The sequence below is a fragment of the Paucibacter sp. TC2R-5 genome (assembly GCF_025717605.1).
Taxonomy (GTDB): domain Bacteria; phylum Pseudomonadota; class Gammaproteobacteria; order Burkholderiales; family Burkholderiaceae_C; genus Paucibacter_A; species Paucibacter_A albus.
In genome coordinates this window covers 109,998-331,139 of sequence record NZ_JAJIRQ010000007.1, presented here as the reverse complement: position 1 = coordinate 331,139, position 221,142 = coordinate 109,998, and the positions used below count along the sequence as shown (strand labels likewise).

The following is a 221,142-nucleotide window of genomic DNA, read 5'->3' as shown; positions in this document are numbered from 1 at the left end:
TCTTCAAGTTGCGCGCATTAGGGAAGTTATGCAGCGGTCTTATATTGTCAATATTAATTTTGTAACTTGTATCAACGGAGGTCATCATGTCAAATAAAAAATTAAGGTGAAAGAATATCATTCAGGGCGGGACCAAATTTTATGAAAATACATTTTATGGAAAATTGGCGCAAGAACAATATTAGGTCAGGCTCTTAATAAAAGCCTCTCTATGTTAAATGCCTAACATCAGGACTCCCTAATACCAGCAGGCCCAAGCAATGTTGAAAACTTTACTTTTTTTGATCCAGATTATATTTTTAATATCGGCCATTCCAATAATATACATGGAGTGGAGGCGTGAGAAGCAATGGCGAAAAAATAGATGCGCACCACCAAATGAGAAAGACGAGTTAAAGCACGCATACGGAAGCAGATACAAGATATTTCTTTGGTTCTTCTTTTTGGGTGGAATTTTCGCGAGATTTTTAAGTATGTACCTTTATGGAAATAAAAGCTGATTTAATCGATTCCGCGGTTGAGTAAGTTTTCTAAGAACCAAGGATTTTCAAAATTCCATCTACAACAAGGCTCGGGGTCAGGTCTCAAATATATAGTCAAGACCTGACCCTCAAGCCATCGCCTTGCGTAGTGCATGCGCGAAGCGCCGCACCCANTTCTAAGAACCAAGGATTTTCAAAATTCCATCTACAACAAGGCTCGGGGTCAGGTCTCAAATATATAGTCAAGACCTGACCCTCAAGCCATCGCCTTGCGTAGTGCATGCGCGAAGCGCCGCACCCATCGAGGCGACGCGCAGCGAGCCGTGTTCTTGGGTGTTCACCCCTTCTGCATGGGCGAGGAGCGCAGAATTTGCCGGGCGTCGCGAAGCGACTTCAAGATCTGGCTTCGCGCCCCTTGTTTGAACGCAGCGTAGCGCAGTGAGTTGGGCGCGGCCCGGAAAATTCGAGCACTGAGCGGACCCGCAGGGCCATGCGGCAGGGGCGCTTTCTTTGCCCTCTTTCTTGTGCGCCCAAGAAAGAGGGTCGGCCGCCGGGCCGAACTCCCGGCATCGTGGCAGTAGCGCAATGCAAGTGCGGCAGCAGGGTCAGTTCTCTAACTCGACTTGGCCTTGAAACCCCAAGTACGCGGTCCTGAGAAGTGCTTCCCGGCAGTAGACAATCGCTGCTTCTTCAGAGCCGCAACGGAGCCACCCGCACCATGACCGTCCAACTCAAGACATCCGCCTCATCGGGCGCCATCGCCATCACCCTGGTCGACCGCAGCAGTTTCAAGACGCTGGCTGCCACCTTGCCCGCACCGACCCGCCATTGGCTGGCTGCGCTCGGCTTTACCGGTGCGCCCGACAGCTTCGCGCTGGTGCCTGGCCCCGACGGCAAGCTCGGTCAAGTGTTCGCCGGCATCAACCATGTGGCCGATCCTTTCGCCTTGGCTGCGCTGCCCAATGCCCTGCCCGAAGGCCGCTACTTTTTGTCGGACCAAGGCCTGAACCTGCAACCCGAGCAGGCGGCCTTGTCTTGGGAGCTGGGCGGCTATCAGTTTGATCTCTACAAGCCGCGCCGCCGCGCCCCCGCCGAGTTGGTCTTGGCCCCCAGCGCCGATGCGCAGCGCGGCTTGGCTTTCGCGACCGCGATGGCGGCCACCCGCGATCTGGTCAACACCCCCGCCGAGCATATGGGCCCCGAGGAGCTGGCCAAAGCCGCGCTGATGATCGCCAAGCAACATGGCGCCAAGTTCAAGCAAATCGTCGGCGATGACTTGCTGAAGCAGAATTTCCCGGCCATCCATGCCGTCGGCCGGGCCTCGACCCGCGCGCCGCGCTTGATCGAGCTGAATTGGGGTGCCGCAGACGCGCCTTTGCTTTGCATCGTTGGCAAAGGTGTGTGCTTTGACACCGGCGGCCTCGACATCAAGGGCGCCGACGGCATGCGCCAGATGAAGAAGGACATGGGCGGCGCCGCCAATGCGCTGGGCCTGGCCGCGCTGGTGATGGCCTTCAAGCTGCCAGTTCGCCTGCAGGTGCTGATCCCGGCGGTGGAGAACTCGATCGCCGGCAACGCCTACCGCCCCGGCGACGTGATCAAGACCCGCAAGGGCCTGCACATCGAAATTGGCAATACAGATGCCGAGGGCCGCGTGGTGCTCAGCGACGCGCTGGCCTACGCCTCGGAAGGCAAGCCCGAGCTGATCATCGACTTGGCGACGCTGACCGGCGCAGCCCGTGTGGCCCTGGGCGCGCAGCTGCCGGCGCTGTTCAGCAAGCATTTCGACAGCGCGCGTGACCTGGTCGACCTGGGCCTGAAGCTGGAAGACCCGATGTGGCATATGCCGCTGTGGGCGCCTTACAAGGCTGGCATCGAGAGCAGCATCGGCGACATCGTCAACACCGGCCGCAACGCATTGGGTGGCGCCATCAATGCCGCGCTCTTCCTCGAGTACTTTGTGCCCGAGAACCAAGACTGGCTGCATATCGACCTGTTCGCCTGGAACGATGTGGCGCAGCCGGGCCGGCCGGTCGGCGGCGAGGCGCAGACGATTCGCACCTTGCTGGCCTATCTGGAGCAGCGTTTCGCCTGAGCTGTGTGGGCCGGGTGTGACAAATTCCTCAAGCTGGGCGGGCTTGAGCCGATAGGCATCAGGTGGAAGCCGAGCAAAGGGTTTCTACTGCCTTATCCATATAGCCGGCCCGGCTCACCCGAAGGAGTTTGAGATGCATCAGCCTGTCTCCCGTTTCTTTTCCATCGCCAGCTTGATCGCCGGTCTGGCTGCCAGCGCACCGCTGCTGTGCTTGGCCGCCGACGGCGGCGCCACCGAGGAGCAAGCGGTGGCCATGGTCAAAAAGGGCGTCGCCTTCATCAAGGCCAATGGCCATGAGAAGGGTTTTGCCGAGATTTCCACCAAGGGTGGGCAGTTCAGCTACCAAGATCTCTATCTGGTCGCCTATGGCCTCGACGGCACGGTGCGTGCTCACGGCGCCAATATCAAGATGGTCGGCAAGAACCTGATCGACTTGAAGGATGTAGACGGCAAGGCCTTCGTCAAGGAGCGGGTCGAGATGGCCGCCAGCAAAGGCACGTTCTGGCAAGACTACAAGTTCACCAATCCCGAGAACAAAAAGATCGAACCCAAGCGCATGTATTGCGAGAAGCTCGAAGACATGGCCATCTGCGGCGGCATCTACAAGTAATCAGTTCTTTCCATGGGCCGCAGAGCCCGCGTTACTCGTTAACAGGGAGTGGAAATGAAACTAGCTGGCAAATTGCTTGTCGCGCCGCTGTTGACGGCGCTGGTGGTCTTCGGTGCGGGACAAATCAATGTGCTGTTGTTGAGCCGGGTAGCGGACAACAATCTCACCACCATGAATGTCCAGCTGGAGGATTACCGCACCCTCAGCAACGCGCAGGAGCAACTGGCGCAGATCCACACCGGCGTCTATCGCACCGTGGCCTTGATTGGCTCGCTTGACGAGCCCAAGATCAAATCGGCCCGGGCCGATCTGGTGCGGCAGCTGGCGGGTGTACAGCGGGTGGCGGCCAGCATCGGCGACGCCCATGCGGATGATGCCCAGCTGCGCCAAAGCGCCGGCCAGTTGGCGCCGCTGATCGCCAAATACCAAAAGCAGGCCGACGAAGCGATTGATCTGTCTTCGGTCGACCCCAATACAGGCATAGCGGCGCTGCAAGGTGCCGACGAGAGCTTCAAGGGCTTGACGCAGACCATGCGGGCCATGATCACGCGCGTCGAGACTGCTTCTGCCGAGGCTGTAGCGGCGGCCAACCAGCAGGCCTCTCGCAGCAAATGGCTCTTGTCTGCCCTGGGCCTTTTGCTGGCTGCGGCGGCGGTCTATTTGTCCTGGCTGATGCAGCGCAAGTTGACGAATGAATTGCAACGCGCCACCGAGATTGCCGGTGAAGTCGCGGCCGGCAACTTGGCGGTGGACGCCAGCAGCGAGCGCGTCGATGAGGTCGGTGATCTGGTGCGAGCCTTGGGTCGCATGACAGCGCAACTCGGCGGCTCCATGCAGGCGGTGCTGAACGCCTCGGCCTCAATCCGCACCGCCAGCGCCGAAATCGCCAGTGGCAATATGGACTTGAGCGAGCGCACAGAGCAGACCGCCAGCAGCCTGCAACAGGCGGCTTCGTCGATGGATGAGTTGACCAGCACGGTCCGGCAGTCGGCCACCTCGGCCTTGGAAGCCAATCGCCTGGCAGGGACGGCGGCCGAAGTGGCCGCGCGCGGTGGCCGGGTGGTGGCCCAGGTGGTCAGCACCATGGAAGACATCAACAGCAGCTCACGCAAGATCGGCGACATCATCGGCGTCATCGACAGCATCGCCTTTCAAACCAATATCTTGGCGCTGAACGCTGCGGTTGAGGCTGCGCGCGCCGGCGAGCAGGGGCGCGGCTTCGCGGTGGTGGCCGGCGAGGTGCGCTCATTGGCGCAACGCAGCGCGCAAGCGGCGCGCGAGATCAAGGGTTTGATCGGGGCCTCGGTCGAGAAGGTCGAGGGCGGCAGCAAACTGGTGGCCGACGCCGGCCAGACCATGGGCGAAATCGTCGGCAGCGTGGAGCGCGTCTCGGCCATCATCGGCGAGATTTCAACCGCTGCGGCCGAGCAGTCCAGAGGGCTGGACCTGGTCAATGGCTCGGTCGTCAAGCTCGACCAGATGACTCAGCAAAACGCCGCCTTGGTGGAGCAGTCCGCTGCGGCCGCCGAAAGCATGAAGGATCAGGCCATCAAGCTGGCCGACATCGTCGACACCTTCAAGCTGCCTTGATCGCTTGAGCGGCATCGGCGTGTCTCCAAGCCGTGGCGTCCACCACGCGCAAGCCTCAGCGCAAGGCTTCGATCGGCTGCAAGCTCAGTGCCTGGCGCAGATGCCGCAGCGCGGCCAGCACGGTGACGATCAGCGTGATCGCACAGGCCAGCACAAGCGGCAAAACCAGCCCGGACGCGAGGTCCACCCTTGCCTCGAAGCCGCTCAGATAGCGCCAGCCGAGATAAGCAGCCAGCGGCAGGCCCAGCGCGACTGCGGCAAGCCAAGGGAGTGAGAACTCTCGCGCCAAGTGGCGGGCAATCTGCGCATCGCTGGCACCATGCAAGCGATGCAACACCAGCTCGGTGCGGCGCCGCCGCAAGGTGTCGGCGACCAGCGCATAGGCGCCCAGCATGGCTACGCCCACGGCCAGCAGGGCGATGCCGGCCACCAGCGCGCTGATTTGTTGCTCTTGTTGATAGACCTCGGCCAACTGCTCGTCTGCGGACTGAATCTCATGCCCGATCGCCGGGCCATGCGCGGACCAGATGTCATCCAATGCGCGGCGCAACGCCACCGGGTCGGGACCATAGACGCTGATGTCGTATTGCGCCGCCTCGCTGAGTAAAAAGGCCTGTGGCAGCGCGGGCTCACGGGCCGACTCTAGGCGCACATCCTTCACCACCGCCACAACCCGGCGTGCGTCCTTCCCTTCTTGCAGCCATTCGCCCCCGCCGTGCAACAAGGCGCCCACCGCTGCCTGAGGGCTGGCAAAGCCCAGCAGGCGAGCGGCTTTTGCGTCTAACACCAGGCGCTGCTCGCCATCGCCCCGGGCATCACTGGCGGGCGCGGCGCCGCCCTCCCTTGGGTCCCCCGCCAGCACGGTCATGCCATAGGTGTCGAAAAAGCTGGCCGAGACGCGACTGACCCGCAGCGTCTGCTTGTGGCGGCTGGCGCTGACATGCGGATCGCGCTCGCCCATGGTGTCACGCGCCGGCCGCATATTGCTGAAGGCCCAGTGCTTGATGGCCGGATGCTGAGTCAGCGCGTCAGTCAAAGGCTTCAGGTTAGGTACGGCCTCGGGGTTGACCAGCAGGCCCAGCCACAAGCGACCATGGGTCGCAAAGCCGCGATCCAACTGCAGCAGATGCTGTTGTTGCAAGGCCAATACGCCGGCCAGGCCCAACAGCAAGATGGAGCCACCCAACTGCAAGCTCAACAAGGTCTGGCGCAGGCGGCGGCCCCAGGGACCTTCGCTGGCATTGCGGCCCTGCAATGCCGGTGCCGGCGCGCGACGCAGCGCGGCCCAGGCAGGCAGGGCCAAGATCAGCGGCAGGAGCAGCAACACGCTCAGGCCTAGGCCGATCCAGGCGCGCAAGGGCAGAGGGTCAGCCACCGGATGGCGGGGATCCAGGCCAATCCAGGCGGCAAAAGCGGGGGCCAGCCACCAAGTCACCAGGGCAGCCCCGGCAGCAGCCAGTAGCAGAGGCAGCAACACCTCCAAACCCCACAGCTGGAGCAGGCGCGGGCCGTCTGCACCCAGGCTGCGGCGCAATGCGGTTTCGCGTTGGCGTTGCAGCAGGCTGGCGGTTTGCACATTCATGCTGTTGAAGGAGGCCAGCAGCAGCAGCAAGGCGCAGGCCGCGCCGACAGCGCCCAACAACTGCCAACGCAGCTCACCTACATCGCCTTCAAAGGGCAGTTGGGTCAGTGTGAGGCCACGGAAGTAGGCGGCTTGGCGGCCATTGGCTGTCCACTCGGCGGGTAGCTTGGCGTAGGCCGGATTGGCCTCGAAGGCGGCACGCATCCAGCCGCCAACCTGCTCGACGCTGGCGCCCGGCGCCAGCCGCGCATACACCCGCCCGTTGATGATGTAGATGGCCTCGCGCTGCGCCGGTGTGCGGGTATTGGCCTGCGAGTCATAGCCGGCTATGGCCATTGCCAGGCCGACCGAGGGCATAGTGCCGGGGTTGGCCAGCGGGTTGCGCGGATCCAGAGCGGGCAGCACGGCGGTGACGGTGTAGAGCTTACCCTCGCCCTCGATCTGCCGACCGATGGCCTGCGCCGCAGGCAGATCGCCCCAGAGCTTGCGCAGCAGGTCGGTATTGATGGCGATGCCGTCGCGCCGCTGCAGGCTGGCGTACAAATCGCCGTGCAAGCTCTTGAGGCCCAGCAGCGCCACAATGTCCGGGTCGGCCAGCACCAGATATGCGGCCTGCAGCCGCCCATCGATCTTGATGTCCAGGCCGCCTTGGCCGACCCGGCTGATTTGTTCCAGCGGCACTTGGCGGCGCTTGAGCATGTCGGCAAAAGACAGCGGTGCGGCGGTGAACCAAAAATTGCTCTCGCCCGGCAGATTGCCCTTGAAGTCCAGCAATACGACGCGCTGCGGATCGGGCACGCCGGGGTCGGGGTCGGACAAGGCGATCGCCAGCAGCCCCACCAGCAGGCATGCCGTCAGCGCCATCATCAAGCCGCCCAGCGCCACCCCTGTGGCCCAGCGGCGCGCGCGTAGCCCCCCAAGAACGTCTCTTAGCAAGGCCCTCATTGCAACTGCTCCGTCTGTGCGTCGACCAATACACGACCATCCAGCAAGCGCACAGTGCGCGAGGCCAGCGCGGCATGCTCGGCACTGTGGGTCACCATCACCAGCGTCGTGCCCTCTTCGTTCAATTCGCGCAGCAGGCGCATCACCTCCTGGCCATGGGCGCTGTCGAGGTTGCCGGTGGGTTCATCCGCCAGCAGCAGCGCCGGGCGGGCCGCGATGGCGCGGGCAATCGCGACCCGCTGCTGCTGGCCGCCGCTGAGCTGACTGGGGTGGTGGCCGGCGCGGTGGCTGAGGCCTAAACGCGCCAAGACTTCGGCCGTGCGGGCACGCTGCGCGTGGGCAGCGAGTGGCCCGTAGCGCAGGGCCAGCATCACGTTGTCCTGCACCGTCATCTCGTCGATCAGATTGAAGCTCTGGAACACAAAGCCGATGCGGCCGCGGCGGATGGCAGCCAACTCGCGCGCTGTCTTGCCTGTGACGTCCTCGCCTTGCAGGCGGTAGGTGCCGCTGCTGGCTTGGTCCAGCAGGCCCAGCAAGCCCAGCAGCGTGGATTTGCCGCAACCTGACGGGCCGGTGATCGCGACATATTCGCCGGCCTCGATGTGCAGATCGATCGCGTCCAGTGCGGTTGTTTCGAGATCGCCGCTGCGATGGAGCTTGCTGAGTTGTTTGAGTTCAATCATGGCATTTGATAGCTATTCGCTAAGTCAACAGGGGTTTGGGAAACAAGAACTTGCTCGCCGGCCTGCAGGCCGGCTAGCACTTCGACCTGGCCGGCAGCGCGTCGGCCTAACTGCACGCTGCGGCGGCGCAGCTCGCGTCCCTGCAGCACATAGAGCTGGGTCTGCACGCCGGGTCCGTCGGGCAGCAGCAAGGCGGGTCGAGCACGGTCCAACTGCAGGCGCAGGTCGACAGCCTGGCCAGGCGCCAAATTGGTGAGCCCATTCGCCCAGCGCAGCAAGACCCTCACCTTGCCGCCCTGTACTTGCGGCAGGATCTGGGCCAGGCGCAGCTCGCCCAGCGTGTCGACCACGCTGCTGAGCGCAAGCTGCCCGATCTGCAGTCGCGGCAGGTAGTACTCATCCACCTCGGCTAGCAGTTGCATGCCACCGCTGGGGTCGTCGATACGGCCCAGGCGGTCGCCAGGCCGCACGCTGGCACCCACCTGCAGTTGAAAACCGCTCAATCGACCCGCGATGGGCGCGCGCTGCAGCAGGCGTTCGCGTGATCGCTCCAGCAACTGCAGGCCGCGCCGCAAGCCCTGCACCGCGCGAGCCATCTCGTCGAGCGACTGCTGGCGGGTGTCGGCCTCTTGGCGCTGGTCCCGCTGAGCCTGCTGCAAAAGCTGGTCGGCGAGCCGAGCCTGGCGTTGCGCCTGCTCCAAGGCGGCCATCGACACAAAGCCTGCCGCCGCCAGCTGAGACTGGCGCTGAAGTTCGGCTTCGGCATGCTGTTGCGCCGCCTGCAACTGAGCCAGCTCGCGGCGGTTCTGCGCCAGGCTGGCTGCTTGCGCGCTGCGCTGGACGGAGACGTTAGCCATCTGCTGCGCCACCTCGGCGCTGCGCTGCATCAGCAGCTGTTCTTGCTCGGGGCTGAGCAGCCGATACAGCGGGGCACCGGCCGCGACCAGTTCGCCGTCCTGCGTCAGTACCGCTTCGACGCGGCCGGCCTCGGCTGCATCGAGCTGCACCGAGCGCAGCGGTTCGGCGCGGGCGCGCAGCAGCAGCTCGTCACGAAAATCCCCCTGACGCACGGTCGCGAGCTGAGGGGCGCTCACTGTTTTGCTGGCTGGCTCGCCGGCCCAGCGCAGCGCGGCTGCGCCCAGGGCCAGCAGCAACAGAATCAGGCTAAAGCGAGGCGCGAGACGGCGCCAGCGCGGCGGCCGATCAATGCGACGGTCCATGGCCGCGCCGCTGAGATGGAGGGTTTGATTTGTTATCACATTCGCAGCATCGCAGCGCCCGCAAGCCTTGCCTAGCCACCTGTCCGTTTCCGGACAGGTCTCTCGCGCACGCCCGTCACTTGCTGCGAAGATGCGGTCCGTGATTGACGATCAAGCATCCCCCACCCCCTCGATCTTGCTGCTGGACGACGACCCCGAAGTCGGCCTGGCCGCCCAGCTGCTGCTGCAGCGTCGGGTGGCGCCCTTGCATCAGCTGCGCCGCCCGGCCGAACTCAGCGCGGCGCTGGATAGATTGGCTCCGACCCTGCTCTTGCTGGACCTTAATTTCGGACCCGGCCGCAACGATGGCGCCCAAGGCATGCGTTTGTTGGCCGAGGTGCTGGCGCGGCCGCAGCCACCCTTGGTGCTGGTGATGACGGCCTATGCCGAGCTGGAGCTGGCGATCCAGGCGCTCAAAGCCGGCGCCTTCGATTTCATCACCAAGCCTTGGGACAATGTGCGCCTGATTGCCACCTGCCAGCAGGCCCTGCAAAAGGCGCGGGCCGGCTCGGTGCCCGGCTCGGCGGCGACGCCGTCCAGCCCCGCTGTCCTGACTGGCCCCGAGAGGGCGGGTTCTCTCGCCGCCCAGGAACGTGCCGCTTTGCTGAGCGCCATGGCTCAGGCCGAGGGCAATCTCAGCGCTGCAGCGCGTCTGCTGGGTCTGTCGCGCGCGGCGCTGTACCGGCGATTGGAAAAACATGGGCTATGAAGTATTGCGGCTGCTGGCGGCGGCCCTGCTGTTGCTGGCGGCCGGCGCGCTGGGTCATTTGGCCGCATCGCCTGCTTCGGTCAGCTTGGGCGGGATGGAACTCGACGCCGCCCGCATCGCGGCCGCGGCGACCCTGCTAGGCCTGGCCGGTTTGGCTCTGGCTTGGCCGCTGGCACGTGCGAGCGCCAGGCTCAAGGCTCAGCCGCCTCAAGCGCTTCAATCGCCGAGCGACCTTGCCCCGTCAGAGTCCCCGGCGGGGCTCGCCCTCGCTCAGCAAGTCCAAATGGAACATCTGCCGGTCGCCGCCTGGCTGCTCAGCGCGACTGGCCTGCAGGCGCTTTCCAATCGTGCCCGGCGCCTGGGCGCTCCGGGCGGTGTGCGAGACAAGGCCGCGCTGCATGCACTGCTGGCCTGCGCCAAAGCCAGCGGCCCGGTGCTGCTGGACACAGAGCGTGGCAGTGAACGCTGGCAGCTGCAGCGTCAGTCGCTGAGCTTGCATGGCCAGCCGCAGACGCTGCTGGTGCTGGTGCCCTTGGAGAACGAACTGGCAAGCGAATCGCTGCTGGCCTGGCAGCAACTGGTGCAGGTCTTGACGCACGAAATCATGAACTCGCTCACCCCCATCAAGAGCCTCAGCCAGACGGCGCTGATGCTGCTGGACGAGGGGTTAGACGATCCGACCAACGAGTCCGAGTTCCGCACCGCATTGGCCGGCATCGCGCATCGCAGCGAAGGCCTATCCAGCTTTGTACGCAACTACCGCCGCGTCAGCCAGTGGCCCGCACCCGAGATGGCGCCGGTCGCCTTGCAGGATTTGTTCCAACGCCTGCATCAAGCCACTGCACCCGCCTGGATCGCTCGCGGCGGCGAAGCCAATTTCGAGTTGGCCTCACCCAGCTTGCGTCTGCTGGCCGATGAGGGTCAACTGGAGCAAGCCTTGTTGGCTCTGTTGCAGAACTCCGCTCAGGCCACCGCCGAATTGAGCCAGCCGCGCCTGTGGGTACAAGCCCGTTTAGGTCGGGGTGGGCGCTTGCAAATCAGCGTGCGCGATAACGGACCGGGTGTCCCGGCGGGCTTGGAGCGGCAAATTTTCATGCCCTTCTTCAGCGCCCGCGAAGGCGGACAAGGCATAGGCCTTGCCGTCGTACGTCAATTGGTGCATGGGATGGGCGGTCGCGTGCGGCATGTGCGGCCGCTGGAGGGCGGGGCGACATTTGTACTGAGTTTTTGAGCTTGAAGAAGCTGACAACTCAATCGCCCGCCACCAACCACGCAGCCGCCTTTTCCGCCATCATCAAAACCGGCGAGTTGGTGTTGCCGCTGGTGATGGTGGGCATCACGCTGGCATCAACCACGCGCAAGCCGCGCACGCCAAACACGCGCAGATGACTGTCCACAACGGCCATGGCGTCATCTGAGCGACCCATCTTGCAAGTGCCGACCGGATGGAAGATGGTGGTGCCGATCTCGCCGGATTGGGCGATCAAATCTTCATCGCTTTGGTGCTGCAGGCCGGGCTTGTACTCGTCCGGCTTGAATGCTGAAAACGCCGGCTGAGCGATGATTTGGCGAGTTCGCCTCAAGCCGGCAGCGGCGACGCTGCGGTCTTCTTCGGTGCTCAGATAGTTGGGCGCGATGGCTGGCGCTTGGGCCGGGTCGGCCGATTTGATCTGCACCGTGCCGCGGCTGCTCGGGTTCAGGTTGCAGACACTGGCGGTGATGGCGTTGAAGCTATGCAGCGGCTCGCCGAAGGCTTCCAGCGACAGGGGCTGGACGTGGTACTGCAGGTCGGGCCAAGGCTTGTCGGGGCTGCTGCGGGTGAAGGCGCCGAGCTGCGAGGGCGCCATGCTCATGGGCCCTGTGCGTTTGAGTGCGTACTCCAGTGCGATCTTGGCCTTGCCGAAGAGGCTGGCTGCACGGGTATTGAGCGTGAGTGTGCCCGCCACCTTGAAGACGCTGCGCAGTTGCAGATGATCTTGCAGGTTGGCGCCAACGCCAGGCAGATCTTGTTCAACCGCGATGCCCAGGCGCGTCAACAAGTCGGCCGGGCCAATGCCGGACAGCTGCAGAATCTGCGGCGAACCGATGGCGCCTGCGGCCAGCAGCAATTCGCCGCCCGGATTGAGCTTGACGTGTTCCAGCCCGCCAGGGGTTCGCACCTCGGCGCCCTGGCATTGCAACTGCCCATCGACACGCGCCAGCTTGAGCCGCTGTACCAGGCTGCCGGTCCATAACTCGAAATTCGGGCGGGCGTAGCAGATCGGGCGTAAAAAGGCCTTGGCGGTGTTCCAGCGCAGGCCTTTGCGTTGATTGACCTCGAAATAGCCCACGCCTTCGTTGTTGCCGGCATTGAAATCTTCGGTCGCGGGGATGCCCGCCTGCACGGCCGCTTGGGCAAAGGCGTCCAGCACGTCCCAGCGCAAGCGTTGGCGCTCGATCCGCCATTCGCCACCGTGGCCGTGCGCAGCCTTGAAAGCCGCCGTGGCTTGGGTGGATGCGCCCGCTGCTTGGTCGAGCCGCCAATGGTTCTCATGTTGTTTGAAGAAGGGCAGGCAAGCTCCCCAGCGCCAAGCCGGGTCACCGGTGGCTGCGGCCCAGCCCTCATAGTCACGGCTTTGGCCGCGCATATAGATCATGCCGTTGATGCTGGAGCAGCCGCCCAGCACCTTGCCGCGCGGGTAGCGCAAGGCGCGCCCGTTGAGGCCCGGCTCGGGCTCGGTCTGGTAGAGCCAGTCGGTGCGCGGATTGCCGATGCAATGCAGATAACCGACCGGGATGTGGATCCAGTGGTAATCGTCCTTGCCGCCGGCCTCCAGCAGCAGTACGCGTTTTTCGGGGTCGGCCGACAAACGATTGGCCAAGAGGCAGCCGGCGGTGCCGGCACCGACGATGATGTAGTCAAACATCCCGGCTTAGCCAGAAATATGTGAGGCCAGGACCGGGAAGAGCTTGATCAGCCCATCGGCCAACAGCTCCACCGCCAGCGCCGCCAGAATCAGCCCCATCAAGCGGGTCATGATGTTGATGCCGGTTTGGCCCAAGGCGCGCGCAATGCGCCCCGAAGCCGAGAACACCAGATAAGTAAGCAGGCCCACCACCACGCCATAACCCACCAGCACCGCTAACTCCCACCAATGACGGGTTCGGTCGGCGTAAATGACCATGGTCGAGATCGTCGCCGGGCCGGTCAGCAGCGGGATGGCCAAGGGCACAACCGCAATGCTGGAGCCGCTGTCGGCCTTGTCCGCACCTTCGGTCAGGTCGTCCTTGCGGCTTTCGGCCGGCTGCGCGTTGAGCATCTGGATCGAGCTGATCAAGAGCAGGGTGCCGCCGCCGACCTGGAAGGACGCCAGCGAGATGCCGAAGAACTCGATCACTCTCAGCCCCACGAGGGCGCTGATCGAAATCACCAAAAAGGCGGTGAAGGAGCTGACCAGAATCGTCTTCTTGCGCTGTTCGCGCGTCAGATGGCTGGTGAAGTGAATGAAGAAGGGCACGACCCCGACCGGGTTGACGATGGCGAGCAGGGCGACCAGAGGTTTGTAGATGTCCATGGCTGGATTGTGTGGGCAGGACAGCAGCCCGGGGCAAGGGGTTGTTACTGAGTCGCCAAATCGCGCAAATAGTCCAGCCCCTGCGCGGCGCGCGGGCCATACCAGCTGAGCAACTCGCCATCAATCAGCTGCACCTTGGCTTGCGGGCACAAGGCCTGGGCGAAGGGCAGGTGGCTGGTGTCGAAGCGATAGGGCTCGGAGCTGAGCAGCACGCGGTCGATTTGCGCCAGCCAGGCCTCATCCCCCTGCAAGGCGGGGTAACGCGCCGCGCCGGACTCGCCGCCCTGCACCGCCGGCCAGCTTTGCCAGCCGACCTCGGCCAACATGCGCGCGATATAGGTGTCGCGTGCGACCGTCATCCAAGGCTCGCGCCAGATCAGGTAGAGCACGCGCTGCAGCGGCCAGCTTTGACGGCGGCACCGCTGCAAGGCGAGATTCAGCTCGGCAGCCAGCGTCGCGCAGCGCTCTTTGACGCCCTGCACGATGCCGAAGTGCTCTTGCATTTGCGTCAACAGGCTCAGGTTGTCCACCGGCGCTTGCGGATGCGTGACCACGATATGCGGCACAAACTCGCGCAAGGCTTCGACTAACTCCAGGCGGTTTTCGTCGACATTGACGATCACGTGGCTGGGCGCCAATTGGCGCAGCCTGGCCAGGTTGACATCCTTGGTGCCGCCGACCTTGGCTACATCGGCCAAGGCGGCCTGCGGGTGGATGCAAAAGCCGGTGCGCGCGACCAGGTAGGGGCGCAGACCCAGGTCCACCAGCAACTCGGTGATGCTGGGCACCAGGCTGGCGATGCGCAAGGCCCCCGTCATAGCGCCGCGTCGTCTGCCGGTGCGTCCTGCAAGGCCAAGAAGACCGCGCAGCAGCCGCGCAGATAGACCAAGGTGGGCAAGACCAGCGCGATGGCAAAGACAACACCGCCGCCGATCAAGGTCGCCATGCCCAGCGGCGTGGCAGCGACCGGCGCACCGGTGGCGCCCAGGCTGCGCAGGCCGTAGCCAAACAGGCCCGCCATCAATTGTTGGGCCGGCACATCAATGCCGATCAGCCAGACCATCAAAAACGCCAAGGCCCGGCCACCGCTGACGACGACAAAGCTGACTGCCGCGCTGACCAGGCCAGTGGTCAAGAGCACGGCCATCATCAAGGCGCCTGCCTCCAGCGCGCCGTGGCGCAACTGCTTCAGCAAAAGACGGGCGGTGCCGAGCGCGCTGCGGCCGCTCCACATCGACGGCCCCGTCAGCGGTCCGACAATGACCGCACCGCTGAAGGCCATCACGCCCAGCAAGGCCACACACAGCGGCACCATGAGCGCAAACAAGGGTGTGCCTATCCATGGCAGCTTGACGGCCCAGAGCAGCGCCACCAGGGCGCCCAGCGCCAGTGCCATCAAGGAAAGCATCATCAACAGGCTCAGCAGCACCTTGGGGGCGACGCGCAGCGCATCATGAAAAGCGTCCACAACATCGCGCACCGGCCGGCCGCGCGCCTGATCCATCAAGAGCAGGCCGGTGGTGTTGACGCCCAAAAATGCCGTCACCAAACCCAGGCCCGCCCAAATCACGCCCCAGGTGGTGTCGGTCTTGGCTAGCGCCGATTCGGCCGAGGCCAACATCAAACCGGCCAGACAAAACGCACTCAACAAGGCATAGAGCGCGCGGCCATTGCGCGGCGCGTCGATGCTGGCGAGCACCCGGTTCAAGGCATGGAGCGAGAGTTTTTGGGTCATGGCGGTCATCATAGCCAGCGAGTTATCGGCCTCTGTTGTCGCCTCGGCGCGCCCCTTAGTCCGCCATTCGCACGGCAAAGAGGCTAGGGTTTTTTCTATCAGCTAAAAAACAACAATTACCCTGCCGAGGGTGTGCGTAGCTAGACCCTTCGCCCATAATCATTTACCTGTGTATGGAAGCCGCACCTTCGCTTGAATGGTTCAGGATGGGTTGAAGCTCCGCATGGTTTTTTTGGTATTTGAAAGGGCTTCCCCATGGGAAACAAGCTTTACGTTGGCAATCTTGCCTACAGCGTGCGCGACGAGACACTGCAAGAGGCATTCTCGCAATTTGGTCAAGTCACATCTGCAAAAGTCATGATGGACCGTGACACTGGCCGTTCCAAGGGCTTCGGCTTTGTGGAAATGGGCTCTGATGCCGAGGCGCAAACCGCCATCAACGGCATGAACGGTCAAGACATCGACGGCCGTGCCATCGTTGTCAACGAGGCACGTCCTCGTGAAGAGCGTCCAGGCGGCTTCGGTGGCGGTGGCCGTTCCGGTGGCGGCGGCTTCGGCGGCGGCGGTGGCCGTTCCGGTGGCGGCGGCTACGGTGGCGGCGGCGGCGGTGGCGGCGGCTACGGTGGTGGCGGCGGCTACGGCGGCGGCGCTGGTGGCGGCGGTGGCCGTTCCGGTGGCGGCGGCTACGGCGGTGGCGGCGGTGGCCGTTCCGGCGGTGGCGGCGGCTACGGCGGCGGCGGTGGCCGTTCGGGTGGCGGCGGCTATTAATTAGCCCTGTAACTCGGCAATCGAAAAGGCGCCCTAGGGCGCCTTTTTCTATGGCGTTATGGCGTTATGGCAATTTGTTCCTGCGATCAGGGCTGGAAGCCGAAGGTCGCCTTCGCGAATAGCTCGGTATGACGCTCTTGCGCGGGTCTGTCGTGGGCCGAGACCAGACCCAGGCTCAGTATCCGGGACAAGCCCATGCGGTGCTGGTAGACCAGCGACACATGGCGCGAGCGCTCATCCGAGCCCAGCAAACCGGCCTCGGGCGCCCGTTGATAGCGGGTCTGCTGCGCAATCGCCCGAAAAGAATCAAAAGCACTAATATGCAACACCGCCAAGGTCTGTGCGTTGTTCTCCGTGAAGCTGCGCTGACCTAATGGGTTACGCACATGGCTTTGGCCGAGTTGTTGTTCGAGTTCCAGCCAAGCGCCCCAAGGCAGGGGGCTGCGCAACTTGGCCTGCAGCATCAGGCTGAGGCCGCGCCCCAGGCGATCGGCCTCGACGTCAAGTTGGCGGCCCCAGCTGAGGTCCGCGCCTAGCAAGGTCAGCCAGGAAGTCGGGTTCGACTCAAAGCCCAGATTCAATGTGCGCGGCGCATGCAAGGTGCCCCCGGCACGTGCGCGCTGCTGATCCAGCCCCAGGTGCCCCCATACCCCGGTATTGCGTGCTGCGGCCAACCAGAAGCCCGGCTGCACTTGGCGCTCAATCACTTCGCCGGCCTTGACGCTGCGTTGCGCGTCATCCAGCGTTTGCGACTGCATCAGCTTGAGTTGCAGCTCTAACTCATGCGCCTCAAATGCGGCCCAATCGCCCAGCGCCGGCAAGGCCAAGGTCTGCTCGGGCAGGCGGCGGTTCAGATGCGCGGTGACGCGACGAAAGCCGGTTTGGCTGACAAAGCCGTTGTCATTAGCAAAGCGTGGGCTGCTTTGCTCGTACTGCGCGCTGTTGTTCCAGTCCGAGTTACGCCGGCGCCATTCGGTCCATAGCTTGTGCCCGCTTTCCGACTTGATGCGCGTCAGTTGCCCGTTAGCATCAAAGCCTGCGCTGGTGCTGGAGGCCAAGAGATGGCCCCGCAGCAGGTCAGTGTCGCCGACCGGCGCGGAAAAGTCGCTGCCCAGCACCGCATTGCTGGCACCTTGGCCGTAGTCCCGCTGCGAAGCCAAGAGACCCAGGCCGACGGTTTGAGCGCCGGCCGCGAGTTGTAGCCTTGTGCGGGCAAAGCTGGCGCGCGAGGCGAGGCTTTGCGCGTAGCTCTGCGTGCCGTAGGCGTTGGCCCGGCGGATCTCCCCGCCGCCGGCATCTTGCAGGCTCAGCAGCGTTGCTTCGGCCATGGCGCCGCGCCAGGTGGCGCGCAAGCCCCAGTTCGGGTCGGTGATTGCGCGCGAGTAAAAGGCCGCCAAGCTTTGCTGCTCGTGATCACCTTCGGATTGGCTTTGGCCGACCACATCGGTGCTCTCCAGAAAAAAGCTGCGTTTTTCTTGCACGCTCAGCGCAAAGCGGGTGTTGCCGGCCAGCTGCGGGGTGTCCAGTTCGACCTGCGAGAAGTCGGGGTTCAGGGTCGCATCAATCACCCAGTCTGCCCTGGGGCGCCATTTCAGCTCGGCGCCCAGCGACAAGCTGCCATGATCGTGGCGGCCGCTGGGGTCGGACGCGCGTTCCCGGCGCGCCGTCAACTCGGGGCGAATGTTCAAAAAGCTGCGCTCCCGTACCTCTTCGACCAAATCACCCAGCCCGCCCAGCGGCTGCAGCTCTGCAATGAAGCTGAGGGAGTCTTTGCTCAAGGGCGCGCTCACGTCCAGGCGGCTGCTCTCGCGCGGCGTGCTGCGCGTCACCATCAGCAACCAGGGTGCGCCGTCGGCATAGGGGAAGCGCAAGGCGGCGAGTGGCCAGCGCAGCTCGACGCTATAGCCGTCGGGCAGCAGCTGGACGGCTGCCTGCAGATCGAAGTCGGGCGCGAAGTCTTCGGCGTCGTCGTCGGCGCTGAACAGCCCGTCGGCGATCACGCCCGCAGCGCTGACGCGGGCGAACTGGGCCGAGCGGCGTTGGCCCACCGGGTCCAGCACGACAGATACAAAGTCTTGATCGCGCTTGACCTTGTCGCGCCTTGAGAGGGGTGCGCGAATCAGTTCGGGTGCCGGGTCATAGGCTCTGATGCCAAAAACAAGCGCATCGTCGCTCAGCAATACCTGTACGGTGGTGCGCCAGCGGGCGGGTTGCTTGTCTTGCGGCAGGAACTGCACAAACTGGTCGAACAAGGGCGCGCGCTGCCAAGCGGCTTCGTCGAGACGGCCGTCGATCTGGGTGACGGGCTCAGCCGCGGTCAAACGCAGGGCCGCAATCCCGCTGGAGGCTTGCGCAGACAAGCCGAGGGCGGCCAGGGCCACGCCAAGGATGAAATTTTTCATGATGAGACAAGACGGGTTCAACACAGGTGCTGCGAATTGCGCGGCACCGTCGTCAGTTGCGGACGGACGGGATAGGCGTGCGTCAGCAGATGCACGCGCCGGGCCGGGTCACTAACAGGGGTGTAGAACTTTCAACATGATGCATCCTTGCTCGCACGCGGCTTGCAGCGTGCTTGTCGGGGCGCAGTGTAAGGGCTTTTGGCGCCGAGGCCTTAGAACTTTATTCGCCCTGCCTATGCTTGCGGGGCCGACCCGCCAGCAGCCGATCAAATAATGCATTAGGCAGCAGACGCAGAATCCGTGCCACCACGCCCATCTGCCAGGGAATGAAGCGCAGGCTAGCGCCTTCGCTGATGGCTTGAAATGCGCGCTCCGCGAAGTCTTGTGGTTGCATCAGGAAGGGCATGCTGTAGCGGTTCTCGCGGGTCAGCGGCGTGTCGATATAGCCCGGTGCAATCGTCACTACTTTGACGCCGTGAGGCCGGCATTCGCCGCGCAGGCTTTCGCAATAGCTGATCACCGCTGCCTTGCTGGAGCAATAGGCGGCATGGCCGGGCAGGCCGCGGATGCCGGCCACGCTGGCGATGCCGACCAGCGCACCGCTGCGGCGTTGCAGCATCGGCGCGATGAAGGGCTGAAAGGTCGCGGCCAGGCCGATATTGTTGGTCGCATAGACGCGCCGCATCACCTCGATATCGTCAAGGATGGCGCTGTCGATGCCGACGCTGATGCCGGCGTTGGCGATCACCACGTCCGGCAAACCCTGGGCCGTGATGCAGGCCTGGCCCGCTCCGGTGATGGCGGCGATATCGCAAACATCGGCGCCGTAGATCGCAAAACGGTCAGTGCTCAGTTCTTGCGCCTGCGCCCAAGTTTGCAACTCCGTCGTGCGCCGGGCCACCAGGGCCAAGCGCCAACCGGCACGGTAATACTGCAGCGCAAGCGCCTGCCCAATGCCGCTGGACGCACCGGTGATGTAGACCAAGCCCGTCATGGAGTTTTCGCCTTTTTGCCTGCCTTGCTGGAATCGGCCGCTTCGAAGCGGGCTTGCGTGCGGCCGCCAAAACTCAGGCGGCTGGTCAAATACTCGAACTCGAAACTCTGCGCTTTGATCTCCGCGCCGGCATAGTTCAGCTGCACGGGTAGATGGGAGCGCAGAATCTCGGTGTTAGCAAAAGCTTGCAAAAATTCGCCGCGTACCTCTAGTTTGGGGCCGCTGGCCGATTTGTCCGCCGACACCGGATCGAAGCGCTGCACATGCACGCCGCCGAGCAGCTGCACCTCGCTGCCATCGCTATTGCTGATGGCGCGATTGGCGGTTGCCAGCGTCAGACCGCCATCGCTGCCGAAGCTGCGCAGGCTGATGCCGTCAATCTCCAGCGTGTCGGTATCGGGGTAGTGACGCAGCTCTCGCCCCTCGATGCGCACGCGCATCAGTCCGTCGGGACCGACTCTTTGCAGATCGAAATTCATCATCTGGTAATCTGGCTCGTGGCGAGGCGGCGGCAGCGCATCCACGCCGCCCGGCGAGGGCGTGTTTTTGAGCAGCCACCAAGTGCCGCTGGCCAGCGCGGCCATCAGCAAGAGCGGCAAAAAATTGGCCAAAAAGGACTGCAAGCGCCACACCCAGGTCTTGGCCAAGCGCGGCCGGCTGGAAGCCAGCGGCGGTGCCAGGCGAGGCGCCGCAACAGGCGTCGATCCAGGCAAGAGGGGCGAGCCTCCCGGCATCAGCTCCGGCCCCCATCCAGCGTGTCCAACTGACTGTTCAGTAATAGCTGGTAGCGCCCACAGGCTTGCAACATCAAGTCACAGCACTCGCGCGCCGCGCCATGGCCGCCTGCGGCTTGAGTGACGTAATGCGCGACCGCCTTGACCTCGGCATGAGCTTGCGCCGGCGCGCAGGCAAAGCCGACCCGGGTCATGAGCGGCAGATCCGGCCAATCGTCGCCCATCGCCGCCACCTCGGCCCATTGCAAACCGAGTTGGTCGAGGATGGGCTGCGCCACCGCGTATTTGTCCTTGGCGCCATAAGCTGCATATTGCAAGCCCAGATCGGCGACGCGGCGACGCACGGCGGGGGAATCTCGCCCGGTGATGATGATGGGCGTGATGCCGGCCTGCGCCAGCAGCTTCAGGCCATGGCCGTCCAGCGTCGAGAAAGCCTTGAAGCTCTCCCCCTGCTCGCCGATATAGATGCGGCCATCGGTCAGCACGCCGTCCACATCGAAGATCGCAGCCTTCAGACCTAAGCCCGTGCCTTGGGCCAATAGCAAAAGCTCCGGGGCAAATTTCAAAGCCGCATTCAACATCATCAGATCACCTTTGCGCGCATCAAATCATTGATGGTGATGGCACCTTGCAAGCGCTGTTCGGCGTCGACCACCAAGACCACGGTGATGCGTGCGGCTTCCATCAGGTCGGCCGCATCGACCGCCAAGGCTTCCGCTGCGACCGTGCGTGGGTTCTTCGAGCAGACGTCGGCGGCGGTCAGGCCGCGCAAGTCCTGACCCTTCTCAACCAGGCGGCGCAGGTCCCCGTCGGTGAAGATGCCTTGTACCCGCGCGTCGGCGTCCACCATGATGGCCACACCCAAGGCCTTGGCCGACATCTCGCGCATCAGGTCGGTGAATTGCGTGTCGGCTGCTACGCGCGGCAAATCTGTGCCCACCCGCATCAGGTCGCGGACATGGGTCAGCAGCTTGCGGCCAAGCGCGCCGCCCGGGTGCGAGCGGGCGAAGTCCTCGGCCTTGAAGCCGCGCGCATCCAGCAAGGCCACGGCAAGCGCATCGCCCAAGGCCATTTGCGCGGTGGTGCTGGCGGTGGGGGCGAGGTTGAGTGGGCAGGCTTCCTCAGCGACGGCGCTGTCCAGCACGATATTGGCGTGGCGCGCCAAGCTGGACTCGGCCTTGCCCGTCATCGCCACAATCGTCACGCCGAGCCGCTTGAGCACCGGCAAGACGACGTTCAACTCATCGCTCTCGCCCGAGTTCGACAGCGCCAGCACGACATCATGGGGTGCCACCATGCCGAGATCGCCGTGGCTGGCTTCGGCCGGGTGAACGAATAGCGCGGGTGTGCCGGTTGACGCCAAGGTGGCGACGATCTTGCGCCCGACATGGCCGCTCTTGCCCATGCCCATCACGGCGACGCGGCCGCTGCAGCTCAGCATCGCTTGCACAGCCATTGCGAAGGCATCGCCCAAGCGCGGCGCCAAGTCTTGCAAGGCCCGAGATTCGATCAACAAGGCCTTGCGGGCGATGTCAACGGCGCGGGACGGGTCGAAAGGAGGGGCTTGCGTCATGGCTCGAAGTATATCGAGGGGGTGCCAGCAAGCAGGCGAAGCCCTGTGCCGCATCGGCATGCCGTCAATGCTTTACGCTAGCGCCATGCCAGATACGCCTGCCGATCATTGCCAACCCTTTGTGCTGGAGACGCCCGTGTCGACCAGCCTGCATTTTTCCTTCGCCTCGATCCAGAGTCGCATGGATGCGAGCCGGCCGGACGCGCTGGAGCTCGACTACACCGCCTTGATGATGGGTTTTCTGCTGTTTCTGCCGGCGCCTCAGCGCATAGGCATGGTGGGCCTGGGCGGTGGTTCCTTGGCGAAATTCTGCTTTCGCCATTTGCCGGCCAGCCGCATCGAGGTGGCCGAGATCAATCCGCATGTGATCGCGCTGCGTGAGCGCTTCCAGGTGCCGGCAGACGGCGAGCGCTTTCAGGTTCACTGCGCTGATGGCGCGCACTATGTGCAGCAAGTGCAGGGGCAGTTGGATGTCTTGATGGTGGACGGTTTCGATCTGGGCGGCACGCCACCGGCCTTGTGCTCACAGCGGTTTTATGAGGATTGCTTTGACGCCTTGCAAGAGCAGGGCGTGCTGGTCCTCAATCTGCACAGCGGCCACATCGATTACGCCTTGCATCTGGCGCGCCTGCGACAGTGCTTTGGGCCGCAGTTGCTGCGGGTCGGGCTGGAGGCCAGCGGCAACTGCATTGTCCTGGCCTGCCGGGGTGCCGCAATGTCGCTCCTGCGCGGCTCGCTGTTGCGCCGCCCTATGGGCTTCGACGAACAGGCTTGGGGCCAGCTACTGCCTGCGTTTGAGCAGGTGCGCGCGGCTTGGTTGAAATGGCAGGCCGATTCCGATCAGTGGAAATCGTAGGAGAACTGCAGCATCAGGCCGGAGTTGCCCAACAGATTGACCTGCGCTGCCGTTTCCTTATTGAAGGCCCAGCCGAGCGAGAACAGCGCGCCGGGCGAGAATCCACCATGGTTGAAGGGCACTTTATGTTGGAATTCGCCCTTGTAGCCGTAGAGCACGCCGGCCGACCATTGCGCAAACAGCTGCGGCTGGCTGGTGAACAGGTCGGTGTAGCGTTTGCCAATATAGACATAGCCACTGGGCTGGCCGAAGGAGTTGCTGAAATACGATCCGCCCCACAACCAGCCGTCGTCGGCCTGACGCTCCATGCCTATGGCCCACACATAACGATGTTTTTCGTTGTACGTGAAATGCAAGCTATAGGGCGACACCGCAAGACGCCAATGTCCTGGCCCGGCCAGGTCGAACATGCCCTCGGCGCGCGCCGACAAGGGCAGGGCCAGTGTCGAGGCGGCGATGATCAAGGGTGTTAAAAGCTTGAGGGCGGATATTTTGGGCAGACGAATCATGGCGCGCATTCTCGCTGAAACAAATTTCATATGGCGCAGGCTCGGCGCGTCGCTGTTGGGGCTGGCACTGATGAGCAGCCTGAGCGGATGTGCCTGGTGGAGTGTCAAGGAGCGCGAATTGGCGCTACGTCCCTCGCCGGGGCGGCCCGTGGCCTATGCCGAGGACGGCGTCGGCTTGCGCGCCGGTGACCAGCGCTTTTTGCAGCCGGTGCTGTCCGAGGACGGCAGATCGCAGCTGCTGGCACTTTGGTGGTTGCCGCACCCCGACCCAGCCGCGCCGACACTGCTTTATCTGCATGGCACGCTGCGCAGTCTTTACGGCAATTTGCCCAAGATCGAAGCATTGCGGGACGCGGGCTTTGCCATTGTTGCGGTCGATTACCGGGGCTGGGGCGACAGCACGCCGATCATTCCGTCGGAGGCCAGCATCAATGCCGATGTGCGCATGGCATGGGCGGAAATGCTCAAGCGGCAAGCGGATCCGAGCAAACGTGTGGTGTTTGGTCATTCGATGGGCGGGGCGGTGGCGGTGACGCTGGCCAGCTCCTTGCAGCAGGGCGCGGACTATGGTGCGCTGGTGCTGGAATCGACCTTCACCCGCTTGCCGGATGTGGCGGCCGAGGCCGGCACCCTGGGCAAGATCGGCGCGGCCATCACCCGCTTGGAGTTTGACTCCCTGGCCAAGATAGGGCGCGTCGACGCGCCGCTCCTGATGCTGCACGGCACGGCCGATACGACCGTGCCTGTCGTGCTGGGCAGGCGGCTGCGTGACGCGGCGCCCAAGGCCAGCAACTGCTGGATCGAATTCCCTGAGGGTTCGCACAGCCGGCTGCATAGCGAGTTCCCGCAGCAGTACCAGCAGGCGCTGCGGACCTTGATCCGCAGCATTCAGCTGGGCGCGCCTTGGCCCGACGAATGCCGTACAGTCTCTCCCCAGACCCTTGTCACGCCTCAACCTTAGAACCATCCCTATGCTGATCATCAATAAATTGCTTCCTCAAGGCGCCGGGCTGGCGCCGGTTTTGCTCAAGCGTGCCGGCGTGTTATCGCTGCCTTTTGCCGCTCGCCAACATCACGAAGCCAACTTGAGCGACGGCCAAGGCGCCGAGCTGGGCTTGCGCCTTCCCGTCGGCACGACCTTGCGCGATGGCGATGTGCTGGTGGCCGAAGATGGCTCGCTCCTGCGTGTCGAAGCGGCGCCAGAGGCCTTGCTGGAGGTGCGCGCGTCGGCCAAGCAAAGCCTGGCCGACTTGTTTCGGCTGACCCATCAACTGGGCGAAATGCACGTGCATATGGAGGCCGCCGACGACCATCTGCGCTTGCCGGGAGATCCCGAGTTAGCGCAGTGGCTGGAGCGCCAAGACTTTGCCTTGGCGCCGCTGGAGGCGCCGTTCGACCCGCTGCCCTTGCTCAGCCAGCTGCCCGAGGTGATCGCGCACCAGCATGGGCATTCACACGACCACGATCACGACCATGGCCATGCCGGGCATGTGCATGGCCCGGGCTGCAATCACGGGCATTGAAGCAGCTCAGAACTTGTAATCCAGCCCGACATTGGGCGTGATCCCGAGTTCGACATTGGCTCTGCGCTTTTTGTAGTCGGCCGTATAGGTGTAGCCCGAGATGTTCTTCTGCGCGTAGGCATTGAGCAGCTCGTAGTAGAAGCTCAGGGTCGGCGAGACGACCTGGTCGACGCGCAGGTCCAAGCGGTGATAGTTAGGCAGGCGCTCGGAGTTCAGCTCGCCATAAATGGGCTTGACGCGCCCATCCGGATGAGTCCCGGTGCCGACCACCGGGGTGAACAAGTTGCCGCTGTGATAGCTCCACTTGGCGCCAAACTGCCATTTGTCCGAGTACTTGTAATTGCCCACCAGATTGACTACGACCGGCTGGTCATATTCGAACTTGAACTCTTGGCCGGTCACGTCGTTTTGGCGGCGCGCCTTCGCCAGGCTGACCGAGAGCCAGCCCGACAGCTTGGAGTTGGCGAGGGCATCCTTCTTGATGAACAGCTCGACGCCGCTGGCGTCGCCGCTGCCGCCGTTGATGTAATTCAGCGTCGGGTCGGCGATCACGAAGTTGTCGAACTTCTTCTGGTAGACCTCGGTCTTGACCGACCAGCCATCGGCCAAAGCCTGGCTGACGCCCAGCACCGAATGGGTGGCCTGCATATGGCCGAGCTTGGGGTTGCCGAAGTTCTGCAAGACCTGCAGGCCATCGGGGAATTGGTTATGTTTTCCCCAGCCCATATTGAAGGTGGTGTTTTTGAAGGCCCGCCATTCCAGGCCCAGGCGCGGCTCGGTGTAGTTGCGGTTCAAATAGCCATCGCGCGTGAAATGCAGGCCGGCGGTGGCGGCCAGCTCCGGCGTGAGCTGCCAGCGGTCCTTGGCATAGAAGATCGCGTAATTGACCTTCAGCTCGTCTTTGAACTTTTTGCGCTCGGCACTGGTCAAGTCACAAGCCGGATCGAACTCGGTGCAGCGCGCGTCGAGCAGATCAAGGTCGAGCTTGTATTTCTGCGCGAACAAAATCGTGCCCAGGGCCACATCGTGGTCTTCGCCCAGGCGCAGGCGTAGCTGGTCGCGTACGAAGAAGTTATCGACCTTGACGTCGGCATCCGCTGCAGAGCCAAACTTGCCTTTGCTGTGCGAATCCATATGGCCGACAGCCAGCTTGTTGCTGACGCGCGCATTCAGTTTGTTGTCCCACACCACCGCCTGCGTGTTGCTGGACTCCTTGGACTTGGAGTCACCGGCCAGGGCCGGGTCCTGGATGGCCATATCGGTATCGGCCGGCACCGTGAATTTGATCTGGTCTTGCGCGCCGGTGGCGTGAAAGCTCAGCGTATTGCTCTCGTTGAGGCGCCAGCTGTACTTGCCCTGGTAGTCGTGAAACTTGGGCATGGTGTAGATCACACCGCTGTCTTTGTCGGTCTGCTTGCCGCGTATCAGTAGGTCGATATAGCTCTTTTTGGCGGCGAAGTAGAAGCTCTGGTTGTCGGTCACCGGGCCTTCGACCAAGACATCCGCCCCCAGCGCGCCGACGCGGATCTGCCCGCCCAGGCGGTCATTGCGCGGTTGGCGCAAGCTGATGTCGACGATGCCACCATGCACATCGTCGAACTCTGGCCCAAAGGCGCCGGTGTAGAGCTCAAATTGCTTGACCAGCTCCGGATGCACGGTACTCAAATAACCGCCTAAATGGTAGACATAGCCGACCGGCAGAAAGTCTATGTAGTAGGCGTTGTCGCCGGGGCGCGAGCCGCGAATGGCTGGCGCGGCATTGCTGTCGCTGGTGGCCACCACGCCGGGCAAGCTTTGCAGCGCGCGCATGGGGTCGCCGCTGGTGCCGGCCACCCGGCCCAGCTCTTCGCCGCTCATGACCGTCTTGCTGACCGGCACCCGGTTGGATTGAACGATCACCGGCGCCAACTGCTCGGGCTCATCCTTCTTGGCACCTTCTTCGCTTGCGTGGGCCGAGCCCAAGGGGGCGAGGCTGCTGCCCCAGATAGCCCAAATGGCCAGGGGCAGGTATTGGCGGCGCGGCGCGGCGCGAAGGCCGGCCCTGTGCTGGTGTTGCGAACTGCTGCGGCTGTACATAGATTCCCTCAAGAACTCAAAAGTTGCCGCAGTCTGCCTGGGTTAGGGGCACTTTGGGTGCCCGGCGAGGGAGTGCCGAAATACGCTACTTCGAGTAGCGTTTGATGGGCGCAAAAGTGGCCGATTGCCCAGCACAAGGCCTTATCATTTGCGCCATTCAATTCAATTGAGGGCAGATAAAAATGGCTGAGCGTGGTATCTCGTGGTTAGGAATTGGCATTCGGATTGCTTTGGGCATGGCTTTGGTCATGGTCAGCTACAACCCGTCGGGCCATTCCTTCTATCACTGGCTGACAGCGCCGCCACCCGAGTTCAATGCGCCCAAAGCCATTGCTGGTGTGCTCTTGCTGATCGGCTGGGTAGTCTGCTTGCGTACCGCTTATGTGTCGCTCGGTTTGCTTGGAGCGCTGCTCGGCGGCGCCTTGTTGGCGAGTCTGGTGTGGGAGTTGGTCGATCTGAAGTGGATAGACCCCGAGGGCAACGGCAATATGGCCTGGCTGAGCCTGGGGGCTCTGGGTATTCTTTTGGGCGTTGGCCTCAGCTGGTCCTTGATCGGGGCCCGCTTGACCGGGCAAATCGAGGTCAAGTGATTCGACACCAAAGCCCTGGCCGGGGCCGAGCTCAGTTTTAAGGCCTGCTGCCGCCTGGGCTCCTAGCGTGGATTCAGCTGGAACCAGGCGGCCACCCCAGCCCGCTCGGCCTCGCTGTAATGCAGGCCCAGCTTGGAGCGGCGCCACAGCACATCGTCCGCGCTCATCGCCCATTCTTCGCGCTGTAGATAGCGCAGCTCTATCGCGTACAGGCCCGGCGCCAGCTCTTGCCCCAAGTCACTGAGGCGGGCCGCCGTGCCCAGCACGCGGTCAAGCCTTGAGCCATAGGCCCGGGCCAGGCGCCGCGCCAGCTTGTGGCCGAGAAAGTCGTAACGTTGCTCGACGACGGCCACAAAACGCTCAAAGTCGCTGTCCGGGCGAATAGGCGCGCCTATCCATTCGCGCAGATCGCCGCCGGGCAAATAGCTCTTTTCGGTCCAGGCCGCGCGTTTGTCGCCCAACATCTCGCCGATCAAGTCGGCCGCATCCTCGGCCAGCTTGCGAAAGGTGGTGATCTTGCCGCCCCAGACACTCAGGAGTGGCGCGGCTTCGGTATTCGTCTCCAGCAGATAGTCGCGCGTGACCGCAGAGGGGTCGCCCGAGGCATCGTCCAGCAGCGGGCGCACACCCGCATAACTCCACACCACATCGGACGGCGTCACGGGCCGCGTGAAGTAGCGGCTTGCTTGTTCACACAGATAGGCCGTCTCGTTGGCATCAATGCTGGCCTTGGCGAAGCCGTCCAGCGCGGTGGGTGCCAGCTCTACATCGGTGGTACCGATCAGCGTGTAATCGCCTTCATAGGGGATGGCAAAGACGATGCGCTTGTCCGGGTTCTGAAAAATATAGGCATGGTCATGCTCGAAGCAGCGCTTGACGATGATGTGGCTGCCTTTGACCAGGCGGAGATGCTTGGTCGCCAAGGCCTCGCCCCGCGCCGGCTTGGCCACCTGGCGCAGAAAACTCTCGGCCCAGGGGCCGGCGGCATTGATCAAGGCGCGGGCGCACACCTGGCGCCCACCCTCAGGCGTGGCAATCTGGGCGGTCCAGCCTTGCGCGTCGCGCTGCACCGAGGTGACCGGGCTGCGTGTCAGCAACTTCGCGCCTTTGTCGCGCGCATCCAGCGCATTCAGCAGCACCAGCCGTGCGTCATCGACCCAGCCATCCGAGTAGATGAAGCCGCGCTGGTACTGCGCCTTCAAGGGCTCGCCCAGCTTGGAGCTGCGCAGATTGACACCACAGGAGCCGGGCAGCACCTCGCGGCGGGCCAGGTGGTCGTAGAGGAAGAGCCCGAGGCGCACCACCCAGGCCGGCCGCATGGCGGCGTCATGCGGCATCACAAAGCGCAGCGGCCAGATGATGTGCGGCGCACTCTTGAGCAAGACCTCTCGTTCTTGCAGCGCCTTGCGCACCAGCGAGAACTCGTAATACTCCAGGTAGCGCAGGCCACCGTGAATCAGCTTGGTGCTGCTCGACGAGGTATGGGCGGCGAAGTCCGAGGCTTCGGCCAGCATGACCTTCCAGCCACGCCCGGCCAAGTCGCGTGCAATGCCGGCGCCGTTGATGCCGCCGCCCACCACCAATACGTCAAAATGTTCTTCCATCGCCCTACTCTAAGGCAACATCGATGACTTATCTGCTCGCGCTCGACCAAGGTACCTCCAGTTCACGCGCCATCGTCTTTGACGACGAGGGCCAGATCGTCGCGATGGCGCAGCGCGAGTTGCGGCAGATATTCCCGCAGCCGGGTCAGGTCGAGCACGACGCGATGGAAATTTGGCAGGGTCAGCTCGCCACTGCCCGCGAGGCGCTCGCCAAGGCTGGCCTGCACGCCGCCGACATCAAGGCGCTGGGCATCACCAACCAACGTGAAACCACGGTGCTGTGGAACCGCAAAACCGGCCTGCCTATCCATCACGCCTTGGTCTGGCAAGACCGCCGCGCCGAGCCGACCTGCGCCGCGCTGCGCGAGCAAGGCCTGACCCCGCTGGTGCAGCGCAAGACCGGTTTGGTGATTGACGCCTATTTCTCAGCGAGCAAATTGAAATGGCTGCTCGATCATGTGCCGGGCGCGCGCGCCCAGGCCGAGCGCGGCGAACTGGCCTTTGGCACCATCGACTGTTGGTTGGTCTGGCAGCTGACGAATGGCGCGGTACACGCCACCGACGTCAGCAATGCCTCGCGCACCATGCTGTTCAATGTTCGCACAAGCCGGTGGGATGAGGAGTTACTGGCTGCGCTGGATATTCCGCCCTCGGTGCTGCCCGAGGTGCATCCGTCTTCGCATCAGTTTGGCGTCGTGGCCGCCGAACATCTGGGCGGCGAGATCCTCATCGGCGGCATTGCCGGCGATCAGCAGGCGGCGCTATTTGGCCAAGCCTGCTTCAAGGCCGGCATGGCCAAAAACACCTATGGCACGGGCTGCTTCATGCTGATGCACAGCGGAGGGCAGTTCCAAAACTCGGCCAATGGTTTGATCACGACCAGCGCGGCGCAGATCGGCACTACACCGGAGTTCGCGCTAGAGGGCAGCGTCTTCATCGGTGGTGCGGTGGTGCAATGGCTGCGCGACGGCTTGCAGGCGATTAAAGGCAGTGGCGAGGTGCAGAGCCTGGCCGAGAGCGTGCCCGATGCCGGCGGCGTGATGTTTGTGCCTGCCTTCACCGGCCTGGGCGCACCCTATTGGAGGGCTGAGGCACGCGGCGCCATTGTCGGCCTGACCAGGGGCTCGACGCTGGCTCATATTGCGCGCGCTGCGCTGGAGAGCATTGCCTTCCAGAGCGCGGCCCTGCTGCAGGCCATGAGCCTGGATGCGGTGGCGGGGGGCGGTGCCGCGGTGAGCGAGTTGCGCGTCGACGGCGGCGCCTGCGTCAACAACCTCTTGATGCAATTTCAAGCCGATCTGCTTGGTATTCCGGTCGTGCGCCCGCGTGTGATCGAGACCACCGCATTGGGCGCCGCCTATCTGGCCGGGCTGAGCTGCGGTGTCTACCGGGACTTGAAGGAACTCGAAGGCCATTGGCAGGCCGAGCGGGTGTTCCGTCCGACCCTGCCACGCGAACGCGCTCAAGAATTGATGGCGAACTGGGAGCGCGCGGTCAGGCAGGCTTGCGCGACTTGAAGCGCAAGCACAAAAAAAGCCCCGGCGGAGCAATCCGCCGGGGCTTGGGGGTCAAGCTAAATGCCGATTACTTGAACTGATAGGCCAGGCTGCCGTACCAGAAACGTCCACGTGGGTCGGTGAACGAAGCCGCGTAGCCCGCTGCGTGCGAACCATAGGACGAAGAGGCCGTGTAAGGCGGCTCGGAATCAAACACATTGCGAACGCCCAGACGAGCGGTCACGTTTTTGATGCCCTTGTAGGCCGCCGACATATTGAAGCGGTCGCTATTGCTGACACGGTGTGCTACTTCAACCCCCACATTGGCGCCCACCGAAGCAGCCGACTCGGTCCAGCCGCGGGTGTAGACGTTTTCGACCATGAAGCTGAAGGTGTTGTAGGCCCATTCGGCGCTCAGCGTGTGCTGCCAGCGCGGGACTGGAGCAATCGTGCTGTCGCCGCCGGTGCCGGCAAATTTGCCGGTTGCACCGCCCGTGTACTTTTGCGCGTCGTAGTTGGCGACATAGGAGCCGGCAAGACCCAGGTTGATGCGACCGCTGCCTTCGCTCAAAGCGATACGGCCACGCACATCAACGTCGAAGCCCGACATCTTCAAGTCACCCAGATTGTCCACCGGGGTCTCAACAAACAAGATGAAGCCGGCTGCATTGCGTTTGACGCGGCTGCCGAATTTCTTCAGCAAATCGGGTGTCGTCAGCAAGGTGTCGGCGGCGATCACGCCGATCGTGTCCTTCTTGTTGATGTTCCAGTAGTCCAGCGTCAAGGACACTTCCTTGGCCGGCTCGAACACCAGGCCGGCAGAGAATTGCTTGCTGGTTTCTGGCTTCAGGCTTGAGGAAGCGGAAGACTTGGTCGGCACCTGCGTATTGCAGCGTCCACCCAATTCGGCTGGATCCGGGCAGGCCGGATCGGTCACCGAGTCAGCGGTGTTCGAGAACGACGGTGGCGAGTTGACGTCCCACAGCGTCGGCGCACGGAAGCCGGTGCCGTAAGCGGTACGCAGCATCAAGGCCTTGGTCGGCTGGAAGCGCAAGGATGCGCGCGGGTTGAAGGTTGAGCCGAAGTCGCTGTAATGGTCATAACGGGCCGCCAGACCGGCTTCCCAACCCTTGGCAAACGGCATGTTCAACTCGGCAAACACAGCGGCCAGATCGCGCGATGCCGTGGTGTGGGGCACTGTGCCCTCGCCACCAATATGTTTGCCCGCTGCGTACTCGGCGTTCAGCGGCTTGTCGTCAGCCTCTTCGCGGCGCACGTCAAATCCGGTGGCCAGGCCCATATTGCCGCCTGCCATTGCCATCAATTCCTTGCTGACCTTGAAGTCAAAGGCGGTGACGGTGCTCTTGGACTCACGCATCTTGCCTTCCATCGCGGCCGACTTCCACAGCGCGTCGCTGGCAGCATCGCCCGGGCCGAAGGGGTTCAGGTTGCCGGTCGCCAGCGCCTTCAAGAAGCGGTCTTCGTTGATATAGCCCTTGTAGTCGAGCAGGCCCTTGGCTTGGGCATAGTTGAAGCCGGTGTCATAGTCCCAGCCGCCCAGCACGCCGCTGGAGCCAATCACAAAACGAGCTTGCGTGTTGGTGTTGTCGCTGATGCGGTTGCCGGCGGGGATGGCGCGCAGCGCGATGCCTTCCATGCCGGTGGCGGGCACGGTGTAGCCCAGCTTGGTCAAAATATCACGCGGGTAGTACTTGCTGGTGACCGGCATCAAGACCGGTTCAAACGCAAACTTCTCGGCGTTGAAGGGACCAAAGCCCTCGCGAATTGGCGTCGGGGCAACTCGGCCGATGCCGTGGTTGGAGGCGTAGGAGCCCTCAACAAAGAGTTGGTGATCCTTGCTCAGGTTGTAAGTCAGGCGACCGAAGGCGTCGTACTTGTCCTGATCGGGCATATTGTCCAGAGTGGCCGCGTAAATAAAGCGGCAGGTCCGGCGCTCTAGGCCGTTAGGCGATGGGCTGCGCACCACGACAAAGGAGGTTGGCTCTCCGCACTGGGTAAAGCGTGGATCGGGATACTCGGGGTAAGCGCCGGGCCCGATCAGGCCTTCGATATAGCCCGGGAAAGGTGCGCTCGACGATGGTGGGCTCGAGCCGGGTATCTGATCAACGCCGCGGTTGTAGAAAGCCTGATCAATCGACTTGACGCGGCTGTTTTTCTGCACATTGCCGGTCAGCAAAATGTTGAAACCGTCGCTGGCCATATCGCCAAAACCGACCGCCACGGTGGCGCCCTTCTCGGTGCCGCCGATGCCGGCTTCGGTATTGCCGTAGCGCACCGACACTTCGCCATTGCGATAGTCCTTGCGGGTGATGAAGTTGATCACGCCGGCGACCGCGTCGCTACCGTACACGGCCGAGGCGCCATCGCGCAGAACTTCAATCCGCTCGATCGCGGCGAAGGGGATGCTGTTCAGGTCGACCGACGCTGCGCCGCCGATATTGCCGAAGGGGTGGTTGGCCAGACGCCGGCCGTTCAGCAAAACCAATGTGGAATTAGGGCCCAGGCCGCGCAAATTGGCGTTCGAGGTGCCGTAGCCAGTACCTTGACCGGTGTCGGAGACCATTGCCGAATTGGCCGACACGCGGCGCAGCAGGTCTTCGGTATTGGTGGCGCCCGAGGCTTCGATTTGCGCGCGGGTGATCACGGTCACCGGCAGCGCGGTTTCGGCGTCCAGGCGCTTGATCGACGAGCCGGTCACCGAGACGCGTTCAAGGCTTTCCTGAGCCATCGCGGCTGAGCCGGTGATGGCCAATCCGCCTGCATATATCAATGCGAGGGCGGCGCTAAGTCGGGTTGTTTTTAACATCGAGCACTCCTGTTTATAGATGGTGTTAGTGCGTTGCCGATGGCCTCTGTGGGCCAAGCGGTGCTTGGGTCCGGACCGTAAAGTGCGGTGCGTGCATTCTTCAGCCGGCTCCAAGCACTGAGCACCGGTACAAACCCTTCGAGTTGCCTTTTCGCATCGAACTTGGATGAAGTCGGTGACTTTGGGCACTGCTCCCTAGGCCAGATTTCTGGCGGGCAGGCCGCCTCGAGCGCAGGCCGAGCTCTGGACGGAGTCAGTCTGACGCTTGGGTATAACGCCGATGCCAAGCGGCAATCACCACGACGATGGCCACGAGTTCGGCGTTCATGTCCCTCAGCGCGGCCGGTATTTGGTCGGTGTCGCCTTGAGCGCCGCTCGCGGTTTCGAGGGCAGTCGCCCGTTCGGCCAAGCTGATCAGGCCCAAATTGCCGGCCAGACCTTTGAGCCGGTGCGCCGCACTGCACAGCGCCGGCAGGCCGGTGGCCTGGGCTTCTTCGAACAGGGTTTGGTGCTGCGCGTATTGCTTGGCAAAGGTGCCCAGCAGTTTGGCCAAGAGCTCCTGTCGACCGGCACAACGGGTCAGCGCGGCGGCAAAGTCGGTGCCTGCCAGCTGGGGCCATGGGGTGGCACGACTGTTTGCCGGCGGGGGGGCAGCGATGGGTGCCGAAATTGGTGGCGTAATTGGTGCCGTAATTGGCGAGTGCACTTGCGCATCGTCAGCGGCGCGCCTGGGCAGGCCTTCTGATTGCGCCAACAGCACCCGCAGCAACTCGGCCTGGTCGATCGGTTTGGTCACATGGGCGACCATGCCGGCGGCCAGGCAGCGCCGCCGCTCCTCGGGCAGGGCGTGTGCCGTCAGCGCCAGCACCTTGAGTTTGGGTGCTAGCTGGTGAATCAGTCGGGTTGCTTCATAGCCGTCCATGTCTGGCATCTGCACGTCCATCAGCACCAGATCAAAGCCGCCGGGCCCAACTTCACGCAGATGCAGCAGCGCCTGCGCGCCACCGTCGGCGCTCACCACGTCGGCGCCCAAGGCGCTCAACATGTCTTGCAAAATCTCACGATTGATGTCCACATCATCGGTGATCAAGAGACGCAAGCCGCGCAGCGGCATTGCTTTGCCGGCGTCAATCTCGGCGCGTGAGTCGGCGCTGGCGCTGAAACTGATGCTGGCGCCAGGGTCCGCAGGCCCGGGCCCTGACTCTGGTGTCGTCGTGGGCTCGGGCGCGGCTGCGGCCGGCTCGGGCTTGGCATGTATGCAAGGCAGGTCCAGGGTGAAGCAAGATCCAACGCCTAACTCACTGCTCACCGTGATGCTGCCGCCCATGGCCGTTGCCAGCTGGCTGCTGATGCTCAGCCCCAGGCCGGTGCCGCCGAATTTGCGCGTGGTGGAGGAATCGGCTTGCTCGAACGCGGTGAAGACGCGGGATTGCTGCTCGGGCGAGAGCCCGACGCCGGTGTCTGTGACGGCAAACAGCAAGCGCCCCTCGCCTTGCTCGACGCTCAGCACCACGCGGCCTTTGTCGGTGAACTTGATCGCGTTAGACAGCAAGTTGACAAGAATCTGGGTCGCCCGCAAGGTGTCCAGCATCACCCAGTCCTGGGTCGCCTTGTACTCGACGCGCAGGCGCAGGTTCTTGGCGTCGGCGCGCTCGGACACCAACTCCAGCACTTCTTTGACCAAATGGCTGAGATTGCAGGGCAGGTTCTCGATATCGAGCTTGCCGCTTTCGACCTTGGAGTAGTCCAGGATGTCGTTGATGACGCCGAGCAAATGCCGGCCCGAACGCACGATGCGCTCAAAGCCGCTGCGCGCCGCCACCGGGTCGGCGCTGCGCCCGATGCCCAGCTGGGCCAGACCCAGGACCGCGTTCAAGGGGGTGCGGATTTCGTGGCTCATATTGGCCAAGAAGTCACTCTTGGCCAGCGCCAGGCGCTCCGCCTCGTCTTTGGCCAGACTGAGCTCGCGTTGCAGGCGTTTCAAGGAGCTGATCTCGGTGCCAAGATTGAGCACCGCGATCGGTCGCTCCTGCGCGTCCAGCAGCGGCACGGTGGTGATCAAGTAGTCATTGCCGCCGACCTTGGCCTCGCCCATCTGCCGCTCGACGGTCAAACTGCCTGCTCCGGCCATCAGGCGGGCGTCGGTGTCGGCGATCTCGGCGGCAATCGCGGCGGGGAAGATGTCGCGCGCTGTATTGCCCAAGACCGCTTGCCTTTGCATGCCAGTGGCGCGCTCGAAGCTGCGATTGACGAGCGTGTAGCGGCCCTGCAGGTCGCGAATGCTGAGCGTGATGGGCAGCGCTTCGAGAATGCTTTGGATCAACAGCTTCTCGGTCACCAGTTCGGTCGTGCGCTCGCGCACCTCGTCTTCCAAGCGGGTGCGGCTGATGCGCAGCTCAGCCTCGGCGCGCACCCGGGCGGTGATGTCATGGCCGAAGACCACCACACAGGACTCTTCGCCCAGCAGCAGGCGCTCCATCTTGATGTCCCACCAGACCGGCGCGCCATCGAGCCGCTTGGACTGCCATTCGAAGTATTGAGCCCCCTCATCCACCGCGCGGCGCACGCGCTGCATCAGCCGGTCTTTGGAATAGGGCTCGCCGGGGCAAATCAGACTGAAATCCAGTTCCAGCACTCTTGCGCAACCATAGGCCCGCAGCGTCTGCGCGTTAGCGAAGCGCAGCGCGCCGCTGTCGCCTTCGAGAATCTGTATGCAGGTGAGCGAGCTGTCGAGCAGGATGCGCAGGCGTTCCTCGCTGTCACGCAGGTCTTGCGCGGCCAGCTGTTGCGCACGCACGGTCTCGGCCAGCAAGCGGCGTGAGCCTTCCAGGGAAGAGGTGACGTCCCAAAACAGGGCGCTGTAACGCGCCACCAACCAGCCCAGAATGATGCTGGTGGCGATGTAGACCACCGCGTGGCTGGCGGAGGAGGGCATCATGCCGGAAGGCTCGGCCGCAGCGCCCGTGATCCAGCCTTGTGCCTCGAGTTGCCACAGGGCCAGGTAGCCGAGTACGGCCAAGGCCGTGGCCAATTTTGCGGAACCGGTGCCGACCAACAGGCCCATGACAACCAGCAAGGCCATCACGCCGACCAAGCCTGGCGCTTGTAGTCCCAAACCCGACAGCGTGGCCGATCCGAACAAGACCAGCATCGTTGACCAGCTGAAAAACGCTGCCGCCGTGCGGATGCCAAACAGGCGCGCCAGGCCGAAGGCAACAAGCGACAGCGCCCAAATACTGCCGGCGGTACGCATATTGACCCAGCGCTCCGACCAGCTTTGGTCCGTCTGCAGGGCGTTGGCCAGCAGATGCAGCGTGGCGGCCGCCATCATCATCCCCAAAAGCGCATAGGCGCTGCGCGAGATCTGCTCGACTAACTTGCTATTCAGATCACCCAGACTCCGAAAGCGTTGATCGACGGGCAGGCCGTCGGGCAATTCAACGGTTTCGTCAATTGGCCCGGCCATTGCCTGTGCCTCCTAGGCTTGCGGCCTCAACCGTGTTGATTCAGCTTGTGAATCACCCGGCCGAGAAACTGTTCGACTTCTTGGCTCTGGTCCAAGGAGCCCATCACCTTGGCGGCTTGCTTCTTGATGATGTTGCTCAGGAAGTTTTCTTGATCGTCGGTCAGGCCCAGCTTGACGAAGCTGAGCTCCACCTCTTCGGTCAGTTCCTCGAACGCGCGCTGAATCTCCATGCGCTGGGCTTGGCTGCGCGCGGAAATGTCGGTCAAGGCGCCGCGCGTCATGCTGACCAGATGGCGCACATCGGCCAAGTCACGGCTGGCTAATTCGGTGTCGAGTGCCGCCACGCGCACGATCGCGCCTTCGACCAGCATCGCCACATTGTCGATTGCGCGCCCCATGCGCTCCGACTCGCTGCGCTCCATCGTGCTGTCGCCACGGTCCATGCGCAGATTGCGCACAAACAGCACCACCGAGCCATAGGCGAAGCCGGTATGCGGGCCCAAGGGGCGAATCCGTTGGCCTTCCTTTTGACTGATCAAATGGTCGAGGATGGAGTTCTCCAAGGCGCTGCAGGGCCCGCGGCCGTTGCTGGCAAACAGCTCGGCCCGGCCTTGTATGCGCACGCAGCCTTCGAGGCCGTAGCGTTGCAGGGCCTCGAATATCGCCTGCGCCACGTCGGGATAAGAGGCGCAGGTGCCGAGCTGGCGCTGGAACTCCAGCACCACACCGGCCTCGCCCATCATGTCGGCGGTGGACAAGACCGCGTTCATGGTCTCCTCCAGTTGCCCGCTCAATTCACGCTGCTTGGCGCGGTTGCCCAGCACCAAGCCAATCTTGGCGATCAACTCACCCGCATCGAAGGGCTTGGGCAGATAGTCGGCGCCGCCAGCGGCATAACCCTGCAGGCGCTCATCAATGCTGGTGCGGGCCGAATGAAAAATCACCGGGATCTCGGCGCTGTCCGGATTGGCCTTGAGCTGGCGGCAGGTTTCGTAGCCATCCAGCCCCGGCATGTCGACGTCGAGCACGATCAAATCAAAGGTTTCGGCCGCACAACGGGCCAGCGCCTCGGCGCCACTGGTGACGCTGCTGATCTGGTAATCGTCCTCCAGCGTGGCTTCGAGCATTTGCAGGGTCAGTTCGTCATCGTCGACGAGCAGCACGCGTGAAGTCTCTGACATCTTTTAGTTCCCCTTGCCGACTGAACAATTCACTGAGCGAGTAGCCCGCGCTGGCGATGCAAGCTCTCAGGACATCGACCGCGGCGCGCAAAACTTGAGGGCTGCGCGCCGACGGGTTCAGAGTGATTGAAACAGCAAATGACGCTGCCGCATAGCGATGATTGACAACAAACTCAGAAGCCCAGCCCTTGGCCCAAGCCGGCCAAGGTGGCTACGCCGATGGCGGCAAAGATCAGCGCGGCGACGCCGTGCACCAAACGTACCGGGATGCGCCCGGCCATTTTGTCGCCCAGGAATACTGCCGGCACATTCGCGATCATCATGCCCAAGGTCGTGCCCGCGACCACGGCGATGAAGGCATTGAACTGAGCGGCCAAGGCCACAGTGGCGATCTGCGTTTTGTCGCCCATCTCGGCCATGAAAAAGGCCACCACGGTCGTGCCGAAGACACCCAGCTTGAGCTTGCCTCCGCCTTCGACCTCTTCGTCAATCTTGTCGGGAATCAGCGTCCAGACCGCCATCGCCAGAAAGCCCAGGCCCAAGACCCAGCGCATTGTCATGGGGCTGACCTGAGACGTGATCCAGGCGCCTAAAGCGCCGGCAAAGGCGTGGTTGGCAATGGTGGCGACCAAAATGCCCAGGCAGATCGGCAGCGGTTTGCGGAAGCGGGCGGCCAACAAAAAGGCCAGCAACTGGGTCTTGTCACCGATTTCGGCCAGGGCGACAACGCCGGTGGAGATGAGAAATGCTTCCAAAGTGTTTCCTTAGCGGCCGGCTTTGATGAACCATTGACCACCCAAACGCCGGCCGCAAAGCAGGTGCAGGTGGTCAAAGGTCTTGCCAGGTAAGGTTTTTACTGCCGGCGCCATGATCATAAGGATCAAGTATGTTGACGCGGGCCGGCACAAAGTGCTGCGGCTACTCCCCAATGACGACGTCATTTTAGCCGAGTCGGCGGGCGGCGCAGCTTCTGCGCGGCCAGATCCAGCTCGGCGGCCGGAATCAACCAGGCCTGCGGGTACTGCTGGCGCAGGCCGGCACCGGCCTGTTTGAGGTCCGCCACGATCACCAGGCGCAGGGCCGACGCGGGCCAATAGTGCTGCGCGAAGGCCTGCACCTGCGCTGCGCTGACGCGTTTGAGTTGGTCGGCGTAGTCGGCCAGCTCGGCCAGCGTCTCACCGCGCTCGAGCTGTTCGGCGGCCAAGCTGGCGAGCGACTGGGTGGTTTCCAGCTGGCGAGCAAAGTCGCCGAGCAGCCCGTTTTGGCGCGCCAGCAACTCTTCCGCGGGCACCGCCTCATGGGCCAGCCCCAACAACTCACTGTGCAGCAGTTGCGCGGCCTCGGCCGCGTTGATGTGCTTGGTCTGGGTGCTCAGCAGCAGCATGCCGCCGGCCGGCAGCGATTCGGCGCTGCTATAGGCCCCGTAGCTCAGACCACGTTTGATTCGCACCTGTTGATTGGCGCGTGAGGAATAGCCGCTGCCCAGCACCGCGCTGGCCAGCGCGGCGGTGCGCGCGCGGGCGGGCTCGCCGTCGCGGTTGCGCTGAGCCGGGAAGGGCGCAAACAGCAAGACCGCGCTCTGGCCGCTGCCCGGCAGGTCGACCAGCAAGATCGGCGGGCCGAGCGGAGCCGGAGCGCCATCGGGCGCGGGTCTGCTTGGGTGGCTGCCTTGCGGCGGCAGAGGGGCCGCCGCATGTGGATGTTGCAGGCCCCAACTGCCAAAGTAGCGCTCGGCCAGCGCCAAGCCTTGGGCCAGATCGACATCGCCCGCCAACACCAGCGTCGTGCGCTCCGGGCGCAACTTTTCACGGCAAAAAGTCAGCACATCCTCGCGCTTGATGCGCGCCAGCGACTGCATGCTGCTGAGGCGCCCGGGCGGGCTGTCGCCCCAGTAAAGGCGCCAAGCCAGCTGCGTCGCCAGGGCCATCGGGTCGGATGCCTCTTGCTTGATGGCCTGCTGCAACTGCAGGCGGCTGCTGTTGACTTCCTGCGCCGGCAGGGTCGGTGCACGCAGTACATCGGCCAGCAAGCTCAGGCTTTCGCTCAGGTGCATGCTCATCACCGTCATGCTCAGGCGGCTGGCCTGCGCGCCGGTGCTGATCTCCAGACCGCTGCCCAGGGCATCGGCCGCATTGGCCAGCGCCGTGGCGTCGGCCTTGACGCCGCCGCGCCGGGCGCCTTTGCCGAGCACGCCAAAGCTCAGCTCCGCCAGACCGCTTTTGCCCGGCGGGTCGGCCAGGCTGCCGGCCTGCACGCTCAACATCGCCGTCACCAAGGGCAGGCCGCGGCGCTCGATCACCACCAAGCGCATGCCGTTGGGCAGCGCGGCCTGTGCAAACACCGGCAGTTGCAGGGGCAGCGCTGGCGTCGGCTCGGGGGGGAGGTCGAACCCGGCCTCCTGTGCGAGCAGCGGCCGGCATAGCGCCAAAAACAGCAAGGGCCAAAACAACCGCATCAACAAGCGCATCAACAAGCGCATCGGTGGCCAAGCGCGCCGACTCATGCCCGCCCCCGCCTTGGCTTGAGCGCCGGTTTGCTGCTTGCTGGCGGCCCATACAGCAGTGTGACGCGTGCCGCTTGTTGCACGTCGCGCCGCACCACCCGCTGCACATCGGCGGCGCTGACGGCCTGCAAGGCGGCCAAGTCGCGTTCGGCAGCAGCAGCATCCGCGCGCAGCATCGCCGCCATGCCCGCCAGCTCGGCCAGCCCCTGCGCGGTCTGGCGCTTGATCAGGGCGGCGGTCATCAACTGCGTCTTGACCTTGTTCAACTCGCGCTCTGCAACCGGCTCCTCGGCCAGGCGCTGCACCTCACGCGCCAGCGGCGCCACCAGTGCGGCGGCGCTTGTGCCTCCTGCCGCCACCGCATGGGCGACCAACAAGCCGGCTTCGGCATTGAGCTGGGCCTCGAAGCCTGCGCTCTGCGCCACTTGCCTGTTGTAGACCAGCCCCTTGCTCAAACGCGCCGACTCTCCCTGCGACAGCAGCGCTTGAGCGACCTGCCAGACGATGGCGTCCGGGCTGTCGGCGCGCGGCCCTTGCCAAATCAATAGGGCGGCCGGCTGCGGTGCTTGGCTGGCCGGCAGCCGGTAGGTTTGATCAAGCACCCGGCGCGCTTCAACAACGTTGTTGCGCGGGATTGGCCGGCTGGGCCTGGGGATGCTGCCGAAGTAATGGTTTACAGCCTCGTCAAGCTGGCGCGCATCGAAGGCCCCGGCAACAAGCAAGACGGCATTGTCCGGGCGGTAGTAGTTGGCGTGGAATTCGCTCACATCGGCCAGAGTGGCGGCGTCCAACTCCTCGATATTGCCGCTGACAGGGCGCCGGTAGGGGTGTGTCTGGTAGCCAAAGCTGGGCACCGCATTGAAGAGTTGGCCGTAGGGCTCACTCAGCACGTTTTGCCGGTACTCCTCTTTGACGACGGCACGCTCGCTGTCAAAGTTGGCCTGATCCACGGTAAGGTTGGACATGCGCTCGGCCTCGGCCCACAAAACGGGTTCGAGGTGATTGGCCGGCACGACGCAGTGGTAGGCGGTCGAGTCCTCGGTGGTGAAGGCATTGTTGCTGCCGCCGACATCCTCCGTCATGCGGTCGAATTGCTCGTTAGCCATATGGCGGGTGCTTTTGAACATCATGTGCTCAAACAGATGCGCAAAGCCGCTGCGGCCGACCGGATCATCCTTGGAGCCGACCCGGTACCAGACCTGCACGCTGACCGTGGCGCCGGTACCGGTACCCGCATTCGGCAGGGCGATGAACTCCAGGCCATTGGCCAGTACGCGCCGCCGCAGGGTCAGTGGGGCAAGCTGCACCGGGCTCGCCGGGGCGCCCAGGCTATGGAACGCGGCCATGCCGGCCCCGGCCAGCAGCAGGCGCCGGCGTGGCCAAGAAATCGGGCCCTTCATTGCAAGACTACTTTCATGCTGGCAAGCATATCTGCGCTGCTGACATGCCGCTGTCAGCAGGCGGCTGGCAAACTCGTGGCCTTGCCGAACCGGAGTGCTTGATGAAATTCGCATACACGATTGTTTATGTCGCTGATGTAGCGGCGTCCTTGGCTTTTTTCGAGGCTGCGTTTGCTCTGCCTACGCGCTTCTTGCATGAGTCGGGCAGCTATGGCGAGCTTGAGACCGGCGCCACGGCCTTGGCCTTTGTGGACCACGCGACGGCGCGCGACAGCATGGGCGGCGACTACATCGCCGCTGGTGCGAGCAAGCTGCCCTTGGGGATGGAGATTGGCTTGGTCACCGACGACGTCGCGGCCGCTTTCGAGCGTGCCGTCAAGGCCGGCGCGCAAGCTTTGACGCCCCCGCTGACTAAACCCTGGGGGCAGACGGTCGCCTATGTGCGCTGCCCGGACGGCACGCTGGTGGAGCTTTGCACGGCGATGGCCTGAACCAGTGAAGCCTATGCCGTCGCCGATGCGCGGTCTTGGCCCCAAGAGCCGGGCGCAACTGGCTGCCCAGGGTGTGCACAGCCTGAGTGAGTTGCGCGCGCAGGATGCCGTCGAGCTCTACGCCCGGCTCAAGCGCCAATGGCCGGGCGCCAGCATGAATCTGCTCTACGCGCTGATCGGCGCGCAAGACGATCTTGATTGGCGTGAGGTGGCGCGTGAGCGCCGTACCGAGTTGTTGTTACGACTCGACGATCTGGGCTTGGCACCCAAGTAAACCTGCCCCGCCGCTTAACATCGGGGTCATGCTCACCTCGCTCGATCTTGCCCTGCTCTACCTCGTCGCCTCGGTGCTGGGCGTGGTGGTCTGTCGCCAGCTGAAATTGCCGCCGATGCTGGGCTATTTGGTCGTCGGCGTGCTGGTCGGGCCGAACGCGCTGGCGCTGGCCGGCGACACCGCCAGCATCCGCTATCTGGCCGAATTCGGCGTGGTGTTCTTGATGTTCGTGATCGGGCTGGAGTTCAATCTGCCCAAGCTCTACAGCATGAGGAGGCTGGTGTTCGGTCTGGGCCTGTGGCAAGTCGTCATCAGCATCGTGGGCACAGTCGGCCTGCAGGGTTTGTTGACCTGGGCCTTTAGCGCGCTGGGCGGCAGCTTGGGCCTGGACTGGAAGGGCGCGCTGGTGCTGGGCGCAGCGATGGCGATGAGCAGCACGGCCATCGTGGCTAGGCTGATGGCCGAGCGACTGGAACTGGAGAGCGAGCATGGCCGGCGCGTGATCGGGGTGCTGATCTTCCAGGATCTGGCCGTCGTGCCCTTGCTGGTGATGATCCCGGCGCTGAACAGCGGCGGCGCCGAAATGGCCGAATCTCTGATCTGGGCTACTTTCAAGGCGGTGCTGCTGCTGACGATTTTGTTGGTCGGCGGGCAAAAAGTGATGCGCTGGTGGCTGACCCGGGTCGCCAGTCACAAGAGTGATGAGCTGTTCATGCTCAATCTGCTGCTGGTCACGCTGGGCCTGGCCTGGTTGACCGAGCATATGGGCTTGTCGCTGGCGCTGGGTGCTTTTGTGGCCGGCATGCTGATCGCCGAGACCGAATACAAGCACCAGGTGGAAACCGATATCCGGCCCTTCCACGATGTCTTGCTGGGTCTGTTTTTCATCACCATCGGTATGAAGCTGGACTGGCACATCTTGGTCGATCAATGGTGGTTGGTGCTGCTGCTGAGTGTCTTGCCGGTGCTGGTCAAGTTCGGCCTGATCGCGGGCCTGGCCTGGCTTTTCAAGGCGCCCACCGGTGTGGCGCTGCGCACCGGTATTTATTTGGCGCAGGCGGGTGAGTTTGGCTTTGTGATCTTGACGCTGGGCGCCCAGCATCAGCTGGTGGCGCCGCAATACATCAGCCCGGTCTTGGCCGGCATGGTGCTGTCGATGTTGGCCTCGCCATTCCTGATCATGTACAGCAACCGCATCGTGATGAAGCTGTCCAGCAGCGACTGGATGATGCAGTCGCTGCAACTGACCACGATTGCCAAGAAGGCCTTCAAGGCCGAGAGCCATGTGATCATTTGCGGCTATGGGCGCAGCGGCCAGAATCTGGCGCGGCTGCTGGAGGGCGAGAACATCCCCTATATGGCGTTGGACCTCGACCCCGACCGAGTCCGCCAGGCGGCTGCGGCCGGCCAGAGCGTTGTATTCGGCGACGCGGCGCGCCTGCAAAGCCTGATGGCGGCGGGTCTGGCGCGTTCCAGTGCGGTGGTGATCAGCTACCCCGACACGCCCTCGGCGCTGAAGATCTTGCACCTGGTACAGCAACATGCGCCGCAGGTGCCGGTGATCGTGCGCACGATAGACGACCGTGACCTGGAGCGCCTGCGCGCGGCCGGTGCTACCGAGGTGGTGCCCGAGGCGATTGAAGGTTCGCTGATGCTGGCCAGCCACGCGCTGGCGCTGGTCGGCGTGCCGATGCGGCGGGTGATCCGCCTCACTCGTGACGCGCGGGATGCCCGTTACGGCTTGCTGCGCGGCTACTTTCACGGCGCCGATGACGACACCGCCGAGGAGCGCCATCACGCGCGTCTGCGCACCGTCACGCTGCCCGCCAGCAGCGCCTATGTGCATCAAGCGCTGGGCTTGCTGGCCCTGCATGCAGGCGATGTGTCGGTGGTGTCGGTGCGGCGCGCCAATGGCGCGGTGGTGGCTGCGGATGATCAGCTCTTGCTGAATGCCGGTGACACCCTGGTGTTGTCGGGTGTGCCCGAGGCTTTGGCTTTGGCCGAGGAAAAACTGCTCAGGGGCTGACCCAGTCCTCGCTACTCATCATGCCTTGATGATGACTCAGGAATAACTGCCCGTCGAACCAGCGCGTCCAGTCGCTGGCCTTGAGCAGGTCCAATACCGGGCCCTTGACCTCGGAGAGATCCAGCCGCAGCCCCTGGCGCTTGAGGCTGGCATGCAACTCGCGCAGAGCTTCCAGGCCGCTGAAGTCTATGCTGTTGACCGGCGACATCATGATCACCACCCGCCGCACATCGGGGAACTTGCTCAAATGCCCTTGCACCACATCGGCCAGGCTGCGTGCGTTGGTAAACAAAAGGCTCTCGTCGATGCGCAAGCCCATCACATCAGACTGGCATTCGACCGCATAGCGCTCGACATTGCGGTAATGCTCGGTGCCCGGTACGCGCCCGAGCAAGGCCACATGAGGCCGCGCGCTGCGCTTGAGCAAGAGGGCGATAGCGCCCAACACGCCCAGGCCTAAGCCGGCCGCCACGCTCCAGCACAGCACGATCAGCGTTACCGCGCACATCAGCACGGCCTCGCTGCGCGCATAGGCCCAAGCTTCTACATAGGGTTGCCACTTCAGCCCCGAGAGCACGGCCACCATGATGGTGGCGGCCAGCACCGATTTGGGCAACCAGGCCAGCGGCTCGGCCAGCAGCAGCAGCGCCAAGCCCATCAGCGCGGCGATGTAGACGCCGGTCATGCGGGTGCGCCCGCCCGCCTCATGCGTGAGCACGCTGCGCGAAAAGCTGCCGGCCACCGGCATGCCGCCGCTGAAGGCCGCCACCAGGTTGGCGCCGGCCAGGCCGCGCAACTCGGCCGCCGGGTTGACGCGAGCGTCGCCCAAGGTGACGCGCCGCCGCCCCAGCGACTCGGCCACCACCAAGCTTGAGACATAGGCCATCAAGGCCAAGAGCAGCGCATGGGGCAGCATCAAGGCCCACAGCTGTGCGTCCAGCGGCGGGGCGCCCAGCGGCAGCGCCAAGGGCGGCAGCTGGCCCAGCAAGGCCACGCCATGGGTCTGCGCCTGGCTCCAATAGGCCAAAGCCATCGCAGTCAGCAGCAGCAAAAGCGGGGCCAAACGGGCCAGCACCGGGCTCAAGATGCGCCGCCCGGTCAGCAGCAGGGCGACGCTCAGGCCGCCCAGCAAGGCGGTCGCGCCATGCCAGGGTCGCGCGCCTTGCAGGAGGCTGATGAGCACGGCCGGCAAGTCAAAGCCCTTGGCCGTGCTGCCCAGCAAGACCGGCAATTGGCTCAGCGCAATCGCCAAGGTTGCGCCGGTCTCGAAGCCATGCAACACCGGCACCGACAGCAGCGAGGCCAGTGCGTCCAGGCGCAAAAAAGCCGCCAGCGCCAAAATCAAGCCGACTTCGGCCGCCAAGACCAGTGCCCCATCGCTGGGGCTGACGCCGGCGGGCAAGCCGCCCAGCGCCTGCGCAATCATCAGCGCCAGCACCGCCACCGGGCCCACGCCCAGCACCGGGCTTGAGCCTAAGGCGGCATAAGCCAGCAGTGGCAACAAGCTGGCATAAAGGCCGATCTGTGGCGGCAGCCCAGCCAACATCGCATAGGCCAGGCATTGCGGGATCAGCAAGACCGCGACCACCAAAGCGGCCAAGATGTCGGCCTGCGCAAGTTCGCGACCGTAATGAAAAGAAAACTTCATCGCCTTGTGCGTCAGGCCGGTGGCCCCAAGACCTGCAGGAGGCTGACCCGCTCCGAGGAGCAGGCCGCGTCGAAATCGGCCTCGATCTGCATCAAGGCATCGCTGTCGCGCGCGTCCACGGTGGCGATGCCCATCGCGCGGTTGCGGCCGCGTGACTTGGCGGTGTAGAGCGCCATATCGGCCCAGTTGACGGCCTGCTCCCACTGCAGGGCAAGCTTGGACGGTGGCAAGGGGAAATGCGCAAAACCGATAGACACCGTCACCCGCAGCGGGCCGCTGTCGGTGTTGATGGGCTGGCCGCCGACGCCGCGCAGAATGCGTTCGGCCAGGTGAGAAAGATCGGCCAGGCTGACGCCGGGGGCAAAGACCAAAAACTCCTCGCCGCCCCAGCGCACCACCAGATCTTCGGCCCGCACCGCATGGCTGAGGCGACGCGCCACCTCGCAGATCACCACATCGCCGATGCCGTGGCCATGCTGGTCGTTGACATGCTTGAAGTGATCGATGTCTATCATCAAGAGCGCGCCATTGAACTCGGCCGGCGCTTGCTGGGCCATCACGGCGAGGAAATGGCGGCGGTTGGCCAGGTCGGTCAGCGGGTCACGCTCGCTTTGCGCGCGCAGCAAGGCCTCGTTGGCCTTCAGCAGCCGGTTGGCCTCGCGCACCCGCTTGACCATCACCGCCGCCAGGCCGATCGACAGCGCCAGCAAGGCCGCCACGGCCAGACCGACCTGCTGTGCAAGCTGGCGGTTAGCGAGCTGCTTGTCGACCAGGGTCTTGTCGCGGATCAGCAGATCCAGGTCGGCCTGCTTGCGTTCGCTGTCGTATTTGACTTTCAACTGTTTCAGCGACGCTTCGCGGTTCAGGGCGACCAGCTCCGCGCTCAGGCTGCGTTCGGCGTGGAAGTTGGCCAGGGCCTCTTTGGCCTGGCCGGCTGCGGCCCAGGCTTCGCCTTCTTCACGCAGCTCTTCGATCAAGACGGCGTGGTCGCTCCAGTCCTGGCGCATCTCGGCCAAGAGCGTCAGCTCGCGGCGGGCGCGCTCAAATTGACGCGCTTGGATCAGGGCCAGGGCGAGGTTGTGGCGGGCCGCCCGTTCCAGTCGCTGATCTCCCAGTGCATGCAGTTGCGGCAAGGCCAACTCGGCCGCCGTGGCGGCTTTTTGGGGCTGTTGCAACTGCACATAGACGTCGGACAAGCCAATCTGCATCTGGGCCATCAAGCGCGGTGCATCGGCTTGGGTGGCTAAGGCCAAGCCCTCCTCCAAGGCGCGCAATTGATCGGCCGGACGACCCGAGCGCGAGGCCAGCGCCGATTCAAAACTCTTCATATGCGCCATGGCCAGCACATCGCCCTCGGCCGCTTTCTGGCCCTGCGCCAGCCAGCGATTTGTTTCGTCTGCTTGGCCCAAATAGTGGCCGAGCATGGCCAAGTGACCCATGCTCAACGCGCGTAAATAGTTGTCCTTGCCCGCCTCTGCCAGAGCAAGGGCTTGCCGGGCGGAGGCCTCGGCCAGGGTCAAAACGCCTTCGTTTTGCTGCTTGCGTACCAACACACGCAAGGCCGCCCAAGCGCTGCGGAAGTCGCAGTCTTTGGGCATGCTCGGCATGCGATTGGCCCCCCCCTGGCCCAGCCGGCATGCCGGCTCCAGGCCGGCCAGCGCTTTTTCGGCATGCTCGGCGGCTTGCAGGCTGCGGCCACCCTGGTCGGCGTGCAGTGCGCGCAAGAGACTGACCTGGGCCTGGCTGTTTGGATACTGGCTCAAATTGATGGCGATGGCCTCGACGGCGGTGTCATTGCCGGCCGCAGCTTGCATGCGACCTTCGGCCAGCAGCAGTTGCTGGCTGTGGGCCGCGTGCGCCGGATCCAGCCGCAATTTCTGCAAGATTTGCAGGGCCAGGGCCGGCTTGTCGTAGGCGATGCGTTGCAGGCGGGCGAGTTGATTGTCCAAGGCGGGATTGAAGGCCGCTGTGCCTCCGGCATTGGTGCCGGCGTCGCCTTCAAGGGCATGGGCGCTGCCAGCGAGCGTGCAGATCAGCCACAAACCCGTGTAAATCCAGCGTTTGGCGCTGTAGAGACGCAGCGCTGTCATGTCGGCGGCGACACCGGTTCGGGGCCTTGCAAGGCGAGCAGTTGCACGCTGCCCTCATGCCAGGCCGCCTCCATGTGGGCCGCCAGCAGCAGCAGGTTGGCTTCGTCCTCGGCGGCGATGGATTGGATGCCATAGGCCTTGTTGCGGCCATGGGCCTTGGCCATATACATCACGGTGTCGACCAAATCGATGGCACGCTCCCAACTCAGCGCCAGGCCTTGCGGTGCGATGGGGAAGCTGGCGAAGCCGATCGAGGCGGTGATGGGAATGCTTTGTCCGCCGTGGCTGACGGGCTCGCTGCCGATATGGTCCAGCAGGCGCTGCGCCAAAGTGCCGGCATAGGCGGCGTCCCGGGTGTCGACCACGATCAAGAATTCCTCGCCGCCCCAACGTACGACCAAGTCCTCGTCCCTGAGTGTGCTGCGCAGGCGCTTGGCAATCTCGATCAAGACGCTGTCACCGGCGGCATGGCCGTAGCCGTCATTGATGCGCTTGAAGTGGTCGATATCGATCAGAAATACCGTGCCGCTGAGCCGGCCTTGGTCGGCCAGACGCTTGATGGCGGCCTGGAAATGACGCCGGTTCGACAGGCCGGTCAGCGGGTCGCGCTCCCCCTGCACGCGCAGCGCGGCATTGCTGCTGGCCAGCGCAAGATTGGTTTTGCGAATGCGCTGATAGGCCAGGCCCAGCAGCACGCCGGACAAGAGCACGCAGCCGCCCAGCGCCGCCCATAGCTTGAGGCGCAGATCGCGCTCGCGCAACTGCTCGGCCTTCAAGTTCATATCGCGGTTCAGGAGTTCCAGCTCTTGGGCGCGGCGTTCGTCGTCATAGCGGGCCTGCGCCTCAAGCACGGCCTTGCGGGTGTCGGCGCGCAGCGACTGATCGATCAGCTTGCGGTAGCGGTGATACGCATCGGCGGCCCCGGGCAGATCACCGGCTTTTTCCAGATAGGCACCCAGCTCTTGCCAACCAATCGAGGCGCCGCTGTTGGCGCCGCGCTTTGCGTCGATGGCGATGCCTGCCAAGGCGTCACGCTTGCCTTCTTCAACGCGCTTGAGCGCAATTTTGGCCAGGCCCATATTGGCCAGCGCCACGGCTTGAGAGGACAGGTCCTGGGTCTTCATTGCCAGCGGCAAGGCTTCCTCGGCCAAGCGCAAGGCCTCGGTGTAATTGCCCTGCTTGAGGTGGTAATCGGCGTAATTGGCCAGGGCCAGTGAGAGCAAGTCCTCGACGCCGGAGCGCCGCGCATGAGCCAGGGCTTCTTGCTTGGCGCGCTGGGCCAAAGCGTGCTTGCCCAGCTCGGCGTAGATGATGCCGCGCATGGTCTGCACATTGAGCAGCATGTAAGTGTCGGGGTCACGTTCGGCTTCCCGCAAGGCCTCGTTGATGGTTTGCTCGGCACGCTCCAGCTGTTGGGCCTCTACATAGGTGTTGGCCAGGCTGCCGAGCAGATCCACCCGGCGCCAGGCCTCGCCGGTTTTCTCGGCCAGCTTGAGTGCCTGGTGCAGGTTCAGCAAGGCCGCATCGGCGTTGCCGGTGTCCGATTGCAGGGCGCCCAGCAGGCTGTAGGCGCGCCGCAGCGCCGAGGTCGGGCCGGCCGTGTAGCTGTTCAGATCGGACAGCTCCTTTTTGGCCAACTCCAGCTGACCCGATTGCGCCAACAAGCGCGCACGCAGCACATGCTGCGCCAGCTTGGCTTCCGCCGCGAGGCGCGGATTCGGCCACTCGCGCATGAGCTTCATGTGGGATTCGGCGCTCGCCGTGTCGCGCCGATTGATGGCCAGGTTGCTGCGCAGTATCAGCAGCTCCAGCAGCTCCGCGCTGCCCGGCTTGACGCGGGCTTGCAAGGCGAGCAGATCTCGTTCGCTCTCGACCGGCTTGACCAGCCCGCCGCGTTCGATGCGTGCCAGCTCTTTCATCACGCTCGCGTCGCTTGCGCCGGTGGCGGGGGCTCTGTCTGTGTCGGCAGCTGGTGCGGCCGAGCTGGCAGGCGCCGGCTCGACCAAGGGCTCGGGTTTGCAAGCGCTCAAGCCCAGACCCAGCAGCGCCAAGCTCAGGCAGCAGATCAAAAGCCGGTGCGCGCAATATGCAGGGCCCAGCCGCCGGCCCACGGGTGACCGTGCCGCTTGTTTGCCTGCGGAGTTGACGCTGCTCATTGCCCTTGCTATCGACATCGTGGCGACCGACTTGATTCACTGTCCAGCGGCGCGGCGGCCGCATGTGGCGTATTCACGCCGGCTCGGCTGCAGTGTAGTGAAGGCCAAGCCGCTTCAAGCGCTTTTGAGCCCGCTTTTGCACCCCCATCATCATCAGCATTAACCCGCGGCCGTCTCGCCAGTGGCGGCGACGTGCGGGTGTCTTGTGGCCTTGCTTTGTTCTTTAAAAAGATATTGACTATTCAATAGATGTGAAAAATAATCTATTAAACGATAGTTGGTAAACATATGCGCATCACCAAGTCCCAAACCGAGAAGAACCGCCGGCAAGTCATTCAGACTGCGGTGGACCTGATGACGAGCCAGGGCTTCGAGGGCACGACGATGAAGCAGATCGCGCGTGCCGCCGAACTGGGCGATGCGACGATTTACAAATACTTCCCCAGCAAGGAGAAGCTGGTGCTGGCCTACTTTGAGCAGGCTGTCGCGGATGCCTTGGTGCAGATCGGCAAAACCAAGGGTTTGGCCGCCTTCAGCTTGCAAGAGCGCATGCAGTTGTTGATCGACGCCTTGCTGGAGCAGTTTTTGGCCGATCGCGAGTTCGTGGCCTTGGCCCACAAGTTGGTGGCGGGCGCGCCTTTGCTGCTGATGGGTGAAGACTTGCCCGGCAAAACGCTGCTCAAACAGGCCTTTGCGGACATGCTGGAACAGGCCGAGGAGAAGGGCGAAATCGCGGCTTGCGGCTTCAAGCCCAGCTTGGCGGCACTGCTGGCCGACAGCGTCTATGCCATCACCGCCTATTGGCTGCGCGACGACTCCGACGAGTTTGCCAACACCACACAGATGATCGATCTGAGTCTGGATCTGCTGGTGCTGGCCTTGCACAGCGGCATCGTCAACAAGGCTTTGGACCTGGGCGGCTTCTTGCTGCGCAGCCAGTTGACGCGCTTGCTGCGCGATGGCAATGGCCTGCTCGACTTGCTCAAGCTGGCGCGCAGCGGTTTGGCCCGAGGTGCGGCATGAGCAGCGTGGCCAGCTACAACCACTGGCTGCTGCTGGGTGCCGGCCTGAGCGCCATCGCGGCCTTGCTGCATGTGTGCATTATTTTTGGCGGCGGCGCCTGGTACCGCTTTTTCGGTGCCGGCGAAGCGATGGCACGGATGGCTGAAGCGGGTCGCAGCTATCCGGCCCTCATCACCGCCGGCATTGCCTTGCTGCTTTCGGTCTGGAGCGCCTACGCGCTGGCCGGCGCCGGTTGGGCTTTGGCGGCTGGGCTGCCGTGGATCAAGGCGGCGCTGATTGCCATCACCGGCGTCTACCTGCTGCGCGGCTTGGCGCCCTTGCCGCTGTGGCTGCTGGCGCCTGCGCAAGTGACGCCATTCTGGATTTGGAGCTCCTTGATCTGTGGCGCTTTCGGCCTCGTTCACCTGATTGGCCTGATCCAGGTCTGGAGCCGACTATGAGAAAAGTAGTCTTGTGCCCCTTGCCCGCCGGCAGCCGCATCTTGCGGGCCGAGCCGGGTGCGGATTTCTCGGACAGCTATCGCTTCGCCAGCATCGAACCCGAAGCCAGCGCCTTGGCGCAGTTTCTCGCGCTGAGCGCACGCACGCCGGCCTGGATGGACTTCTTGATGGCGCTGCGCAACCAGGCGGTGCGCTGGGTCGGGCTGAAGAACCTCGGCGCGATGGCCGTCGGTGATCCGCGCAAGCCGGCCTCCAGCTACCGGCCCGGTGACCGGGTCGGCATCTTCACGCTGCAATACGCGGACTTCAACGAAGTCATTCTGGAGGACCGCGACAAGCATCTGCATGTGCAGGTCTCGCTGTTCAGGCTGGGGCAGGATGAATTGCAGATCAGCACCGTGGTGCACATCCACAACCGGCTCGGCCGCGTTTACATGAGCGTCGTTGGCCCGGTGCATGGCTTGATCGTGCCGATGATGTTGAGGCGGCTCGGCCATGTCCACTAAAGCGCCACGCACCGGCCGCCTGGCCCGCGGCGCGATTGCCGGGCTGGCGGTGGCCCGCGCCGGTGCGGCTCAGCTGAGCCACCATGTGCAGGCGCTGACCCGCTCCGAAGCACAGGCCGAACAAGCTCGCACCGCCCATCAGGCCAAGCTGGGCCGCATCTTGTTTGCGGCCTTGAATCAGCTCAAGGGAACGGCCCTGAAGGCCTCGCAACTGCTCAGCCTGGAGTTGGGCTTCTTACCCGACGGCGTGCGTGAGGAATTGGCCAAAGCGCATTACCAGGTCACGCCGCTGAACCGGGCCTTGGTGATCAAGCTGCTGCGCCAGGAGTTTGGTCAGGGGCCGGATGAACTATTCGCGCATTTCGAGCCGGTCGCCTTTGCCGCCGCCAGCTTGGGGCAAGTGCACGGCGCGACCTTGGCGAGCGGCGAGGCAGTCGCCGTCAAGCTGCAATATCCCGGCATGGCCGCCTCCATCGGCAGCGATATGGCGATGTTGCGCACCTTGTTGCAGACCTTTGCGCGCGGCTCGGACAGCCTGCCCAAGGCCGACATCGTTGAGCGTGTGCTGGTCGACATCGAAGCCAAGCTGGCCGAAGAGCTGGACTATCACCGCGAAGCCGAGCAATTGCACTGGTTCGCGCAGGCCTTGGCCGGGCGGCCTGGGCTGGTGCTGCCGCAGACCTTCGCGCACCTGAGCAGCAAACGGGTGCTGACGATGCAGCGCCTGCCCGGCATGCATCTGAATGAATGGTTAGCGACCGGGCCCAGCCAAGCCGAGCGTGATCATTTTGGCCAACTACTGTTCGATACCTTTTTGTTCAGCCTGTTCGAGCTGCGTCGCTTGCAAGCGGACCCGCATCCGGGCAACTATCTCTTCATGGCCGAGGGGCGGCTTGGGCTGCTGGACTTTGGCTGTACCAAGCAGCTTGGCGAGAAATTCTGTGCCGGTATCAGCGGGGCCTGGTCGGCCATGCTGTGTCAGCCCTGCGACTTGGATCAGCTGCAGCAGATCTATTTGGAACTGGGCTTGATCGCAGCCAGTTTGAGCAAGGCCGATTTCCGCGAACAGCTGATGCCTGCGCTGGCAGAGACCCTGGCCTGGCAGACCGCGCCCTTTGCTGTGGCCGTCTATGACTTCGGCCAGCATCCGGTGATGCCGAGGCCCGACCCTGCGCAGCAACGGCTGGCGGTCCGCATGCTGCAGTCGGTGACACCCGAGTTGCCCTACTTTGACCGCGCCTACCTCGGTCTGGTGTTGATGCTCAAGTCACTCGGCGCGCGCGTGCGCACCAGCAACCAGTGGATAGGCCCAAGCACTAAAGCACCGACGCCATGAGTAAACGAAACCTGCAAATCGCCACCGCCCTGCTGGGGCTGGTTCCCTTGCTCACCGGCCTGGTCGGCATGGCCGGGCTTGCCGACCCGCTCTACGCCGCAGCGGGCCTGCCCGCCAACAGCCTGCTGGACAGCAATCTGCGCTTTCTCAGTGGGGTCTGGTGCGGGCTGGGCCTCGCGGTGCTTTGGATGGTGCCCCGCATCGACACCCAGACCGTCTTGTTCCGCGCCCTCTGGGGCATGATTTTTCTGGGTGGCGTCGGGCGGCTGCTGTCGCTGCTTTATGCCGGCTGGCCGCCGCTGCCCTTTGTCGCTTTCACCGCTCTTGAAATCATTGGCGCGCCGCTGTTTGTGCTCTGGCAAACGCGTGTGGCCGCCGCACATACCGAATAAACCATGAACAACACACGCCTCACGCCCCTGCCAACTCAGCGAATTTGGATCGGTCATTGGCTGATGGCCGTGGCCGCGCTGCATACCTTGTTCGCGCTCTTCGTTTTCCAGCGCCCGCTGGTGAACATCATGCAACGCGGTTTTTTCAACACCGTGGGGCAAGACCCGCTGACGGCGGCGACCGTCTGGTTTGTGCTGTTCGGCGCGCTGCTGGCCTTGCTGGCCTTGGCGATCACACCCTTGGAGCGCCGTGGCGACGCTCGCTCCTTGCGCCGCCTGGGCTGGGGCGTGTTGGTGCTCAGCTTGCTGGGCCTGGTGCTGATGCCGAGTTCGGGCTTCTGGCTGGCGTTGCCGGCCGGCTTCGCAATGCTGAGGCGCTCAAGCGTTCGCGCCATCGATTCCATCTAAGGACCAAGGCCTATGTCTTCTCGTTTCCTCCTGCTTTTGGTCAGCCTCACGCTGGCATTCGGCAACTGCTTTGCCGGAACTTTTGAGTACGAAGTTAAAACCGTCAACTACAAAAACCTGGCCGCCCGGCTGTATTTGCCGAAAACCACCGAGAAGGTGCCGGCCGTGATTGGCTTCGGTGGCTCGGACCCGAGCTGGGGTTTTGCCGAAGCCAATGGGCAGATGATGGCCTCCAACGGCATTGCGGTGATCGGCCTCGTTTACTTCAAGACCGAGCCTGGCTTGCCGGCGACGCTGGACCATATACCGATGGAGTATTTCATCAGCGCGATTGACTACGCCGAAACAGTCAAGGAAATCGACGCCACGCGCATCGGCGTCGTCAGTGGTTCACGCGGCTCGGAAGCCGGCTTCTTGTTGGCGATCTTGGACCCGCGTATCAAATCCGTCGTCATCACGACGCCGAGCAAAGTGGCCTGGTCCGGCATGACGACTTCTCAATCGGCCTGGACCTATCAAGGCAAGGACATCCCCGCAATGGATTTGCCGGACTTGGAAAACGCCACCCAAATCCAGCGCTTCGAGAAGGCGCTGCAAGACAGCGAGAAGGTCAGACAAGCCACTTTTTCGTTTGAAAAAATCGGCGGCCCCATGCTGCTGATCTCAGCCGAAAACGATCAAATCTGGCCCGGCACGCCGATGACGCGAGACATCATGTCCTACTTGAAAGCACATGATTTCAAGTACTCGGCGGTCCATAAATCCTATCCGACCGACCATGGCTTCAGCAAAGAAACCGCGCCCGAGATCAAGCAGATGATCATCGATCATTTTGTGCAGACGCTGAAAAGCGTCGGTCTATGAATTTGCGAGCAGCCGGCCGACTTTCATTGGCTGAGCAAACGAACTCACCGAGCGAAGCCATGAACAGCAGCAATGCCGATCTGCCCCCGGGCCAGCGCGAGCGCGACAGCTTTCCGCGCTTTGGCTTGACGCAATTCGCGACCCGCTTTCCGGCGCAGGTCGACACCATCAGGCTGCAGATCCTGGGCGAGGTCCGAGTGCCGATTGAGATCGGTTTGGCGGAGCTGCAAGGCTTACCGCGCCTTGAGCTGATCGCTGATTTTCATTGCGTCACGACCTGGACTCACAAAGGCCTGCGCTGGGGCGGCGTGCGCTTTCGCGACTTCTATCAGCAATTGGTTTTGCCCAAAGCCGGGCCCGTGAGCGGCGCAGACTTTGTGATCCTGCGCGGCCAGGATGGAGCGCGCAGCTGCATGGCGCTGGAAGATCTGTTGGCCGACGATGTGCTGCTTGCCGACTGCCTGAACGGCGAGGCCTTGAGGCTGGACCATGGCGCGCCGCTGCGTTTGCTGGCGCCGGCGCATTACGGCTACAAGAACATCAAGCATCTTGACCGCATTGAATTCCGCCGTAGCAGCGTCGGCTACCGACCCAGCGCCTACCGCTTCATGGAGCACCCACGCGCCAGGGCGGCAGCGGAGGAGCGCGGCCGCTGGCTGCCTAACTGGCTGCTTCGGCTGCTTTGCCGACCGCTGATAAGTCCCACGGTGGCACGCTTTGAGCAGGCCTTGCGGGCCCACCAAGAAAAGGCGAGCGGCTGAGTCAGCCCGCCCGACCTTCAAGCCGCAAGTACAAAGCTGCTGATCGAGCGCGCCTGCGCCAGTGCCTGGCATTGCCTGGCGTCCAATTTGAGCGTGTAGTGAATATCGGCCTCGCTGCGGTTAAGTGCGACCAGTACCTTGCTGCCGTCAGGGTTGATGAAGGCCGTGACCTCCAGGTCTTGCTTGCTGGCCGCGCACAGCAGCCGCTGCGCGCCCGGCTTGATGAAGCGGGCGAAATGGCCGAGATAGTCATAGGAGCTTTGCGGCATCAACTCGCCGGTCTGCCGATTGGCCATGATGGGCGCGCTGCACAAATTGCCGACATGGTTCGGGCCGCCGGTTTCATCCAGCAGCAGGTTCCAGTCGATCCAGCCGACCGTCCAGCGGTTCAGGTCCTTGATGATGTTGCGGGCATAACGTTCCCCCAGAGCGGCGGAGCCGAGGTGTGGCCCGCCTTCCTGGCAGCCTTCGGTGAAAAGCAGCGCCTTGTCAGGCCAGGCGTCGTGCAGCAGCTGAACATGCTCGAAATGGTCTTCGCCATACCAGTGGAAGCCGCAGCCCCACACATATTGGGCCGCCTCGGGGTCGCTGTAGACGGCTGCCGCGCGCTCCACCATCAGGTCGCGGTTATGGTCCCAGACGATGATCTTGATGTGGCCCAGGCCGGCCGCGGCCAAGGCGGGCCCGAGATGGTCGCGTACAAAATCGCGCTCTTGCTCGGCGCTGTAGATGCAGGAATCCCAGCGTTGCGTGGCGGCCGGTTCGTTCTGTACCGTCAGACCCCAGATCGGCACCCCCTCGGCCGCATAGGCCTGGATGAAGCGAACATAACATTGAGCCCAGACGGCGGCATATTCGGGCAGCAACTCGCCGCCCTGGTTCATCTGCCCGTTGCTCTTCATCCAGGGCGCTGGGCTCCAGGGCGAGGCCAGCAAACGGATAGATGCCGACCCCGCCTGCTGCGCAAGCGCCTGTGCCGCCTTGATCATGGGCAGCAGCGCCTTGCGATCGCGCTCGATATTGAAATGCTCCAGCAGCACATCACCGGCCACCGCCGCATGGGCGTAGTTGCCCAGCGCGAAGTCGCAGCTGTTCATATGCAGCCGGCACAGCGTGTAGCCGTGACCGCTGTCGGCATCAAAGTATTGGCGCAGTAGCGCGGCGCGCTCGGGTTCGGGCAGCGCGCTCCAGGTGACGGCCGCGGCTTCGGTGAAGGCGCCGCCAAAGCCCAGCAGGGTTTGAAAGCGCCGCCCGCTGTGGACCATCACGCTGGGCAAGTCGCTGTGCGCCGAATTGGCGCCGGCTGGGCCTTGCAGCAACAGCGGCGCTTGTTCGGCGAGCCGGCGTTGGCCGTCGGCCGTGCTCAGCACGCAGCGTAGCTGCAAGGGTTCTGGCAAGGAGTTTGAAAGGCCGGGTTTGAGTGCGGGCATGGCGCTGGATGTTCTGAGGTTAGGGGAAAGGTGAACAGGTGTCGGGACATGTGGGCGCTGTTTTTGCACACCAGGGAAAACCAGTGCTTGCTTCATGAAAGCGCTTTCATTACGATTGTGGCATTGCGGCGGCTGCCGTCAAGTGTTCCGAAATTTGCTTCGCAAAGGATCTCATGAGCCTGAATGCCTCCGCGTCTTTGTATCCGCGTCTGCTTGGCGATGTGGGCGGCACTCATGCCCGCTTCGCCTGGGGCGAGGATGCTGACGGCGCGGTCGCAGACATCGTCAGTTACAAGTGCGCGGAGCAGGCCTCGCTGCAAGAGGCGATCGCCAGATACCTGGCGGAGCAGGGCAAGCCGCGCCCGCGTGCCTGCGCGATCGGCATCGCCAACCCCATCGTCGGCGACACGGTGCGCATGACCAATCACCATTGGTCCTTCTCGATTGCCCAGCTCAAGCAGAGCTTGGGCGTGCAGCGCCTGGCGGTGCTGAACGACTTCACCGCGCTGGCGCTTTCCTTGCCGGCACTGCGGCCCGAGCAATTGCGCCAAATTGGCGGCGGTAGCGCGGTGGCGGGCGAGGCCTTGGCGGTCTTGGGCGCAGGCACCGGCCTCGGTGTGGCGGGGCTTTTGCCTGTTGGAGTTGCTGGCATTGCCAGCCAGGGCGGCAATGGAAGTTACGCGCCGATCAGCGGCGAGGGCGGTCACGCCAGCCTGGCGGCTATCGATGAGCAAGAGGCGGCCGTCGTCAACTGCTTGCGCCAGCGCTTCGGTCACGCTTCGGCGGAGCGGGCTTTGTCCGGGCCTGGCCTGCTCAATCTCTATCAGGCCGCGGCGCAATTGGCCGGCCGGCCGGCGCCCCTGACCAGCCCCCAAGCGCTGATTGCCGCCGCACGCGAGCAGCGCGATCCGGATTGCTTGGCTGCGCTGGATTTGTTTTTTCGTTTCCTGGGCAGCTTTGCCGGCAATCTGGCGCTGACCTACGGTGCCCGTGGCGGCGTCTATGTCGGCGGCGGCGTCGTGCCGCGCTTATTGCCGGAACTGGCGGCCTCACGCTTTCGAGAGCGCTTTGAGGCCAAAGGGCGCTTCGCCAACTACCTCGCGGCCGTGCCTACCTTTGTCATCGACGCGGCGGTGTCGCCTGCCTTGATCGGCGCCTCGCGCGCCTTGGATGCGGCAGCGCTCGGCTGAGCGCTGCAAGCCCAAAGCTCGGAAAAACAACAAAGCAAGGGAGTTCCCTAGATTCACCCAAAGGCAAAAATCAGTATGGTTGTGAAAGCGCTTTCAAAACGTCCTGAAAATGACGATTCAAAAAAGTGGGCGAGCCCAGCTTGCCGATAGGCCCATCGAATGAATGTGGCCTCTAGAAAACTACGAACGGAGACAAACATGATCAACACCCCAGTCCAGCGGGCCAGCCAAGCTGTCGGCCCTGTGTTTCAAATGAGCAAGCTGGCCCTGGCCTGCGGGCTTTGCGTGGCCGGCATGGGCGGCGCCCATGCACAACAAGCAACGCCGCCAGCGAGTGAACAGCCGGCAGCCGCGAATGTGCTGGAGGCGGTCGTCGTTACCGGCATTCGCGGCAGTCTGGGCTCCTCGATGAACCTCAAGCGCAATGCGCAAGGCGTGGTCGACGGCATCGTGGCCGAAGACATCGGCAAGTTCCCCGACACCAATCTGGCCGAGTCCTTGCAGCGCATCAGTGGCGTGTCGATCGACCGCTCGATCGGCGAAGGCTCCAAGGTCACCGTGCGCGGCGTCGGCCCCGACTTCAACTTGGTGCTCTTGAACGGCCGGCAAATGCCCGCCTCCAGCATCGCCGACACCTCGGCCTCGAACTCGCGGGCCTTTGACTTCGCCAACCTGGCCTCGGAGTCGATCGCCGGCATCGAGGTCTTCAAGACCAGCCGTGCCGCGTCGCCGGCCGGTGGCATCGGCGCCACCATCAATATCAAGACCGCCCGGCCGCTGGACAACCCCGGCCTGCGCGCCAGCCTCGGCGTCAAGGGCGTGCATGACACCTCCAACGGCCGCCTGCCCGACCCGCTGCAAGGCAGCGAAGTCACGCCTGAAGTCTCGGGCATCTACAGCAACACCTTCGCCGATGGCAAGTTCGGCATCGCCATCAGCGGCAGCTATCAGGAACGCAATCTGGGTTACAACCAGGCGGCGGTGGCCAATGGCTGGCGGCCCTTTGCCGGCGATGAGAACAACTGGGGCACCATCCCCCAGCCCGGCACGCCAGGCTCCGAGAACATCATCAATCGCCCTGGCCCCACCGATATCTATTCGGTGCCGCAGAACTTTGCCTATTCGGTCAACGGCATTCAGCGCCAACGCACGAACGGGCAGGTGACGCTGCAATACAAGCCCATCAATGACCTGACCGCCACGCTGGACTACACCTACTCCCAGAACAAGATCCAGACCAAGCGCAACGAGTTGTCGGTCTGGTTCAACTTCGGCCCCTCGTCCAGCAGCTGGAACAGCGGCCCGGTCAGCAGCCCCAAGATCTATTCGGAAACTATCGTTCCGGCCACCAGCGACTTGTCCATGGGCGGCGCGCAATACGCGACCAAGAACGAGAACAACTCCACCGGCTTCAACTTGGCCTGGAAGGCGAGCAACAAGCTCACCTTGGAATTTGATGCCCACCATTCGACGGCGACATCCGGTGCCGACAGCCCTTACGGCTCCAACTCCAGCCTGGGCACCGCCAGCTTCACGCGTGGCACCACGGCCGTGGACTTCACCCAGAAGTTCCCGGTCCTGAGCGTGGCCGGCGGCAATATCGACGCATCCAAGATGATGGTGACGGGCTCATCGTTCCGCAACAGCTATATGAAGTCGTCCATCGACCAAGGGCAGTTGACCGGCAATTACAAGCTCTCGGACGAATCTCGTCTGGACTTCGGCATGAGCCTGAACAAGGTCGACAACCGCTCGGCCTTCTCCAATGTGCAGCGCGACACCTGGGGTGGCGCCACCAATGCCGCCGACTATCCGGACAATGTCTGGCGCGCTGACACCATCAGCCCCTATTTCAAGCAAATGAGCGGCCATGACAGCCCGGCGCTGTTCAACCAGTTCTTCACCTTCGACTTCGAGACGGTGCGCGCCCTGGCCGCCAAGGCCGCCGGCGACGATTCGCTCTACCGTGCCTCTAACCAGTTCACGACCGACCGCAAGGTGCAAGAAAAGACCCAGAGCGGCTTTTTGCAGTACAGCACCAGCTGGGAGTTAGGCATGCCGGTCAATGCCGCTTTCGGTGTGCGTTACGAGAAAACCGATGTGACGGCCACCGCTCTGGTGCCCACCGCCACCGGCATCAATTGGGTGGCCAATAACGAGTTCTCGGTGCAGTTTGGTGCTCCTGGCTACACCACGCTGGAAGGCAGCTATAAATACTTCCTGCCCAGCGTGGACGTGGACGTGGACGTGACCCGCGACGTCAAGGCACGCGCCAGCTACAGCGAAACAATCGGCCGCCCCGGCTGGGGTGATATCCAGGGCGGGCAGACGCTGAACCAGCTGGCCCGTATCGACGGCGGCACCGGCGCGCAGGGCAACCCGGCGTTGAAGCCCTTGAAGTCCAAGAACTTCGATTTGTCCGGCGAGTGGTACTACGGCAAGGCCAGCTTCTTGTCGTTGGGCTATTTCAAGAAGAACATCGAGAACTTCATCGGCACGACGACGACCCAGGGCACGCCTTTCAATCTGCGCACGCCGGCCGGCGGCGCCTTCTTCAAGGAGGCGATCGCCAAGGGCTGCGTCACGTCCGACATCACCTGCATCCGCAACTACATCTTCCTGAACAAGAACGGCCAGGGCGGGGTGGTGCGAGGCAAGGATGATGCCAATGGCAATCAGACCGGCGTGATCCCCGGCCAGGCCAGCGACCCGATCGCCACCTTCGCCATCACCACGCCGGCCAATCAGCGCAAGGACAGCCTCAACGGCCTGGAGTTCAACGTCCAGCATATGTTCGGCAAGAGTGGCTTCGGCGTCTCGGCCAACTACACCTATGTCACCTCGGGGCTCAAGTACGACAACAAGAACCGCGGCGAGCAGTTTGCCTTGGAGGGCTTGAGCGACTCGGCCAACTTGGTCGGTTTCTACGAGAACGACAAATGGTCGGTGCGTGTGGCCTATAACTGGCGGGATGAATTCCTGACCTCGCGTTTCGACGGCACCGGCTTGCCCAACCCGGTCTATACCGATGCCTATGGTCAGGTCGACGTCAATATTGGCTACAAGCTGACCGAGAAACTGAGCCTGCAGGCCGAGGTGATCAACCTCAATGACGGCGTACAGCGTTTGCACGGCCGCAACAAGGATCAGCTGCTGTACGCCACACAGACAGGCCCACGATATATGTTCGGAGCGCGCTACACCTTTTGACAGGGCGAGATGACCGAGGTGATCAAACAGATCGTGATTTTGGGCGGGGGCTCGGCCGGTTGGCTGAGCGCCGCCTTGATCGCGGCCGAACATGGGGTGGGCCTGCAGGTAACGCTGCTGGAGTCGCCCGATGTGCCGGCCATCGGTGTCGGCGAGGGCACTTGGCCGACCATGCGCGACACGTTGCACAAAATCGGCATCAGCGAGACCGACTTGGTGCGCGAGTGCGAGGCTACGTTCAAGCAAGGCTCCAAATTCGTCGGCTGGGTTAATGGCCGTGCCGACGACCAGTACGCTCATCCCTTTGTACTGCCGCAAGGCTATACCGAAGCGAATCTGGTGGCGGCCTGGCTGCAGCAGCACGCGAATGTCCCGTTTGCGGAACTGATGAGCTTTCAGCCCCATCTTTGCGCGGCCGGTCTGGCGCCCAAGCAGGCGGCCACGCCGGAGTTCGCGGCAGTGGCCAATTACGGCTATCACTTCGACGCGGTCAAATTCGGTCACCTTCTGCGCCGACATTGCCTGGAAAAGCTTGGCGTCAAACATGTGCAAGACCACATGGTGGGCGTCAACTCACACGCCAATGGCGATATCGCCTCGCTGCAGACCCAGGTGCATGGAGCGCTGAGCGCTGATTTGTTCATTGACTGCAGCGGCATGGCTTCGCTGCTGCTCGGCCAGCACTTCGGTGTGCCCTTGCTGTCGCAGCAAGATGTCTTGTTCAATGACAGCGCGCTGGCCTTGCAAGTGCCCTACGCGCAGGTGGACAGCCCGATTGCCTCGCAGACCATTTCGACGGCGCAAAGCTGCGGCTGGATCTGGGACATCGGCCTGCAGACGCGGCGCGGCATTGGCTATGTCTATTCGAGCGCGCACTGCTCGGACGAGGCGGCTGAAATCGAGCTGCGCGCGTATGTGACCAAGACCGGCGGAGCTGCCGAGCACCTGGCCGCCCGCAAGCTGAGCTTCAAGCCCGGCTACCGGGCCAAGTTTTGGCACAAGAACTGTGTCGCCATTGGCCTCTCGGCCGGCTTTATCGAGCCGCTGGAGGCTTCTGCGCTGGCGCTGGTTGAGTTGTCGGCCACCTTGGTGAGTGAAGAAATGCCGGCCAACCGGGCGCTGATGGACATTGCCGCCCAGCGCTTCAACGATGCCTTTACTTACCGCTGGGAGCGGGTGATCGATTTTCTGAAACTGCATTACGTCTTGAGCCAGCGCCGCGACAGCGCTTATTGGCGCGAACAGGCCGCGAGCACGCCGCCGCGGCTGCAAGAGCTGCTGGCGCAATGGCAGCACCGCCCGCCCTCGCGGCACGACTTCCACCGCATCGAGGAAATGTTCCCCTCGGCCAGTTATCAATACGTGCTCTACGGCATGGGCTTTCGGCCCTTGCCAAGCGCTGGCGCGCGGCGCAGCGAAGATGCGGCCAATGCGCAAAAGGCCGCCGGCTTCTTTTCCGAAACCGCCCAATTGACGCGCCGGATGCTGGGGGCTCTACCCAGCAACCGGGCGCTGATAGCCCATATCCAGCAGCATGGCTTGCACAGCATCTGAACCCCTCTTCCCGAGTCAATCCTCATGGCCAATTCTGTTTTACTGAATAACGTCGACCACCAAGACCTTCGCGTCATCAACCGTCGTGCTGCCGAGTTAGGCGATGGGCAGATGTTCGCGCTGACCTTCCCGGATGAGTTTCGCAGCATCCAGGCGCATTACCCGATCGTGTTTCGCAAGACGGCCGAGGGCACAGGCTTCGAGCCGATTGCCTTGCTGGGGCTGCAAGCCGGCCAGAACTTGTTCTTGCGCGACGGACGCTGGGATGCGGCCTATTTGCCGCTCTCGCTAGAGCGCCAGCCCTTTTTGATTGGCCGCTCGGGCCAGGAATTGCTGGTGCATATCGATCTGGACAGCCCGCGCCTGAGCCGCAGCGAAGGCGAGGCGCTGTTCTTGCCGCATGGTGGCAGCAGTGACTACCTGCAGCGCATCAACTCGGTCTTGCTGGCCCTGCATCAAGGCTTGGACGCCACGCCCGCCTTCATCCAGGCGCTGCAGGCGCATGAGCTGCTGGAATCCTTTGTGCTGGATGTCGAGCTGAACGACGGCTCACAAAATCGTCTGGCCGGCTTTTACACAATCAACGAGGAGCGTCTGGCCGGTTTGCCCGGCAGCGCGCTGGAGGCTTTGGCGCGCGCCGGCCATCTGCAGGCGATCTATATGGCGGTGGCGTCGCTGTCGCAGCTGCGCACATTGATTGACCGGCAGAACCAAGTATGAGCAGCGAACGCAAACCGATCAAACGCATCGTCATCGCCGGCGGCGGCACGGCCGGCTGGATGGTGGCGGCCGCCTTGTCCAAGACCTTGGGGAAGTTGCTCGACATCAAGCTGATCGAGTCCGATGAGATCGGCACCGTCGGTGTCGGCGAGGCGACGATTCCGACCTTGCTGACCTTTCACAGCCTGCTGGAGATCAATGAGCAGGAATTCATGGCCGCCACCCAGGCGACCTTCAAGCTCGGCATCAGCTTTGAAAACTGGCGCGACCGGGGGCAGGACTACATCCACTCCTTTGGCTTGACCGGCAAAGACCATTGGACGGCTGGCTTTCAGCATTTCTGGCTCAAAGGCCGCGAGCGCGGATTGGCCGGCGAGTATGGCGACTATTGTCTGGAGCTGAAGGCGGCGCAGCAAAGCAAGTTCGCGCATTTGCCGCGCGCCGGCATGAACTACGCCTTCCATCTGGACGCGACGCTGTACGCCAAGTATCTGCGCAAGTTCAGCGAGGGTTTTGGCGTGCAGCGCATCGAGGGCAAGATCACCGAAGTGGCGCTGGCGGGCGAGAACATCGCCGGGCTGCGGCTGGATTCCGGCGCGCTGATCGAGGGCGATTTGTTCATCGACTGCACCGGCTTTCGCGGTCTCTTGATCGGCGAGGCGCTGAAGGTCGGCTATGAAGACTGGTCGCATTGGCTGGCCTGCGACAGCGCGGTGGCGCTGCAGACCGCGTCGACCGGCCCGGCTTTGCCCTACACACGCTCGATCGCACATGCCGCCGGTTGGCAGTGGCGCATTCCGCTGCAGCACCGAGTGGGCAACGGCATGGTCTATGCCAGCAAACACATTGACGATGAGCAGGCAAAGCAGGCGCTGCTGGCAAACGTGGAGGGCGAGGCTTTGACGCAGCCGCGCGTGCTGCGCTTTCAGCCCGGTCAGCGCCATCAAACCTGGCGCGCCAACTGCGTCGCCATCGGCTTGTCCAGTGGCTTTTTAGAGCCTCTGGAGTCCACCAGCATCCACCTGATTCAGCGCGGCATCACGCGCCTGTTGCAGATGTTTCCGGCTAAGGGCATCTGCCCTGCGGACATTGCTGAATACAACCAGCAAAGCCGCAACGAGATTGAGCATATTCGCGACTTCATCGTCTTGCACTATCACGTCACCCAGCGCCAGGACAGCGCCTTTTGGCGCCACTGCCGCGAGATGGACATCCCCGCCTCGCTGCGTCACCGGATTGATTTGTTCCGCGAGACCGCAAGAGTATTCCGTGTGCCTAACGAGCTATTCGCCGAGAACTCCTGGATACAGGTGATGTTGGGACAGGGTATCTTGCCGCAACAGCATCACCAAGTGGCTGATCTGATGGGCGACGCCGAGTTGGCGCGTTTCCTGAATAGCATTCGCCAGCAGGTCGATCAAACCGTCGTGCAGCTGCCGGCCCATCAGGCCTATGTCGAGTCCTATTGCAGGGTGGCCGGCTGACGGCACAATGCAGCTGCGCCGGGGTGGCGCCAATGGATGTTGCATGATCAAGAAGATCGAATCTAGGAGGGCTTGGTTCAAGCGGTCGGGGCCTTACGGCTGGCTGCTGGGCCTGAGTTTGCTGCTGGCATTGGGCGCCATCTCGCCCGGCTTTGCCCAGGCGCCGCCCGCCGGTACTGCGGCCGCCGCCGAGAGCCGCCACGAGGTGATTGCGCCGGCGGATATTCCGGCCCGCGCCGATGCCGATGAGCAGCTGATCGTCACCGTGGTGCGGCGCGCCAACAGCGCCGATGCGGGGCGCCGGCTGGAGCAGTCGCTGGCCGAGCGGGCCGAGTCCATCAAGCAGCTGACCGACAAATCCAGCAGCAGCGCGCTGGCCTTGCTGTCGGTGCGCCGGCTCGAGAGCTTGCACCGACATTGGCAGTTACATGAGCGGGAGATTGCCCGCAGCCGGGCCGAGCTCGCTCGCGTTCTGCAAAGCCGCTCCGAAGACGCAGCCGATCTGGCCGCGCGGCGCAATGTCTGGCAAGCCACCCGGGTCAGCGCGGCCGACTCGGCGCCTGCCTTGGTGCAGCGCGTGGACGAATTGATCGCGTTGGCACAGCAGGGCGAGGTCGATCTGGCCGGCCCCTTGGCCAAGCTCTTGGAGCGAGGCCGCACCGCCAGTGCCTTGGCGACCCATGTCCACAATATGGTCAATGCGGTGCAGACCCGTATCGAGGATCTCGACCGCCGCTTGCTGGTGATCGATGCGCCGCCTCTGTGGCAGGCGGCCGCCTCCGACGAGGTGGCCGAGCCGGTCAGTGTCGGCCTGCGCAGCAGCCTGGAGATCGAGCGCGGCTTCGCCCGCGATCACGATGCCAGCAGCGCCAAGCTGCTGCCGGTCCTGGTCTTGTCGGCGCTGGCGCTGCTGCCCATGATGTTTTGGCTCAAGCGCCGCGCCCGGCAGATGGTCAGGGACGGGCAGGCCTCGGAGCTGTCCATGCAGATCCTGTCTCGGCCTTTGGCGGCTTGGCTGGTCTTGGTGGCCTTGGGCGCGATGGTCTACGACCTGCATGGCCCCATCATGCGGCAGCAGATGGTGATGCTGCTGGCTTGGGTGCCGGTGCTGGTGTTGTTGCAGCGGCGCATCCCGCCGGCCGTAGGCCCCTGGGCTTATCTGAGCGCGGTGTTCTATTTCTTCAATGTCGTGGCCTCGCTGTTTGTCGGCAGCTTGCTGGTCTACCGCTTCGGTTTGCTGGCCCTGAATCTGTTGATGCTCTTGACGCTGGGGATCTTGGGTTGGCGGGCGCTGCGCGAGCCCGCCGTGGCGCAAGGCGAGCCGGCGGACGAAGGCCCGCTCAATTCCGGGGCGAGCGCCGTGCAGCCGGCCAATCAGGTCCCCAAATGGCTGCCGGCCGGGCTCTTGCTCTTGGCTTGTGCCGTGCTCTTGGCCTCCGCCCTGTCCAATGTGCTGGGCAATATCTCCTTGACCACCATGTTGACCGGCGCCGTGCTGGACAGCAGTTATGCGGCGCTGGCCTTGTACGCCGGTGCATCGGTGCTGGTGGCTTTGTTGCAAGTCTTGTTGGCTCGGCCCAAGCTGGCACAGCTGAGCAAGCGTCATGCGGGTACCTTGGTGCCTGTGGTCGTGCGCTTGGGGCGCATCCTCTTGCTGCTGGGCTGGGTGGTTTATGCCTTGCAGGACTTCCGCATCTACCGGCCTTTGTACGACATGCTGATGGCGGCGCTGACATTTCAGGTGGCACTGGGCGGATTGACGCTCAGCCTGGGCAGTGTGGTGGCCTTTGTGGTCGCCACCTGGGCCTCGTTCTGGGTGGCGCGTACGCTGCGCACGCTGCTGGCCGAGGATGTGCTGCCGGCGCTCAAACTGCCGCTTGGCGTGGGGCAGAGTGTCTCGACGATCAGCTACTACTGCGTGCTGATCTTTGGTTTGTTGACTGCGCTGGCGGCCGCCGGCTTCAAGGTTGGTGAGCTGGCGATTGTGTTCGGCGCGCTCGGCATCGGTATCGGCTTGGGCCTGCAAGATGTGGTGCGCAACTTTGTCGCCGGCTTGATTTTGATGTTCGAACGGCCGATCCGGCCCGGCGATGTGGTGGACGTGGCTGGCCTGACGGCCACGGTGCGCGATATCGGTTTGCGCGCCACCACCTTGACGACATTCGAAGGCGCCGATGTCGTTTTACCCAACGGCATGATTCTGGCGGACAAGCTGGTCAACTGGACGCTGACCGGCAACAGCCGGCGCATCAATATCGACGTCAGCACCGGCTATGAGGTCAGCCCGCAGCAGACGATTGCGATGCTGATCGGCATTGCGCAAGACCTGGACGGCGTCGCCTCCTTCCCGCCGCCTTCGGCCTTGCTGACCGGGCTGACGCCGGGCGCCCTGACCTTCAATGTGCGTGCCTGGACCACCCAACAGGCCGACTGGGTGGCGGTGCGCAGCGCCTTTGCCATGCGCATCCGCGACGCCTTTGCCGAGGCCAATATCGTCGTCCCGCTGCCGCAGCGCGAGTTGCATATACACAAGGCGGACAGCCTGAAAGGCGTGCTGCCCGATGCCGCCGCTTAGCCCTAAAGCCGAAGCCCCAGGCACTTGTGGTGCCTGGGGCTTTGCTGATTGCCGGGGCTGAAGGACAAGGCGGTGTGGCCTGCCTGTGTTGCATTGGTCTGTAGAACCAATGCATTCAGTGTAGGCAAGAGCTGCCGGCAGAAAATTGCGAAGATGGCCAGATTTTCTTACGAATTGGCAGAAAATTGCGCCATCGAAGCTATGCAAGGCGTGAGTCATGGAATTAGACCGTATTGATCGCCAGATTCTTGAGCTCTTGCAGCAAGACGGCCGCATCAATAACCAGGAGTTGGCCGAGCGTGTCGGCCTGTCGCCCTCGCCCTGCTTGCGCCGTGTGCGCGCCTTGGAAGACAGCGGCTTGATCACCGGCTACCGGGCGCAACTCGATGCTAAAAAATTGGGCCTGAGCCTGATGGCCCTGGTGCATATCTCAATGGACCTGCACACGCCGGAGCGCTTCGCCAACTTCGAAGCCGCGGTGCAGGTCTTGCCCGAGGTGTTGGAATGCTTGCTGATCACCGGTCAGGCGGCCGACTATCAGCTCAAGCTGGTGGTGCGCGATATGGATCATTTCCAGAGCCTGCTGCTCGGCAAGCTCACGCGCATTCAAGGCGTCACCGGCGTGCACTCGAGCTTTGTGCTGCAGCAGGTGGTCAGCCGCACGGCCTTGCCGGTAGGCGGCTAGACAAAAAGACCTAGAGCGGTAGTTTTTCACGCCAAGGCCTGGCCCGTGCTGGTGGCGGCCCTCCTGGCAACACGCACTTACATCTCTTGCGTTTCTCGCAGACCTGAGACGCCGTCCGCTCCCTACAGTTCGCTCCATCGCGCAGCCCTTCGGCCTGCGCTCGCAGTTTGGAGCTTGATGTATGCGCGATTTTCCTTTGTGTTTGGCAATGCCCGCGATGGCGGGCCGCAGTCTGGCTTGGCTGGCGGCGTTGGCCTTGGTGGCGGGTTTGAGCGCCTGCGGCGGCTCGGGCGGTGCGGCTGGTGACACCGCCGGCCCAAGTTCCAACCCTGCCAGCCCCTCAACCCCTGCGCCTACGGTCGTCAAACCAGGCAGCCGCGAGGAGGCGATGCGCTTTTTGATGCAGGCCAGCTTCGGTCCGACCGAGGCCAGCATCGCTGCCGTCATGGATAAAGGTTATGAGCCTTGGCTGGATGAGCAACTCGCCAAGCCTGCCAGCATGCACCGGCTGAATTGGGATGCGTCCGATGCAGCCGTGAAAGCGCTGAAAGCCACCGACTCGGCCGGCAGCCGCGAAGTGCTGGACTCCTTCTACAAGGTCGCCATCACCGGCGATGACCAATTGCGACAGCGCGTCGCTTACGCGCTGTCCCAAATCATGGTGGTGTCGATGGCGCAAGACAATGTGGGCAACCAGCCGCGCGCCGTGGCTTCGTATCTGGATACCTTGTCCGCCAATGCCTTCGGCAACTACCGCGTGCTGCTGGAGCAGGTGGCCACGCACCCGGCCATGGGCTTGTATCTATCGCATCTGAAGAACCAGAAAGAAGACGCCAAGACCGGCCGGGTACCGGATGAAAACTTCGCCCGTGAGGTGATGCAGTTGTTCTCGATCGGCCTGATCGAGCTGAACGCCGACGGCTCGCCCAAGCTCGAAGCCGGTGCGCCCAAGCCCAGCTACACGGCGGACGATATCGCCGGCATGGCCAAGGTTTTCACCGGTCTGAGTTGGGATGGCCCCGATACCGCCGACGGGCGCTTCTGGGGCTGGTGCCCCGACTATTGCGAGGCCGATCGCGCGTTCAAACCCATGCAGGGCTATAGCCAGTTCCATTCGCTCAGCGAGAAGAAATTTCTGGGCAAGGTCGTGGCCGCGCAGGTCAAGGCCGACCCGGCGGCCAGCCTGAAGGCCGGCCTTGATGCCTTGGCCTTGCACGCCAATGTCGGCCCCTTCATCGGCCGTCAGATGATTCAGCGCCTCGTCACCAGCAACCCCAGCCCCGACTATGTGGCGCGGGTGTCCAAGGCCTTCGGCGCCGGCGATATGAAGGCGATGGTCAAGGCGATCTTGCTGGACAGCGAAGCCCGTGACGCCGGCTTGGCCGCGCAGCCAAGCTACGGCAAGCTGCAAGAGCCGGTGTTACGACTAACGGCGGCACTGCGCGCACTCGGCGCCAGCAGTGACAGCGGTGCGTGGTTGATCGGCGCTACCGACGACCCAGCCACCCAGCTCGGTCAATCACCGTTGCGCTCGCCCTCGGTGTTCAATTTTTACCGTCCCGGTTTCATTGCGCCGGGCAGTGAAAGCGGCGCCGCCAAGCTGACCATGCCCGAGTTGCAATTGGTGCAGGAGACCTCGGTGGCGGGTTACGCCAACTTCATCAAAGGCGGCGTGGCCGGCGGCTTTGGGCAACGCGGCCTGGACTGGAAGGCCGCCCGCAATGACGTGCAATTCGATCTGACTGCCTTGATTGCCCTGGCGGCCAAGCCTAGCGAACTGGTTGAGCAAGTCAGCAAGCAACTGCTTGGGGGCCGCAGCAATGCAGCGCTCAAGGCCGAGATGGTGGCAGCGGTCGAATCGGTCAAGCTCGATGCGCTGAAGGCCGACGCCAGCAACAAAAAAACCGTCGATGACCAGTTGTTGAACCGCGCCAAATTGGGCGTCTATCTGGCGCTGGTGTCGCCTGAGTACCTGGTTCAAAAATAATGACTTGCGGGTAAGACCTTGGCGCGCAGCGCCATGCTCTGACCCCAACTGACTAAGGCACTTATGAAAACCAACTTCAATTCCCCCGCCTCCCGCCGCGCCTTCCTGGCCCAAGCGGCTCGTTTAGCCGGCCTGGGCGCCGCTGCGCCCATGGCGATGAATTTGGCTGCCTTTGGCAATGCCAGCGCGCAGACCGCCGGTGACTACAAGGCGCTGGTTTGCGTCTTTCTATTCGGCGGCAATGACGCCTTCAATATGGTCTTGCCGACCGATGCCGAATCCTGGGCCGCCTACAGCCAGGTGCGCAATCAAGCGCCCGAGTCGATCGCGCTGTTGGCGCCGGGCACCCCGGCGCAAATGGGTGCCGGCGCAGGTTCGCCCGAACGGCTCGGCGGCGTGCTGGCGATCAACCCCATCACATCGCAAGGCCGCACTTTTGCCCTGCATCCCAGCATGAGCGGTGTGCGTGATTTGTTTGCCGCAGGGCGGTTGGCGGTGCTGCCCAATATCGGCCCGCTGGTGCGCCCCACCAGCAAAGCAGATTTGAAGATCGTCACTTTCGCGCGGCCAGCCGGCTTGTATTCGCACAATGACCAGCAATCCACTTGGCAGTCACTGACGCCCGAAGGCGCGACGGTGGGTTGGGGCGGTCGCTTTGCCGACCTCTTGATGGCGGGCAATAGCCAGCCCCTCTTCAGTGCCGTCTCGGCCGGCGGCAATGCGGTGTTCTTGAGCGGCAAGCAAGCGCTGCAGTACCAGATCAGCACACGAGGTGCCATCCGCATTGGCGGCAGCGACACCAGTCTGTTTGGCTCCACCGCAGCGCTGGAGCGCATGCGCACCGTGATGCGCGGCGGCCGCAGCAACGACCTGATAGCACGTGATCATGCGACCGTGGTCAATCGCTCGCTGGTGGCCGAGGCCTTGATAGGCAGCGCCTTGCCGCCCGCCAATAGTGCCCCCTATGGCACGGCCGGTCTGGCCAATGGCGCTGCCGATCCGCTCTTGCAATATGACAATCCCCTGACCGGCACCAAGTCAACTAACTCATTAGCCCAGCAGCTGCAGGTGGTGGCGCGCACCATGGGCGCGCGCAGTGCCTTGGGTGCGGGCCGGCAAGTTTTCTTCGTCAGCCTGGGCGGCTTTGATACGCATGATGGACAGAATCGCGCCCAAGCCGACTTGATGGCCAAGCTCTCACACGCGCTCAGCTACTTTGACAACACGCTGGGCGCGATGGGCTTGCGCAACAACGTCACCACCTTCACCGCCAGCGACTTCGGCCGCACCTTCACCAGCAATGGCGACGGCACCGACCATGGCTGGGGCAGCCACCATTTCGTCATGGGCGGCGCGGTCAAGGGGCGCGAGTTCTACGGCAAGTTCCCAGTCGTCGGCGCTAAGAACGCCAAGAACAATGACTTCGAGAGCAGCCCGAATCAACTCGGCAATGGTGCGCTGCTGCCGGAGACTTCGGTCGAACAGCTCGGCGCGACGCTGGGTCGCTGGATGGGCGTCAGCGACGGCAATCTGGCCGACATCTTTCCGAACCTGAAGAACTTCGACGCAGGCAAGCGGGATCTCGGCTTTATGGCCTAGGCCTACTCCAGCACGCGCAGAATCTGCTCGCCATAGGCTTCCAGCTTCTTCGCGCCGACGCCGCTGATTTGTGCCAACTCATCCAGGGTTTGTGGATGCTGCTTGGCCATTTCGGCCAGCGTCACGTTCTGGAAGATCACATAGGCGGGCAAGCTGTGCTCCTTGGCGACTTCGGCACGCCAGGCCTTGAGTTGATCGAAGCGGAGTTGAGCGTCCTCATCCAACTCGATCGGCGCTGCGCTACGGTTTGACGTTGCTGGCTTGCCGCTGCCGCGAGCCAATCGGCCTTTTTTCGGCGCCACCGTCGGCACGCGCAGAAGCAGTTGCACCTCGCCCTTCAAGACCGCGCGGGCGCTGTCGGCCAGGGCCAGCGTCATGTATTCGCCCTCGGCCACCACATGGCCCAGCGAGATCAGCTGACGCAGCACGGCGCGCCATTGCTGCTCGGGCAGGTCGGCGCCGACCGCCCAGGTGCTGAGGGTCTGATGGCCGTATTGCGTGACCTTGTCCGTCACCTTGCCGCGCAACACGTCGATCAAATGGCCGGCCCCGAAACGCTGGCCGCCGTTCTGATGAAAACGGTAGATGCAGCTGAGTAGTTTGCGTGAAGCGTCGGTGCCGTCCCAGGTGGCGGGCGGATGCAAACAGTTATCGCAGTTTCCGCAAGGTTGACTGGCTTCGCCGAAGTAACTCAGCAGCCGCACGCGCCGGCAGTCGGTCGCCTCGGCCAGTGCCAGCAGCGCATCGAGCTTGCCGCGCTGGCCTTTTTTGAATTCTTCGCCGGCCGGGCTTTCGTCGATCATGCGGCGCTGATTCACCACATCGGCCAGGCCGTAGGCCATCCAGGCCTCGGCCGGCGCGCCGTCGCGGCCCGCGCGGCCGGTCTCCTGGTAATAGCTCTCGATGTTCTTGGGCAGATCCAGATGGGCAACAAAGCGCACATCGGGTTTGTCAATACCCATGCCGAAAGCGATCGTCGCCACCATCACGACGCTGTCTTCGCGCAAGAAGCGGTCCTGGTGGCGCTGGCGCACCGCCACGTCTAGGCCGGCGTGATAGGGCAGCGCCTTCAGGCCCTCGCTCTCCAGCCAGGCAGCGGTTTCTTCAACCTTTTTGCGGCTCTGGCAATAGACGATGCCCGCATCATCTTCATGCTCATCGCGGATGAAGCGCAGCAATTGTTCGCGTGGCTTGTCTTTTTCGACGATGGCGTAGCGGATGTTCGGGCGGTCAAACGAGGAGATGAAGATCTGCGCTTCTTCCAGGCGCAGTCGCTCGATGATGTCGGCGCGGGTCAGGTCATCGGCGGTCGCCGTCAAGGCAATGCGCGGAACCTCGGGGTAGCGTTCGTGCAGCAGGCTGAGTGCCAGGTATTCGCTGCGGAAGTCATGGCCCCATTGGCTGACGCAATGCGCTTCGTCGATGGCGAACAAGCTCAGCAATCCGCGCTCATAGAGCGAGTCCATTTGGGCCAAAAAACGCGGGTTGGTGATGCGTTCGGGCGCGGCGTACAGCATCACCAGGCGCCCACTCATCATCTCGCGTTCGACATGGGCCGCCTGCTCGCCCGACAAGCTCGAGTTCAGGAAGGCGGCGTGCACGCCGGCTTCTTCCAGCGCGCCGACCTGGTCATGCATCAAGGCGATCAAAGGGCTGACGACGATGCTGACGCCCCGGCCGGCGCGGTGGCGGGCGATGGCCGGGATCTGGTAGCACAGGCTTTTGCCGCCGCCGGTGGGCATCAGGACCAGCGCGTCACCGCTGGCGCAGACGTGATTGACGATCTGTTCTTGGGCCCCGCGGAAAACTGGGTAGCCAAACACCTCTTGCAAGATGTTCAGGGGAGGGGATTTTTGCGTAAGCTGGCTCATGAGTCGCCCCATTGTCGAGGAGAAACCGAATGAGCACGCCGATTGAAGAGTCACCCGCAAGCAGCGCGGGCAAATCCGCCGAGCTGCGCCAAAAACTGATTCGCAACTTCTTGGAGATCCCGCGCGAGCGCTTTTTACGCGAGCCGGTCTATGACAGCATGGTCGGCGGGGTGACCGAGGGCACCGTCGCGCGCAAGCTCGGCTGCGGCGTCGATACCGTGCCGCCCGGCAAGCAGAGCTGCCCCTATCACTTCCACCACAGCCAAGAAGAAATGTTCATCGTGCTGGAGGGCTCGGGCACCTTGCGGGTGGCCGGGGAAATGCTGCCCATCAAGGCCGGCGACGTGATCTGCATTCCTTGTGGGCCCGAGTTCCCGCATCACATCATCAATACCTCGGATGCCGAGCTGAAGTATTTGTCCATCAGCACCCAAGACCGCCCCGAGGTCTGCGAGTACCCTGACTCCGGCAAGATCGCGGTCTTCTCCAAAGGCCCCGCCTTCATACAGCGGCGCGACAACACGCTGGATTACTGGGACGGCGAGCGCTGAGGCAAGGCCGGCAGCGCGGGCACGGAAGGAGTCGCCGGCGCAGCAGGTGGAGCGGGCGGCACGGGTGGCGCACGCCGGTCTCCGCGCGACAACACCTTGGCAATGCCCGAGGTGGTGCGCGTGACATTGGGCTGGCCCCAGTAGGCAATTTGCCCGACGCCGGAAACATCCAGATTCAGCTTTTCGCTGACCCACAGGTCGGCGTTGCCGACACCGCTGATCTTGACGTTGGCGGCGTGCGCGCGCAGGTCTTCGGCGGCCAGCCTGCCTTTGCCCGAAATCTTCAAATCCAGCAGATTGACCTGGCCGCGCAAGAAACCTTCGCCGGCGCCGGAGATGCTGAAGTCCAGCCGCTCGGCGTGCAAATCATCAAAGCGGGCCGAGCCTGCACCGGAAAGCTTGATGTTCAAAGGGCCGGCCGAGAACCTGGCGGGCGCGTGCAGGTCGCTGGCCCCGGACAGCACCAACTCTTGCAATTGCCGCATCGTCACCTCGATCTGCAGGCGCTTGCCGGGCCACATCTTCCAGCCCGTGTTGCTGCGGAAATCCAGCTTCCCTTGGTTCAGTGTGACCGACACGCCTTCTTGCTCTTGAGCATCGCCGGCGATAAAGACCTCGTCTGTCTCGCCCTGCAGCAAGCGCACATTGGCCGAGCCGGCCAGCTCGATGCGCTCGAACGGCCCCGGCGCATAGACCCGGCCCTCTAGGCCTTGCCTGAGGGCAGGCTTGGAGCTCGTTTGCGCGCAAGCGCTGCCTGCCGTCATGGCTACAAGGGCCATACAGGCGATGGTCATTTGAAGTTTGCTCATATCGATTGCTCCCGAAGTTTTTTGGAGACATCCCGGTTGGCGGTGAAGCGGGAGCCGTCTTGCATCTGCACGATCAATTGCGAGTTCTCGTCTGGCGTCATTGAGACGACAAAATCGAGATTGACGATGCAGCTGCGCTGAAGTTTCAAGAAGCGCTGAGGGTCCAGGCGCTGCTCGAAAGAAGTGATGGGCAGGCGCACCAGATATTGCTTGCCGGCGCTGGCCACGGCCGTGTATTTGATGTCGGAGCGCAGGTACTCGATCGCGTCCACTTGCAGCGGAAAGATCTTGCCTTGGTCGCGCACCAGAATGCGAGTGAGGGGACTGTTATCTTCGGCGGCTGCGGCCGCTGCGGCCTCCACCGTGCTGCTGTTTGAATCGCTGCTAACGACGGAACGCAGCGCATGTTCAACCGCCTCATTGAAGCGCTCTTGCGTGAAGGGCTTGAGCAAATAGTCGGCCGCGTGCAGCTCGAAAGCGGCCAAGGCGTGTTCGTCATAGGCGGTGGTGAAGATCACGCGGGCCTGGTTGCCGTCCTGGTTCTCGGCCAGCGTGCGCAGGACCTGCAAACCCGTCATGCCGGGCATATTGATGTCCATGAAGATCAGTGCGGGCTGCAGGCGGCGGATCTCGGCCAAAGCGCTGAGGCCATCGGCACAGCTGCTGACCAGCTCCAAATGCGGCAGCTGCGCCACCCATTCGGCCAGCGCCTCGCTGGCGAGCGGCTCGTCTTCTGCAATCAAAGTGGTGATACGTGTACTCATATTGGGGGTATCCAGATATCGACGCGAAAGCCCGCGCCGGGAGCGGTGTGTGTTTGCAGCCGGGCGCGGCCCTCGTAATCTAGGGCGAAGCGGCGGCGCAGTGCGCCCAGGCCAATGCCCTGGCGCGGGTTTTCGGCGGGGCTCGGATGCAGCAAAGCGAGCTCGCAGCCGGCGCCGTCGTCTTGTACCGTGAGTGCCAGGCCATGGGTCAGCGCGTCGCGGCGCGCACTGATGCTGATGGTGCCGCCGCCGACCTTGGGCGCGATGCCATGCACGATGCAGTTCTCCACCAGGGGCTGCAGCGTCAGGGGCGGGATGTCGTCGTCCAGGGTGGCGGGGTCGATGTCCCAGGTTTGGCGCAGGCGGGCGCCCAAACGCAAGCTCTCCAGCGCCAGGTAGTCGCGCACAAAATCCAGCTCCTCGCGTAGGCTGACGCGATCTGCCGCGTCGCGCTTGCTGTCCAGCACATAACGCAACATGTCCGAGAAATGCATCAGCGCACTCTCTGCGGCCTTGGCGTCCTTGCGTGTCAGTGCGATCAGCGAGTTCAAGGTGTTGAACAAAAAATGTGGGTTGAGCTTGCCGCTGATGGCCGCCAACTCGGCTCGCGCCAAGGCGCTCTCGGCCTGCGCTGCCGCCAGCGCGCTGGCCCGCGCCTGGGCCGAGCTCAACACCGCCGTGAAGCCGGTGGCCAGCGGCACATAGACGAACACGCCGCTGATGCCGCGCCACAGCGCCGCTTGCATCAGCATGGCATGGGCATGCTCAGGGCCGAACAGCAGGCTGGCAAGAACAAAATCAGCTGCCAGCCAGAGCGCGCTGAAAAGCAGCGCGGCCAGCGCATGCAGGCCCAGCAAGGCCAGTAGACCGCGCTGCGCACGGTGCAGATGCCGCACCCAGGGGAGCACCGCCACGCCCAGCAGCATCGGCGCCCATAAAGTCAGGCTGGCCTCGTAAACGGCCGACCAAACCTCCCAGGCGCCTTTTTTGTAATCGGTGCCTGCCAAGACAAAGAGCAGCCAGCTCACCAGGCAGATGCCTGCATAGGCCAGCCAAAAGCGGCGCCGTTCGCTGCCGGCGCTGGCTTTTGGCTTGTTGATGAGTGTGTCCATGGCGCCATCTTAGGCAGGCGACCCGGCTTTGCGCCCGGGCCGGCGATCAGATGCAAGAACCGGGGTTTGGTTTGCGGCGCGCCGGTGTTGGCGGCTTATCCGCTGGCGTGGAGGCGCCTGGGGATAAGCCTTGGTCGAGACTTGGCGGCAGCGGCATAATCCTCGCTCTGGACATCCGCAAGTGCTAGCAAGAAAGAAAGCCCATCATGGCCTCGGTCAATAAAGTCATCATCATCGGCAACCTGGGCAAAGACCCCGAGTTGCGCTACAACCCCAGCGGCGTAGCCTTCTGCACGATCAGCCTGGCCACCACGCGCAGCTGGAAGAACCGCGAGTCGGGCGAGAAGCAGGAAGAGACCGAATGGCATCGGGTGGTCTTCAATGACAAGTTGGCCGAAATCGTTGGCCAGTACTGCAAGAAGGGCAAGCCGCTCTACGTAGAGGGGCGCCTGCGCACCCGCAAGTGGACCGACAAAGAAGGCAAGGACGTTTACACGACCGAGATCATTGCAAACGAAATGCAATTGCTCGGCGGCCGTGACAGTGGCGGCGACGAAGGCGGCGGCGGTGGCTACGGCGGCGGACAAGCCCGTGGTGGTGCTGGCGGCGGCGGTGGCTACGGCGGTGGCGATGAATATGGCGAGCCCGCTCGTGCCCCTGCGGCCCGCGCACCGGCTCCGCGTGCGCCAGCGCCTGCACCTCGCGCTGCGGCACCGGCACCACGATCGGCCACGGGCTTCGATGATATGGACGACGATATTCCCTTCTAAAACCTAGTTCGCTGGTTTTTGTTCATACAAAGCCCGTCTCCGAGAGGAGGTGGGCTTTGTTTTTTTCCTCGCCCAGCGTTTCGTTCGTGGCTGTACAGACGCGGGCTGAGCAAGCATTTGCAACGCGGGCTGACCGGCACTCGATAAGTGCCCGATCGCACAATGACGGCGACGCTTGCTAAGCGCCGGCGCATAGAAAGAAGTACCTGATGGCTTCGACACAAACAGCTGTGCTGCGCATCATCCGCTCGAAGGTGAGGTTGCTGATCGCCATCTGTGTAGCGCTGGCGGTGGGCCTGTTGGCGCCCGCCGTCGGCGCAAATCACGCGATCACCCGCTGGCTGCTGGCCTGGAACTGCGGCGCGCTCTTGTATGTATTTTTGGCGGCCGTGATGATGGCGCGCTCCACCCCGCACAGCATGCGCCGGCGTGCGCAGCAGCAGGACGAAGGCCAGGCGGTGATCCTCACTTTCGTGGTGGTGTCCACCGTGGCCAGCTTGGCGGCCATTGCCGGCGACCTGGCTTTGGTGAAGGAGTTGCATGGCTTTTTGAAAGCGGCGCACATCGCTTTGGCGGGGCTGACGGTGCTGTCGTCCTGGGCTTTCGTTCAAGTCATGTTCACGCTGCACTATGCGCATGGCTATTACGGCAATTTGGCGCGTGGCGAAGCAAGCGCCCAGCCGCCGGGCCTGCAGTTTCCGGGCGATGAGCCACCCGACTACTTCGATTTCTTCTACTTCGCCGCCGTTATCGGCACCTCAGGGCAAACCGCCGACGTCGCTTTTGTGTCCAAGTCCATGCGCCGACTCGGCACCTTGCACTGCATCCTGGCCTATTTGTTCAACACCCTGGTGTTGGCGCTGCTGATCAATATAGGCGCCAGCGTGATTTGATCGCGCTCGTCTTTGTGGCTTGGTTTGGGCATGTTGATGAAGGCGTCGCTGACAGAGCAGATCCTGCTGCGACCAATCCGACCGAGAATACGGCATGCATACACAAGACGACGCAAACCAAATCAGCTGGATAGGTAACGAGGGTCAGGCCCTCAGTGCTTGCTGGCGCTCCATGGCAGGACTGCCAGCTCCCAAGCGAGTCTATGTGGTGGACGACACCGTCGACGCTGACACCGCTTACAAATGGGCTTGCGAAGGCATAGGCCTGCTGTGGTGCGGTGACTTTCAGAACGCACGCTTGCTGATGCAAGCGATGGAGCGCCGGGTTGAGTCCAAGGCCGAACGCGCTGCAGCCAAGGCCGCCAAATTGGCCAAGCCCGGCCAGCCTGCCGCCTCGGCGCATGAGGTGTTCGTCGCCCAACGCAAAGCCCAGGCCTTGCGCTCGCGGGTGCTCAATATGCTTTTGCTGCCTTTTGATGCCGACCATGGCGTACCGCTGCGCCGCGCGCCCGATGTGCGTGAGGCCGGCGCGCAGGCGCGTGGCGAGGTGGCCGAGCATTACGTCGCTTCCTTGCGTGAGCTGCAAGGCCTGATCGGCGCGCATGAGTGGCGCAAGAAGGGCGTGCATGTGGGCGCGTTGAGGGCCGCCATCACGCCGCATTACGGCGTCTTCTCCCCACTGCGCGGCGAGTACCTGGACCTGGTCGCACACGCAGCGCTGCCGGCCAGCTTGAAGAGCAGCGGCAAGGCCGGCGTCGCCTTTGACATCGGCACCGGCACCGGCGTGCTGGCGGCGATCCTGGCCAAACGCGGCGTCAACCATGTCGTGGCGACCGACCAAGACCCGCGCGCCCTGGCTTGCGCGCGCGACAATCTCGAAGCGCTGGGCGTGGCCACACGTGTCGAGTTGCAGCAGGTCGATTTGTATCCGCAAGATCAGCGCCAAGCCCATTTGATCGTCTGCAACCCACCTTGGCTGCCTTGGCGGCCTAACTCGCCACTTGAGCATGCCGTGTACGACCCCGACAGCCGCATGTTGCGGGGCTTTCTGAATGGGCTGGCGAGCCGACTGCTGCCGGGAGGCGAGGGCTGGTTGATCATGTCCGACCTGGCCGAGCATTTGGGGCTGCGCACGCGCGAGGAGATGTTGGGCTGGGTAGCAGCAGCCGGCTTGCGCGTCGTCGACCGCAGCGACGTCAAGCCTCAACATGCACGCGCCAGCGACAAGCAGGACCCGCTCTTCAAAGCTCGCTCGGCCGAGCTGACCTCGCTGTGGCGCCTCGCCGCCGTTTGACCGAGTTTGACCGAGTTTGACCGACCAAGGCGGCGCACCGCGCGCAGCTTTCGAATTAAATGAACCTGACCCCAGTTTGAGTTTGTAGATGATGAAGCCTCAAGTCGCGCCCAGCAGCTCCGATCGTTGGCAGTTTTGGATCGACCGGGGCGGCACGTTTACCGACTTGGTGGGCCGCGCACCGGGTGGGGTGCTGCATACGCTGAAGCTGCTGTCCGAGAACCCAGAGCAGTACAAGGACGCGGCGGTCGAGGGCATTCGCCGTTTGCTGGGGCTCAAGCCGGGCGTGGCCATCACGCCGGACCTGGTGGACTGCGTCAAGATGGGCACGACGGTCGCCACCAACGCCTTGCTGGAGCGCAAGGGCGACCCAACGCTCTTGGTCACTACACGCGGTTTTCGTGATGCGCTGCGCATCGCCACGCAGGCGCGGCCGCAGCTGTTTGCGCGGCAAATCGTGCTGCCGGAGCTGCTCTACAGCCGTGTGATCGAGGCGCAGGAGCGCTACGGCGCCCAGGGCGACATCGTGCAGCCGCTGGACGAAGGCGCGCTGCGCCTGGAACTGCAGCGTGCGTTTGACGATGGCCTGCGCGCCTGTGCCATCGTCTTCATGCATGCCTATCGCTACCCCGCTCATGAATTGCGGGCCAAAGCCTTGGCGCAGCAGATCGGCTTCACTCAGATTTCGGTCTCGCACCGGGTCAGCCCTTTGATGAAGCTGGTGCCGCGCGGCGATACCACCGTTGTTGATGCGTATCTGTCACCTATTTTGAGGCGTTATGTCGAGCAGGTCGCCGCGCAGATGCCGGGCGTCAGCCTGCTCTTTATGCAAAGCTCGGGCGGCCTGACCGAGGCGCATCACTTTCAAGGCAAGGACGCCATTCTGTCGGGCCCGGCCGGCGGCATCGTGGGCATGGTGCGCACCGGCTTGGCCGCCGGCCACAGCAAGCTGATCGGCTTTGATATGGGCGGCACGTCAACCGACGTCAGCCATTTCAATGGCGAGTTCGAGCAGACCTTGGACACCGAAGTCGCCGGTGTGCGCATGCGTGCGCCGATGCTGAGCATTCACACGGTGGCAGCAGGCGGCGGCAGCGTGATCAGCTTTGACGGTGCGCGCTTGCGCGTTGGGCCTGAGTCGGCCGGCGCCAATCCTGGGCCGGCCAGTTATCGACGTGGCGGCCCCTTGGCGACGACCGATGCCAACGTCATGTTGGGTCGCATACAGCCGGACTTTTTTCCCAAGTTGTTCGGACCGCAGGCGGATCAGCCACTGGACCGTAGTGCCGCTGCGCAGCGCTTTGCAGCCATGGCGGCCGACATGTCGCGCGCCTTTGGCCGAGCTGTCGCGCCCGAAGAGGTCGCCAGCGGCGCCTTGCAGATCGCGGTGGGCAGCATGGCCAATGCGGTCAAGCGCATCTCGGTGGCGCGCGGGCTTGATGTTACGGAGTACACCTTGCAATGCTTTGGCGGCGCCGGCGGTCAGGCCGCTTGCCTGGTCGCCGATGCGCTGGGCATGAGCCGCGTACTCGTTCATCCCTTCGCCGGCGTCTTGAGCGCCTACGGTATGGGCCTGGCCGATCGCATGGCGATGCGCGAAGCCTCGGTCGAGCTGAGCCTTGATGCGGCCGGCCTCGCTGCAGCGAGGGCACAGGCAGGTGTATTGGCCGAGGCAGGCCGGGCCGAACTGCTGGCGCAGGGCGCGGCCCTGGCTTCGCTGCGCAGCGCCATGCGCTTGCATCTGCGCTATCAAGGCACCGACACCGCGCTGAGTTGCGACTTGCTTGAAGGCAGCAGCACGAGCGAGCTGCGCGCGGCATTTGAGGCCGCCTACCGCCAGCGTTTTGCTTATTTGATGCCGGGCCGCGAGCTTGTCATCGAAGCCGTCACCGTCGAGTGCATTGCGGCCGGTGAGGCGCTGGTGCAGGCCGAGAGCCCGGTCGAACCCGAGCCGCACCGGCCTCAGCCCGCTGCCGAGTTGAGCATGTATTGCCCCGCTGATGACAAGTCAGCCGGCTGGCGCGCCGCGCCGCTGTTTGTGCGCGAGCGTTTGCAAGCCGGCGCGCAGCTGGATGGCCCGGCCATTCTGGCCGAACGCAATGCCACCACCGTCATCGACCCCGGCTGGCAGGCGCGCCTGATGGCCGATGGCCGGCTTGAAATTTGCCGTGTGCTGCCGCGTGCGCAGGCCTTCGCCATCGGCACGCAGGCCGATCCGGTGATGTTGGAGATCTTCAACAATCTCTTTATGAACATCGCCGAGCAGATGGGCCTGCGCCTGCAGAACACGGCGCACTCGGTCAATATCAAGGAGCGGTTGGACTTCTCTTGCGCGCTGTTCAGCGCCGCCGGTGATTTGATCGCCAATGCGCCGCATATCCCCGTGCATCTGGGCTCGATGAGCGAGTCGATTCACACGGTGATCGCACGCAACCCACAGATGGCACCGGGCGATGTCTATGTGCTCAACGACCCCTATCACGGCGGGACTCACTTACCGGACATCACGGTCGTGACCCCCGTATTTTTGGATGATTTGATCGCCAGCAAGCCCAGCTTCTTTGTCGCGTCCCGCGGCCACCATGCCGATATCGGCGGCATCACGCCGGGCTCGATGCCGCCCTTCTCCAGTTCGATCGAGCAAGAGGGCGTGTTGATCGACAACTTTTTGCTGGTCCAGGGCGGCCAGCTGCGCGAAGCGGAAATGTTGGCACTGCTGAACAGCGGCCCTTACCCCTCGCGCAACCCGACCCAGAACCTGGCCGATCTGCGCGCCCAGATCGCGGCGAATGAAAAGGGCGCACAAGAGTTGCGGGCGATGGTGGCGCAGTATGGCGGCGCAACCGTCGCCGCCTATATGCAGCATGTGCAAGACAACGCCGAGGAGTCGGTGCGCCGCGTCATCACGCGCTTGAAAGACGGCGCCTTCACCTTGCCGCTGGACAACGGCGCACAGATCCAGGTGGCTGTGCGCGTCAACGCGGCCGAGCGCAGCGCCGTGATCGATTTCAGCGGCAGCAGCGCTCAGCTAAGCAATAACTTCAACGCACCGCGCTCCATCACGATGGCGGCTGTTCTGTATGTGTTTCGCACCCTGGTCGACGACGCGATCCCGCTCAATGCGGGTTGCCTGAAGCCGCTGCAGGTGATCGCGCCCGAGGGCTGCATGCTCAATCCGCGCTATCCCGCGGCCGTGGTGGCCGGCAATGTGGAGACGTCGAGCTGCGTCACCAATGCGCTCTACGGTGCTTTGGGCGTGATGGCCGCCAGTCAATGCACGATGAACAATTTCACTTTTGGCAATGCCAGCCATCAGTATTACGAAACCATCTCCGGCGGCTCCGGTGCCGGGCCTGGATTTGATGGCACCAGCGTCGTGCAAACCCATATGACCAACTCGCGCATGACCGACCCCGAGGTCTTGGAGTTCCGCTTCCCGGTGCGGCTTGAGTCCTACGAGATCGCTCCTGAAACCGGTGGTCAAGGGCAATGGCAGGGCGGCAATGGCGGCGAGCGGTGCCTGCGTTTTCTGGAGCCTATGACGGCATCAATTCTGAGCAACGGCCGCAACCAAGGGGCTTTCGGCATGGCCGGTGGCAGCGCCGGCAAGCCCGGCGGCAACTGGGTCGAGCGGGCGGATGGCCGCGTCGAGCCGCTGCCCCATATCGGCCAAGCCGAGATGCAGGCGGGCGATATGTTTGTGATCCGCACACCGGGCGGCGGTGGTTTTGGGCTCGCCGCGTCAAAGAACAAATGAACCTGACCCTATTCAAAGAGGCGCTTGATCATGTCAACAAGTTGGGCAAGACAGGCCACTCGGTTTTAGGGACATCCATGCGGGCGACGCCACCCGCTGACGCATTGGCGGCGATACTTGCGTCCAGAGACAAGCGCGTGTTCAAGTCTTGTCACAAGACAAGACAATGGGCGTCATTTTTTGGCACACTCGCACGCGGCAATTGATCTGGCGGCAGGGCTGCTAGCCTCGGCATTGGTGGCCGAGTCCAAACTTCGAAAGTAGATAGAAAAATGAAACGTCTGGATGATTTCCGACTGCGCCTAGGGCGGCATGAGTTGGTGCCTATCGTGATCGGCGGCATGGGAGTTGATATTTCCTCCTCCGATCTGGCGCTGGAAGCTGCGCGCTTAGGCGGCGTCGGCCATATCTCGGACGCGATGGTCAACACCCTGACCGATCGCCGCTACAAGACCAAATACACCAAGGCCAAGCAAGCGCAGTTCCAGTACAACGTGGCCTCCGAGGACAAGAGCGAGGTCAAGTTCAATCTTGAGCACCTGGCCGAGGCGACAAAACTGCACGTTGAAACGACCATGGCGCGCAAGCAGGGCAATGGCCTGATCTTCATCAACTGCATGGAAAAGTTGACGATGAACGGCCCCAAGGAAACGCTCAGCGTGCGCATGAATGCTGCGCTGGATGCCGGTATCGACGGCATCACGCTGGCAGCGGGTTTGCACCTCGGCTCCTTCGCATTGATCGCCGAGCACCCGCGTTTTCGCGAAGCCAAGCTGGGCATCATCGTGTCCTCGCTGCGTGCGCTGCAGTTGTTCCTGAAGAAGAACAGCCGCCTTAACCGCCTGCCCGACTACGTGGTGATCGAAGGCCCGCTGGCCGGCGGCCACCTGGGCTTCGGCATGGACTGGGCCGAGTACGACCTGGAAAAAATCGTCACCGAGATTCACCAATATCTGCTGACCGAAAAGCTGGACATCCCGCTGATCGCCGCCGGCGGCATTTTCACCGGCAGCGATGCGGTGCGCTTTCTGGAGCTGGGCGCCTCGGGCGTGCAGGTGGCGACGCGCTTCACCGTCACGCGCGAATGCGGCCTGCCGGACGACATCAAGCAGGAGTACTTCAAGGCCAGCGAGGCCGACATCGAGGTCAACGAGATCTCGCCGACCGGCTACCCCATGCGCATGATCAAGGCCAGCCCCGGCATTGGCGACGGCATTCGGCCTAACTGCGAGGCCTATGGTTATCTGCTCGACGCCAATGGCAAATGCGCCTACATCACGTCTTACAACCGCGAGGTGGCCGCGCATCCGGGCGAGCGCCGCGTCTCGGTCGCAGACAAGACCTGTTTGTGTACGCATATGCGCAACTTCGACATCTGGACCTGCGGCCAGCTGACCTGGCGCCTGAAAGACACCACCCACCGCAACCCCGACGGCAGCTACCAGTTGCTCAGCGCCGAACATGTCTTCAAGGACTATCAGTTCAGCACCGACAACCAGGTCAGCTTGCCCGAGCCGGAGCTGGCTGTCAGCGCCTGAGCTGGCTTGAGTTAGCCCTGATCGCCATGCCTGGTGAGGCGGCGCTGGTTTCGTGAATTAGTTGTGGCCGATGGTTGCTTTAGGGCCTAGGCCGACAAGGCTGACTGCGGGTTTGCCCTTGTAGCGGAGATACTCGTGCGGAGCGGGGTATTTTCCCTCTGGCTCTGCCCGCCTGGACGTTTCATGAAACTAGATCCCAAACCTCTGAGCGCTGGCTTGAAATTGTCTGAGCTGATGGGCGCACTCAGCCATGCGCTGGACATCACCGAAGGCCAGCCCGAAGGCCATTGCGTGCGCTGCTGCTGGATTGGCATGCACATCGGGCGCGAACTTGGCCTGCCGGACGCGCAGCTGTGGGAGCTCTATTACTGCTTGCTGCTGAAGGATCTGGGCTGCAGCAGCAATGCGGCGCGCATCTGCGAGCTCTACCTGACCGATGACCTGCAGTTCAAGCGCGACTTCAAGCGCGTAGGTGACAGCCTGCCCCAGGTGGTGCGCTTTGTCTTGCAGCACACCGGCTTGAAAGCCGGCTTGGCCGAGCGCTTTCGCAGCGTCTTGCATATCTTTCGCGACGGCAGCGAGATCGCCCAGGAGTTGATCCAGACGCGCTGCCAGCGCGGCGCCGAAATTGCCCGTCTTTTGCGTTTTTCAGAGACCGTGGCGGAAGGCATCTACAGCCTCGATGAGCATTGGAACGGGCAGGGCAAGCCGGCTGGCTTGAGCGGCGAGGCCATCCCGGTGTTTGCGCGCATTGCGCTGCTGGCTCAGGTGGTCGATGTGTTTCATACCGCTGAAGGCATGCAAGCTGCGCTGGCCGAGGTGCGTGGCCGTTCCGGGCAATGGTTTGATCCCACTCATGTGGCGGCGCTGGAGTCGCTGGCGCTGCGGCCGCAGTTTTGGGCGACGCTGAATTCGCCCAGCATCGAGCGAGATGTGATGGCGCTGGAGCCGGGCAGTTTTGAGGTCCCGCTGGATGAAGACTACCTCGACGCGATCGCCGCTGCTTTTGGCCAGGTGGTCGACTCCAAAAGCCCCTATACCAGCGGCCATAGCTCCCGCGTGGCGCTCTACACCGACCTGATTGCCGAGTCCATGGGGCTGGACGCGGCGCGGCGGCGTTGGCTCAAGCGCGGCGCCTTGCTGCACGATGTGGGCAAGCTTGGCGTGAGCAATGCGGTGCTCGACAAGGCGGGCAAGCTGGATGCCCTTGAGTGGCAGGCGGTGCAGCAGCATGCGCTGTTGACCGAGCAGATCCTGGGTCGCATCGGCGCCTTCACTGAGTTGGCCAAGGTCGCCGGCGCGCATCACGAGCGGCTGGACGGCGGCGGTTATCCGCGCGGCTTGAAGGCAGACGATATCGCGATGGAAACCCGCATCATCACGACCGCCGACATCTTCGATGCCATCACCGCCGAACGCCCTTATCGCGGCGCAGTACCCATCGACCAGACGCTGGCGATGATGGCCAAGACGGTCGGCAGTGCAATCGACCCGCGCTGCTTCGAAGCACTCAAGCTGGCGATGCAGAAACTGCCCAGCTGAAGCCCTTTTAAATGGGGGCAGCTTGATTTGATTTGCCGAGCTGCCCATGGGCGAGAATGCCGACTCTTCACGAGAGAGAGACATCCCATGCGCAAGCCCTCAGCGACCCTTTTGAATCTTGGCCAAGGCCTGGCCCTGGCCCCGGCTGTGATGCTGCTCAGCGCTGCCGCCGCGCTGGCACAAGTCGCCCCTGTTGATCAATTGGCTGGGCAGTCGACCGAGCAGCCCCTCAGCGCGCTGCCCTACACGCCGAGTCTGGACCGGCCGTCGATGGACACCTCCGTCGACCCTTGCGAGGACTTTTACCAATTCGCTTGCGGCGGCTGGATCAAGAACAACCCGATTCCCGCCGATCAGTCGCGCTGGTCGGTTTACGCCAAGATGGCGAACGAGAATCAGCGCTTTCTCTGGGGCATTCTGGACAAGCTGGCTACCGCGCCGGACCGCTCCGCTTTGAACGCCAAGCAGGCGCAGATGGGTGACTACTTCGCCGCCTGCATGAACGAAGACGCGGCCCGCAGCCAAGGCCTGGCAGCGCTGCAGCCGCTGTTGGCGCAAATCGATGCCTTGAGCGACAAGCGCCAGTTGCCCGCGCTGCTGGCCGCTTTGCATCTGGCCACCAATAACGAGCGCTTTTTGTTCCGTTTCGGCTCGGGCCAAGACTTCGGTGACGCGACCCAGGTGATCGCCTTCGCAATGGCTGCGGGCCTGAGCCTGCCGGACCGCGATTTCTACGTCAACAAGGACGCCAAATCGCGCGCCATGCTGAAGAAGTTCGAGGCCCATGTGGCGCGCATCTTCGAGCTGGCCGGCGACACGCCCCAAGCCGCAGCCAAGGCCGCTCGCAGCGTTGTGGCGACCGAGACCGCGCTGGCCCAAGCCACGCTGACGCAGGTGCAGCGCCGCGACCCCTACAAGACTTACAACAAGGTTGACGCCAAGGCGCTGCAAGCGCTAACGCCGCATTTCGACTGGTCGGCTTACCGTGCCGGCCTGGGTCTGCCGGAGTCGCTGGCCAGCTATAACGTCACCGAGCCGGGCTTCTTCAAGGCCATGGACAAACGCTTGCAAGCGCTCAGCCTGGCCGAGCTGAAGACCTATCTGCGCTGGGCCGCACTGAGCAGCCACGCCGCCTATCTGGCGCCCGAGATGGTGCAGGCCAATTTTGATTTCTTCGGCCAGACCTTGCAGGGCACGCCGCAGATCAAGCCGCGCTGGAAGCGCTGTGTCGAACTGGTCGACGCGCAACTCGGCGAGGCGCTCGGCGAGGAGTTTGTGCAGCGCAGCTTCAGCCCCGAGCTGAAGCAGCAAGCGCAACAGATGACGGCCGAGATCGAAGTCGCGATGGCCGATTCCATCAAGTCCCTGCCTTGGATGAGCGAGGCCACCAAGACGCAGGCGCTGGCCAAGCTTGGCAGCATCGTCAACAAGGTCGGCTACCCGGAACGCTGGCGCGATTACAGCGCCATGGCGCTTGAGCGGGGCAACTTTATTGCCAATGTGCAGCGGGGCCATAGCTTCGAATTCAAGCGGCAACTGGCCAAGATTGGCCAGCCTCTGGACCGGGGTGAATGGGGCATGACGCCGCAAACCGTCAACGCCTATTACGACGCGCAGATGAACGACATCAACTTCCCCGCCGCCGTGCTTCAGCCGCCGCTCTACGACCCCAAGATGGATGCCGCACCCAACTACGGCAACACCGGCGGCACCATTGGCCACGAGCTGGTGCATGGCTTTGATGACGAAGGCCGCAAGTTCGACGCCAAAGGCAATTTGAAAGACTGGTGGACGAAGAAAGACGGCAAAGCCTTTGAGCAGCGTGCCGCCTGTGTGTCGCAGCAATATGCCGGTTACACCATCGTCGACAACATCAAGATCAACAGCCAGCTGACCCTGGGTGAAGACCTGGCCGACCTTGGCGGCCTGGTGCTGGCGCTGACCGCGTGGAAGCAACATGTGGCCGGGCAGAACCTGCAGCCCATCGACGGCTTGACGCCGGAGCAGCGCTTCTTCGTCGGCTTTGCGCAATGGGACTGCAATAACGCTCGCCCCGAGGCGCTGCGCGTGCAGGCCTTGACCAACCCGCATTCACCGGGCCGCTACCGCATCAACGGTGTGGCCGTGAATATGCCGGAGTTCGAAAAGGCCTTTGCCTGTAAGCCCGGTCAGGCGATGGTCAAGCCGGATTCAAAGCGCTGCAAAATTTGGTAACTTAACTGCCGCTCGGATCGAGTCGGCGTGCCCTGGCCAAACGCCAGGCCTCGTCCGGCTCGCCGGCATAAACGTCTTCGGCCGTGGTGGGCGTCTCTTGCAGATGCGTGTCGATGGCGATGCGCTTGTCGAACACAAAGCACTCGCCCTTCCAGTCGGCCGCAGCATCGGGCAAGGCCTCGAAATAGCTGACGATGCCGCCGTCGAGTTGGTAGACATCCAGGCCCTGGTCCTGCATCCAGGCGCTGGTTTTCTCGCAGCGTATGCCGCCCGTGCAATACATCGCGATGCGTTGGCCCTTGGCCTTCCACTCATCGGCATGCTCGGCCACATAGGCGGGGAAGTCGCGGAAATGTGCCACCTTGGGGTCTACCGCGCCCTCGAAATGCCCGAGCTTGAACTCGAAGCTATTGCGGTTGTCCAGCACCAGCACGTCGGGCTGCTTGATCAACTCGCGCCATGCTTGCGGTGAGACATGGGTGTTGGGCTTGGCTGGGTCTGGCAGGCCCGAAACGCCGGGCACGCCAAAGGCAACGATCTCCGGCTTGGTGTGCACCTTGATCAGCGTGAAGGGCTTGGTCGTGCAAGCGCTGTGCTTGAACACCATGCCGACAAAGGCGCCGCCGAACAAGGGGTCGTCCTGCAAGGCTTGCTCGAAGGCGGCGAGTGCGCCGGCTGGGCCGGCGATCGCCGCGCTGATGCCTTCGGGCGCCACCAGGATATTTCCGCCGATGCCGGTCGTCGGTTGGCTCAGTTCGCGCAGCCGCGCGGCCACGCTTTCCGGTTCGGCCAAAGCGACAAAGCGGTAGAAAGACGAGTGAATATGAGCTTGGGTGGGGTCGAGGTCAGACATACAGAGCGGGGTCGGGTTGATGCATGGGGCGGGCCGCCGAAGGCAAGAGTGCCAAGCCACCGGCCAGCGTCCAGGCTTGGGCGTGGCCGAGGCGTGTCAATGCCAATGCGGCTTGGCGGCTGCGGTTACCGGTGCGGCAGAAGAATAGCAAAGGGCGCTGCGGCTGCTCGGACAACCAGGCTTGCATCGCGTTGAGCATCCGCGACAGGGGCAGCGCCTCCATCTGCGCAGTCGGCAGTTCGGGCGTGTGGCTGAGGAACTGCTCGTAGGGCTCGCGCACATCGATCAGCAGCGCGTCGGGGTGGTAGCTCATGAACGCCTTCAGCTGCGCGCCTTGCACCTGCTGGACCGCAGCTTCCTCTTCTTCTGCTTGCCGTTCATTTTTCAGGAAAAGAGCCAGTTGCTGCGCCTCGTCGCGGGCCGGCGCCAGCAAGGTCTCGGAGCCTACCCAAGCGCTCAGGCTTTCAGCGTCGTTCAGGCCGATGAACGCCAATACTGGCGTGGCGCAAGCCACCTTTCCGAGCAGCAAAACCTGACCCTGACCGTCTATTTTTCTTGTTAGCTCTTGCGCGCCGAGAGTAATCGCCGCCTGGCCTAAAGGCCATCCCAGGGCGTCAGCGGGCTTGTTGGGCATCAGCTCGGGAACAGTCTCGGCCAGCAACTCGCGAGCTTGGGCATGCTCGGCTTCGCCGGTCGTGCTCAAGACCGCCAGCAACGGGTAAGCTTGGCAAGTCAGCGCCTGTGCCAGCCGGCAGACTTGCTCAGGGCGGGCGTCGATCAAGACACAGGATTTGCTGACCGAGTCGGCCAGCAGATAGCAGCAAGCGCCGTCTTGCATGAAGCGGGTGATGCCGTCGCCGATGGTCGGGAAATTGTTGGCGGGACTCAAACAATGCCGGCGCAGCGACTCGCCGCAGGCGCGGATACGCGCGCAGGCTTCATCGATAAAGGCCTCGTCCACGGCCGGGCCTATCGACAGCCGCACCGCGCCGGCCGCCTGCCAGTCCGGCAAACCCATGGCCTGCAAGACAAAGCTCGGTGCTGCCTTGGCAGCGCTGCAGGCAGAGCCACCGCTGACGCGCACATCGGCGGCGTCGAACAGGTCTTGCAACAAGCGCGAGCTCAAACCCGGCACGGCAAAGTTCAAGGTCGTCGGCAAGCTCAGGTCCAGCGGTGCATTGAAGACCAGTCCGGGGAAGGCTTCGACCAGGGCTTCGCCCAAGCGCGCTCGAAAGCCCTGCATGGTGGCCGCGTCTCGCAGCGTCTGGCCATCGTCCAGCGCCGCCAACACGGCGCCCAAGGCAGCGATGCCTGACATATTCTCGGTGCCTGAACGCAGCGAGCCCTCTTGCCCGCCGCCCGCCATCAGCGGCGTGAACGGTGCACCTGCTCGCACATAAAGCAGGCCTATGCCTTTGGGCGCATAGAGCTTGTGACCAGAAAACGGGGCGTAGTCGATGCGGCGGGCCTGCAAGCGCAGCGGCAGCTTGCCCAGCGCCTGCACGCCGTCCACCAGCCACAGCGCCGGGCTGCCGGCCAGCGCCGCCTCGATGCCGTCCAGATCGCTGATGACGCCGGTCTCGTTATTGGCGGCCATGGTGCATACCAGGCCCGCGCGGGCGCTGTGTTGACGCAAAAAGGCGAGGTCATGCCGGCCTTGGGTGTCAACCGGGATCGCCAGGATCTGCAGCCTCAGCCCCAGCACCTCATTCCAATGCTTGAGCGCCTCAGGCACTGCCTTGTGCTCGGTCGCGCCATAGAGCAGCAAGTCAATCTTCAAATTGCCGCGCAAGGAGTTCAGCGCCGACAAGACGGCGGTTTGAATCCCCTCGGTGGCGCCGCTGGTGAAGAGCAGCGAAGCACCGTCGCCGGTGTCGAGCAGGCGCTGGGCGCGCGCCCTAACGCCGTCGATCAGCGCCTTGGCCTTCAGGCCGGTGCTGTGCACGCTGCTGGGGTTGCCGTAGTCCTCCACCATCGCCTGGATGGCCGCGGCCTTGGCCTGCGGCAGCACCGGCGTGGTGGCATTGGCGTCGAGATAGATTTCCATGGCGGTGGCCGCTCGTGGCTGGCTGAAATGTGTGAATGCGGGGGCGGGCTTGTTTGGCCGAAGTGTCGATCGTACCCGCTGCACCCATCATCTATACTGCTGCGAGGGTCGGCAGAACACCCAGGCCTTGCCGCATGGCAGACCGTTGAAGCGTTTGACCATGAGCTAAACCTGCCAGGCAAGAGAATTTCGTTTTCACCAGGCTGAGCCCCGTTTCGCGTGTGCCCAGCTGGAAGCCGGCAAGCACCAGCACCGCCTCCTGTGGCGGCTATGAGCAACACGCGTGATGTGGAGATCTCTCAATCATGCCTCGTGAATCTATTGCCCTGCACGCCGACGATATCTCGGCCTTCGCCAAGTCCTTGCGCCAGCAACTCGCCGAGCATCTCTCGCAAAGCGAGGATCCGCGTGAGCCACCCAGTCATTTGAGCTTGTTGAATATGCTGGCCCGCGCGGCCGGGCATCGCAATCTGCAGGCCTTGCGGGCCGGTGTTGTGTCAACAGCGGCAGCAAGCGCGCTGCCCAGCAAGCTCACGATGCATAACGCCCCGCCGGCGCGCGGGCCGCGTCATCCGGAATTGAGCGAATTGGCTGACCGAGCCCTGCGCCAATTCGACGCACAGGGCCGCTTGATGCGTTGGCCCAGCCGCCATCAGGTTCAGCGTTATGCCATCTGGGGCTTGTGGTTGCACTTTGACAGCCGGCGTGTTTACACCGAGGCGGAAGTCAATGAGGTGCTGAAAGCGCAGCATGGCTTTGGCGACCATTGCACCTTGCGGCGCGAGTTGGTCAATATGAAGTTGCTGGCGCGCAGCGACGGCGGGCGCGAGTACCGCAAGCTGGCGGCGCGCCCGGCGGATGACTTGCTGCCGCTGCTGCGGGAGTTGCGCTCGCGCAGCCTGCAGCCGGCCTAGCGGGCACGCTATTGCTTGAGCGTGAGCTCGTTGTGAATGGTGTGGGTACCTTCCGCTTCGCGCGCGAGCTTGAGTGCCGTGTCAATCTGGGCTTGGGTGTCGAGTATCCCGATCAGACGCACATCGCCTTTGAGGGTGACAACCTTGATGTCAAAAGTCTTGAGCGAGTCGCTCTGATTCAGCACTGTCGCGACATGCTCGCTCACATCGGCATCCGCCACATTGCCCGGCGCCGCTGAAGCTGCTTGTGCAACAGCAGCTGGCGTAGGCGGCGCTGTTGGCGCTACTTCGGCCGGCTTGCTGCAGCCGCCCACCAGCATCGTTGAGACGGTGAAGGCGGTGGTGAAGAGAAAAGGGATAAATCCATGGTGCTTGCTGTTCATAAATAGCCTTGGTCCAGTCTTGAGGTCAGCGGCGGATGAGCGTGGCGCAAGCATCTATTGACTTTGGTTCTCGGTCTGTGCGATGGCGAACATTGGCCAGCCAAGCTTGCTCGCTCGCTTAGGCGACTGCCGGACTGCGCGACAACAGCAGAATCAAGGCGGCGCTGCCCCCTCGTTACAATCCGCAGCCTTGGTTTCAAGGGGATAAATCCGTGTCCGATCGCTCCGCCGTGCTGCTGCAATACCTGATGCCCAAACAGGCGATGACTCGTTTTGCCGGCCTTGTCGCCTCGGCGCGCATGGGGGCGATCACGACCGGCATCATTCGCCGCTTTGTGGCGCGCTACCAAGTCAATATGGCCGAAGCGGCCGAGCCGGATATCGCCGCCTACCCCAGCTTCAACGAGTTCTTCACCCGCGCGCTCAAGCCGGGTGTTAGGCCGCTGGCCGATGCGACGCTGCTGTGCCCGGTGGACGGACGTATCAGCCAAGTCGGTGCCATCAAAGGCCAGCAGATTTTTCAGGCCAAGGGCCATGAATTCACGAGCACGGCCCTGGTCGGTGGTGATGCGGCCTTGGCCGCGCAGTTCGACGATGGCATCTTCGCCAACATCTATCTGAGCCCGCGCGACTATCACCGCATCCATATGCCGGCGGCCGGCCGGCTCTTGCGCATGATCTATGTGCCGGGTGATTTGTTCTCGGTCAACCCGGTGACGGCGCGCGGTGTGCCGGGGCTGTTCGCGCGCAACGAGCGTGTGGTCTGCGTGTTCGAGGGCATCCACGGGCCCTGGGTGCTGGTCTTGGTGGGGGCCACCATCGTTGGCAGCATGGCCACCAGTTGGCACGGCGTGGTCAACCCTTCGCGGCCGGGCAAGGTGGTCGAGTGGAATTACCAGGATCAGCAGATCCAGCTCAAGAAGGGCGAGGAGATGGGGCGCTTCTTGCTGGGCTCCACCGTTGTGATGCTGTTCCCCAAGGGGCCGTGGAGCTTTAACCCTGCATGGGTCGGCGAGGACCTGGGGCAGCCCGGTAGCGCGGTGCAACTGGGCGAGGCGATGGCGAATCGCTGAGAGTGCTGAAGGAGCGCTGAAAACTTGATGGTCGACGCGAGGGTAAAACCTTGTGTAAAGACCTCTCAGTGCCCGAAGCAGTCGCACGGAATTGGCACCACGAAGACGACATGCAAGAACCGCCAGCCACACTCTACAAGCGAAAAAACCGGCCACATCAGCCGGTTCTCTTGTGAAGGCCGAAGCCTTTTGCTTACTGCTGCTTGCTGCGGCGACGGGCCACAAAGCCAATCGCACCCAGACCGGCTAGCATCAGGGCATAGGTTTCTGGTTCCGGCACGGCGGCGGTGACTGACACCAGGTCGAGGGATGTGCCATAGCTGTCACTATTACCGATGGCCTTGAACGTCAGTGTGGTGGTGCCTGCGGTTGCGACGAAGCTGCCGGTGACCTTCTGCCATTCCTTGTTCTCGTCCTTGGCCACTTCAGTGAAGTTCAAGCCGTTGACGCTCCAGCTCAAACCATTGCTGGCCAGACCCTTTTGGCCATCACGCTGAGCGACCCAGAAACTCAGCTCATAGGTCTTGTTGGCCGTGGTGTCGAACGTCTGGGTCATCCAGCTGTTCTTATCGGTATCGAGTTCAACGTACTGTGAACCGAAGATTGTGTTTCCTGCCACTTGGTTACGCAGTTCAATTCCGCTTCGCGGCGAACCACTGTAGGGGGCACCGGTCCAGTTGTCCAGGTTCTGATAGATATTCCAGGAGCCCGTAGCCAGTACGTTGGCTTCGAAGCTGCCGTTTTTGATCAGGTTCGTATCCGCGAAGGCCAGTGCAGGTGCGGCGATCAGTGCGGCGATGAGAAGCTTTTTCATGGGTGGGTCCTGGAGTCTCTTGGTGAGTCGCTGGATTGCGATTCGATGGAATGAATTATTCCGACCCACTGGCTAGCCCACATCCCCGCGAATCGAGGGGGGTGGCCGGCGATCCGTGACGCCGGTCACGGCATTGCCGATTGATTGCATGACGCCATCATTCGTAGGCATCGCAAGTGGAGGTTGCGGACTTGGGCGCCGAGGGTTTGGGCATCGAATGTCGGTGATGGTCACACTGGAGCCCTTGAATGCCATTGGAATCAGACCGTCGCTTGCGCCTTTAGCATTGCAATAAAGGCCCGCAGCGCTGGGCCGGCTTGGCTGCGGCCGGGGTAGTAGAGCGAAAAGCCGGTACCCGCTGGGCACCAGTCGACCAAGACCTGAATCAAGCGGCCGGCCAGCAGATGCTCGCGTGCCGCGCACTCGTAGACATAGGCAAAACCTGCTCCCTCCAGCGCCGCCGCCAAGGCCACGCTTTGGTCGTCCACCAGCAAGGGGCCGCTGACATCTAAAGTTAGCTGTTCGGCCCCACATTCGAACTCCCAGCGAAACATCGCACCACTGGCGAAGCGTTGGCGCACGCAAGGCGCTTGCAGCAGGTCGCGGGGATGAGCCGGCACCAGCGTACGCGCCAGCAAGGCCGGCGCGCCGACGACGATGAAGCGCTGCGCACCACCCAGCGGAATCGCCACCATGTCCAGCGGCAGGCGCTCGGCAAAGCGCACACCAGCGTCGAAGCCCAGGGCGACGATGTCGACCATCACGTCCTGTGTGTGCAGTTCCACCTCCACCGCAGGATGCGCGGCTAAAAAGCGCGCCACGAGTGGCGCCAGCACCAGCCGCGCCGCGCTGCGCGGCACCGACAAGCGCAAGCAGCCCTTGATCTCGCCGCCCAGCTGGCTCAGATCTGCATAGGACTGCCTCAGGCTCCGCAGTGCTGGTTCGGCCTGCGTCAGCAATTGTTGGCCGGCCGCAGTCAGCGCCACACTGCGGGTGCTGCGTGCCAAAAGCGTGACGCCGATCTCTTGCTCCAGTCGCCGCATCGCTTGGCTGACAGCCGAGGGGCTAAGCCCCAGATTCAGCGCAGCGGCGCGAAAGCTGCGAGCCTCGGCAACGGCGAGGAAGATACGAAGATGCTGGAAGTCGGGCTCGGCCATGATGGCGATATTGTCGGGGGCATTGCATTGTTCAGTGCGGCTGCACGGGCCGTGCATGCCGGCGAGGCTGGCGGGCCCGCTCGCGAGCGCGCAAGATACGCAGCTATTCCATCCCAAGCGGCTCTTGATATGCACCCAAATGTTCTTCTAAAGATTTCTGCCTTCTCCGACGGTCAAGCCGGCGGCAACCCGGCTGGCGTTCTCATCGCGCCGCAGCTGCCTGCTGACGCCGAGATGCAGCGCATTGCTGCCGACCTGGGATTTTCTGAGACGGTGTTTGCTCAGCCTCAGGGCGAGGCCTGGCGTGTGCGCTACTTCTCGCCCGAAAACGAAGTGCCGTTTTGCGGCCATGCCACCATCGCTTTGGGTGCTGCGCTGGCGCAGCAGCAAGGTGAAGGCAAGTTCGAACTGATCCTGAACAATGCCAAGATCAGCGTGGAAGGGCGGCGCGCCGGCGCGCTGTTTGCTGCCGCGCTGCAGTCACCACCAACGCGCAGTGCGCCTGCCGAGCCGGCCTTGCTGACGGCGGCGCTGGCGCTCTTCGGCCTGCAGATGGACGATCTCGACCCCCGTTTGCCGCCGGGGCTGGCCCATGCGGGCGCCGACCACCTGGTCCTGGCCTTGAAGTCGCGCGCAACGCTGGCCGCCATGAACTATGACTTGGCCGAGGGCCGAAAGCTGATGCTTGCTGCCGGCTTGACCACTATCTTGCTGGCCTATATTGAAACGCCGCAGCTCTTTCACACCCGCAATGCCTTCGCCTGCGGCGGTGTGCTGGAGGACCCGGCCACCGGCGCGGCTACCGCTGCGCTGGCTGGCTATTTGCGCGACTTGGGCTGGCCGCATGGCGGCGTGATCGACCTCGTGCAAGGCGAAGACATGGGCTTGCGCTCCTTGTTGCGCGCCGAGATACCCGCGGCGGTTGGCAGTTCCATCCGGGTCTCCGGGACGGCGAGAGTGTTGCCATGACGCAGTCCATCCGCCGTCTTGCTGGCCAGGATGTTCCCGCCATAGGCCTGGGCCTGATGGGCATGAGCGAGTTTTACGGCGCGCATGATGACGGCGAGTCGCTGGCTACCTTGCATGCTGCCTTTGAGCTCGGGGTGCGCCATCTCGACACCGCTGACACCTATGGCGCTGGTCATAACGAGCAATTGCTGGGGCGTTTTGTGGCCGAGCTCAAGCCCGCGCAGCGTGCCGAGTTGCTGATTGCGACCAAGTTCGGCATTAACCGCCCGCCCGGCACTTACGAGCGCCATATCGATAACTCGCCCGCCTATATCCGCGCCGCCTGCGAGGACTCGCTCAAGCGGCTCGGGGTGGAACAGCTTGGCCTTTACTACGTCCACCGGCGCGACCCGGTCAGGCCTATCGAGGCGGTGATGGACAGCTTGGTGGCGTTGAAGGCCGAGGGCAAGATTGCGGCGATCGGCCTGTCCGAGGTCAGTGCCCAGACTTTGCGGCGTGCCCATGCGGTGCATCCGGTGGCGGCCTTGCAGAGCGAGTATTCGCTCTGGGAGCGAGCAGCCGAGCAAGAGATGCTGCCGACATGCGCCGCGCTGGGCGTGGCTTTTGTGGCCTACAGCCCGCTCGGTCGGGCGCTGCTGAGCGCGACGATGCCGGCTACGCAAGACCTGGCCCCGGATGATTTTCGCCGCATGCTGCCGCGCTTTAACGGCGCAGCCGGTGCGCACAACCGGGCTTTGGTGGCGCGTCTTGCTGAGCTGGCCGCTGCTTGGGGAATGCCGCCCTCGCAATTGGCCTTGGCCTGGATATTGAACAAGCATCCGCATGTGTTGGTGATTCCGGGTACGCGTCGGCAGACCCATCTGGGCAGCAACTGGTCGGCCGGACAAATCGACTTGAACGCCGTGCAAGTGGACGCCTTGGATGCCTTGTTCGCGGCCGGTGCGGTGGCCGGAGAGCGCTATACCGAGGGCGGCTGGGTGGGCATCGAGTCGGTGCGCAGCTGAACACCGAGGGCGGCGGCCAGCAAGACTCCTGCAGCTGCTGCAGACAAGGGTCGGCCGAGGTGATAACCCTGCAACTGCGTGCAACCCAGCGCCTCGGCGGCCTGCGCCTGCACCTCGGTCTCGACGCCCTCGGCGACGATCTCCAGCTGTAAGGAGTGGCCGAGCACGCAGGTCGCCCTGACCACGGCGCTGGCTTGGGCCTCGGGCAGCGGGTCAATCATGCTGCGGTCCAGCTTCATTGTGCTGATCGGCAAATTGCGCAGCATCGTCAGCGACGATTGACCGGTGCCGAAGTCGTCCAGCGAGCACAGCACGCCGGCCTCGCGCAGCCGGTGCAGCTGCGGCAGCACGCGGTCCACATGGCCGATTGCGGCGGTCTCGGTGATTTCCACCTCCAGCGCGTCATGCGGCAGGTGGCGCTCGTCGAGCAATGCGAGCAGCCGGCTGGCGAAGCCGGCGTCGCCGAACTGAAGCGGTGACACATTGACTGCCACCGGCAAGACCTGACCCTCGGCGTCCAGCCATGCGCGCAGCTGGGCGGTGGCGATGTCCAGGATCAGCTCGCCCAGCGCCTTGATCTGACCGGTGCGCTCGGCCGCCGGCACAAAATCGGCCGGGCTGACCCGGCCCTTGCCCGGCCGCTCCCAGCGCACCAGCGCTTCGAAGCCGCAGAGCTGGCGGCTGCCGGCGCGGAACTTGGGTTGGTACTCGAGCAAGAACTCGCGCTCGGTGATCGCTTTGCCCAAGGACTGCTCGGCATCAAGTCGGGCACGCGAGGCGCCGTTCATCGCGATGTCAAAGAACATAAAGGACGCGCCGGCACTGCCTTTGGCCCGGTGCATGGCCGAGTCGGCCGCGCGCAACAAGCTGGCACCATCGCCGCCGTCTTGCGGGAACAGCGCCGCGCCCAGCGACATATGCACAAACAGCTCGGCCCCTTCGACGGCAAAGGGTGTGTCCAGCAAGGCGAGCATTTGATCGGCCAGCACCTGCACGCTGGCGCTGTCGGCCTCGCCTTCAAGCAAGACCAGAAACTGATCCTCGCCGAGCCGGGTCAGCTGTGCCTGCGGCGGCAGACGGTTGCACAGGCGCCGCGCGACTGCTTTCAGCAAGGCATCGCCCACCGCGTGACCCAGGCTCTCATTGACCAGCTGAAAACGGTCCAGATCGGCCGAGATCAGCGCGAACGGCGGTGCGCCCAGATAGGTCATTTCGCGCAGGCGTTCGAGCGCGAAATTTCGATTCGGCAGATCGGTCAATTCATCGTGCAAGGCCTGGCGGCGCAAGGCATCCACAGCGCGTTGGCGTGAGCTGTCGTCCACCATGACCATCAATTCGGCGGGTGCACCGTCCCACTCCAAATGGCTTGAAAGCCCACGGATGAGCAAAGGGCGGCCTTGCATATCGAGGCGGGTCGCCTCCCACTCGATGCGCGCTTCGGGGTTGCTCAGGGCACGCTGATGCCGCTCCCGTGCGGCGTTACGCAGTTCCTGCGGCACCAAGGCGTTGACCAAGTCTTCGGGCTGCTCGCTGCTGCCGGGGGCAAAGCCAAAAATATCTCTCGCGGCCGGGTTGGCGTAGACCACCTGGTGGTTCTGCAGCACCACCAGGCCTTGCAGCGAATGCTCGGCGAGCTTGCTGAAGCGCTCGGTTTGGCGCCGGGTTTCGGCGTGCGCACGGGCGACGGAGAGCAAGATCAGGCCGAGGGAGAGCGTGGTTTGCACCAGCAGGCCGCTGACATAGGTGATCATGGACCTGGCTTGCGGCTCTAGCCAAGGCGCGCTGAAATGAACCAGCGCCAATGCCAAAAAGCCCAGGCTCACCCAGCGCTCGGAGCGTCGACCGCGCCGCCACAGCAAAAAAGCACTGGTCAGGCAACCCAAGGCCATCACGGTGGCGCCGAAGAGCAGTGCACTGCGAAAGTCACGCGAGCCCAGGACGGCCAAAACCAGCATGGTCGTTGCGAACACCGGCAGCGCCCGACCCCAGCGCAGCGTTCGGCCCCGGTAGTCGAAGGCGCCCGCGACCTGGAGCAGTTGCGAGGCCATCAAAGCCATCGAGGCGAGCAGGGACTGAATATCCTGGGCCGGGCCGGCTGCAATGACGCCATGCAAGACCGGGCCCAAGCTAAGGCCGCAGCCTAAAAGCATCCAGCTGAAGCCCCACCAGCGCACATAGGCGAAGCGCCGATCTTGCTGCCAAAGCAGCAGCAGGCCGATGCCGAACATCACGTTGAGGCCGGCGCTGATCAGGAGTAGCAAGGTCATGGCGGCTAGCGGTTTGTCCGGCCTTCGCTCAATTGCTGATGAGGCTTGATGCTAGCCGTTCATGGCAGGCTTGGCACGCCAATAATTGCGTGGGTGAGCGGCGCAACGTCATGCTGTGACAATGTCTGACCTGTTTCGCCCTCGCGCTGCGTCACCCGCAGGCCGGGCTGCTCATTGATTTGCCAGTTGATCCGACCATGACTCAAAGCACAAATTCTCCCGCCCTTCAACGCGTACTGACCGGCATCACCACCACCGGCACCCTGCATTTGGGCAACTATGTCGGCGCAGTGCGCCCCGCGATCGCCGCCAGCCAGGAGGCCGGTGTGGAGAGTTTTTTCTTCATGGCCGACTATCACGCGCTGATCAAATGCGATGACCCCGAGCGCATCAACCGCTCGCGCCTGGAAATTGCCGCCGTCTGGCTGGCCGCCGGACTGGACACTTCGCGCGTGACCTTCTATCGCCAGAGCGACATCCCCGAGATCCCCGAGTTGACCTGGCTGCTGACCTGCGTCACGTCCAAGGGTCAGATGAATCGCGCCCATGCTTACAAAGGCGCGGTGGACGCCAATGTGGCCGCCGGCGAGGACCCGGATGCCGGCATCACCATGGGCTTGTACAGCTATCCCATCCTGATGGCGGCCGATATTTTGATGTTCAACGCGCACCGCGTGCCGGTTGGCCGCGATCAGGTTCAGCACATCGAGATGGCGCGTGACGTGGCGCAGCGCTTCAATCATCTGTTTGGCCAAGGTAAGGAGTTCTTTGTCTTGCCCGAAGCCAATGTCGAAGAGGACGTGGCCCTGCTGCCGGGGCTGGACGGCCGCAAGATGAGCAAGAGCTATGACAACAGCATTCCGCTGTTCGAAGGCGGCGCCAAGGGCCTGAAAGATGCCATCGCCCACATCGTCACCGACTCCAAGCTGCCCGGCGAAGCCAAAGATCCGGAAGGTCAGACCCTGGTGACGATTTACGATGCCTTCGCGACGCCAGCGCAGCGCGAGCAGTTCCGCGCCGAGCTGCGCGCCGGCCTGGCCTGGGGCGAGGCCAAGCAGCAATTGTTCGAACTGATTGATGCCGAGATCGCACCGCTGCGCAGCCGCTATGAGGCCTTGATGGCGCAACCCGAGTTGATCGAGGCGACGCTGCAAGAGGGCGCGGCCAAAGCGCGCGCGATTGCAGCACCTCTGTTGGCCGAGCTGCGCCAAGCGGTTGGTTTGCGTAATTTCTCGGCGCCGGCCGTGGTGGCCGCGCCGGTCAAGAGCCTCAAAGTGGCATTGCCCGTGTTCAAGCAGTTCCGCGAAAGCGATGGGCAGTTCTATTTCAAGCTCAATGCGGCCGACGGCAGCCCCTTGCTGCAAAGCGCGGGCTTCGCCGGCGGGCGCGATGCCGGTCAATGGGTGGCGCGGCTGAAGCGCGAAGGCGCGGCCGCGCTGACGGGCGCGCCTGTGCATCTGGCCGCCGGCGTAGCCCATCAACAGGTGGCCGAAGCCCTGAAAGCGCTGCAAGCGGCCGAAGCCGAGTGAGTCTTGCGAGCCATGGAACTGGAACTAGAGCCGTGACTCTGAAGCGCCACATCCCCGCATAAACCCGCTAGGCTGCTTGCGTGACCTTGGCTAGTCTCAAACCCTGAATGTCATAAATTCAACGGAGACAGAAAATCATGCCGACCATTCCCGCCGACAGCCTGGCCCTGCAGCGTTTCTACCATTGGGAGCGCAGCCTGGGCCCCCGTGTTGCCTTGACTCAGCCTATGGGTGGTGGGGCGGTGCAGGAGCTGACCTGGAGCCAAGTTGGCGACCAAGTGCGGCGCATGGCCACGCACCTGAAGGCGCAGGGCGAGGCACAGGGTTGGGGGCCCGGCGCCAAGGTGGCGATCCTGTCCAAAAACTGCGCCTGGTGGTTGATGAGCGATCTGGCCATCTGGATGGCCGGTTATGTCTCGGTGCCGCTCTACCCTACCTTGGCGCCCGAGACCATTCGGCAGATCTTGACGCACAGCGAGGCCAAGGCCTGTTTTATCGGCAAACTCGATGGCTGGGCCGGCATGAAGCCCGGCGTCCCCGACGGGCTCCCTTGCATCAGCTATCCGCTCTCGCCCGACGATGCGAAGAAGTCTTACGAAAGCTGGGACGCGATCTGCGCGCGCAATGAGCCGCTGGCGGGCGAGCCCATGCGCCAGGCCGACGACTTGGCCACGCTGATCTACACCTCGGGCACCACCGGCGCGCCAAAGGGCGTGATGCATTCCTTTGGATCCTTCGCCTGGGCGCTCAGTGCCGCGCTCAAGCGCATTCCGATGAGCGCCGATGACCGCATGCTCTCTTACCTGCCGCTCGCCCATGTGGTGGAGCGCGTCTTGGTGGAGCATGGTTGGTTGCGCACCGGCTTTGCCGTCTACTTTGCCGACAGCCTGGACACCTTTGCCGCCGACCTGCAGCGCGCCCGCCCGACCATCTTCTTCTCGGTGCCGCGCCTGTGGGTGAAGTTCCAGCAGGGTGTGCAGGCCAAAATGCCGCAGAAGAAGCTCGATTTCCTGCTCTCCTTGCCCATCATCGGCGGCTTGGTGCGCCGCAAGATCATGAAGGCGCTGGGTCTGGACCAATGCCGGATCGCCGCCGGCGGCGCCGCGCCCATGCCGGTCGCCTTGCTGCAGTGGTACCGCAAGCTCGGCTTGAACATCTGCGAAGGCTACGGCATGACCGAGAACCTGGCCGTCTCGCACATCACCCTGCCGGGTGCCGATCAAATCGGCACCGTCGGCCCGGCTTATGAGGGCATAGAGACGCGCGTCGACCCGGCCAATGGCGAGCTGCTGATGCGCAGCCCCGCTTTGATGTTGGGTTATTACAAGCAGCCGGAGCTGACCGCCGAGGTGATCACTCCAGACGGCTGGCTGCGCACCGGCGACAAGGGGCAAATCGATGCCCAGGGCTTGTTGCGCATCACCGGCCGGGTCAAGGACTTGTTCAAAACCAGCAAGGGCAAATATGTGGCGCCGGCGCCGATTGAGGATCGCTTGGGTCAGCATCCTTCTGTCGAAGCCTGCGTGGTGACGGGTGCCAGCATGGGGCAACCGGTCGGTGTGGTGATGCTGTCGCCCGGTGCAGCCGGGCATAGCGGCACCGCAGCCGAGCGTGACGCACTCAGCACCCAGCTGAGCGCCCATCTGGACGAGATCAACGCCGGGCTCGACCCGCATGAGCAGCTCGACTGCCTGGTCGTCATTAAGACACCATGGACGGTCGACAACGGCTTCATCACCCCGACCTTCAAGATCAAGCGCAACCGGGTCGAAGAGGTGTACGGGCCGCAGCTCGAGGGCTGGGTCGGCGAGCGCAAGAAGATTGTGTTTGGTGACTGAGCGGCGAGCGCCGGGCGGCGTTTTATCATCGCGCCATGCCCATCCAACCCGCGCCGTCCGCTGAGCTCGTAACTGCAACGATTGACGGAGCTTTGCGCGGCGGCTTGGTGATTTGCTTGGGCTTGCTGGGCGCCAATCTGCTGCGTGAATCGGCCGCCCGCCGCAGCGCAGCGGCGGTTTTAGGCGCTTTGCTGGCCTTGGGTCTGATCGTGCAGGCCATCAGCTCTTCGCCGCTGTTTGAAGTCGGGGTGTCCGGCTTGGGGCAGGCGCCCTGGGTTGCGGTGTCGGTTGGCAATGCGCCGCTGTTCTGGATGTTTTGCCGCGCATTGTTTGATGACGAGTTTGTCTTGCGCCCCAGGCATGGCTTGCTTTGGTTGGCGGTGGCGGGCCTGAGCTTTCTAAACTGCGCCTGGTTGGCCGGCCAAACCCAGCATTGGCCGCTGGCCGCCGCTGCCGTGATGCTGCAGCGACTCCTGCCGCTCTTGTTCGGCGTTTTGATTGGGCTGACGGCGCTGCGCCATTGGCAGGGCGATTTGGTCGAGCGGCGGCGGCGCCTGCGGGCCTTCGTTGTGATCGCCGGTGGCCTGTATATGGCGGCGATGGTGGCGGTGCGTCTGCAGGCGCCGCAGGGCAGGCTTTCGGGTCTGTCGGCCAGCCTGGACATGGCCGGATTGCTGCTGATCGTGCTCGTGCTCGCATGGGGCTTGTTGCGCTTGCCGGTGACGGGCTTGCTGGCGGCGCAGGCGGTGCAGGCGAATTCGGGCGAAGCTTCGCTCGCGTCGCCCTTGGCCGATGTCAAAAAGGCGCCCGCCGTGAAGGAGGGTCCCGATCAGGCCGAGCAGGACTTGCTCGCGCGTTTGCAGCGGCTGATGCTGGAGGAGCGTTTCTATCGCAGTGAAGACCTGACCCTTGCCCGCTTGGCCGAGCGCATGCAATTGCCCGAGTACCGGCTGCGCCGTCTGATCAATCAAGGCTTGGGTCAGCGCAACTTCAGCAGTTTCGTCAACAGCTACCGCTTGGATGAGGCCCGTGCGGCTTTGGCGGCGCCGGCGCGGCGTTCGACCCCGGTGCTGACCATCGCTTTGGAGGCGGGCTTTCAATCCATCGGCCCCTTCAACCGCGCCTTCAAGGTCGCCACCGGCCTGACGCCCAGCGAGTACCGCCAACAAGCGCTGGCCGATTCCTGAAATCGGCCTGTGCGAAAGCTGCAATCGCGGCTTTCGGCCAGACGGGCGCGCCCACTCTGCGCATGCTGCGGGCCATAAGTCCGAAGGCGGGCGCCTTGGATATGGCAATGTGGGGAGTGGGGATGAAGCTGCTTGATGTGGTCAAACTGAAATGCTTGTGGGTGAGCTTGGGGCTGGGCTTGATCCAGCTTCCGGCCTTGGCCAATATGGGTATGACCGAGATCGCAGTCCCTGCCGGGCCTGTGGCTGCGGAGTTGGTCGGGCCGGTCACGCTCTTTTATCCGACGCTCGCGCTCGAGCAGACGCTGGCCTTTGGCCGAATGAGCATGCGCGTTGCGGCCGGTGCGGCGCCTCTGCAGGGCAATGGGCGGCTGGTGCTGCTCTCGCATGGTTCGGGTGGTTCGCCCATCGTGCATTCCGATCTGGCGCGGGCGCTGGTCGAGGCCGGCTTTGTCGTCGCCATGCCCGAGCACCGGGCCGACAACTACAAAGACCCGAGTCGGCCCGGCCCGGATTCCTGGAAGTTGAGGCCGGCCGAGATGTCGCGGGCGATTGATGCGGTGGCGGCTGATGCACGCTTTGCGCCCTGGCTGAAGCTGGACAAGGTCGGCGCTTACGGCATGTCGGCCGGAGGCCATACCGTGCTGAGTCTGGCCGGCGGGCGCTGGTCGCCGGCGGGCTTCAGAGCCCATTGCGAGGCTCATCTGGAAGCGGATTTTCAGGCCTGCGTTGGCTTGACGACCCAGCTGAATGGGGGTTGGCTGGATGGCCTCAAGCAGTGGCTGGCGCGCCAAGTGATTGCTGTCAAGTTTGCCGACGCCCAGCCGCAGGCCTATAGCGACCCGCGCATTGCGGCCGTGGTCGCGGCGGTGCCGGCGGCCGCTGACTTTGACATGAGCAGCTTTGCGCGGCCGCTCATTCCGTTGGCCTTGGTGACAGCGCGGCAAGACCGCTGGTTGCATCCGCAATGGCATAGCGACGCGGTGCTCGAGGCTTGCGGCAGTGAATTTGAGCGCCCCCAGGCCGACGACCTACGTCGTCCGTCCCCCGAGGGGATCAAGAAAGGTCGGGGCGGCCCATCCCTTTCTTGTGAATGGCTGGCCGATCTGCCCCAAGCCGGGCATGGCGCTTTGCTGTCGCCGCTGCCGCCTGACTTGAGCGGCTTGTTGGGTGAACTGCTGAATGATCCGCCTGGTTTCGAGCGGGCATCCTTGCCCGCGCTTGACCGCTTGATCGCCGATTTTTTCATTCGGCATTTGTTTTGAAATGGGCCAACTGGCCCCAGAATGCGGGCAACCCTTTGCTTCAATCCGCCTATGAACGCCGTTATTTTTGTCAGCCTGCTGGCTGTTGCGCAATACATGAGCCTCACGGCCCTGGTTGGCCGAGCCCGTTCGGCCTATGGCATCAAGGCGCCGGCCATCACCGGTCATGAACAGTTCGAGCGTTACTACCGGGTGCAGATGAACACGCTGGAACTGCTGGTGGCCTATCTGCCGGCCTTGTGGCTGGCTGCTCAGTTCTGGTCGCCCAATGGGATGGCCGCCATCGGGGCGGTCTATTTGTTGGGCCGCACCCTTTATGCGCGCAGCTATATCCGGGAACCGGACAGCCGAGGCCTGGGTTTTTTGCTCAGTCTGATTCCCATTGTGGTTTTGCTGGTGGCGGGTCTGATCGGGGTGATGCTGGCGATGCTGGAATCGGTCTAACCGATCCGCGGTCTTCCAAGTTCAAAAATTCCTGGAGCCCCGCAGGTCAGCAGAACAGACGGTGAAAGGGTCGGCGTCCTGATTTCTGGTTCTTCACGGAATGTCGGGGCGTAAACAGGTAGAGCGGTGAAGCTCGGAGAAGATGGTTGTGCGACCAATCATCAACCTTTCGAGAGCACCGCTCTATGCACAAGGATACAAGTTGGCTCAGTTTCCGGGAGGGCTTCTGTGTTGTTGCGCTGAAACTGCTAGGCCAGGAGGTTCGGATTCAGCTTGAAGCCTAGGAGACGCAGGTTCTGCGATGCGGGCATTGCCGCCAACCCCCAGACCTTCGTTCGGTGCACAGCCGCTCCGAGCAGCCCTTGCTGCGCCAAAATAGCAGCGAAGGCACGGCAATTGGTGTGGCCAAAGATTGGGTCTTTGCGGCGGAACGCCAGCAAAGCAGCACCCCAAGGATCCCGCGCCAGAGCAAGAGGCTCGTGTGCCCAGTCCGGCGTCTAACGCTGAACTGGGACTTTGAAACCCCCGATTTTTCTGTTTTACCGAGTCGCTCGGGTCGGGGCGGCTGCCCTCAAATCGCCGATTGACCGCCGTTCTGGCGATCGTGCAAGACGCACATCAGTCCTGGGCCTTTGGGTTTGGCGATGCAGTGAGCACCAGGGTCGGTGACGATGGCGCAGTTGGATGAAGTGCTGCTGTGCAGGTTCTCGGCCAGGCGCGTTGCGCGGTGTTGCTCAAGCAGTGACTGCAGCTTTGTGGCGTCGGTGCTTTTGCTCGACCAGGCTAGATAGCTGTCTGGCCCGCCGCAGGGTTTGGCACCCACGGCGCTGCTGTGGCATTGCTGTGGCCCGTCACAGCTGGCTTCGCCGATCTCGGTTTGAATTTGCCGCAGCAGCGTGACGCTGTTTGATCTTGAGGCAGCGGGTTCGGGAGGCAGGGCACATGCAGTGCCCATGATGGCAAGCGTCAACAGTAGGCCAGCGCGGCAGCGCCCGCCAAATTGGCTGTGCAGCGGCAGTGCGCAGCAGAGCTGGGTTGCAAGGTTGAGCGATGTGTGTGGCTTCATGTCCCCATACTCGCGCAGACTCGCCCGGGCTGCAAGCACCAACCTTGCGCTCAACCCAAAATGCGCGTGTGATACTGCTAGGGACACAGCGGGGCCTTCCAAGCGGGCCTCGGGCTTGGCCCCGACCGAGGGGTTCGATCAGTTTGGCAGGAGCTATGCAATGAAACTCGCTGTAACTTTGAGCGCCTTGCTTGCCTTTGCGTCATTGGCCGGGAGTGCTTGCAGCATGGACAAGTCGGCCCGCCCAGCGCAGATCGAACTGGGCCAGAGTTTCAGCCTCAGGCCTGGTGAAGTCGTCCAAGCTACCGACGCTTTGGAGGGCAGCGCTGGCACGGCCACGGAATGGGCTGGCCTGCGCATCGGCTTTGAGGGCGTCAGCGCTGACTCTCGCTGCCCAAAAGGCGAGCAGTGCATGTGGGCTGGTGATGCGACCGTGCGGGTCTGGCTGCAACAAGGGACTGGGCCAAAGGAGTTGCGCGAACTCAATGCCGCCGAAGGCCCGGCACAAACCGCCTATGCCTATGGTTATGCATTGCGCCTGTTGAGCTTGGCGCCCTACCCGGTGTCGGGCAAGCCCATCGCGGCCGGTGACTATGTGCTCACCTTGAAGCTGCGGCGAGGCGAGTCCACAAGCACAGAGCGCTAACGGACCATTGGCAGGGGCGTCATGCTGATGACTGCCAATTTACGCACCGAGACAACATCAACAAAGCCTTGAAAAAATAGCTAGCTTTGATTGCTGCTGCTTTGACTTTGGCCGTGGGATATGGCCGTTCTTGGGACCTACAGCGTTGCTTGTCCGTCCCGCTTTGGGTGGCGCTGGTTTGTCGCGTTATGAAACGAAAGCTCGCATCAGTTTCGACTTTCGTTTAATCCATTAAACCGCATTTTTCTTGTGCGGCACATAGAGAGTTTCCCCGCCGTATTTCCCCTCTCATGACATACCCTTCCCGCAGGCTCGGGGTGCTCAAGCGGCAGGAATAATGGAAACATCCGGTTACGAAGTCCGATCAGGATTCCGAACCGTGTTTCTCTATCAACCCCCACAAAGGTTTCTCTATGCAGCCCAAATTCCGTCTCTATGTGGCCGCCGCGCTGGCTTCCATGTCCGCGGCGTCGTTCGCGACGACCACGGTTCACACCTCCTCGGCATCGTTTCTCGGCCATGTCTCCGCGGGTGCCTATACCGAAAACTTCGACGCGGTCGATCAAGGCTCGCTGCCCTTGGGGCCGGTAAATTTCAGCGCTGGGGGTTTCTCTTACGACGTCTCGGCGTTTGGTGACCTGTTTGCTTCTGGTGGAGCCTTGGGCACCAGCAACTACAACAAGGCTTTGACGATCACGTTCGGCGGCGCCAATGTGACCGCTGTTGGTGGCAACTTCTTCGCCACTGACGATGCCGGACAAATCCAGAGCTTGTCGCTGACGCTAACTCTGAGCGACGGCACGGTGACAAGCTTCCAGCCTAGTTCAATGCTCGACAGCTATCGTGGTTTCACTTCGGACCTTGCCATTACATCGCTGGTCGTGAGTGGCCCCGGTGCGGCGAGCTACGGCAATATTGACAACCTGACCGTGGGTGTGAGCGCCGTTCCCGAGCCAAGCAGCCTGGCTTTGCTGGGACTCGGCCTGACTAGCTTTTTGCTGGTTCGCCGCCGCTCTATCTGATCGTTGACGGGCTTTAGCGGATAGAGGCGTACTCCTCGTCTGGGGCTAGGCCCGGTAGTTATTGGCGCTTGCGCCCTCAACCATTGAAGTGCAGCACAGATGCTGTACAAGGAAACATTATGTCCAGAACCAAATTCCGTGTTTCGCTGATGACGCTTGCCGTCGGCATGGCCATGTCCGCCCAGGCTCAAACCAGCTTGAAGGGGCAAAACGAAGCCATTGCTCGCCTTACCGCCAACACCGGCAACGGTACCGAAGTAGCGATTCACACAGCCACTGGGGCGGCCCGGTTTGTCCGCGTGGCGCCCGCATCCAAGCTCAGCGCCGCCTCCGGCCTGCGCGCGATCGCACCGGTCGCCAACGAGGCCAGTTCGATTCAGGTCTTGAGCGAATATGCCGGCCTGTTCGGCATCAGCAATGCTTCGAGTGAGTTGGGCGCCGCGCGCGTTCAATCCGATCGTCTGGGTGGCACCCACTTGACCCACAAGCAGTTCTACAAGGGCGTGCCAGTCTTTGGCGCCGAGTTGAAGACCCACTTTGACGCTGGGCACAATTTGACTGCCATCAATGGCACCTTCGTCCCAGGCATTGAACTCAATGTGACACCCACGAAAGCAGCCAAGCAGGCCAGCGCAACGGCCTTGGCTATTGCTTCCGCCGAGCGCGCAGGCAAGAAGTTGACCGCCGGCAAGCCGGAGCTGATGGTCTTCCGCGATGGCCTGGCCAAGGGTGTCGTTGGCGCCAACTACCTGGTGTGGCAGGTTGAAGTAGGCAACGGCGTGGACGTGCGTGAGTTCGTTTTTGTTGACGCGCACACCGGCAAGTTGGTCGAGCGCATCACCGGCATTCACGACGCTATGAATCGCCGCGCCTATGACGGCGCTGGTGTAGCAACGCCTGGCCCTAACTATCCAAACAATCCGTTCTGGAAGGAGGGCGATCAACTACCGACGCAGAACACCGAGGCCGACAATATGATCTATGCCTCCGAGGATACTTACAAGTTTTTCAAGAACGCCTTCGGCCGTGATTCCTTTGACGGCAATGGCGCCACCATGCACGCCGTGTTCAACCGTGGCGGTGCTGGTGCGTGCCCGAACGCCTCTTGGAATGGCACCTTGATCTCGTTCTGCCCAGGGATTACCACCGACGACGTGACCGCGCACGAGTGGGCGCATGCCTATACCCAGTACACCCATGGGCTGATTTACGCGTATCAGTCGGGCGCCCTCAATGAAGCCTATTCGGACATCTGGGGTGAAACGGTTGACCGCATCAATGGACGCGGCGGCGATGCACCAAACTCGGCGCGTACAGCGGGAGCTTGTACGGCTTCTACAAAGGTCGCGCAAGTCTCTATCGCTGCACCGGCGGCAGTTGCTGGCGTCAAATTGACTGGTACGACGACATTCGGCCCGCAAGTGTTCAATCAGCCCGGTAGCGTGGTTGGCGTACAAGTCGGATTGGTTAATGCTAATGCTGGAAATGCTATTGTGTCGGCATGCGGTTCGGGCTTTTCTGGTGGAGTCGACCTTGTCGCCGGCTCACTGACCGGCAAGATCGCCTATATCGATCGCGGCACCTGCGCCGCAAGCATCAAGGTCAAGAATGCGCAAAACGCAGGGGCTATCGGTGTCATTATTGGTAACAACCAAGGTGCCACAGTTGCTCCCAACTTTACCGGGGACGACGCCACCATCACGATCCCCTCGCTGACGGTGTCTCAAAACGACGGTACGGCCATCAAAGCCCAATTGGTCAATGGCGTAAGCGCCACGCTGGCCCGCGGACCCGGCAGTGACAACTCTGTCAGCTGGTTGGTTGGCGAAGACTCGACTGCTGTGGGTCTGGTTGGCGCGCTGCGTGATATGTACACCCCAACTTGCTATGGCAACCCAGGCAAAGTTTCCGACGCTCAATACTCTTGCGCGCCGAACACCCAAGCCGGTGACTGGGGCGGTGTGCACAACAACTCCGGCGTGCCAAACCATGGCTACGCCTTGTTGGTGGATGGCGGCACTTACAACGGCCAAACCGTGAACGGTATCGGCCTGACCAAGGCGGCGCATATCTACTTCCGCGCACAGAACATCTATCAAAATCCGGTCAGCAGTTTTGCCGACCATGCCGATGCTTTGAAGATGTCGTGCAGCGACCTGACCGGCAAGAGCCTGAACCACCTGAAGACCGGCGCCGTGTCGGGCGAAGTGATCAGTGCAGCGGATTGCGCGCAAGTCGAGAAGATGGCCTTGGCCGTCGAGTTGCGTAAGCCAGTTGAGCAATGCGGTTACGGTCCGATGCTGGCCAAGACACCGCCGGCGCTGTGCCCAAGCGGCAATCCTTCCTCGCTGCTGTCGGACAACTTTGAGGGCGGCCGTCGCGGCGGTGCCAATTGGTTGGTCAGCTATGCCGGCAACAACCCAGAGTTCACGCCGCGTACCTGGAAGGTTGTCAATAATCTGCTGGGCGGGCGCGCCGGGTCTGCGCTCTTTGCTGCCGACGCAAACATTGGTAAATGTGCGGTCGGCGATAACCAGGCAGGCTTGCAGCGCCTGGAGAGCCCGGAAGTGACGGTCCCTGCCAACGGTGCAAAGCTCAGCTTCGATCACTATGTAGCGACAGAAGCCGGCTACGACGGCGGCAATATCAAGTACAGCGTGAATGGTGGCGCATGGACAGTGGTCCCCGCATCGGCCTTTATCTACAACCCGTACAACATGGCCGCAATGTTAAGTCCGGCTGATGGCAGCGACAGCCCCTTGGCCGGAGAGCCGGGCTTCTCGGGCACAGACGGCGGTCAGTTGGCTGGGTCATGGGGTCGCTCGATCGTCAACCTTTCGGCGCTGTCTGGCGTGACGACTGGCGCCAAGGTCAAGCTGCGCTTTGAAGCAGCGAACGACGGCTGCGGCGGCGCCATCGGTTGGTTCCTGGACGATGTGATGGTTTACAGCTGCAAACCATAAGTCACACCTGAGTCGGCTCGAAGCCGGCTCAGGGCATGCTTCACTGGCTTGAGTTCGACGAAGGGCTTCCATAACAGGGAGCCCTTTTTTCATTGCAGACCCAAATGCTGACCGGGCAGCGATCGTTCTTGAGTTCAATCAATTTGCGGGCCTTGTGCAAATTCACAGTCCCACGCTATAGGGGGCTTGCGCCGAACTGGGTGTTGACGGCGCGCCATGTCGGACTGGGCATTGGGTCGAGCTTCAGCAACGGCTTGGGCAACAGTGTGGTGGCGGCGCGTTACAACGCGGGCAACGGCGTCCAGCTGTCGGATGATCTGGCGCTTTTGCGGCTGACATCTTCGATCGCAGGCCCGCAGCTGGATTTGTGGGCCGATAGTCTGGCGCCGGCTCCTGTGGGTTCTTGGTATTCAGGGCAGGATGCCACCATCGTCAGCGGCGAGAACCACAGCCCTCGTGGCTATGGGTTTACGCAGATGGTGGATTTCATCCCCCAGTTGGACGTCACAGACAACAGTATCAATGACCTCGCGACCGTCAATTACCTGCAGGCGGTCAGCCCTGGCAATGCGGCCCCCTATGTGCAAGGGGGCGATAGCGGTGGCGCTTTGTTCCGTGGCCATGTGACGGATTCGACCTCGGCCTTGTGGGGCATTACCTCGGCGGTTGATGTGACGGCAGGGGTGCATTCATTTTTGCGGGCGCTCTGGTTTGAGCGCCCTTGTTTCAGGGCGTCAGACCGGCGCGAATGATCTCGCGTGCGGCCCATACCTGGCCCTCGTCCACCAGTGCAGCGGCCAAGCGCAGCTGGCGCAGCAGCGGGTCGGGCTCGGCCTGGCTGAGCTGTAGCAACTCTTGCTTGCGCTGCGCGAGCAGCGCTGGGTCCTCGACCACGATTTGCCCCTGGTGACGCTGGCCCGCGTAGTTGAGCGTCCATTGCAGCGTGTTGCCGAGCTTCAGATGTGCTGCGGGCAGGCGCAGCTCTTGCGCTGGACCTTGTTGGCGGTGCACAACTTTGCCCTTCAGACTGAGCTCGAAGCTGGCCAGATCGGCATCGGCCGTCTGGCCCAGCGGCACCAAGAGGTCGGCCAGCGGCTCGGCCAGTCGTCCGCTCGGAATCGCCGTCAGGATGTAGTCCTCGTTGGCGCCGCGCGAGGAGCCGCTGCGCAGGCGCTGACCGCCGTCCAAGACGCTTTTGATCTGCTGCATCAGCTGCGGCACGCCACCGGCATCGGTCGGTGCGTTGCCGGCGCCGACGATCAAGGCGCCGCTGCTGACGCGGCGCATCTCGGGCGCGGCTTGGGAGGCAGCCAAGGCATACACCGCCACCTCGCCGGTGGCGACGCGCAGGCGGCGGCAGTCGGGCGATGACAGCGGCTCGGGGAAGGGTGTGGTGATTTCGCCGGAGCGGTTGATGACACGCGCCGTCGCGTCCGCGCCCTTGTACAAGCAGGCCGAGGCGCTGGCCAGCGCCGGCAGACTCAAGAACAGGCTGGCCAGCAGGCGGCGATTGTTCACCCGCTTCATTTGGCACGCACCAGGAAAACGTCACCGGTCAAATCGCTCTTTTCCATGGGCACCTGCTTGTTCTTGGTCTCCGCCTTGACGGCTTCGCGGACCTTTTTGAAAGTCTGCTCAATACTTTGGTTAGGCACACTGAGCTGCGCGGCGAAATGCTTGCTGAAGACGCTGTTGCGGGCAGTCCCGTCCTCGGCCGTGCTGCCGGGGGAGGTGGCAAACGCGATCAGGCCGCCCTGTGGTACTTGCTTGATGTCGGCCAGGCCGCCGCCGGCCAAGCTGCGGCTGGTGGCCGGCAGCGGGTTGTCGCGGCAAGCGTCGATGACCAAGAGCTTGACGGCCGGAGCGGCCACTTCGAGCTGGGCCACGATGTCGGCCAGCTGCACGCTGCCTTGATCGCGCACATCGTCGATCGAGCGCATCTTGGCGTTGTCCACCGGCATCAGGAAGTTCTCGCCGTCGGCCTGGATGGCGTGGCCGGCGTAATAGAACAGCGCGATGTCGGCACCCTTGGCGCGCTTGGCGAAGTCGCGTGTCGCGGTGGCAAAGCGGGCCGAATCGACGTTCTCTAGGGTCAGCACATCAAAGCCGATGCGGGTCAGTTTGTCGCCCACCAAGCGGGCATCGTTGACCGGGTTGACCAGCGCGCTGCGTTGATAACGTGCGTTGCCGATCACCAAGGCGACGCGCCGGCCGTCGCCCTTGATGGCGGGCGCTTTGCTCAGCTGCGTGCCGGCCAGATCGGCCGGCATGAAGGCGACCGGGTTCTCGCGGATGGCTTTTTCGGTGATGGCAATGCGCCGGTCTATTTGCGAGTTAGGCGCATTGATCAACTCCGACGCACGCCGGTAGCCCTGAGAGGCGCGCAGCAGGTCGCCGCGAACTTCGGCGCAAAAAGCGTTGTTGAAGGTCAGCGCCGGGGACTCCTTGTGATCGAGGTAAAGCTCCTCGAAACGCCGGCAGGCTTCGTCCATGCGCTTGGCCTCGGCGAACTTGACCGCCGCGTCAAAGTCCTTGCGCTGCGCGGCCGGCAGGCCTGCATCGGCGCTCATCAAGTCAAGCGGCCGCAGCTCATAGGACGGCGCCAGCACCCGCATCACATTGGCGCCGGTGTTCTGCACTGCATTGGCGGTCAATTGCTTGGGGTCGACACGTGCCACATTGGTCTCGTCGGAGCACAGGCGTTGCGCGCTCTCGCCGCCGACGCTGTCGGTGAAGATGCTGCGCTTGTCGCTGCTGCGGAACACCTTGATGCGGGCAGCAGCCAGGCCGCGCGTCTCTATGCAAGTGACGCGTGTGCTGCGTACTTGCTCCTTCGGGCAGGCTTTCAAGAATTTGGTCTGCACCGCGCAGGTGCTGCGCTCTTCGGTCGAGTTGCTGCTGCGTACTTCGCTGACGCCGCCGCTTACCAGGACCAAGGCCTCGGCACCGGCCTTGGCGGCCAGCTCGGCCAACTGCGCGTCAGACGGTGTGCCGTTGATGCGGCCGCCCATCTGCACCTTGCTGTAAAACGGCCGCTCCGCGATGCGCAGCTTGCTCATCGCGCTTTCCAGATCCATCGCGATATGGGCCGAGACTTCATTGCCGTCCGACAGAATCAACACCGACCTCAGGCTGCCTGCGTCGGCGTTCTTGGGCGGCAGCAAAAAGGTGATCTTGGGCGCCACCGCGTCGCTCAAGGTTTGACCCATGTCGTTGACAGCCGTGCTCACGGTCGCCAAGCAACCGGCCAACAAGGTGGCGAACAAACCGACTAACAAGAGAGCCGGCGTCAGCCTGGCGGCCCGTCGAACTTGTGCGATAGGCAGACGAGACTGATGACGATGCATGCGGGAATCCTGATGTTGCAGACGGCTGACGGAATGTCACGTTGATCTTGACGCGTAACCGCAAGTTATGACGGCTTGATGGCATAGTGCCGCCATTGAACCGGCTTATCAAGATGAAATCTTCTCCTGCAGGCCTGACGGGTCGTTTACAGCAGCGCCTAAGCGGCTTTTTGTTGCTTTTGCGCGTACCCGACGAGTTCTGGTCGCTCTGGGGCGCGCGCATCCTCAATGCGGTGCTGATGTCGGCCATCGTCGCGTTTTGCCTGAAGCCTTTCGAGACCGGCGTGCGCGAGTTCGTCGACGCCAATGTGCAGATGAGCTTGCTGGCGCGGCTGGGTCATGCAGACAAGCTGCCGCCTGTGTGCGCGGGCCGAACCTTGGACTGCATTTCGGTCATCGGCATTGACGATGCCGAGCATCGCAATATCTTTCAGCAGCGCTCGCCGCTCGACCCCGACAAGCTGCGCGAGCTGTTCGATGCGCTGCAGAGCGCGCCGCCCAAGGTGCTGGCGATCGATCTCGACTTGTCGCCGGCCGCACCGGATGAATGGCCGGCGCGGCGCCGCTTGTTTGACAGCTTGCAAAGACTTTCGCGCCTGACCCAGCTGGTGATGGTCTGCCCGCAAGGCTATACGGGCGGCGACCCCGGCGCTTTGGATCAAGATTGGCTGGCGCTGTTTGGCAGCGAGGTTCAATTCGCTTCGCCGGATCTGAGCGAGAACGGCCTCTACTTCGACCGCGGGCAAGGCCTGACCCCCTTGGGTGTGGCGGCGGCCGAGCTGAGCCGTGAGCCCATACAGGCCCAGCGCGGCGAGGCCAAGGACTGGCATGCGGCCTGTCTTGGCGCACGCGTCTCGGCCCATGGCCCAGAGCTGCGCGTGATTCGCCCGGCTGCGGTCGAAAGCCTGAATTTCAGCCAAGCGCTGCTCAAACCCGAGGCCTTGGCCGGGCGCCTGGTCTTGTTGGGTGGCAAATGGGGCACTGGAGACCAATTCCTGCTGCGCGGGCAAAGTGAGTCCTTCTATGGCGTCGGCCTGCATGCCTGGGTCGCTGCGACCGAGCTGGCGCCCTTGTTTGAGCCGCCCAAGGTGGCGGAGTTGGTGATCGAGGTCTTGGTGGGCTTGTTGTCGGGCCTGTATTTCGCAGCAGTCTGGGCCGCCATCGTGCGCAGCCGCCATTCTTTTGCTCGCCGCTCCTTCTACTACCTCTGCTTTTTAGGCGGCGCTTTGATCCTGCCCTTGGCTTGGGTGATGACGACGGCACGCCTGGCTGAATTCGGCGTCGTGCTGGGCACAGCCGGGATGATTCTGTCGGCGGCGGCGGATAGTTTTCTGTCTGCACATGAGGGCTATTTGGAAACCGAGCATGGCGAGGAAGATAGGCAGGAAGGGGGCGCGAGTGGCCGGCGTTTCTGGGTCTATATCCTGGCCTGGGGCAGCGGCGCGGCGCTTCTAGGCTTGACCCTGCTGCACGGCGAATCCTGGCTCGCCTGTTTGACGGCGGGAGTCGCCTTTGGCCTGCTGATTGCGCGCATCGATGCGACCGCGCCCACGCCTGGCTCCGCGCACGTGTCAGCGCATGGTCATCAAGATCCGCACCCCGAAAGCCTGCTGGACTTGGTCGCTCGCCTGTTTTGGCTGCTGATCAAGTTGGCCGCGCTGTGGCTGGCCATGAGTCATGCCCATGGCCATGAGGCTTGGGCAGTCTGGGCGATGTTCGGTGGTTTTTTGCTGGCCTGGAGCTTGGGGTTCTTGCTCAGCCGGACGCGGCCCGGGCCGGCCCTTAAAGGCAGCGAATCAGTTTGATCTTGACGCCTTTGCGCAAGCTGAAGATCTCTGGTGCTGCGGCGCGGGCAGTCTGAATGGACAGGGTCATGCTCAAGCCATCGGGTTTGACTTCGCCCGCGTAGCGGGCCTTGTTGTCGGCACCCTTGGTGGCTCCGGCAGCTGCGGGGTTAGCGTCGGCAAGATCGGGCCCGGGCTGGTGTTGAATGAATTGACCGGCCACCACAAAGCGGCCATCTGTGTCCAGGTGCAAGGGGCTGCTGAAGCTGCCGCTGGCGCAGTTTTGTATTCGACGAAGCGCTGAGGCTCACTGCTGATCTGCGGAAAATGCCTGCGTCACGTTCATGTGGATCTCCTGCTCGACGTTCTGTCCAACTGATGCCTTGGGCTCGCCGACGAAGCAATGCAGGTTCGAATGTTCGGGTAATTACTCCCTTTGAATAAGGGGGAGGGGGATGTCCTTATGTCTCGGCCCAATAATTTGTCTATGCTTAGTCACGTCGGAGGAGTAGGCCTCGGACGCGATTCAAACCACTGCCGGACTCAATTGCCTCAGTTGGCATAGAAGGCTCGCTGAAGTTTGTTCGGTATCTCATTAGATCGATAAGTTGATAAATCGCCTGAATGTTCGGCGCTCAAGCTCAAAGGATTGGAGAAAGCATGAAAAAGACTCACTTCCTTAATTTGGTGGCAGCAGCAGCCGCCGCTGCATGTGTGTTGCCTGCTGGCGCCGCCAACATCGTGTTGATTGACAGCAGCAACAGCTTCTCGAGCTCGCCGAATGGTGCCGCAGCATTGTTTGCGTTCCAGAAGGCTGCCAATTACTGGAACCAGACGTTAACCAACAACGTCACCGTCAATATCGAAATTGGCTTCAAAGCATTGAATCCCGGCGTGCTGGGTCAAGCTGGCAGCGAAAGCCGCGTCGTCTCGACCGCTGACGTATACGCTGGCTTGGCCGCAACAGGAACGACCGCACTGGATGCTATTGCCGTGGCTAATCTGTCCAAGTTGAATGCGGGCGGCGGCGTGAGTATGCGCACCAATCAGTTCTATGACGTGGCCAACAAAATTGGCGTTGCAGACAACATCACGACCTTGCGCAGCGGCAACCTGAACATCAACAATTACCTAGACGTCAACCAGTCGGTAATCAAGGCGCTGGGTTTGACTTCCAAGGTCGCTCCGCTGTCAAAATACGATGCCAGCATTACTTTCAGCAACCAGTTTGCCTTCGACTTTGACCCCACGAATGGCGTTACTGCTGGCAGCTATGACTTTACTTCGGTGGCTGTTCACGAACTCGGTCATGCGCTGGGTTTTGTGAGCGGTGTCGATACATTTGACCTGGTGACACATGGCAAGGGGCCTTATGCCTCCGCTTTCGAAAATGGCGATTTTGGCACCAAAAACATTACAGATTGGGCCATTGGCAGCACCTTGGATCTGTTCCGTTATGGCAACGCACTTGATCCGGACGGTAAGCACGCAACGCTGCAGTGGTCGGCCAACCGCGCAGCCTTCTTCTCGGTCGACGGCAATAATGTCTTCAGCATTGGCGATGCCAGCAATCAGGAAGCGGCCACTTTCTCGACGGGTCGTTATACCGGCGACGGTCAACAAGCCTCCCATTGGAAAGACAACGTCGCGTTCGTTGATCCGGATTCGGGTGGCGCATGTATTCAGAGCACGCGCGCGATCGGCATCATGGATCCGACCATGTCGCCTTGCACGGCCGGCAGCGTCAGCCGCAATGACATCGCAGCTTTTGATGCGCTGGGCTGGAATACCAACATCGATGCACTTGCTGACAAGGCCTATAGCGTCGACACCGCTGCGATTTACAAGATGAGTGGTTTGGCTATGGCAGTACCAGAGCCTTCTACCTATGCCCAACTGGGTCTTGGCCTGATGCTGCTAGCTGCTTCGCTGCGCGCGCGTCGCCGCCAAGGCTAATCTTTCGCCCTTTACTAGGGCCGTGATTTGCGGCGTTTGCCGAGTGGTCTGAAGCCAGGGTTTGTTGCGGCAACCCTGGCTTTTTCATGTGGTATGGAAACTGCGATAGATGCGCTTGTATTGGTGCCAGGGCACCGTCTTGATGGCCATGAAGTCTTCGCACTTGCTGAAAAGGTAATAGTTTTCGGCCAGGCCGCCGGCAGATGTGCTCGCAAATTGGCCCACCAAGCGGAAACGTCAGACTGACTCGCCCGAAAGCGTAGTTGTGCAAGGTGCTGGGATGTTGCGCTAGGTAAACGCAGGCCTTGATTCGTATTGATCGCAAGTGCTCACAAGTGTGTCTTCGACGCTGGGCGGCGCACTGCCCGAGGTCAATTCAAGCAGCCCGTAAGCAATCCACTATCTTCATCCGCGCCGCCCCCCAGGCCGGGATGAAGCCGCCGACAAAGCCCATGAACAGGGAGAACAGCAGCGTTTGCCAGACGATGGCTGGGGTTAGCTTGAACTGAAAGGCCAGCTCCGAGAAGGTCTGGAAATTGGTGGTCGAGATATTGACCGTTTGCATCAGCGAGGCGGCGGCGAGTCCAATCAAGCCGCCAACCAAGGCCAAGAGCAGCGACTCCAGCATAAAGGCCAAGAGCACCGCGCCGCGCTGGAAGCCCAAGGCCCGCAAGGTGCCGATCTCACCGACGCGCGAGGCCACCGCCGCGAACATCGTGATCATCGCGCCGACGATGGCGCCGACCGAGAAAATCACCGACAGCGCCGTGCCGAGGATGCTGATGAACTTGGCCAGCGCCTCACTCTGTTCGGCATAAAACACCGCCTCGCGTTTGAGCTCGACTGTCAGGCGCGGGTCGTCGGCGAGCTTGGCCTTGATGGCCTCGAACTGGCTCGCGTCGGCGAGTCTGAACACCACGCTGGAGAAGGCGCCGCGCCGGAAGGCCTGCAGCATTTGCTCGGCATCGCCCCAAATTTCGGAGTCAAAGCCGGTGCGGCCGGCGTCGAACACGCCGACCACCGTCCAGTCGCGGCCGGCGAAGCGCAACGTCTCGCCCAAGCCCGCGCCTTGAAAGCCCTGCGCAATCGCTTTGCCGGTGACGATCTCCGAGGTGCCGGGTCTGAACATGCGGCCTTCTATCATTTGCACCTGCGGGCGCAGTTGCAGGCCGCGCTCGCTGGTGCCCCGCACGGTCACATTGCTGGGTTTGCCGCTGCCGCGCTTAGGTAAATTGTTCAGCACCACCGGCTCCTTGGTGATCAGCGGCTGGCCGGCGGCGTCGGTGGCGATGCCGGGCAGGCTTTCGAGAATGCTGGCCTGGATGCGGTCGATGCCGCTATTGATCTCGGCGCCCGCGCCCTTGCGCAGGGCAATCACGTTGTCGGGCTGGCCGGTGGCGACCAGGGTCGCGCGTATGCCTTCGCTCATCATCAAGACGGTGGCGAACACATAGACGACCAAGGCCATGCCGCCGGCCGTCAGCAGCGTGGTGACACGGCGCACCCAAAGGTTGCGGGCGATGTAACTGAGGGGAATCTGTTTCACGCGACGTGCCTCAGCCCTTGAACAATATCAATTCGGCTCATTTTCCAAGCCGGCCAGGCCGCAGCCACCGCGCCGACGACCAAGGCCGCCAGCATCTGCAAGCTCATCGTTAGGCCCGAGACATGAAAGGCCGGCAGCAGCGTGCCTATGGCTTTGCCGAAGCCTGCCGCCAGCGGCAGCGTCAGCAACAAACCGGCTAGGCCACCTAGCAGCGCGATCAAAAGACTCTCACCGAACAAGAGCTTGACGACAAAGCTGGGCGCGAAGCCCAAGGCCTTGAGCGTGGCGTATTCGGCCAGGCGTTCGCGGGCGGTCATGGTCATGGTGTTGGCCATCACCGCCATGATGATGACGACGATGATGTAGCTGACCGCTTCGATCGCCAGCAAAATCGCCTCGCTCATCGACACAAAGCTGAGCTGGAAGGCCGACTCGGTTTCGGTCAGCGTTTCGGCCAGCGAGTTCTTGAAGCCGGCGTCGACCCGCTGCGAGATCAGCGCAGCGTTTTGCGGGTCCTTGATGCCGATGATGTAGACGCCCACCGCATCGGCCCGTTTGGGTGCCAGCTTGCGGATCGACTCATTCAGAAAGGCCCAGTGAAACAGCAGCTGGCTTTCGTCCGTCTTGGCCTCGGCGCCGTCCCAGATGCCGCGCAGCGTGAAGGTCCAGGTACCCGGATAAATGGTGCCGCGAATGGGGATCTGGTCGCCGACCTTCCAGCCGTATTTATCGGCCAGCTTGCGCCCGACGATGGCGCCTTGGCGGTCGCGCAAAAAGGCCAGCCGTTCCGCATCGCTGAGCCGGTACTCCGGGTAGAGCGCCAAGTAACTGGCCGGCTCGACGGCAAACTGCGGGAAGAAATTGCGCTCGGTCAGGTAGACGCCGCCGAACCAGTTTGACCAGGAAATGCTGCTGACCCCGTCCACACCCTTGAGCCGCTGCGCGTAGTTCATCGGCAGCGGGAAGGTCAAGGAGATCGCGCTGCGCGTCACCAGGCGCGTGCTGCTTGAACCTTCGACGCCGGCATACCAGGCGCTGATGATGGTGCGCAAGAGCCCAAACGCACAGATCGCGACCACCAGACCGACCATGGTCAGCAGCGTGCGCAGCTTGTGGCGAAAAGCGTTCTTGAGCAGGAGCTTGAAGATGAACATGGCGGCTTTTGCTGAGGCTTCAGGCCTGGGCGTTCATTTCGGCTTCGCTGACCAAGACGCCTTTTTCCAGATGCACCATGCGGCGCGCCCTTGCTGCTGCTTTGGGGTCGTGGGTGACCATCACGATGGTCTTGCCCAGATCTCGGTTCAGCTGCTGCAGTAAGTCCAGGACCTCGGAGCCGGTGACGCGGTCGAGGTCACCGGTGGGCTCATCGGCGACGATCAAGGTCGGGTCACTGACGAGCGCGCGGGCAATCGCGACGCGTTGCTGCTGGCCGCCCGAGAGTTCGTTCGGGTAATGATCCATTCGATCGGACAGTTTCACCATTTCCAGCGCCGCCAGCGCATGCTCACGGCGCTGCCGGGCCGAGAGCCCGGTCAGCAGCAAAGGCAGCTCGACGTTTTCGAAGGCGGTTAAGACCGGCAGCAGGTTGTAGAACTGAAAGATGAAGCCGACATGGGCGGCGCGCCAGTTGGCCAATTGGCCCTCGCTGAGCGTGGCAATGTCGATGCCGCCGATCTCGATGCGCCCGCTGCTGGGCTGGTCAATGCCGGCGATCAAATTCAGCAAGGTGCTTTTGCCCGAGCCGCTCGGGCCCATCAAGGCGACAAAGTCACCGGCCACCACGTCAAGCTGTATGTCCAGCAGGACGGGAATCTCTTGTCCACCGCGTTGATAAGACTTGGACAGGTCGCGGATGCGGATCAGCGCTTCTTGGTCTGCACTCATGGCGCTTTACTTCGCCGCCAGCGTCACTTGGCCGCCGTCTTTGAGCTTGGCGCTGGGCGCCAGCACAATCCGGTCGCCCGATTTGACGGCGCCTGTCACTTCCACCACATCGCCGAGCTTGCGGCCGACCTTGACCTCGACCGCCTCAAGCAACTCTTTGTCACCGTCGCGCTTGATGCGCAGCAGCCATTGCTTGCCGTCTTTGTCCAGCAAGGTCTTGGGGTTGACGGCCAAGACCGGCTGCTGCTCGGCCGGTTTCGGTGCCTTGGACAGAAAGCTGACCTTGGCGCTCATCTCGGGCAGGATGCGCGGGTCGAGTTTGTCGAAGCGGATCTTGGTCATCACCGTGGCCTTGGCGCGGTCCACCGTCGGCACAATGCCGGCAACCTGGCCGGTGAAGCGCATGTCGGGCAGCGCGTCCAGCGTGATCTCGACCGGCTGGCCTTTGGTCGCTTTGGCGAGGCTGCCTTCGGACACATCGGCCTCGACCTCTAGCGTGCTCAGGTCGGCCATGGTGACGACCGCGCCTTGCGAGCCAGAGGCATTGGAGAAGGGCGTGATCATGTCGCCGACATTGGCGTTCTTGTTCAGCACCACGCCGTCAAAAGGCGCGCGGATCTCGGTGTAGTCACGAGCGACGTTTTGCACCGCCAGCAAGGCCTGCGCCTGGCCCTGGCTGGCCTGCGCCTGACCCACGCTGGCCTGTGCTGCGGCCACGCCGGCGCGGGCGGCGTCAAGCCGGCGCTGGTTGGCGTCCAGTGCTTGAGCCGAGACAAAGCCCTGAGCCTGCAAGCTTTTGCTGCGCTGCATTTCGGCCTCGGCATTGCCGAGTTCAACGCCGGCTTGTTGTGCCTGCGCCTGCGCTTGGCGCAGGCCCGCTTCGGCCTGGCGCACGCCGGCCAAGGCCGTGCCAATCGAGGCTTGCACATCGCTGGCGTCGAGGCGCGCGATCAGATCGCCCTTTTTGAGCAGGCTGCCCTCGCGCACATTCAGCTCGATCAGTCGGCCGCTGCCCTTGGAGGCCACGGCCGCGCGGCGTTGCGCGACCACGTAGCCGGAGGCCGTCAGCTGCAGGTATTGCTGCGAGGGGTAGCTCTGCAGCACGGTGCTGGCTTGGACTTCGGGCTTGGACGGCATCAAGAACATCGCCGTCGCGCCCAAGGCCAGGGCGCCGCCCAAGACCCAGGGCCAGGTCTTGCGTGGCCGCTTGCTCTTGGCCGTAGGCGCCTGGCGGTCAATCTTCAATTGACCCAAAGATGCGGAAGTTGCGTCAGCCATAGTGGGAGTGATGTCTCAATTTGAATGAACGGAGCGGATCTTGCCATGCGCGCCGGGGTTTTGCTGTGCCAAGAGATGAAAGGCCTCGGGCCGGCGCGAGTGGCGACTTTGGCGGATGGGCGGTTAGGATTCGCGCTCTACCGCACCAGCCCTGTTTGCCCCGTCCATGTTTTCGAGAACTTTGTTTGCGCTGCTTGTGGCTCTTGGGGCTACGCCGGCCTGTGGTCAAGAGGCTGAGCTCGGCTGCCAAAACAAGGTTCCGGTCGAGCAAGTGATACAAGATCTGAACGCTTTTCGAGCCCAGCCTCGCAGCTGTGGGTCGCAGGACTTTGGGCCGGCCGGCCCGCTGCGCTGGGAGGGCCGGCTGGCGCAGGCGGCACAAAGCCATGCGACCGAGCTGGCGCAGGGCGAGCAGCTCAACCACCGGTCGACCAATGGCCGCACGCTGCGGGAGCGGCTGCGTGCAAGCGGCTACCTGGCCTACCGTGTGGGCGAAAACCTGGCCGCAGGCCAAGAGAGCCTGGACGAAGTGCTGCAGACCTGGATCGTCAGCACCAAGCATTGCGAAAACATCATGCAGGCCGACTTTCGAGACGTCGCGCTGGCTTGCGCTAGCGGGCCCGGCAAATATGGGAATTACTGGGTGCTGAATCTGGGCCGCAGCATCAGCGAGTGAGGCTAGGTTCTAAATCCAGCCCAGGTCAATTGCGCGCAGCACCGCTTGCGTGCGGTCGCGCACACCCATCTTGGAGAACACCGAGGAGCAGTGGTTCTTGATCACGCCCTCGCTATTGCCCAGCAGCGCGGCGATCTCGGTATTGCTGCGCCCGCTGGCCACCAGGCGCAGCACTTGCAACTCCTTCGGTGACAGCGGGTCGGGCTGCTCTGTCGCGACAAAAGAGCGCTCGGCCGCCGCGACCGGCCGCTCCATGCGTGCCGTCAGCGAGGGCCGCAGCGCGGTGCCGCCGTTCATCACCTCGCGCAGCGAAGCCAGCAAGGTGTCGGGGCTGATGGCCTTGAGCAAAAAGCCGCGCGCGCCGGAGCGCACCGCTTCGTCAAAAATACCGGCGTCGTCAAAGGTGGTCAGCAAGACGACGGGGATGTTGAGCCCGCGCGCCGCCAGCGCACGGATCAGGCCCAGCCCGTCCAGCCTGGGCATGCGCATGTCCGACAGCACGATGTCGGGCGTTTGCTCCAGCCCTTGGGCGGCGATCATGTCCAGCGCCTCGGCGCCGTCGCTGGCCTCGCCGACGATGCGGATTTCGTCGCTCAGGGCCAACAGCCCTTTGAGCGCCTCGCGCACGAGCTGCTGGTCTTCGACCAGCAAGAGTTTGATCAGCGGTTTACTCATACCGTCCTTCCAGTAAATTCAAGGAGTCGCCTGCGCTCAGGACGAGGGATTCATCTTGGGGTCGCGTGGGCAGCGCAGCTCAATTCTGAAGCCGGGGCTGCTGCGGGTCACGTCCATCCGTCCGCCCAATTCTTGCATTCGTTCGTTCATGCCTTGCAGGCCGTTGCCGGCTTTGTGCTGCGGCGCGCCGCGGCCATCATCGTCGATGCTGACGCATACCTCCGGGTTTTCTTCACCTGGTGTGAGGTCGGCTTGCAAACTCAGGCTGATGCGCACCGTGGCGGCGCGGGCGTGCCGCACGCTGTTGGTGACGGCCTCCTGCACGCAGCGCAAGAGCGCATGGGCCACGCGCGGGCCAAGGTCGCGCGCGGCCGGGGCGATGTCGAGTTCGATGCGGGTGCTGGCGATGCCTTCGGCCAGCGCTTGCAGCGCGGTCGTGAGGTCGATGCGCGGCGCGCTGCGCTGCTGGGACACTGCGTCGCGCACATCGGCCAGCAGGCCGGCGGCGTTCTCGCGCGCCTTGTCTACCGCCAGCAGCGCGCCACCCGTGTCGTGGCGCTGCAGCAAGGCGCTGCCCAGTTGCAGCTGCAGGTTCAAGGCCGTCAGGTGATGGCCGACCACATCGTGCAACTCGCGCGCCATCATGGCCCGCTCGCTATAGCGCAGCTGTTCGGCCTGCAACTGCTCGCCGCTCAGGCGCTCGGCCAACATCACCTGCAACCAACGGCGCTTTTCGGCCTCGGCGGCCACCATGCGGCCCAGGCCAAAAGCCATGCCGTGCAGGGCCACCATCGCCATCAGCAGGCCCAAACTGTCCAACCAAGCGGGTACGGCGCTGTCAGGCTGTACCAAGGCGGGCAGCGGCAGCAAGCGGTAAAGGGCCAGGTTGATGGCAATTTGCGCCAGGGCAAACAAGAAAGCCGGGCGGGCGCGCAGCAAGACCGCCGCCAGGGCGGTGACCAAAAACGGCAAGCCAGGCGTCACGCTGATGGCTAAAAGATTGACCACAATCAGCCGCGCCAAAGCATGGCGGGGCGGCTGGTCGGCGCTGGCGTCGCGGGCCAAGCACCAGTAGGCCCAGGCGAACAAGAGCACCAAGAAAAAGCAGCCGATCAGCAGCAGCGCATCATTGCTGGCGCCGCCCAAGCGCATATACAAGGCGGCAACCGCGCCGTCATAGGCATCGGTTTGAAAGCCCAGCAGGGCCGCAACCGTGGCGGCCAGCTCCAGTAAGCAGACAGCCAATACGGCGACGCGCAGCGCCACGCTGGGCTGGGCGAAGCGCGCGAGCAAGCGGTCAAAGGTATTCAAGTGGGGGCCGATTTCTGCAAAAGGGCGCAAGGTTGACACAGGACGGCGAGCTTGCCCCGTGTCCTTGGTCATGGCTGGGCGATGACTTGCGCAATCACGCCGCCGCCCAGGCAAACCTCGCCGTCGTAGAGCACCGCGCTCTGGCCTGGCGTGACCGCCCACTGCGCCTGCTCGAACTGCAGCTTGAAATGTGCCGCATCGGGGTTTGACGGCATGAACTCGCAGGCTGCATCGCTTTGCCGGTAGCGGGTCTTGGCGGCGACGTGGCCGCGACCGGGGGGCTGCGCGCTGGTCCAACTGATGTCGTCGGCGGTCAGCGTGTGGCTGAGCAGCCAAGGGTGTTGATGGCCTTGCACGGCATACAGCGTGTTGTTGGCCATGTCTTTTTTGGCCACAAACCAGGGCTCATGGTCGCCGCCACCGCGCGGCGCACCCTTGTCTTTCAGCCCGCCGATGCCCAAACCCTGGCGCTGGCCCAAGGTGTAGAAAGACAGACCCACATGCTCGCCAATCTTGCGGCCGCGCTCGTCCTTGATGGGGCCGGGTTGATGGGCCAGGTAGCGATTCAAGAACTCCCGGAACGGCCGCTCGCCGATGAAGCAGATGCCGGTCGAATCCTTTTTGCGGGCGTTGGGCAGTTTGATCTCGTCGGCGATGCGCCTCACCTCGGTCTTGTGCAACTCGCCGACCGGGAACAGCGTCTTGGCCAATTGAGCCTGGTTCAGGCGGTGCAGGAAATAGCTTTGATCCTTGCTGTTGTCGACGCCTTTGAGCAACTGCACTTGCCCATTCAACTCGCGAACCCTGGCGTAGTGACCCGTTGCAATTTTCTCCGCGCCCAGCCGCATCGCATGGTCCAAAAAGGCCTTGAACTTGATCTCGGCATTGCACAGGATGTCGGGGTTAGGCGTGCGGCCGGCCTCGTATTCGCGCAAAAAGGTCGCAAAGACGCGGTCTTTGTAGTCGGCAGCGAAGTTGACATGCTCGATCTCGATGCCGATCACATCGGCCACGGCCGCCGCGTCGACGAAGTCGATGTTCGACGAACAGTATTTGCCGTTTTCGTCATCGCTGTCGTCGTCTTCCCAGTTCTTCATGAAGATGCCGATCACCTCATGGCCCTGCTGTTTGAGCAGATAGGCGGTGACGGCGGAGTCCACCCCGCCTGAGAGACCGACGACGATTCTTTGCTTCTGAGTCATGTGGGCGATTGTCCCGCAAGCTGTCAGCCCTTGATCAGCGGTGAGTAGAGCGAGGGGTCAATATGAATGGCATCCAAGGGCAATCGCTTGCCGGCCAAGTGATCTTCTATGCAGCGCAGCACCAAGGGGCTGCGGTGGCGAGTGGCGCTGGCGCGAATCTCGTCCACCGTCATCCACAGCGTGCGATGGATGCCGTGATCCAGCGTGCGGCCTTGGATCACCTCGCCCACGCTGCCGCTGAAAGCCAGCCGAATATAGGTGACATCCTCGCCGAGCTTGCCGCGTACAAAGCGCGCCATATAGAGGCCCAGCAAGGACTCGGGCACAAAGTCGCGGGCGGTTTCTTCCAGCGCCTCGCGCACCACGCCCTCCAGCGGTGATTCGCCCGGATCCAGATGCCCGGCCGGGTTGTTCAACTGCAGGCCTTCGGGCGTTTCTTCTTCGACCAGCAAATAGCGGCCGCCTTGCTCTATAACCGCCGCGACCGTCACCGCCGGCTTCCAACGCTCATTCTTGGTGGACATCTCTAACTCCGTTGTACCCAGGCATGTCCGGGTGTCATCAAGAGCATCTATTGTGTAAGCTCCGCACGGCTTAGCACCCGGTGAGTGCCCGGTGCGGGCTCTGGAGGGGAAAATTCATGCTGATAGGTGTTCCGCGCGAGAGCGCAGTCGGGGAAACGCGCGTGGCCATCACGCCCGAGACCGCCAAGAAGTTGAAGGCCCAGGGTCATACCTTGCGCGTCGAGAGCGGCGCTGGCCTGGGCGCCAGCGTCCTTGACGAGGCCTACCAGGCCGCAGGCGCCGAGATCGTCGACCGCGCTGCGGCTTTCGCTGCCGATTTGCTGCTGAAGGTGCGCAGCCCATCGACCGAGGAGTTAGCGCTGGTCAAATCGGGCGCTGCCCTGGTCGGCATGCTCAACCCCTTTGACGCCGACGGTCTGCAAGCGCTGGCGGCGGCCGGCCTGACCAGCTTCGCTTTGGAAGCGGCACCGCGTACCTCGCGGGCGCAGAGCATGGACGTGCTGTCCAGCCAAGCCAATATCGCCGGCTACAAGGCGGTGATGATTGCAGCCGATCGCTATCAGCGCTTTTTCCCGATGCTGATGACGGCGGCCGGCACGGTCAAGGCAGCGCGCGTCGTCGTCCTGGGCGTCGGCGTGGCGGGCTTGCAAGCGATTGCCACGGCCAAGCGCCTGGGCGCGGTGATCGAGGCTTCGGATGTGCGGCCCGCCGTCAAGGAACAAGTTGAATCGTTGGGCGCCAAGTTCATCGATGTGTCTTACGACACCGACGAGGAGAAAGAGGCCGCCGTCGGCGTGGGCGGTTACGCCAAAGCGATGCCGCAGAGCTGGCTGGACCGCCAGCGGGCCGAAGTCGCCAAGCGGGTGGCGCAGGCCGATGTGGTGATCACCACGGCCTTGATCCCCGGCCGCGCCGCACCGGTGCTGGTCAGCGAGGAGATGGTCAAGAGCATGAAGCCGGGCTCGGTGATCGTCGACCTGGCCGCAGCCAATGGGGGCAACTGCCCGCTCACCGAAGCCGGCAGAACCGTCATCAAGCATGGCGTGACGCTGGTCGGTGAGACCAATCTGCCGGCCCTGGTGGCGGCCGATGCGTCGGCACTGTATGCCCGCAATATCCTGGATTTCTTGAAGCTGGTGATCAGCAAAGAAGGCGTGTTCCAGGTCCCGATGGATGACGACATCGTTAGCGCCTGCCTGATGACGCAGGCCGGTGAAGTCAAGAGAAAGAAGAGCTGAAGCCATGGAACAACTCGTTAACCCAACGGTCACCAATCTGATCATCTTTGTGCTGGCGATCTACGTCGGCTACCACGTCGTCTGGACGGTAACTCCAGCGCTGCACACGCCGCTGATGGCCGTCACCAACGCGATCTCGGCCATCGTGATCGTCGGCGCCATGATGGCGGCCGCTCTGACTGTCACCGATCTCGGCAAGTTCATGGGCACGCTGGCTGTGGCCTTGGCCGCGGTGAACGTCTTTGGCGGCTTTCTGGTTACGCGGCGGATGCTGGAGATGTTCAAAAAGAAGGACAAGAAGAATACGGAGGTGAAGAAATGAGCATGAATCTCGTCACCCTCTTGTACCTGTTCGCCAGCGTCTTCTTTATCCAAGCGCTGAAGGGCTTGTCGCACCCGACCAGCTCGATTCGCGGCAATATCTTCGGCATGGTCGGCATGCTGATCGCCGCCGTGACCACCGCCGCCTTGATCGTCAAGCTCGCGCATGGCGAGCTGTTCGGCCTGACTTATGTGCTGGCCGGCCTGGTGATTGGCGGTGGCCTGGGTGCTTATATGGCGCAAAAGGTCGAGATGACCAAGATGCCCGAGTTGGTGGCCTTTATGCACAGCATGATCGGCCTGGCGGCCGTGTTCATTGCGGCCACGGCGGTGTTGGAGCCGGCGGCCTTTGGCATTACTTCAGCGGGTAGCGTTGAGATCCCGGGAGGCAATCGCATCGAGCTGGCGCTGGGCGCCTTCATCGGCGCGGTCACCTTCAGCGGTTCGGTGATCGCCTTCGGCAAGCTGTCCGGCAAGTACAAATTCCGCCTCTTTCAGGGCGCGCCGGTGTCTTTTGCCGGCCAGCACAAGCTCAATTTGGCTTTGGGGCTGGCGGCAGTGATCAGCTGCTACGGCTTTTGGGAAACCCAGTCTTGGGCGGCATTCAATACCATCTTGGTGCTGGGTTTTGCGCTCGGTGTCTTGCTGATCATCCCGATCGGCGGCGCCGATATGCCGGTGGTGGTGTCTATGCTGAACAGCTACTCGGGTTGGGCGGCGGCCGGTATCGGCTTTTCACTCAATAACTCGATGCTGATCATTGCCGGCTCGCTGGTGGGTTCATCGGGCGCGATCCTGAGCTACATCATGTGCAAGGCGATGAACCGCAGCTTTTTCAATGTGATCTTGGGCGGCTTTGGTGGCGATGCGACCGCTGCGGCGGCCGGTGGTGCGGTGCAGCGCTCGGTCAAGAGCGGCAGTGCCGACGACGCGGCCTTCATCATGGGCAATGCCGAGACCGTCATCATCGTGCCGGGCTACGGCCTGGCCGTGGCGCGCGCCCAGCATGCGGTCAAGGAGTTGGCGCACAAGCTGACCGAGCGCGGCGTCAAGGTCAAGTACGCGATCCATCCGGTGGCGGGCCGCATGCCCGGCCACATGAATGTGCTGTTGGCCGAGGCCGAAGTGCCTTATGACCAGGTCTTCGAGATGGAAGACATCAACGCCGAGTTCGCGCAGGCCGACGTGGCCATCATCCTGGGCGCCAATGACGTGGTGAACCCGGCCGCCCATGTCAAGGGCAGTGCGATCTACGGCATGCCTATCCTGGAGGCCTACAAGGCCAAGACCATCATCGTCAACAAGCGCTCGATGGCGGCGGGTTATGCGGGCCTGGACAACGAGTTGTTCTATATGGACAAGACGATGATGGTGTTCGGCGACGCGAAGAAGGTGGTGGAGGATATGTTGAAGGCGGTGGAGTGAAAGCGGTGGAGTGAAGGGATTTTGGGTAGCTGTCACTAGACGGCCGGCGCTATCGCTTCCCCCTATGCGCCAGACCCCTCCCATCGGGGAGAATCCAGCTCATTCGAACGGAGACGTAAAAAACCATGCTGCAGAAGACTTGGCTGAAGAATTACCCCGACGGCGTGCCCGCCGAGATTCATGCGGAGTTGTACCCGTCGCTGGTCGAGTTGATGACGTCGGCGTTCAAGAAGTTCCCGCAACAGCCGGCTTACAAGATGATGGGCCGACAGATCAGTTTCGGCCAGCTCGATGAGAGCTCGCAGGCGCTGGCCGCCTATTTGCAAAGCCTGGGGCTAGAGAAGGGCGACCGGGTCGCCTTGATGATGCCCAATGTGATGCAGTATCCGGTCGCCGTCGCCGCCGTCTTGCGGGCCGGTTTCGTGGTTGTCAACGTCAACCCGCTCTACACGCCGCGCGAGCTGGAGCATCAGCTGAAGGACTCTGGCGCCAAGGCGATCGTGATCCTGGAGAACTTTGCGACCACCTTGCAGCAAGTGCTCAAGTCGGTACCGACCAAGCATGTCGTGCTGGCGTCCATGGGAGACATGCTGGGTTTCCCCAAGGGGCTGATCGTCAACTACGTGGTGCGCAAGGTCAAAAAGTTGGTGCCGGCCTACGAGTTGCCCGGCGCGGTGGCTTTCAATGACGCGGTCGCAAAAGGCCGCTCGCTCAGCTACAAGGCGCCCAGCGTCGGGCCAAACGATATCGCCGTGCTGCAATACACCGGCGGCACCACCGGCGTCTCCAAGGGCGCGGTGCTCTTGCATCGCAACTTGGTCGCCAATGTGATGCAGGCCGAGGCCTGGTATCAGCCCGCCCTCAAAAAGGTGCCGGCCGGCGAGCAATTGGTCAGCATTTGTGCGCTGCCGCTGTATCACATCTTCGGTTTCACCACGAACATGATGCTGTCCATGCATGTGGGCGGCTGCAATGTCTTGATCCCCAATCCGCGGGATATTCCGGGCATGTTCAAGGAGCTCAGCCAGCATCGCTTTCACAGCCTGCCGGCGGTCAACACCTTGTTCATGGCCATGGCCAACCACAAGGACTTCAATACCGTTGACTGGAGCAGTTTGGTGATCGCGGTCGGCGGCGGCATGGCGGTGCAGCATGCAACAGCCAAGCTCTGGCTGGAGAAAACCGGCTGCCCCATCTGCGAAGGTTACGGCCTGAGCGAAACCTCGCCGATTGCCAGTTGCAACCCGACCGACAGCACCGCCTATACCGGCTCCATCGGCCTGCCCATGCCCAGCACCGAGATCTTGCTGCTGGATGATTTGGGTCAACCGGTGGCCAATGGCGAGCGGGGCGAGATCGCCATCCGCGGCCCACAGGTGATGGCGGGTTATTGGCAGCGTCCGGACGAAACCGCGCAGGTGATGACGGCCGATGGTTTCTTCCGCACCGGCGACGTCGGCACCATGGACGAGCGCGGTTTCTTCCGCATCGTTGATCGCAAGAAGGACATGATTCTGGTCAGCGGCTTCAACGTCTACCCCAATGAGATTGAGGATGTGTTGACGCAGATGGAGGGCGTGCTGGAATGCGCGTCGGTGGGCATCCCCGACGCCAAGGCCGGCGAGGCCGTCAAGGTCGTGATCGTGCGCAAGAACCCGACCGTCAACCCCATCACCGAGGCCGATGTGCGCGCCTATTGCGAGGCCAACCTGACCGGCTATAAGCGCCCCAAGGTGGTCGAGTTCCGCGATGAGTTGCCCAAGACGCCGGTCGGCAAGATCCTGCGGCGTGAACTACGCGACAAGACCTGAGTCCTCGTGCCTTGAGGGTGTGCGCGCAGCAGCCCGGTCCCGTTTAGAGTCGACCTTATTCTGAGGGGGAGGCAACAATGCTGGACCGGACTTACGTCAAGACCGAGGCAGGTCGGGCGGAAATCAAAGCGCGCGGCCTGACCATGTCGCGCAGCATGCGCAATCTCTTGCTGATGATTGACGGCGGCAAGACAGCCGCTCAATGGCTAAGCCTGGTACAGGGCACGGTCCTGGCCGACCTGGAGTATTTGATGGCGCAGGGCTTGATTGCCGATGCCCGGCCGAGCGCGGTGGACATCCCGGTCGAGGTGGATGTCTCGCCGCTGGACTATGCGCAGCTGTATGGCTTTTTGACCCGCCATGCCAAGCAGTATCTGGGCCTGATGAAGGGCTACAAGATGGTGCTGGAAGTGGAGCGCTGCGGCGATCTGGCGGCCTTGCGTGCTCTGGGCCAGCGCTTTGTGGCCGAGGTGCAGCAAGCACAGGGCGAAGTGGTGGCCGATCAGGTGCGGCGGGCCATGTCCATCATCCGCAATCCATGAATCTGGCTTGAACTTGCTGGCACACTGCAGGCTTGTTTGAAGCAGAGCCAGCCACCATCATGCCCCCGCGTTTTTTTGTCGATACCCCCCTGAGCAAGCCGGACCTCAGCGGCACAGATTTGCTTTTGCCACCCTCGGCCGCCCGCCATGTGCAGGTCTTGCGCCTGCAGCCTGGCAGCCCGCTGACCTTGTTTGATGGCTCCGGCCCTGAATGGCAGGCCGAAGTCGTGGCGATGGGGCGCAGCGAGGTGCGCGTGCATCTGCAAGCGCGCCAGCTGGTGCAGCGAGAGCTGACGCAAGAGGTGACCCTGGCCGTGGTGATGCCGGCCAATGACCGCATGGACGGCTTGGTTGAGAAGGCCACTGAGTTGGGTGTGAGCTGCATTCAACCGCTGATGAGCGAGCGCTCGGTGTTGCGGCTCAACGGTGAGCGCGCTGACAAAAAGCAGGCGCATTGGACGGGTGTGGCCATCGCCGCCTGCGAGCAAAGTGGCCGCAGCTGCGTGCCGAAAATCGCTGCCGTCAAGACCCTGGCGGCCTGGTTGGCGGAGTTGCCGGCACCGACGACCGAGCAACGCCGTTGGCTGCTCAGCCCCACTGCGGCCCAGCCCTTGAAGTCATTGAACGAAGCCACGGCTCGGCAGACTTTGGTGCTGAGCGGCCCCGAGGGGGGCTTGAGCCCTGCCGAGGAGCAGGCGGCACGCGAGCGGGGCTTCCTCGCGGCCCAACTTGGGCCCCGCATTCTGCGCGCCGACACCGCGCCGCTGGCCGTTCTGGGCTGGCTGGCTTTGCAGTGTCTTTGAAATTCCCTCATGAATATTCAGTTACTGCTGCTGACCATTTGCCAAGGGCTGTTTCTGGCCGACCAATAACGTCACTTTCATTGCCATCAACGGACTTGTGGGCTTGGCGCTGGCGCCGGTGGCCTGGATGGCCACGCTGCCGATCTGTGCCTATGTGGCAGGCGGTGCGATGTTTGCGCCGCTGGTGGCCAAGCATCAGCGCGCGCTGGGGCGCCGACGGGCCTTTCAGTTAGGTTTGGTCGTGGCAATTCTGAGTTGTGCGATGGCCGCCTGGGCGGTCAGCGAAAAGCAGTTCTGGTGGGTGGTGATCGCCACCTTGTTGGCGGGTTACTTCAATGCCAATGCCGGGCTCTACCGTTTTGCCGCGACCGAACTGGTGGCCCCATCGCACAAGGAGCGGGCGATTTCTTGGGTTTTGGCCGGCGGCATCATGGGCGCGGTGATAGGCCCCAACCTGGCCAATGCCAGCCGCGGCCTGCTGACGCAGCCCTTTGCCGGCGCATATCTGGTCTTGATCGGTGTGGCCGCCCTGGCTTTGGCGGTGATGAGCTTCATCCGCTTCCCGCCGCTGCCGGTGGCTTCGGGTGCCTCACCCCATGGACGGCCGCTGCGCGAGTTGGCGCGCCAGCCGGTCTTTGTCGTGGCGATCGCCGCTTGTGCGCTCGGCTATGGCGTGATGAATCTGTTGATGGCCGCCACGCCGATTGCAATGGCGCAATGCTCGCTGCCCTTTGACAAGACCGCCCTGGTGCTGGAATGGCATGTGCTGGGCATGTTTGTGCCGAGCTTCTTCACCGGCAGCCTGATAAAGCGTTTCGGCGCCTTGCCGGTGATGGGCGTCGGCGTGCTCTTGAATCTGATTTGCGTCGGCATTGCCTTGTCGGGCATCGACCTGATGCATTTCCTCGCCGCGTTGCTGACGCTTGGCGTGGGCTGGAATTTCTTGTTCATTGGCGGCACAACGCTGTTCACGCAGGCCTACCGACCCGAGGAGAAGACCACCGCGCAGGCGGCGATGGACTTCTGTATCTACAGCACCATGACCCTGACTTCGTTTTCAAGCGGCGCCTTGGTCACTACCGGTGGCTGGAGCTGGATGAACTGGGCCTCCTTGCTGCCCTTGGCCTGCACGGCGGCTGCGCTGATCTGGTTGGCCGGACGCCCGGCGGCGACCTTGCCTGCTGCGTCCTGAACCGGGCGAAGCGGCTTTATTGCGCGGGGCAGCGCGTTACACCGGCCTTGCCGAGCTGCATGCCCGCTGGCCAGCGAGTGCCGATGCCGTAGCAAGCACCTTGCAAGTTGGCCCCTTGCAGCATGGTCTGGCTGAGATCCAGTTCCAGCAGCAAGGCGCCGCGCAGATCGGCGCCGCGGAAATCGGCCTCTTTCAGGCTGACGGCCCAAAGACGCGCTTTGCGCAGATCGGCCTGACGGAAATCGGCACCGTCGAAGGAACCACGATTGATCCACAACTGCTGCAGCTTGGCCCGGTTGAAATTGCTGCCTTCGAAGCGCCCGTCAGAGATGGAATAGCCTTCCAGATTCATGTCTTGCATCTGGCTGCCGCGACCATCGATGCCGTGCAGACGGAAGCCTTGGCCCGACTCGTAGCCCCAAATACTTTTGGAGTGCGGGGTCGGCTTGAACGGGTAGCCGGCACTCAAGGCCGTGACGGGTGGGCGGCCAGGGCAGTTGACCCAGAGCGGCAGCAGCGGCAGCTTGGTCCAGTCCGTGCCGGCCGGCATGACGGTGCGGCAATCGATCAAGGCCGGGACCCAAATGAGGTCGGTCAGTACTGCGCCGGACAGATCGGTGCCGCGTAAATCGATCGGAGCGAAATTGCCCTGCATATAGGGCGAGGGGTCGGAAAAACTCGCGCCGCGCAGCGAGCTGTTGACGAACACGGCGCCGCGCAGCTTGGCTGAATCCAATTGATGGCCACTCAGGTCGACATTTTCGATCCGCGCATCTTGCAAATCGAGCCCGCGCAGACGAGATCCGCTGAAGTTGACATCCTTCAAATGGGCCTGTCGGAACTTGGCGCCGGCCAGGTCGACGTTGGAAAAGTTGGCGCCATGCAGCACGGTGTCGCTGAAATCGGCACCCACCAAGGTCGTGCGGGCTTCGGCGCCGAGCTGGGTGTCGACGCCAAAACGTGCGCGGTCCAAGCGGGCCGCACTGAAGTTGGCCCTATCCAGCTTGGCTCCGCGAAAATCGCTCTCGCGCAGGTCGGCGCGACTGAAGTCAAAGCCGTTCAGTTGCGCATTCTGGAACTGGGCGCCTTGCAGATTGGCATCGGCGAAGTTGCCTTGCTCACTCGGCCCGGCCCGGTAGCCGCGTAAATCGAGCCCCGGACGAGCCAGTTCGGCATGGCGATTCAAGCGCATCAAGGCGTCTTGCCGCCCCCGCATGGCATGGGCTTGCTCCGCTTGCATGGCCAGCAAGGTGTCGAATCCGGCCAGGGCCGCCTCATAGCGATGCAGGCCCATCTGCGCCTGTGCCAGCGCCAGCAAGGCTTTGGTATCGCTCGGCCAGAGCTTCAGTAAGGCCTGATAGGCCGTGATGGCCTGCTCGAAGGCATGGGATTCGAGAAAATAGCGGGCGCGTGCTGAATGGCTTTGTATGTCGCCGGGGTGCTGCTGCAGCAGCAAGTCCATTTCGGCCCGCTTGCGCTGCTGAAGCTGCATCGACGCGGGGTCGGGGGCGAAGTGGCAAAGATCACTGGTGTAGCCGGCGCTGGCGTCTCCCTTAGCGACCATCAGCCGGATTGCGCCGACGCGGTCGTTGAAGCCACAGCTGTCGGCCGGGCTGTCCACCTCGATGATGGTCTGATCCGTCGGCCCTTTGAAGGATTCCAGCAGGCGATAGCGCCCCCGCAGCGGTCGATTGTGATCTCGCCCGCGCTCGGCCTCGCTGAGTCGGCGCAGCGAGATCAGCTCGCCGCGAAACAACAGGCTGGCGTCAAGAAAATGCTGTTCGGAGCTGCTTTCGCTGATGCAAAGACAGGCTTGGGCCTGGCCATGCAGGGCAATCAATAGCAGGCCTAGGGTCATCAGCCAACAGGGCGGCCCTAAGCTTGGGCGGGACGTGGATGGGGACATTCTGCGGCGCTCCGGACTTTGTGCGGGCGGATGCTAAAGCAAAACGCCGGGCTTTTTGCACGCCGTCGCCCGAGTGCTGATTTTCGATACTGCAAGTCCTACGGGCTAAACCTGCGACGCTACTTGGCTGCGCGTGCGGCAGTTCAATTTTTGCCGCTGGTCGGCCGAACTTGGTCCTGCTTGGCCTTCTCCGCCACTTCATCCAAGCGGGCGGCTTCTGCCGCGCCGACGGCCCTGAGCGCTTTTGCCCGACCCAGGCGTGCTTCGTTCATATCGGGCGCCAGTTTTAACAGCGCCGTGAAACTCTTGATCGCGTCATCAAACTCGCCCGCGCTCAGAAACAGCTCCCCCTGCGCCATCAGCGCGGTGGTATTTTCTGGATTGTTCTGCAGCTGTGTTTGCAGTTCTTGGCGCTCGGCCTGGTAGCGGGTCAGCCGGGGCCAGTAAATCTGGTTCCAGGTGCAAGAATCGCTGCGGAAGCCTTGGCGCAGCGAGCCCCGCGCAGCGAGGGTGACGTGCATGCCGATGCGCAGATCTGGCAGCCCGCATTGGGCGCTGTCCGGTGGTGAGTCGATCTCCACCTCGGTCAAGGCCAGGCCCTTGATCGATTGCGTCACCAACCAGCGACTTCGAATTTGGGTGCCCGTCCAGCCCTCAACACGACGGGTGGAGATCAGCTTGCCGCTGAAGACCATACTTATTTTCTCGAAGCCTTCGTCCGGGTTCTGCCTCGGAACGGGGCAGGAGCAGGCCTGCGCCGCTTGAATAGGGCTCAGGCACAGCAGCAGGAGCACGAGCCGTAGAAATCGCAATGCCACTGTGGCGGACGTCTTCTTCATCGAGTGGGGCGGCCTAGCCGCAGCAGCTTATGCACCAAGGCCAGATCACTCTGGCTGAATCTCGGCGCCAGGTTTTGGCGTCCGGGCCGAGCCGGCGACCAGATCAAAGCGGAACATCCGGCATTCGATCGGGCCGTTCCACATCGGGAAGCGGCGCGATTCTTTCAGCCGCATCTGCTGGGGTAACTTCATATCCGGGCAGAGCAGCCAGGCGGTCCAGCCGGCCGGGTTTTGCGTGTAGGCGCGCTTCCAATGCGCGGCCAGGCGCGGGAAGAAATCGTCCCCGGCGTCGCGGGCCTCGGAGCCGCCGGCATCGCGGTAATGTGCGGCCTTGCCGCGCACCTCGATCCGCTCGCCATAAGGCGGGTTCATCATGATGGTGCCGGGCATGCCCTCGGGCAACTCGGGCGCGGGCCGCTCCAGCGCATCGCCGCCGTTGAACTGGATGTACTGGGCGACGCCGGCACGCTCGGCATTGCGGCGGGCAAAGTCCACCATCCGGAAGGCCACATCGCTGCAAAAGATCGGCACCGCCGGCGCGTGTTCACGGTCCTTGGCGGCCTGCTTGATCGCCTGCCAGCGGCCGCGCAGCGGCACAAAGGGCAATTGCTTCTCGAAAGCAAAGCGGCGCTGCATGCCGGCGGCCATGCCGCAGGCGATTTGCGCCGCTTCGACCGCGATGGTGCCCGAGCCGCAGCAGGGGTCGTGCAGCGCGCCGCCGGTCTCGGGCGTGCCCTTCCAGCCGGCGGCGGCCAACATCGCGGCGGCCAGCGTTTCCTTCAGCGGCGCGTCGCCTTTGTCCTCGCGCCAGCCGCGCTTGAACAGCGGCTCGCCCGAGGTGTCGACATAGAGGGTCGCGTCGAACTCGCTCAGGTGCAAGATGATGGGCAAATCGGGGAAACGGGTGTCGACGCTGGGGCGCTCGCCGGTGGCGTCGCGCAGTACGTCGCAGATGGCATCCTTCACGCGCAGCGTGGCGAAGTTGAGGCTGCGCAGCGGCGAATGGCGCGCGACGGTGTCGACCCGAATCGTCTCGGCCGGCGTGATCCACTCGGTCCAGTCAATCGTGCGAGCCAAGGCGTAGATATCGTCCTCATGGCGGTAGCCGCCTGAAGTCAGCTCGATCATGACGCGCTGCGCCAGCCGACATTCGAGGTTGAGCTTCATCACGCCCTCGAGATCGCTCTTCAGCGCGATGCCGCCGCGCAAGACCTCGATATGCGTCTTGGGCAGGATCAGGCGAACTTCTTCGTCCAGCAAGCGCTCCACGCCGGAGGCACAAGAGAGAAAAAGCTGGTGTACGGTTTTTGGGGATTCTTTGGCGGCCATGACGCTATTGTCCCAGCAACAGCGCCGCGACCTAAACTGCCCTCATTTACTTTTACATCCTGGACCTGATGCTTACTTCCGACCAATTGACTCAGTTCGGTGCCTCCGGCTTGCCTGGCTTGTTGGGCATCGTGATTTTGCAGGCCGGCCTGGACGAGGTGCATGCCGAGTTGCCGGTGCGTCCCGTCGTGATGGCGCCGAACGGCTATTTGCATGCCGGCAGCATTGTGAGCCTGGCCGACACTTGCGCGGGCTATGGCTGCATCGCCAATTTGCCGGCCGGCGCCAGTGGCTTCACCACCATCGAGCTGAAGTCCAACCACCTGGGCACGGCCCGCGACGGCGTGATCGAGTGCAAAGCCCGCCCGGTGCATCTGGGCCGCACAACCCAGGTCTGGGATGCCGTGGTCACACATCGGCAGACCGGCAAGACATTGGCGCTGTTCCGCTGCACGCAGATGGTGCTTTATCCTGAGTGAGTCCAAGTGATTGCGCGGCAATGTCGCGGGTGATTGCCACGGCGTGGGCGGCTTAAACAGACCACCATGCGCTGCGTTTGCCTTTAGGATCATGGCCATGACGGCATTCTGGTTTTTGCAACCCCTCTGGCGCCGCCCCTTGGCGCGGGGCTTGTGTCTGATGCTGCTGGCATCGGGTGCCACGCCGGCCAGGGCAGAGCCGCCGGCGGTGTTCGTGATGGGGGCCAGTGCGGACAACACAAACTATGTGGCGCTCTGGCAGACCATGATTCACCAGGAAGCGTTTCGGCGCATGCATGTGCCTTTGAAGTTCACGGTGGCGCCGCTCAAGCGCATCACCATGATGTCGGAGCAGGGCCTGATCGATGGGGAACCGGGCCGGGCCCCCGCCTATGGCGCGGCCCACCCGGAGATGCTGGTGGTGGACTTCCCGCTGATGGATGTGGTGTTCAGCATTTACGCGGCCAAGCCGATGCCGGGCCTGGCGAGCATTGAAGACCTGCGTGACAGCAAGCTGAGGGGCACGTATGCGCGCGGCGCGCTCGGCTGTGAAAACGTGTTGCAGCCGCTGTTTCCGGCTGGCCGGCTGACCGCGGTGGCTTCGGCCAAGAATGGGCTTGCGATGCTGGCGGTTGGCCACGCGGACTTTTATTGCGATGTCAGCTCGAGCATGATGAACATACTGAATTCGGCCGAGGCTCGCAAAGCGCCGCAACCCTATAAATTGTTTGATCTGGGCCCCAAGGTGCCGCTGCGCGCCTATGTGCAAAAAAAACATGCGGCGCTGGTGCCTATCTTGGCCGCCACCTTGAAGCAGATGAAAGAGGAAGGGCTGTTCGAGAAATACTGGCTTGAAGCCGAGAAGCAAACCATGGGCAACTGAGGCGATGGCCCGTCTTCGCTTTTTGAGCCGCTGCCTGCACTGCCTGTCTTTGGCCTTGCTGCCGGTTTTTGCACCTGCGGCCAACTCGAAGCCCGCCGCACCCTTGATCATGGGGGCCAACTCCGACGAGAGCAGCTATATCGGCAGCTGGACCCGCATGATCCATAGGGAAGCGTTTCGACGCATGCAAGTGCCAATGGAGTTTACGCAGGCGCCGCTCAAACGTATCAGTTTGATGGCCGAGCAGGGCGCCATTGACGGTGAACTCTCCCGCGCGCCGGCCTACGGCGCCGCACATCCGGAAATGCTGCTGGTGGACGTGATGCTGATGGAGGCGACCTTCAGCATTTACACGGCCAAGCCCATGCCGGGCATCGGCCGCATCGAAGACCTGCGCGATAAGGGCAATTTGCAGGGCGCCTACACGCGCGGCGTCATCGGCTGCGAGAACGTGTTGCAACCGATGTTCGCGCCGAATCGGCTGACGGCGGTGCCGGCGGCCAAGAACGGCCTGGGCATGCTCGCCATCGGCCATGCGGACTTCTTTTGCGATTCCAGCACTGGCATGCTGAATGCCTTGAAGGCGGAGGCCGGTCGCAAGGGCTTGCAGCCGCACAAATTGTTTGACCTCGGCGGCAAGGTTGCGCTGAGCCCCTATCTGCACAAGCGGCACGCGGCCCTGGTACCGGTATTTGCCGCCACCTTGAAACAGATGAAGGCGGAAGGCTTGTTTGAGCGTTATTGGCTTGAGGCGGAAAAGATGACGAGCCCTCCTTGATGCCGGGTTCAGCGCCCCGGGAACATGCGCTCGTCGTCGAAGATCATGCTGTGGGTGGTGCGCAGCACGACGCCGTCCTTGAAATGCACATTGAAACGCTGGCGCTGACCCATCATTTCATCGGGCACGGTCCAGTCCCAGACTTCTTCGCCGCTGAATCTGAAAGTCACGCGCGTGCGTTCCTTGCCCAGCAGGCGGCTGACCTGATCGGGCGTCCAGCCCGGTTGCACGCGGGCCCGCACGGCGGGCTGCAAGGTGTCCTCGATGCTGATGACTTTGCCATCGGCGTCGACGCGGATCATCAGCGCGCTCTTGCCCATGGGTTGCTGCGAATACTCCAAGGTCTTGCCGCCTTTGCCGTCAAGGTCGGGCCAGATCTGCGTCGGCTGACCATATTGGGCCAGCACGGCGGCCGCACTCATGCCGGGGCTGACGCTGCGCGGGCTGGGCACGCTGACACAAGCGGCGAGGCTCAGGCACAAGAGGCTCGCAAGGGCGATCTTTTTGAGAGTGGACATGAGGTCTTTGCTCCTTAGTTGACCCGCCGCATCGTGGTCGTGCCGATTTTCATGCCTTCGCGGTACTTGGCCACGGTGCGGCGCGCGACCTGTATGCCTTGCTCGTCCAGCATTTCGGCCAGCGCGCTGTCGGACAGTGGCTTGGCTGGGTTCTCGGCGTCGATGAATTGCTTGATCAAGGCGCGCACAGCGGTGCTCGACGCATTGCCGCCGGCCTCGGTGCTGAGCCCCGAGCCGAAGAAGTATTTCAACTCAAAAGTGCCGAACACGGTGGCCATGTATTTGGCCGTGGTGACGCGCGAGATGGTTGACTCATGCAGACCCAACTCATCAGCAATCTCGCGCAGCACCAGCGGCTTCATCGCCAAAGCGCCATGGGTGAAGAAGGCTTTTTGGCGCTCCACGATGGCCTGCGAGACGCGCAAAATCGTATCAAAGCGCTGCTGAATATTCTTGATGAACCAGCGTGCTTCCTGCAGCTGGCCGCCGAGCGGACTGTTCGTTATGCCGCCGCGCGTTTGGCGCAGCGCGTTGGCATACAGCTCGTTGATGCGCAGCTTCGGGGCCACCTCGGGGTTGATGATGACGCGCAACTCGCGCCCAACCTTGCGCACGATCACGTCCGGGATTACCGCTGCGGCCATGCCGCGTGCAAAAGCGCGGCCCGGCTTGGGCTCCAGTGAAACAATCAGCGCCTGCGCCTCACGCAAGAGCTCATCGTCGGCACCGGTCAGGGCCGACAGCCTCTTGTAGTCACGCCGGGCCAGCAGCTCCAGGTGCTTTTGGCAGATCATGATGGCGATCATCTGCGCCGCGCTGCGCGGCAGGGCGCGCAACTGCAACTCCAGGCATTCGGCCAAATCTTTCGCACCGACGCCGGTGGGCGTCATGTTCTTCAGCCATTTCAGCGCGATGCGCAGATGGTCCAGCAGGTCTTCGCGTTCGTCGATGTCCTCGGACAGCGCCTCTGAGATTTCTTCAAGGCTGTCTTCCAGATAGCCGTCTTCATTCAATGATTCGATCAGCACATGCAAGGCCATGCGGTCGGTATCCGACAGGCCCATGCCGGCCATTTGCTGAGTTAGGTGCTCTTGCAGGCTGATTTCGCCCGTCGATTGATCGGCATGTTCGCCGTCGTCATCGCCGCTGCCTGAGTTGCTGCCAGGGCTGTTGGCCGGCAACTCGCGGATGCCGTCAAAGTCATCGCGCTCGGTGCCGTTTTCCCAGTCTTCGCGCTCGACGGCGCCGAAGTCCTCGGCCTGCAACTCGGCCGTGGCCTCGCCACCGCCGCCCAGCTCCATATCGGCGCCGCTGTCCTCAGCGGCGGTCGCTTCGCTGATGCTGGCGCGCATCTCGGCCAACTCGGGCGCCGCGACGCTGAAATCCTCCTCGGTTTCCAGCAGCGGGTTCTGCGCCAGCATCTGCTCGACTTCTTGGTTCAACTCCAGGGTCGAGAGTTGCAGCAGCCGGATTGACTGCTGCAACTGCGGCGTTAACGAGAGGTGCTGGCTCAGCCGTAGCTGCAAAGAGGGTTTCATTCGCCGCTAACCAGATCACATGCGGAAGTTTTCGCCGAGATAGACCTTGCGCACGTCGGCGTTCTCGATGATTTCGGCCGGTGTGCCCTCGGCCAACACCGAACCTTCGCTGATGATGTAGGCGCGGTCACAGATGCCCAGCGTCTCGCGCACATTGTGGTCGGTGATCAAGACACCAATGCCGCGCGCCTTCAGGAAGCCGATGATGCGCTGGATCTCCAGCACAGCGATCGGGTCAACGCCGGCAAAGGGCTCGTCCAGCAGGATGAAGCGCGGCTGGGTGGCCAGTGCGCGCGCAATCTCGACGCGCCGTCGCTCACCGCCCGACAAGGCCGGCGCCGGGCTGTCGCGCAGCTTTTCGATGCTGAGGTCATGCAGCAGACTCTCCAGCAATTCGTTGATGCGGTCAGGCGAGAGGGCGCGGCCATCCGGCCCGACTTGCAACTCCAGCACCGCGCGGATGTTCTGTTCGGTCGTCAGCTTGCGAAAGATCGACGCCTCTTGCGGCAGATAGCTCAGGCCCAGGCGCGCACGCTGATGAATAGGTAAATGCTGCACGGCGCGGCCGTCGATGCGGATCTCGCCGGCATCGGCGCGCACCAAGCCGACGATCATGTAAAAGCTGGTCGTTTTGCCTGCACCATTGGGGCCCAAAAGGCCAACCACCTCGCCGCTGTTGACGCCGACATGGACATTGGTGACGACCCGGCGTACTCCATATGTCTTGGCCAAGCCCTCGGCCTCCAAGCGGCTGCGCGGGCCAGACTCCAGCGCCGGGATGTGAGCTGCGCTGCGCATCAAGGTTGGCGTTTCGGCAAGGTCACGCTGGGCTGCAGCGGCACCGCTGAAGCCGGCGCTGCATTGGCCTCGGCCGCAGCAGCGCCACGAGGCATCAACACCACCCGCACCCGGCCGCTCGGGTGTGGCGAGGTGGCGCCGCCTTCGGCCGTGAAAACTTCGCTGCGGTTGTTGTAGACGATCAAGGCGCCGGTGACCTCATCGGCCACCTTGCTGCCCTGGGTACGGCGCACCACCGCATTGCCGAGAAAACGCACCGAGTCGCTGCGGGTATCGTATTCAAGTGCATCGGCAAAGCCTTCGATGGCCTCGCCGGGCACATCGCGCGCTTGGCGGAAGCTGACTTGCTTGCCGGTTTTGCCGCTGGCGTTCGCTTGGTAATAGCCGTCGCCGGTTTCGCGCAGGTCGATGCGCTCGGCCCGCAGCACCAGGCTGCCACGGCTCAGCACCACATCGCCGAGAAACTCGGTTCTTTGGTTGGCCACGTCGACACTGCCGCCTTTCTCGGAAGCGATGTTCAAGGGCATCAGGTGGTCGGCCTTCTCGGCCCACGCCGGCCCTGCGGCCAGCGTCAGCAAGGCGCTCAGGCCCACGCCCGCCAGGCCCAGCAGCTTTGAGGGCAAAACAGGGGCACAGCGGCGTTGAGTGGGCGTTTGGGTAGGCATCATCTGAGTGGCGGCACAATTCTTGCAGACCATTCTAGCCCGGGGGTGGCTATGCCCTCCCGCTCAGCTCTTGCTGCGTGCCAGCTTGATCAAATGATCGGCCACGACCAGGGCTTGCGGGATGCCGCCGGCCATGCTGGGCGAGGTCAGGAAGCGGCCGGCGACACCTAGGGCCGGGACGCCATCGGCGCGGTAGGCCTCGGCCAATTTGGTCGACTGGCCCAACCTAGTCTGCGCGCCGAAAGAATTGAAGGCAGCGCCAAATTTGGCCCCGTCCAAGCCCTTGCCGACGGCCCAGGCCGTGATGGCTTTTTCGCTGCTCAGATCGAGTTTCTCGATCTGTAGCGCTTTGAAGACCTGCTCATGCAAGTCGCCCAAACGGCCAAGGCTTTCGAGCGCATAGAACAAGCGCTGGTGCAGCTTGTGCATGGCGCCCACCCCTACATGGATGCGGCGCAGCGACACGTCCGGCGCCAAGGTCTTGCTCCAGGCCGACAGCGCGGGGTCAAAGGCAAAACAATGCGGGCAGGTGTAGAGAAAGAACTCGAACACCTCGATCTTGCCCTCCGCGCCGGCGCTGGCCAGCGGCTGCGCGAGGCGCAAGAAATGTTTGCCCTCGACGGGCTTGTCGCTTTGCGCCTGGCCGAGGCCGGGGGCGCCGACTGCGGCGATACCTGCTAGGCCTGCCAGACCAGCATTGAAGAAGCGGCGCTGAATAGTCATCGCTTCAACCCTTGTTGCTGCGCAGCAGCTTGATCAGGTAATCGGCCACCGCCACGGCCTGCTGGCCATGCTGGGTTTCGGTCTGCCCCTGGATGCCTGCCATGGCAGGCGAGGTCAGGAACTTGCCGCCAATGCCTAAAGCGGGCACGCCGTCGATGCGGTAAGCCTCCGACAGCTTGCTGGCCTGCGCGCTCTTGGTTTGCACACCAAAGGAGTTGAAGGCGGCGGTGAACTTGGCCATGTCCAAGCCCATGCGGGCGGCCAGGTCGAGGATGGATTTCTCGTCGTCCAGGCTCAGGCGTTCAACATGGAAGGCGCTGAACACGCGCGGCAAGAGCTCTTCTTCCTTGCCCATCGCTTCCAGCGCAAAGAACAGGCGCTGGTGCAGTTTGATATTGGCGCGAAAGCCCACGTGCACCCGGCGGAAACTGACGTCGGCCGGCAGCTGCTTGGACCAAGCCTGGACCACCGGTTCGAAGGCGTAGCAATGCGGGCAGCCGTACCAGAAGAACTCGACCACCTCAATCTTGCCCGGCGCCACCGGCAGCGGCTGGGACAAGCGCTGAAACTGCTTGCCTTCGACCGGGCCGCCCTGCGCCATGGCCAGATTGGGCAGGCCGGCGGCGAGCACACTCGCGGCGCCAACGGCGCTCAGGCTGCAGATTGCGGAGAAATCGCGACGCTTCATCATCTTGAATATCCTAGGGCGGGGAATAAGTGTTTTGGAAGGGCTGGCCTTGCGGCCCATCAGCGCTGCACGCGCACCAGATTGGCTTCGATGCCGGCGGCCTCGACCTTGCGCTGCAGGTCCTCGGCTTCTTCGCGGTTGTCCAGCGGGCCAATGCGCACGCGCATCACCGTGCGACCCGACTGCTCGCGCTCCAGCACCTTGGCACTGAAACCCAGCATGGCCAAGCGGGCGCGCTGTTGTTCGGCGTCCTCGGTTTTGACGAAGGCGCCGGCCTGGACAAAATAGATGAAGGGCTCGGCGCTGGCGGCCGCAGCGGCGGCTTTGGCGTCAGCCTTTTTGTCGCTCGCCTTGTCGGTCGCTTTCTCGGATTTCTCGGTTCTTTCGGTCTTCTCGGCAGCTTTCGCGCTGCTTGCGGCGGGCGTTGCTGCGTGAGCAGCGCTGCTGGCGGGAGCGGCTGGCGCAAGGGCCGGCGTCGCGATGACGGGCGTGGATGCGGTGCCGGCGGGCGCTGTGCTGTGAGGCGCTGCAGGCGCTGCGCCGCCCACCACGCCACTGGCAACCTTGGCACCGGCCTTGCCGGCCAAAGGAGCGTTGGGGTCCCAGTTCTTGTTGCGAGTGGCTTCTTCCGCGTCTTGTTCGGCGGTACGCAGCGGCACCTTGTTGATGAAGGGAATCGGCACCTTGGCGATATAGAGCGCTACGCCCAGGGCCAGGCCCAGGCCCAGCAGCACGCCAACGATCAGCCCCAACACAAAGCCGCCGCGCTGCCCTTGCTTATTGCTGCTGACCTTGTTCTTGCTACTGACGCTGCTCTGGCTCATGCGCTTTCCTCAATCGCTTCGCGACTCATGACGGTGGGTGCTGTAACGCCGAGCACGTCCAATGCGTTGGCAATCACTTGGCGGGTGGCAGCGAGCAAGGCGGCACGCGCCTGGCTCAAGGCCGGCGTCTGATCCAGCACCCGCTCGGCTGCATAGTAACTGTGATAACAAGCGGCGAGGTCGCGCAGGTAGAACGCCACATCATGCGGCGCCAGCGATTCGGCCGCGCTGCTCAGCATGCGCGGGTAGTCGGCCAGCTTGAGCATCAGGGCTGCTTCGGTCGGCGCGCTCAGCAGGCTCAGGTCAGCTTGATTGAGCGTCGCCTCATCGCCACCGCGCGCGACCCAGTTGCGGATCACCGAGCAGATACGCGCATGGGCGTACTGCACATAGAAAACCGGGTTTTCGTCGTTCTGCTTCAGCGCCAGATCGACATCAAAGGTGAACTCGGTGTCCGCCTTGCGGCCGATCAGGAAGAAGCGCACCGCGTCGCGGCTGGTCCAGTCGACCAGATCGCGCAGCGTCACATAACTGCCGGCCCGCTTGGAGATCTTGACCTCCTCGCCGCCCTTCATCACCGTCACCATCTTGTGCAGGATGTAGTCGGGGAAGCCTTGCGGGATGCCGACATTGGCCGCTTGCAGGCCGCCGCGCACGCGCGCGATGGTGCCGTGGTGGTCGGTGCCCTGGATATTGATGCACTTGCTGTAGCCGCGCTGGAACTTGTCGATGTGATAGGCCACATCAGGCACGAAGTAGGTGTAGCCACCCTCCGATTTGCGCATCACGCGGTCTTTGTCGTCACCGTAGTCGGTGGTGCGCAGCCACAGCGCGCCGCCCTCCTCGAAGGTCTTGCCGCTGGCCATCAGCTTGGCGATGGTGTCGTCGACGCGACCGCTGCTGTAGAGGCCGGACTCGAGGAAGTAGCTGTCGAACTGCAAACCGAAAGCCTGCAGATCCAAGTCTTGCTCATGGCGCAGGTAGGCGACGGCGAACTGGCGGATGCTGTCCAGGTCTTCGATATCGCCCGAGGCGGTGAACTGGCGGTCATCCGCCACCACTGTCTGCTTGGCCAGGAAGGCGTCGGCGATGTCCTGGATGTAGTCGCCGTTGTAGGCGCTCTCCGGCCAGCCGGCATCGCCAGGTTTGAGCCCCTTGAGGCGGCATTGGGTGGAGTTGGCCAGCGTGGCGATCTGCACGCCAGCGTCGTTGTAATAGAACTCGCGTGTGACTTGCGAGCCTTGCGTCTTGAACAGGCTGCACAGCGCGTCGCCCAGGGCGGCTTGACGGGCATGGCCGACATGCAGCGGGCCGGTCGGGTTGGCCGAGACGAATTCCACCATCACATGGCGCTCGTTGGCCGGCTGCTGGCCGAAGCCCGCGCCGGCGCTCAAGACCTCGGCCACGACGGCCTGCTTGGCGGCGTCCGTCAGGCGGATATTGATGAAGCCGGGGCCGGCGATTTCCATGCTGGACACCCAGCGCTGAAAGGCCGGGCGGGCGTTCAAGGCATCAATCAGCGCCTGCGCCAATTCGCGCGGGTTCTTCTTGAGGGGCTTGGCCATCTGCATGGCGGCCGTGCAGGCGAAGTCGCCATGGCTGGCCTGCTTGGGCGATTCAAAGGCAGCCAGCAGCGTGGAGCCGGGGCTGAGTTCCTGGATGGCTTCGCCCAGGGCGGCGAGCAGTTCTTGCTTGGCTTGGATCATTTCGAGATTCTACGGGTGGCGCTTGCGTATGATGGTCGTCATGTCCTCGGACCTCGATTTGCCTTTGGAGCCCAATCTCGACTTGCCGGTCTATATCGGCAAATACAAGGTGCTGCGCCGCCTGGGAGAGGGTGCCACCAGCGATGTTTTTCTGGCCTTCGATGAATTCCGCAAGGCCGAAGTGGCGATCAAGCGCATGCGGTCTTGGGCCACGCAAAGCCGTGCCGGACAGCAGGGCGACTACAGCTTCCACTTCTACGCCGCCGAGGCCGCGCTGGCCGGGCGGCTGCAGCATCCCAATGTGGTGCAAATCCTCGACGCGGTGCCCGAGCAGGACGCGCCCTATCTGGTGATGGAGTTTGTGCCCGGCGTGACGCTGAAGCATTTTTGCCGCAGTGACCGGTTGCTGCCGCTGGACCAAATCGTCGAGCTGGGTTTCAAATGCGCGATGGCCTTGAGCTATGTGTTCCGCCAGGGTTTGATCCACCGCGACGTCAAGCCGGCCAATTTGCTGGCGGTGCTGGACGGGCAGGGTCAGGTCACCGATGTCAAGGTCAGTGATTTCGGCAGCGCGCTGAACCTGCATTCCGATTCGACGCAGGTGCACCGGGTCGGCTCGCTGGCCTATATGCCGCCAGAGCAGATCGAGGGTGGCGATGTCGATTGCCGCGCCGATATTTACGCGCTCGGCGCCGTGCTTTATCACCTGGTGGCCGGCCGGCCGCCCTTTGATGCGCCCAGCCAGATGGCCTTGATGCACCAGATTTACCACCAGGCACCGCCTTCGCTCGTGGGGCTTCGCGGCGGCGTGACGGCCGAGTTGGATGCGGTGATTCTGAAGGCGCTGTCCAAGCACCCGGAAGAGCGCTATGCGGACTGGGAGGCTTTTGGCCGCGCGCTGTCGGAGCTGGTGTCCAAGCAGTTGGTGCCACTGGCCAGGCTTTATGAGGTGAAGGATTCTGAGCGCTTCAATATGCTGCGCGCGCTGGAGTTCTTTGCCGGTTTTGGCGATGTGGAACTGTGGGAAGTGGTGCACCGGGGCCGCTGGCGGCGTTTTCCGCCGGAGCATGCGCTGTACAAGCGTGGCCAGGAAGGCAATACCTTTCACATCATTGCGCAAGGTGCGGTCGAGGTGTTCAGGGAAGGAAACAAGGTCGCCACGCTGGGTCAGGGCACCTCGGTCGGTGAGATGGCGTACCTTGCGCCTAACCCCGACCTGCGGCGGCACAGCACCGATGTAGTGGTGAGTGAGATCTGCACCACGATCTCCTTCACGCCCGAATCGCTGGGGATGTTGAGTCCGGAATGCCAGCACCGCTTCGACCGCGGCTTTATCCAGGTCTTGGTGCGGCGCTTGCATGCCGCGCATGAGGCCATCGCCCATCCGCGCCGCATCATGTAAACCCGTCTTGAGCTTGTCGCGTTGTCATGCTTGAATTGACCGTCAGGTAGTTTTCAATCCTTCCATCCACTCAGAAAGATCTCAGATGAAGAAACTGATTAGCTTTGCGGCCTTGGCCACGCTCGCCTTCGCCGGCGTCGCTCACGCAGCAGACGCCACTTGTGAAGCGCAAGCCGCCGAGAAGAAGCTGCACGGCGCGGCGCAGACCAGCTTTTTGAAGAAGTGCAACGCCGATCATCCGGCCGCTGGCAATCCCGCTTGTGATGCCAAGGCTGCCGAGAAGAAATTGCATGGCGCGGCCAAGACCAGCTTCGTCAAAAAATGCACGGCCGACGGCGGACCCGCTGCCGATGCAGCAGCCCCGGTCGCTGACGCTGCCGCCACTTGCGCAGCCAAGTCTGCCGAGAAGAAGCTGGCCGGCGCGGCCAAGACCAGCTTTGAGAAGAAGTGCGTGGCTGACGCCGCCGCCAAGTAAGCCGTTACTTAACTGATGCCCAAACCGCGTGCCAACATCACGCCGGCTGCGGGTATCAATAAGAGCAGGTGCGCGGTTCGCATGATTTGCGCCCGCACCGCCTTGATCTCTCCCTCGAGCGGCAGCGCGCCTTGATGGTTCAGCTGACCGAGCCAGCGCCTGAAGGCCAGGCTGGGTTTGACCGAGAGCAGCAAGATCAAGAGCATCAGCCCCAGCTTGGCCCACCAAAGCGGCTGGCCGGCGTACCAGGTGGCGCTCTTGATGCCCCAGATCGTGCGCGCCAGGCCGCTGGCCAAGACCAGGGCGCCGGCTGTGAGATAGATTTTGTCCAGCACCACCAGCCGCCGCACGACGGCCGGGTTCAGCCATTCGACGCGGCAAAGGGCCGCCTGGCTGCTGATAAACACCACCACGCTGAGAATGGCAGCGATGTGGAGGTAGGCCAAAATTGCTTCTAGATTCATGCTCATCGTCATCTATTGAGCCAATAGGCATCGTTGCCATAGCTCAGTTTCAAAAAATCTATCCATAAGCGCACGCGCAGCGGTAAGTGTTTGCGCTGCGGGATCAGCACAAAGATGCCATTCGGCGGTGCGGCGAAGCTGCCCAGCACGGCGACCAGCCGGCCGGCCTGGATGTCGGCTTCGACCTCCCAGGTGCTGCGCCAAGCCAGGCCCAGACCGGCCAGACACCAGTCGTGCAGCACTTGGCCGTCGCTGCAATCGAGCCGCCCGCCCGGGCGGGCGAAGATCACTTCGCCGTCAACGCTAAAGGCCCAGCCGCGCGTCTGGCTGGCGTCGGAGCTGAGCATCAGGCAGCTGTGGCGCGCCAGCTCGCTCGGGTGCTGCGGCGTGCCGGCCCGCTTCAGATAGGCCGGGGTGGCGACGCACAGGCGCCGGTTGTCGGCCAGGCGCACGCTGACCAGGCTGGAATCCGGCAGGTCGCCAACGCGCACCGCGCAATCAAAACCTTCGCCACTGATATCGACTACGCGGTCGCTCAGGTTCAGTGAAATGCTGACGTCCGGGTGCTCGGCCAAGAACTCCGGCACCAGGGGCGCCACATGGCGGCGGCCGAAGCCGGCCGGAGCGGTGATGCGCAAATGGCCGCTGGCCTTGACGCCGCCGGCGCTGACGCTGGCTTCGGCGTTGTTGAAGTCGACCAGCAAACGCTGGCAATCTTCCAGAAAAGCGCTGCCTTCATGCGTCAGGCTGATACGCCGCGTGGTGCGCAGCAAGAGTTTGACGCCCAGACGCGACTCCAGCGCATCGATGCGCCGGCCCATCACTGCCGGGGCTACGCCCTCGACTTGTGCCGCGGCGGTCAGGCTGCCGCGGGTGGCTACCAAGACAAAGGATTCGATCTGCTTGAGGCGGTCCATGCCGCTGATTGTGCTGCCGCATGGAGCTAAAAAACTCGTGTTTCGTCTGATTCATGCAAATTAATCAGGTATTCCATGCGTCTGAGGCGATGAATGGCGTCAGCAAAGTCGCATAGATTCTGGGTATCCAGTTTTTTTGTATCGAGGCCCCACACCATGACCGCACGCACCCAAGTCCACGGTTTGCAAGTCGCGACCGAGCTTTTTAACTTCATCGAGCAGCAGGTGCTGCCCGGCACTGGCGTGAATAGCGCTGCTTTCTGGTCCGGCTTCGATGCCATCGTCAGCGACCTGGCGCCCAAGAACATCGCCTTGCTGGCCGAGCGTGACCGTCTTCAAACCGACTTGGATGCTTGGCATCGCACTCACCCCGGCCCGATCACCGACATGCCGGCCTACCGCGCGCATCTGGAGCAGATTGGCTACCTGGTGCCGGCGCCGGGCGCGGTGCAGATCAGCACCGCCCATGTGGACGCGGAGCTGGCGCTGCAGGCCGGTCCGCAACTGGTGGTGCCGATTCTGAACGCCCGCTATGCCTTGAACGCCGCCAATGCGCGCTGGGGCTCGCTGTATGACGCGCTCTATGGCACCGATGTCATCTCGGAGAGCGGCGGCGCCGAAAAAGCTGGCCGCTACAACCCGGTGCGCGGTGAGAAGGTGATCGCCTTTGCCCGTCAGGTCTTGGATCAAGCTGCGCCTTTGTCGAACGGATCACACAAAGATGCCACCGCCTATCGCGTCGAGTCGGGCCGCTTGGTCGTGGCACAGGGTGCGAGCGTCACCGGCCTGGCCGATCCCGCTCAGTTCATCGGCTATCAAGGCGAGGCGGCGGCGCCGACTTCGGTGCTGCTGTGCCACAACGGCCTGCATCTGGACATTCAGATTGATCGAAGCACCGCGATTGGTCAGAGTGACGCCGCGGGGGTCAGCGATCTGATCTTGGAGGCAGCGCTGTCGACGATTCTGGATTTGGAGGACTCGGTCGCTGTTGTCGACGCCGAGGACAAGGTCTTGGCCTACGGCAATTGGCTGGGTATCTTGAGGGGCACGCTGACCGAGGAAGTCAGCAAGGGCGGCAAGACTTTTTCGCGCAGCCTGAACCCCGATCGCGTCTACACCGGCGTCAATGGTGAAAACGGCGGCGAGGTCAAGCTGCATGGCCGCTCGCTGATGTTTGTGCGCAATGTGGGCCACCTGATGACCAATCCGGCCATCCTGTATGGCGCGGGCTTGGAAATTCCCGAAGGCATCATGGACGCCGTCATCACGACGACCATCGCGATTCACGATCTGCAGCGCAAGGGCAATAGCCGCACCGGTTCGGTCTACATCGTCAAGCCCAAGATGCACGGCCCGGCGGAAGTCGCTTTTGCGTCCGAAATCTTCGGCCGCGTCGAGGCCATGCTGGGCCTGCCCGAGAACACCGTCAAGCTCGGCATCATGGACGAAGAGCGCCGCACCAGCGTCAATCTGAAGGCCTGTATAGCTGCAGCCGCCAGTCGCGTTGCCTTCATCAACACCGGTTTCCTGGACCGAACCGGCGACGAGATGCACACCGCCATGCAGGCAGGCCCTATGTTCCGCAAAGGCGATATGAAGACCAGCGCCTGGATTGCGGCCTACGAGCGCAGCAATGTGCTGACGGGCCTCTCCTGCGGCCTGCGTGGCCGCGCCCAGATCGGCAAGGGCATGTGGGCGATGCCCGACCTGATGGCGGCGATGCTGGAGCAAAAGATTGCTCATCCCAAGGCGGGGGCCAATACCGCCTGGGTGCCGTCGCCGACCGCCGCGACGCTGCATGCCTTGCACTATCACCAGGTCAATGTGGCGCAGGTGCAAAAGGAATTGGAGCAAATCGATGCCGACGCCGAGCGCAATTCAATCCTGGATAAATTGCTGCAAATTCCGGTAGTCGCACAAGCGAACTGGTCGGCAGCCGAGATTCAGCAGGAGTTGGACAACAACGCCCAGGGTATTTTGGGCTATGTGGTGCGCTGGGTGGATCAGGGTGTGGGTTGCTCCAAGGTGCCGGATATCCACAATATCGGCCTGATGGAGGATCGTGCCACGCTGAGAATTTCCAGCCAGCACATCGCTAACTGGTTATTGCATGGTGTGACGACCGCCGCGCAGGTGAACGAGACCTTCGAGCGCATGGCTGCGGTGGTGGACGGGCAAAACGCCGGCGACGCGCTTTACCAGCCGATGGCCGGGCACTTCGACAGCTCGGCAGCCTATCAAGCAGCGCTGGACCTGGTCTTCAAGGGCCTGGAGCAGCCCAGCGGCTATACCGAGCCGCTGTTGCATGCTTGGCGGCTGAAAGTGAAGGCAATTAGGGATTGAACTTTCGATTCATGCTGTGTAGGCGAGTCGCATACAGCAACTGGCGGCCGAGTCAGCGGCGGGTGTTGCATCTTTGTCACGGGGACATATCACCATGTCCTTTGGCACGGGGGGGCGGTAAAGTTTTGTTACCAAGAGCCGTTGTTCTGGTCGGATTGGCCCAAAAAAGGCCAGTCATCGGCAGCAGCGATTGTGACAAACCACTACCCCAAGGTTAACTAAAGATGATCAACAAAACTCATAAAACCAGCGCCATAGGCGCTGCTGTTTTTATCGTGATCGGCACAATGGCCGCTGCTGCGCAGGCTCAGACGGCTGAAGCTCAGCAACTGGAGCGTATCGAAATCACCGGCAGCCGCATCAAGCGCATCGACGCCGAGACCTCACAGCCGGTGTTTTCTCTCAATAGAGAAGCGCTGCAGGCTACTGGTTTGACATCGGTCGGCGAAATGATTCAGCAGATCAGCACGAACGGCTCGGCGCTGAACTCTTCTTTCAACAACGGCGGTAACGGCGAATCGCAAGTGAGCTTGCGTAACCTGGGCTCCGGCCGAACCCTCGTCCTCGTTAACGGCAAGCGTTGGGTCGGTGGTACCGGCCTGGGCGGCGCGGTTGACTTGAATACCATCCCTACAGCAGCTGTCGAAAGAATCGACGTGCTGAAAGACGGCGCATCCGCGACTTACGGTTCAGACGCTATCGCTGGCGTGGTGAACGTGATCTTGCGCAAGTCCTTTGAAGGCATGGAGTTCAATGGCTACACAGGTCAGTACGGCAAGGGTGACGGCAAGCGCCAGTCTGTCGACCTGACCATTGGCGGCAACTCGGGCAAAGTTCGCTCGGTGTTGGGCATGGCCTATGTCAAGGAAGACGCTCTCGGAGCAGGCGACCGAGACATCTCTGCGGTCCCCGTCGTGAACACCGGCGTGACCTTCGGCAGCTCGACCATTCCTGGCGGCCGCTTCGGCCTTTGCAAGGGCACTTTCAGCTCTGTGACCGGTCTTTGTACAGGCGGCGAATCGCGTCCAGGCGGCGCTGCGGGTCAGTTCACCTACGATCCAGGCAAAGTTGGCAATGACTGGCGCGCCTACAGCGCTAAGGATAACTACAACTTCGCGCCCGACAACTACCTGGTGACGCCGCAAGAGCGCGCTTCGGTTTTTGGCCGCGTGCAGTACGACATCAGCGACAAGATCACGGCCAGCATGATGGCGGTGTTCAATAACCGCAAGTCCGAGCAGTTGCTGGCTGCGATGCCTATCGTTCTGGGTACCGGCCCTGGCGCCGGCTCTATCCCTAAGACGATTGCGATCAGCAAGGACAGCATGTACAACCCGTTCGGGTTGGATGTGTCCCGTGTGCAGCGTCGTGCGGTTGAAACCGGCGGCCGTTCTTACAAGCAAGACGTCAACACCAGCGGCTTCAACGCCGGCCTGGAAGGCAGCTTCACAATGCTGGAGCGTGATTTCAGCTGGGATGCTGGCGCCACCTATGGCCGCAACAGCCAGCAAGACACGACCAAGGGCTTGTTCAATCTGCTGGCCATGCGTTCCGCACTCGGCCCGTCGATGCTGGATGGCAAGGGTGTTCCGACCTGCGTCAGCAAGGCCGGCGACATCGCGACCCGCGTGCCGGATTGCGTGCCTATGAACCTGTTGGGCGGTGTTGGCTCGATCACGCCGGGCATGCTGGGTTACACCAGCTTTGAGGCGCATGACCTGCGGGGCTCCACGATGTCCCAGGTCTATGCCAATATGTCCGGTGACCTGGTCAAGCTGCCTGCTGGTATGGCCTCCATCGCCTTGGGCGTTGAGCGTCGTAGCGAGTCGGGTTATGACCGTCCGGATGCTTTGATCGCATCGGGCAACACCACGGGCAACGCCCGCACAGCGACTGATGGCAGCTACAACGTCAAAGAGGCTTTCGGTGAGTTGTCGATTCCTTTGCTGAAGGGCCTGCCCTTCGCCAAGATGATTGACCTGTCGGTAGCGACACGTTATTCCGACTATTCCAACTTCGGCAGCACCACCAACAGCAAGGCCGGTTTGCGTTGGCAAGTCGTCGACAGCTTCATGGTTCGTGGTAACTGGGGCCAAGGCTTCCGCGCACCTTCGATCTCTGAGTTGTACCAGGGCGTGTCCGACAGCTTCCCGACCCTGGGCGACCCTTGCTCGACCACCAACGGTGGTGGCTACGCAAAGTTGACCGCCGAGCAAAAGGGCCGTTGCCATGCGCAAGGCGTGCCAGTCGGCGGTTACGACCAAGGCAACTCGCAGATTCGCATCAGCGTTGGCGGCAACACCAATTTGAAGCCTGAATCCTCGACGACCAAGACCCTCGGAGTCGTTTTCGCCCCTGGCTTCTTGACCGGCTTCGACGTGTCGCTGGATTGGTGGAAGATTGACATCAAGGACGGTATCGAGACCATCGGCGCTTCGACCATTTTGGATCGTTGCATCAAGGAAGGCCAAGCAGCTTTTTGCAGCGCGTTCACACGTAACCCAGGCGGCGCCATCAACACCTTGTTGTCTGCCGGCCTGAACTACGCGACGACCAAGGTTGAAGGCTACGACATGACGATTAACTATCGTCTGCCTAAGACTAGCTTCGGTACCTTCGGCTTGGTATTGGATTCGACCTATATGAAGGACTTCACCGATTCCAGTGGTGAAAACCGGGTCGGCAAGTACTTCAACCGTGATAACTACTGGCGTCTGCGTAGCAATTTGAACGCCAACTGGTCTTATGGTGATTTCGGCGCAACCTGGGGTGCGCGTTACTTCGGTGCTCAAACCGAAGACTGCTCCAGGTTGACCGGCGTGGGCCTCGATAACCTGTGCTCGTCACCCAGCACAGATACGACTGATGCGACAAACCGGATCGGCGCAGTGGTCTACCACGATGTGTCAGCTTCGTACAGGGCACCTTGGAAGGGCACGATTACTCTGGGCGTGAACAATCTGTTCGACAAGAACCCACCGATTTCGTACTCGACCGCCAACAACAGCTTTGACCCACAGTACATGATCCCAGGTCGCTTCCTGTATGTCCGCTACGGCCAGAAGTTCTGATCTAAGCAGACTCATTGCTGAGTTAGTCAGCAAGTAAGTTGAAAACGGCTCCTTCGGGGGCCGTTTTTTTTGCCAGCTAAAGTGTCTGTGATGGGCTAGGCAACTTGGCCTCGCCAACCATGCCGTTAACGCCTCCTAAAATACGCCCTCTCCAGAGGAAAAATTGTTAATGTCCCCGTCAGAAGCACTCATTGCCGCCACGCATCTCGCTGTTCCTCCGCGCTGCGACGTTTTGATCATCGGCGCCGGCCCCGCCGGTAGCGCAGCAGCCAGGGTGTTGGCGCAAGCGGGCCTAGATGTATTGCTGGTTGATCAACTGCCCCAAGGCCGCGACAAGATTTGCGGCGATGGGTTGATCCCTGATTCCCACGCCGCTTTGGCTCGCCTGGGTTTGCTCGACCAAGTGATGGCGCGTGCGCAGCCGGTCGCGCATGTCGGCTGCATAGGTCCGCGCGGTGGCCGCATCGACGTGCCCGGTCAGCTGGCTGTACTGCCGCGCAGAATCCTGGACGACATCTTGTGCCAAGGCGCACAGGACGCGGGCGCGAAGTTTGTGGCGCCGGCACGCTTCGAGGCGCCGCTGCTGGATGCTGAAGCGCGCGTGATCGGCGCGACCTTGAAGGTCGGCGACGAATCGAAGGAAGTCCGCGCCGACTGGGTGATCCTGGCCACCGGCGCCGTGCCCAAGGCACTGACGGCCGCCGGACTGTGCGAGCGCCACACGCCCAGTGGCGTAGCACTAAGGGGTTATGTACGCGCGCCCAGCATGGTCGGGCGCATCAAGGCGATGGATGTGGTGTGGACCAAGAAGGTGCGGCCCGGCTATGGCTGGATCTTCCCGGCGCCGGACGGCTGCTTCAATATCGGCGTCGGTGTGGCGGGCAGTCACAAGTCGGAAGACGGCAAAGGCAGCAAGAAAGAGCTGAATCTGCGCAAGATCTTCGACGCCTTTGTTGAGAGCTATCCGCCCGCTGCCGAGTTGATGCGCGAAGGCGAGTTGCTGGGCGAATTGAAGGGTGCGCCGCTTCGTTGCACCTTGACCGGAGCCAAGTGGAGCCGCCCCGGCTTGTTGGTCACCGGTGAAGCGGCCGGTAGCACCTATTCCTTCACCGGCGAAGGGATTGGCAAGGCGATGGAAACCGGCATGCTGGCGGCCGATGCGTTGCTGGCGGGCCGCGCCAACGGTGCCAGCGACGCGCAGATTCGCAAGGCCTATGAGCAAAGCCTGACGGCGCTCAAGCCTAAATTCGACCTTTACGAGCGCGCCAATCAGGTCAACGCCCACCCCTGGTTGATCGACCTCTTGATCTGGCGCGCTAACAAGAGCGAGCGTTTGGTCAAACGGATGAGTGGCGTTTTGAACGAAACCAGCAACCCCGGCAATTTGATCAGCCTGAAGGGCTTCAAGCGCCTGTTCTTCGAAGGGTAAGAGGTTTAAGCCATGTGCCAACTGCTCGGCATGAATGCCAATACGCCCACCGACGTGATGTTCAGCTTCACCGGCTTGGCGAATCGCGCCGACGAGCACAAGGATGGCTTCGGCATTGCCTTCTTCGAGGGCCGCGGCCTGCGCCATTTTGTCGACCACCATAGCGCCCGAGTCTCGCCTCTGGCCGAGTTGGTGCAACGTTATCCGATCAAGAGCGATAACGTCATCGCACATATCCGCAAGGCCACGCAGGGCCAGGTCTCGCTGGAAAACACCCACCCGTTTCAGCGCGAGTTGTGGGGCCGCTACTGGGTGTTCGCGCACAACGGCAATTTGAAAGAGTTCGAGCCGCGCCTGCATGCGGCCTTCAAGCCGGTCGGGCAGACCGACAGCGAGCGTGCCTTTTGCTGGTTGATGCAGGAGCTGGGCAAGGCGCATTGCGATGTGCCTTCGGTCGAGGAGTTGACCCACACGCTGGCCGAGCTGATGCCGCAGCTCAATGCCTTCGGCACCTTCAATATGCTTTTGTCTAATGGCCAAGCGCTATGGGCGCATGGCTCGACACACCTGCACTATCTGCAGCGCCGCCACCCCTTTGGTCGGGTGAATTTGCAGGACGAAGACCTCAGCGTTGACTTTGCCGCGCTGACCACGCAAAACGACCGCGTTGCCATCATCGCGACCGAGCCGCTGACGCGCGACGAGCCCTGGGTGGCGTTCCAGCCGGGCGAGCTGAAGGTGTTTGTCGGCGGTGAGTTGATGTCCTTCTAGCCGCCATTCAACGCGGCGATCCGCTGTTCGCCGCATCCGGCCAGTACACATCGCGAGCCTGGCCTAGACTGCCGGCCATGCGATGCACATCTTCAAACGCTGCCGATGCCGAGGGCAAGCTCAAACTGGACTGGACCCAATGGGTCTGGCCCGGTCCACGACGCGTCTTCACGCCCGAGGAAATGGCCCGCGCTGGCCAGCAGCCCTGGCCCAAGTCGATTGACTATTACGTCTACAGCAATGTGTTGGTGCTGCTGGCGATCAATTACAACGATGTGGCGCGTGGACTGATCCACTGGGCGGCCTTGCTTGCGCTGGGGATGAGCAGCTTGGCCTTGTGGGTGGCCAAGCAACTGTGGCGGCAGCCGACCAGAAATCGATTGAATCTGTATACCGTGGGAAGCGTAGCTTTGCTGACGGCGGTCTTCCTGTTGCTGAAGTTCAAGCCCTTGAGCTTTGTGCCTGCGCTGGAGCGATCAGAACAAAAGGCGCTGGTGCTGATCGTTGCTGCTGTGGGCGTGCTGGCGCTGATATCTTGGTTCTTTCTGGTGCTGATAAGGGCGCAGCAGATTGCCAGTCGCCTGCGTGAGTTGGAGGAGCAAGAACGCCATCTCAAGCTCGCCCGTCGCCTCGCCACCGCGCAGATCCAGCCGCATTTTTTGTTCAACACGCTGGCCTCGGTGCAACATTGGGTCGACACCCAGGACCCGCGTGCGGGCAGCACCTTGCGCTCCTTCACGGCGTACTTGCGCGCCACCTTGCCGATGTTCGAGCGCGAGAGCCTCAGTCTCACCGAGGAGCTTCAGATCGTGCGCAGCTATCTGGAGGTGATGCAAGCGCGCCTGGGCACAAGATTGCAATGGCAGATCGACGTAGGCGCAGGCGTGGACGAATCGCTGCAGCTGCCGCCGGGCCTGCTTTTGACCTTGGTGGAGAACGCCATCGGCCACGGCATTGAGCCCGCGCTGCGCGGCGGCAGCATCACCGTCACTATCGCCCAACCGACCGAGGGGCAGGTCTTGATCGAGGTGCGCGATGACGGCGCTGGCCTGAGCAGCGCTGCTGTGGACGGCTTGGGCCTGCAGAATTCACGCGAGCGGCTGCAGCAGCTCTATGGCGAGCGCGCGCGTCTGAGCTTGAAGCCCTTGACTCCTGGTTGTTCGGCAAGCCTGGAGATTCATACCGTGGAGTCCAAACCATGAAGAACATCAAAGCCCTGATCGCTGATGACGAAGAAGGCCCGCGCGAGCAACTGCGCGCCGCTTTGAAGCGCCTGTGGCCGGAACTGGACATCGTGGCTGCCAGCGAGAACGGTGTCGATGCCTGGGACGATTATTTGGAACATGAGCCGGCCCTGTGCTTTCTGGATATCCGCATGCCGGGTCTGAGCGGGCTGGAGGTGGCGCGCCGCATGAGCGAGCTGGCCGCGCCGCCGCAAGTGGTGTTCGTGAGCGCCTATGGCGACCATGCGCTGTCGGCGTTTGAAGCTGGGGCGGTTGATTACTGTTTGAAGCCGGTTGAAGACGCGCGCTTGGCGCAGGCCGTCCAGCGGGTGCAGGCACGTTTGAGCGCGGCCGCTCCCCAAGCGGGCGATCTGCAAAAACTGCTGCAGCAGTTGCTGCCTCCGGCCAAGCCGGTCTCAAGGCCTATCCAAGCCTCGCTGGGCCGCGAGATCAAGTTGATCGCGCCCGAGGAGGTGATCTATTTCGAGAGCGACAACCGCTACACCCGCGTCGTCTACCAGGGCGGCGAGGCGCTGATCCGTACACCACTCAAGGAACTGCTGGCCGGGCTGGATGCCGACGCGTTCTGGCAGTTGCACCGCAGCGTCTTGGTCAATAGCCGCTGCATCGCCAGCGCGGTGCGGGTGGATGAAAACGCCATGCACGTCACGCTGAAGGGCCGCGAGGAGAAGTTGCCGGTGTCGCGGCAATTTCAGGGCTTGTTCAAGGGGCAGTAGCAGCAAGATGTTCAATTTCATCCATCCCAAACCACTGCTGCGTGGCCGAGCCGAGGTTGTACAAACCGTTCGGCAAAGCGCCTTGCGAACCAGCTTGCCCGATACCTTGATTGCCAAGGCGCGTGCCGAGCTAGCCCCAGAAGAGCGGGCCCAAAAGACCTTGGCCAGCTCGGCAGCAAAGTAGCCGTTTGTTGCTGCGCTTGGTTTTGAATTGCCTTTGCGGCGAGCTACGGGCAGCCCCTGCTATACAAGTCACAAGCTTTAGGCAGAATGGGTCGATCGCTTTCACCTCAACGAGCTCTCCCCTATGGCCGCATTGCCCATCCCCCGCTTCGATGAGTTCTACCGTTACGAGCCGCTGACCGAGCTGCTGTTTGCCTATGCCGCAGCGCGGCCGAATCTGGTTTCGGTGCGCTCGATCGGCCGCAGCCATGAGGGCCGGGACATTTGGGTCTTGGTGCTGACCAACACCGCCACCGGCGCCGATGTCGACAAGCCCGCCTTCTGGCTCGACGGCAATATCCACGCCGCCGAGCTGACCGCTTCGACCACCTGCCTCTACTACCTGCACCACCTGATCTCCGGCTACGACACCGATGCTCAAGTGACCCAGCTGCTGGACACCCGCGCCATCTATATGGTGCCGCGCCTGAACCCCGACGGTGCCGAGCTGGCGCTGGCTGACCGGCCCCGCCATATCCGCTCCTCGACCCGACCCTATCCCTATGACGAACAGCCGGTCGAGGGTCTGACGCCGGAGGACATCGACGGCGACGGCCGCATTCTGAGCATGCGCGTGCCCGACCCGCATGGCACTTACAAAAAGCATGCCGACGAACCGCGCCTGCTGGTGGCGCGCGAGCCGGGCGAGTTTGGCGGCGAGTATTACCGCCTGTTGCCCGAGGGCTTCATCAAGAACCACGACGGCTTGACCGTGACGGTCAACAAGGACCGCGAGGGCCTGGACCTGAACCGTAACTTCCCATCCGAGTGGCGGCAGGAATACAAGCAGGTCGGCGCTGGCCCGTTTCCGACCAGCGAGCCCGAGGTGCGGGCGATGGTGGAGTTCATCACCACCCACCCGAATATCGGTGCGGCGATCAGTTATCACACCCACAGCGGCGTGATCCTGCGGCCGATGGGCGGGCACAGCGATGACGACATGATCCCGGAGGACCTGTGGGCCTACAAGCGCTTCTCCGCCTTGGGCGAAAAGCACAGCGGCTACCCGGCGATCAGCATCTGGCACGACTTCAAATACCACCCCAAGGAAGTCATCACCGGCACGCAGGACTGGGTCTATGAACATCTGGGCGCGCTGTTCTGGGTGGTGGAGCTGTGGTCACCGAACAAAGAGGCCGGCATCGAGGGTTATAAATGGATCGACTGGTACCGCGATCATTCGGTCGAAGACGATTTGAAACTGCTCAAGTGGAGCGACGAGCAATGCGGCGGCAAGGCCTATGTGGACTGGACCGAGTTCCATCATCCCCAACTCGGTGACGTCGAGATTGGTGGTTGGGACAAGATGAACTACTGGCGCAATCCTCCCCCCTGGCTGCGCGAGCGCGAGGCGGCCCGCTTCCCGGCCTGGATGAACCAGATTGCATTGAGCTTGCCCAAACTGGAGCTGCTGCGCACCGAAGTGAGGGCTTTGGGCCCCGACACCTGGCGCATCCGCATGGCGGTGGCCAATAGCGGCTATCTGCCGGCCTATGTGACCAAGCGGGCCTTGGAGCGCAAGGTGGTGCGCGGCGTGATGTTCGAGATCCATCTGCCTGCGCTCAATCCAGCCGTTAGCCTGGTCAGCGGCAAAGAGCGCATGGAAGGCCCGCAGCTCGAAGGCCATGGCCCCAAGTCCTCTCAGCAGGCCTTTCTGCCCAACCGTGACCTGACTGCCGACCGGGCGGTCGGCGAGTGGGTGGTGCGCGCGCCCAAGGGCACAAGGCTGGCGCTGACGGCCAGCGCGGAGCGGGCGGGTACGGTGAGGACGGAAGTAAGCCTAGATTGATTTGCCCCAACAGATGAAGCGGGTTGGCGGGTTAGAGGGTCAAGCCAAGCCCTGCTCATCCAGCCAGGCTTGCAAAGTCTCCGGCAGTGCCTCGCGCTCTTCATCCGAGGGCCAGGGCGCACCGGCGGCCAACAGTGCTTGCAGCGCGCCCAAGTAGTCGCCCCCGGGTTGGGGCAGATGCACGGCGGCATGCTGCAAGCTGCCCATCACATCGCCGCCAAAGCCGTTGCGCTCTTCCCAGCTGGCGCCGTGAGCAAGCAGCAGTTGCACCAGGGCCGCGTCGCCGTTGAAGGCGGCCTGGTTGAGCGCACTGGCTTGCCAATCGCCCTGTACCGCGACCGGCCAGCCCAGTGACAGCATCAGGGCCACCGACGCCTTTGCTCGGCGCTGCGCTTGGTCGGGCAGCAGCCTCAGCTCTTGGGCCGTCAGCTGCTGATCAAGCAAGTCGGCTTGCTCTTGCAGCAAGGCGCGAGCGCTGGCTTCATCAGCGGCCGCGCAGGCGGCCAGGAAGCGCTCTTTTGCGGAGGCTAGCTCGGGCTGGGCGCCTTGTGCCGCCAACAGTTCTAGGGCTTCAAGCTCACCCAACAGCGCCGCCAATGTGGCCGGCGTGCGGCCTTCGGCATCGCGTGCCGAAAGATCGGCGCCCTGCGCGATCAGCTGGCTCAGGCAGGCCGCCGAGCGGCCCCGGCGCAGCGCATGGTGCAGCGCGGTCGCGCCCTCGGGGCCGGCTTCATTGACATCGGCGCCTAGACTTAGCGCCAGGGCGAGCCCAGCGGGGTCCTCAAAATCGAGCAGGCGCAATAACGCGTTAGTGCCCTGCCAGCGCGCACCATGGGCCATCAGCTGACGGATCTGCAGCGCGGCTCGGCTGCGGTCGGCGTCTTCGCAGGCGTGATACAGCGATTCACCGTCATTCGGGTTGGCACCGGCAGCCAGCAGCGCGGCGGCGAGCTCGGGGCTTTGCGCCCGGGCGATGGCGCCATAGAGCAGCGGCAGCCCTGGCGGCTCGGTCGGCGCTGGAGTGGGCTCAATGTCGGGGTCGGGCATGCGCAGCGCATCGAGATCGCTGCCAGCTTGAGCACAGTCCACGAGCAAGGCTTGGGCGCTGCGCATCAAGCCGCTCGCCCAGAGCTCGCCCAGGCGATGCAGGCTGGAGAAGCACACGTACGCCAAGGCCGGCGCATCGAACGGAGGCAGGCGCTGGCCCGCAGCGGGCAGGGCTTCCAACGTTTCCAGCTCACCCCGCACCATAGCCAGCGCGGCGCGCAGGTCCGGCGGGCAGGGGCCGCGCAAACGCTGCAGCAGCGCCAAGGCGCGCAAGGGCTGCGGGCTGTCCCAGCCCCGGCCCAGCGCCAAAGCCAGGCAGCGCGTTACCAAAGCGGCGTTGTCGAGCTGGCGTGCCTCCTGCTGCGCGATGACGGCGCGGTGCAGGGCGGGCCAACTGGGGAAGCCCAGCTCGCGTGCAATCGCCAGTTGGGCCAGGCTGAGGCTGGGCGGCGCGGCGGCATCGTCGCGCCGGTAGGGCGCAGCGCGTTCCAGGCTGGGGTGATCTCCGGCACGCCAGGCGCGCAGCAGTTCACGCGCTTGGCGCTTGAGTTGCTGCAGATCGGCTAGGTCGGGAAGGGCGGGAAGCTCAGGAACCTCGGGCGAGGTGGGCTGCGCTGCAGCCCCGTGATGGCTCGTAGTCAAGGGAAACCTCCATGCGTGTAGAGCCTGCGATCCGCGCGATCAGGCCGCACAAAGGCAAAACAGCGGAAGTGAAGTTTGAGCGGACGCGGTCTTGATGAACTCGCGTCCGTCCGGGTGGGCTCAGCCCTGCCTGCGGATCCAGCAGCGCCCCGGCTGGCGCTGGATCAGAGTGTGCCATAACTGAGAGACAGTGCGGTGGCTAAATGTGGCGCTAGATGCGGCGCTTGCGGACCCAGCAGCGTGAAACCCCCGGCGATGTCGTTGAAGCTGGCCGCGCGCGTGGTCGCTTCATGGTCAACCCCGCACCGTACGACGGCGCCAGGCCAGCATGCCGATGCCTCCAGCCATTAGCGCCCAGGTCGCGGGCTCGGGCACGGGCGCGCTTGTGTAGGGGTTGGGGCCTGCCGCCTGGCTGTAGTCGAAGCCGCTCGTATCGCTGAGCAGTGCCAGCTGGAAGTCGGTGGGAAGTGCGACCTGTTGGCCTGCGCTGTCGAAGCCGGTGATGCTGGACACGCCACCCCAACGCAGGGTGTGGCCGAAATCCGCAGCGCCGCTTGAGCCGACCCTGCCGTACACATTGGCCTGCACGTACGCCTCTGCGTAGAGATTGAGGTCCACCACCTGGCCGAGCGACACCATGAAACTGGCGGTGAGACCGCCGGTGTTTCTATCCCAGACTTCTTCCGGGCGATTTATAAATTTGGACTCCCCGGCTTCGCCCTTGCCCGAAGCATTCGCGACCGACCAGCTGTACTTGTAGTAGGCCCCGCCAAAGGAAGTAAGTTCGGCCCTTCCTGGATTGGGCTGCCAATCGAATTGAGCGCTGCCATGGGCCAAGATCGGCACGGTCAGCAAGAAGGATGTGGCACTGCCCACGTCGGCGACTTGACCCAGCGTGACCCGAAAACTGTCCGAAAAAGAGGCCGAGCCCCTTGCACTCGTCGAAGTAACTTTGTCGCAACACTCTCCGCCTGTGACCGACGCAAAGGCCGATGCCCCGACGCCACCGCGGAACTCATAACCATTTCCTTCGGCAAAACCGCTCTGGTGGTTGAACTTGGCCGTTGCAAATCCCGGTCTTGTCATCGTATTACCCACACCACTGGCGCTGGCCGTGGCCGCATGCGAGGGTGCTGCCTGCAGGAGCGAGGCCAGAGCGGCCAAGGCCAAAGACGTTTTTCCCCAGGTCGGCAAGGCTGGCTGAACGACGGTGGCGGGGGAGAGTAGTGGGGTCATGTTGAGCTTTCAAAAAGGTAAGAAGGTGTGGACGAGGCAGGAAGCGGGCTTGCCTTGTGCCTGTGGCGCGCCCAGCGGCTGGGGGTTAGGCCGCGTGGCGGGCGGCACTGCGGCGCCAGGCCAGCAGGCCCAGGCCCAGGCCCAGCGCCATCAGCGCCCAAGTTCCCGGCTCGGGCACGGGGGCCGTCATCACGCGCAGCGTCAGGCTGCTGGCGCCGTACTCGGTCGCGAAGCTGTAGCCGCCGGCTTGGCGGAGGTCGAGGCTGGCGAACTGGCTGTCGCCCAGGCGCTGGTTCCATGTCATCACCGTGAAGCTGTCGCCCACCTTGAAGTGCGCGCCGTCCAGCAGGTTCACGGCCAGGGTGCCGGTCAGCGAGGCCGCGCCGCTGATGGTCAGCAGATCAAAACCGCCGGCCGCCGTGCTGCCCAGGTCGACCAGAAAGATGCCGCCGGTTTGCTGCGTCAGGCCGCCCAAGAGGCTCAGCGTGCCCGCGTCGTTCAGGCCGCCGGCCGCCAAGATGCCGGTGTTGCTCAGGCTGGAGAACGCGTTGACCATGCGCACCGTGCCGTCGCCCGCCAGCGTGCCGGCGTTGGCAAAGTCCACGACGCTGCTGGCAACTTCCGCGCCGGCCGCCACGTTCAGCAGGCCTTGGTTGTTGAAGGCCTGGCTCATGTTCAGGGTGCCGGCGTTGACCTTGATGCTGCCGGTGTTGTTCAGCACCAGGCCGTTGCCGATGTCGGTGACGAAGCTCGAGGTTTTGGTGAAACTGCCGACGTTGTCGAAGCGGCTGGCTGCACCGCCTTGGAAGTTGCCCAAGCTGACGTTGCCGTTCGCCGCCTCGACCCAGTTGCCGAGGTTGAGCACGCGGGCACCGCCGCCGGTGTTGAGGCTGCCGGTGCCCGTCTGCGTGGTGCTGCCGGCCAACTCCAGCGTCTGGCCGCCGGTCAGGCCGCGGCCGTTGCTGCCCGACAGCGTGAGGGCGCCTTCCATCCGCGTGCTGCCACTGCCCGTCAGGTGGGCGATGAGCCAGTCGGTATTGCCGCTCAGCACGAGCCGGCCGGTGTTGTGGACCGTGCTGCTGTTGAGCGTTGTCAGCCCGCCTTGCACGGTGGCGCTGTCTGTCACCAGCACCGTGGCGCCATTCAGGGCCACCGTGCCAGCGTTCTGAACCGTGCCCTTGAGTGCGATGCTGCCGCTGGCCAGGTCGAGCATGGCGCCACTGGCGATCTGGATCTGCCCGGCGGTGAGGCTGGCGTCGCCGCTGATGCGCAGCGTACCGGCCTTGATGTTGATCGTGCCGGTGTTGTTCAGCGGCAGGCCGTTGCCGATCTCGGTGACGACGGCCGAGGTCTTGGTGAAAGTGCCGACGTTGTCAAACCGACCGGTGGCTCCCCCATTGAAGTTGCCGAGGCCCACATTGCCCGTGGCCTCGTCCAGCCAGGTGCCAAGATTGCGCAAAACCGCGCCTTGACCAATGCTGAAGCCGCCCGTGCCGACCTGCCGGGTGGTGCCCGCCAGCTCCACCGTTTGCCCACCGAGCACGCCACGGCTGCGGTCGCCGACCAGCATGACAGTGCCGTCCATGCGGGTGCTGCCGCTGCCGCGCAAGGTCGACTCATGCCAGTCGACGCTGCCGGCGATGCGCAAGGCGTTGTCGTTGTTGACGATGCTTTTCACTCGCGTCAGGCCGCTGCCCTGTACGAGCAGGTCGCCGGCGATGGCGAGCACGCCACCGTCCAGGCTCAGGGTGCCGGCGTTGTTCACGCTGCCGCCCAGCGTGGCGTCATTGCTCACCAAGCTGAGCTCGGCGCCGGCCGCAATATTGAGCGTGCCAGTGCTGTTGACGCGGCTGCCGCTCAGGCGCAGGTATCCGGCGTTGACGTTGATGCTGCCGGTGTTCTCGATGTCCAGCGAGGTCTCACCGATCAGCGTGCGCGTATTGGACACCTTGGTGAAGCTGCCCTGGTTGAGGAAGCGGCCCGTGCCGCCGTTGAAGTTGCCCAGGGTGACGTTGCTCGTCGCCTGGTCCACCCAGCTGCCTTGGTTGACCAAGGTGCCGCCGTCGCCCACCGACATGCCGCGCCGGCCGGTGAAGGTGGTGTTGCCGGCCAGTTCCAGCGTGTGGCCGCCCAGCACGGAGGAGGTGCCGTCGAAGTCGGTGCCCGAAATGGCGGTGGCGCCTTCCAGCCGGGTCACGCCGGTGCCGCGCAGCTCCGTGCTGATCCAGGTGCTGGGGCCGGTCACCACCAGGCGGCCGTTGTTGGTGAGCCGGCCTTGCAGCAGCGAGGCGGCGCCCAGGCTGCCGCTGTCGCTCAAGATCAGGTGGGCGCCGCCTTCCAGGATCAGCCGGCCGGTGCCCGTGACGGTGGCCGCTGCGAGGGTGGTGCGGATGCGTGTGTCCGCGCCGCCCAGCAGCACCGCGTCACCGGCTTGCGGCAGGCCATCGCTGCCCTCGTTCCAATTGTTGACGACGTCCCAGACGCCGCCCGCAGCGGCGCCGGTCCAGGTATAGGGCAGGCCCGTCACCTTCACGCTCAAGCCCGTGGCGCCATAGTCGGTGGTGAAGCGGTAGCCCGAAGCCTGCGAGAAGTCCAGGCTGGCGAACTCGCTGCCGGCGCTGCGATTGCCCCAGCTCATCACGGTGAAGCTGCTGCCCCGCGCGAGGCGCTGGCCGCTGAGCACGGAGAAATTCAGCGTGCCGCCTAAGTCCGCATTGCCACTGACCGCCAGCAGGTCGGCGCTGCTGCGGCTCAGGTCGACTTGAAGACTACCGCTGGTGGCCAGATTGCCCAGCACCTGCAACTGGCCGACTTGGCCGACCCCGCCGGGGGCGAGGATGCCGGTGTTGGTGAGGGTGTCCAAAGCGCGCACCGTGCCCGTGCCGGCCAGCGTGCCGGCGTTGGCGAAGCTGGCGTGAGCACCGTCCAGCTCCGCGCCGCTGGCAACGTTAATCTGGCCCTGGTTGTTGAAGCTGCTGGTGAGTCGCAGCGTGCCGGCATTGACGTTGACGGTGCCGGTGTTGTTGAACACCTGGCCGGAAAAGCCCAGGGTTGTGAGGAACGTGGACTGCTTGTTGAACAGGCCCTCGTTGTCGAAACGACCGCCTACGATGCTGCTTTCGCCACTGGCCTGCTCCGTCCAGATGCCTTGGTTCTGGATGCGGCCGTTTGTTTGAATAGCGAGCGTTCCGGTCCCGGTCTGCAAGGTGTCTCCGGCGGTGATCAGCGTGTGGTTCAAACCCAACTGCTTGAAGCCACTACCGGTGAGCTCCAGCACACCGGTCGAGCGGGTGCTGCCAGCACCGTTCAGAAAGCCTCCGGTCCAATTCAGCGTGCCGTTCACCACGATGGACGAGGACTGGGTGATGGCGCCGAAGCCGTTCAGGCTCAGCTTGGCAAAGCTGCTGGCAGCGCCCAGGCTTAAGTTGCCAGCATTGACCGCGACCTGCCCTTCCAACTGCAGGCCCTGTGCTGCGTTGACGTTGCCGTCTATCGTCAGGCTGCCGGCGTTGATGACCGTGGCCCCCAAGGTGTAGGCCGTCGGGCCGTTGCCAAAGGCCAGGGTGGCGCCTTCGGCCACATTGAAGCTTCCCGTGCTGCTGCCGCCCCCGGCGATGCGAAGTGTGCCGGCGTTGACATTGACCGTGCCGCTGTTGTTGAACTGCACCCCACGCTCAAAGGTGGTGACGGTCGCTGAGCTCTTGGTGAAACTGCCTGCGTTGTCGAAGTTGCCGAGGCCCAGGTGGGGGTTCAAATTAGTGAACGAGGTGTTGTCGCTCGCCTGATCAAGCCAGGTGCCCTCGTTCACTAGACGTGCATTTTCGATCGCTAGCGAATTTTGGGATGAGAAACCGAGCGTTTGCGCGCTGGTGCTGCCTTTCAGCACCAGGGTGTGGCCACCCGTGAGGAGGAGACCGTTGGCCAAGCTCAGGCTTGCCGACCCCTCAACATGGGTCGTGCCTGGGCCTAGGAGACTGCCGTTGCGCCAAGTCAACGAACCTGAGATCGAAGTGGTGGCATTGCTGTTGAAGAATCCTTCTTCCAGCGTCAAACCGCCTAGCGAACTATTGCCCCGGAGGTTCAAGCCGCTGCCGTTAGAAGTGTTGATGAGCACCGTGCCCGTGCCAGTCGCGCTGCCGACGACGATATTGCCTATGACATGGGTGTTGAAGCTCCCCAACTGCACATCGTCCAGTACGCCGGGAAACGGTCCGCCCCAATTGGCGGCGTTACTCCAGCTCCCTCCGTTGGGTCCGATCCAAGGGACGGTAGCGGCGGACACCGAAGCGGCGCCGAACAGGGGCAGCAAGGCAAGGGCCAGTCGTGTCAGGGTAGGTTTCATGAAGATTTCTTCAAGGTAGATGCGGCGAGCTGGTGGCGGGCCAGCGGTTCGAAACAAATTTTTCAGCGATGGGCTAACGTCGAGACAGGTCGGGTCAAAGTCGTTTGCCACGGTTTGCGCAAGCCAGTGTTCACGAATGTAGGGTTGGTGGGGGCAAACCGCCATTCGCCCAAGTGCGTAGGGAGGGGCGGTGATCTACGCACAAGTGCGTAGACGCGGGCCTCATGAGCCCGACGGCGCTTGCCGGAGTCCATCGAAGTGGTAACAATGCGGCGCTCCATTCATCCATCAATAGCTCATGAGGGCGGCGCTGATGTCTCAGGCAGTTCCGGTCGAATCGCTGCAGACCTTTCAAGAAAAGGTCTTTGCCAGGCATGTGCTGTTTGATCTGCCGTTTCCCATCGCGCCTACGTTCTTGCTGCTGGGGCTCATCGGCTGGGTGCTGTACGGCAAAGTGTCGGATGCCTGGCTGTTGGTTTGGGCAGGGTGGGCGATTGCGGCGGTGCTTGCACGCATGGTGTTTGATCGCCGCATGCGCAAACGGGTGAACGCCGAACATGGCTATGCCATTGCATTGCGCGGTGGTGCCGCCCTGTCGCTACCCTTGGGGCTGGTGTCAGGTTTTTTTGCATGGCTGTACTTTGACGTGAACGAACCCACGACCATGGCCGTCCTGAGCACCTATATGACCGTCATCATCGTGGGCTCGGTGGCGCCCACATCGGTGTACCTGCCGACCTTTTATCTGCTGGTGCTTGGGGCCTATGGGCCGTATTTGCTGACGCTCTTGCAAGACGGCCGCGCGGGGCACTGGGTGGTGCTGGGTTTGAACCTGCTGTTTCTGATGGTCACGTTTCGTTATGCCCATGCGGCCAATCGAATGCATCGCGAGGCGGTGCGCCTGCGCTATGAGAAGCAGCAGTTGATTGAAGACCTGAGTGAGCGCAGGGCGGCGGCTGAGCAGGCGTCCAGCACCAAGTCTTTGTTTCTGGCCGGCGTGAGCCATGATTTGAAGCAACCCATCAGGGCACTCGGCCTCTACCTGGGAGTGCTGGAGCACACCCAAAGGCAGGAGCGCGCTGATGTGGTGGACAAAGTGGCGCCCAAAATGCAAATGGCTCTGGGCGAATTGCATGGCCAAGTGACCCGGCTGCTGGAACTGTCTCGTCTGGAGTCCGGTGCGTTAGAAGTAACGATGGCGCGGGTAGATCTGGACTCGCTATTTGCCGGCCTGCATGTGTTGTTTGAAGCTCAGGCCGCAGGCAAGGGTATCCGTTTGAGATTTGCAAACCTTGAGCGGCTGCGCAGCCGGGCGCTGTGGGTAGACCTGCAAATGCTGGAGTCCATCTTGCAAAACCTGATCAGCAATGCCATCAAACACACTGCAGTGGGCACGGTGTATATCGGTGTGCGGCAACGTATGGCCTATCGGCGCGGGCGGCAGTTGTGCATCGAGGTGCGCGACACCGGCAGCGGCATCGCGCTGGAGCAGCAAAGTTACTTGTTTGATGCCTACCGCAGCTTCGATGACCGCAAGGCCAGCGAAAGCCATGGCCTGGGCCTAGCCATCGCCAAGGCGCAGGCGACCTACCTTGGCGCGTCGATAGCTGTAAGAAGTGCGCCGGGGCGGGGTTCCGTGTTTACTGTGTGCGGCTTGAGTACACACAAGGGCAAACTGGAGCAAGCGCAGGATCAGTCTGCGCTAAGGAGTTAACAGCCCTTGGGCTCGATGGGGCTACTGGCTTGGGTGCGAATGGCATAGGCCGCCATTTCTGCGCTATTGCGTATGCCGAGTTTGCTGCGCAGGTTCTCTCGGTGCTTGCGGACTGTGCCTTCGCTGATGCCAAGTTTGATGCCTATTTCTTTGCTGGTGAAGCCCTCGCCCACCAATTGGAGGATGGTGATTTCACTGGCTGTGAGTTTGATGGCAGGGGAAGAACCATCGGCATCCATAAACAAATTGGCAATCTCATTGCTGATGTAGCTCCGACCCTGCGCCACCCGCCGGACGGCCAGCAGGAGCTCGCTGCTGCTTTCATTTTTGGGTACATAGCCGGCCGCGCCCAGCGCAAGTGCGGCCCGCACAGAGCCTGCATCCATGCGGGCAGTGACCACGATGGTTCGGACCAGCGAGGCCTGAGCTTGCAAGGCTTTCATGACAGCCAGCCCGTCCAGTTGGGGCAGGCCCAGGTCGAGCAACAAGATGTCGGGTTGGGTTTGCAGCGTCAGCCTCAGCGCGCTAGCGCCATCTCTGGCGATACCTACACATTGCATATCCTCCTGCACATTGAGCAGCATACTCAATGCGTCGGCGAGCATGGCATGGTCTTCAGCGATGAGAATGCGGGTGGTGGGCATAGAGCTGAATCAATGGGGAGGCATCAATGATGTGGAGAAGGCGGGTGTCGATACCAGCTCGGGCCTATGAGGAAAAGGCATTCGCGCTCTATTTTGCCTACGAAATTCCGTTCCCCTATGTCGGCGTGACTTTGATGGCGCTGACCTGTGTGGGATTGATGTACGGGCATGTGCCAACCCTGCACATTGCGATCTGGTTTGTGGTGGGTGGCCTCTTGTCACTGTTGCGCGAGGTGTTTGTCTGGCGCATGAAGCCCCGTCTTGAGAAAGGTGAGGGATACCGGGCGATTCTGTGGGGCTTCACGCTGTCTTCGTTTTTGACCGGCGCGACGTGGGGCGCGTTCACCTGGATGTATTTTGATGCGAGCAGGCCACTGTCTCTATTGATGGCGGGCTCCGTCGTGGCCGGCTTGGCGGGTGGCGCGGTGGCGCCGGTTTCAATTTTTTTGCCAGCCTTCTACGCAGCCGTGTTGCCCACGGTCTTGCCGTTTGTCATTCTTTTGGCTCTTGCGGGTGGTGGCGAGCATTACACCTTGGCCGGCCTTACTTTGGTGTTTCTTGCCTCGACCTCTGGCTATGCGCATGTCACCAACCGCCTGCACCGCGAATCTATGCGCCTGCGGTTTGAGAACCAGCAGCTCATTGAGGACCTGGGAGAGCGCAGGGCGGCGGCAGAAAATGCGTCCCAAGCCAAATCTCTGTTTTTGGCCGGCGTTAGCCACGATCTGAAGCAGCCTATTCGCGCGCTTGGCCTGTATCTGGGGGTTTTGAGTCAAACCCAGAGCCAAGACTGCGCTTCAACTGTGGCCACCGTTGCCCCCAAAATGGCAAATGCTCTGGGTGAGCTGCACGGCCAAGTGACTCGTCTGCTGGAGTTGTCGCGCTTGGAATCTGGCGCCTTGCAACTGCAAATGGGGTGGGTGGAGCTGCCGCAGCTCTTTGCTGATTTGCATGCCTTGTTTGAAGCGCAGGTCAGCAGCAAAGGTATAGGCCTACGCTTTGCGGCAGTCGATGGTTTGCACCACACAGCGGTTTGGGTAGACAAAAAGATGCTGGAGTCGATCCTGCAAAACCTGCTTAGCAATGCCATCAAGCACACCGCTGCAGGCACGGTGTATGTCGGAGTCCGGCTGCGTACAGGCTACCCGCTAGCAAGGCGGCTGTGCCTGGAGGTGCGCGACAGCGGCAGCGGTATCGCTTTGGAGCAGCAAAAGCACTTGTTCGATGCCTACCGCAGCTTTGATGACCGCATGGCCAGCGAAAGCCATGGCTTGGGCCTGGCCATCGCCAAGGCGCAGGCAACGTATCTGGGCTGCGATATCGCCTTGCAGTCAAAGGTGGGGAAGGGCTCCACATTTACCCTCTGCGGCTTGCAGACGTCGCCGGTCTAGGTAATTCGGCTTGTCGGTCGGAGCGAGCCAACTGCCCACTTGCCCACCTGTCACACACCGTCACACAAGCCAAACAGTCGGCCCACAGACATCAAGGCGGCCTTTCAACACAATGACTTCATCGCATTCGGAGCAGCCAGCTGTCAAGCAGGACCCGTATAGCGAGAACGTTATTGACATTAGAAAGGTTGGACCTCATATGAAGAAGCTAATCACCGCCGTCACCACGACTCTGGCCTGTTTGACTGGCTTGAGTGGTCCTGGTCAGGCCCGAGCTGCCGAGCAAGGCTTTTATGTGGGCGGCGACATCGGCCGCTCCAGCAATAATCTGAAGAGCCCGACCAAGCCCGCCGTCTCCACCGACAAAACCGCCACCAGCTGGGGCCTCTACGGCGGCTATCAGTTCAACAAATACTTCGCCACCGAGCTGGGCGTGACACGCTTGGGCTCAACCCATATCGGCACTGGTGAATCCACCAGCACCAGCTATTCGCTGGACGCCATCGGCCGCCTGCCCTTGAACGACAAGTTTGCGTTTTACGGTCGTTTGGGTGCCGCTCACAATGAGCGCAGCTACTCGGGCTTTGACAAAAACCATGCGGTGGGCTTCAAGACCGGCCTGGGTATGGAGTACGCGCTCGACAAGAACTGGGCGCTGCGCACCGAGCTGACACGCTTCAACAATATGCCGACGCAGTCCACTTACGGCAATGCCAGCAACGTGCTGAGCATGGGCGTGAACTACCACTTCTAAGCATCTTGTTTATGCCTCTTGTATCTGGGCGGGCCAGCTCATCAGCAGCCTGGCCCCGCCCAGCGGCGCGGTCTCGATGCGGGCCGCGCCGCCATGGGCTTCGGCAACCCGCCGCACGATCGCCAGCCCCAATCCGAAGCCATGACCGCTGCGCTTGTTCGCCAAACGTTTGAAGGGCGTGAACACATCTTCGCGCTCGGCTACGGGCACGCCCTCGCCATCATCATCGACCATCAGCAAGACCTGACCCTGCTCGACCGAGGCAGACAGCAATACTTCAGCCCGCGCATGGCGGGCGGCATTGCGCAGCGCGTTGCGCAGACCATAAGGCAGCAGCCGGGCGTCGAAGCGAACTTGCGGCGGCAACTGCAGATTGGTTTGCAGCTTCTTGCCGTCCAGCAAGGGCGCCAGGCTTTGCACTTCGGCGGCCAAGAGCGCCGCCAAGTCTCCCATTTCGCAGCGCGCCTCCAGCGCGCCCATGTCCAGCCTGGCCAGCATCAGGCTGGTGTCGATCAGGGTGTCAAGCTCGTCCAGATCGCGCTCACAAGCCTGCACGGCGAGCTCGCGTTGGGCCGGGTCTTCTTCGTCCACCAAGGCGTCGAGTGCGAAGCGCAGCCGCGCCAAGGGCGTGCGCAGCTCGTGCGAGATCGAACCGGTCAGCTCGCGCTGGCTGGCCAAGGCGCTGGCCAACTTGGCCAGCATCGCGCGCCCGCCCGCCGCAATGGGCGCAAACAAATGGCTTTGGCTTTCCTTGATCGGCTCATCAAAACGCCCGGCCAGCATCGCCTCGCCGGCTTCTTGCAAGTGGCGCAGGTCACGCCAGGCCGGGCGCATCAACCACCAGCTCAGCGGCACCACGCTGGCCGCCAGCGCCAAGGCCACGGCCAGTTGCAGCCAGAGCTCACGCGGCAGCACCCAGCCGTTGCCGGGGTGGTTGTCTGCATTCAGGGGCCCCAGGCGCAAGATCTGCGGATCGCCAGGTGCGATGCCTGCGTAAATCAGCCGGTTGAAACCCTGCACCAGCAACTCGCCGCGCGCCAGCCGATCACGGTCGGCAGCACTCAGTCGTTTTGGCAGACTGCCGGTCGAAATAATTTGAACCGGGTAGACGAACAGCTCATCCAACTGCTTGACGCGCTGCAGGCGGGCAGCGCTGTCCAGCGGACGCAGCTCTTCCACCAGCATGGTCGCGGTGCCGCGCATAAAGCGGCGTACATAGTCATCGCTGATCTCTTCCACGGCCAGCAACACCACGCCTTGCACTAGCAGCACCAGCGCCAACACCGCCAGGCCCACGCCCAGCGCCAAACGCGTCAAAGGGTTTTTAGTTTTTGGCAAAGAGATAACCCTGAGCTCGCACGGTCTTGATGTACTCCACGGCCCCAAGCTTTCTGCGCAGGCGAGAGATGCGCGCATCGATCGCACGGTCCAGGCCATCAAATTCCAGGCCGCGCAGGCCTTGCATGATGTCGTCGCGCGTGACGACGCTGCCGGCGCGCTCGGCCAGGAAGAGCAGCAGATCAAACTCGGCGGTCGTCAGCTCGACGTCGGCGTTTGCCAAAACGACCGAACGCGCAGCGGGCTTGATCAGCAGTTCGCCGAAGCGCAGCTCACCGATCTCGTCGGAGGTCGCAGGCGCCGGCGTATCGCGACGCAGCAAGGCCTTCAGCCGCGCCATGAGCACGCGCGGCGAAACCGGCTTGGTGATGTAGTCGTCGGCGCCGCCGTCCAGGCCCATCACCTGGTCGATGTCATCGTCGCGGGCAGTCAGCATGACGATGCGGCCGGCAAAGTGCGCGCCGCACATCGCGCAGCACGTCAAAGCCGTCCTTGTCCGGCAAATGGCCGTCCAGCAGCACCAAATCAAACCCTCCGGCGCGCATCATGGCCTCGCCTTCCAGGCCGCTGGCGCTATGGCTGACCAGGTAGCCGGCCTTGCTCAGGCTGGCGATGACCAGCTCGGCCAGGCGAGCATCGTCCTCGACCAAGAGCAAGCGTGCTGCAGTTTCATCCGTCATTTCTTCCCAGCTCCGTCTTGTTCGGCCGCCGCCTGCATCGCCTCTTTCCACATCCGCGCCGGCAAGAAGGTGCGCAGCTGTTCCATCGCGCGCTCAATCAGCTCGGGGTGCAATTCATGGCCGATGTCGGGCAGGACATCGGCTGTGATGTCGGCGCCTAACTGCACCAGTCTACGGGCCGCGCTGACCTGGTCTTGATAGGGCAAGACGCCGTCCAGTTGGCCGTGCAGAATATGCAGGCTGACCTCATGTGGCGCATGGACCGGCGGCGTGGCGTAAGCGCCCGAGAAGGCCAGCACCCGACCCACCAATTGCGCCTCGGCCTGCGCAGCCTCTAAGGCCAGCACCGCGCCCTGAGAAAAGCCGCCCAGAGCGACATGCTGCCAGGGCAAGTCCCACTGCGCCGCCCAGCTGCGCACCGTAGCGATGAAGGCGGGCAGGGCGGCTTGCACCCGCTCACCATGGTTGTCGTCATTGCAGCCATCCAGCGGGTACCAATGCTGACCGCCCTCTGCAGCCTGCGGCGCATTGAGCGCGAGCACGGCAGCCTGCGGGTACTGCGCTCGCAGCGCTTGCGCCAGCGGCCGCATTTGCGCGGCGTCGGCGCCAGCCCCGTGCAGGAGCAGGAACAATAAGTCGGGCACGCCCTTGTCGGGCAGCATGGCGACGGCGCGCGAGGCGAAGGGGGCGGGGGGCTTGTTCATAGGCGGATTGTCGCCGGGCCGGACCGTCAAGTGCGCGTGCGATCGTTGTCTCGGTGCCCGATCAGCCGCACCAAGGTCGCGCGCAGCTTGGGCGCGTCGATCGGCTTGGTGAGGAATTCGTTCATGCCGGCGGACAGCGCTTCGTCACGCTCCGACACCAGCGCCGCTGCGGTCAGGGCAATGATGGGCAGCTCTTCGCCGCTGAAGCGCCGGCGCACCTCGCGCGTGGCCTCGTGCCCACTCATCACCGGCATCTGCACGTCCATCAGCACTGCGTCAAAAGGCTTGCCCATGCTGGCGGCGGCCAGAATGGCCTCGACCGCTTGGGCGCCGTCGATCGCCTGCGCCACTTCCAGCCCCCATTGCTGCAGCTGCGCCACGGCAATCATCATATTGACCGGGTGGTCCTCCACCATCAGCACGCGCAGGCCTTGCAGGTCTTCGTTATCGCGGGCTTCGCGGGGCTGATTGCTGATCGGCGTCGGCGCCGCCGGCAGCGGCAGCTCGGCCCAAAAGGTCGAACCCTGACCCAGCTCGCTGTGCACGCCGACCTCGCCACCCATCAGCGTTGCCAGCTCGCGGCAAATCGACAGGCCCAGGCCGGTGCCGCCATAGCGCCGCGTGGTTGACTCGTCGGCCTGCGTGAAGGGCTGGAACAGGCGCTCGTGCATGGCCGGCGCGATGCCGGGGCCGGTATCGATCACCTCGATGCGCACACGCTCGTGTCCCGAACTCAGGACCCGCACCGACACCGAGCCGGACTCGGTGAATTTCAAGGCATTTGACAAATAATTGCTGAGGATCTGGCGAATGCGCACCTGGTCGCCGACCACCCAAGCCGGTACATCGGCGTCCACGTCGATCTGAAAGCCCAGCCGGTGCGCCTGCGCCAGCGTGAAGTAGGCCATGCGCATGGTGGACAACATATCGCGCAAACCGAACGGTGCCGCTTCCAGCGTCAGCCGGCCGGCCTCGATCTTGGAGAGGTCGAGGATGTCGGAGATCAAACCTGACAGGCTCTCAGCGCTGTCCAGCATTTGGTCGAGGTAGCCGCGCCGGGTGGCCTCGCTCAGATCGGGCTGTTGCAGCATGCGCGCCAAGCCTAACAAGCCATTCAGCGGGGTGCGGATCTCATGGCTGGTATTGGCCAGGAAGGCGCTCTTGGCGCGGCTGGCCGCCTGCGCTTCGTCCTTGGCCTGCGCCAAGGCGGCCTCGACCCGGCGCCGCTCGGTGATGTCTTCCAGAATCCAGATCGTGCCGCCGCGGCTGGGGTGGTGCGGGTCCACCGCCTTGGCCAGCAAGCGGCACAAGAACGTGCTGCCGTCGCGCCGGCGCATGGTTTGCTCGGTCTCGACTTGCTCGCCTGCTTCCAACTTGGCGCCCAGTTCCTGGCCTATCGACTGGTAGCTCTCTTTGCTGGGCCAAACCACGCTGCCATGTTGACCGATCAGGCTGCCGCTGGGCCAGCCGAACATCTCCTCGACCAGGCGGTTGACCTGCACGAATTGCTGGTCCCGCGTCAGCGTGATGCCGATCGAGGCGTTCTCCAGGATCGCCTGGTGCACCAGGCGGCTGCGTTCGGATTCGCTCACATCGCGCGAGTTGGTGACCTGGTATTGCTGGCCGTCCATTGCAAAGGGCGCGGCCGACAGCAAAACGGAAATCGGCTCACCCGCCTTGTTCAGCAACGTGACCGGGAACTCATCGCAGCGCCCGTTCAGACGAATCAGCTCCAGTACATGGTCGCGCTCGGCCAGGTTTTGCCAGACGCCTAACTCTTCGGCCGTGCGGCCCAAGACTTCTTCGCTGCTATAGCCGCTCAGGCGCTCAAAGGTCTTGTTGACCATGGCATAGCGACCGGAACTCATCTCGGTCAGCGTGATCACATCGGGGCTGGTGGCCACCAGATGCGAGAGCAGGCCCTCGGAGCGGCGCAAGGCTTCTTGAGCGCGTGACTGCTCGGTCTGGTCGATGAAAAAACTCAGTGTTGCCGCCCCGCTGGCGGCATCAACCCGCACGCTGGTGGCCGACACCAGGCGGCGCCGCCTAGAAAGTGTGCGCAGGCGGAACTCCGCCATCGGCAGCATGCCGCCCACCGGCATGGCCTCGATCTTGGCCGCGCGCTGGCGGGCGCGTTCGTCGTCGCCCGGTTCGTAATGCGAGAACAGATCTTGGCCGATCATGCTGCTGCGCTGGGTGTAGCCGAACATCGCCATCGCGGCCGGGTTGGCGTCCAGCACACGGCCCCAGCGGTGCAGCACCAGGGGGCTGGGCGAGCGGCGGAACAGCTCGCGGTAGCGTGTCTCGGTGGCATGCACGGCGTTTTCGGCCTGCACTTCGTCCGTGACGTCGCGGCCGACGCCCCAGTAGCCGCGGAAATTGCCCTGGCTGTCAAAGCGCGGCTCGCCGCTGATAGACACGTAGACAATGCCGCCGTCAAGCGCCCGGCGGCGCGCCACCATGCCGTGGAAAGGGCGGTGCGACTCCAGGTCGGCGCGGTGCGCGTCCATGTCCTCGTCGCTGACGCCCAGGTTCTCGATCTCCCAGGGCGTCTTGCCCAGGCGCGCTTGCAAGTCCAGCCCCGACTTGCCCGGCGTGTCTTCGGCCAGATGGGTGAAGCGGTAGTCGCGGTTCATCTCCCAGTACCAATCGGCCGCCATGCTCAAGAGGCCGCGAAAGCGCGCATTGCGCTCGGCCGCTTCTCTGGTCGAGCGCTGCACCATGCGCAGCATGGCGTAGCCCAGAATCAGCCCGACGACTATCAACAAGCAATGGGTGGCGGTGCGTAGCGGCAGGCTGGTCAAGGCGGCGGCGCTGCTTTGCCAGCCCTGCAGTTCGGCCCAGCCCAAGCCCAGTACGGCGGCCACGCTGAAGGCGGCCAGCGCCACGCCAACCCGCAGCCCCAGCATCGCGGTCGAGAAGGCAGCCAGCAGGCCCAGCACCGACAAGCTCAGCGAGTACAGACCGGTATTGCGGGACACGGCGATCAGCACCGTCAGGCCCATCACCAAGCCCATGGTCGAGATGACGGCCAGCATGCCCAGGCGGCGCGGCAAGCGCCACAAGGCAAGCAGGCTCATCAGCGCAATGCCGGCGGATGCGGCAGGCGGCAGCAGGCCGTCAAACATCTCGTCGCTTTGGCGGCCCAGCAGCAGCACGAGTGCTGCGGCCAGCAGGATGGCCCCGGCCGCACCGAGAAAGAGCCGCGCCGCATGCCAGCGCAGATTGCGCTCCATCAGCGCTTGCTGATCGGTCGGGCTCAACTCCTGGCTGACCAGGCTGCTCAAATCGTCTTGGGGTTCCTTGCTCACTGTGCCAACCGCTTCGCTCAAACTTGATTCAAGGCCGCAGTCTCTCCGACAAACTGGCACTTGACCATTGGGTTAGCACCTGAATCAGGGCCTAAATGATTGCCGGAGCGCATTCTGGGTATTTGTGCACGCCTTGCCGGTCTGTAGCGCGCAAGCCTCAGGGTTTGCTTGGCTTGCGGGCCAGGTTGAGCTGTGCGCGGGTTTGCATGGCGGCCCGGCGTGCGGCGGCGGCAAAATCGTCGCCCGAGCTGGCATAGAGCACCGCGCGCGAACTGCTGACGATGATGGGCGCTGTCGGCCCCCAGCCGGCCTGCACGGTCGCCTCTGCGTCGCCGCCCTGCGCGCCAACACCAGGAATCAGCAGCGGCAGCGTCGGCGCCAGCTCGCGCACCCGCGCGATTTCGGCGGGGAAGGTGGCGCCCACCACCAGGCCGAGCTGGCCATTCTTGTTCCAGTCGGTCTGGGCCAAACGGGCCAAATGCTCGTACAGCTTGGGTTGGCCGGGCACATCGGCCAGGCGCTGGTTTTGCCAGTCGCTGCCGCCGGGGTTGGAGGTGCGGCACAGCAAAATGGCGCCCTTGTCCGGATAGCGCAAATAAGGCTCGATGGTGTCAAAACCCATGAAGGGCGACAGCGTCACCGCGTCGGCCTGGTAACGCTCGAACGCCTCCTTGGCGTATTGCTCGGCAGTCGAGCCAATATCGCCGCGCTTGGCGTCCAGGATCACGGGCACATGGGGCGCCACGCGCTTGATATGCGCCATCAGCTGCTCCAGCTGGCTCTCCGCGCGGTGGGCTGCGAAGTAGGCGATTTGCGGCTTGAAGGCAATGACCAGGTCCTTGGTCGCGTCCACGATCGCGGCGCAGAAGTCATAAATACGGCCTGCGTCGCCCTTCCAGCTACCGGGGAACTTGGCCGGTTCCGGGTCCAGCCCCACACAGAGCAAAGAGTCGTTGAGGCTTTCGGCTTGGCGTAGTTGCTGGATGAAGTTCATGGTTGTTTTTTCTGCATCGTTTAAGGTGCCGTATTGTCCAGGGTTTTATGAAGAGGCGGCCTGCATGCTTGTGTTGACGACCGAAAGACTGCGCCTGCGCTGGTTCGCGCCCGGCGACGAGGCCTATGTGCTGGAGCAGCTGCAGCAGGACTCCTGGAAGCTCAATATCAATGATCCCGGCGTGCGCGACCTCGGTGCTGCCCGCTTCTGGATGGAAGAAAAGCTGATTCGCCCCTGCTGGGAAAAGGGTTTGGGGCTATGGGCAGTGGAGCGCGGCAGCGACGGTGTATTGATGGGCATGGCCGGCATCCTGCAGCGCGACTATCTGCCGGTGCCCGATATCGGCTATGCCTTGCTGCCGCGCTATTGGGGCCAAGGTTATGCCCGCGAGGCGGCGCGTGCTTGTCTGGATTACGCCCGCGAGGTCTTGGGCGAGCCCCAAGTGATGGCCACGACCGCGCCCTTCAACGAGGCCTCGGGTCGGCTGTTGGAGGACTTAGGCCTGCGCTATCTGGAAACCACACAGTTTGCCGGCGTTGAAGGCTTGAGCAAAGTCTATGCGACAGGCGAGCCGACGGCGGCCGCTGAGGAGGAGGCGCGCATTGCGGGTCTGCTGCGGCGCTTCTTTGCCGTCTTTAACACCCGGCAAGGCCGCAACCCTTGTCTTGCGGCCTTGCCCTATATGTTCCTGCCTGAAGCAGTGATCAGTCGTGCCGACGACACCGGCCTGCACCGTATGAGCGTGCAGGACTTTGTCTTGCCGCGCGCCGAGCTGCTTCGCCCGGGCGGCCGTCTGCAGCAGTTTGATGAAGCGATCACCCAGCAGCGCATCGAACGCCATGGCCGCATCGCACAGGCATGGCTGCGTTACCGCAAGCAGGGCGTTCTTGACGGCGAGGCCTTCGAGGCCGAGGGCGTCAAGACCGTGCAAGTGCTCAATACCGGCCGCCGCTGGCAGATTGCGGCGCTGGCTTGGGAAGACTTGGCCTAAGGCTGACTTTGGCTTCAGTACACTGCGGCGGGCGGGGCGCAGGCGCGGTCTGTCTTGATTGCCCGCTATTGATAGGCGTCGCTTCGGAGTGAGTATGGACCAGGCCGAGAAATTGCAGGATGAAATGCTGGCCGCGATCGCCAGCCGTGGTGATGCGCGAAACTATCCGGCGCATGCCGTCTTGATTAACGAGGGCGATCAGTCGGATGCGTTCTTTATCTTGTTGGCCGGGCGGGTCAAGGTCTACGGCGCCGGCGATGACGGCCGCGAAGTGATTTACAACACGCTCGGTCCGGGCGAGTATTTTGGCGAACTGAGCCTGCTGGACGGCGCGCCGCGCTCGGCCTCGGTGGCCAGTTTGGAGCCGCTGCGTTGCGTGATGGTGCGCGGGGCGGATATGCGCAAGTTCTTGGCCCAGTACCCTGACTTTGCCTATCACCTGATCCAGCGTCTGGCTCTGCTGCTGCGCCGCTCGACCGACAACGTCAAGAGCTTGGCGCTGGACGATGTCTATCAGCGGGTGGCCCGCATGCTCAATGAGTTGGCCGGCGCCGAGCCCCCGGACGGCGGGCCAAGGCTGCTGTCACTGAAGCTGACCCAGCAAGACATCGCCGAGCGGGTCGGCTCCTCGCGAGAGATGATCAGTCGGATCTTCAAGCAGTTGCTGCAAGGGGGCTATGTCGAGCAGCGGGATGGGCGCTTAGTCTTGCTGAAGAAGTTACCGGCGGGGTGGTGAGGGTGCTGCAAGTAGCTGGGCGTTGTTGCTCGCTTTCCTAGCTTGTGCGCTGCTGCCGACTTGGCAAACAGGCAATAAAAAAGCGCCCCGCAGGGCGCCCAGGTGGCATCGGTTTGCCGAGTTAGATGCGCTTCGCCAACTCCGCCGCCTTGCCCACATAGCTGCCTGGCGTCATCGCCAGCAACCTGGCTTTCTCGGCCTCGGGGATTTCCAGCCCGTTGATGAACTCACGCACGCCCTCGGCCGTGATGGCCTTGCCGCGGGTCAGCTCTTTCAGGCGCTCATAGGGGTTGGGCAAGGCGAAGCGGCGCATCACGGTCTGGATCGGCTCAGCCAGCACTTCCCAAGCTCCGTCCAGATCTTCCGCTAGCTTGGCCTCGTTGACTTCCAGCTTGTCCAGGCCCTTGAGCAGCGACTCATAGCCCAAGACCGCGTAGCCGATCGCCACACCCATATTGCGCAGAACGGTGGAGTCGGTCAGGTCGCGTTGCATGCGGCTGATCGGCAGTTTCTGGCTCAAGTGAGTGAGCAGCGCGTTGGCGAGCCCGAAATTGCCCTCGGCGTTTTCGAAGTCGATCGGGTTGACCTTGTGCGGCATGGTCGAAGAGCCGATCTCGCCGGCAATCGTGCGCTGCTTGAAGTAACCCAAGGACACATAACTCCAGACATCACGTGACCAGTCGATCAGGATGGTGTTCAGGCGCGTGACAGCATCGAAAAGTTCGGCCATATAGTCGTGCGGCTCGATCTGGATGGTGTAAGGGTTGAAGGTCAGGCCCAGCTGCTGCTCGATCACGCGCTGGCTGAAGGCCTCCCAGTCGAACTCGGGCCAGGCCGACAGATGGGCGTTGTAATTGCCAACGGCGCCGTTCATCTTGGCCAGTAGCTTCACGTCGGCGATGCGGCTGCGCGCATTGCGCAGGCGCGCCACGACGTTGGCGACTTCCTTGCCGAGTGTTGTCGGGCTGGCGGTCTGGCCATGCGTGCGGGCCAGCATAGGCGTGGCAGCCATCGCGTGGGCCATGTCGGTGAGCTTGGCGGTGATGCGGTCGATGGTGGGCAAGAGCACATCGGCGCGGGCGGTCTTGAGCATCAGACCGTGGCTGGTGTTGTTGATGTCTTCGCTGGTGCAAGCAAAGTGCACGAACTCGCCGGCCGCCTTCAGCTCGGGGCTGTTCTCGAAGCGCGACTTGAGCCAGTACTCGACCGCCTTCACATCATGGTTGGTGGTCTTCTCGATGTCCTTGATGGCTTGCGCGTCGACTTCCGAGAAGCGCGAGACCAGGCCGCGTAGCAGGCCGCGGGCGGCGCCGGTCAGCGGCTTGAATTCGGCAAAGCCGGCGTCCGACAAGGCAATGAACCATTCCACTTCAACCTGCACCCGGCGGTGCATCAGGCCGAACTCGGACAGCAAGGGGCGCAGCGGCGCCACGCGTGCGGCGTAACGGCCATCCAGCGGCGAAAGGGCGCTGATCGAGGAAAAGGCGGATAGGTTCATGGCGTATGCGGTGCTGAGACCGGGTGAGACTGAGGGCAAACCCTGGGATTTTATCTCGTCGCCCATCAGACCCCAGGGACCGGCGCGGGCGGCCAGATCAGCCGCGCGCTTTTTCCAGCGAACGGCGGATCTTGCCGGCGTCTTGCAGGCGAGCCGCCGAGCCGTCGGCGTCCAGCAAGACGACGGTCACGTTCTTGCCGCCGCTCAGCATGCGCATGGTCAGGCAGCGCCCGGCTTCCTCGGTGTAGCCGGTCTTGGACAAGCGGATGTCCCAGCCCTTTTTGCCGACCAGGCGATTGGTGTTGTGAAACTCGCGCTTGCGGCCACTGACGGGGATGGTGGCTTTTTTATCGCTGGTGATGTCGGCGATCGCGGGGTAACGAGCGGCTGCTGCGGCAATCTTGGCCACTTCGATGGCGGTCGAGGTGTTCTGCGGCGACAGGCCGGTGGCTTCGCTGATCTGGGTGTGGGTCAGGCCCAAGGCGCGGATCTTCGCGCTGACCGCCAGCTGAAAAGCGGCCAGGCCGCCGGGGAATGTGCGCGCCAAAGCCGCTGCGGCGCGGTTCTCCGAGGCCATCAAGGCCAAGGTCAAAGCATCCTGGCGGGTCAGCTGCGCGCCCACCGGCAAGAACGAGAGGCTGTGCTTGAGGGTGTCCCGGTCGGCGCTGTCTATGCGTATGACTTCCTGCATATTTGACTTGGCATCCAGCACCACCATCGCGGTCATCAGCTTGGTCAAGGAGGCGATCGGCACCACGCTGTCGGCCTGCTTTTCCTTCAAGACCTTGCCCGAGCCCTCGTCCAGCACCAGCACATGCTTGGCGTTGATGGGTACATCGCTGAGGCTGGGGACATGCTCGGCTGCCTGCTTGCTGGGCGCCTTGGCCTGGGCCGGCAACACGCAAGCACTCAAGAGCAGTGCAAAAGCTAACTTTAAAGGCTGGCGGGCAAGCGGCGTCGGGGACTTGGTCATCTATGGGTAGCGAGGCTGAGCTGGGGAACAGTGCTGATTCTAATGAGCGCAGCACTCAGCTATTGGCGAGCGCCGGCCTTTGATGGCCCGATTGGCATGTTGGCGGCGCTTCCCCTGCACCAGAAAGCCCCACTTGTACAGTCTGGCGCGCAACATTGGCGTGGCTAGAATGAAGTCAAACAGAATCAGGTCACAAAGCAAAATGAAACTCATCGGATCCCTTACCAGCCCCTTCGTTCGCAAGGTGCGTATCGTGATGGCCGAAAAGAAGCTCGACTACCAGCTGGTGCTGGAGGATGTCTGGAGCAGTGATGCGATTCTGAAGATGAATCCGCTGGGCAAGGTGCCCTGCCTGGTGATGGAAGGGCAGGATTCGATCACCGGTGCGGTGTTTGACTCGCGCGTGATCGTGGAATATGTGGACACGCTGTCGCCGGTCGGCAAGCTGATCCCCGAGCGCGGCCGCGAACGCACCGAAGTCAAAACCTGGGAGGCACTGGCCGATGGCGTGATGGACGCAGCCGTCTTGGCGCTGCTGGAAAACAAGTTTGCCGGCCGCCCGCCCGAACAGCGCTGCGAAGCCTGGGTGCAGCGTCAGCTCGACAAGGTTGCTGCCGCCTGCACCGCCATGAACCAGGGCCTGGGCGACAAAGCCTGGTGCTGGGGCAATCACTTTTCGCTCGCCGATATCGCGGTCGGCTGCGCCTTGGGCTATCTGGACTTCCGCTTCCCGGCCATTGCCTGGCGTGACGCGAATCCGAACCTGGCCCGCCATTTCGAGAAGCTCAGCGCTCGCCAGAGCTTTATCGACACCGCGCCGCCGGCGCCCTGACACCCGAGCGCAGCCTTGCTGCCGCTGCTGTATTCCTTTCGCCGCTGTCCTTACGCGATGCGGGCGCGGCTGGCGCTGCATTACGCCGGCGTTCAGCTGAATATTCACGAGGTGCAGTTGCGGGCCAAGCCGCCCGAGCTCTTGCGACTGTCACCCAAGGGCACCGTGCCGGTCTTGCTGCTGCCCAGCGGTGAGGTCCTGGAGCAAAGCGCCGACATCATGTTGTGGGCCTTGGCGCAGGCCGACCCCCAGGGTTGGCGCCGGCCAGAACTGGATGCCGAGTCGCTGCCTTGGCTGGCGCTCAACGATGGCCCGTTCAAGCAGTTGCTGGACCGCTACAAATACCCTGATCGCCACCCACGGCAGACTCAGCCGGCCTGGCGCGCCGAGGCCGAAGCCTTGATGCTGGCGCCGCTGGAACAGCGCTTGGAGCGGCAAGCTTATTTGCTGGGGGCAAGTCCGAGCTGGCTGGATTTGGCTTTGCTGCCCTTCATACGGCAGTTTGCCGGAGTTGACGCGGTCTGGTTCGAGGCTGCGCCCTACCCGGCACTGCGGGGCTGGTTGCACGCCTGGGTGGCGAGCGATTTGTTCGTCGCCATCATGGCCAAGCCGGCCCTTGCTGCACAATCGCCCGGCACAAACTGATCAATCAATGAGGAGCCCACGCAAGTGGCAAAAATATGGGCGTGAAAAGCGTGTTCTTTGGCCTGTGGTGGGTGATTCGCAAGTTTTGGGCGGCGCTGGATGCGAGCCGGCGTTTCTTGCTGAACCTGCTGATGTTGGCGCTGTTGGTGGCTCTGGTCAGCGGCCTGATGTCGCGCGGCCCTGCGCCGCTCAAAGACAAGACAACCTTGGTGCTGGATTTGCGCGGCGGCTTGGTGGAGCAGTTTTCCGGTTCCGCCCGCGAGCAGGTAATGGCGCAGCTCAAGGGCAATGCGCAGCGCCAGACGCGGCTGCGCGATGTGCTGGCGACGCTGGAGACCGCCGGCAAGGACCCCCATATCAGCCAGGTCTTGCTGCAGCTGGACGAGTTTGACGGCGCCGGTATGGCGGGGCTGCACGAGGTGTCGGCAGCACTGAATCGCTTCAAGGCCGGCGGCAAGAAGATCATTGCTTATGGCGACCACTTTGATCAGCGCGGCTACTTTTTGGCCGCGCAGGCCAATGAGATTTACTTGAACCCGCTGGGTTCGGTGAGGATTGAGGGTTTCGGGCGTTATCGCAATTACTACAAAGACGCGCTGGACCGCCTGGGCGTGTCGGCCAATGTGCTGCGCGTGGGCACTTTCAAGAGCTTTGCCGAGCCCTACTTTGCCAATGCGCCGTCGCCGGCGTCACTGGAAGCAGAGAGTTATTTGCTGGGCGAGTTGTGGACGGGCTATACGGCCGCGATTGAGTCGGCGCGCAAGCTGCCTAAGGGCGCAGTGGCGGCTGGCATCGAGAAGTTGCCGGAAGCGCTGGCCGCCGTCGGCGGCGACGCGGCCAAGCTGGCGCTGCAGTCCAAGCTGATCGACGGCATCAAGACTCGCGACGAGGTGCGTGAGTTGCTGATCGCGCGCGGCGCCAAGGACGACAAGGGCAATAGCTATCGGCGCGTCAGCTTTGCCGAGTACCAGGTGCATGTGAAGCCGGTCTTGGAACATGGCCCGGCGGTCGGCATCGTGGTGGCCGAGGGTGAAATCAGCGACGGCTCGGCCGGGCCGGGCCGCATCGGCGGCGATTCGACCGCCAGGCTGATTCGCCAAGCGCGCGAGGATGAGAACATCAAGTCGCTGGTGCTGCGCGTCAATTCGCCCGGCGGCAGCGCTTTTGCGTCGGAAGTGATTCGGCGTGAGTTGGAGCTGACGCGCAAGGCCGGCAAGCCTGTCGTGGTTTCCATGGGCGATGTGGCGGCTTCGGGCGGTTATTGGATTTCGATGGCATCGGACGAGGTGATTGCCGAGGCCGGCACCATCACCGGCTCGATCGGCGTGTTCGGCATGCTGCCGACCGGCGAAAAGCTGCTGGAGAAGCTGTCCATCCACACCGGCGGCCACACCACCACTTGGCTGGCCGGCGGCTACGACCCGCGCCGCCCGCTCGACCCGCGCTTGGCTTCGGTGGTGCAGTCCGGCATCAACCACATCTATGCCGAGTTCACCGGCAAAGCAGCGGCCGCGCGCAAGAAGACGGTGGCCGAGCTGGACGCCGTCGCTCAGGGGCGCGTCTGGACCGGTGCCCAAGCCTTGGAGCGCGGCCTGGTGGACCGTTTGGGTAGCCTGGATGACGCGATCAAATCGGCCGCTGCCAAGGCTAAGCTGGGCACCGATGCGCGGGTGAGTTATGTCGAAGGCGAGATGGGCCGCTGGGAGCGTTTGCTAAGCAGCCTGGAGGATGTGTTGGCGCCGTCGATTGCGGCAGCGATTCGCGCCGAGTTGGGTTTGAGCTTGCCCGCCGCCTTGCAGCAGGCGAGTGCAGAGTTGGCCTTTGTCGCCGAAGTCAGCAACAGCCGCAAGCCGTTCGGTGCGGTCGTGCATTGCCTGTGTACGGCGCCTTGAATTCAGGAGGGCTCCCGACGGCCCTCTTATAATGCTCCCCAGCGCCGATTTGTTCCGAATTGCGGGCGCTTAATAAATTCCGCTAAAGAGGGACTCCGCAAGCCGGCGTCCGCTTACTCTCAGCGGTGCCGGTTTTGTTTTTTGGAGGCTTTTCACTGATGCCACATATGGGTCAATTGGGCGACGTCAGCCCTCAGCGCATGGCTTTTGCCAAGCCACTGCGCCTGCGCAGCGGGCTTGAGTTGCGCGACTACGAGATGGTCTACGAGACCTATGGCGAGCTGAACGCCGCGCGCAGCAATGCGGTGCTGGTCTGCCATGCGCTGAACGCCAGCCACCATGTCGCCGGCACCTACGCGGGCCAGGACAAAAGCGAAGGCTGGTGGGACAACCTGATCGGCCCCGGCAAACCGCTGGATACGAGCAAGTTCTTCGTCATCGGCATCAACAACCTCGGCTCCTGCTTTGGCTCGACCGGGCCGCGCGACATCAATCCGGCGACAAACAAGGTTTACGGCGCCGATTTCCCCGTCGTCACCGTGCAAGACTGGGTTGATGCTCAGGCCCGTGTGCTTGACGAGTTAGGCATCACGCAATTGGCAGCGGTCTTGGGCGGTTCGCTGGGCGGCATGCAGGCGCTGGACTGGGCCTTGCGGTATCCCGAACGCCTGCGTCACTGCATCGCGATAGCGACCGCACCGGCGCTGTCGGCGCAGAACATTGCCTTCAACGAAGTGGCGCGGCGCGCCATCATCACCGACCCCGACTTCCACGGCGGCCATTACGCTGAGCATGGCGCGATCCCCAAGCGCGGCCTGCGCGTGGCGCGGATGATTGGCCACATCACCTATTTGTCGGACGACGCGATGGAGCAGAAGTTCGGGCGCGAAATGCGCGCCGCCGAGCTGGGCTACACGACTCAGGACATCGAGTTCCAGATCGAGAGCTATCTGCGCCACCAGGGCGACAAGTTCAGTGACTACTTTGACGCCAATACCTATCTCTTGATCACCCGCGCGCTCGACTACTTCGACCCGGCGCGTGAGTTTGGCGGCGACCTCAGCCGCGCTTTTGCCAGCGCGCGCTGCAAGTTCTTGCTCGCAAGCTTCACGACCGATTGGCGCTTTTCGCCGGCCCGCTCGCGCGAGATCGTCAAGGCCTTGCTGGACAACAAGCTTGACGTGTCTTACGCAGAAATCGACGCGCCGCATGGGCATGACGCCTTCTTGTTGGAGGACCCGCGCTATCACGGCGTCTTGCGCGCCTATTTCACTCGCATTGCAGGAGAGGCAGCATGAGCGCCGGCGTCATCGAACAAATCGCGGCCTTGGTGCCGGTCGGCTCGCGCGTCCTGGACCTGGGCTGCGGCACAGGCGAGTTGCTCGCCTATTTGCAAAAGCATAGAGGCTGCACCGGCTACGGGGTCGAACTGGATGATGCCAATTTGCTGGCCTGCGCTCAGCGCGGTGTCAATGTGATCCAGCTCAATCTGGAAGACGGGCTGACCATCTTCGAGGATCAGAGCTTCGATGTGGTCTTGCAGTTGGAGACCTTGCAGCATCTGCGCAATACCGAGGCAATGCTGCGTGAAACCGCCCGCGTGGGCCGCATCGGCATCGTCAGTTTCCCTAATTTCGCCCATTGGCCGAATCGCCTGCAAGTGGCCTTGGGCCGCATGCCGGTGACGCGGGTGCTGCCTTACGAGTGGTACAACACGCCCAATATTCGGGTCGGCACTTTCGCCGACTTTGAGGTGCTGGCGCGCAAGAACCGGCTGCGCATACTGGACAGCTTCGGCATCCAGGACGGCCACGCGGTGCGTAGCTTCCCGAATCTGCTTGCCAGCATGGCGGTGTTCAAGTTCGACCGGGGTTAGGCGTTCAGCCTCTTAGCGTTTAAGCGCCCGCCGTGCCCTTCGCTTCACCCCGCTCATAGACCGAGTTAGCGCGGCCGACCAGCAAGGGGTCAAGCTGACCCAGCTTGGCCAAGTCCTTATTGGTATAGGGCAGCTGGTGCAGCACATGGCGCATCGCGTTCAGGCGTGCGCGCTTTTTGCAGTCCGACTTGACGACGGTCCAGGGTGACTCGGCGATGTCGGTGTGGAAGAACATCGCCTCCTTGGCCTTGGTGTAGCTGTCCCATTTGTCCAGCGAGGCCAGATCGATAGGCGACAATTTCCATTGCTTGAGCGGATGTGCCTCGCGCTCTTTGAAGCGGCGGCGCTGCTCGGCCCGACTGACCGAGAACCAGAGCTTGACCAGATGCACGCCGCTGCGCACCAAGTTGCGCTCGAACTCTGGGGCTTGGCGCATGAACTCGACATACTCGTCATTGCTGCAAAAGCCCATCACCCGCTCGACGCCGGCGCGGTTGTACCAGCTGCGATCAAACAGCACGATCTCGCCGGCAGTGGGCAGATGCTGCACATAGCGCTGGAAGTACCACTGGCCGCGTTCGACTTCGCTGGGTTTTTCCAGCGCCACCACCCGCGCACCGCGTGGGTTCAGGTGCTCCATATAGCGCTTGATGGTGCCGCCCTTGCCGGCTGCGTCGCGGCCCTCGAACAAGATAATGACCTTCTGCCCGGTGGCCTTGACCCAGGCCTGCAGCTTCAGCAACTCGACCTGCAGTTGATACTTTTGCTGCTCATAGGTCTTGCGCGACATCAGGTTTTTATACGGGTAGCCGCCGCGCCGCCAATCAGCCGACAGCTCCTCGTCTGGATGCGTGCCGTTCAAGGGCGTGGCGTGCAGCTCCTGCAGCAGCGCTTCGCGCAGCGCGGTCGCATCGTCGGCCGAGGCCCCGGCCACCATGGCTTTCACCGAAGAGGCCAAGGCATCCGGCCCGCCCTTGGCAACGATGTCTTTCAAGGCGGCCAACTGGCGCTCGCGCGCCGCGCTCAAGGCCTCTTTGACAACTTGGCGGGCGATCCGCTTGTCATTGCTTGAGCCGGCGGTGTCGCCGCTGCGGGCACGGCGCGGCTTCTCAAGCGGTGCCGGTGCAGCCTTGGCTTTGGCGGCGCGCGGGGTGGCGGACTTTTTGGCAGGGCTGGGCTTGGCTTGACTTGGGCTCATGGTCTTGAATGGGCTGTCATGAAAATGTCACGTTCGCACTTCTTGACCCCTTCGTTCTTGATCCAGCTCAAGTTGGGTCAAAACGCCCCAGTCGCACCATCGTATTTCCCTGTTTGCCATGCTTGAGGCTGGGCATCACCAGCACGGTGTTGTCATAACTTGTTGTGAAAACGGTGTCGCCGTCCTGCGCAAATGCCGTGCCGGCCCGGGCGATCACATCGAGCCCACGCACCGGCTGCAGGAAATGGAAGTCGGCGCTCAAGGCCGTCACGGCCTGGTCGACCCGGATCAGCTGCTGCTTGGGCGGCAGCGGCAGGCGCAGCCGGGCGTCGGCCCAGCTCGTGTCCACCATGCCGCTCAGTTTGAGGAAGCGCACTAGGCTGTCGATGGCGACATCGGCCGAGCTTTGCTCCCAATGTTGGCCGCATTCGATGAGCAAGGCGTTCTTGGCGCTGCCTGGGTCACCGAAGCCACCGCGGTCACGCATGCGCAGGCCCGAGGGGTGGCCGGTATCGATCAGCAGGTCGCCCGGCATGCCCAGTTTGCGCGCCAGGGCGGCGCCCTTGTCCAGCAGGCCGCACACCATCAAGGGGCGGCAAGCGTCTTGCATTGAATGGATATCGAACAGCAGGTCGGCGCGGTCCACAAAGGGCTGCAGCTGGCGAGCGCGGCGCAGCTCCAGGGAGTCACCGGGGCCGAACAGCACGCTGTCATGCCAGACGCGGTTGAGGTCTTCGTCCACGCAACGCGAGGCATTCGGGTCGGCGGGGTCGAAGCGGGCATAGGCCTCGTCATTGGCAAAGCTGATGATCAGCTCGCCGTGCAGCGGCATCAAGCTGCGCCCCAGCCCCTGCTGGAACAGCCAGTCCAGGGCGATCGCGCCGCACAACTCATTGCCATGCGTCAGCGCCTGCACCATCACGACCGGCCCGGGGCGGCCGGACGCAAAGACATGAACATAGTCGACCCCGCTGGCGCTGGCGCGGTAAGGGCTGATATCGGGCGGGAGCAGTTCAATGCGGGTGGTCATGTGGGTTCCTTCTGCTTGAAATGCGGCTCTATTCCTTGGGGATGAACTCGCCAAACTCGGTGCGCAAGTCGTCTTTGAATTCACCCTCCCAGCGGTCACCATTGGGCCAATAGAAGATGCCCTTGCCATGCTTGCGGCCGGCCACCCAGGCGCCCACATAGCGTTCGCCGGCCTTCCAGTTGTAGCTGCCCTGGCCCTGCGGCTCACCCTGGTGAAACATGCCTTCATAGCGATCGCCCGAGCTGAGTTGCATCAGGCCTTGACCCTGCGGCTGGCCGGCCACGATATCGCCTGCATAGCGGTTGCCATTGGCAAAGCGCAGCACGCCTTTGCCCTGCGGCACCGCGCGCACCCAGTCGCCCTCGAACTGCTGACCGCCCTTCCACTGGAAGCTGCCCCGACCATGGGGCAGGCCTTGTTGCACCTGCCCTTTGTACACATCGCCGCTGGCGTACTGAAGCTGGCCGGTGCCTTCGGGCGTGCCGTCGATCACCGTGCCTTCGAACTGATTGCCATTGGTGAACACGACCTTGCCCGTGCCGGTGGCCTTGTTTTGTACCCAGTCGCCGCTGTAGCGCTGGCCGCTGGCCCAGATGAATTCACCCTTGCCATGGCGCACGCTGCGCAGCAAGTCACCGATATAGACATCGCCATTGGCCCACTCGACCCGGCCGTTGCCCGTCACGACCTGACCCTCTTCGCGGGTGAACAAGCCTTTGTAGCGGGTGTCGCCGGTGAGTACATCCAGCTCTTGCGCGTTGGATTTGTTGGCTGATGAAGAGCCTGAGGCTGCAGGCACCGCCTGTTGCTGCTGCGGCTGCTCTGCGCTGGCCGGACGCGGGCTGACGGCGGCCAGGGCGGCGGCGCCGACCGCTGCGGCCGTGACCGCGCTAGGCGCGGCCACAGTGGCGGCTGCTGCTGTTGTGGCCGTCGCGAGCGCCGCCGGGCTTGGCTTGCTGGAGGCTGCGCCCTGTGCTGTGGGCGAGGGCGCAGGCACAGGCGTTGGCGTTGGCGAGGGTTTTGGCGCAGCTGCGGGCGCGGGAGCGGCCTCGGCGACTTGAGTGGCAACCCAAGGTGTGCCGCGCTCGCGCGCCACCGCTTGGGCATTGTTGCCGGCCAGCTCCTGCGCATTGCCCTTGCAGGCGGCATTGGCCTTGCGCCAGAGCGTCTCTGAGCTCTGCGACTGTTGCTGCTTGTCGGTCGGGGCCAAGCCGGGGGCTGCGGCTCTGAATTTCTGCGTGTACTCGCGGGCGCGCTCAAACAAAGGGGCGCAGTGTTCGGCGTTGTGGGCGTCGATTTCGGCTTGCTCGCGCTTCTTGTTGGCGATTTGTTGCTGCGCGCCTGTGCAATGTTCGGAGGCCAAGTCCCACATGGTTTCGGCCTTGCCGTAGAGCGAGGCGGCGTCCTGCCAGCGGCGTTCGCCAAAGGCCCGCGCAGCCAGCTCCTGCAGTGAGGCAGCGTCGCGGTGCGATACCTCGCACTGAGAGCCGGCGGCCTGGCGCTCGGCCAGCAGCGCGCGCTGGCGTTCGCTGTCGTTGAGGTTTTTCTGGGCGCGCTCACGCGGCCGGCCTTCGCAGCCGTCCAGCGCCAGGGTCCACTGGGCAATCGCGCGGTCAAAAAGTTTGGCGGTCTCGTCGACGCCCTTGTTCTGGCTCAGCGCGGTGGCGGCGCGCAGCTCGGTGGACATGGCGCGCTGGGTCAGCACCGAACAGCTGGGCGGCGCCGGGGCTGCGGCTTCGGCGCTGTCCAGGCCTGCGGGCGCTGAGGCGGCGTCGGGCGCGACCGCTGGGGCAGATGCCGCCGAAGGGGCTGAGCTGGCAGAAAGGGGCTGGGGCGCGTTTTGCCCCGCAGTCTGAACCGCGGTCTGCGCATGCGCGCCGATAGCCCATCCGCTCAAAAATAGGATTAGGCCCAAGGACGCGGGCCAGCGCCCGTTCATTTTTTCCTTCACACTCATCATTTTCATTATTTATGCCCGCCTGACTCGGTCGGAATATCCAACATGGCGTCGATCAAACCGCGCGCGAAAGGGCTGCTGCCGGGGTCGCTGGCGCTTTCGTAGGAGAAGGTGGTGGGGGCGCTGGCCAGGGGCATGGCGCCGATTTCGAGGGCCAGCTCGCTGGCCTTGAAGCCGCGCAAAATGGCCTGAACCTGCGCATCCAAGCCCTTGGTCTGAGCCAGCTTGCTGAGGGATTCGAGGCGTTCGATATCGAGCGCAAACGCGTTGCCCGCCAGGCGGCGCTCCAGCAACTTCTGATGCAGGCTAAAGGCCGCCAAGGGGTCGGCGCCGAGTTTTGTGGCGCGCTCGAAGGCCCACTGATCGGCTTGGTCAAACACGGTGGACGCGATCCAGGCAACGCCGGACAGCGAACTGCGGTTGGCGGCAGCCGCCTGCAGGCCGTTCATCACTTGCTGCTTGCTCAGCTCTTTGCCGGCATCGATCAGGCCTTCGCGAATTCTCTGCATCGCCAGGGCCTTGCCTTGCTCGATCAGCTGCTGCTTGATGATCTCGGAGGCGACCGATTTGGCGGCCTCCTTGGCCGCGGTGACCGCGGCTTCGGCCGCCAGGGCCGCGCCGTGCAGGCCGGTGGCGAGGGTGGCCAAGTTGTAGAGGGTGCCGACGATCTTGGTGCCGTAGTGATAGGTCTTCATGCGCGCGCCGCCCTCTTCGGACAGGCCTTGCGTCCACAGCACCGCCCACAGCGCTTCATCTTCGCTGAGCTGTGCCTTCGACAGATCCAGCGAATGCATGCTCAGCAACCAGTGGTAGTCCTGCATTTCGGGCGTGTTGGGGGGCGCTAAGCGGGCGTAGCCCCGGCAGACCTCAAAAGGCGTGATGGATCGACTGGCGCCGTTGCTGAGGGTGACAAAAAAGGGCTTGCCGGCGTCGCGCGCGTCGGCCAGTCGGGCCAGTAGCGCCTCGCTGTCTTTGTCTGCCCTGCCGGCCACGGCCTGCAGCTTGTCGCCCGGATTGAGTGTCGAGTTGGGCGAGGCGGCCACCACCGTCAAACGCTCGTCGACATTGAGCCCGCGCACCCAAGCGACGCGGTCGTTTTCGCCCCAGCCATAGCTGGTCGCGACCGCGAAGGGTAACTCCCATTGGTGATCGCATTGGGCGTCTTTCAAGCCGGCGCTGCGCACGATGGCGGGCCGCAGAGACTGCTCGCCACTGCCATAGGCCCGGATATTGGCCAGCAGGCTTTCATCAACCTTACGTCCATCATCGACGGTGTACTTGGGCGCGGCGCAGGCGGCCAGCAAGAGCGACAGCAGCAGGGTAAAAAGTGATCTCATGGGGCCTTCTGGGGCGGGAGGACTTGGCTACGCCCGTGAGTGTAGAGCCGTGCGCATCGCCATCGGCGCTTGCCTTGCTTTTGTATGGCGGGTGTTTGCGTAGTTATACCGATCGGGCAAGCACTGAGGCGCGAGGCGGCATGCCCTACCTACACTGTGTGCATGCGTACCTTGAGATGTGATGACGGCGTACCGCTGCACTGGCGACAGTGGAGCAAGCCCGGTATGGAGCCAGCACTTGGCACCGTCTTGATCGTCCACGGTCTGGGTGAGCATATTGGGCGTTATGAGACTCTGGCTGCGCGCTTGAACAACTGGGGCTGGCATGTGGTGGGCTTCGACCAGCGCGGTCACGGCGCGTCGGGTGGCCCGCGCGGGGATGTGAGCGATGGCGAATGTCTGCTACGAGACCTCGCCCTGGTGATCGACGAGTTGCGGCTCGACCCTCAGCTGGGGCGCAGCCCCTTGATTCTGCTGGGGCACAGCATGGGCGGCCTGGTGGTGGCGCGTTTTGTGGCCGGCGGCCTGGCGGCCAGCAGCGGCGGGCAATTGCCGATGTGGTTTCGCCCCATCGACGCGCTGGTGTTGAGTTCGCCCGCGCTGGACCCCGGCATGTCAAGTTTCCAGCGCCTGCAACTGGCCATCGGTGTGGCGCTGGCGCCGCATTTGGCGGTCGGCAATGGGCTCAAGACCAAATGGATCTCGCGTGATGCGGCGGTGGTCAAAGCCTATGTTGATGACCCCTTGGTGCATGACCGCATCACGCCGACCTTGGCGCGGGCGATTGTGGACGGCGGCGAGTTGGTGCGTTTGCATGGCGCCGACTGGGTCGTGCCGACCTTGTTGATGTGGGCCGGCAGCGACAAGTGCGTGGCGCCGGCTGGCTCGGCCGAGTTCGCTGCCAGCGCACCGCAGGGCCTGGTCAAGGCGCAGTGTTTTGAGCCCCTGTTTCACGAGATTTTCAACGAGCCTGAACGCGAGCAGGTGTTTGCTCGCTTGCAGAGCTGGCTGGTTGAACGATTTGGCTAGGCCTGGCTTGTAGCATTTGACCCTGATGGGCGCGCGGCAGGCTTCAGCGGCTCGGCCATTTGTTGCCATAGTCCAGCCGGATGGTCTGCGGTGATGCCATAGGCAGTCGGCCAATGTTTGGGCAGGTGATGCGTGCCAAACAGACGGTCCATCCAGGGCAGCAGCGAGGCAAAGTTGCAGTCGGCCCGTTCGTCCCGGTTGTGATGCCAATGGTGGAAAGCCGGCGATGAGATCAACTGCTCCAGCGGCCCCAGGCGCCAGCGCACATCGGCGTGCACAAAATGAGCCCAGAAATTGCTGAAAACAATCAAGGCGAAGGGCGTGGCGGTGCCACCGGCAGTCGGGCCGATCAAGCCAAGCAAATAGAGTGGAATAAAACCGCATAGGCGGTTGAAGCACAAATCCAGCGGATGGGCATGCAGATTGACCAGAAAGTTCAGACCCTTGGGTGCATGGTGAACTGCATGGAAGCGCCATAAAAACGGCACTTTGTGGCTCAAGCGATGGCCCCAGTAAAAGCCCACCTCGCTGACCACCAGCACCAGCAAAAGCCGCAGCCATAAGGGCAGGGTGGCAACCGCCTGTGGCAGCGCCTCGGGCACCAGATGCCGCGCCATGACGGCCAGCAAAGCCAAGGGCGCCGTCAACAGCAAGCCCGGCAGCAAGCCGTTGATGAAGAAATAGAGGAGGTCGAAGGACTCAATACGGACGCGCTTTTCCGCCGCTGACCGACGCGAAAGAAGAAGCTCCAAAGGCAGCAAGACGGCGCCCAGCAGCAGCAGCCAGATGCAAAGTCTGAGGGCCTCACTGCCCAACTGGCTCAGCAGTTGTATCCAATATTGCGCTTGATTCATGGCGAGAAGGAGGTTCAGCGAACTGGCGCGGAATTGAAAACCGGGCGCCTTGCGGCAACCCGGTTTGCGTGCAGAGTCTCAGCGGCGCAATCAATACTCAATCAAGGATTGATTGGATTGCGCTACTCCGCAGATGCTTGACCAGTTGATCAGTCAGCCTTACGACGACGGGCAACAAAACCGACGGCGCCCAAGCCTGCCAACAGCAGCGCGTAGGTGCTTGGCTCTGGAACTGCGGTGATGACCACATCGTCCAGCAGTGCGAACGAAGGGCCGCCGATGCCGCCTGCCGGCTTGTTGCCTTCAGCCAGGAAGCTCAGTGTTGCGGAAGTGCTGTGGGCCACAAAGTCATAGCTGACCTTCCACCAGCCGCCGAAGCCTGCGCCATTTTTGTCTTCATACAAGGCAGTGCGCACGTCCAGAGCGTTATCGAGGGTGACATGCCATTGGCTGGCGTTGTACAAGGTTTGATTGTGCACACCATCTGGCACAAACTGCGCGCCGGCCCATTCGAAGCTCAGCTTGTAGCTTTGACCCACCACCAGCCCGTTGATGGTTTGGTACAGCCGTGCGGAGGCGTAATCGGCGTCGCCACCGAAAAAGCGATTGCCGTTGCTGCTTTCAGTGAAGCCATTGTTTGACCCCGAAACTGGGCCGTACAACTTGATTGTTCCTGTGTTGGACTGGAAGCCGCTGCTATCCGCGTTCTTGTCCACCAGGAAGTTGAAGGCGCTGCCATAACTGTCCGAGTACCAGCCCGGAGCGTCGGCCTTGGAGCCGAACAGGCCGATGCCGTTGCCTGTATTGAAGTCCCCGTTGGTGACGAGGGGCGACGCTTGAGCGGCGCCGATGGAAGCGGCAGCCAGTACGGCTGCGCGTGCGATGGAAGTGAACTTCATTGAATTCCCTGAATTTTTAGAAAACATAACTACTCACCCGAACGCCCAATTTTATGAATGGTGCGTGGGTGAGAAATTGTATGGGGCTATTTTTTCAGTTTTTTGAATTGGCGTCCACATAACGAGCTATTTGAGCGAATTGTGAAAATTCACGCTATCTGAAGACTGCCTTAATGAGATGGCGGAATTTGCAAATAACTATTTATATGATCGGCATAGTTGACGTTGGGCGGCTCTTGTGGTGTTTGGTGCTTGGTTCGTTGCTTGTGCCGTTTGGTTGAACGCCGAACCTTGCTCTAAAATAGAGTCTCCCCTGCCACAAGCTGGAACCCCATCATGAATGCTCGCGACCCCGCCTTGCCCTTGCAGCCCGATCAAGCCACGGCCATTGCCGACTTTGCAGCCCAGGTTTGGGACGATGAAATCGTCCCCGCGCTGACGCAGTACATCGCCATTCCGGCCAAGAGCCCGATGTTCGACGCCGACTGGGCCGCTAATGGCCATATCGAGCGGGTACTGCGCGACGCGGCCGGCTGGGTCGAGAGCAAAAAAGTGGCCGGGCTCAAGCTGGAAGTCATTCGTCTGGAAGGCCGCACGCCCATCATCTTCTTTGAGGTGCCGGCCACCAAGCTGGATAGCGCCGACACCATCGTGCTGTACGGCCATCTGGACAAGCAACCCGAGTTCAGTGGCTGGCGCAGCGATCTGGGCCCTTGGACGCCCAAGTACGAGGATGGCAAGCTCTACGGGCGCGGTGGCGCCGATGATGGCTACGCGGTCTACGCATCGCTGACGGCCATCATGGCGCTGGACAAACAAGGCATCCCGCGCCCACGGTGCGTTGGCATCATTGAAACCTGCGAAGAGTCTGGCTCCTACGATCTGCCGGCCTACCTCGACGTCCTGAAGGAGCGGCTGGGCCAGGTGTCGCTGGTGGTCTGCCTCGACTCTGGTGCCGGTGATTATGGTCAGCTGTGGCTAACGACTTCTTTGCGCGGCATGGTCAGCGGCGTACTCAAGGTCGAGGTCTTGACCGAAGGGATTCACTCCGGCGACGGCTCGGGCGTGGTGCCTTCCTCGTTTCGGATCTTGCGTCAAGTGCTGGACCGGCTGGAGGATTCCAAAACCGGCCGCTTGCTGCCCGAGAGTTTTCACTGCGAGATCCCGGCCAACCGGGTGGAGCAGGCCAAAGCGACAGCAGCTCTGTTGAAGGATGAGGTGTATAAGCGCCTGCCCTGGGCTTGCGGCGCCGATGGCGGCCCGGTGCTGCCGATGACGGCTGAGCCGGTCGAAGTCTTGCTCAACCGCACGTGGCGGCCCACCTTGTCGGTCACTGGCGTGGACGGTTTCCCGGAGATGAAGAGTGCCGGCAATGTTCTGCGGCCTTTCACTGCCTTCAAGCTGTCGCTGCGCCTGCCACCCCTGGTTGACGGCAACGACGCCGCGCTTCGCCTGAAAGCTCTGCTCGAAGACAACGCGCCCTATAACGCCAAGGTTACATTCGTGCCCGACGGCCGCGCCGGTGCTTACGGTGCGACCGGCTGGAACACGCCCGATCTGTCGCCATGGCTGAGCCAAGCGCTCAACCAGGCCAGCGAGACGCATTTCGGTGCGCCGGTGGGTTATATCGGCCAGGGCGGCACCATCCCCTTGATGAGCATGTTGCAAAAAGGCTTTCCAGCGGCACAGATGATGGTCTGCGGCGTCTTGGGCCCGAAGAGCAATGCCCATGGCCCGAATGAGTTCTTGCACGTGCCCTACGGCAAACGCCTGACTGCTGCGGTGGCGCAGGTGATGGCTGCGCACCCCTGAGCTGAAAACGGTCTAGCGCAGGGTGAAGCTGGTCTCGACCATGCTGCCCTGCAGGTCTTGCAGCAGATGCGTCAGCGGTGAGAGCTGCACATAGCGGGTCGAGACCTTGATCGCATAGGCAAAAAAGCGCGGCAGGTCCTCTGCATAAGCGGGCTTGCCGTCGCGGTGCTTGAGGCGGCAGAACAGGCCAAGGATTTTCAGGTGGCGCTGCAGGCCGCTCCACTCCACCTGCCGCCAGAACTCACCAAAGTCGGGGTCGACGGGCAAGCCGGCGCGGCGGGCCTGTTCCCAATAGCGAATCGCCCAGTCGAGTTCTTGTTCTTCGTCCCAGGAGATGAAGGCGTCGCGCAGCAGCGAGGCGAGGTCGTAGCCTACGGGTCCGCGCACCGCGTCTTGGAAATCCAGCACGCCGACTTGCAGTGCGCCATCGGCAGCCGAGCAAACCATTAAATTGCGCGGCATGAAATCGCGGTGCATGGGTACTTGGGCCTGCTCGGCCATATTGGCCACCAGCACCTTGCAACTGTGCTCCCACCATTTGAGCTGCGTCTCGCTCCACTGCCGGCCGTATTCGCGCTGCACACACCAGTCGACAAAGATCTGCAGTTCGCGGCGCACAAAACTTTCGTCAAAGGCCGGCAGTCGGGCTGCGTCGCCCTTGAGTTGCCATTGCAGCAGGGTTTGCGTGGCCGCGCGCATCAGGCGGTCTACTTCGGCCGGGCTGGCAGATTGAAGCGCCTTCAGATAGGTCAAATCCCCCAGGTCGCTGAGCAGCACAAAGCCCAGGGCTTCGTCGGCGGCGATGATTTCCGGCACATGCAGGCCGCAGTCAAGGGCCATATGCTTGGCAATAGCGATGAAGGGGCGCACATCGTTGCTCTCTGGCGGCGCGTCCATCACGATGAAGCTGCTGCCGCTCTCGCCCGTGATGCGCAAGTAGCGTCGCGTGCTCGCGTCGGCGCTGGCCAGTTGCAGGGTGTCGGCTAGCAGGCCGTGTTGCGTTAGCAGGGGCTGCAGCCAAGTTTGAAAGTGCAGTTCGCGGTTTTTCTGGGGCCAAACAATGGAGTTCATGGGCGGGGCGCTGCACGTTAGAGGAAATCGGCTGAGGCAGGGACGGGCTTTTGGCCGCCTCATGGATAATGGATTTTACAAACCGTGAGGGCAGGCTCGGCGCCTTGCGCGTGAATTGCTCGCCCTTGCGGCCTCGCTGTTTTATTGAAGTTGCCGGCATCTTGCTGTGCTCGGCCCCTAGTCAACGTCTTTGCCCACCGCCTTGGTTCGATTCGCCCCCCTTGTTTTCGCTACAGAGTCGTTCCCGCGCGGCTGGCCCCGGTTGAGCTTGCTGTGCCTGTGCGCATGGACTTTGCTCCCGGCGAGCGGCGTGCGCGCTCAGCAAGCGCCGGCCGCGAGCGTTTCAGCCGATGCGGCCCAAGAGGCGCTGCGACTGAAGCCGGTGCGTCAGACCAGTGGCAAGGGCCCGCAAAGCGGCAAGGCGGCTTTGGTCATCGGCGCCGAAAAGCTGAGCATGCGTCTGGACCAGGGCTCCAGCGCGGAAGGGGCGGTCGAACTGCGCTCCGGCGAGCTCTTGCTCAAGGCGGACCGGGTGAACTATGAGCAGGTCGAGGATTTTGCGCGGGCGGTCGGCAATGTCGAAGTCAACCGCGACGGCAATGTTTTCAGTGGCCCCGAGTTGCAGCTCTATATCAATCGCTTTGAGGGGGAGTTTCTTTCGCCCAGCTACTTCCTCGCGCTGACCGGCGGGCGCGGGCATGCGGAACGTGTCAAGTTCGCCGGCGCCAACAATGTCTTGGTGATGGCCGGTACCTACAGCAGCTGCCCAGTGCGTGAGGATGGTCAAGTGCTGCCTTGGGAACTCAGCGCACAAAAGCTCGAACTCGACTTCGACGCCAATGTGGGTGTGGCCACCGGTGGCGTGCTGCGTTTTTACGGCGTACCAATCTTGCCCGCCCCGAAGCTGAGTTTCCCGCTCGGGCTGGGGCGTAAATCAGGCTGGCTTCCCCCAAGCTTCAGCATCGACAAGCGCAGCGGTGTCGAGTTCGGCATGCCTTACTACTGGAATATCGCCCCCCAGCGTGATGCCACCTTGACTCCGTTTGTGATGTCGCGGCGCGGCTTCGGCTTGGACAGTGAATTCCGTTATCTGGAGCCGCAGCACGCCGGTATCGCCAAGCTGGCTTTGTTGCCGCATGATCGCTTGATGGGTCATTCCCGCTGGGCCGTGAACCTCGATCAAAACGGAGAGTTGGCACGCGACTGGCGCTACCGCTTTGCAGCGGAGCGGGTCTCGGACGATGACTATTGGAAGGACTTGCCACAACGCCTGCATTCGCAGACCGAACGGCTTTTGCCGACGGATTTGCAGTTTGACCGGCGGCAGCAGACCCATTGGGGCGAGATGCAGGCCTATGCGAGGGTGCAGCGGTGGCAGGTGCTGCAGGGCTTGGACACCCAGTCTCAGTTTGCTTCGCCCTATCAACGCTCGCCGCAGGTCGGGCTACGCCTGACCTCGGCCGCCGATGACGCGGTCATGGAGGGCTTTCGGCCCTGGGGGCGCAAGAGCCGTCTGGAGGGCTCGGTAGAGCTGGAGTACAACCGCTTTGACCTGCCGCCTAGCGCCTTGCCTACACAGACTCAAACCGGGCAGCGCGCGCATTTGCTCGCGCATGTCAGCGCACCGATGGGCGGGGCGGCGTGGTGGTTGATCCCGCGACTGGAAGTCAATGCCGCTCAATATGCCTTGGATCAGGCCCGCGACGACGGGCACAAATCCATCGGACGAACGGTGACGACCTTCAGTGTCGACCATGGTTGGGTGTTTGAGCGTGAAACCAGCGTCTTTGAGCGCCAGTTGACGCAAACCTTGGAGCCGCGCGTGCTCTACGTCAACACACCTTATCGGGCTCAAGAGCAGTTCCCGAACTTTGATTCCGCGCCCAAGGACTTCAATTTCGATTCGATTTACTCATCAAATCAGTTCTCCGGCATCGACCGGGTTTCCGACGCCCATCAATTGACCGCCGGCGCGGTCAGCCGCTGGGTCGATAACGAGCAGGGTGCCGAGCTTTTGCGCTTGGGTCTGGTGCAGCGATATTTGTTCCGCGATCAGCTGGTCACGCCCGACGGGGTGCCGGTGACGCAGCGCTTCTCCGACCTCTTGCTGCTGGGTTCGGCGCATTTGCGGCCGCAGTGGTGGACCGACGGTGCGGTGCAGTTCAATCCCAATGAGAGTCGCCCGGTGCGCACCATCCTGCGGGCACGTTACTCGCCCGGCCCCTTTCGTACCGTCAGCATGGCCTATCGGCTCACGCGTGGGCAGAGCGAGCAGGTCGAGCTGGCATGGCAGTGGCCCATCTATGGCCAGGAGGCCGGACCCAAGCGCGATAGCGCCGGCTGCGGCGGCGCCTGGTACAGCGCTGGGCGCGTGCAATACAGCATGTTTGACCGAAAGCTGACCGACTCGGTGCTCGGTTTTGAGTATGACGCCGGTTGCTGGGTGTTCCGGGTTGGGGCCGAGCGCCTCTCGACCGGACGCGCAGAAACCAATACGCGCTTGATGCTGCAATTGGAGCTGGTGGGCTTGTCCCAACTGGGTTCCAACGCACTCAAGGTCTTGAGGGACAATGTGCCCGGTTACCGACGCCTGAGCAATGATCGCTCGGCAAGCCCTGAAGCTCCCTATGACTGATATGTCGATTCGATCCCTGACCCTGTTCGGTGTAACACTTTTGATGGGCCTGCCGCTGAGCCCTGCGGCTTGGGCGCAGCAGCGCGCCATCGACCTCAAACCCGGCGACTACATTGCCGCGGTGGTCAACCAAGACGTGGTGGCGGCCAGCGAGGTGGTGCAAAGAACCCTGCAGCTGCGCGAGGAGGCCAAACGGCGGGGTGTGGCCATGCCCGACCCGGCGGCTCTGCACAAGCAGGCCATGGACGCCTTGATCGATGATCGGGTCTTGGTCACCTATGCGCGCGAGACCGGTGGCAAGGTCGATGAGCCTGAGCTGGACCGTGTGGTCAGCAATGTGGCGGCACAGAACAAGCTGACCATGCCGCAGTTGCTGGAGCGGCTCAAGCAGGACGGCACCGACTTCCGCACCTTTCGAGAAAACCTGCGCGATCAGATGATGACCGAGCGGGTGCGTGAGCGCGAGGTGCAGGCGCGGATTCGGATTACCGATGGCGATATCGACACCTATTTGGAGCAGCGCAAGGAGCAGGCGAACAGCACCGGGCAAATGAATCTGGCGCATATTCTGATCAAGCTGCCGGACGGCGCTTCCGAAGCGGTCGTGGCCGAGCGGAAAGCCCGGGCCGAAGAGGTGCTTGCTCGTGCTCAGGCTGGGGACGATTTCGCCAAGCTGGCGCGTGAGTTTTCGGATGATGCGACCAAGGAGCGCGGTGGCCAGTTTGGTCTGCGCCCTGCGGATCGCTTGCCGGACTTGTTTGTGCAGGCTGTTGCGGGGCTGAAGAGCGGTGAGCTGAGCCCTAAGCTGCTGCGCTCGGGGGCCGGCTTTCATGTGTTGAAGGTTGTCGAGCGTCAAGGCGGCGGTTCGCTGACGACGGTCACGCAGACCCACGCACGGCATGTGCTGCTGCGCCCATCGGCGCAGCTGAGCGCCGAGGTCGCCACGCGCCGCCTGGCCGAGTTCAAGCGCGCGATCGCGAGTGGCAGCACCAGCTTCGAGGCGGTAGCGCGCGAAAACTCCGAGGATGGAAGCGCTGCTGAGGGGGGCGATCTGGGTTGGATGGGTCCTGGCGCTTTTGTTCCCGAGTTCGAGGCGGCGATGAACGCCTTGCCGCTGGGCGGCATCTCCGACCCTGTGCCGTCTCGCTTTGGCGTGCATCTGATCCAGGTGGTAGAGCGCCGCTTGGTCGAGGTCGAGATGAAGGCCTTGCGCGAGCAGGCGAAAGCGGCTCTGCGCGAAGGCAAGTACGAGGAGGCCTATCTCGACTGGGTCAAGGACTTGCGCTCGCGGGCCTATGTCGAAATGCGCGAGTGGCTGGACTGAGCATGGCGCAGCACATTGCACGCAAGCGCTTCGGTCAGCATTTTCTGACCGATGTCAACATCATCCAGTCGATTGTTGACGCGATTGACCCTCGAAGCGGCGAGACGGTGGTCGAGATCGGGCCCGGCCTGGGCGCGATGACGATTCCATTGCTGGATCGGATCAAGCCGCTGACGGTGATTGAGCTGGACCGTGACTTGGCCGCCAAGCTGCGCAGCCGGGATGGGCTTGAGGTCATTGAGTCCGACGTCTTGAAGGTCGATTTTGCCGCCCTTGCTGCCGCGAAAGGCCAGCGTCTGCGGGTGGTCGGCAATCTGCCCTACAACATCTCCAGCCCAATTCTGTTTCATCTGCTGGGCTATGTGGAGCATGTGGTCGATCAGCATTTCATGCTGCAAAAGGAAGTCGTTGACCGCATGGCAGCCTCGCCTTGCTGCAAGGACTATGGCCGCTTGACCGTCATGCTGCAGTGGCGCTATGCGATCGAGTCGGTGCTCGATGTGCCGCCAAGCGCCTTTGATCCGCCGCCGCGGGTCGAATCTGCCATTGTCCGCATGCAGCCCTATGCCAAGCCGCCCGAGCTGGATCGCAAGCTGTTTGGTGAAATGGTGGCGGTTGCGTTTTCGCAGCGCCGCAAGCTCTTGCGTCACAGCCTCGGTGTCTGGCTGGCGACCAAGGGTTTTGGTGGGCAGTTCGATTTGCAGCGCCGTGCCGAGGAGGTGCCGGTGGCTGAGTTCGTCGCGCTGGCACAAGTATTGGCCAAGGCCGACTGACTCAAGAAACAATAGTCAGACCAAAAAAAAGGATCCCGAGGGATCCTTTTTTGATGTGCCTAAGTCGCTTGCTTAGGCTGCGTTCAACCACATGGCTGTGTCGAAAGCGCTGCTCATCATCGGCATATTCATTCCAAAATTGGCATTGGCTGCTGCTTTGGAATTCTTCGCTGCCGGCTTGACCGGGGCAGCTGCGGCTTCTTCGGTAGCCCGCTCCCAAGACGCGTTGTCTTGTGAGCGGGCTACTGAAAAGAATAGAAGCACCTGAACTGAACCTTGCGGTCGGCCCAGTAATCGGCCGCTTCTCGGAAGACATCGAGCAGCTGCTCGCGCACTTCGCGGTCGAACTTGGCGTTGTCGGGCAACTGCTCAAGCACAACGACAAAGCCAGGCTGAGCGCCGGACTTGTGCACCAGATCCGTCATGCAATCATGAAGGGCATCAAGATTCTTGCCGAAATGAGCCGGGAACAGGAAAGCTTGCGCAATCCCCTCCAGCACATCCTGCTTGGATTGCGCCTCGGTCAGGTTGGCGTACAGAAAATGCTGTCCAGCATCCTGTGCGGCGTGCATCAAGTCCTCTACGCGGTAGGCCCGAATGGCCTGCACGATATTGGGACGGACGGTCTGCAAAAGCATGGTCGCGATCCTCCTATATAGTCTCAGAACTTTTCATCACCTTCGGTTCACTGCCCAACGCGTTTAAACGATGAATAGTGGTCGCCGGTGTAATAGCAAACATCAGGATTGCTAGGGGGCTTGCCGCCGCACACCAGTCGCCTTGCACCGCGATTGCGGGCGCCGGGCGTCGGGACGGTGTATTCGCGGTAATAGCCTCTTGGATGTTTAGGCAAGATGCGTTCGCGATTGCCGAAAACGATGCCGTCTTTCTCGTAAGGGAATGGCCCTCCGGTCAAGATCAGCTGATACGTTTTCTGCGCTTCACGAGGCAGTGCCGACAAGGCGACTACTTCCAGCGAGGCAAGCGTTTCTTTGGCCTGCACTTGGACGTTGATCGCGACCGTTGCCAACAAAAAAGTGGCTAGGACTGATTTTCGCCAAGCGGACCACGGATGTGGTCGAGAGAGCAAAGTCACGGGTTAACCCTGTTCCTGAAAACACAATGGTAACTAAAACGCCCGAAAAGCTCAAGCGCTTCGCCGCGGTTCAGGGTGATATTACTCTTTTGTTTGTGAGCGCACACATGCTGTTATAAGGCTGTGCAGCTGACTTCTCTTGTGTCGGAAGGGGCTCGGTAAGCCCTCACAAACATTTGTAAAAACTCACTACAAAGGCCCAATCCGAGCACCAATATGGTGCTCGGATTGCTGTGAACTCCAGCCCTTGTCAGCGTGCCGCGTTGGCGTCTGCGACGGTCAGCGCCGTCATATTGACGATGCGTCGCACGGTCGCCGACGGCGTCAACACATGGACAGGTTTGGCTGCGCCAAGCAAGACCGGGCCGATCGCGATGCCGCCGCCGGCCGCCGTCTTGAGTAGGTTGTAGGAAATATTGGCAGCGTCGATATTGGGCAGCACCAAAAGATTGGCCTCGCCGCTCAGCGTGCTGTGCGGCATCAGTTCTTTGCGGTAGGCGGCGTCGAGCGCGGTGTCGCCGTGCATTTCGCCGTCCACTTCCAGCCAAGGCGCGGCATTGCGAATCAGGCCCAGCGCTTCACGCATCTTCAAGGCCGAGGGATGGTTGCTGGAGCCGAAATTGCTGTGCGAGAGCAGGGCCGCTTTGGGCCGCAGGCCAAAACGCATCATTTCTTCTGCCGCCATCACGGTGATTTCGGCCAATTGCTCGGCTGTCGGGTCGTAATTGACATGGGTGTCCACCAGCATCACTTGGCGGCCCGGCAGGATCAGACCGTTCATGCAGGCAAAGTTCTTGACGCCGGGGCGCTTGCCAATGACCTGGTCGATGTAGTGCAAATGCATGGCCGTGTTGCTCCAGGTGCCACACAGCATGCCGTCCACCTCGTCCTTGTGCAGCATCATGCAGCCGATCAGAGTCAGGCGGCGGCGCATCTCGATCTTGGCCAACTGCGCCGTCACGCCCTTGCGGTCCGTCATGCGGTGATAGGTCTGCCAATAGTCGCGGTAGCGATGATCTTCTTCGACGTTGACGATGTCGTAGTCGCGGCCTTCTTGCAGGCGCAGACCGAAGCGCTCGCAGCGCTCGGCAATCACCGCAGGGCGCCCGATCAGGGTTGGCCGGGCCAGGCCTTCGTCAATCACCACTTGCACCGCGCGCAGCACCCGCTCTTCTTCGCCCTCGGCGTAGGCGACGCGTTTGTTCTTGGCGCGTTTGGCGACGTTGAAGATGGGCTTCATCGTCGTGCCGGAGGCGTAGACAAAGCTCTGCAGCTTCTCGCGGTAGGCTTCCATGTCTTTGATCGGGCGCTGAGCGACGCCCGCAGCGACGGCGGCTTGTGCCACCGCCGGTGCGATCTTCATCATCAGGCGCGGATCGAAAGGCTTGGGAATCAGATACTCAGGCCCAAAACTCAGGTTCACGCCAGCATAGGCCGCTGCCACCACCTCGCTCTGCTCGGCCTGTGCTAACTCCGCGATCGCGTGGACGGCGGCGATCTCCATCTCATCGGTGATCGTCGTCGCGCCGCAGTCCAAGGCGCCGCGGAAGATGTAGGGGAAGCACAGGACGTTGTTGACCTGATTCGGGTAGTCCGTGCGACCCGTGGCCATGATGACATCGCTGCGCACCGCCTTGACTTCCTCGGGCGTGATCTCCGGCGTCGGATTGGCCAACGCGAAGATCATCGGCCGCTCGGCCATCTTGGCCACCATTTCCGGTTTCATCACGCCGCCGGCCGACAGGCCGAGGAAGATGTCCGCGCCTTCAATGGCCTGGCTGAGGCTGCGCATCTCGGTCTTTTGCGCAAAGCCGGCCTTGTCCGGGTCCATCAACTCGACTCGGCCTTCGTAAACGACGCCGGCCAAGTCGGTGACCCAGATGTTCTCCTTTGGCAGACCGAGCTTGACGAGCAGCCCCAAGCAGGCCAGCGCAGCTGCACCGGCGCCCGAAGTCACCAACTTGACCTGTTTGATGTCCTTGCCCAGCACTTTGAGGCCATTCAAAAAGGCCGCGCCGACGACGATGGCCGTGCCATGCTGGTCATCATGGAAGACCGGGATTTTCATCCGCTCGCGCAGCTTGCGCTCGACATAAAAGCAGTCCGGCGCTTTGATGTCTTCCAGATTGATGCCGCCGAAGGTCGGCTCCAGCGAGGCGATGATATCGACCAGCTTGTCGAGGTCGCGCTCCTGGATCTCCAGGTCGAACACATCAATGCCGGCGAACTTCTTGAACAGCACGCCCTTGCCTTCCATCACCGGCTTGGAAGCCAGCGGGCCGATGTCGCCCAGGCCCAAGACGGCCGTGCCGTTGGTCACCACAGCGACCAAATTGCCACGCGAGGTGTAGCGGAAGGCATTGGCCGGGTCGGCAACGATCTCCTCGCAAGCGGCGGCCACGCCCGGCGAATATGCCAGCGCCAAATCGCGTTGATTGACCAGTTGCTTGGTGGCGGCGATCGCAATCTTGCCCGGCGTCGGGAACTCGTGATACTCAAGCGCTGCTTGGCGAAACTGGGCGTTCTTTTGTTCGGACGTGGGCATGGGCAATTTCTCTTGGCGGGCCTGTGAAGTCTTGCTGGGCTCGACGTGCGAGCCATTGGATTGTAGGAGTGCGCATATTGACACTTTTACGCTGACAGCAAGTGTCAGCCCTTGGCGAGGGCGGGGCTATACGCGGAAATGCGTATTTGCGACCTCAACTTGCAAAGCCCGTGCCGTACACCGGCGAGAATCCTCGCATGGGTGAATTCGATCTGATCAAGCAGTTTTTCGTGCGCCAGCAAGGCCAGGACGGCGTCGTGATGGGCATAGGGGATGACTGCGCGGTGCTGGCGCCGACGCCGGGCATGCAATGGCTGGTGTCTACCGATATGCTGGTCGAAGGACGGCATTTTCTGCCGACGGTGGCACCCGAGCGGCTCGGCCACAAAGCCTTGGCCGTCAACCTCAGCGACCTTGCCGCCTGCGGCGCTACGCCGCGTGCCTTCACCCTGGCCCTGGCGCTGCCGCGTGCCGATGCCAGTTGGCTCGCGGGCTTCTCCAAAGGTTTGTTTGCCTTGGCCGATGCGCATGGCATACATCTGGTTGGAGGCGATACCACCCAGGGCCCGCTGAACATCGGCATTACGGTGATGGGCGAGGCGCCGGCCGGCGCGGCCCTGCTGCGTAGCGGCGCCAAGCCCGGCGACGATGTTTATGTATCCGGCTCATTGGGTGATGCGCGGCTGGCGCTGGAAGTGTTTCGCGGCAGCATCAGTCTGCCCGGCGAACAGTTCGCACAAGTGCGGGCTGCGATGGAATGCCCTCAGCCGCGCGTGGCCCTGGGTCAGGCTTTGCGCGGTGTTGCCAGCAGCGCCGTTGATGTTTCGGATGGCTTGATCGGCGACCTTGGCCACATCTTGCAGCGCTCTGCCGTTGGCGCCAGCCTGGAGGTGGATCTGCTGCCTTGCAGTGCCGTGCTGGCCACCCAATCGCTGGCCTTGAAACGCGAATGCGGCCTGGCAGGCGGCGACGACTATGAGTTGGTGTTCACGGCGGCGCCCGGGCAGCGCGCGGCCGTGCAACAGGCCGCCGAGCAAAGCGCTACGCCGGTGACGCGGATCGGCCGCATCGAAGCCGCAGCAGGCTTGCGCCTGCTCGACGCCGAGGGTCAGGCCTTGGCACACCAATTCAGCAGCTTTGACCATTTCAAATCATGAGTGAAGAAGAAACCCTGGCCACCGCGCCGCGCCGTGCCACTGCGCGCTTCATGCTGGGCCATCCAGCGCATTGGATGGCCTTGGGTTTCGGCAGCGGCTTGTCTCCGAAGGCGCCCGGCACCGTAGGCACGCTCTGGGCTTGGCTCAGCTTTGTGCTGATCAACCCCTGGCTGAATGACGGCCAATGGGCGGCGCTGATCGTGGCCAGCACCTTGATCGGCTGGTGGGCCTGCACGCTGACGGCGCGCCATATGGCAACACCTGACCCCGGTGCGATCGTCTGGGACGAGATCGTCGCCTTCTGGCTGATCCTGTGGCTTGTTTCGCCGGTCGGTTTCTGGGGCCAGCTGATCGCATTCGCGCTGTTCCGCTATTTCGATGCCGCCAAGCCGGGACCGGTCGGCTGGGCTGATCAGTTGTTCAAGGGCGAGCGCGGCCGCCCGGTTGGCTGGGCGCAGGGCTGGGGCATTTTGTTCGATGATTTCGTCGCGGCAGGATGTACGCTTATGGTCATCGCGCTGTGGCGATTTTTCTGGGGGTGATGAATATGCTAATTCCCGAAGAGCAAGAGTTGATCGATCGCATCGGCGTCGCCCTGACGCAGCGGCGCGAAAAAATGGGTACGGCCGAGTCCTGCACCGGCGGCCTGATCGCAGCGGCCTGTACCAGCTTGTCTGGCTCCAGCCAATGGTTCGAGCGCGGCGTGGTGACCTATAGCAACGAGTCCAAGACCGAGTTGCTGGGCGTGCCGGCCGCCTTGATCGGTCTGCACGGCTCGGTCAGCGGCGAGGTGGCGCTGCATATGGCGCGCGGCTTGCTGGCGCATGCCCCGATTGATTGGGCCTTGTCGGTCACCGGCATCGCCGGGCCGACGGGAGGTAGCGCCGACAAGCCCATAGGCACGGTCTGGCTGGCGCTGGTGCATGCGGGGTCACCGCCCAAAGTTTGGCGGGAGCTGTTTCCCGGCGACCGCCATGCGGTGCGCACCGCGACCTTGCGGGCCGGCTTGATGGCCTTGTGCGAGGCGGTGGAAGACAAAGACGAATGAGTCTGCTCTTGCTGGGGCGTTGGCTGCCGGCCGAGCGTGATCATTGGCTGCATCTGCTGCAAAGCGTCATGCCCGACGAGCAATGGCTGCTGGCACCGCCCGTCAATCCGGCGGAGGCCACCGAGGTGGAGGTGGCGGTCGTTGCCAACCCCGAGCCGGGCAGTCTCGCCGGTCTGCCCAAGCTGCGCTTGATCCAGTCGCTGTGGGCCGGAGTCGATAGGCTGCTGCAAGACCTGACTCTGCCGCCCGATGTCCCCTTGGCGCGCATGGTGGACCCCGCGATGAACGAATCGATGGCGCACACGGCCTTGTGGGCAGTGCTGTCGCTACACCGTGGTTTCTTTGAGCTGCAAGCACAGCAGGGGCGGGCCGAGTGGAAAGCACCCCAGCAGCCGCGCGCGAGCGAATGGCGGGTGCTGGTACTGGGGCTTGGTGAGTTAGGCGGGCGCGTGGCGCAGTCTTTGGCGGCGCAAGGCTACGCCGTCAGCGGCTGGAGCCGCCGACCAGCGGTTTTGGCAGGGGTGCACACCCTGCACGGAGAGGCGGGCTTGGCCGAAGGTCTGGCGCAGGCCGATACCGTCGTCAACTTGTTGCCGCTGACCGAGCAAACGCGAGACTTCTTCGACGCCCCCCGCTTCGAAGCGATGAAGCCCGGCGCCAGCCTTGTCAATCTGGCGCGTGGCGCCCATGTGTTGGAGGTCGACCTCTTGGCGGCGCTGGATGGCGGGCGTCTGAGCCGCGCGGTGCTGGACGTGTTTCGCCAGGAGCCGCTGCCGGTCGATCATCCGTTTTGGCGGCACCCGCGCATCACCGTCTTGCCGCATTGCGCCGCGCAGACCGACCCGCGCAGCGCCGCCGCGGTGGTGCGGGCCAATGTGCTGGCCTTGCGGGCGGGTCAACCGCTGCAGCATCTGGTGCAGCGGCATCAAGGCTATTGAGGCGGTTCAGCTCTGCAGCGCCAGCCTAGGCCCGCGCGCGGCTGTGGTCTCCACTAGCATCAGCGCCAAACGGCGCAAGCCGGCCCAGGCGTCTTGTGGCCAGTCGGGCTGGCGCAAGCCTTTGACCAAGCCATCGCAGACCTGGGCGGCCGCTACCAAACGGGTCAAATCAGCCGCGTGCAGGCCCGGCACGATGCGCTCGAACAAGCGTTCTTTCGGCCCCCAGACGCGCGATTCGCGCATTGCCATCGGCAGCGGCTTGCCGGCGTCAACCGCATCGCGCACACGCTTGAGCGCGCGGATATCTTCTGAGAGGCTCCAGTGCACCAGCACGGCCGCCTCGCCCTCGGCCTCCAGGCCTTCCAGCATGCGCAAAACACGCGCGACCTGGCCGCCCAAGACCGCCTCGCTGAGCTTGAAGACGTCGTAGCGCGCCACGTTCAAGACTGCCGACTCGATCTGCTCGAAACTCAGCTCGCCCTTGGGGTGCAAGAGCGCGAGTTTTTGCAGTTCCTGATGCGCGGCGAGCAGATTGCCCTCGACCCGATCGGCAAAAAACGCCAGCGTGCGCTGACCCATCTCGCCGTCCGCGACGCGCTGGCCTTGCGCCACCAGGCGCTGGGCGATCCACTGCGGCAGCGCGCGCCGCTCGACCGGGTCAACCCGCAGCGTCACGCCGGCGCCGTCCAGCGCGCTGAACCAAGCACTGCTGGTCTGCGTCTTGTCGAGTTTTGGCAAGCTGACCAGGGTCACCACATCCTCGGGCAGGCGCGCGCAGTAACGCTGCAGCGCCTCGGAGCCGTCTTTGCCGGGCTTGCCGGACGGGATGCGGATTTCGATCAGCTGCCGGTCGGCAAACAGGCTCTGCGCCTGGGCCGCGCCGAGCACTTGCGCCCAGTCGAAATGCGCGCCGGCGACGGTGAAGACCTTGCGTTCGCTATAGCCTTGGGCGCGCGCCGCCGCGCGGATCGCATCGGCCGCTTCTTGAATCAAGAGCGGCTCGTCGCCATAGACGGTGTAGATCGGTCGTAGCCCTTTGGCGAGTTGGGGGGCGAGGGCTTCGGCGCGGAGCTGCATCTTGATGGGGCCTCAGCTAGGCAAGCGCACGGCGCCCAAGCGCCGCATCACCTGCGCAACCGCGTCGGACTGCATGGCGCGGTAGAGCTGGGCTTCTTCCTGCTCCTTGCCCAAGGCGTCGGTTTCGCGGAAGTTCATTTCGCGCACCATGCGCAGCTCGGTGCGCGGCAGCAGCAACTCTTCATTGGGCGTGCGCAGCATGAAGTCGAAGTTCAGGCGCAACTGCCACTCGCGCACTTGGCCAGCGGTCGTGGACACCACCGCCGAGCGTTCGCGCACATCCTTCAGCACCACCAGCACCAGCTGCGCCTTGTTGGCGTCTTCCACCACCACCACCGAGGTGCGCGAGAGCTGGCGGCGCAGCTCGGCCGCCATCGGCGAATCGGGCTTGATGCCGCTGATCGCCAGGCTCTGGAACAGCAGTTCGGGCTCGCGCCGCGGCGCAAAGCCGCAGCCCGTCAGGCTAATGCCCAAAGCCATCAGAAGACGTCGACGCTGCATGAGCTGCTTCAGACGACCAGATTGACCAAACGGCCCGGTACGACGATGACCTTCTTGGCCGGCTTGCCCTCGGAGAACTTGATGAAGTCCTCATTCGCCAGCGCCGCCGCTTCGATCGCCGCCTTGTCGGCCGCAGCCGGCACGCGGATCGCGCCGCGCAGCTTGCCGTTGACCTGCAGCATCAGCTCGATCTCGTCTTGCACCAACGCAGCCTCGTCGACTGCCGGCCAGGCGGTGTCGAGCAGATCGCCCAGGCCGTCGGCAAAGCCCAAGTCTTGCCACAAGGTGTGCGCGATATGCGGGCAGGCCGGGTAGAGCAGGCGCAAGAGCACCGAGAAGCCTTCGCGCACGGCCGCGTCTTGGCCTTGCGACTTGAAGCCTTCCAAGGCGTTGAGCAACTTCATCGCGCCCGACACGACGGTGTTGTACTGCATGCGCTCGTAGTCATAGCTGACCTGCTTGAGCACCAGATGAACCTCGCGTCGCAGCGCCTTGCCGTCGCCGTTGAGCGCAGCATAGTCGCGGCCGCCGGCCTTGATTGCCGCTTCTTGCTTGGCGCCAAAGGCCCAGACCCGCTTGAGGAAGCGGTGCGCGCCTTCGACGCCGGCATCGTTCCACTCCAGCGTCTGCTCGGGCGGGGCGGCGAACATCACGAACAGGCGGGCGGTGTCGGCGCCGTATTGGTCGATCAAGGCCTGCGGGTCGACGCCATTGTTCTTGGACTTGGACATCGTCGTCAGCTCATACTCGAGCGGCAGACCATCGGCTTTGAGCTTGCCGCCGATGATCTGGCCATGCGCGTTGAGCTCGACCTCGACCTCGTCTTCCCAGTAAAAGTTCTTGCCCGCGTCGGCCGGCTTGCGCGAGAAGGCGCCCTTGAGCACCATGCCTTGCGTCAGCAGCTTGGTGAAGGGCTCGTCGATCTTGACCAGACCCAGATCGCGCATCACCTTGGTCCAGAAGCGCGCGTAGAGCAAGTGCAAAATCGCGTGCTCGATGCCGCCGATGTACTGGTCCATGCCGGGGCTGCCATTGCCGGCGCCGCCCATCCAGTAATCAGTGCCAGCGCCGACCATGGCGTCCTTGTTCTGTGCGTCGCAATAACGCATGAAATACCAGGACGAATCGACGAAGGTGTCCATCGTGTCGGTTTCGCGCTGAGCCGGCTTGCCGCATTGCGGGCAGGCGACGTTCAGAAAACCGGCATGCTTCTTGAGCGGGTTGCCGCTGCCATCGGGGATGCATTCCTCCGGCAAGACGACCGGCAAATCTTTCTCCGGCACCGGCACCGCGCCGCAGTCGGCGCAATGGATGATGGGAATCGGCGTGCCCCAGTAGCGCTGGCGGCTGATGCCCCAGTCGCGCAGGCGCCAGGTGGTCTTCAGCTCGCCCAGACCCTTGGCGCCGACCAACTCGGCGACCTTGGCGACAGCTGCCTTGTGCGTCAGGCCGTCCAGCTCGCCGGAGTTGATGCAGACGGCGCGTTGCTTGTCGCCGTACCAGTCAGCCCATTTGGCCAAGTCGTAGCTCTCGCCCTCGACCCCGACGACTTGCTTGATAGCCAGGCCGTACTTCTGTGCGAACTCGAAGTCACGCTCGTCATGCGCCGGCACGCCCATCACGGCGCCGTCGCCATAGCCGATCAGCACATAGTTGCCAATCCAGACTTCGACTTGTGCGCCGGTCAGTGGGTGTGTGACGAACAGACCGGTGGGCTTGCCCTTCTTCTCTTGCGTGGCGAGTTCGGCTTCGGTGGTGCCGCCGCTCTTGCACTCAGCGATGAAGGCGCTCAACTCAGCATTGCCGGCGGCCGCATGCGTGGCCAGCGGATGCTCGGGCGCCACGGCGCAGAAGGTCACGCCCATGATGGTGTCGGCACGGGTCGTGAAGACATACAGGCGTCCGTCCTGGATCAGCGAGCCGTCGGCGCCCTTGATCTGGTGCGGGAAGGCGAAACGCACGCCCTCGCTCTTGCCGATCCAGTTTTCCTGCATCAGGCGCACGCGCTCGGGCCAGCCGCTCAGATAGCTCTTGTGCGCAGGGTCTGCGACAGCGCCGAGCAACTCTTCGGCGTAGTTGACGATGTTCAGGTAGTAGCCGGGGATCTCGCGCTTTTCAACCGTGGCGCCGGAGCGCCAGCCCTTGCCGTCGATCACCTGCTCATTGGCGAGCACGGTCTGATCGATCGGATCCCAGTTGACGACTTGCGTGCGGCGCTCGGCGATGCCGGCAGCTAGCATCTTCAGGAACAGCCATTGGTTCCATTTGTAGTATTCGGGCGAGCAGGTGGCGATTTCGCGCGACCAGTCGATGGCCAGGCCCATCGATTGCATCTGCGACTTCATGTAGGCGATGTTGTCGTAGGTCCACTTGGCCGGCGGCACCGCGTTCTTGATCGCGGCGTTTTCGGCCGGGAGGCCGAAGGCGTCCCAGCCCATAGGCATCAACACGTTGTAGCCCTTCATGCGGAGTTGGCGCGCCAGCATGTCGTTGATCGTGTAGTTGCGCACATGGCCCATATGCAGTTTGCCGCTGGGGTAGGGCAGCATCGAGCATGCGTAGAACTTGGGCTTGGTTTGATCCTCGGTTACGCGGTAAGCGTCACGGGAATTCCAATATTGCCGCGCTGCGGCTTCGATCTCGTTAGGTGCGTACTTTTCGTTCATACGCAAATTGTAGGGGCAGGCCCGTGGCTGGCCGTGGGTACGGCAGCCTCAGGTCTTATTGCGGCGCTTCGGTGACGAAGGCGATGCGGCTCAAACCCGCAGCTTGCACCCAGCCGATCAACTCGGCCACCTGGCCGTAAGGCACCTGTTTGTCAGCACGCAGTTGCACCTCAAGTTCAGCGTTGGCACGGCCCAGCTCGCCGATGCGCTGCTGAAAGCTCTGCGCCGACAGCTTTTCTTCGCCCAGGTAGAGGCCGCCATCCGGTGCCAAAGAGACGGCAATGAATTTGGGTGCATCGGACGGCGTCGCCGCTTCGCTCTTGGGCAAGTCCAGTCGCAGCGAGGAGCTCATCAAGGGTGCGGCGATCATGAAGATCACCAGCAGCACCAACATGACGTCGATCAGCGGCGTCATATTGATCTCGCCCATCGGTTTGGGGCGCTCGGTGCGCTCTAGCCTGCCGAATGCCATGGTTGCTAGTCCGCGATGCGGTCTTGTTCCAACATCTCGCGCAGATCATGCGCAAAGCCTTCCAACTCGGCCTCGCAGTCGCCGACCTGTTTGCCGAAGATGTTGTAGGCCAAGACGGCCGGAATCGCCACTGCCAAACCGGCGGCAGTCATGATCAAGGCCTCGCCAACCGGGCCGGAAATCTTCTCGATCGTGATGTTGCCGCCGGCCGAGATGCTGACCAGCGCGTGGTAGATGCCCCAGACGGTGCCAAACAGGCCCACAAAGGGCGACACGCTGCCGATCGAGGCCAGCAGTACT

Annotated in this window: 181 protein-coding genes and 1 riboswitch (1 of these 182 cut by a window edge); of the genes, 94 read left to right on the top strand and 87 right to left on the bottom strand. The window is 63.0% G+C overall.

Annotated features, from left to right (window positions below):
* Positions 1-1,200: 1,200 nt before the first annotated feature.
* From LNV08_RS17710 to LNV08_RS17700, 3 genes are all read left to right on the top strand, one after another.
* Positions 1,201-2,577 (top strand): leucyl aminopeptidase family protein, encoded by a 1,377-nt coding sequence (locus LNV08_RS17710; protein ID WP_263535060.1) that lies wholly within the window; start codon positions 1,201-1,203, stop codon positions 2,575-2,577.
* A 133-nt stretch (positions 2,578-2,710) separates the two neighbouring features.
* Entirely contained in the window at positions 2,711-3,187 is a 477-nt protein-coding gene (locus LNV08_RS17705; RefSeq protein WP_263535059.1) for a cache domain-containing protein, read from the top strand.
* A 54-nt stretch (positions 3,188-3,241) separates the two neighbouring features.
* On the top strand, positions 3,242-4,777 hold the full coding sequence (locus tag LNV08_RS17700; RefSeq protein WP_263535058.1) for a methyl-accepting chemotaxis protein: 1,536 nt from the start codon (positions 3,242-3,244) through the stop codon (positions 4,775-4,777).
* A 55-nt stretch (positions 4,778-4,832) separates the two neighbouring features.
* On the opposite strand, the gene LNV08_RS17695 is transcribed toward LNV08_RS17700, so the two are convergent.
* The 3 genes from LNV08_RS17695 to LNV08_RS17685 are packed head-to-tail and all read right to left on the bottom strand — an operon-like array spanning position 4,833 to position 9,207.
* Positions 4,833-7,304, bottom strand: coding sequence for an ABC transporter permease (locus LNV08_RS17695; RefSeq protein WP_263535057.1), 2,472 nt, complete (start codon positions 7,302-7,304; stop codon positions 4,833-4,835).
* Positions 7,301-7,987, bottom strand: a complete 687-nt coding sequence (locus LNV08_RS17690) for an ABC transporter ATP-binding protein (RefSeq protein WP_263535056.1) — start codon at positions 7,985-7,987, stop codon at positions 7,301-7,303. The genes LNV08_RS17695 and LNV08_RS17690 overlap by 4 nt, the downstream gene beginning before the upstream one ends.
* Complete coding sequence (locus LNV08_RS17685) at positions 7,984-9,207, bottom strand: efflux RND transporter periplasmic adaptor subunit (RefSeq protein ID WP_263535055.1); 1,224 nt, start codon at positions 9,205-9,207, stop codon at positions 7,984-7,986. The genes LNV08_RS17690 and LNV08_RS17685 overlap by 4 nt, the downstream gene beginning before the upstream one ends.
* A gap of 139 nt (positions 9,208-9,346) precedes the next feature.
* Between LNV08_RS17685 and LNV08_RS17680 the strand changes: the two genes are divergently transcribed.
* Positions 9,347-9,955 carry a response regulator gene (locus tag LNV08_RS17680; protein ID WP_263535054.1) on the top strand — a complete coding sequence of 203 codons (609 nt, stop codon included), beginning with the start codon at positions 9,347-9,349 and terminating at the stop codon, positions 9,953-9,955.
* On the top strand, positions 9,945-11,186 hold the full coding sequence (locus LNV08_RS17675; protein ID WP_263535053.1) for a sensor histidine kinase: 1,242 nt from the start codon (positions 9,945-9,947) through the stop codon (positions 11,184-11,186). Before LNV08_RS17680 ends, LNV08_RS17675 begins: the two co-directional genes overlap by 11 nt.
* A 19-nt stretch (positions 11,187-11,205) precedes the next feature.
* Here the strand turns inward: LNV08_RS17675 and LNV08_RS17670 are convergent, their stop codons facing one another.
* Genes LNV08_RS17670 through LNV08_RS17655 form a run of 4 tightly spaced genes read right to left on the bottom strand, consistent with a single transcriptional unit; the run spans position 11,206 to position 15,244 of the window.
* Entirely contained in the window at positions 11,206-12,861 is a 1,656-nt protein-coding gene (locus LNV08_RS17670; protein ID WP_263535052.1) for a GMC family oxidoreductase, read from the bottom strand.
* Positions 12,862-12,867: 6 nt separating this feature from the next.
* On the bottom strand, positions 12,868-13,509 hold the full coding sequence (locus LNV08_RS17665; protein WP_263535051.1) for a MarC family protein: 642 nt from the start codon (positions 13,507-13,509) through the stop codon (positions 12,868-12,870).
* Between the two features lie 44 nt (positions 13,510-13,553).
* Entirely contained in the window at positions 13,554-14,327 is a 774-nt protein-coding gene (locus LNV08_RS17660) for a helical backbone metal receptor (protein ID WP_263535050.1), read from the bottom strand.
* Complete coding sequence (locus LNV08_RS17655; RefSeq protein ID WP_263535049.1) at positions 14,324-15,244, bottom strand: hypothetical protein; 921 nt, start codon at positions 15,242-15,244, stop codon at positions 14,324-14,326. The genes LNV08_RS17660 and LNV08_RS17655 overlap by 4 nt, the downstream gene beginning before the upstream one ends.
* A gap of 255 nt (positions 15,245-15,499) precedes the next feature.
* On the opposite strand from LNV08_RS17655, the gene LNV08_RS17650 reads away from it, so the two are divergent.
* A complete protein-coding gene (locus LNV08_RS17650) occupies positions 15,500-16,012 on the top strand; it encodes an RNA recognition motif domain-containing protein (protein ID WP_263535048.1) in 513 nt (170 codons plus the stop codon).
* Between the two features lie 86 nt (positions 16,013-16,098).
* On the opposite strand, the gene LNV08_RS17645 is transcribed toward LNV08_RS17650, so the two are convergent.
* The 5 genes from LNV08_RS17645 to LNV08_RS17625 all read right to left on the bottom strand — a co-directional run bounded on the left by LNV08_RS17645 (position 16,099) and on the right by LNV08_RS17625 (position 21,715).
* Positions 16,099-18,414, bottom strand: coding sequence for a carbohydrate binding family 9 domain-containing protein (locus tag LNV08_RS17645; protein WP_263535047.1), 2,316 nt, complete (start codon positions 18,412-18,414; stop codon positions 16,099-16,101).
* A 220-nt stretch (positions 18,415-18,634) separates the two neighbouring features.
* Complete coding sequence (locus tag LNV08_RS17640; RefSeq protein WP_263535046.1) at positions 18,635-19,408, bottom strand: SDR family oxidoreductase; 774 nt, start codon at positions 19,406-19,408, stop codon at positions 18,635-18,637.
* Complete coding sequence (gene lptC / locus LNV08_RS17635; protein WP_263535045.1) at positions 19,405-20,121, bottom strand: LPS export ABC transporter periplasmic protein LptC; 717 nt, start codon at positions 20,119-20,121, stop codon at positions 19,405-19,407. Before lptC ends, LNV08_RS17640 begins: the two co-directional genes overlap by 4 nt.
* 20 nt (positions 20,122-20,141) lie before the next feature.
* Positions 20,142-20,723 (bottom strand): KdsC family phosphatase, encoded by a 582-nt coding sequence (locus LNV08_RS17630; RefSeq protein ID WP_263535067.1) that lies wholly within the window; start codon positions 20,721-20,723, stop codon positions 20,142-20,144.
* A 2-nt stretch (positions 20,724-20,725) separates the two neighbouring features.
* Positions 20,726-21,715 (bottom strand): KpsF/GutQ family sugar-phosphate isomerase, encoded by a 990-nt coding sequence (locus LNV08_RS17625; protein ID WP_263535044.1) that lies wholly within the window; start codon positions 21,713-21,715, stop codon positions 20,726-20,728.
* Between the two features lie 85 nt (positions 21,716-21,800).
* On the opposite strand from LNV08_RS17625, the gene LNV08_RS17620 reads away from it, so the two are divergent.
* Positions 21,801-22,571: a transferase gene (locus tag LNV08_RS17620; RefSeq protein ID WP_263535043.1), complete on the top strand. Its 771-nt coding sequence runs from the start codon at positions 21,801-21,803 to the stop codon at positions 22,569-22,571.
* Here the strand turns inward: LNV08_RS17620 and LNV08_RS17615 are convergent.
* Positions 22,556-23,080: an ABC transporter ATP-binding protein gene (locus tag LNV08_RS17615; RefSeq protein ID WP_263535042.1), complete on the bottom strand. Its 525-nt coding sequence runs from the start codon at positions 23,078-23,080 to the stop codon at positions 22,556-22,558. The two genes, LNV08_RS17620 and LNV08_RS17615, sit on opposite strands and share 16 nt — an antisense overlap.
* Between LNV08_RS17615 and LNV08_RS17610 the strand changes: the two genes are divergently transcribed.
* Positions 23,079-24,041, top strand: coding sequence for an alpha/beta hydrolase (locus tag LNV08_RS17610; protein ID WP_263535041.1), 963 nt, complete (start codon positions 23,079-23,081; stop codon positions 24,039-24,041). The genes LNV08_RS17615 and LNV08_RS17610 overlap by 2 nt on opposite strands.
* Before the next feature lie 10 nt (positions 24,042-24,051).
* A complete protein-coding gene (locus tag LNV08_RS17605; RefSeq protein WP_263535040.1) occupies positions 24,052-24,603 on the top strand; it encodes a Urease accessory protein UreE in 552 nt (183 codons plus the stop codon).
* A 6-nt stretch (positions 24,604-24,609) separates the two neighbouring features.
* Here the strand turns inward: LNV08_RS17605 and LNV08_RS17600 are convergent, their stop codons facing one another.
* The gene (locus LNV08_RS17600; protein ID WP_263535039.1) at positions 24,610-26,679 is read right to left on the bottom strand and encodes a TonB-dependent receptor plug domain-containing protein; all 2,070 of its coding nucleotides are present in this window, start codon (positions 26,677-26,679) and stop codon (positions 24,610-24,612) included.
* A gap of 182 nt (positions 26,680-26,861) precedes the next feature.
* Here LNV08_RS17600 and LNV08_RS17595 point away from each other — a divergent pair, with 182 nt between their 5' ends.
* Positions 26,862-27,269, top strand: a complete 408-nt coding sequence (locus LNV08_RS17595; RefSeq protein WP_263535038.1) for a DUF6524 family protein — start codon at positions 26,862-26,864, stop codon at positions 27,267-27,269.
* Between the two features lie 62 nt (positions 27,270-27,331).
* On the opposite strand, the gene glpD is transcribed toward LNV08_RS17595, so the two are convergent.
* The gene (glpD, locus tag LNV08_RS17590) at positions 27,332-28,873 is read right to left on the bottom strand and encodes a glycerol-3-phosphate dehydrogenase (protein WP_263535037.1); all 1,542 of its coding nucleotides are present in this window, start codon (positions 28,871-28,873) and stop codon (positions 27,332-27,334) included.
* 23 nt (positions 28,874-28,896) lie between these two features.
* Between glpD and glpK the strand changes: the two genes are divergently transcribed.
* Positions 28,897-30,390: a glycerol kinase GlpK gene (glpK, locus tag LNV08_RS17585; protein ID WP_263535036.1), complete on the top strand. Its 1,494-nt coding sequence runs from the start codon at positions 28,897-28,899 to the stop codon at positions 30,388-30,390.
* 67 nt (positions 30,391-30,457) lie between these two features.
* Here the strand turns inward: glpK and LNV08_RS17580 are convergent, their stop codons facing one another.
* From LNV08_RS17580 to LNV08_RS17555, 6 genes are all read right to left on the bottom strand, one after another.
* Entirely contained in the window at positions 30,458-33,196 is a 2,739-nt protein-coding gene (locus LNV08_RS17580) for a TonB-dependent receptor (RefSeq protein ID WP_263535035.1), read from the bottom strand.
* Between the two features lie 253 nt (positions 33,197-33,449).
* Positions 33,450-36,662 (bottom strand): ATP-binding protein, encoded by a 3,213-nt coding sequence (locus LNV08_RS17575; protein WP_263535034.1) that lies wholly within the window; start codon positions 36,660-36,662, stop codon positions 33,450-33,452.
* 26 nt (positions 36,663-36,688) lie between these two features.
* Positions 36,689-37,843, bottom strand: coding sequence for a response regulator (locus LNV08_RS17570; protein ID WP_263535033.1), 1,155 nt, complete (start codon positions 37,841-37,843; stop codon positions 36,689-36,691).
* A gap of 173 nt (positions 37,844-38,016) precedes the next feature.
* On the bottom strand, positions 38,017-38,598 hold the full coding sequence (locus tag LNV08_RS17565) for a TMEM165/GDT1 family protein (RefSeq protein WP_263535032.1): 582 nt from the start codon (positions 38,596-38,598) through the stop codon (positions 38,017-38,019).
* Positions 38,599-38,613: 15 nt separating this feature from the next.
* Positions 38,614-38,782: riboswitch (yybP-ykoY riboswitch) on the bottom strand.
* A complete protein-coding gene (locus LNV08_RS17560; RefSeq protein ID WP_263535031.1) occupies positions 38,781-40,346 on the bottom strand; it encodes a M16 family metallopeptidase in 1,566 nt (521 codons plus the stop codon). It overlaps the preceding riboswitch by 2 nt.
* Complete coding sequence (locus LNV08_RS17555) at positions 40,343-41,746, bottom strand: M16 family metallopeptidase (protein WP_263535030.1); 1,404 nt, start codon at positions 41,744-41,746, stop codon at positions 40,343-40,345. The genes LNV08_RS17560 and LNV08_RS17555 overlap by 4 nt, the downstream gene beginning before the upstream one ends.
* A 101-nt stretch (positions 41,747-41,847) precedes the next feature.
* Here LNV08_RS17555 and LNV08_RS17550 point away from each other — a divergent pair, with 101 nt between their 5' ends.
* The 3 genes from LNV08_RS17550 to LNV08_RS17540 are packed head-to-tail and all read left to right on the top strand — an operon-like array spanning position 41,848 to position 44,537.
* The gene (locus LNV08_RS17550; RefSeq protein ID WP_263535029.1) at positions 41,848-42,237 is read left to right on the top strand and encodes a VOC family protein; all 390 of its coding nucleotides are present in this window, start codon (positions 41,848-41,850) and stop codon (positions 42,235-42,237) included.
* 13 nt (positions 42,238-42,250) lie between these two features.
* A complete protein-coding gene (locus LNV08_RS17545) occupies positions 42,251-42,511 on the top strand; it encodes a TfoX/Sxy family protein (RefSeq protein ID WP_263535028.1) in 261 nt (86 codons plus the stop codon).
* Between the two features lie 28 nt (positions 42,512-42,539).
* Positions 42,540-44,537 carry a cation:proton antiporter gene (locus LNV08_RS17540; protein WP_263535027.1) on the top strand — a complete coding sequence of 666 codons (1,998 nt, stop codon included), beginning with the start codon at positions 42,540-42,542 and terminating at the stop codon, positions 44,535-44,537.
* On the opposite strand, the gene LNV08_RS17535 is transcribed toward LNV08_RS17540, so the two are convergent.
* Genes LNV08_RS17535 through LNV08_RS17525 form a run of 3 tightly spaced genes read right to left on the bottom strand, consistent with a single transcriptional unit; the run spans position 44,527 to position 50,431 of the window.
* Entirely contained in the window at positions 44,527-46,185 is a 1,659-nt protein-coding gene (locus LNV08_RS17535; protein WP_263535026.1) for a SulP family inorganic anion transporter, read from the bottom strand. The genes LNV08_RS17540 and LNV08_RS17535 overlap by 11 nt on opposite strands.
* Positions 46,186-46,196: 11 nt before the next feature.
* Positions 46,197-48,275 (bottom strand): diguanylate cyclase, encoded by a 2,079-nt coding sequence (locus tag LNV08_RS17530; protein ID WP_263535025.1) that lies wholly within the window; start codon positions 48,273-48,275, stop codon positions 46,197-46,199.
* Complete coding sequence (locus tag LNV08_RS17525) at positions 48,272-50,431, bottom strand: diguanylate cyclase (RefSeq protein WP_263535024.1); 2,160 nt, start codon at positions 50,429-50,431, stop codon at positions 48,272-48,274. Before LNV08_RS17525 ends, LNV08_RS17530 begins: the two co-directional genes overlap by 4 nt.
* Before the next feature lie 288 nt (positions 50,432-50,719).
* Between LNV08_RS17525 and LNV08_RS17520 the strand changes: the two genes are divergently transcribed.
* Genes LNV08_RS17520 through LNV08_RS17485 form a run of 8 tightly spaced genes read left to right on the top strand, consistent with a single transcriptional unit; the run spans position 50,720 to position 56,161 of the window.
* The gene (locus LNV08_RS17520; protein WP_263535023.1) at positions 50,720-51,454 is read left to right on the top strand and encodes a TetR/AcrR family transcriptional regulator; all 735 of its coding nucleotides are present in this window, start codon (positions 50,720-50,722) and stop codon (positions 51,452-51,454) included.
* Positions 51,451-51,894 carry a hypothetical protein gene (locus LNV08_RS17515; RefSeq protein ID WP_263535022.1) on the top strand — a complete coding sequence of 148 codons (444 nt, stop codon included), beginning with the start codon at positions 51,451-51,453 and terminating at the stop codon, positions 51,892-51,894. Before LNV08_RS17520 ends, LNV08_RS17515 begins: the two co-directional genes overlap by 4 nt.
* On the top strand, positions 51,891-52,400 hold the full coding sequence (locus LNV08_RS17510; protein WP_263535021.1) for a DUF2867 domain-containing protein: 510 nt from the start codon (positions 51,891-51,893) through the stop codon (positions 52,398-52,400). Before LNV08_RS17515 ends, LNV08_RS17510 begins: the two co-directional genes overlap by 4 nt.
* On the top strand, positions 52,390-53,736 hold the full coding sequence (locus tag LNV08_RS17505) for an ABC1 kinase family protein (protein WP_263535020.1): 1,347 nt from the start codon (positions 52,390-52,392) through the stop codon (positions 53,734-53,736). The genes LNV08_RS17510 and LNV08_RS17505 overlap by 11 nt, the downstream gene beginning before the upstream one ends.
* Positions 53,733-54,128 carry a DUF4345 domain-containing protein gene (locus tag LNV08_RS17500; protein WP_263535019.1) on the top strand — a complete coding sequence of 132 codons (396 nt, stop codon included), beginning with the start codon at positions 53,733-53,735 and terminating at the stop codon, positions 54,126-54,128. Before LNV08_RS17505 ends, LNV08_RS17500 begins: the two co-directional genes overlap by 4 nt.
* Before the next feature lie 3 nt (positions 54,129-54,131).
* Positions 54,132-54,536 (top strand): DUF6463 family protein, encoded by a 405-nt coding sequence (locus LNV08_RS17495; protein WP_263535018.1) that lies wholly within the window; start codon positions 54,132-54,134, stop codon positions 54,534-54,536.
* 12 nt (positions 54,537-54,548) lie between these two features.
* Positions 54,549-55,400, top strand: coding sequence for an alpha/beta hydrolase family protein (locus LNV08_RS17490; RefSeq protein ID WP_263535017.1), 852 nt, complete (start codon positions 54,549-54,551; stop codon positions 55,398-55,400).
* A 59-nt stretch (positions 55,401-55,459) separates the two neighbouring features.
* Entirely contained in the window at positions 55,460-56,161 is a 702-nt protein-coding gene (locus LNV08_RS17485) for a molybdopterin-dependent oxidoreductase (protein ID WP_263535016.1), read from the top strand.
* Positions 56,162-56,178: 17 nt separating this feature from the next.
* Here the strand turns inward: LNV08_RS17485 and LNV08_RS17480 are convergent, their stop codons facing one another.
* Positions 56,179-57,591, bottom strand: a complete 1,413-nt coding sequence (locus LNV08_RS17480) for a glycoside hydrolase family 30 protein (RefSeq protein ID WP_263535015.1) — start codon at positions 57,589-57,591, stop codon at positions 56,179-56,181.
* 173 nt (positions 57,592-57,764) lie between these two features.
* On the opposite strand from LNV08_RS17480, the gene glk reads away from it, so the two are divergent.
* From glk to LNV08_RS17435, 9 genes are all read left to right on the top strand, one after another.
* Entirely contained in the window at positions 57,765-58,781 is a 1,017-nt protein-coding gene (gene glk, locus LNV08_RS17475) for a glucokinase (RefSeq protein ID WP_263535014.1), read from the top strand.
* A gap of 198 nt (positions 58,782-58,979) precedes the next feature.
* Positions 58,980-61,991, top strand: coding sequence for a TonB-dependent receptor (locus LNV08_RS17470; protein ID WP_263535013.1), 3,012 nt, complete (start codon positions 58,980-58,982; stop codon positions 61,989-61,991).
* A gap of 9 nt (positions 61,992-62,000) precedes the next feature.
* The gene (locus LNV08_RS17465) at positions 62,001-63,545 is read left to right on the top strand and encodes a tryptophan halogenase family protein (RefSeq protein ID WP_263535012.1); all 1,545 of its coding nucleotides are present in this window, start codon (positions 62,001-62,003) and stop codon (positions 63,543-63,545) included.
* 24 nt (positions 63,546-63,569) lie between these two features.
* On the top strand, positions 63,570-64,265 hold the full coding sequence (locus LNV08_RS17460; protein WP_263535011.1) for a SapC family protein: 696 nt from the start codon (positions 63,570-63,572) through the stop codon (positions 64,263-64,265).
* Positions 64,262-65,749: a tryptophan halogenase family protein gene (locus LNV08_RS17455; RefSeq protein ID WP_263535010.1), complete on the top strand. Its 1,488-nt coding sequence runs from the start codon at positions 64,262-64,264 to the stop codon at positions 65,747-65,749. Before LNV08_RS17460 ends, LNV08_RS17455 begins: the two co-directional genes overlap by 4 nt.
* Positions 65,750-65,792: 43 nt before the next feature.
* A complete protein-coding gene (locus LNV08_RS17450; RefSeq protein WP_263535009.1) occupies positions 65,793-68,324 on the top strand; it encodes a mechanosensitive ion channel family protein in 2,532 nt (843 codons plus the stop codon).
* Between the two features lie 217 nt (positions 68,325-68,541).
* Positions 68,542-69,009 (top strand): Lrp/AsnC family transcriptional regulator, encoded by a 468-nt coding sequence (locus LNV08_RS17445; RefSeq protein ID WP_263535008.1) that lies wholly within the window; start codon positions 68,542-68,544, stop codon positions 69,007-69,009.
* Positions 69,010-69,190: 181 nt separating this feature from the next.
* Complete coding sequence (locus LNV08_RS17440) at positions 69,191-70,996, top strand: DUF1800 domain-containing protein (RefSeq protein ID WP_263535007.1); 1,806 nt, start codon at positions 69,191-69,193, stop codon at positions 70,994-70,996.
* Positions 70,997-71,059: 63 nt separating this feature from the next.
* The gene (locus LNV08_RS17435; protein WP_263535006.1) at positions 71,060-72,595 is read left to right on the top strand and encodes a DUF1501 domain-containing protein; all 1,536 of its coding nucleotides are present in this window, start codon (positions 71,060-71,062) and stop codon (positions 72,593-72,595) included.
* A gap of 2 nt (positions 72,596-72,597) precedes the next feature.
* Here the strand turns inward: LNV08_RS17435 and recQ are convergent, their stop codons facing one another.
* The gene (recQ, locus tag LNV08_RS17430) at positions 72,598-74,466 is read right to left on the bottom strand and encodes a DNA helicase RecQ (protein WP_263535005.1); all 1,869 of its coding nucleotides are present in this window, start codon (positions 74,464-74,466) and stop codon (positions 72,598-72,600) included.
* 29 nt (positions 74,467-74,495) lie between these two features.
* Between recQ and LNV08_RS17425 the strand changes: the two genes are divergently transcribed.
* A complete protein-coding gene (locus tag LNV08_RS17425; protein ID WP_263535004.1) occupies positions 74,496-75,017 on the top strand; it encodes a cupin domain-containing protein in 522 nt (173 codons plus the stop codon).
* Here LNV08_RS17425 and LNV08_RS17420 read toward each other — a convergent pair.
* From LNV08_RS17420 to LNV08_RS17410, 3 genes are read right to left on the bottom strand one after another with little or no spacing between them, the layout of a single operon-like run.
* Positions 74,996-75,826 carry a head GIN domain-containing protein gene (locus tag LNV08_RS17420; protein ID WP_263535003.1) on the bottom strand — a complete coding sequence of 277 codons (831 nt, stop codon included), beginning with the start codon at positions 75,824-75,826 and terminating at the stop codon, positions 74,996-74,998. The two genes, LNV08_RS17425 and LNV08_RS17420, sit on opposite strands and share 22 nt — an antisense overlap.
* Positions 75,823-76,590, bottom strand: a complete 768-nt coding sequence (locus LNV08_RS17415; protein ID WP_263535002.1) for a LytR/AlgR family response regulator transcription factor — start codon at positions 76,588-76,590, stop codon at positions 75,823-75,825. The genes LNV08_RS17420 and LNV08_RS17415 overlap by 4 nt, the downstream gene beginning before the upstream one ends.
* Positions 76,587-77,702, bottom strand: a complete 1,116-nt coding sequence (locus LNV08_RS17410; protein ID WP_263535001.1) for a sensor histidine kinase — start codon at positions 77,700-77,702, stop codon at positions 76,587-76,589. Before LNV08_RS17410 ends, LNV08_RS17415 begins: the two co-directional genes overlap by 4 nt.
* A gap of 206 nt (positions 77,703-77,908) precedes the next feature.
* On the opposite strand from LNV08_RS17410, the gene LNV08_RS17405 reads away from it, so the two are divergent.
* From LNV08_RS17405 to LNV08_RS17375, 7 genes are all read left to right on the top strand, one after another.
* Positions 77,909-78,472: a single-stranded DNA-binding protein gene (locus tag LNV08_RS17405; protein WP_263535000.1), complete on the top strand. Its 564-nt coding sequence runs from the start codon at positions 77,909-77,911 to the stop codon at positions 78,470-78,472.
* A gap of 209 nt (positions 78,473-78,681) precedes the next feature.
* On the top strand, positions 78,682-79,365 hold the full coding sequence (locus LNV08_RS17400; protein WP_263534999.1) for a DUF1345 domain-containing protein: 684 nt from the start codon (positions 78,682-78,684) through the stop codon (positions 79,363-79,365).
* A 94-nt stretch (positions 79,366-79,459) separates the two neighbouring features.
* Positions 79,460-80,659: a class I SAM-dependent methyltransferase gene (locus tag LNV08_RS17395; RefSeq protein ID WP_263534998.1), complete on the top strand. Its 1,200-nt coding sequence runs from the start codon at positions 79,460-79,462 to the stop codon at positions 80,657-80,659.
* An 88-nt stretch (positions 80,660-80,747) separates the two neighbouring features.
* Positions 80,748-84,416: a hydantoinase B/oxoprolinase family protein gene (locus LNV08_RS17390; RefSeq protein ID WP_263534997.1), complete on the top strand. Its 3,669-nt coding sequence runs from the start codon at positions 80,748-80,750 to the stop codon at positions 84,414-84,416.
* Positions 84,417-84,688: 272 nt separating this feature from the next.
* Positions 84,689-85,954 (top strand): nitronate monooxygenase, encoded by a 1,266-nt coding sequence (locus LNV08_RS17385; RefSeq protein ID WP_263534996.1) that lies wholly within the window; start codon positions 84,689-84,691, stop codon positions 85,952-85,954.
* A 183-nt stretch (positions 85,955-86,137) separates the two neighbouring features.
* Entirely contained in the window at positions 86,138-87,496 is a 1,359-nt protein-coding gene (locus tag LNV08_RS17380) for an HD-GYP domain-containing protein (protein ID WP_263534995.1), read from the top strand.
* Between the two features lie 87 nt (positions 87,497-87,583).
* Positions 87,584-89,710 carry a M13 family metallopeptidase gene (locus tag LNV08_RS17375; RefSeq protein WP_263534994.1) on the top strand — a complete coding sequence of 709 codons (2,127 nt, stop codon included), beginning with the start codon at positions 87,584-87,586 and terminating at the stop codon, positions 89,708-89,710.
* Between the two features lies 1 nt (position 89,711).
* Here the strand turns inward: LNV08_RS17375 and LNV08_RS17370 are convergent, their stop codons facing one another.
* Positions 89,712-90,563: a rhodanese-related sulfurtransferase gene (locus LNV08_RS17370; RefSeq protein WP_263534993.1), complete on the bottom strand. Its 852-nt coding sequence runs from the start codon at positions 90,561-90,563 to the stop codon at positions 89,712-89,714.
* On the bottom strand, positions 90,556-92,610 hold the full coding sequence (locus LNV08_RS17365; RefSeq protein WP_263534992.1) for an aminotransferase class V-fold PLP-dependent enzyme: 2,055 nt from the start codon (positions 92,608-92,610) through the stop codon (positions 90,556-90,558). The genes LNV08_RS17370 and LNV08_RS17365 overlap by 8 nt, the downstream gene beginning before the upstream one ends.
* Positions 92,611-92,915: 305 nt before the next feature.
* Between LNV08_RS17365 and LNV08_RS17360 the strand changes: the two genes are divergently transcribed.
* The gene (locus LNV08_RS17360) at positions 92,916-93,524 is read left to right on the top strand and encodes a DUF2087 domain-containing protein (RefSeq protein ID WP_263534991.1); all 609 of its coding nucleotides are present in this window, start codon (positions 92,916-92,918) and stop codon (positions 93,522-93,524) included.
* A gap of 8 nt (positions 93,525-93,532) precedes the next feature.
* Here LNV08_RS17360 and LNV08_RS17355 read toward each other — a convergent pair whose 3' ends face one another.
* Complete coding sequence (locus LNV08_RS17355; protein ID WP_263534990.1) at positions 93,533-93,907, bottom strand: BON domain-containing protein; 375 nt, start codon at positions 93,905-93,907, stop codon at positions 93,533-93,535.
* A 212-nt stretch (positions 93,908-94,119) separates the two neighbouring features.
* Between LNV08_RS17355 and asd the strand changes: the two genes are divergently transcribed.
* Entirely contained in the window at positions 94,120-94,980 is an 861-nt protein-coding gene (gene asd / locus LNV08_RS17350; protein WP_263534989.1) for an archaetidylserine decarboxylase, read from the top strand.
* Between the two features lie 193 nt (positions 94,981-95,173).
* Here the strand turns inward: asd and LNV08_RS17345 are convergent, their stop codons facing one another.
* Positions 95,174-95,794: an FxDxF family PEP-CTERM protein gene (locus LNV08_RS17345; protein ID WP_263534988.1), complete on the bottom strand. Its 621-nt coding sequence runs from the start codon at positions 95,792-95,794 to the stop codon at positions 95,174-95,176.
* 260 nt (positions 95,795-96,054) lie between these two features.
* Positions 96,055-96,951: a LysR family transcriptional regulator gene (locus LNV08_RS17340; protein WP_263534987.1), complete on the bottom strand. Its 897-nt coding sequence runs from the start codon at positions 96,949-96,951 to the stop codon at positions 96,055-96,057.
* 129 nt (positions 96,952-97,080) lie between these two features.
* Here LNV08_RS17340 and LNV08_RS17335 point away from each other — a divergent pair, with 129 nt between their 5' ends.
* Together LNV08_RS17335 and LNV08_RS17330 are read left to right on the top strand one after the other, a co-directional pair.
* Complete coding sequence (locus tag LNV08_RS17335) at positions 97,081-97,920, top strand: PhzF family phenazine biosynthesis protein (RefSeq protein ID WP_263534986.1); 840 nt, start codon at positions 97,081-97,083, stop codon at positions 97,918-97,920.
* Complete coding sequence (locus LNV08_RS17330) at positions 97,917-98,924, top strand: aldo/keto reductase (protein ID WP_263534985.1); 1,008 nt, start codon at positions 97,917-97,919, stop codon at positions 98,922-98,924. The genes LNV08_RS17335 and LNV08_RS17330 overlap by 4 nt, the downstream gene beginning before the upstream one ends.
* Here LNV08_RS17330 and LNV08_RS17325 read toward each other — a convergent pair.
* Complete coding sequence (locus tag LNV08_RS17325; protein WP_263534984.1) at positions 98,879-101,191, bottom strand: putative bifunctional diguanylate cyclase/phosphodiesterase; 2,313 nt, start codon at positions 101,189-101,191, stop codon at positions 98,879-98,881. The two genes, LNV08_RS17330 and LNV08_RS17325, sit on opposite strands and share 46 nt — an antisense overlap.
* Before the next feature lie 197 nt (positions 101,192-101,388).
* Here LNV08_RS17325 and LNV08_RS17320 point away from each other — a divergent pair, with 197 nt between their 5' ends.
* The 5 genes from LNV08_RS17320 to LNV08_RS17300 all read left to right on the top strand — a co-directional run bounded on the left by LNV08_RS17320 (position 101,389) and on the right by LNV08_RS17300 (position 107,454).
* On the top strand, positions 101,389-102,720 hold the full coding sequence (locus LNV08_RS17320) for a tryptophan--tRNA ligase (RefSeq protein WP_263534983.1): 1,332 nt from the start codon (positions 101,389-101,391) through the stop codon (positions 102,718-102,720).
* A gap of 137 nt (positions 102,721-102,857) precedes the next feature.
* Positions 102,858-104,558 carry an AMP-binding protein gene (locus tag LNV08_RS17315; protein WP_263534982.1) on the top strand — a complete coding sequence of 567 codons (1,701 nt, stop codon included), beginning with the start codon at positions 102,858-102,860 and terminating at the stop codon, positions 104,556-104,558.
* Positions 104,559-104,593: 35 nt separating this feature from the next.
* Positions 104,594-105,745 (top strand): helix-turn-helix domain-containing protein, encoded by a 1,152-nt coding sequence (locus tag LNV08_RS17310; RefSeq protein WP_263534981.1) that lies wholly within the window; start codon positions 104,594-104,596, stop codon positions 105,743-105,745.
* A gap of 122 nt (positions 105,746-105,867) precedes the next feature.
* Positions 105,868-107,010: a dienelactone hydrolase gene (locus tag LNV08_RS17305; protein WP_318014136.1), complete on the top strand. Its 1,143-nt coding sequence runs from the start codon at positions 105,868-105,870 to the stop codon at positions 107,008-107,010.
* Between the two features lie 51 nt (positions 107,011-107,061).
* Entirely contained in the window at positions 107,062-107,454 is a 393-nt protein-coding gene (locus tag LNV08_RS17300; RefSeq protein ID WP_263534980.1) for an MAPEG family protein, read from the top strand.
* A gap of 571 nt (positions 107,455-108,025) precedes the next feature.
* Here the strand turns inward: LNV08_RS17300 and LNV08_RS17295 are convergent.
* Complete coding sequence (locus LNV08_RS17295; RefSeq protein ID WP_263534979.1) at positions 108,026-108,409, bottom strand: hypothetical protein; 384 nt, start codon at positions 108,407-108,409, stop codon at positions 108,026-108,028.
* Positions 108,410-108,680: 271 nt separating this feature from the next.
* Here LNV08_RS17295 and LNV08_RS17290 point away from each other — a divergent pair, with 271 nt between their 5' ends.
* From LNV08_RS17290 to LNV08_RS17275, 4 genes are all read left to right on the top strand, one after another.
* Positions 108,681-109,166, top strand: coding sequence for a hypothetical protein (locus LNV08_RS17290; RefSeq protein ID WP_263534978.1), 486 nt, complete (start codon positions 108,681-108,683; stop codon positions 109,164-109,166).
* A 413-nt stretch (positions 109,167-109,579) separates the two neighbouring features.
* Complete coding sequence (locus tag LNV08_RS17285) at positions 109,580-110,188, top strand: PEP-CTERM sorting domain-containing protein (protein WP_263534977.1); 609 nt, start codon at positions 109,580-109,582, stop codon at positions 110,186-110,188.
* A 119-nt stretch (positions 110,189-110,307) separates the two neighbouring features.
* Entirely contained in the window at positions 110,308-113,151 is a 2,844-nt protein-coding gene (locus LNV08_RS17280; protein ID WP_263534976.1) for a M4 family metallopeptidase, read from the top strand.
* Positions 113,152-113,279: 128 nt separating this feature from the next.
* Entirely contained in the window at positions 113,280-113,903 is a 624-nt protein-coding gene (locus LNV08_RS17275) for a S1 family peptidase (protein ID WP_263534975.1), read from the top strand.
* On the opposite strand, the gene LNV08_RS17270 is transcribed toward LNV08_RS17275, so the two are convergent.
* Together LNV08_RS17270 and LNV08_RS17265 are read right to left on the bottom strand one after the other, a co-directional pair.
* On the bottom strand, positions 113,878-114,678 hold the full coding sequence (locus tag LNV08_RS17270; protein ID WP_263534974.1) for a hypothetical protein: 801 nt from the start codon (positions 114,676-114,678) through the stop codon (positions 113,878-113,880). The two genes, LNV08_RS17275 and LNV08_RS17270, sit on opposite strands and share 26 nt — an antisense overlap.
* Positions 114,675-116,498 carry a caspase family protein gene (locus tag LNV08_RS17265; protein ID WP_263534973.1) on the bottom strand — a complete coding sequence of 608 codons (1,824 nt, stop codon included), beginning with the start codon at positions 116,496-116,498 and terminating at the stop codon, positions 114,675-114,677. Before LNV08_RS17265 ends, LNV08_RS17270 begins: the two co-directional genes overlap by 4 nt.
* A gap of 113 nt (positions 116,499-116,611) precedes the next feature.
* On the opposite strand from LNV08_RS17265, the gene LNV08_RS17260 reads away from it, so the two are divergent.
* Positions 116,612-118,303 (top strand): CHASE2 domain-containing protein, encoded by a 1,692-nt coding sequence (locus LNV08_RS17260; RefSeq protein ID WP_263534972.1) that lies wholly within the window; start codon positions 116,612-116,614, stop codon positions 118,301-118,303.
* On the opposite strand, the gene LNV08_RS17255 is transcribed toward LNV08_RS17260, so the two are convergent.
* On the bottom strand, positions 118,281-118,535 hold the full coding sequence (locus tag LNV08_RS17255) for a hypothetical protein (protein ID WP_263534971.1): 255 nt from the start codon (positions 118,533-118,535) through the stop codon (positions 118,281-118,283). The two genes, LNV08_RS17260 and LNV08_RS17255, sit on opposite strands and share 23 nt — an antisense overlap.
* Positions 118,536-118,942: 407 nt before the next feature.
* On the opposite strand from LNV08_RS17255, the gene LNV08_RS17250 reads away from it, so the two are divergent.
* Positions 118,943-120,238, top strand: a complete 1,296-nt coding sequence (locus tag LNV08_RS17250) for a M10 family metallopeptidase domain-containing protein (protein ID WP_263534970.1) — start codon at positions 118,943-118,945, stop codon at positions 120,236-120,238.
* A gap of 376 nt (positions 120,239-120,614) precedes the next feature.
* On the opposite strand, the gene LNV08_RS17245 is transcribed toward LNV08_RS17250, so the two are convergent.
* Genes LNV08_RS17245 through LNV08_RS17230 form a run of 4 tightly spaced genes read right to left on the bottom strand, consistent with a single transcriptional unit; the run spans position 120,615 to position 124,946 of the window.
* Positions 120,615-121,784 carry an ABC transporter permease gene (locus tag LNV08_RS17245; protein ID WP_263534969.1) on the bottom strand — a complete coding sequence of 390 codons (1,170 nt, stop codon included), beginning with the start codon at positions 121,782-121,784 and terminating at the stop codon, positions 120,615-120,617.
* Complete coding sequence (locus LNV08_RS17240; protein WP_263534968.1) at positions 121,781-122,938, bottom strand: ABC transporter permease; 1,158 nt, start codon at positions 122,936-122,938, stop codon at positions 121,781-121,783. The genes LNV08_RS17245 and LNV08_RS17240 overlap by 4 nt, the downstream gene beginning before the upstream one ends.
* Before the next feature lie 19 nt (positions 122,939-122,957).
* Positions 122,958-123,668, bottom strand: a complete 711-nt coding sequence (locus LNV08_RS17235; RefSeq protein WP_263534967.1) for an ABC transporter ATP-binding protein — start codon at positions 123,666-123,668, stop codon at positions 122,958-122,960.
* Positions 123,669-123,674: 6 nt separating this feature from the next.
* Positions 123,675-124,946: an efflux RND transporter periplasmic adaptor subunit gene (locus tag LNV08_RS17230; protein ID WP_263534966.1), complete on the bottom strand. Its 1,272-nt coding sequence runs from the start codon at positions 124,944-124,946 to the stop codon at positions 123,675-123,677.
* A gap of 166 nt (positions 124,947-125,112) precedes the next feature.
* Here LNV08_RS17230 and LNV08_RS17225 point away from each other — a divergent pair, with 166 nt between their 5' ends.
* Entirely contained in the window at positions 125,113-125,622 is a 510-nt protein-coding gene (locus LNV08_RS17225) for a CAP domain-containing protein (protein WP_263534965.1), read from the top strand.
* A 9-nt stretch (positions 125,623-125,631) separates the two neighbouring features.
* Here the strand turns inward: LNV08_RS17225 and LNV08_RS17220 are convergent, their stop codons facing one another.
* From LNV08_RS17220 to LNV08_RS17205, 4 genes are all read right to left on the bottom strand, one after another.
* Complete coding sequence (locus LNV08_RS17220) at positions 125,632-126,297, bottom strand: response regulator (protein WP_263534964.1); 666 nt, start codon at positions 126,295-126,297, stop codon at positions 125,632-125,634.
* Positions 126,298-126,333: 36 nt separating this feature from the next.
* Entirely contained in the window at positions 126,334-127,608 is a 1,275-nt protein-coding gene (locus LNV08_RS17215; RefSeq protein WP_263534963.1) for a sensor histidine kinase, read from the bottom strand.
* 68 nt (positions 127,609-127,676) lie between these two features.
* Positions 127,677-128,810 carry a tRNA 2-thiouridine(34) synthase MnmA gene (mnmA, locus tag LNV08_RS17210; RefSeq protein WP_263534962.1) on the bottom strand — a complete coding sequence of 378 codons (1,134 nt, stop codon included), beginning with the start codon at positions 128,808-128,810 and terminating at the stop codon, positions 127,677-127,679.
* A gap of 23 nt (positions 128,811-128,833) precedes the next feature.
* Positions 128,834-129,334, bottom strand: a complete 501-nt coding sequence (locus LNV08_RS17205) for an NUDIX hydrolase (RefSeq protein WP_263534961.1) — start codon at positions 129,332-129,334, stop codon at positions 128,834-128,836.
* Positions 129,335-129,450: 116 nt separating this feature from the next.
* Here LNV08_RS17205 and LNV08_RS17200 point away from each other — a divergent pair, with 116 nt between their 5' ends.
* The 7 genes from LNV08_RS17200 (at position 129,451) to LNV08_RS17170 (ending at position 136,666) form a co-directional block, all read left to right on the top strand.
* Positions 129,451-130,572 carry a Re/Si-specific NAD(P)(+) transhydrogenase subunit alpha gene (locus LNV08_RS17200; RefSeq protein WP_263534960.1) on the top strand — a complete coding sequence of 374 codons (1,122 nt, stop codon included), beginning with the start codon at positions 129,451-129,453 and terminating at the stop codon, positions 130,570-130,572.
* A gap of 4 nt (positions 130,573-130,576) precedes the next feature.
* Positions 130,577-130,894, top strand: coding sequence for an NAD(P) transhydrogenase subunit alpha (locus LNV08_RS17195; RefSeq protein ID WP_263534959.1), 318 nt, complete (start codon positions 130,577-130,579; stop codon positions 130,892-130,894).
* Entirely contained in the window at positions 130,891-132,318 is a 1,428-nt protein-coding gene (locus tag LNV08_RS17190) for an NAD(P)(+) transhydrogenase (Re/Si-specific) subunit beta (RefSeq protein ID WP_263534958.1), read from the top strand. The genes LNV08_RS17195 and LNV08_RS17190 overlap by 4 nt, the downstream gene beginning before the upstream one ends.
* Positions 132,319-132,443: 125 nt before the next feature.
* Positions 132,444-134,129: a long-chain-fatty-acid--CoA ligase gene (locus LNV08_RS17185; protein WP_263534957.1), complete on the top strand. Its 1,686-nt coding sequence runs from the start codon at positions 132,444-132,446 to the stop codon at positions 134,127-134,129.
* A 77-nt stretch (positions 134,130-134,206) separates the two neighbouring features.
* Complete coding sequence (locus LNV08_RS17180; protein ID WP_263534956.1) at positions 134,207-134,671, top strand: hypothetical protein; 465 nt, start codon at positions 134,207-134,209, stop codon at positions 134,669-134,671.
* A 59-nt stretch (positions 134,672-134,730) separates the two neighbouring features.
* Positions 134,731-135,474, top strand: a complete 744-nt coding sequence (locus LNV08_RS17175; protein WP_263534955.1) for a 16S rRNA (uracil(1498)-N(3))-methyltransferase — start codon at positions 134,731-134,733, stop codon at positions 135,472-135,474.
* Between the two features lie 103 nt (positions 135,475-135,577).
* Complete coding sequence (locus LNV08_RS17170; protein WP_318014135.1) at positions 135,578-136,666, top strand: MFS transporter; 1,089 nt, start codon at positions 135,578-135,580, stop codon at positions 136,664-136,666.
* A gap of 16 nt (positions 136,667-136,682) precedes the next feature.
* Here LNV08_RS17170 and LNV08_RS17165 read toward each other — a convergent pair whose 3' ends face one another.
* The 3 genes from LNV08_RS17165 to LNV08_RS17155 all read right to left on the bottom strand — a co-directional run bounded on the left by LNV08_RS17165 (position 136,683) and on the right by LNV08_RS17155 (position 140,740).
* Positions 136,683-138,572 (bottom strand): pentapeptide repeat-containing protein, encoded by a 1,890-nt coding sequence (locus LNV08_RS17165; RefSeq protein WP_263534954.1) that lies wholly within the window; start codon positions 138,570-138,572, stop codon positions 136,683-136,685.
* A gap of 143 nt (positions 138,573-138,715) precedes the next feature.
* The gene (locus tag LNV08_RS17160) at positions 138,716-139,411 is read right to left on the bottom strand and encodes a tetratricopeptide repeat protein (protein ID WP_263534953.1); all 696 of its coding nucleotides are present in this window, start codon (positions 139,409-139,411) and stop codon (positions 138,716-138,718) included.
* 45 nt (positions 139,412-139,456) lie between these two features.
* Positions 139,457-140,740 carry a THUMP domain-containing class I SAM-dependent RNA methyltransferase gene (locus tag LNV08_RS17155; protein WP_263534952.1) on the bottom strand — a complete coding sequence of 428 codons (1,284 nt, stop codon included), beginning with the start codon at positions 140,738-140,740 and terminating at the stop codon, positions 139,457-139,459.
* A 68-nt stretch (positions 140,741-140,808) separates the two neighbouring features.
* On the opposite strand from LNV08_RS17155, the gene LNV08_RS17150 reads away from it, so the two are divergent.
* From LNV08_RS17150 to LNV08_RS17140, 3 genes are all read left to right on the top strand, one after another.
* A complete protein-coding gene (locus LNV08_RS17150) occupies positions 140,809-141,219 on the top strand; it encodes a PaaI family thioesterase (protein ID WP_263534951.1) in 411 nt (136 codons plus the stop codon).
* A 97-nt stretch (positions 141,220-141,316) separates the two neighbouring features.
* Complete coding sequence (locus LNV08_RS17145) at positions 141,317-142,102, top strand: substrate-binding periplasmic protein (RefSeq protein WP_263534950.1); 786 nt, start codon at positions 141,317-141,319, stop codon at positions 142,100-142,102.
* Between the two features lie 4 nt (positions 142,103-142,106).
* Positions 142,107-142,880 (top strand): hypothetical protein, encoded by a 774-nt coding sequence (locus tag LNV08_RS17140; RefSeq protein ID WP_263534949.1) that lies wholly within the window; start codon positions 142,107-142,109, stop codon positions 142,878-142,880.
* Between the two features lie 8 nt (positions 142,881-142,888).
* Here the strand turns inward: LNV08_RS17140 and LNV08_RS17135 are convergent, their stop codons facing one another.
* From LNV08_RS17135 to argS, 8 genes are read right to left on the bottom strand one after another with little or no spacing between them, the layout of a single operon-like run.
* The gene (locus LNV08_RS17135; protein WP_263534948.1) at positions 142,889-143,398 is read right to left on the bottom strand and encodes a hypothetical protein; all 510 of its coding nucleotides are present in this window, start codon (positions 143,396-143,398) and stop codon (positions 142,889-142,891) included.
* A 14-nt stretch (positions 143,399-143,412) separates the two neighbouring features.
* Complete coding sequence (locus LNV08_RS17130; RefSeq protein WP_263534947.1) at positions 143,413-144,936, bottom strand: RNA polymerase factor sigma-54; 1,524 nt, start codon at positions 144,934-144,936, stop codon at positions 143,413-143,415.
* Positions 144,937-144,951: 15 nt separating this feature from the next.
* Entirely contained in the window at positions 144,952-145,734 is a 783-nt protein-coding gene (lptB, locus tag LNV08_RS17125) for an LPS export ABC transporter ATP-binding protein (protein WP_263534946.1), read from the bottom strand.
* Positions 145,734-146,402, bottom strand: a complete 669-nt coding sequence (gene lptA / locus LNV08_RS17120; protein WP_263534945.1) for a lipopolysaccharide transport periplasmic protein LptA — start codon at positions 146,400-146,402, stop codon at positions 145,734-145,736. Before lptA ends, lptB begins: the two co-directional genes overlap by 1 nt.
* A gap of 60 nt (positions 146,403-146,462) precedes the next feature.
* Positions 146,463-147,122: a thiol:disulfide interchange protein DsbA/DsbL gene (locus LNV08_RS17115; protein ID WP_263534944.1), complete on the bottom strand. Its 660-nt coding sequence runs from the start codon at positions 147,120-147,122 to the stop codon at positions 146,463-146,465.
* Positions 147,123-147,126: 4 nt separating this feature from the next.
* Entirely contained in the window at positions 147,127-147,813 is a 687-nt protein-coding gene (locus LNV08_RS17110; protein WP_263534943.1) for a thiol:disulfide interchange protein DsbA/DsbL, read from the bottom strand.
* A 56-nt stretch (positions 147,814-147,869) separates the two neighbouring features.
* Positions 147,870-148,634: an SPOR domain-containing protein gene (locus tag LNV08_RS17105; protein ID WP_263534942.1), complete on the bottom strand. Its 765-nt coding sequence runs from the start codon at positions 148,632-148,634 to the stop codon at positions 147,870-147,872.
* Positions 148,631-150,340 (bottom strand): arginine--tRNA ligase, encoded by a 1,710-nt coding sequence (gene argS, locus LNV08_RS17100; protein WP_263534941.1) that lies wholly within the window; start codon positions 150,338-150,340, stop codon positions 148,631-148,633. The genes LNV08_RS17105 and argS overlap by 4 nt, the downstream gene beginning before the upstream one ends.
* 40 nt (positions 150,341-150,380) lie before the next feature.
* Between argS and LNV08_RS17095 the strand changes: the two genes are divergently transcribed.
* Together LNV08_RS17095 and LNV08_RS23090 are read left to right on the top strand one after the other, a co-directional pair.
* Entirely contained in the window at positions 150,381-151,742 is a 1,362-nt protein-coding gene (locus tag LNV08_RS17095; protein WP_263534940.1) for a serine/threonine-protein kinase, read from the top strand.
* Between the two features lie 85 nt (positions 151,743-151,827).
* Positions 151,828-152,217 (top strand): hypothetical protein, encoded by a 390-nt coding sequence (locus tag LNV08_RS23090; RefSeq protein WP_318014133.1) that lies wholly within the window; start codon positions 151,828-151,830, stop codon positions 152,215-152,217.
* Between the two features lie 8 nt (positions 152,218-152,225).
* Here the strand turns inward: LNV08_RS23090 and LNV08_RS17085 are convergent, their stop codons facing one another.
* Together LNV08_RS17085 and LNV08_RS17080 are read right to left on the bottom strand one after the other, a co-directional pair.
* On the bottom strand, positions 152,226-152,681 hold the full coding sequence (locus LNV08_RS17085; protein ID WP_263534939.1) for a DUF2214 family protein: 456 nt from the start codon (positions 152,679-152,681) through the stop codon (positions 152,226-152,228).
* Positions 152,682-152,689: 8 nt separating this feature from the next.
* Positions 152,690-153,598, bottom strand: coding sequence for a LysR family transcriptional regulator (locus tag LNV08_RS17080; RefSeq protein ID WP_263534938.1), 909 nt, complete (start codon positions 153,596-153,598; stop codon positions 152,690-152,692).
* Positions 153,599-153,754: 156 nt separating this feature from the next.
* Here LNV08_RS17080 and LNV08_RS17075 point away from each other — a divergent pair, with 156 nt between their 5' ends.
* From LNV08_RS17075 to LNV08_RS17040, 8 genes are all read left to right on the top strand, one after another.
* On the top strand, positions 153,755-155,941 hold the full coding sequence (locus tag LNV08_RS17075) for a malate synthase G (protein WP_263534937.1): 2,187 nt from the start codon (positions 153,755-153,757) through the stop codon (positions 155,939-155,941).
* Between the two features lie 224 nt (positions 155,942-156,165).
* Positions 156,166-159,012: a TonB-dependent receptor domain-containing protein gene (locus tag LNV08_RS17070; protein ID WP_263534936.1), complete on the top strand. Its 2,847-nt coding sequence runs from the start codon at positions 156,166-156,168 to the stop codon at positions 159,010-159,012.
* A 169-nt stretch (positions 159,013-159,181) separates the two neighbouring features.
* Complete coding sequence (locus LNV08_RS17065; RefSeq protein WP_263534935.1) at positions 159,182-160,441, top strand: NAD(P)/FAD-dependent oxidoreductase; 1,260 nt, start codon at positions 159,182-159,184, stop codon at positions 160,439-160,441.
* Positions 160,442-160,453: 12 nt separating this feature from the next.
* Entirely contained in the window at positions 160,454-161,212 is a 759-nt protein-coding gene (locus tag LNV08_RS17060; protein ID WP_263534934.1) for a class II glutamine amidotransferase, read from the top strand.
* A 77-nt stretch (positions 161,213-161,289) separates the two neighbouring features.
* Entirely contained in the window at positions 161,290-162,414 is a 1,125-nt protein-coding gene (locus LNV08_RS17055; RefSeq protein ID WP_263534933.1) for a sensor histidine kinase, read from the top strand.
* Positions 162,411-163,172: a LytR/AlgR family response regulator transcription factor gene (locus LNV08_RS17050; RefSeq protein ID WP_263534932.1), complete on the top strand. Its 762-nt coding sequence runs from the start codon at positions 162,411-162,413 to the stop codon at positions 163,170-163,172. The genes LNV08_RS17055 and LNV08_RS17050 overlap by 4 nt, the downstream gene beginning before the upstream one ends.
* A gap of 7 nt (positions 163,173-163,179) precedes the next feature.
* Entirely contained in the window at positions 163,180-163,356 is a 177-nt protein-coding gene (locus LNV08_RS17045) for a hypothetical protein (RefSeq protein WP_263534931.1), read from the top strand.
* A 123-nt stretch (positions 163,357-163,479) separates the two neighbouring features.
* Positions 163,480-165,183: a M14 family metallopeptidase gene (locus LNV08_RS17040; protein ID WP_263534930.1), complete on the top strand. Its 1,704-nt coding sequence runs from the start codon at positions 163,480-163,482 to the stop codon at positions 165,181-165,183.
* Between the two features lie 39 nt (positions 165,184-165,222).
* On the opposite strand, the gene LNV08_RS17035 is transcribed toward LNV08_RS17040, so the two are convergent.
* The 3 genes from LNV08_RS17035 to LNV08_RS17025 form a co-directional block, all read right to left on the bottom strand.
* Entirely contained in the window at positions 165,223-166,872 is a 1,650-nt protein-coding gene (locus LNV08_RS17035; protein WP_263534929.1) for an ankyrin repeat domain-containing protein, read from the bottom strand.
* Positions 166,873-167,166: 294 nt separating this feature from the next.
* Positions 167,167-168,108, bottom strand: coding sequence for a PEP-CTERM sorting domain-containing protein (locus LNV08_RS17030; protein ID WP_263534928.1), 942 nt, complete (start codon positions 168,106-168,108; stop codon positions 167,167-167,169).
* A gap of 85 nt (positions 168,109-168,193) precedes the next feature.
* Entirely contained in the window at positions 168,194-172,450 is a 4,257-nt protein-coding gene (locus LNV08_RS17025) for a beta strand repeat-containing protein (RefSeq protein WP_263534927.1), read from the bottom strand.
* Between the two features lie 313 nt (positions 172,451-172,763).
* Here LNV08_RS17025 and LNV08_RS17020 point away from each other — a divergent pair, with 313 nt between their 5' ends.
* Positions 172,764-174,164 (top strand): sensor histidine kinase, encoded by a 1,401-nt coding sequence (locus LNV08_RS17020; protein ID WP_263534926.1) that lies wholly within the window; start codon positions 172,764-172,766, stop codon positions 174,162-174,164.
* Here LNV08_RS17020 and LNV08_RS17015 read toward each other — a convergent pair.
* Positions 174,161-174,808 (bottom strand): response regulator, encoded by a 648-nt coding sequence (locus LNV08_RS17015; RefSeq protein WP_263534925.1) that lies wholly within the window; start codon positions 174,806-174,808, stop codon positions 174,161-174,163. The two genes, LNV08_RS17020 and LNV08_RS17015, sit on opposite strands and share 4 nt — an antisense overlap.
* A gap of 44 nt (positions 174,809-174,852) precedes the next feature.
* Between LNV08_RS17015 and LNV08_RS17010 the strand changes: the two genes are divergently transcribed.
* Together LNV08_RS17010 and LNV08_RS17005 are read left to right on the top strand one after the other, a co-directional pair.
* Positions 174,853-176,199 carry a sensor histidine kinase gene (locus LNV08_RS17010; protein ID WP_263534924.1) on the top strand — a complete coding sequence of 449 codons (1,347 nt, stop codon included), beginning with the start codon at positions 174,853-174,855 and terminating at the stop codon, positions 176,197-176,199.
* A gap of 199 nt (positions 176,200-176,398) precedes the next feature.
* On the top strand, positions 176,399-176,953 hold the full coding sequence (locus LNV08_RS17005; protein WP_263534923.1) for an outer membrane beta-barrel protein: 555 nt from the start codon (positions 176,399-176,401) through the stop codon (positions 176,951-176,953).
* Between the two features lie 9 nt (positions 176,954-176,962).
* On the opposite strand, the gene LNV08_RS17000 is transcribed toward LNV08_RS17005, so the two are convergent.
* From LNV08_RS17000 to pyrF, 6 genes are all read right to left on the bottom strand, one after another.
* The gene (locus LNV08_RS17000; protein ID WP_263534922.1) at positions 176,963-178,291 is read right to left on the bottom strand and encodes an ATP-binding protein; all 1,329 of its coding nucleotides are present in this window, start codon (positions 178,289-178,291) and stop codon (positions 176,963-176,965) included.
* Positions 178,278-178,727 (bottom strand): winged helix-turn-helix domain-containing protein, encoded by a 450-nt coding sequence (locus tag LNV08_RS16995; RefSeq protein ID WP_263534921.1) that lies wholly within the window; start codon positions 178,725-178,727, stop codon positions 178,278-178,280. The genes LNV08_RS17000 and LNV08_RS16995 overlap by 14 nt, the downstream gene beginning before the upstream one ends.
* Entirely contained in the window at positions 178,705-178,971 is a 267-nt protein-coding gene (locus LNV08_RS16990; RefSeq protein WP_263534920.1) for a response regulator, read from the bottom strand. The genes LNV08_RS16995 and LNV08_RS16990 overlap by 23 nt, the downstream gene beginning before the upstream one ends.
* Positions 178,968-179,675: an esterase gene (gene ypfH / locus LNV08_RS16985; RefSeq protein WP_263534919.1), complete on the bottom strand. Its 708-nt coding sequence runs from the start codon at positions 179,673-179,675 to the stop codon at positions 178,968-178,970. Before ypfH ends, LNV08_RS16990 begins: the two co-directional genes overlap by 4 nt.
* 26 nt (positions 179,676-179,701) lie before the next feature.
* A complete protein-coding gene (locus LNV08_RS16980) occupies positions 179,702-182,986 on the bottom strand; it encodes a PAS domain-containing hybrid sensor histidine kinase/response regulator (protein ID WP_263534918.1) in 3,285 nt (1,094 codons plus the stop codon).
* 157 nt (positions 182,987-183,143) lie between these two features.
* A complete protein-coding gene (gene pyrF / locus LNV08_RS16975; RefSeq protein ID WP_263534917.1) occupies positions 183,144-183,980 on the bottom strand; it encodes an orotidine-5'-phosphate decarboxylase in 837 nt (278 codons plus the stop codon).
* A gap of 64 nt (positions 183,981-184,044) precedes the next feature.
* On the opposite strand from pyrF, the gene LNV08_RS16970 reads away from it, so the two are divergent.
* Both LNV08_RS16970 and LNV08_RS16965 read left to right on the top strand, forming a co-directional pair.
* The gene (locus LNV08_RS16970; RefSeq protein ID WP_263534916.1) at positions 184,045-184,971 is read left to right on the top strand and encodes a GNAT family N-acetyltransferase; all 927 of its coding nucleotides are present in this window, start codon (positions 184,045-184,047) and stop codon (positions 184,969-184,971) included.
* 94 nt (positions 184,972-185,065) lie between these two features.
* Positions 185,066-185,707: a Crp/Fnr family transcriptional regulator gene (locus tag LNV08_RS16965; protein ID WP_263535065.1), complete on the top strand. Its 642-nt coding sequence runs from the start codon at positions 185,066-185,068 to the stop codon at positions 185,705-185,707.
* A gap of 121 nt (positions 185,708-185,828) precedes the next feature.
* On the opposite strand, the gene purB is transcribed toward LNV08_RS16965, so the two are convergent.
* Both purB and LNV08_RS16955 read right to left on the bottom strand, forming a co-directional pair.
* Positions 185,829-187,205: an adenylosuccinate lyase gene (gene purB / locus LNV08_RS16960; RefSeq protein WP_263534915.1), complete on the bottom strand. Its 1,377-nt coding sequence runs from the start codon at positions 187,203-187,205 to the stop codon at positions 185,829-185,831.
* A 97-nt stretch (positions 187,206-187,302) separates the two neighbouring features.
* Entirely contained in the window at positions 187,303-188,178 is an 876-nt protein-coding gene (locus LNV08_RS16955; protein ID WP_263534914.1) for a serine hydrolase, read from the bottom strand.
* Positions 188,179-188,380: 202 nt separating this feature from the next.
* Between LNV08_RS16955 and LNV08_RS16950 the strand changes: the two genes are divergently transcribed.
* The 5 genes from LNV08_RS16950 (at position 188,381) to metW (ending at position 193,423) form a co-directional block, all read left to right on the top strand.
* Positions 188,381-189,010 (top strand): glutathione S-transferase C-terminal domain-containing protein, encoded by a 630-nt coding sequence (locus LNV08_RS16950; protein WP_263534913.1) that lies wholly within the window; start codon positions 188,381-188,383, stop codon positions 189,008-189,010.
* 15 nt (positions 189,011-189,025) lie between these two features.
* Positions 189,026-189,655 (top strand): glutathione S-transferase, encoded by a 630-nt coding sequence (locus tag LNV08_RS16945; RefSeq protein ID WP_263534912.1) that lies wholly within the window; start codon positions 189,026-189,028, stop codon positions 189,653-189,655.
* Between the two features lie 35 nt (positions 189,656-189,690).
* Positions 189,691-191,547, top strand: a complete 1,857-nt coding sequence (sppA, locus tag LNV08_RS16940; RefSeq protein ID WP_263534911.1) for a signal peptide peptidase SppA — start codon at positions 189,691-189,693, stop codon at positions 191,545-191,547.
* A gap of 167 nt (positions 191,548-191,714) precedes the next feature.
* Positions 191,715-192,845, top strand: a complete 1,131-nt coding sequence (metX, locus tag LNV08_RS16935; protein WP_263535064.1) for a homoserine O-succinyltransferase MetX — start codon at positions 191,715-191,717, stop codon at positions 192,843-192,845.
* Positions 192,842-193,423: a methionine biosynthesis protein MetW gene (gene metW / locus LNV08_RS16930; protein WP_263534910.1), complete on the top strand. Its 582-nt coding sequence runs from the start codon at positions 192,842-192,844 to the stop codon at positions 193,421-193,423. Before metX ends, metW begins: the two co-directional genes overlap by 4 nt.
* Positions 193,424-193,442: 19 nt before the next feature.
* Here the strand turns inward: metW and ppk2 are convergent, their stop codons facing one another.
* From ppk2 to LNV08_RS16910, 4 genes are all read right to left on the bottom strand, one after another.
* The gene (gene ppk2, locus LNV08_RS16925) at positions 193,443-194,621 is read right to left on the bottom strand and encodes a polyphosphate kinase 2 (protein ID WP_263534909.1); all 1,179 of its coding nucleotides are present in this window, start codon (positions 194,619-194,621) and stop codon (positions 193,443-193,445) included.
* Positions 194,622-194,688: 67 nt separating this feature from the next.
* On the bottom strand, positions 194,689-195,651 hold the full coding sequence (locus LNV08_RS16920; RefSeq protein ID WP_263534908.1) for a succinylglutamate desuccinylase/aspartoacylase domain-containing protein: 963 nt from the start codon (positions 195,649-195,651) through the stop codon (positions 194,689-194,691).
* A 28-nt stretch (positions 195,652-195,679) separates the two neighbouring features.
* Positions 195,680-197,611 carry an MORN repeat-containing protein gene (locus tag LNV08_RS16915; protein WP_263534907.1) on the bottom strand — a complete coding sequence of 644 codons (1,932 nt, stop codon included), beginning with the start codon at positions 197,609-197,611 and terminating at the stop codon, positions 195,680-195,682.
* Between the two features lie 5 nt (positions 197,612-197,616).
* The gene (locus LNV08_RS16910) at positions 197,617-198,945 is read right to left on the bottom strand and encodes a hypothetical protein (protein WP_263534906.1); all 1,329 of its coding nucleotides are present in this window, start codon (positions 198,943-198,945) and stop codon (positions 197,617-197,619) included.
* A gap of 162 nt (positions 198,946-199,107) precedes the next feature.
* Here LNV08_RS16910 and LNV08_RS16905 point away from each other — a divergent pair, with 162 nt between their 5' ends.
* The gene (locus LNV08_RS16905) at positions 199,108-199,974 is read left to right on the top strand and encodes an alpha/beta hydrolase (protein ID WP_263534905.1); all 867 of its coding nucleotides are present in this window, start codon (positions 199,108-199,110) and stop codon (positions 199,972-199,974) included.
* Here the strand turns inward: LNV08_RS16905 and LNV08_RS16900 are convergent.
* Together LNV08_RS16900 and LNV08_RS16895 are read right to left on the bottom strand one after the other, a co-directional pair.
* A complete protein-coding gene (locus tag LNV08_RS16900) occupies positions 199,971-200,828 on the bottom strand; it encodes a sterol desaturase family protein (RefSeq protein WP_263534904.1) in 858 nt (285 codons plus the stop codon). The genes LNV08_RS16905 and LNV08_RS16900 overlap by 4 nt on opposite strands.
* 149 nt (positions 200,829-200,977) lie before the next feature.
* Complete coding sequence (locus tag LNV08_RS16895) at positions 200,978-201,727, bottom strand: PEP-CTERM sorting domain-containing protein (protein WP_263534903.1); 750 nt, start codon at positions 201,725-201,727, stop codon at positions 200,978-200,980.
* Between the two features lie 336 nt (positions 201,728-202,063).
* Between LNV08_RS16895 and LNV08_RS16890 the strand changes: the two genes are divergently transcribed.
* A complete protein-coding gene (locus tag LNV08_RS16890; RefSeq protein WP_263534902.1) occupies positions 202,064-203,539 on the top strand; it encodes a M20 family metallopeptidase in 1,476 nt (491 codons plus the stop codon).
* 12 nt (positions 203,540-203,551) lie between these two features.
* Here the strand turns inward: LNV08_RS16890 and LNV08_RS16885 are convergent, their stop codons facing one another.
* Entirely contained in the window at positions 203,552-204,610 is a 1,059-nt protein-coding gene (locus LNV08_RS16885; RefSeq protein WP_263534901.1) for an aminoglycoside phosphotransferase family protein, read from the bottom strand.
* A 310-nt stretch (positions 204,611-204,920) separates the two neighbouring features.
* On the opposite strand from LNV08_RS16885, the gene LNV08_RS16880 reads away from it, so the two are divergent.
* From LNV08_RS16880 to rsmA, 3 genes are read left to right on the top strand one after another with little or no spacing between them, the layout of a single operon-like run.
* A complete protein-coding gene (locus LNV08_RS16880) occupies positions 204,921-207,245 on the top strand; it encodes an LPS-assembly protein LptD (protein ID WP_263534900.1) in 2,325 nt (774 codons plus the stop codon).
* 1 nt (position 207,246) lies between these two features.
* Positions 207,247-208,569, top strand: a complete 1,323-nt coding sequence (locus LNV08_RS16875) for a peptidylprolyl isomerase (protein WP_263534899.1) — start codon at positions 207,247-207,249, stop codon at positions 208,567-208,569.
* 2 nt (positions 208,570-208,571) lie between these two features.
* Positions 208,572-209,342, top strand: a complete 771-nt coding sequence (rsmA, locus tag LNV08_RS16870; protein ID WP_263534898.1) for a 16S rRNA (adenine(1518)-N(6)/adenine(1519)-N(6))-dimethyltransferase RsmA — start codon at positions 208,572-208,574, stop codon at positions 209,340-209,342.
* A gap of 242 nt (positions 209,343-209,584) precedes the next feature.
* On the opposite strand, the gene LNV08_RS16865 is transcribed toward rsmA, so the two are convergent.
* From LNV08_RS16865 to LNV08_RS16855, 3 genes are all read right to left on the bottom strand, one after another.
* Positions 209,585-209,980, bottom strand: a complete 396-nt coding sequence (locus LNV08_RS16865; protein ID WP_263534897.1) for a barstar family protein — start codon at positions 209,978-209,980, stop codon at positions 209,585-209,587.
* 47 nt (positions 209,981-210,027) lie between these two features.
* On the bottom strand, positions 210,028-210,357 hold the full coding sequence (locus tag LNV08_RS16860) for a ribonuclease domain-containing protein (protein ID WP_414858762.1): 330 nt from the start codon (positions 210,355-210,357) through the stop codon (positions 210,028-210,030).
* Between the two features lie 331 nt (positions 210,358-210,688).
* Entirely contained in the window at positions 210,689-212,983 is a 2,295-nt protein-coding gene (locus LNV08_RS16855; RefSeq protein ID WP_263534895.1) for an NADP-dependent malic enzyme, read from the bottom strand.
* Positions 212,984-213,180: 197 nt separating this feature from the next.
* On the opposite strand from LNV08_RS16855, the gene thiL reads away from it, so the two are divergent.
* The 4 genes from thiL to LNV08_RS16835 are packed head-to-tail and all read left to right on the top strand — an operon-like array spanning position 213,181 to position 216,126.
* Positions 213,181-214,140 carry a thiamine-phosphate kinase gene (gene thiL / locus LNV08_RS16850; RefSeq protein ID WP_263534894.1) on the top strand — a complete coding sequence of 320 codons (960 nt, stop codon included), beginning with the start codon at positions 213,181-213,183 and terminating at the stop codon, positions 214,138-214,140.
* A complete protein-coding gene (locus LNV08_RS16845) occupies positions 214,137-214,682 on the top strand; it encodes a phosphatidylglycerophosphatase A (protein WP_263534893.1) in 546 nt (181 codons plus the stop codon). The genes thiL and LNV08_RS16845 overlap by 4 nt, the downstream gene beginning before the upstream one ends.
* A 5-nt stretch (positions 214,683-214,687) precedes the next feature.
* Positions 214,688-215,188: a CinA family protein gene (locus LNV08_RS16840; RefSeq protein ID WP_263534892.1), complete on the top strand. Its 501-nt coding sequence runs from the start codon at positions 214,688-214,690 to the stop codon at positions 215,186-215,188.
* Entirely contained in the window at positions 215,185-216,126 is a 942-nt protein-coding gene (locus LNV08_RS16835; RefSeq protein WP_263534891.1) for a 2-hydroxyacid dehydrogenase, read from the top strand. Before LNV08_RS16840 ends, LNV08_RS16835 begins: the two co-directional genes overlap by 4 nt.
* A gap of 6 nt (positions 216,127-216,132) precedes the next feature.
* Here the strand turns inward: LNV08_RS16835 and holA are convergent, their stop codons facing one another.
* The 5 genes in view from holA to LNV08_RS16810 are tightly spaced (at most 55 nt apart) and all read right to left on the bottom strand, a layout consistent with a single transcriptional unit that may run on beyond the window.
* Entirely contained in the window at positions 216,133-217,203 is a 1,071-nt protein-coding gene (gene holA / locus LNV08_RS16830) for a DNA polymerase III subunit delta (RefSeq protein WP_263534890.1), read from the bottom strand.
* A gap of 12 nt (positions 217,204-217,215) precedes the next feature.
* A complete protein-coding gene (lptE, locus tag LNV08_RS16825; RefSeq protein WP_263534889.1) occupies positions 217,216-217,704 on the bottom strand; it encodes an LPS assembly lipoprotein LptE in 489 nt (162 codons plus the stop codon).
* Positions 217,705-217,712: 8 nt separating this feature from the next.
* Positions 217,713-220,370 (bottom strand): leucine--tRNA ligase, encoded by a 2,658-nt coding sequence (leuS, locus tag LNV08_RS16820; protein ID WP_263534888.1) that lies wholly within the window; start codon positions 220,368-220,370, stop codon positions 217,713-217,715.
* A gap of 55 nt (positions 220,371-220,425) precedes the next feature.
* Positions 220,426-220,842, bottom strand: a complete 417-nt coding sequence (locus tag LNV08_RS16815) for an ExbD/TolR family protein (RefSeq protein WP_263534887.1) — start codon at positions 220,840-220,842, stop codon at positions 220,426-220,428.
* 5 nt (positions 220,843-220,847) lie between these two features.
* Positions 220,848-221,142: the end of a MotA/TolQ/ExbB proton channel family protein gene (locus LNV08_RS16810; RefSeq protein ID WP_263534886.1), read on the bottom strand. The gene runs 362 nt beyond the window's last position; only the last 295 of its 657 coding nucleotides appear in the window; its start codon lies off the right edge, out of view; the stop codon is at positions 220,848-220,850.

Bases quoted from the DNA above. Each gene is read 5' to 3' on its own strand.
- LNV08_RS16890 (WP_263534902.1), top strand. From the start codon at position 202,064: ATGAATGCTCGCGACCCCGCCTTGCCCTTGCAGCCCGATCAAGCCACG.
- LNV08_RS17190 (WP_263534958.1), top strand. From the start codon at position 130,891: ATGAGCATGAATCTCGTCACCCTCTTGTACCTGTTCGCCAGCGTCTTC.
- LNV08_RS16965 (WP_263535065.1), top strand. From the start codon at position 185,066: ATGGACCAGGCCGAGAAATTGCAGGATGAAATGCTGGCCGCGATCGCC.
- LNV08_RS17435 (WP_263535006.1), top strand. From the start codon at position 71,060: ATGAAAACCAACTTCAATTCCCCCGCCTCCCGCCGCGCCTTCCTGGCC.
- glpK (WP_263535036.1), top strand. From the start codon at position 28,897: ATGACTTATCTGCTCGCGCTCGACCAAGGTACCTCCAGTTCACGCGCC.
- LNV08_RS17355 (WP_263534990.1), bottom strand. From the start codon at position 93,907: ATGAACAGCAAGCACCATGGATTTATCCCTTTTCTCTTCACCACCGCC.
- LNV08_RS17445 (WP_263535008.1), top strand. From the start codon at position 68,542: ATGGAATTAGACCGTATTGATCGCCAGATTCTTGAGCTCTTGCAGCAA.
- LNV08_RS16970 (WP_263534916.1), top strand. From the start codon at position 184,045: ATGCTTGTGTTGACGACCGAAAGACTGCGCCTGCGCTGGTTCGCGCCC.
- LNV08_RS17705 (WP_263535059.1), top strand. From the start codon at position 2,711: ATGCATCAGCCTGTCTCCCGTTTCTTTTCCATCGCCAGCTTGATCGCC.
- LNV08_RS17615 (WP_263535042.1), bottom strand. From the start codon at position 23,080: ATGATTCGTCTGCCCAAAATATCCGCCCTCAAGCTTTTAACACCCTTG.
- argS (WP_263534941.1), bottom strand. From the start codon at position 150,340: ATGATCCAAGCCAAGCAAGAACTGCTCGCCGCCCTGGGCGAAGCCATC.
- LNV08_RS17075 (WP_263534937.1), top strand. From the start codon at position 153,755: ATGACCGCACGCACCCAAGTCCACGGTTTGCAAGTCGCGACCGAGCTT.
- LNV08_RS17485 (WP_263535016.1), top strand. From the start codon at position 55,460: ATGAACAGCAGCAATGCCGATCTGCCCCCGGGCCAGCGCGAGCGCGAC.
- LNV08_RS17400 (WP_263534999.1), top strand. From the start codon at position 78,682: ATGGCTTCGACACAAACAGCTGTGCTGCGCATCATCCGCTCGAAGGTG.
- LNV08_RS17670 (WP_263535052.1), bottom strand. From the start codon at position 12,861: ATGTTTGACTACATCATCGTCGGTGCCGGCACCGCCGGCTGCCTCTTG.
- LNV08_RS17690 (WP_263535056.1), bottom strand. From the start codon at position 7,987: ATGATTGAACTCAAACAACTCAGCAAGCTCCATCGCAGCGGCGATCTC.
- LNV08_RS17580 (WP_263535035.1), bottom strand. From the start codon at position 33,196: ATGTTAAAAACAACCCGACTTAGCGCCGCCCTCGCATTGATATATGCA.
- LNV08_RS17165 (WP_263534954.1), bottom strand. From the start codon at position 138,572: ATGTCCCCATCCACGTCCCGCCCAAGCTTAGGGCCGCCCTGTTGGCTG.
- LNV08_RS17545 (WP_263535028.1), top strand. From the start codon at position 42,251: ATGCCGTCGCCGATGCGCGGTCTTGGCCCCAAGAGCCGGGCGCAACTG.
- LNV08_RS16900 (WP_263534904.1), bottom strand. From the start codon at position 200,828: ATGAATCAAGCGCAATATTGGATACAACTGCTGAGCCAGTTGGGCAGT.
- LNV08_RS17655 (WP_263535049.1), bottom strand. From the start codon at position 15,244: ATGACCCAAAAACTCTCGCTCCATGCCTTGAACCGGGTGCTCGCCAGC.
- lptA (WP_263534945.1), bottom strand. From the start codon at position 146,402: ATGATGCCTACCCAAACGCCCACTCAACGCCGCTGTGCCCCTGTTTTG.
- LNV08_RS17045 (WP_263534931.1), top strand. From the start codon at position 163,180: ATGTTCAATTTCATCCATCCCAAACCACTGCTGCGTGGCCGAGCCGAG.
- glpD (WP_263535037.1), bottom strand. From the start codon at position 28,873: ATGGAAGAACATTTTGACGTATTGGTGGTGGGCGGCGGCATCAACGGC.
- LNV08_RS17650 (WP_263535048.1), top strand. From the start codon at position 15,500: ATGGGAAACAAGCTTTACGTTGGCAATCTTGCCTACAGCGTGCGCGAC.
- rsmA (WP_263534898.1), top strand. From the start codon at position 208,572: ATGGCGCAGCACATTGCACGCAAGCGCTTCGGTCAGCATTTTCTGACC.
- LNV08_RS17360 (WP_263534991.1), top strand. From the start codon at position 92,916: ATGCCTCGTGAATCTATTGCCCTGCACGCCGACGATATCTCGGCCTTC.
- LNV08_RS17295 (WP_263534979.1), bottom strand. From the start codon at position 108,409: ATGGGCACTGCATGTGCCCTGCCTCCCGAACCCGCTGCCTCAAGATCA.
- LNV08_RS17225 (WP_263534965.1), top strand. From the start codon at position 125,113: ATGTTTTCGAGAACTTTGTTTGCGCTGCTTGTGGCTCTTGGGGCTACG.
- metW (WP_263534910.1), top strand. From the start codon at position 192,842: ATGAGCGCCGGCGTCATCGAACAAATCGCGGCCTTGGTGCCGGTCGGC.
- LNV08_RS17600 (WP_263535039.1), bottom strand. From the start codon at position 26,679: ATGTACAGCCGCAGCAGTTCGCAACACCAGCACAGGGCCGGCCTTCGC.
- LNV08_RS17150 (WP_263534951.1), top strand. From the start codon at position 140,809: ATGCTTACTTCCGACCAATTGACTCAGTTCGGTGCCTCCGGCTTGCCT.
- LNV08_RS17140 (WP_263534949.1), top strand. From the start codon at position 142,107: ATGGCCCGTCTTCGCTTTTTGAGCCGCTGCCTGCACTGCCTGTCTTTG.
- LNV08_RS17420 (WP_263535003.1), bottom strand. From the start codon at position 75,826: ATGAGCAAACTTCAAATGACCATCGCCTGTATGGCCCTTGTAGCCATG.
- LNV08_RS17040 (WP_263534930.1), top strand. From the start codon at position 163,480: ATGGCCGCATTGCCCATCCCCCGCTTCGATGAGTTCTACCGTTACGAG.
- LNV08_RS17685 (WP_263535055.1), bottom strand. From the start codon at position 9,207: ATGGACCGTCGCATTGATCGGCCGCCGCGCTGGCGCCGTCTCGCGCCT.
- LNV08_RS17185 (WP_263534957.1), top strand. From the start codon at position 132,444: ATGCTGCAGAAGACTTGGCTGAAGAATTACCCCGACGGCGTGCCCGCC.
- lptE (WP_263534889.1), bottom strand. From the start codon at position 217,704: ATGCAGCGTCGACGTCTTCTGATGGCTTTGGGCATTAGCCTGACGGGC.
- pyrF (WP_263534917.1), bottom strand. From the start codon at position 183,980: ATGAACTTCATCCAGCAACTACGCCAAGCCGAAAGCCTCAACGACTCT.
- LNV08_RS17500 (WP_263535019.1), top strand. From the start codon at position 53,733: ATGAGTAAACGAAACCTGCAAATCGCCACCGCCCTGCTGGGGCTGGTT.
- thiL (WP_263534894.1), top strand. From the start codon at position 213,181: ATGGGTGAATTCGATCTGATCAAGCAGTTTTTCGTGCGCCAGCAAGGC.
- LNV08_RS17110 (WP_263534943.1), bottom strand. From the start codon at position 147,813: ATGATGAAGCGTCGCGATTTCTCCGCAATCTGCAGCCTGAGCGCCGTT.
- LNV08_RS17080 (WP_263534938.1), bottom strand. From the start codon at position 153,598: ATGGACCGCCTCAAGCAGATCGAATCCTTTGTCTTGGTAGCCACCCGC.
- LNV08_RS17675 (WP_263535053.1), top strand. From the start codon at position 9,945: ATGGGCTATGAAGTATTGCGGCTGCTGGCGGCGGCCCTGCTGTTGCTG.
- LNV08_RS17610 (WP_263535041.1), top strand. From the start codon at position 23,079: ATGGCGCGCATTCTCGCTGAAACAAATTTCATATGGCGCAGGCTCGGC.
- LNV08_RS17060 (WP_263534934.1), top strand. From the start codon at position 160,454: ATGTGCCAACTGCTCGGCATGAATGCCAATACGCCCACCGACGTGATG.
- LNV08_RS17270 (WP_263534974.1), bottom strand. From the start codon at position 114,678: ATGAAGCGGGTGAACAATCGCCGCCTGCTGGCCAGCCTGTTCTTGAGT.
- LNV08_RS16955 (WP_263534914.1), bottom strand. From the start codon at position 188,178: ATGACCAAGTCCCCGACGCCGCTTGCCCGCCAGCCTTTAAAGTTAGCT.
- LNV08_RS17025 (WP_263534927.1), bottom strand. From the start codon at position 172,450: ATGAAACCTACCCTGACACGACTGGCCCTTGCCTTGCTGCCCCTGTTC.
- LNV08_RS17195 (WP_263534959.1), top strand. From the start codon at position 130,577: ATGGAACAACTCGTTAACCCAACGGTCACCAATCTGATCATCTTTGTG.
- LNV08_RS17385 (WP_263534996.1), top strand. From the start codon at position 84,689: ATGAAACGTCTGGATGATTTCCGACTGCGCCTAGGGCGGCATGAGTTG.
- LNV08_RS17510 (WP_263535021.1), top strand. From the start codon at position 51,891: ATGAGAAAAGTAGTCTTGTGCCCCTTGCCCGCCGGCAGCCGCATCTTG.
- LNV08_RS17290 (WP_263534978.1), top strand. From the start codon at position 108,681: ATGAAACTCGCTGTAACTTTGAGCGCCTTGCTTGCCTTTGCGTCATTG.
- LNV08_RS16905 (WP_263534905.1), top strand. From the start codon at position 199,108: ATGCGTACCTTGAGATGTGATGACGGCGTACCGCTGCACTGGCGACAG.
- LNV08_RS17370 (WP_263534993.1), bottom strand. From the start codon at position 90,563: ATGTCTGACCTCGACCCCACCCAAGCTCATATTCACTCGTCTTTCTAC.
- LNV08_RS17055 (WP_263534933.1), top strand. From the start codon at position 161,290: ATGCGATGCACATCTTCAAACGCTGCCGATGCCGAGGGCAAGCTCAAA.
- ppk2 (WP_263534909.1), bottom strand. From the start codon at position 194,621: ATGAGCCCAAGTCAAGCCAAGCCCAGCCCTGCCAAAAAGTCCGCCACC.
- LNV08_RS16875 (WP_263534899.1), top strand. From the start codon at position 207,247: ATGTCGATTCGATCCCTGACCCTGTTCGGTGTAACACTTTTGATGGGC.
- LNV08_RS17530 (WP_263535025.1), bottom strand. From the start codon at position 48,275: ATGACAGCGCTGCGTCTCTACAGCGCCAAACGCTGGATTTACACGGGT.
- LNV08_RS17450 (WP_263535009.1), top strand. From the start codon at position 65,793: ATGATCAAGAAGATCGAATCTAGGAGGGCTTGGTTCAAGCGGTCGGGG.
- LNV08_RS17535 (WP_263535026.1), bottom strand. From the start codon at position 46,185: ATGAAGTTTTCTTTTCATTACGGTCGCGAACTTGCGCAGGCCGACATC.
- LNV08_RS17155 (WP_263534952.1), bottom strand. From the start codon at position 140,740: ATGGCCGCCAAAGAATCCCCAAAAACCGTACACCAGCTTTTTCTCTCT.
- recQ (WP_263535005.1), bottom strand. From the start codon at position 74,466: ATGAGCCAGCTTACGCAAAAATCCCCTCCCCTGAACATCTTGCAAGAG.
- LNV08_RS17115 (WP_263534944.1), bottom strand. From the start codon at position 147,122: ATGACTATTCAGCGCCGCTTCTTCAATGCTGGTCTGGCAGGCCTAGCA.
- LNV08_RS17335 (WP_263534986.1), top strand. From the start codon at position 97,081: ATGCACCCAAATGTTCTTCTAAAGATTTCTGCCTTCTCCGACGGTCAA.
- LNV08_RS17200 (WP_263534960.1), top strand. From the start codon at position 129,451: ATGCTGATAGGTGTTCCGCGCGAGAGCGCAGTCGGGGAAACGCGCGTG.
- LNV08_RS17700 (WP_263535058.1), top strand. From the start codon at position 3,242: ATGAAACTAGCTGGCAAATTGCTTGTCGCGCCGCTGTTGACGGCGCTG.
- LNV08_RS17320 (WP_263534983.1), top strand. From the start codon at position 101,389: ATGACTCAAAGCACAAATTCTCCCGCCCTTCAACGCGTACTGACCGGC.
- sppA (WP_263534911.1), top strand. From the start codon at position 189,691: ATGGGCGTGAAAAGCGTGTTCTTTGGCCTGTGGTGGGTGATTCGCAAG.
- LNV08_RS17220 (WP_263534964.1), bottom strand. From the start codon at position 126,297: ATGAGTAAACCGCTGATCAAACTCTTGCTGGTCGAAGACCAGCAGCTC.
- metX (WP_263535064.1), top strand. From the start codon at position 191,715: ATGGGTCAATTGGGCGACGTCAGCCCTCAGCGCATGGCTTTTGCCAAG.
- LNV08_RS17065 (WP_263534935.1), top strand. From the start codon at position 159,182: ATGTCCCCGTCAGAAGCACTCATTGCCGCCACGCATCTCGCTGTTCCT.
- LNV08_RS17470 (WP_263535013.1), top strand. From the start codon at position 58,980: ATGATCAACACCCCAGTCCAGCGGGCCAGCCAAGCTGTCGGCCCTGTG.
- LNV08_RS17390 (WP_263534997.1), top strand. From the start codon at position 80,748: ATGATGAAGCCTCAAGTCGCGCCCAGCAGCTCCGATCGTTGGCAGTTT.
- LNV08_RS17595 (WP_263535038.1), top strand. From the start codon at position 26,862: ATGGCTGAGCGTGGTATCTCGTGGTTAGGAATTGGCATTCGGATTGCT.
- LNV08_RS17160 (WP_263534953.1), bottom strand. From the start codon at position 139,411: ATGAAGAAGACGTCCGCCACAGTGGCATTGCGATTTCTACGGCTCGTG.
- LNV08_RS17180 (WP_263534956.1), top strand. From the start codon at position 134,207: ATGCTGGACCGGACTTACGTCAAGACCGAGGCAGGTCGGGCGGAAATC.
- LNV08_RS17660 (WP_263535050.1), bottom strand. From the start codon at position 14,327: ATGACGGGGGCCTTGCGCATCGCCAGCCTGGTGCCCAGCATCACCGAG.
- LNV08_RS17265 (WP_263534973.1), bottom strand. From the start codon at position 116,498: ATGCATCGTCATCAGTCTCGTCTGCCTATCGCACAAGTTCGACGGGCC.
- LNV08_RS16815 (WP_263534887.1), bottom strand. From the start codon at position 220,842: ATGGCATTCGGCAGGCTAGAGCGCACCGAGCGCCCCAAACCGATGGGC.
- LNV08_RS17300 (WP_263534980.1), top strand. From the start codon at position 107,062: ATGAACGCCGTTATTTTTGTCAGCCTGCTGGCTGTTGCGCAATACATG.
- LNV08_RS16840 (WP_263534892.1), top strand. From the start codon at position 214,688: ATGCTAATTCCCGAAGAGCAAGAGTTGATCGATCGCATCGGCGTCGCC.
- LNV08_RS17480 (WP_263535015.1), bottom strand. From the start codon at position 57,591: ATGCCCGCACTCAAACCCGGCCTTTCAAACTCCTTGCCAGAACCCTTG.
- LNV08_RS17070 (WP_263534936.1), top strand. From the start codon at position 156,166: ATGATCAACAAAACTCATAAAACCAGCGCCATAGGCGCTGCTGTTTTT.
- LNV08_RS16995 (WP_263534921.1), bottom strand. From the start codon at position 178,727: ATGCTGACTGCCCGCGACGATGACATCGACCAGGTGATGGGCCTGGAC.
- LNV08_RS17425 (WP_263535004.1), top strand. From the start codon at position 74,496: ATGAGCACGCCGATTGAAGAGTCACCCGCAAGCAGCGCGGGCAAATCC.
- LNV08_RS17465 (WP_263535012.1), top strand. From the start codon at position 62,001: ATGACCGAGGTGATCAAACAGATCGTGATTTTGGGCGGGGGCTCGGCC.
- LNV08_RS23090 (WP_318014133.1), top strand. From the start codon at position 151,828: ATGAAGAAACTGATTAGCTTTGCGGCCTTGGCCACGCTCGCCTTCGCC.
- LNV08_RS17085 (WP_263534939.1), bottom strand. From the start codon at position 152,681: ATGAATCTAGAAGCAATTTTGGCCTACCTCCACATCGCTGCCATTCTC.
- holA (WP_263534890.1), bottom strand. From the start codon at position 217,203: ATGCAGCTCCGCGCCGAAGCCCTCGCCCCCCAACTCGCCAAAGGGCTA.
- LNV08_RS17230 (WP_263534966.1), bottom strand. From the start codon at position 124,946: ATGGCTGACGCAACTTCCGCATCTTTGGGTCAATTGAAGATTGACCGC.
- LNV08_RS17050 (WP_263534932.1), top strand. From the start codon at position 162,411: ATGAAGAACATCAAAGCCCTGATCGCTGATGACGAAGAAGGCCCGCGC.
- lptB (WP_263534946.1), bottom strand. From the start codon at position 145,734: ATGCGCAGCGCAGCTCACATCCCGGCGCTGGAGTCTGGCCCGCGCAGC.
- LNV08_RS17505 (WP_263535020.1), top strand. From the start codon at position 52,390: ATGTCCACTAAAGCGCCACGCACCGGCCGCCTGGCCCGCGGCGCGATT.
- glk (WP_263535014.1), top strand. From the start codon at position 57,765: ATGAGCCTGAATGCCTCCGCGTCTTTGTATCCGCGTCTGCTTGGCGAT.
- LNV08_RS17405 (WP_263535000.1), top strand. From the start codon at position 77,909: ATGGCCTCGGTCAATAAAGTCATCATCATCGGCAACCTGGGCAAAGAC.
- LNV08_RS17345 (WP_263534988.1), bottom strand. From the start codon at position 95,794: ATGAAAAAGCTTCTCATCGCCGCACTGATCGCCGCACCTGCACTGGCC.
- LNV08_RS17515 (WP_263535022.1), top strand. From the start codon at position 51,451: ATGAGCAGCGTGGCCAGCTACAACCACTGGCTGCTGCTGGGTGCCGGC.
- LNV08_RS17415 (WP_263535002.1), bottom strand. From the start codon at position 76,590: ATGAGTACACGTATCACCACTTTGATTGCAGAAGACGAGCCGCTCGCC.
- LNV08_RS16950 (WP_263534913.1), top strand. From the start codon at position 188,381: ATGAAACTCATCGGATCCCTTACCAGCCCCTTCGTTCGCAAGGTGCGT.
- LNV08_RS17130 (WP_263534947.1), bottom strand. From the start codon at position 144,936: ATGAAACCCTCTTTGCAGCTACGGCTGAGCCAGCACCTCTCGTTAACG.
- LNV08_RS17560 (WP_263535031.1), bottom strand. From the start codon at position 40,346: ATGAGTCGGCGCGCTTGGCCACCGATGCGCTTGTTGATGCGCTTGTTG.
- LNV08_RS17625 (WP_263535044.1), bottom strand. From the start codon at position 21,715: ATGACGCAAGCCCCTCCTTTCGACCCGTCCCGCGCCGTTGACATCGCC.
- LNV08_RS17135 (WP_263534948.1), bottom strand. From the start codon at position 143,398: ATGTCCACTCTCAAAAAGATCGCCCTTGCGAGCCTCTTGTGCCTGAGC.
- LNV08_RS17455 (WP_263535010.1), top strand. From the start codon at position 64,262: ATGAGCAGCGAACGCAAACCGATCAAACGCATCGTCATCGCCGGCGGC.
- LNV08_RS16855 (WP_263534895.1), bottom strand. From the start codon at position 212,983: ATGCCCACGTCCGAACAAAAGAACGCCCAGTTTCGCCAAGCAGCGCTT.
- LNV08_RS17240 (WP_263534968.1), bottom strand. From the start codon at position 122,938: ATGTTCATCTTCAAGCTCCTGCTCAAGAACGCTTTTCGCCACAAGCTG.
- LNV08_RS17105 (WP_263534942.1), bottom strand. From the start codon at position 148,634: ATGAGCCAGAGCAGCGTCAGTAGCAAGAACAAGGTCAGCAGCAATAAG.
- LNV08_RS17365 (WP_263534992.1), bottom strand. From the start codon at position 92,610: ATGGAAATCTATCTCGACGCCAATGCCACCACGCCGGTGCTGCCGCAG.
- mnmA (WP_263534962.1), bottom strand. From the start codon at position 128,810: ATGACTCAGAAGCAAAGAATCGTCGTCGGTCTCTCAGGCGGGGTGGAC.
- LNV08_RS17665 (WP_263535051.1), bottom strand. From the start codon at position 13,509: ATGGACATCTACAAACCTCTGGTCGCCCTGCTCGCCATCGTCAACCCG.
- LNV08_RS17015 (WP_263534925.1), bottom strand. From the start codon at position 174,808: ATGCCCACCACCCGCATTCTCATCGCTGAAGACCATGCCATGCTCGCC.
- LNV08_RS17550 (WP_263535029.1), top strand. From the start codon at position 41,848: ATGAAATTCGCATACACGATTGTTTATGTCGCTGATGTAGCGGCGTCC.
- LNV08_RS17605 (WP_263535040.1), top strand. From the start codon at position 24,052: ATGCTGATCATCAATAAATTGCTTCCTCAAGGCGCCGGGCTGGCGCCG.
- LNV08_RS17030 (WP_263534928.1), bottom strand. From the start codon at position 168,108: ATGACCCCACTACTCTCCCCCGCCACCGTCGTTCAGCCAGCCTTGCCG.
- leuS (WP_263534888.1), bottom strand. From the start codon at position 220,370: ATGAACGAAAAGTACGCACCTAACGAGATCGAAGCCGCAGCGCGGCAA.
- LNV08_RS17315 (WP_263534982.1), top strand. From the start codon at position 102,858: ATGCCGACCATTCCCGCCGACAGCCTGGCCCTGCAGCGTTTCTACCAT.
- purB (WP_263534915.1), bottom strand. From the start codon at position 187,205: ATGAACCTATCCGCCTTTTCCTCGATCAGCGCCCTTTCGCCGCTGGAT.
- LNV08_RS17310 (WP_263534981.1), top strand. From the start codon at position 104,594: ATGCCCATCCAACCCGCGCCGTCCGCTGAGCTCGTAACTGCAACGATT.
- LNV08_RS17695 (WP_263535057.1), bottom strand. From the start codon at position 7,304: ATGAGGGCCTTGCTAAGAGACGTTCTTGGGGGGCTACGCGCGCGCCGC.
- LNV08_RS17570 (WP_263535033.1), bottom strand. From the start codon at position 37,843: ATGTCAGAGACTTCACGCGTGCTGCTCGTCGACGATGACGAACTGACC.
- LNV08_RS17540 (WP_263535027.1), top strand. From the start codon at position 42,540: ATGCTCACCTCGCTCGATCTTGCCCTGCTCTACCTCGTCGCCTCGGTG.
- LNV08_RS17490 (WP_263535017.1), top strand. From the start codon at position 54,549: ATGTCTTCTCGTTTCCTCCTGCTTTTGGTCAGCCTCACGCTGGCATTC.
- LNV08_RS17095 (WP_263534940.1), top strand. From the start codon at position 150,381: ATGTCCTCGGACCTCGATTTGCCTTTGGAGCCCAATCTCGACTTGCCG.
- LNV08_RS17460 (WP_263535011.1), top strand. From the start codon at position 63,570: ATGGCCAATTCTGTTTTACTGAATAACGTCGACCACCAAGACCTTCGC.
- ypfH (WP_263534919.1), bottom strand. From the start codon at position 179,675: ATGAACAAGCCCCCCGCCCCCTTCGCCTCGCGCGCCGTCGCCATGCTG.
- LNV08_RS17555 (WP_263535030.1), bottom strand. From the start codon at position 41,746: ATGAAGGGCCCGATTTCTTGGCCACGCCGGCGCCTGCTGCTGGCCGGG.
- LNV08_RS17325 (WP_263534984.1), bottom strand. From the start codon at position 101,191: ATGACCTTGCTACTCCTGATCAGCGCCGGCCTCAACGTGATGTTCGGC.
- LNV08_RS17620 (WP_263535043.1), top strand. From the start codon at position 21,801: ATGCCAGATACGCCTGCCGATCATTGCCAACCCTTTGTGCTGGAGACG.
- LNV08_RS16895 (WP_263534903.1), bottom strand. From the start codon at position 201,727: ATGAAGTTCACTTCCATCGCACGCGCAGCCGTACTGGCTGCCGCTTCC.
- LNV08_RS17630 (WP_263535067.1), bottom strand. From the start codon at position 20,723: ATGTTGAATGCGGCTTTGAAATTTGCCCCGGAGCTTTTGCTATTGGCC.
- LNV08_RS16865 (WP_263534897.1), bottom strand. From the start codon at position 209,980: ATGCTTTTGCAGACCGTCCGTCCCAATATCGTGCAGGCCATTCGGGCC.
- LNV08_RS17375 (WP_263534994.1), top strand. From the start codon at position 87,584: ATGCGCAAGCCCTCAGCGACCCTTTTGAATCTTGGCCAAGGCCTGGCC.
- LNV08_RS16915 (WP_263534907.1), bottom strand. From the start codon at position 197,611: ATGATGAGTGTGAAGGAAAAAATGAACGGGCGCTGGCCCGCGTCCTTG.
- LNV08_RS17235 (WP_263534967.1), bottom strand. From the start codon at position 123,668: ATGAGTGCAGACCAAGAAGCGCTGATCCGCATCCGCGACCTGTCCAAG.
- LNV08_RS17020 (WP_263534926.1), top strand. From the start codon at position 172,764: ATGTCTCAGGCAGTTCCGGTCGAATCGCTGCAGACCTTTCAAGAAAAG.
- LNV08_RS17340 (WP_263534987.1), bottom strand. From the start codon at position 96,951: ATGGCCGAGCCCGACTTCCAGCATCTTCGTATCTTCCTCGCCGTTGCC.
- LNV08_RS16835 (WP_263534891.1), top strand. From the start codon at position 215,185: ATGAGTCTGCTCTTGCTGGGGCGTTGGCTGCCGGCCGAGCGTGATCAT.
- LNV08_RS17495 (WP_263535018.1), top strand. From the start codon at position 54,132: ATGAACAACACACGCCTCACGCCCCTGCCAACTCAGCGAATTTGGATC.
- LNV08_RS17645 (WP_263535047.1), bottom strand. From the start codon at position 18,414: ATGAAAAATTTCATCCTTGGCGTGGCCCTGGCCGCCCTCGGCTTGTCT.
- LNV08_RS17205 (WP_263534961.1), bottom strand. From the start codon at position 129,334: ATGTCCACCAAGAATGAGCGTTGGAAGCCGGCGGTGACGGTCGCGGCG.
- LNV08_RS17640 (WP_263535046.1), bottom strand. From the start codon at position 19,408: ATGACGGGCTTGGTCTACATCACCGGTGCGTCCAGCGGCATTGGGCAG.
- LNV08_RS17395 (WP_263534998.1), top strand. From the start codon at position 79,460: ATGCATACACAAGACGACGCAAACCAAATCAGCTGGATAGGTAACGAG.
- LNV08_RS17525 (WP_263535024.1), bottom strand. From the start codon at position 50,431: ATGAGCAGCGTCAACTCCGCAGGCAAACAAGCGGCACGGTCACCCGTG.
- LNV08_RS17575 (WP_263535034.1), bottom strand. From the start codon at position 36,662: ATGGCCGGGCCAATTGACGAAACCGTTGAATTGCCCGACGGCCTGCCC.
- LNV08_RS17175 (WP_263534955.1), top strand. From the start codon at position 134,731: ATGCCCCCGCGTTTTTTTGTCGATACCCCCCTGAGCAAGCCGGACCTC.
- LNV08_RS16990 (WP_263534920.1), bottom strand. From the start codon at position 178,971: ATGACGGATGAAACTGCAGCACGCTTGCTCTTGGTCGAGGACGATGCT.
- LNV08_RS17285 (WP_263534977.1), top strand. From the start codon at position 109,580: ATGCAGCCCAAATTCCGTCTCTATGTGGCCGCCGCGCTGGCTTCCATG.
- LNV08_RS17305 (WP_318014136.1), top strand. From the start codon at position 105,868: ATGAAGCTGCTTGATGTGGTCAAACTGAAATGCTTGTGGGTGAGCTTG.
- LNV08_RS17440 (WP_263535007.1), top strand. From the start codon at position 69,191: ATGCGCGATTTTCCTTTGTGTTTGGCAATGCCCGCGATGGCGGGCCGC.
- LNV08_RS17005 (WP_263534923.1), top strand. From the start codon at position 176,399: ATGAAGAAGCTAATCACCGCCGTCACCACGACTCTGGCCTGTTTGACT.
- LNV08_RS17380 (WP_263534995.1), top strand. From the start codon at position 86,138: ATGAAACTAGATCCCAAACCTCTGAGCGCTGGCTTGAAATTGTCTGAG.
- LNV08_RS16885 (WP_263534901.1), bottom strand. From the start codon at position 204,610: ATGAACTCCATTGTTTGGCCCCAGAAAAACCGCGAACTGCACTTTCAA.
- LNV08_RS17145 (WP_263534950.1), top strand. From the start codon at position 141,317: ATGACGGCATTCTGGTTTTTGCAACCCCTCTGGCGCCGCCCCTTGGCG.
- LNV08_RS16920 (WP_263534908.1), bottom strand. From the start codon at position 195,651: ATGACCACCCGCATTGAACTGCTCCCGCCCGATATCAGCCCTTACCGC.
- LNV08_RS17280 (WP_263534976.1), top strand. From the start codon at position 110,308: ATGTCCAGAACCAAATTCCGTGTTTCGCTGATGACGCTTGCCGTCGGC.
- LNV08_RS17410 (WP_263535001.1), bottom strand. From the start codon at position 77,702: ATGGACACACTCATCAACAAGCCAAAAGCCAGCGCCGGCAGCGAACGG.
- LNV08_RS17710 (WP_263535060.1), top strand. From the start codon at position 1,201: ATGACCGTCCAACTCAAGACATCCGCCTCATCGGGCGCCATCGCCATC.
- LNV08_RS17250 (WP_263534970.1), top strand. From the start codon at position 118,943: ATGAAAAAGACTCACTTCCTTAATTTGGTGGCAGCAGCAGCCGCCGCT.
- LNV08_RS17520 (WP_263535023.1), top strand. From the start codon at position 50,720: ATGCGCATCACCAAGTCCCAAACCGAGAAGAACCGCCGGCAAGTCATT.
- LNV08_RS16845 (WP_263534893.1), top strand. From the start codon at position 214,137: ATGAGTGAAGAAGAAACCCTGGCCACCGCGCCGCGCCGTGCCACTGCG.
- LNV08_RS17330 (WP_263534985.1), top strand. From the start codon at position 97,917: ATGACGCAGTCCATCCGCCGTCTTGCTGGCCAGGATGTTCCCGCCATA.
- LNV08_RS17260 (WP_263534972.1), top strand. From the start codon at position 116,612: ATGAAATCTTCTCCTGCAGGCCTGACGGGTCGTTTACAGCAGCGCCTA.
- LNV08_RS16910 (WP_263534906.1), bottom strand. From the start codon at position 198,945: ATGAGATCACTTTTTACCCTGCTGCTGTCGCTCTTGCTGGCCGCCTGC.